The following is a 195,572-nucleotide window of genomic DNA, read 5'->3' as shown; positions in this document are numbered from 1 at the left end:
CCGAAACTTACATAACTCATTGTTTACCAAGGAGTTTTCCGTTTCGACTGCGCCGGAAGTGGGGCGAATTATAGACACCTGAAATCTGCCGTCAACCGTTAATTACGCTTTTGTTGCAGAAAGTGATTTTTTCGCAATAAGGCGCGGGATTCGACGCATTACAGGCGGGATCCGTAGCACCAGGAGCAGCGCACCTATAGAAGCATAGATAGCCCACTCCTTGAGGTCTGCCCGCACAATCCACAACATGTGAAGCAAGCCCAGTCCCAGAATCACGTACACCAGACGGTGCAGCTTCTTCCAACGACTGCCCAACCGACGCTGACTGTAACGATTCGACGTCACCGCCAATACCAACAGCGACAGGAAACCCAGCGCGCCCACAATAATGTAAGGCCGCTTGCGCAACTCAACGCCTAGCTGCGACCAATCCAATCCAAGCACAAACACACAATAAGCAGCCAGATGCAGCACGACATAAGCAAAGCACCACAACCCAAGCTGCCGACGCACCGCTATCCACCCTGCCCAACCACTAAGCTTCTGCAGCGGGGTCATTGCCAGGGTGATCAACAGCAGTATCAGCGTGCCGAGGCCCAGCCGATCAACCAACACCTTGCCCGGATCCGGCCCCAGGACAGAACTCCAAGCTTCATATAGCCAGAACAACGGCCATACCGCCGCCGCTATAAAGACACCAATACGCCAGATTGGGTAACGCATCAGTAGTTCTTCCGCAGGTCGAGATCGGTATATAGAGACGCCACCTCATCCGAGTAACCGTTAAACATCTGCGTCTCGCGCACATTGGGGCTGAATAGGCCACTCGGTAGACGACGCTCCCGCGCCTGGGTCCAACGCGGGTGATCGACCGTAGGGTTCACATTTGCATAAAAGCCATATTCGTCCGCTGCAATGCTCTGCCAGGTGGTTTTCGGCTGCTCGCCGACAAGGCTGATGCGAACAATCGACTTCACACTCTTGAAGCCATACTTCCATGGCACGACCAAGCGAAGCGGCGCGCCATTCTGGTTAGGCAGTTCGCGCCCATACATTCCCACAGCCAGGATCGCCAAAGGGTTCATCGCCTCATCCAGACGCAAGCCCTCTATATAAGGCCAATTGATCAAGCCAAAACTCGACCGCTGGCCCGGCATGCTCTTGGGATCCTGAAGCGTTTCAAAACGAATGTATTTGGCCTTGGAAGTCGGCTCAACCTGCTTGAGCAACGCCGAGATCGGAAAACCGATCCATGGAATAACCATTGACCATGCCTCGACACAGCGCAGACGGTAGATACGCTCTTCTAACTGATACGGCTTCATGAAGTCTTCCAGGGCATATCGGCCTGGTTTCGCGACTTCGCCATCAATCACCACGCTCCAGGGCTCGGTCTTGAGTGAGCCCGCATTCGCTGCTGGGTCGCCCTTGCCTGTACCGAACTCGTAGAAGTTGTTGTAGTGGGTCGCATCCTTGAACGGGGTGATCGCCTCGTCCTTTACCGTGACAGCCTGCCATTTCGTGCCCGGCAGTTTCTCGGCAAACCAGCCCGGCGCCCTGCCCGCTTCGACATCGGCATAACGCGAGGCTTCGTCCGCACTCGCCCAACGCGGCAAGCTGCTGGCTGCAATGCCCGCAAGCGCACCACCGAGCAAACTACGGCGAGAGAGATAGAAGGATTCAGGTGTGACATCCGATTCGTGGCAATCGGACGCTTTGGGCAATTTGATTAACATGGCAACTCCGCAGCATTGGAGAACTGATGCACCAATAGACTGCGGAGTATGGGGGAAATTACATTAAGGCAATGTTTTGTCGCGGCGCAGATGCAGCAAGTACTGAACCGGCCCCGAAGCGGCATAAACCAGGAACGCCAGCAACAGGATGCGCGGCGGATCGCTGAACACCACGGCGAACACCAGCACAACCGCCAGAATCGCCACGAAAGGCACACGCCCCTTCAGGTCCAGCTCCTTGAAGCTGTTGTACTTGATGTTGCTGACCATCAGCATGCCGGCCGCAGCCACCATCAAGGCTACCAGGAACGACATCTTCGAACCCTGGATGCCGTAATCACTGAACGCCCAGACAATACCCGCCACCACACCCGCAGCAGCCGGGCTGGCCAGACCGATGAAGTAACGCTTGTCGGCTGTTCCCACCTGGGTATTGAAGCGCGCCAGACGCAACGCAGCACCCGCGACATAGATGAAGGCAACCATCCAGCCGACCTTGCCCATGTCACCCAGCGCCCAGGCAAATGCCAGCAACGCAGGCGCAACACCAAACGCGACCATGTCCGACAACGAGTCGTACTCGGCACCGAAGGCACTTTGCGTATTGGTCATGCGCGCAACACGACCATCCAGGCCGTCGAGGACCATGGCAACAAAGATGGCGATGGCAGCAAAGCCGAAATACTTGCTGGCACTCGCCGCATCACCTGCCGCCAGCGCGCTTTGGGCGCTCATGGAGTTGATGATGGAGTAGAACCCGGCAAACAGGTTCGCCGTGGTGAACAGGTTGGGCAAAAGATAGATGCCACGATGCCGGACCTTGCGGCCTTCAGCGTCATGCCCTTCTTCGACATGTTCATCGATCGGCAGCAGGCTTTCGGCGTCAGGAGCCTGGTTTGGCTCTTCGGGACGTTCGCTCATGGACTTTACCTTGCAACGGTGTGAAAAAATTCGACAGATACTTGCGGCGCGTGTTCGCCCGCAAACGATGCAGCTTTATACCAGAACCCGCCCCTCAAACGAAAAAACGCGGCCTAAGCCGCGTTTTCCCTTGATACGTACGACTTAGTTCTTGGCTTTGTCGACGATCTTGTTGGCACCGATCCACGGCATCATGGAGCGCAGTTGCTCGCCGATGACTTCGATACCGTGAGCGGCGTTGTTACGACGCTTGGCGGTCATCGAAGGGTAGCCGGTAGCGCCTTCGCTGATGAACATTTTGGCGTATTCGCCGTCCTGAATACGTTTCAGGGCGTTGCGCATGGCCTGACGGGACTCGGCGTTGATCACTTCCGGGCCAGTCACGTACTCGCCGTACTCGGCGTTGTTGGAGATCGAGTAGTTCATGTTGGCGATACCGCCTTCGTACATGAGGTCAACGATCAACTTCAGTTCGTGCAGGCATTCGAAGTAGGCCATTTCCGGCGCGTAGCCAGCTTCAACCAGGGTTTCGAAACCGGCTTTTACCAGTTCAACGGTACCGCCGCACAGAACGGCTTGTTCGCCGAACAGGTCGGTTTCAGTCTCGTCCTTGAAGGTGGTTTCGATGATGCCGGTACGACCGCCACCGACGCCAGCAGCGTAGGACAGTGCCACGTTCTTGGCGTTGCCCGATGCGTCCTGGTAGATCGCGATCAGGTCAGGGATACCGCCGCCCTTGACGAACTCGGAACGCACGGTGTGGCCCGGTGCTTTCGGCGCGATCATGATCACGTCGAGGTCAGCGCGCGGCACAACTTGGTTGTAGTGGATCGCGAAGCCGTGGGAGAAGGCCAGGGTGGCGCCCTTCTTGATGTTCGGCTCGATTTCGTTCTTGTACAGCGCGGACTGGAACTCGTCCGGGGTCAGGATCATGACCAGGTCGGCAGCCGCAACGGCGGAAGCAACGTCAGTCACTTTCAGGCCGTGGGCCTCAGCCTTGGCAACAGTGGCCGAGCCTTTGCGCAGGCCAACAGTCACGTCAACGCCGGAGTCTTTCAGGTTGCAGGCTTGCGCGTGACCTTGGGAGCCGTAGCCGATGATGGCGACTTTCTTGCCCTGGATGATCGACAGGTCACAATCTTTATCGTAATAAACTTTCATGAGGTTCCTCTATATATCCAGGCCGTAAGGCCATTCGCTAATTTGGGTTAGATGCTGAGTACTTTGTCGCCACGGGCAATCCCGGTGACACCACTGCGTACCGTTTCCAGAATCGAGGCCGTCCCGATCGACTGGATGAAGCTGTCCAGCTTGTCGCTTGTACCGGTCAGTTGAACGGTATAAACGCTGGCGCTCACATCGACGATCTGCCCGCGATAAATGTCGGTGGTGCGCTTGATCTCGGCACGTTGGGCACCCGTGGCCTTGACTTTAACCAGCATCAGCTCGCGCTCGATGTGGGCACTTTCCGACAGGTCGACCAGCTTGACCACTTCGATCAGCTTGTTGAGGTTCTTGGTGATCTGTTCGATCACCTCATCGTGGCCCACAGTGGTCAACGTCAGGCGCGACAGGGTCGGGTCTTCGGTCGGGGCCACGGTCAGGCTTTCGATGTTGTAGTTGCGTTGCGAAAACAGGCCGACAACACGAGACAGAGCGCCGGGTTCGTTCTCCAAAAGCAGGGAGATAATGTGCCGCATGATTAAGTACGCTCCGTCTTGTTCAGCCACATGTCGCGCATAGAGCCGTCTTTGATCTGCATCGGGTAGACGTGCTCGCTGGTATCCACCTTGATATCGATGAACACCAGGCGATCCTTCATGGCGAACGCCTCTTCCATCTTGGGCTTCAGATCTTTCAAATCGGTGATGCGAATGCCGACGTGGCCATAGGCTTCAACCAATTTGACGAAATCTGGCAGCGATTCCATGTAGGAATGGGAGTGACGGCTGTTGTAGCTCATGTCCTGCCATTGACGAACCATGCCCAGCACGCCGTTGTTCAAGCAGACGATCTTCACCGGAAGGCCGTACTGCAGGCACGTCGACAGTTCCTGGATGTTCATCTGAATGCTGCCCTCACCGGTGACGCACGCGACGTCGGTGTCCGGGAAGCTCAGTTTCACGCCCATGGCCGCAGGGAAACCAAAGCCCATCGTGCCCAGGCCACCGGAGTTGATCCAGCGGTTAGGCTTGTCGAACTTGTAGTACTGCGCGGCGAACATCTGGTGCTGGCCCACGTCGGAGGTCACAAAGGCGTCGCCCTTGGTCACTTCGCACAGGGTCTCGATCACGGTTTGTGGCTTGATGATGCTGCCGTCGCCCTTGTCGTAAGGGAACAGGCCGCGATCACCGCGCCATTCGTCGATCTGCTTCCACCAACTGGCAACAGACTCTTTGTTCGGCGTTTCTCCGATGTCCTTCAGCGCCGCAACCATTTCGGTCAACACGCTTTCCACCGGACCTACGATCGGCACGTCGGCCTTGATGGTCTTGGAGATGGACGCCGGGTCGATGTCGATGTGGATGATCTTGGCATTCGGGCAGAACTTGCTCGCGCCGTTGATCACGCGGTCATCGAAACGTGCGCCCACCGCCAGGATCACATCGGCGTGGTGCATGGCCAGGTTGGCGGTGTAGCTGCCGTGCATGCCGAGCATGCCGACGAACTGACGGTCCGAACCCGGGAAGGCGCCGAGGCCCATCAAGGTGTTGGTTACCGGCAGGTTGAGCAGCTTGGCCAGTTCGGTCAACGGTGCAGAACCGCCGCCCAAAATGACGCCACCACCCGAGTACAACACGGGACGCTTGGCCGCCAGGAGCATTTCTGCCGCCTTGCGGATTTGCCCCGAGTGCCCACGAACAGCCGGGCTGTAGGAACGCAGCTTGGCTTTCTTCGGGAAGACGTATTCGAATTTTTCCGCCGGGTTGGTCATGTCTTTCGGGATATCGACCACGACAGGGCCCGGACGACCGGACTGCGCGAGGTAGAAGGCCTTTTTCATGACTTCCGGGATTTCCGACGGATGCTTGATCATGAAGCTGTGTTTCACGATCGGCCGGGAGATACCGATCATGTCGGTTTCCTGGAATGCATCGGTACCCACCATGGTGCTAGGCACCTGGCCGGAAATGATCACCATCGGGATGGAGTCCATATACGCAGTCGCGATGCCGGTAATGGCATTGGTTGCGCCTGGGCCGGACGTTACCAGTACCACGCCGGCTTTACCGGTGGCACGGGCGTAACCGTCAGCCATATGGGTTGCAGCTTGTTCGTGGCGAACCAGGATGTGGGTAACAGCCGGTTCCTTGAACAGTGCGTCGTAGACATGCAGAAGAGCACCACCTGGGTACCCGTAGATATAGTCGACGCCTTCGTCACGCAAAAAGCGGACGAGCATCTCACCACCAGATAAAAGCTCCACGTTGTTCACCTCTAAAACGCCAGAATACCGTCCGTTGAAAACCGACGGGTCTTAATAGGTTTACTTCTCAACAGAGCATGAGCGACGGTGGTCGCCGACTACGTCAGCACTGACTGAGCAAGTATTGGGATCGTCCCAAGTGTTGCGGGCTTTTCCCACCCAGCGCGAGGTAACGCGTTGCGGGTGTAACAGGTCGGCGCGGATGTGCGCCTCATGATCTGCTGAGCGGGCCTGCTTCTGGCAGTCCCGATACAGCGGACTTTGGATTCTTCTGTTTCAGGCTCTTCAAGTCAAGCAATAATTGCGCTTTTTTCCAACTAAGCGCATGAGAACGCAGGAGAAAGGGCTTTGATGAGGGATAAAACTCGCCTGAATGTCGTCAAGCGGTAGAAGTGTGCGCAAGACTGCCGGAAAAACCGACAGTCAGGCAATTAACGAGCGTCGACGATCAATTGGTCGAACTTTTTCAGCGCGTTACGCAAGCCAAGGCTCTCCAGCGGGCGATCGGCGTAGACCATTTCGGCCATCTCCAGAATGCCCGAAGCGTTGGGCAAAGGCAGGTCCTGTTCAAGAATCTGCTTCATGCGCACCAGGAAGATCCATTGCAGCCACTGGTGAAAGTCCAGGGTGTCCACGGAAAAGGGCTCGACACTGCTGAGCGCCTCGGTGCTGGGGGACACCTCGTCCCACCAGCCCTGCACGCGCAACTCTCGCTCTATCAGCAACAACTGTTCGGCGATGGCGGGAAACCGTGCATCCATCAGAGGCTGACCTTGGCTTTCTGACGCGCCTGAGCAGCGCCAGCGGCATCGCCTTGTGCGGCACGCGCGTCGCCAATCAACGCCCACAGGCTGGCTTGCAGGTCGGGACGACCGTTGGCGAGCGACAAGCCACGACGGGCGAACTGCTCGGCTTGCGGTGCATCACCCTGGGCCATGCGTACCTGGGCCAGGCGATACAACACTTGCGGCTCACGCGGCGCAACGCGTTGGGCACGCTCAAGACTCGACGATGCGCCGTTCAAATCACCGCCCGCCTGCTGTTGCTGGGCAGTGGTCAACAAAGCCAGCACCGGGCCATCCAGTTGCTCGTCAGCCGACAGGCCACCGCTGCTGGACGACGATGGAATGCCACTCGGCGTCGACGGCATGTTGTAGGTGCCCTGATTGATCGGGGCGGTCTGGATCGGCGTGGTATCGATCGGGGCGGAGTTGCTTGGCCCTGGAGTCCATGGTTCGGCGCTGATCGGGGCCGATGTCGCAGCACCACCGCCAGGCACCATCACCACCACGCCCGAATCCTGCGGCATGGCTTGCGGCTTGGCTTGGGCAGGACGATTGGTGACGGTCTGGCGGAACCCGCCATTGGCCGAAATCCGGTCGTTATTGGAGACGGCCGTGCTCGAGTCCACCACGGGAATGGAGCCGCGCTGCACGCTGGAGCAACCGCCGAGCAAAGCCAGAGCTGTAATAGCTGGAAACAACCACTTGTTCACTTGAAACCCTCTTTGCTTAATTCATCCAGCCCTTGACCCAATCCATCACCGATTCCGCATCAGCGGGGGCACTGCCACCACATGCGGCGCCGGGTGGCGGTTCGCTGCCGCGAATATACGGCATCTGCACCGCGCCCGGACAGTTGGCATCGGAGCCTTGCCCCGTGTGCGGATCAATCCAGGCCTGCACGATGTTATCCGGCTGCGGCATATTCAACGGCAGCGGGTCGGCCTTGCGCATGAAGCTGGTCCAGACCTGCAGCGCACCGGTAGCACCGGTGAATGGGGTCTTGCCGTTATCGTCACGCCCCAGCCACACCACTGCCAGCACATCCTGGCCGAAACCTGCAAACCAGCTATCACGCGAATCATTACTGGTACCGGTCTTACCGGCCAATGTCAGGTTCGCCGGCAGCACGCTGTAGACCGAACGCCCCGTACCTTCACGCATCACACGCTGCATGGCGTTCTGGATCAGGTAGATGGAGCCTGCGTCGAAACGCTGCTGGATTTGGAACGGGTAGCGCTTGAGCGGCTCGCCCTCGGCGGTCAGAACACTGCGAATCCCGCGCATCGGGGTATTGAAACCACCGTTGGCGAGGGTCTGGTACATGGTCGCGACCTCCATCGGGGTCATCGCCCCCGCGCCCAGCAGAATCGATGGAAACGCCGGGAACTCACGGGTAACGCCCAGCCGCGCGATGGTCTTGAGGACATTCGGCACGCCAACTTCAAGGCCGAGTCGCGAAGTGGATATGTTGTAGGAATGCGCAATCCCCTGATACAGGAACACTGTGCCGTGGGAGCGGCGGTCGAAGTTCTGCGGCGTCCACACCTGGCCATCGCCACCTTTGACCGACAGCGGATCATCAGACAACCAACTGGTCAGGGTGTACTTGCTCGGTTTTTCCAAGGCGGTCAGGTAAACAGCTGGCTTGACCAGCGAACCGATCGGCCGCACCGCATCCAGCGCACGGTTGAACCCGGCAAAGCTGGCCTGGCGGCTACCGATCATGGCCTGCACTTCACCGGTTTCCGGGTTGGTCACCACCATGGCCGCTTCGACTTCGTCCGAACCTTTACGACCGGCCAGGCGCTTGAAGGTGTCGTTGACCGACGCTTCGGCCTTCATCTGCAGGATCGGATCGAAACTGGTAAAGATCCGCAGGCCTTCTTCGGTCAAGTCTTCGTCGCGATAGTCTTCACGCAGTTGGCGTTTGACCAGATCGATAAAGCCTGGGAAGGAGCTGTCTGCCAGTTTGCCGCGGGTGGTTACACCCAGTGGCATTTTCTTGGCCGCGGCGACTTGTTCAGCCGTGGCGACGCCCTGTTGCTCAAGCACGTCGAGCACCAGATTGCGTCGCTCCAACGCACGTTCAGGATTGCGGCGCGGGTTGTAGTAGGAAGGCCCTTTGACCATGCCCACCAGTAACGCGACCTGGTGCAACTTCAATTCGGACAGCGGCTGACCAAAGAAGAACTGGCTGGCCAAACCGAAACCGTGCACGGCGCGCTGGCCATCCTGACCGACGAAAACCTCGTTGAGGTACGCCTCAAGGATTTCCTGCTTGCTGTAGTGCAGCTCCAGCAGCATCGCCATCATTGCTTCGGTGAGTTTGCGGGTCAGGCTGCGCTCGTTGGTCAGGTAGAAGTTCTTGACCAATTGTTGCGTCAGCGTACTGCCGCCCTGGGTCATCTTGCCGCCGGAGGTATTCACCCAGACTGCGCGGGCAATCGACTTCGGCGACACCCCCCAGTGACTGTAGAAATCGCGATCTTCAACGGCAACCAAGGTTTCCAGCAGATACGGTGGCACCTGATCAAGTTTGATCAGGATGCGGTCTTCAAGGTTTTTCGGGTAAATGCCGCCAATCATCAACGGTTCGAGGCGAACCACCGGCAACTTTGAACCATTGAGCGACGACAGTTCGGCTACATAATCGCCAGAGAAGCGCACGCGCACCGGCTGGGCTTTCTCCAGGCCTTCGTAGAACTGGAAGCCACGGGTATTCAGGTCGACAGTATTACCACTGACGGCAGCCGCACCCGGACCGTTGCTCACGGGTTCGCGGCGGTAGCCCAAGGCGTCGAGTTCGGTGAGGAAGTCATCCTTGCTCAGCTTCTGGCCGGTGAACAGTTCCAGCGGGCGCGCGTACACCTTGGCCGGAATGGTCCAGCGCTTGCCGGAGAACTTCTCCTGCACCACGGCATCGAGGTACACCGCAAAGCCGGCGAGCACGACGAGGCCTACCAGGCCGAGCTTGAGCGCCCAGCCCAGCCAAGGGCGCAGGCCGCGGGAAGGAGGTTTTTTACGGGAACGGGCAGATCGGGTTCGAGTCATGGCGGCGGATTATACGCACTTTATTGATGATCAACATGAGCCGGACAGCGGTTTGCATGACCGCTCGTAGCGGCCATAATGCCCGCCATGTTTTTCCCCAGACTCTGAAGGATCGCCCGTGAGCCAGTCCCTGATCGCTGCCCTGCAAAACCCGGCTTTATACCCTCACCCGGTTGAAGCGTTCCAAGTCATCGAGACCCATATTTCCTGGGTCGTCCTGACCGGCCCGTACGCCTATAAGCTGAAGAAGCCGATGAACTTCGGCTTTCTCGACTTCACCGACCTGGAAAAACGCGGCCACTTCTGCCGGGAAGAATTGCGCCTCAACCAGCGCCTGACCGAAGATTTGTATCTTGAAGTGTTGCCGATCACCGGCACCGCCGAAGCGCCGCAATTGGGCGGCGACGGCCCGGTCGTCGAATACGCACTGAAAATGCGCCAGTTCCCGCAAAGCCAACTGCTCAGCACCTTGCAGGCCAACGGCGAACTGACCAGCGCGCACATCGATGAGATGGCCAAGCAAATCGCGCACTTCCACCTCACGGCGCCAAAAGTCCCGCAGGAACACCCGGCCGGCACCCCGGATGAGGTCATGGCACCGGTTCGCCAGAATTTCGACCAGATCCGTCCGTTCCTCAGCGACAAGGCTGACCTGACTCAGCTGGACGCTCTGCAGGCCTGGGCCGAAAGCAGCTTCGAGCGCCTCAAGCCACTGTTCTCCCAGCGCAAAAAAGACGGTTTCACCCGCGAATGCCACGGTGATATTCACCTGGGCAACGCCACCTTGATCGCTGGTCATGTGGTGATCTTCGACTGCATCGAGTTCAACGAGCCGTTCCGCTTCACCGATGTGTATGCCGATACCGGTTTCCTGGCGATGGACCTTGAAGACCGGGGCCTCAAGTCCCTGGCTCGCCGTTTTATCAGTCAGTACCTGGAACTGACCGGCGACTATCAAGGCCTGGAAGTACTGAACTTCTATAAAGCCTATCGTGCCCTGGTCCGCGCCAAGATCGCGCTGTTCAGCATGCCGAGCGAAGCCAGCCCGGTGCAGCGTGCTACTGCCCTGCGCCAGTACCGCAACTACGCCAACCTGGCGGAAAGCTACAGCACCATCCCGTCGCGCTTCCTGGCCATTACCCACGGTGTTTCAGCCGTAGGCAAAAGCCACGTGTCCATGCGCTTGGTGGAAGCATTGGGCGCCGTGCGCTTGCGTTCGGATGTGGAGCGCAAGCGCCTGTTCGGCGAGCAACACGTGGAAAACACACCACAAGCCGGCATCTATGCGGCTGACGCCAGCGCAGCGACCTACGCACGATTGAATGAAATCGCCGATACCGTGCTGCGCGCTGGTTACCCGGTGGTGCTGGATGCGACCTTCCTTAAAGGCAAACAACGCGATGCAGCGGCCAAAGTAGCTGAGGCCACCGGCGCGCCCTTCCTGATCCTGGATTGCAATGCGCCGCAAGCCGTTATCGCCAGTTGGTTGGCGCAACGTCAGGCGGACAAAAATGATCCTTCCGACGCGACATTGACGGTTATCGAAGAACAGCAAGCCACTCGCGACCCGCTGACTGCCGAGGAATTGCTCCTCAGCAAGCGCGTTGAGACCAATGAAAGTGGCACCCTCGATGCGCTGGTGGCGCATATTCGTCAGCGCCTGCCTGGCCTGTAAGAAAAATTTCTTGGTCGTGTCGTCTACTTAGGGGGCACGGCCAAGCAATAGTGGCACTATAATGGCGTCATAAATCCAACAGGAGTCGCCGTCATGAGTCACCCCAAGCTTCTTGATACGCCGCTTTACTCGCTCCTGCATAAAGACGATATCCGTGGCTTCAACCAGGAACGCCCAAAAGATGGCGTCATCGACATGCGTAATGGCGACTTCCGCGGGCTGGATTTGCGCGAACTGAACACTGCTGGCGTGGATTTCACCGATGCTTACTTCCGCTCCGCCGACCTGCGCGGCCTGGACCTGCGCGACTGCCCTCTGGAAGGCGCCAGCCTGGCCCACGCACAGATTTCCGGTACCTACTTCCCGCCAGAACTGACTGCCGATGAGATCCTCATGTCGGTTAATTTCGGGACTCGCCTGCGCTACCGCACCCGCTGAAACCCTCTGCTTAAGCCCCGGTTCGCTCAGCCGAGCCGGGGATTTCCCGCCTGTCTGCCCTCGTCGTACTTATAAGCTTTAGGCCGTTTCCGACTAAAGAACTACGCTTTTCCTACTGAGCGCTACACTCCTTTGCAGGCTTGCCTGGTCTCGAATACCCACCGCACCATTCGGCCGTCGCAAGGAGGCTTGATGAACGATGAGCTGCAACACCTGAAAAACCTCGGCAAGACGTCAGCACAGTGGCTGCATGCGGTGGGCATCCACAGTGCGTCGGACTTGCGCCGCCTGGGAGCGGTCGATGCATACCGGGCCGTCAGGACACGCGGGTTCCGCGCGTCGAAAGTATTGCTGTATGCAATCGAAGGGGCCTTGATGGATGTGCACTGGAATGACATTCCTGCCGAACGCAAGGAAGCATTGAACCGTCAATTGGAAGCGCTATCTGCACGCCAGAAGAATTAGCTCGTGAACCAGCCCCAACATCTATAGGCATTCCGAACAGGCGTTTGAGAAAACGCAGAGCACAGGCAAAAACAACTGTTGACTCTCAAATGAGAATCGTTATGATTATCACAACTGATCGCGAGATCAGCCGATAACTGAAAGACCATTGGTTCGGACTCTCAGATTATCTCCTCATCAGGCTAATCACGGTTATTTGACCCGGCTCTTGCCGGGTCTTTTTTTGCCTATAAAAAGCCGACTTCAGCGCGCAATGATCAACGGATGCCCACGCTCCGGGTGTGGTTGCACCAGCACATCCAAGCCAAATACCGCTTTCAACGGTTCAGGCCGCATCACCTGCGCCGGCGTATCCAACGCGTGTGGCCGCCCCGCCTCCAGCAGCAGAATGCGATCGCAGTAACGCGCCGCCAGGTTCAAATCGTGAAGGATCACCAACACTGCCGCGCCCCGGTCAGCAAAGGTACGAATAGCCTGTAAGGTGGTGTGTTGATGCAAAGGATCCAGCATCGATGTCGGCTCATCCAACAGCAACGTCTGCCCTGCCTCGCCCGGCCATAACTGCGCCAGCACGCGTGCCAGATGCACCCGCTGGCGCTCGCCACCAGACAGCGCCAGGTAGCTGCGGCCACTCAAGTGGCCGACATCGGCTGCCTGCAACGCGGCCTCAATGATCTCATCATCGCGGGCTCGCCCGGTCTGATGAGGCAAGCGACCCATGCCGACCACCTCTTCGACACGGAAAGCAAAGTCCAGCGTCGAGCTTTGCGGCAATACTGCCAGGCGCTGTGCCCGCTGCGCGCCACTCCACTCACTCAACGGGCGCTGATCCAGCCACACCTTGCCTTGGTCGGGGTGCAGCTCACCGCACAACCCACCGAGCAGCGTACTTTTGCCCGCACCATTGGGACCCAACACGCCGAGCACTTCGCCCGGTAACAGGTCGAGGGTGACATCCGCCAATACAGTTTTGCGACCGCGACGGATCTGCAGGTCTTCCACACGCAGCATCAGGCACGCCCCCGCAACAACAGGTAAAGAAAAAACGGCGCGCCGATAAATGCAGTGACGATACCGATCGGCAACTCAGCCGGCGCCAGCGCGAGCCGTGCGACCAGATCGGCAAACAACAACAGGCTCGCACCTGCCAGAACCGATGCCGGCAACAACACCCGATGGTCCGGCCCCGCCAGCAAACGCACCAGATGCGGCACCACCAACCCCACAAAACCGATCATGCCCGCAGCGGCCACCGCAGCCCCGACGCCCAGCGCCGTGCAGAAAACCAGTTCGCGCTTGAGCCCTTCTACATCGATGCCGAGATGATTGGCCTCCGACTCCCCCAGCAGCAAGGCATTCAGAGCTTTGGCCCGGCGCGGCAGCCATAGCGCCACACCTGCACTCACCAACAACAGCGGCCATAACCGTGAATAGCTGGCACCGTTGAGGCTGCCCAGGTTCCAAAACGTCAGGGTGCGCAAAGTGGCGTCGTCCGCCAGGTAGGTAAACAGGCCCACCGCCGAACTGGCGAGGGCCGTGAGGGCAATGCCGGCGAGCAGCATGGTTGCGACGTTGGTCTGGCCATTACGCCGTCCCAGTCGATAAACCAGTGCAGTGACACCCAACCCACCCAGGAATGCACACAGCGACAGCAGATAGGGGCCGAATGCATCCGGCAAACCGCCGAAAAACGAACCACCGACAATTGCGACCGCTGCCCCCAGCGCAGCTCCGCTTGAAACCCCCACCAAGCCTGGATCAGCCAGAGGGTTGCGAAACAACCCCTGCATCGCCACCCCAGACAAGGCCAACACACCACCGACAGCCAAGCCCAGCAGCGTACGCGGCAAACGGATCTGCCCCAGGATCAGCTCAGCCTGCTCCAGCCCTTGGGCCTCGATCGGCAGCCCCATCAAGCGCAAGGCAGCTTTGAGCGTATCCATCAACGGTAAGCTGACCGGCCCCAGTGCCAGCGAAAGCCAGATCGCCAAGACACACAACAGCGCCAGCCCGATAAACAGCGTCTTCGGTTTAACCAGCGTGGTCATGGGGCTGGCTTGGCCTGGGAGGGGTAAAGCCCGGCAGATAGGTCTGCGAGGCTTTGCGGTAAACGCGGCCCAAGCCCGCCGACCAGCAAGGTAGGATCCACCTCAAATACCCGCCCAGCCTTGGCCCCCGGCGTGGACGCCAGGATCGGGTTTTCTTTGAACAGCGCCGCACGCGCCGCATCCCCGGTCAGGGCACGATCGGCAAACACCAGCACATCCGGGCTCAACCCCGCCAACGACTCCACCGAAAACGGTTTGTAGCCAGTATGCGTAGCCAGATTGCGCCCGCCCGCCTGCTGCAACATCCAGTCAGCCGCCGTGTCTTTGCCCGCGATCAGTGGCTTGCCGCCTGCATGACCGAGCAACAGCAATACGCCGGGGGCCTTGTGGGTGGCCTGAGCCTTGGCGACCCAGCGTTTCTGCTGGTCCAGCGCCTGCTCATATCCGGTAAACAATTCGTTGGCCTTGGCCTCGGCGCCCAGTAACTTGCCCAAGTGCTGAAGATTGCCCTTCAGCGTCGGCAAGTCAGGCTCCGCCGAAAACATCTCCACCTGCACACCTGCGCTGCGAATCTGCGCCAGTATCGGCGGAGGGCCCATTTCCTCAGTACCTACCAACACCTGCGGGCGCAAACTCAAGATGCCCTCGGCGGACAACTGTCGCTGGTAACCAATGCTCGGCAACGCCTTGAGAGACTCAGGGTGCTGGCTGGTGGTATCCACACCCACCAACTTCGACTCGCCGCCCAGCGCCGTTACCCACTCCGACAGCGCCCCACCAGCACTGACCCAGCGTTGTGGCAGTTCAGAGGCTTGAGCCCCAGGGTTGACCAGCAGTCCGACAACAAGCGCAATAGCGCTGGCACTCAGGCGCATAACAGGGTTTCCTTCCAAGGGCAGGGCCGCTCAAACGCTCATCAATGTGACAGATAACCCCTGCCCCGCATCGTATTGAGCGCCCGGTCAGCTAACGGGCGAAGCCGGCATTTGATAATTGTTTGCATTTGAACGTCAAGGCACTTAAGGATTGAAATGAAGTTTCTCTGCTCCTCCGACACCCTCGCGCCAGACAGCAGCCTCGGTTTTGAAATCGATGGTTGCAAATTGTTGGCCGTGCGCCGGGACGGCATTGCCTACTTCTATATCAATCGCTGCCCCCATCGTGGCATTCCACTGGAATGGCAGCCCGACCGGTTTCTCGACGACAGCGCCAGCATGATCCAGTGCGCCACCCACGGCGCGCTGTTCCTGATCGAGAACGGCGAGTGCATCGCAGGCCCTTGCGCCGGGCAAAGCCTGACCGCCCTGCCCGGGCGCGAAGACGCCCAGGGGCTGTGGGTGCAACTCTAGTCGAGCAGCACGTCCAGGCGCCGATCCACACAAATTTCTTCGGCTGTCACGCGCACGCCATACGCCAGCACTTCCACGCCGGCCGCCTTGGCTTCGCGCAGGGCAGCAGCGTAGGCCGCGTCGATCTCCACGGCCGGGCGTACAGCATCAATTCCCGAGAGGTTGACGCAATACAACTGCACCGCTCGCACACCGTCACGCGCCAGATGGGCCAGTTCGCGCAAATGCTTGGCGCCACGCTGGGTCACTGCATCCGGGAAAGCGGCAACCGAAGTGCCGTCAAAACCCAGGGTTACACTTTTGACTTCGACGTAGGCCGCACCGTCGGGATAGTCCAGGCGGAAGTCGATGCGGCTTTTCTCCTGACCGTAAGGCACTTCACGCTTCAAGGCGGTAAAACCGTTCAGCTCGGTGATGACACCCGCATGCAACGCCTCCTCGACCAACTGATTGGCACGCGCCGTGTTCACACACGCCAAGCGACCCTGGGGTGTCTCGGCAATTTCCCAGGTGCCCGGCAACTTGCGATTGGGGTCATTGGAGCGACTGAACCAGACCTGCCCACCTTCGACCATGCAATTGAGCATCGAGCCGGTGTTGGGGCAGTGAATGGTCAGCAACTCGCCGGTAACGGTTTCGATATCGGTGAGAAAACGCTTGTAGCGGCGAATCAATCGCGCTTCTTCGAGAGGAGGATAAAAGCGCATCAGCCTTGCCAGCTCCGCAATCCACGGGCGATCCGCTCCACCGCTTCCTGTAGCCGATCGAGGTTTTGCGTGTAGGCAAAACGCACATGGTGGCCGGCTTGATAGCGGCCAAAGTCCAGGCCAGGCGTGAAGGCAACATGCTCGGTTTCGAGGAAGTGACGGCAGAATGCGAAGGCATCCCCGCCGAACGCGCTGATATCCGCGTACAAATAGAACGCGCCCTCCGGCTCTACCGCAATGCCGAACCCCAACTCACGCAAGGCGGGCAATAGGAAGTCGCGACGGCGGCCGAATTCAGCGCGGCGCTCTTCCAGAATGCTTAGGGTTTGCGGGGTAAAACAGGCCAATGCCGCGTGTTGCGCCATGCTCGGCGCACTGATGTAAAGGTTTTGCGCCAGCTTCTCCAACTCACCCACCGCTGCCGGTGGTGCGACCAGCCAGCCCAGGCGCCAACCGGTCATGCCGAAATACTTCGAAAAACTATTCAGGACGAACGCGTCATCGTCGACTTCCAGCACGCTGGCCGCATCGGTGCCATAGGTGAGGCCATGGTAAATCTCGTCCACCACCAAATGACCGTTGCGCGCCCTGATCGCGCCGGAAAGCTCGGCCAATTCGTCGCGCGTGAGGATCGTGCCGGTCGGGTTGGCGGGCGATGCCACCAACGCGCCCACACTGTCCTGATCCCAATGCTTCGCCACCAGGTCAGCGGTCAACTGATAGCGCACTTCAGGACCGACCGGCACCAGTTGCGCCGCGCCCTCCACCAAGCGCAGGAAGTGGCGATTGCAAGGATAGCCGGGGTCGGCGAGCAGCCAATGCTTGCCCGGGTCCACCAGCAAACTGCTGGCGAGCAGCAAGGCGCCTGAGCCACCGGGCGTGATCAGGATGCGCTCGGGGTCCACGTTCAGCCCATAGCGCTGCTGGTAGAAACCGCTGATGGCCTCGCGCAACTCCGGCAAGCCACGGGCGGCGGTATAGCGCGTCTTGCCGTTGGCCAACGCCGCCTGGCCGGCCTGGATGATCGGTTCGGCGGTGGTGAAGTCCGGCTCGCCGATTTCCAAGTGGATCACGTCATGACCGGCAGCCTGCAGCTCATTGGCGCGCGCCAGCAATGCCATGACATGAAAAGGTTCGATGGCGCGACTGCGCGCACTGTAGGGCTGAGCCATTAGCCTTCCTTAACGGTGAGGACAAAATCTGGATTCTACCGAACCCGCGCCGTAAAACATGTTCTATTGCCTGCCCGACGGCAGGTGCTGGCCGGGCAGGCGCCAGCAAAACGACTAAAATCTACATCTGAGGCAACACATACCCAGCAACGACGGGCTGATGCAGTTTGCAACCCCATTGCCGTGGGCCTCGACAACCGGGAGTGGCGCACCCCGAATCTATCTGGTAAGTTCGCCCGCTTGCAGCCGCAGGGCCGGCAGGTGTCGGTGACGTTGCAATCCTGCGCAATGGATTAGAAGAGTGAGAGGCGGTCTATTCATGTCCACCCAAGCAAAGCAACAGCAGACTCAAGGCCTCAATGGCTTCGAACCTTACGTAGAAAAGAAAGGTGAGGAGTACATGGGCGAGCCCATGCGCGAGCACTTCACCAAAATCCTGAACAAGTGGAAACAGGACTTGATGCAGGAGGTCGACCGTACGGTTGACCATATGAAGGACGAAGCAGCCAACTTCCCTGACCCGGCCGACCGTGCCAGCCAGGAAGAAGAATTCGCCCTTGAACTGCGCGCCCGTGATCGCGAGCGCAAGTTGATCAAGAAGATCGACAAGACGCTGCAGCTGATCAAGGACGAAGAATATGGCTGGTGCGAGTCCTGCGGTGTCGAGATCGGCATCCGTCGCCTGGAAGCCCGCCCAACCGCGGACCTCTGCGTAGACTGCAAGACCTTGGCTGAAATCAAGGAAAAACAGGTCGGCAAGTAATCCCGCCGAGCTGAACGAATGGGGCGTGCGAACGCCCCATTTTTGTTGCTGGCGTTTACCGAATTTCCAGTAGTATCCGGCCCATGACAGCCTCTACTTATATCGGGCGCTTTGCCCCCACACCCAGCGGCCACCTGCATTTCGGCTCCCTGGTCGCCGCCCTTGCCTCCTACCTCGACGCCCGCGCCAACCATGGCCTATGGCTGATGCGTATGGAAGACCTCGACCCACCCCGTGAAGAACCTGGCGCACAGGCAGCAATCCTGCATGCGCTGGAAAGCTATGGCTTCGAGTGGGACGGTGAACGGGTCCGGCAAAGCGAGCGGCACGAGGCCTACGCCAAAGTACTGAACGATTTGTTCAACCACGGCCTGGCATACGCTTGCACCTGCTCACGCAAACAGCTTGAACCCTACAACGGCATCTATCCGGGTCTGTGCCGCAATGCTGGCCACGACCAACAAGATGCGGCCATCCGTCTGCGTGTTCCCGAGCTTGAATACCACTTTACTGACCGCGTCCAAGGCGAATTCCGACAGCACCTGGGCCGCGATGTAGGCGATTTCGTCATCCGTCGCCGCGACGGTCTCTACGCCTATCAACTGGCTGTGGTGCTCGACGATGCGTGGCAAGGTGTGACCGATATCGTGCGTGGCGCCGACCTGCTGGACTCGACGCCACGCCAACTCTACCTGCAAGAACTGCTCGGCCTGCGCCAACCGCGCTACCTGCACGTGCCGCTGATCATCCAGCCGGACGGCAATAAACTGGGCAAATCCTACCGTTCCCCGCCGTTGACACCCGACCAGGCCACGCCTTTGCTATTGAGAGCCCTGCGCGCCCTCGGCCAGCAACCCGGTGACGAACTGTTGCACGCCAGCCCGCGGGAACTGCTGGATTGGGGCATTACGCACTGGGATGCCACGCAGATCCCGCGCACACTCACGCTGGCCGAAGCGCAATTGAGCTGAAGGCGCTTGCAGCTTGCCAAGCATCCGTTACCATCGCCGCAACTTTCACACTGTAGGAGCGAGCTTGCTCGCGAAAATCGTCAAGGCGCCACGTTCATCCAGGATGGACGCGTTATCGTTAACGACCTTCGCCGGCAAGCCAGCTCCTACAGTAAAGCGTGGCATTTTCGAGTTCTCAATCAGAGGCCAACATGTACATCTATCGATTGGTCCTGCTGCTGGTCGTCGGGATCTACCTGTTTTCCCCCGCCATCATGGATTGGTGGATCGACGCCACGGGCGCCTGGTATCGCCCGTATCTGCTGTGGCTGATCCTGATCGTCGTGACTTTCATCCTGCAGAGCCAAAAAGATGCCGATGAGCTTTAGCCTCACCCAGATGCTGCTGATCAGCGCCGCCTACCTGGCCGCGTTGTTCGGAGTCGCCTGGATCAGTGAGCGCGGAATGATTCCGCGGGCGATCATTCGCCATCCGTTGACCTACACCTTGTCCCTCGGCGTATACGCCAGCGCCTGGGCGTTCTATGGCACCGTGGGCCTGGCCTATCAGTACGGTTATGGCTTTCTGTCCAGCTACCTGGGGGTGTCCGGCGCGTTTCTGCTGGCGCCGGTGCTGCTGTACCCGATCCTGAAGATCACCCGCACCTACCAATTGTCCTCCCTGGCCGACCTGTTTGCCTTTCGCTTTCGCAGCACCTGGGCCGGCGCGCTGACCACCGTTTTCATGCTGATCGGCGTGTTGCCGTTGCTGGCCCTGCAAATCCAGGCCGTGGCCGACTCCATCAGCATCCTGACCCGCGAACCGGTGCAACATCGCGTAGCGCTGGCCTTCTGTGCGCTGATCACCCTGTTCACGATTTTCTTTGGTTCACGCCATATCGCCACCCGTGAAAAACACGAAGGGCTGGTGTTTGCGATTGCCTTCGAGTCGGTGATCAAGCTGATCGCCATCGGCGGCGTTGGCCTCTATGCGCTCTACGGCGTATTCGATGGCCCGCAACAGCTTGAGCTTTGGCTGTTGCAAAACCAGACAGCCCTCGCCGCCCTGCACACGCCGCTGCAGGAAGGCCCTTGGCGCACGCTGCTGCTGGTGTTTTTCGCCTCGGCCATCGTGATGCCGCACATGTACCACATGACCTTCACCGAGAACCTCAACCCGCGCTCGCTGGTCAGCGCCAGCTGGGGCTTGCCGTTGTTCCTGCTGTTGATGAGCCTGGCGGTGCCGCTGATCCTGTGGGCCGGTTTAAAACTGGGGGCCACCACCAACCCTGAATACTTCACCCTCGGCATCGGCATTGCGGCCAATAGTCCGGCACTGGCGATGCTCGCATATGTCGGTGGTTTGTCGGCGGCGAGCGGGTTGATCATTGTCACGACCCTGGCACTGTCCGGCATGGCGCTCAACCACCTGGTGCTGCCGCTGTACCAGCCGCCGGCCGAGGGCAATATCTACCGCTGGCTGAAATGGACACGCCGCGCGCTGATCGTCGCGATCATCATGGCCGGCTACGGGTTCTACCTGTTGCTGGGTGCCGGGCAGGACCTGGCCAACCTGGGTATCGTCGCATTTGTCGCCACCTTGCAGTTCCTGCCGGGCGTGTTGTCGGTGCTGTACTGGCCGACCGCCAATCGCCGTGGCTTCATCGCTGGTTTGCTGGCCGGGATCCTGGTGTGGATCGTGACCATGCTGTTGCCGCTGGTCGGTAACCTGCAGGGCTTCTACATCCCGCTGCTGAACATGATTTATGTGCTCGATGACACCAGTTGGCACATGGCTGCGATTGCCTCCCTGGCCGCCAACGTCCTGATGTTTACCCTGATCTCGCTGTTCACCAACGCCAGCCCAGAAGAAACCAGCGCCGCAGAAGCCTGTGCGGTGGACAACGTGCGCCGCCCGCAACGCCGCGAACTGCATGCGGCCTCACCCCAGGAGTTCGCCACGCAACTGGCCAAGCCACTGGGTGCCAAGGCGGCGCAAAAAGAAGTCGAACAGGCGCTGCGCGATCTCTATCTGCCATTCGATGAGCGGCGCCCGTACGCGCTTCGCCGTTTGCGGGACCGTATCGAAGCCAACCTGTCCGGGCTGATGGGGCCGAGCGTGTCCCAGGACATGGTGGAAACCTTCCTGCCCTACAAGGCCGGCGGTGAAAACTACGTCACCGAAGATATCCACTTCATCGAGAGCCGGCTGGAGGATTACCACTCACGCCTCACCGGTCTCGCGGCCGAACTCGATGCCTTGCGCCGCTACCACCGCCAGACCCTGCAGGAATTGCCCATGGGCGTGTGCTCCCTGGCCAAGGACCAGGAGATCCTGATGTGGAACAAGGCCATGGAAGAACTCACTGGCATCGCCGCGCAGCGCGTGGTCGGTTCACGCCTCAATACCCTGGGCGAGCCGTGGAAAGAATTGTTGCAAGGCTTTATCAACCTGCCCGACGAACATTTGCACAAGCAGCACCTGGCCCTCGACGGCCAGACCCGTTGGCTCAACCTGCACAAAGCCGCCATCGACGAACCCCTGGCGCCCGGTAATAGCGGCCTGGTGTTGCTGGTAGAAGACCTGACCGAAACCCAGATGCTCGAAGACAAGCTGGTGCATTCCGAGCGCCTGGCCAGCATTGGCCGGCTGGCGGCGGGCGTGGCCCATGAAATCGGCAATCCGATCACCGGAATCGCCTGCCTTGCGCAGAACCTGCGGGAAGAGCGCGAGGAAGACGGCGAAATCACCGAGATCAGCGGGCAGATCCTCGAACAGACCAAGCGCGTTTCTCGCATCGTGCAGTCGCTGATGAGCTTCGCCCACGCCGGCGCCCATCAGAATCAGGACGAAGCGGTATGCCTGGCCGAAGTGGCGCAGGATGCCATTGGGCTGCTGGCCTTGAACCGGCGCAATTTCGAAGTACAGTTCTTCAATTTGTGCGATCCCGACCACTGGGTGGATGGCGACTCACAACGCCTGGCCCAAGTGCTGATCAACCTGTTGTCCAACGCCCGTGACGCCACCCCGGCCGGCGGTGCGGTACGCGTCAAGACCGAGGCTTTCGAACATACGGTCGATCTGATCGTCGAAGATGAAGGTAGCGGTATTCCACAGAACATCATGGACCGATTGTTCGAACCCTTCTTCACCACCAAGGACCCAGGTGAAGGTACCGGTCTGGGCCTTGCACTGGTCTATTCCATCGTTGAAGAGCATTATGGACAAATCACCATCGACAGCCCGGCTGACACCGAAAGCCAACGCGGCACCCGTATACGGGTGACCTTGCCGCGTCATGTCGAAGCGACGTCCGCTGTGAACTGAGACCGTCGAGAGAATTGAATCAATGCCGCACATTTTGATCGTCGAAGACGAAACCATTATCCGCTCTGCCTTGCGTCGCCTGCTTGAACGTAATCAGTACCAGGTCAGCGAAGCCGGCTCGGTGCAGGAAGCCCAGGAGCGTTTCAGCATTCCCACGTTCGACCTGATTGTCAGTGACCTGCGCCTGCCTGGCGCGCCTGGCACCGAGTTGATCAAGCTCGGCCAGGGCACTCCGGTGCTGATCATGACCAGCTACGCCAGCCTGCGCTCGGCGGTCGACTCCATGAAGATGGGCGCGGTGGACTACATCGCCAAGCCTTTCGACCATGACGAGATGCTTCAGGCCGTGGCCCGCATCCTGCGCGACCGACAGTCGGCCAGCAATGCGCCCGCCGAGCAACGTCCAGCGGGCAAAGCCGCCGACAAGCCAGGCGTCGACAACAGCAACGGCGAGATCGGCATCATCGGCTCCTGCCCACCGATGCAGGACCTGTACGGCAAAATCCGCAAAGTCGCGCCGACGGACTCGAATGTCTTGATTCAGGGCGAGTCCGGTACCGGTAAAGAACTGGTGGCCCGTGCCCTGCACAATCTGTCCAAGCGTGCCAAGGCGCCGATGATCTCAGTGAACTGCGCAGCGATCCCCGAATCCCTGATCGAGTCCGAACTGTTCGGCCACGAGAAAGGCGCGTTTACTGGCGCCAGCGCCGGGCGGGCGGGCCTGGTGGAAGCGGCGGACGGTGGCACGCTGTTCCTCGATGAAATCGGTGAGCTGCCACTGGAAGCACAAGCGCGGTTACTGCGTGTGCTACAGGAAGGTGAAATTCGCCGCGTGGGCTCGGTGCAGTCGCAGAAGGTCGATGTGCGCCTGATCGCGGCGACTCACCGCGACCTCAAGAGCCTGGCCAAGATCGGCCAGTTCCGAGAAGACTTGTATTACCGCCTGCACGTGATCGCTCTCAAGCTGCCGGCCCTGCGTGAGCGTGGCGCCGACGTCAACGAGATCGCCAACGCGTTCCTGCTGCGCCAGAGCGCGCGCATCAACCGTACCGACCTCAAGTTTGCGCCAGACGCCGAGCAAGCGATTCGCCATTACTCGTGGCCGGGTAACGTGCGGGAGCTGGAGAATGCGGTGGAACGTGCGGTGATCCTGTCGGAGAGCCCGGAGATTTCCGCCGAACTGCTGGGCATCGATATCGAGCTGAGCGACTTGGAGGACGACGACTTCATCGGCCTGGCCCCACAGCAGGGCGGTAGCAATACCAGCCATGAACCGACGGAAGATTTGTCACTGGAAGATTACTTCCAGCATTTTGTCCTTGAGCATCAGGACCATATGACCGAGACCGAACTGGCGCGCAAACTGGGCGTGAGCCGTAAATGCCTGTGGGAACGCCGCCAGCGCCTGGGCATTCCACGGCGCAAGACCGGTGTGGCCAGCGAGAGTTGAGGGCGCGCGCCCATAGGTAACACCCACAGATGTGAAAAAACTGTTACCGCGGATATTTCGCGTAACAAAAGCCGGGGCTTACGGTAACGAAGCCCCGGCTTTTTTTGGCCCATCAAATCCCGAAACCACCTCAACCCCCTGGTTTTGCTGGGCGAGGCAAAAGTTGGCACGCACCCTGCTATATGCTTAGTACAAAAACAATAACAAGCTTTGTACAAGACAATAAAAATAAGACGAATCGACTCACGCATAACAAAAACAACACGGCGGAGGCGCAGCTAACTGATTCTTTTGGAGAGGCGTTGCATTTGGGGCTTGCCCCGCAACCAGGCCGAGAACAACAAAAACTGCCCTAAGGCAGAGCCTGAACTGGTTGGATCGTAGATCAGCAACACAGCGACCAAAGCAATCCGTTTGCTCTTGACTCCCGATTGGGAGTGTCATGAAGGTGAAGCTTCATGGCGAGGGCGATCAACAAAAACAAGAAGCCCGAAATCAATAATAAAAATAGAGCACGCAACTACTTCTGGGGGAGCTTCGGCTCCCCTTGTAGTTTCCGGGATTTGACCTTTCAAGGCTTATGGCGCAATGCCTGTAGCTTGTTCCTACACCATCCCCTGACTAAATGCTAGAATCCCCGCCCATCATGCGGTCATTCTTCGTTATGGCCGAACATTCCTTCAAACAGTGCATCCCATGCTGAAGAAGTTGTTCCAGTCATTCCGTTCTCCCTTGCGTCGTACGCAACATAAACGCAGCACGCCTGAAGTGCTCAACAGCAGCCAGCATTCGCTGCAGCGCGCTCAATTCAGCCGTTATGCCGTGAATATCGTCGAACGCCTGCAGAACGCCGGCTACCAGGCTTATCTGGTCGGTGGTTGCGTGCGCGACATGCTGCTCAATATCACGCCCAAGGACTTCGACGTCGCCACCAGCGCCACGCCTGAGCAAGTGCGTGCCGAATTCCGTAATGCGCGGATCATCGGCCGACGCTTCAAGCTGGTGCATATTCACTTCGGTCGCGAAATCATCGAAGTCGCGACCTTCCGTGCCGGCCACCCGCAAAACGATGAAGAGGAAGACACCAATCAGTCCTCCCGCAACGAGAGCGGGCGCATCCTGCGCGACAACGTTTACGGCACCCTGGAAGAAGACGCGCAACGCCGCGACTTCACCATCAACGCCCTGTATTACGACCCGGTCAGCGAGCGCATCCTCGATTACGCCAATGGCGTACACGATATTCGTAACAACCTGATTCGCCTGATCGGTGACCCGGTCCAGCGCTACCAGGAAGACCCGGTGCGCATGCTGCGGGCCGTGCGGTTTGCCGCCAAGCTGAACTTCGGCATCGAGCGCCATACCGCTGCGCCGATTCGCGAACTGGCGCCAATGCTGCGGGAGATCCCCTCGGCACGCCTGTTCGAAGAAGTGCTCAAACTGTTCCTCTCGGGTCATGCCGCCGACACCTTTGAAATGCTGGTGGACCTGCAGTTGTTCGACCCACTGTTCCCGGCCAGCGCCGAGGCCTTGGAATACAACCCGACGTATACCCACACCCTGATCAGCGATGCGCTGATCAACACCGACCTGCGCATCAAGCAGAACAAGCCGGTCACCCCGGCGTTCCTGTTTGCCGCCTTGTTGTGGCCAGCGTTGCCTAAACGCGTACTGCGCTTGCAGGAGCGTGGCATGCCACCGATCCCGGCCATGCAGGAAGCTGCGCATGAACTGATTGCCGAACAGTGCCAGCGTATTGCTATCCCGAAACGCTTCACGATGCCGATCCGCGAGATCTGGGACATGCAGGAGCGTCTGCCACGCCGCAGCGGTAAACGCGCCGACCTGTTGCTGGACAACCCGCGCTTCCGCGCCGGCTACGACTTCCTGCTGTTGCGTGAAAGCGCTGGCGAGCAGACCGATGGCCTGGGCGAATGGTGGACCGATTACCAGGACGCCAATGACAGCGAGCGCCGCGACATGATTCGTGACCTCGGCAGCAAAGGCGACGGCGAAGGGCCGAAGAAGCGTCGTCGCAGTGGCAGCAAGCGCAAGCGCAGTTCGGCTGACGCCTCGGGCGAATAAACGTGGAACGCATCTACATCGGCATGGGCAGCAATCTGGCGGCCCCGGACCAGCAATTGCGTAGCGCTATCGAAGCACTGGCGCAATTGCCGGGCACCACCGTCGCCGGTGTGTCCGCGTTTTATCAAAGTGACTCCCTGCTCCCAGGCCAGCCGCGCTACACCAACGCGGTTGCCGCCCTGGACAGCAATCTGGCGCCCCTTGAGTTGCTGGATGCACTGCAGGCCATCGAGAACGATCAAGGTCGCGAACGTCTTGAGCGCTGGGGCCCGCGCACGCTCGACCTGGACATCTTGCTGTTTGGCGATCGCCTGATCGACGAGCCGCGCCTGAAGGTGCCGCACTACCAGATGCACCTGCGCGCATTTGTACTGTACCCGTTGGCTGAACTGGCTCCCGCCACTCTGCAATTGCCCAATAGCCAGCAACTCAGTGACCTACTGGCTGCGTGCCCATTCGTCGGACTGGAACGCCTTCCCCTGTAGGAGCGAGCTTGTTCGCGAAAATCGTTAACGATAACGCGCCCAACCTGATTCAACGCGGGACCAACACGTTCTTCGCGAGCAAGCTCGCTCCTACAATCGCGTCAGTAACATCGGTAACACCGCCATCGTAACAATGCGGTAACACATCCAATTGACTTCCCGTGTCCTCCTCACGACTATAGGCGTCCCGCTGCCGCCAACCCGGCGCTAAAGGGCGCAATCCAGGCCATATAAGCACTGCTCTCAAGACCGTGCGCCTGTATAAACGAAGACTCACGCGCGTTACTCGCTGTTTCCAAGCGCCTGAATGAGGACCCTTTTCATGCCAGACATTACCCTGACCACCTTGCAGAGCCTCAAGCTCAAAGGTGAAAAAATCGCCATGCTGACCTGCTATGACGCCACCTTCGCCCACGCCAGTTGCCAGGCCGGGGTTGAAGTGTTGCTAGTGGGCGACTCCCTGGGCATGGTTCTTCAAGGGAATGACAGCACCCTGCCCGTCACCACCGATGAACTTGCGTACCACACCGCCAGTGTCAAACGCGGTAACGATGGTGCATTTATCATCGCCGACCTGCCGTTCATGGGTTACGCGACGCTCGAACAGACCTTCCAGAATGCCGGCAAGCTGATGCAAGCCGGCGCGCATATGATCAAAGTCGAAGGCGCAGTGTGGCTGGCCGAGTCGATCCGCCTGCTGGCGGAACGCGGCGTGCCGGTGTGCGCACACATGGGCCTGACGCCACAGTCGGTGAACATCCTCGGCGGCTACAAGGTACAAGGCCGTAATGAGGCCCAGGCGCGGCAGATGCGCGCGGATGCCATCGCTCTGGAACAGGCTGGCGCGGCAATGATCCTGCTCGAATGCGTGCCGAGCGAACTGGCGGCAGAAATCACCCAGGCCGTCAAAGTGCCGGTGATCGGGATTGGCGCAGGCTCGGCCACCGATGGACAGGTGCTGGTGCTGCACGACATGCTCGGCCTGTCGATCAGCGGCCGTGTGCCGAAGTTCGTGAAGAACTTCATGGCCGGCCAGGACAGCATTCACGCCGCATTAAGTGCCTACGTCGCCGAAGTCAAAGGTGTGACCTTCCCTGGCGCTGAACACGGATTCTCTGCATGAACACCGTAAAAACCGTACGAGAACTGCGGGCTGCGGTTACCCACGCCCGCAATGCCGGCAAGCGCATTGGCTTTGTGCCGACCATGGGCAACCTGCACAGCGGCCATGCCACGTTGGTGACCAAGGCCGCCCAGCAGGCGGATTTCGTGGTGGCCAGCATCTTCGTCAATCCGCTGCAGTTTGGTGCTGGCGAAGACTTGGACAAGTATCCACGCACCCTGGCCGCCGACCAGGAAAAGCTGCTGCAAGCAGGTTGCAACCTGTTGTTTGCGCCCACCGTCGATGAAATGTACCCCGGCGGCATGACCGGCCAGACGCGCGTCAGCGTGCCGCACTTGTCTGAAGGCCTGTGCGGCGCCAGCCGTCCCGGGCATTTCGAAGGCGTGGCGACGGTGGTCAGCAAGCTGTTCAACATGGTCCAGCCGGACATGGCTGTGTTTGGCCAGAAGGATTACCAGCAACTGGCCGTGATCCGCGCCATGGTCCACGACCTGAACATGCCGATCCAGATCATCGGCGAGCCCACCGTGCGCGCCGACGACGGCCTCGCGCTGTCGTCGCGTAACGGCTACCTCACCGACGAGCATCGCGCCATTGCGCCGGTGCTGTACCGCAGCCTCAGCCAGATTGGCGCCGCGATCAAAGCCGGTGACCACAACTTCGCCAAGCTGCGCGCCGAACAGATCCAGCAGATCGAAGCTGCCGGGTTGCGCCTGGACTACCTCGAAGTGCGCCAGGGCGTGCATTTGCGCCCGGCCACGGCCGAAGATCGGGATATCGTGATCCTCGTAGCCGCCTATCTCGGCGCCACCCGACTCATCGACAACCTGCACCTGACTCTCGACTGACCCCTTTCTGTCACCCTCCTCGCTACGTCAATAAAAAGGGCCGGTATAAAAAAGTACCGGCCTTAGCGCAGACAAAGCCAAGACATATCGACACGCTAGGTTTAATGTAATCGCCCTGCGCTATGGTTAGCGCTGTCCGGAACCCAATGCTTGATCAAAGACTGGACGTTCCGGGCTTAGAAGTGTCCTAAAGGCAGTCCCCGTAATAAAAGGAAACCCGCAGCGATGGCGTACTACCGCACTCCTCATGACGTTACCGCTCTGCCCGCCTGGCAAGCGCTCAATCAACATCGCCAAGCCATGCAGGATTTCAGCATGCGCGAAGCGTTCAATGCCGATCCTCAGCGTTTTTCCCAGTTCACCCTGAGCAGCTGCGGACTTTTCCTCGATTACTCGAAAAACCTGATCACCAGCGAAACCCGTGACCTGCTCGTGGGCCTCGCCAAAGAAGTCGGCCTCAAAGACGCGATCGACTCGCTGTACGCCGGCGAACCGGTCAACTCTTCGGAAGGCCGCCCGGCCCTGCACACCGCCTTGCGTCGCCCGGTGGGCGACAAGCTGTCGGTGAATGGCGTGAACATCATGCCGGACGTGCACAAGGTGCTGAACCAGATCACCGACCTGGTCGGCCGCATTCACGATGGCCTGTGGCGTGGCTACACCGAGAAGCCGATCACCGACGTGGTGAACATCGGTATTGGTGGCTCGTTCCTCGGCCCGGAGCTGGTCTCCGAAGCGCTGTTGTCCTACGCCCACAAAGGCGTACGTTGCCACTACCTGGCGAACATCGACGGCAGCGAGTTCCACGAGCTGACCATGAAGCTGCGCGCTGAGACCACCTTGTTCATCGTCTCGTCGAAATCCTTCAACACCCTGGAAACCCTGAAAAACGCCCAGGCCGCACGCGCCTGGTACCTGGCCCAGGGTGGCTCGGAAGCCGAGCTGTACCGCCACTTCATCGCCGTCTCCAGCAACAACGCAGCGGCGGTGGCCTTTGGTATCCGTGAAGAAAACATCTTCCCGATGTGGGACTGGGTCGGCGGTCGTTACTCGCTGTGGTCGGCCATCGGCTTGCCCATCGCCCTGGCGATCGGCATGTCCAACTTCAAGGAACTGCTGTCCGGTGCCTACACCATGGACCAGCATTTCCAGAACGCCCCATTCGAACAGAACATGCCGGTGCTGCTGGGTCTGCTGGGCGTGTGGTACGGCAACTTCTGGGGTGCGCAGAGCCATGCGATCCTGCCGTACGACCACTACCTGCGTAACATCACCAAACACTTGCAACAGTTGGACATGGAATCCAATGGCAAGAGCGTGCGCCAGGACGGTACACCCGTCGCCACTGATACCGGCCCAGTGATCTGGGGTGGCGTAGGTTGCAACGGCCAGCACGCTTACCACCAGTTACTGCACCAGGGGACCCAACTGATCCCGGCCGACTTTATCGTGCCGATCGTCAGCTTCAACCCGGTGTCCGACCACCATCAGTGGCTGTACGCCAACTGCCTGTCCCAGAGCCAGGCGCTGATGCTCGGCAAGACCCGCGCCGAAGCCGAAGCCGAGCTGCGCGACAAGGGCATCCCGGAAGACGAAGTGCAGAAGCTGGCACCGCACAAGGTGATCCCGGGCAACCGTCCGAGCAACACCATTGTGGTCGAGCGCATCAGCCCGCGCCGCTTGGGCGCTCTGGTTGCCATGTATGAGCACAAAGTGTTCGTACAGAGCGTGATCTGGGGTATCAACGCCTTCGACCAATGGGGTGTGGAACTGGGCAAAGAGCTGGGCAAGGGCGTCTATAACCGCCTGACCGGCGCCGAGGAAACCCTGGCCGACGATGCGTCGACCCAGGGCCTGATCAACTACTTCCGCGGTCGTCACCGCGGCTGATCCAGGTATGGCAGGGCCAACGTCCGTTTGGACGTTGGCCTTGAACCCTCCCCTTGCAGGGTGCATCTTTATCACTTGTGGCCAAAACAAGAATAAGGATCGCTCATGTTCGATATCAGCACGTTCCCCACCGCCGATGCCGTCCGCCGGGCTGCGCAACTCAGTCAAGAGGACTATCAGCGCCTCTACCGCCAATCCATCGAACAGCCGGACACCTTCTGGGCTGAACAGGCCAAAGGCTTTCTCGACTGGATAACCCCCTGGCACACCGTTCAACGCTCAGACATCAACACCGGCGCAGCCCAATGGTTTGCCGGCGGCCAGTTGAACGTCAGCTACAACTGCATTGATCGTCACCTGGCACAACGTGCCAACCAACCGGCCTTCATCTGGGAAGGCGATGATCCGACAAAATCTTCCAAAATCACCTACCGCCAACTGCACCAGAACGTCAGCCGCCTGGCCAATGTGCTGAAAAGCCGTGGCGTAAAGAAAGGCGACCGGGTGTGTATCTACATGCCGATGATCCCGGAAGCGGCCTACGCCATGCTCGCCTGCACGCGGATCGGCGCGGTGCATTCCGTGGTGTTTGGCGGCTTCTCGCCGGATGCCTTGCGTGACCGTATTCTCGACGCCGACTGCCGCACCGTAATCACTGCGGACGAAGGCGTGCGCGGCGGTAAACCGGTAGCGCTGAAGCAGAATGTCGACAAAGCCCTGGCCAGTTGCCCGAATGTAAGCACGGTGCTGGTGGTAGAGCGCACTGGAGCGACCGTCAACTGGAGCGAAGGCCGTGATCTCAAGTATCAACAAGCCCTGGATGCGGCCAGCAGCGACTGCCCGCCCGAGCCAATGGACGCCGAAGACCCGCTGTTCATCCTCTACACCTCCGGCAGCACCGGCAAACCCAAGGGCGTGCTGCACACCACCGGCGGCTACCTGCTGCAAGCCGCAATGACCTTCAAATACGTGCTCGACTACCGCGAGGGCGAAGTGTTCTGGTGCACCGCCGATGTGGGCTGGGTCACCGGCCACAGTTACATCGTGTACGGCCCGCTGGCCAACGGCGCGACTTCGTTGATGTTCGAAGGCGTGCCGAGCTACCCGGACAGCTCGCGCTTCTGGCAAGTGATCGACAAGCATAAGGTCAACATCTTCTACACCGCGCCCACCGCCTTGCGTGCTTTGATGCGCGAGGGTCACGGCCCGCTGGAGAACACCTCTCGCGCCAGCCTGCGCCTGCTGGGCAGTGTTGGCGAACCGATCAACCCGGAAGCCTGGGACTGGTACTTCAATGCCGTCGGCGAACAACGCTGCCCGATCGTGGACACCTGGTGGCAGACCGAGACCGGCGGCATCATGCTCAGCCCCTTGGTCAGCGCACAGCGTATCAAGCCCGGCTGCGCGACCCAGCCGATGTTTGGCGTACACCCCGTGTTGCTTGACGAACAGGGCAAGGAATTCAGTGGGGCCGGCAGCGGCGTACTGGCGATCAAAGCGAGCTGGCCAGGGCAGATCCGCAGCGTGTACGGCGATCCGCAGCGCATGATCGACACCTATTTCAAACCCTACCCCGGCTACTACTTCACCGGAGACGGCGCACGCCGCGATGAAGACGGCGACTACTGGATCACCGGGCGCATCGACGATGTGATCAACGTGTCCGGCCACCGCATCGGCACCGCTGAGGTAGAAAGCGCGCTGGTGCTGCATGATCTGGTAGCCGAGGCCGCCGTGGTGGGCTACCCCCATGACGTTAAAGGCCAAGGCATCTATGCGTTTGTCACGCCCATGAATGGGGTGGAACCCGACGATGCGCTGAAAAAACACTTGCTGGAGCTGGTCAGCAAGGAAATCGGCAGCTTTGCCAAGCCGGAACTGATCCAATGGGCCCCGGCCTTGCCGAAAACCCGTTCCGGCAAGATCATGCGCAGGATTTTGCGCAAGATCGCCTGCAACGAACTCGATAGCCTCGGTGATACCTCGACCCTGGCCGACCCGAGCGTGGTGGATGGCCTGATCGATAAACGCCTGAACCGATAGGAACCCCTGAGTCGCCATGGAATTTATCCGCAGCCGTATCGAAAACCAGCTGATGAGCCTGACCGGCCTGTCGCTGGGCCAATTGGACCTGGAAAACCCCAAGGGCGACCCCGGTCTATTCGGGCCCGACTCGGTGAGCTGGCAGGTCCATGGCGACTTCAGCAGCATGCTTATCGGCGGCATCAGCGCCTTGATGCTGCAAGCTTTGCACCCATTGGCCCTGGCGGGCGTGTGGGACCATTCAAATTTTCGCCAGGACATGCTCGGACGCCTGCGGCGTACCTCGCAGTTCATCTCCGGCACCACCTTCGGCTCGCGCAAAGACGCCGAATGGCTGATCGAAAAAGTCCGCACCATTCACCTGCAGGTCGTCGGCCACGCTCCGGACGGGCGACCTTATGCGGCCAGCGACCCGGAGTTGCTGACCTGGGTGCATGTGGCCGAGGTCAGTAACTTCCTCGCCGCTCACCTGCGCTATCGCAACCCGAATCTGTCCGGTCGAGACCAGGACCGTTACTACAGTGAAATTGCCTTGGTCGCCGAACAGTTGGGCGCGCGGCATGTTCCGCGTTCTCGGCAGGAAGTTTCGGATTATCTGGCGCGCATCCGCCCGCAATTACTGTGCGACGATCGCAGCCGCGAAGTACTGCGCTTGCTCTTGAATGCGCCCTCCCCCAGCCTGCTGGCCAAACCCTTCGGCAGCCTGATGATGCAGGCCGGCATCGACCTGCTGCCGGATTGGGCCAGCACCATGCTCGATCAGCACCAGAGCCCGCTGCAACGCCAGATGATCCGTGCCGGGGTCAGGCGCAGTGCGCCAATGCTGCGTTGGGCGATGCGCAATGGTTCAGTGCAACGTGCCCATCGGCGGATGGGGTTGATGTAGGCGGCGGCGCATAGCTGTTAAACTTCGCGCCCTCATTTCCCCAGCAAGGCGCGCTCCATGTCTCCTCTGAATCAGGCGCTGCGCGCCGCCCTCGATCATCGCCAAGACCTGATCCATGAGCTGCACGCCCAAGGCACCGACTGTTACCGCCTGTTCCATGGCAGCCAGGAAGGCGCCGGCGGCCTGACCATCGACCGCTACGGCCCGCAATTGCTGGTGCAGAGCTTCCACCAATCCCTGGACACCGCAGAGTTGCTGGATCTGCATCAACAAGTCAACCAATCCATGGGCCTGGAATTGTTGCTGGTGTACAACGACCGTTCCCGTGGCAACTCACGCATCGACCGCGAAGACACGGTTTATCGTGCCGAGCCCGCTGCACTGGAAGACCTGATCGGCCATGAGTGGGGCCTCAATTACCGCGTGCGCGGCCGCCATGCCGGGCAGGACCCGCTGCTGTTCCTGGATTTGCGCAATACCCGTGGCTGGGTCAAGGCCCACAGCGCCGGCAAAAGCGTGCTGAACCTGTTCGCGTATACCTGCGGAGTTGGCCTGAGCGCGGCCGCTGGCGGTGCGCGCGAGGTGTGCAACCTGGACTTCGCCGAGGGCAACCTGGCGGTCGGGCGCGAAAATGGCCTGCTGAACCCCCAGTTGCCGACCATGCAGTTCGTGCAGTCGGATTACTTCCCGGCGATCCGCCAATTGGCCGGCCTGCCGATCACCCAACGACGCGGGCAAAAGCTGCCAAGTTACCCGCGCCTGGAACAACGTCAATACGACCTGGTGCTGCTCGACCCGCCAGCCTGGGCCAAGAGTGCTTTCGGCACCGTCGACCTGCTGCGCGACTACCAGAGCCTGCTCAAGCCCGCGTTGCTGGCTACCGCCGACGATGGCGTGTTGATCTGCTGCAACAACCTGGCGAAAGTCAGCATGGAGGACTGGCGCGAACAAGTGCTGCGTTGCGCGGAAAAGGCCGGACGCCCCGTACGAGACTGGAAAATCATGACGCCAGGCGCGGACTTTCCCTCACAGGATCAACAACCCCCGCTGAAAACCCTGATACTGCAGCTGTAAGACGTTTCCCAAAGGACCCGTTCTTCGGAACCGAAATCCCGTGCCATACTCCAAGGCACTCTTGTTTGACATAGATGGCGCCGCCCCATGCCCAAAGGATTGATTCGCGCCGCTGGCGCCTTGTTGATTGCCCTTGCCCTGTACAGCTTGCTGGGTTTCCTGATTCTCCCTGGTATCGCGCTGCGCATTGCCAACCAGCAACTGGCCAATTACGCCACGGTGCCGGCACGGATCGAGCGGATCGAGCTCAACCCGTTCAGCCTGGAAGTGACGGCATGGGGGCTGAAAATCGGTGAACCCGGCAAGGAACAGGTGGGTTTCGAGCGCCTCTACGCCAACCTGCAGATCGACAGCCTCTGGACACGCGCCCTGCACCTTGCAGATGTACAACTGGACAAACCCAAGACCGAGCTGTTGTTTGACAAGTCCGGCCAGTTGAACCTCGCGCAGTTGTTCAAGCTGCCGCCCAGCGAGCCCACCCCGACCGATCCGAATGCCAAGCCGTTTCCGCTGCGCATCGACAGCATCAAGCTGGCCGGCGGCTATGTGCATTTTGAAGACTTGCGCCCCAGCGAACCCATCGAATTCCTTTACGACAAGCTCGACTTCGAGCTGAAAAACCTCAGCACCCTGCCTGAAGACAACGCCGACATGACGTTGGTAGCGGCCGGGCCTGCTGGCGGGCAGATCGACTGGAAAGGTAATTTCAGCCTGGTGCCGATCACCTCCGAAGGCACGTTGAAAGTCACCGATGGCAAGATGAAAGCCTGGTGGCCCTACGTACGCGACGCCCTGCCATTGGTGCTGGAAGACGGTGTGCTCAACTTCAGCACCGAGTACAAGTTCAGCCTGGCCAAAGAGACTGAACTGAACCTGACCAACACCGCCGCGAGCATTGCACCATTCGCCATCAAGGCGCCGGACGGCCGCCCACTGGTGCGCCTGGAACGCCTGGATGTCAGCGAGACCACGGTGGATCTGGCCAAGCAGCAAGTGGTGGTCGGCAAGATCCGCAGCAACAAACTGGAAACCTGGGCGGCACTTGAGTCCGACGGGCAACTGGACTGGCAAAAACTATTCGCCAGCCAGCCGAGCAAACCGGCCAAGGCACCTGAACCTGCCACCGCACCAGCCACCGCCGACTCGCCAAAGGCTGAACCCGCGGCACCAGGCAAACCCTGGCAAGTGCTGCTCAAGGACGTGCAACTGCGTAACTATCAGGTGCATTTGGCTGACCGCCAGGCCAAGCCTGCGGTCGCGCTTGAAGTGGGCCCGCTGAACGTCGATGTGCAGAATTTCGATAGTCTCAACCAGAGCCCCTTCACGCTGAAAGTCGACACCGGCCTGGGCAAGCAAGGCAAGGTCCAGGCGACGGGCGAGTCAACCTCAACCCGGTCAGCGCCAAGCTGAAAGTGAATACCCAGGACATCGATCTGCGGGTCGCCCAGTCCTATATCAGCCCGTTCATCCGCCTGGAACTGCGTAGCGGTATGCTCGGCAGCAATCTCGATGTGAACCTGAAAAGCACTGATCCTTTGAAGCTCCAGGTCACAGGCAGAGCGCAGGTCGACCAGTTGCACACCCTGGACACCCTCAAGACCCGCGACTTCCTCAAATGGCAGCGCCTGGTGCTAGAAGGCGTGAACTATCAACACGGTGACAGCCTGTCGATCGACAAGGTCAACCTACTGCAACCCTATGCACGTTTCATGATCAACGATGACCGCACCACCAACGTGGATGACCTGTTGATCCCGCAACCCGCCGACAAAACACCCAAGCCCGCCAGCAAGGAAAAACCCTTGGGCATTCGCATCGGGCAGATTGCGATCAATGACGGTTCGGCCAACTTTGCCGACTTCAGCCTCACACCCAACTTCGCCACGGCGATTCAACAGCTCAACGGGCAGATCGGCACCATCGACAGTCGCCAGGCCAAACCGGCCAGCGTCGATATCAAGGGTAAGGTGGATCGTTATGCGCCGGTGACCATCAAGGGCAGCGTGAACCCGTTCGACCCGATGGCGGCGTTGGATATTGCAACCAGCTTCAAACGCGTAGAACTCACCACACTCACGCCTTACTCTGGCAAGTTCGCCGGTTTCCGTATCCGCAAGGGACGGCTGAACCTCGATCTGCACTACGTGATCACCAAGGGCCAGCTAAAGGCCGAGAACAAAGTGGTGGTCGAGCAATTGCAATTGGGCGAGAAGGTCGACAGCGCCGATGCCGTGGACTTGCCGATTCGCCTGGCAATTGCGTTGCTCAAGGACACTGACGGCAAAATCTCGATCGAACTGCCGGTGACAGGTGATCTGAATAACCCGCAGTTCAGTGTGATGCCGATTGTCTGGCAGACCCTGCGAAACCTGGTGGTGCGTGCAGCGACGGCGCCCTTCAAGTTTATCGGCGGGCTGGTGACGGGTGGCGGCTCGGAAGACCTTGGCAACGTGTCGTTCGCCGCCGGCTCCAGCGAACTGAACAAGGATGCTGAAGGCGCCCTGAACACCTTGGCTAAAGCGCTGAAAGAGCGCCCTACCCTGCGCCTGGAAATTGAAGGCACAGCGGCAGCCAGCAGCGATGGCCCATTCATCGCTGCCGAGCGACTGGAGCGGGAATACCAATACAACTACTACAAGATTCTTCAGCGTCGTGGGGACAAGGTTCCCGCCCAGGCCTCGTTGCTTGTCGTACCCGAGAAAGAAAAAGCGCCATTGCTGGAAGGCATCTACCGTACTCGCCTGAAACAGCAGCCACCGGCCGAATGGAAGGACCTGAGCAGCGATGATCGTAGCGCCAAACTTCGTGACGGCGTGATCAAGTTCTGGAGTGGCAGCGACGTGCTGCTGCGCCAACTCGGCCAGGACCGCGCCAGCACCATCAAGGACTACCTGGTGGACAAAGGTCAGTTGGAAGATGATCGGGTGTATTTCATCGATGCCAACTTGGGTCAGGCCGAGAAGGATGGTCGGGTCGTTACACCTATGCATCTGGACGCCGAATAACCCCCTTGTTGGACCTAGTGCTGAAGAGGTAAAGAGTAATCTGTGGCGAGGGAGCTTGCTCCCGTTGGACTGCGTAGCAGTCCCATTTTTGGGGCCGCTTCGCGGCCCAACGGGAGCAAGCTCCCTCGCCACAAGTGCACTGCCCTTCTCCAAGTGAACAGCATTGCCTTATAGCAGCCGCCCAGAATAGAACAGGCCCCGACACAAGTGCCGGGGCCTGTAATGACCACATCCGTGTGGTCGGTCGCATGAACTCCAGAGGTGCATCAGGTGGATATCTAGCTCACCCTAAGCCGCCGCCATTCAGTTCAGACGAAACGGGTGCGTTACTCTGCTTTCAGGCCGTCGGCCGATACAGCTTTAACGCCTTTGATTTTCTTGGTGATGTTCACCGCGGTAGTTTTCTGGGCTTCGGTCACGGCAGTGGCCGACGACAGGGAAACAACACCTTTGTTGGTTTCGACTTTGATATCGGTACCAGGAATGCCTTTCTCGGTTACCAGATCAGCTTTGACTTTGGTGGTGATCCAAGTATCCGAGGTCGACTCTTTAGCGCTAGCAGCTGCGCCCTTGGTTTTATCGATACCGTCAGCTTTGGTAGCGCCGCCAGCCAGCAGGCCATCAGCAGAAACAGCAGTGACGCCTTTGATTTTCTTGGTGATGGCTACAGCGGTAGCTTTTTGCGAGTCCGAAATAGCGACTTCGGAGGACAGGGAAACCACGCCTTTGTTGGTTTCTACCTTGATGTCCGAACCAGGAATACCCTTCTCGGTCAGCAGGTCAGCTTTCACTTTGGTGGTGATCCAAGTATCCGAGGTGGACTCTTTAGCCTTGGTCACTTCACCGGCCGCCAGCGTCATAGGGGCTTGGGAAGTCTGAGCAAAGGCTACGTTAGCACCCATGGCCAGGGTCAGAGCGGTAGCAGTAGCGAGAGCGAACTTCTTCATACGAGTAACTCCTGTTTTATTAAAAGTCTGCAGTACGTAAACCTTGATGCTGCAGCGTTAACAGGGTTATTGCAGGCAGTGTGCCAAGTCTGAACAGCCAATAAAATCCATATAAAACAATAACTTATAAAAACAAGGAATTTCCGAAATCGTGCAAGTTGCATGAATGCTATCGTGTCTGCATGCAAGTTGCGGCTTTTGTCTTCAGCTAAACGGCTGATTTCCCGGCATTTTCCAACGCCCATAAAAAAAGGACTCCGAGGAGTCCCTTTTTCAGCTGAAAGCTCGGGGGTGATTAAACGCCCGAAGCCTTGGCTGCTGCTACGTCCTTGATGGACAGCTTGATACGGCCGCGGTTGTCCACGTCCAGTACCAGCACTTCCACTTCCTGGCCTTCCTTCAGGATGTCGGTCACTTTCTCAACGCGAGCGTCGCTCAGCATGGAGATGTGAACCAGACCGTCCTTGCCCGGCAGGATGTTGACGAATGCGCCGAAGTCGACGATGCGTTCAACCTTACCGACGTAGATCTTGCCGATCTCGGCCTCAGCAGTGATGCCCAGGACGCGCTGACGTGCTGCTTCAGCCGCTTCCTTGGTTTCACCGAAGATCTTGATCGAGCCATCGTCTTCGATGTCGATCGAAGCCTTGGTCTCTTCACAGATCGCACGGATAGTCGCGCCGCCTTTACCGATGACATCACGGATTTTGTCGGTGTCGATTTTCATCGCGATCATGGTCGGAGCATTTTCCGACAGTTCGGTACGGGACTGACCAATGATTTGGTTCATCTGACCGAGGATGTTCAGGCGCGCTTCCAGGGCTTGGCCCAGGGCGATTTCCATGATTTCTTCGGTGATGCCCTTGATCTTGATGTCCATCTGCAGCGCGGTAACACCTTTAGCGGTACCGGCTACTTTGAAGTCCATGTCACCCAGGTGGTCTTCGTCACCCAGGATGTCGGTCAGGATGGCGAACTTCTCGCCTTCTTTAACCAGGCCCATGGCGATACCGGCAACCGGCGCCTTCATCGGCACGCCTGCGTCCATCAGCGCCAGGGAAGCACCGCAAACGGAAGCCATGGAGCTGGAACCGTTGGACTCGGTGATTTCCGACACAACACGGATGGTGTACGGGAACACGTCAGCGGCAGGCAGCATGGCGGCGATCGAACGACGGGCCAGACGGCCGTGACCGATTTCGCGACGACCAGCGCCACCCATGCGACCACACTCGCCCACCGAGAACGGAGGGAAGTTGTAGTGCAGCATGAACGGGTCTTTTTTCTCGCCTTCCAGGGTGTCCAGCAGTTGTGCGTCACGGGCGGTGCCCAGGGTCGCGACTACCAGAGCCTGGGTTTCACCACGGGTGAACAGCGCCGAACCGTGAGTCTTCGGCAGAACGCCGACTTCGATGTTCAGCGGGCGTACGGTGCGAGTGTCGCGACCGTCGATACGTGGCTTGCCGTTAACGATGTTTTCGCGAACGGTGCGGTATTCGATTTCACCGAAAGCCGCTTTGACGTCGCTGGAGGAAGGCTGGCCTTCTTCACCGGACAGCTTGGCCACAACCTGATCCTTCAACTCGCCCAGGCGAGCGTAACGGTCGGCTTTGACGGTGATGGTATAGGCGTCGGAGATGGCAGCGCCGAACTCGGAGCGGATCGCGCCCAGCAGTTCGGTGGCTTCAGCTTGTGGAGCCCAGGTCCAGGTTGGCTTGGCAGCTTCGGCAGCCAGCTCGGTGACGGCCTTGATGACAGCCTGGAACTCGTCGTGGGCGAACAGCACGGCGCCCAGCATCTGGTCTTCGGTCAGCTCTTTGGCTTCCGATTCAACCATCAGCACGGCTTCCGAGGTACCGGCAACGACCATGTCCAGGCTCGACGCTTTCTGTTGCTCGTAGGTCGGGTTCAGCAGGTAGCCGGTGCTTTCGTGGAAAGCAACGCGAGCTGCGCCGATCGGGCCATCGAAAGGAATGCCGGAGATGGCCAGGGCAGCCGAAGTACCGATCATCGCAGCGATGTCCGGATCGGTCTTTTTGCTGGTGGAAACGACGGTGCAGACAACCTGCACTTCGTTCATGAAGCCTTCTGGGAACAGCGGACGGATCGGACGGTCGATCAGTCGGGAAGTCAGGGTTTCTTTCTCGGAAGGACGGCCTTCGCGCTTGAAGAAACCGCCAGGGATCTTACCGGCAGCGTAAGTCTTTTCCTGGTAGTGAACGGACAGAGGGAAGAAGCCTTTGCTCGGGTCAGCGGTCTTGGCGCCAACCACGGTCACCAGAACGGTAACGTCGTCGTCAACGGTAACCAGCACTGCGCCGGAGGCTTGACGGGCGATACGGCCTGTCTCGAGGGTAACGGTCGACTGACCGAACTGGAATTTTTTGATAACCGGGTTCACGGTGTCCTACCTTCTTTGTGGCTCTTGGGGGAACTTGTCTTCTTGCGAAATTCTTGGGCAATGTCGGGAATCGGCCCGAACCTGGTCCAGAGTAAAACGTGTGTCCAGATAAAACTTGAGGCTGGGAGCCTACCATGCGCCAGCGGGAATCCCACTGACACACGGCAGACAACCAACCTCTAGCGCAATCGCTTATTAGCGACGCAGACCCAGGCGACCGATCAGAGTCTGATAACGACCCAGATCCTTGCCTTTCAGGTAGTCCAGCAGCTTACGGCGCTGGTTTACCATGCGGATCAGACCACGACGGGAGTGGTGATCTTTACCGTTGGCCTTGAAGTGACCTTGCAGCTTGTTGATGTTGTGGGTCAGCAGTGCAACTTGCACTTCTGGCGAACCAGTGTCACCAACAGCTTGCTGATAGTCAGCAACGATTTGTGCTTTTTCTTGAACGTCGAGAGCCATGAGGCAATCCTTTTTTCAGGAAACCACCCAAAGGGCAGTTTCAACAGGCCAGGGACAAATCCCTGTATCTAAAAATGAGTGTTGACCGTGCCTGTTAACAGCCACACTCGTCCGGTCATTCTGACCGAATCAGTCGACGTGGCGCGATGCGCCCGTCTTCGCTCACTTCACCGATACCGATGAAGCGACCATTATGATCCTGTACCCGCACCATGCCGAACTTCGGGGCATCCGGGGCACGTACCGGCTGGCCGTTGAGCCAGTAGAACGCGCTGTGCTCCGAGAAGTGCAGCAATGGCCAATCCAGCAAACCGCTGTCCGATGGCATCAGGAAGCGATCAACCGCTTCGTTGCCGCCTTCGGCGTGTACGGCTTCCAACTCTTCCAGCGTGACCGTCTGGGCCAGGCTGAAAGGGCCGGCCTGGGTGCGTCGCAGTTCTGCAACGTACGCACCGCAACCGAGCTTCTCACCAATATCTTCCACCAGGGTACGGATATAGGTGCCTTTGCTGCAGTCCACGGCCAGGCGGGCAGTGTCGCCTTCACAGGCGAGCAATTCCAAGCGCGCAATAGTAACAGAACGCGGTTCGCGCTCCACTACTTCGCCCGCACGTGCCAGCTTGTAAAGAGGCTGGCCATCACGCTTGAGCGCCGAGTACATCGGCGGTATCTGACTGATTTGTCCACGAAAACCGGGTAAAGCCGCTTCTATATCTGCACGACCAACGGTCACGTCGCGAACCTGCAGAACATCACCTTCGGCGTCGGCCGTGGTGGTGGTCTTACCCAATTGCATCAGGGTTTCGTACCCCTTGTCGGAATCGAGCAGGTATTGCGAGAACTTGGTGGCCTCGCCAAAGCACAACGGCAGTACACCGGTGGCCAAGGGATCGAGGCTGCCGGTGTGCCCGGCCTTTTCGGCGTTGAGCAGCCAGCGAACCTTCTGCAACGCGGCATTGGAGGTAAATCCAATGGGCTTATCGAGCAGAATGATGCCGCTGACGTTGCGACGGATACGTTTGACCTGAGCCACCGCTTACTCCTTGGCGTCTTCAGGTGTGGACGGGTGCTGGCTGTCTTCAGCCACGGCGCGCTCGATCAGTGCCGACAGGTGCGCGCCACGCACGACGCTTTCGTCGTAGTGGAAATGCAACTGGGGAACACTGCGCAGCTTCATTTCACGGGCCAACTGCATGCGCAGGAAACCTGCAGCCGAGTTGAGCACCTTGATGCTTTGCGCGATTTCTTCGCTGCTGTCCTGCCCCATCACGGTGATGAAGATCTTGGCGTGACCCACGTCACGGCTCACTTCTACGGCGGTGATGGTGACCAGGCCAACGCGGGGGTCTTTGACTTCGCGACGGATCAGTTGGGCCAGCTCGCGCTGCATCTGATCGCCGATACGCTGGGTACGGCTGTATTCTTTTGCCATGTCTTGTTACCTGTTACTGCCACACGGTGAAACCCGTGGGGTCTGAAAGCGGCAAACGCCCGGCCTGACAAAAGCCAGACCGGGCGTTGCGTTTAGAGTCCGTACGCTGCGCGGGGCATTTGCATGCCCACACGCGGCGTGGCTCCGGAAGTGCGCGAGTTAGAGGCTGCGAGCAACCTGAACCTTCTCGAAGACTTCGATCTTGTCGCCCACCTTGACGTCGTTGTAGCTCTTGACGCCGATACCGCATTCCATGCCGGCACGTACTTCGGAAGCGTCATCCTTGAAGCGGCGCAGGGATTCCAGCTCGCCTTCGAAGATAACGATGTCTTCACGCAGTACACGGATTGGACGGTTACGGTGCACAACACCTTCGATAACCATGCAACCGGCGATCGCGCCGAATTTCGGCGAGCGGAACACGTCACGCACCTCGGCCACACCCAGGATGTTCTCCCGGACGTCGCTGCCAAGCATGCCGGTGAGGGCTTTCTTGACGTCTTCGATGATGTCGTAGATGACGTTGTAGTAACGCATGTCCAAGCCTTCCTGCTCGACGATCTTGCGAGCGCCAGCATCGGCACGCACGTTGAAGCCGAACAGTACAGCGTTGGAAGCCAGTGCCAGGTTGGCGTCGGATTCGGTGATACCACCGACACCGCCACCGACAACGCGCACTTGCACTTCGTCGTTACCCAGGCCATTCAAGGCGCCGTTCAACGCTTCGAGGGAACCACGTACGTCAGATTTGAGGACGATGTTAAGCGTCTTCTTCTCTTCCTGACCCATGTTCTCGAAGATGTTTTCCAGCTTGCCGGCGTGAGCACGGGCCAGCTTGACTTCACGGAATTTGCCTTGACGGAACAGAGCCACTTCACGGGCTTTCTTCTCGTCGGCAACCACGCTCATCTCGTCACCAGCGTCCGGCGTACCGTCCAGGCCGAGGATCTCGACCGGGATAGCAGGACCTGCTTCTTTGATTGGCTTGCCGTTCTCGTCGAGCATGGCACGTACACGGCCGTAGTTCGAACCGACCAGTACCATGTCGCCTTGGCGCAGGGTACCGTCTTGAACCAGAACGGTAGCAACCGGGCCACGGCCCTTGTCGAGACGGGACTCAACCACAACACCACGGCCAGGAGCCGATGGCGTAGCGGTCAGTTCCAGAACCTCGGCTTGCAACAGAACGGCTTCGAGCAGTTCGTCAACACCGGTACCCATCTTCGCGGAGACCGGTACGAATGGAGTGTCGCCACCCCACTCTTCGGAGGTCACGCCGTGAACCGACAGTTCGCTACGGATGCGATCAAGATCGGCGCCCGGCTTGTCGATTTTGTTCACTGCGACTACCAACGGAACGCCAGCTGCCTTGGCATGCTGAACGGCTTCGATGGTTTGTGGCATCACGCCGTCGTCCGCTGCAACCACCAGGATCACGATGTCGGTCGCCTTGGCACCACGGGCACGCATTGCGGTAAACGCGGCGTGACCAGGGGTGTCGAGGAACGTCACCATGCCACGGTCGGTTTCAACGTGGTACGCACCGATGTGCTGGGTGATACCACCGGCTTCGCCAGCAGCAACCTTGGCACGACGGATGTAGTCGAGCAGGGATGTTTTACCGTGGTCAACGTGGCCCATTACGGTCACGACTGGTGCACGGGAAACCGCCTCACCTTCAAACTTCAGGGACTCGGCCAGGGAATCTTCCAGGGCGGTGTCGCTGACCAGGGTCACTTTGTGGCCCAATTCCTCAGCCACAAGCTGGGCAGTTTCCTGGTCCAGTACCTGGTTGATGGTGGCCGGAGTACCCAGCTTGAACATGAACTTGATGATTTCAGCTGCCTTGACCGACATCTGTTGGGCGAGGTCGCCCACAGTGATGGTCTCGCCGATCTTCACTTCACGCACGACAGGGCCGGTTGGGCTCTGGAAACCGTGGGCGTTGCGTTTCTTCAGCTTGGCCTTGCCGCGACCACCACGACGGAAGCCATCGCTTTCTTCGTCGGTAGTACGTGGGGCAACGCGTGGAGCAGGCGCTTTCTCTTTGACCGAGGCACGATGCGGAGCGTTTTTGCGCTCGCCATCGCCACCACCGCCACGACGATTGTTATCGTCGGCACGTGGCTTGTCTGGGCGACGGGGTTCGTCACGCTTACGAGCGTCAGCAGCAGGCGCTGGTGCAGCGGCAACCGGAGCGGCCTCACGCACAGCTTCTACAGGAGCGCTAGGCGCGGCGACCGCTTCAGTGGCAGCAGGTTGCGCAGCAGCAGGCTGGCGACGCGCTTCTTCTTCGGCGCGACGCTTGGCTTCTTCTTCAGCCTTCTGACGTGCAGCATTTTCTACTGCGCGACGTTCTTCCAGTTCGCGTTTGCGCTCGGCTTCGATTTCTTCCGGGCTGCGCTGTACGAAGACTTTCTTCTTGCGTACTTCAACGCTGATGCTCTTGCTACCAGCAACACGCAGGGTGCTTGTGGTTTTGCGCTGCAATGTAATCTTGCGCGGTTCTTCCACTTTCGCCTTGTGGCTGCTCTTCAAGTGAGTCAGCAAAGACTGCTTCTCACTATCGCTCACACCTTCATCGGCGGCGGTGTGCGGCAGACCTGCCTCACGCATCTGCTGCAACAGGCGCTCTACCGGTGTTTTGACCTCATCGGCCAGTTGTTTCACCGTGACTTGCGTCATGCACTTCTCTCCTCAGGCCGCGCCTAGTTACTCGAACCAATGGGCTCGGGCGGCCATGATCAACTTGCCGGCACGATCATCGTCAATGCCGTCGATGTCGAGCAGATCGTCAATAGACTGCTCGGCCAGGTCTTCGCGGGTAATTACGCCGCGCACCGCCAGTTCCATCGCCAAATCCTTGTCCATACCCTCAAGCGAGAGCAGGTCTTCGGCCGGATGGGCGTCTGCCAGCTTTTCCTCAGTAGCGATGGCTTTAGTCAACAAACGATCCTTGGCCCGAGCGCGAAGCTCGTTGACGGTGTCTTCGTCAAAGCCGTCGATGTTGAGCATTTCTTCCAACGGTACGTAGGCAATCTCTTCCAGGCTGGTGAAGCCTTCATCTACCAGCACCTGTGCCAGGTCTTCATCGACTTCGAGCTCTTCGATGAAGTTGCGCAGGATGTCACCGGTTTCAGCTTGCTGCTTAGCCTGGATGTCCGATTCGGTCATCACGTTCAGGGTCCAGCCGGTCAGTTGGCTGGCCAGACGCACGTTCTGACCACCACGACCAATGGCCTGAGCCAGATTGTCTGCGCCAACGGCGATGTCCATTGCATGGGCATCTTCGTCAACGATAATTGCCGCCACTTCAGCCGGCGACATGGCGTTGATCACGAACTGCGCCGGGTTATCGTCCCACAGGACGATGTCCACGCGTTCACCGCCCAATTCGCCCGACACTGCCTGGACGCGCGAACCGCGCATACCGATGCAAGCGCCTTGCGGGTCGATGCGTTTGTCCTTGGAGCGGACCGCGATCTTGGCGCGCGAACCCGGGTCGCGGGACGCAGCCATGACTTCGATCAGGCCTTCGGCGATTTCCGGCACTTCGATACGGAACAGCTCGATCAGCATTTCCGGCGCGGTACGCGACAGGATCAACTGAGGGCCGCGGTTCTCGGTGCGGATTTCCTTGAGCAGCGCACGCAGGCGCACGCCGACACGGAAGGTTTCGCGAGAAATGATGTCTTCGCGGGCCAGCAACGCTTCGGCGTTGTTACCCAGGTCGACGATCACGTTGTCGCGGGTCACTTTTTTAACGGTGCCAGAGATGATTTCACCCAGGCGCTCGCGATAAGCGTCAACGACTTGAGCGCGCTCAGCTTCGCGAACCTTCTGCACGATGACCTGCTTGGCGGTCTGTGCAGCAATACGGCCGAATTCGATCGATTCGATCTTTTCTTCGACGACATCACCGACCTTGGCACCAGGATGCGTTTGCGCAACCTTGCTTGGCCAGGTTTCGATGGCCGGATCATCAAGATCGGCTTCTTCGACGACCGTCCAGCGACGGAAAGTCTCATAGGCACCGGTGTGGCGGTTGATTTCCACACGCAGATCAACTTCGTCTTCAAAACGCTTTTTGGTAGCAGTGGCCAGGGCCAGCTCCAGCGCTTCAAAAATCACGTTTGCCGGTACGCCCTTTTCATTGGATACCGACTCAACAACCAGCAGTACTTCTTTGCTCATCGTACGCCTCGCCTTTCGCAAGCCATTGGATCCGCGGGATCCGCGTCTCAGTCAAAACTGGGAATAATGTTGGCCTTGTCGATCATATCGATCGGCAACAGGAACTCATGGTCTTCTACCTGCACCACGACATCCTGTTCTTCTACACCGCGCAGAAGGCCCTGAAAGTTGCGTCGCCCTTCAAAGGGAGATCGCAGCTTGATCTTCACTTGTTCACCGGCAAATTTTGCAAACTGCTCAATAGTGAACAGTGGGCGTTCCATGCCTGGCGAGGAAACTTCGAGGGTGTATTCAACGGAGATCGGATCTTCAACATCCAGCACACCGCTGATCTGACGGCTGACAATGGCACAATCGTCCACCAGCACGCCGCCCTCTTTATCGATATAAACGCGCAACATTGAGTGGCGACCTTGAGCCGAAAACTCAATACCCCAGCATTCATAGCCTAGGGCCACGACCACCGGGGCCAGCAAGGCCTGCAACTCTTCTAGCTTGCTCGACACCTGAACCCCCTCGTGCATGTATGTGCATGCTGTGCAAAATAAAAAAATGGGCGAAACGCCCATCCTTGAAACGCCGTCGAACAGCGGCGTTGAAAGTGTCCAGCTAACAAAAAGCCCCTTAAAAGGGGCTCCGCTAAAACTGGTTGCGGGGGCCGGATTTGAACCGACGACCTTCGGGTTATGAGCCCGACGAGCTACCAGACTGCTCCACCCCGCGACAAAGCTGGGGCGGAAGTATACGACCGATCCCTTACAGGGTCAATGTAACCTTCCACCTACAAGAAAGCCCGCAACAGCGGGCTCTCCTGATAATTGGTACCGAGAAGGGGACTCGAACCCCTACACCCTATGGGCACAACCACCTCAAGGTTGCGTGTCTACCAATTCCACCACCTCGGCAATACAGCGTTTACAACCCTTCTTACTTCTGCTCTTGAGCTGGAGGTACGTCAGTCGCTGGGGTAGCCGACTTTTGCTCTTGAAGCACCGGGACATCATCAGAAGCCGGTTTTGCTTTTGGCACTTCCAACACTGCTGGGTTTGGGAGACCTACTTGAGTCAGCACATGAGCTTTCTCTTTAGCAAAGTAACCTAACCCCAAGCTGGTTATGAAGAAACCGGCGGCAAGTATAGCAGTAAACTTACTAAGAAAGGTAGAGGAACCTTGGCTTCCGAACACAGTATTTGAAGCACCTGCACCGAAAGACGCACCAGCATCCGCACCTTTACCCTGTTGCAGCAAAACCAGAGCGACGACGCTCAGAGCAGCCAACAGATGAAAAACGACTACGACTGTTTCCAGCATTTTTTCAGTTTCCCGCGGCGCGACAGATCGCACCGAACTCATCTGCATTCAGGGAAGCTCCACCAATGAGCCCCCCATCGATATCCGGCATGCCGAACAGTTCGACCGCATTGGCCGCCTTCACGCTGCCGCCGTATAGAAGACGCACACCTTGTGCGACTTCAGAATTCTCTGCCGCCAACTGCGCGCGGATGGCTGAGTGCACATCCTGCGCCTGTTGCGGTGTAGCAGTCAGCCCAGTGCCAATGGCCCAGACCGGCTCGTAAGCAATCACTGCCTTTGCAAACGCACCAACACCCAGCTCCTCGATGATGCTGCCCAGCTGACGCGAGACAACCTCAAGAGTCTTGCCCGATTCGCGCTGCTCCAGGGTCTCCCCTATGCACAACACCGGAATCAAGCCACAAGCCTGTGCCGCTGCGAACTTGCGATTGAGCGTCCCATCACGCTCGCCCATCATCTGACGGCGCTCGGAGTGCCCAACAAGCACATAGGAACAACCCGCATCGACCAGCTGACTCGGCGAAATCTCGCCAGTCAACGCACCCTGCATCGGCTCCACCGCGGAGTTCTGCGCGCCGACCTGGATCGACTTGCCTTTCAAGCCATCAACCACTTGGTTGATATGCAAGCAAGGCGGGAACACCGCAACATCAACACCGCTCGGCAAGGCCAAGTGACGAAGGCCATTGATCAGCTCAGCGACACTGGCGCGGGTACCGTGCATCTTCCAGTTACCAGCTACCATAGTGCGACGCATGCTGTACCTCGTCGGTCAAAGTGGGCGCAGATGTTACCCAACCACATCATCACTGGCAAGCCGAATTCAGGCGCAAACTTCAGTTACCAGTTTTGCCAGGTCTTCGGCATGGCCGCGAACCTGTGTTTCATCATCACCTTCGACCATGACACGCACCAGAGGCTCTGTGCCCGACTTGCGCAACAACACACGACCGCGCCCCGCCATAGCAAGGGTCACGCGCTCGCACGCCTCTTTGACAGCCGGGTGCTCAATCGGGTTTTCGCCGCCAGAGAAGCGAACGTTGAGCAGAACCTGAGGGCACTTACGCAGCGCCTGACGCGCTTGAGCCAAGCTCTCTCCGCGAGCCCGCAGAGCCATCAATACCTGCAACGCTGCAATGATCGCATCGCCGGTCGTGGTGTGCTGGAAGCAAACCACGTGTCCGGAGTTCTCGCCACCGATCAGCCAATTGCGCTCAAGCAACTCTGCGATAACGTAACGATCACCGACATTGGCGCGGACAAAGGGAATGCCCAAATCCGCAAGGGCCAATTCCAGCCCCAGGTTGCTCATCAAGGTTCCGACAACACCGCCTTGCAGCCTGTCACGCTCATGCATGTCACGTGCAATGATGAACAGCAGCTCATCACCGTCTACGATGGCGCCCGTATGATCGACCATCAGCACCCGATCACCATCGCCATCGAAAGCAATACCCAGGTCAGCATGCTCAGCCAAGACAGCGGCCTGCAATTGCTCCATATGGGTTGAGCCGCAGTTTTCGTTGATGTTCAAGCCATCGGGCTGAGCCGACAAGACAGTCACCTGCGCACCCAGCTCTTTGAACACGCTCGGCGCTACCTTGTAGGTCGCCCCATGAGCACAGTCGACCACCAGCTTCAGACCGGCAAAACTGGTACTGCTCGGAACGCTACTTTTGCAGAATTCGATATATCGGCCTGAGGCGTCATTGATACGCGACACCTTGCCCAGCTTGCTGGACTCAACCACTGTCATCGGCGCATCCAGCAGCTCTTCGATCATCAACTCGATCTCGTCCGGCAGCTTGGTGCCCTGACCCGAGAAAAATTTGATGCCATTGTCATCGTGCGGGTTATGCGAGGCGCTGATCACGATACCGGCTTCAGCGTGAAAAGTACGCGTCAGGTAAGCGATCGCCGGCGTCGGCATGGGCCCCAGCAACATGACATCAGCGCCCGCAGCGGACAGACCCGCCTCCAGCGCAGACTCAAACATATAGCCGGAGATGCGGGTGTCTTTGCCCACCAGGATGCGGCACGCGCCCATGCTACGGAACGCCATACCCGCAGCCCAACCGAGCTTAAGCATGAAATCAGGAGTGATCGGAAATTCGCCGACCCGACCACGGATACCGTCGGTACCAAAGTATTTTTTAGTCATAAGTGCTCCATCATTCTTATTCGGCGGATTCTACCGCGGCAATCATACGCACTACATCCACCGTCTCGGCAACATCATGCACACGCAATATTCGCGCCCCCTTGGTGACGGCAAGCGCCGCCAACGCAAGACCACCGTACAAGCGCTCACCTACGGGTCGATTCAGGGCCATGCCAATCATGCTCTTGCGCGAAACACCGACCAACAGGGGCCGACCAAGAGCATGCAGAGATTCCATATGCTTGAACAGGCTTAGGTTGTGCTGCAGGGTCTTGGCGAAGCCGAAACCAGGATCAAGAATGATCTTGTCCGCAGCAATCCCCGCGACAGCACACTGAGCGACTCGCTCAGCGAGAAAACCACTCACGTCACCGACAAGATCGTCATAGTGTGGATTGTCCTGCATATTGCCGGGCTCTCCCAGCATATGCATCAGACACACCGGCAACCCCGTTGCTGCAGCAGCATCAAGGGCCCCATCACGCTGAAGGGACCGCACATCGTTGATCAGCCCCGCCCCCAGGCGCGCAGTTTCGCGCATCACGGCAGGCGTCGAGGTATCAACCGAAATGATCACATCCAGTTCACGCGCGATACGCTCGACGATCGGCGCCACCCTCTCCAACTCCTCCAAGGGAGAGACAACGCGAGCGCCAGGACGAGTCGATTCGCCACCGACATCAATCAGGGTCGCGCCCGCTGCAACCATTGCTTCAGCATGACGCAATGCTGCATCAAGCTGGCTGAAGCGGCCGCCATCGGAAAAGGAGTCGGGAGTTACATTGAGGATGCCCATGACATGTGTATGGGCCAAATCAAGAACCCGGTTGCCGCAAGGCAACCGGGTGGAGGACAACACAGAAGTCATTTCAAACCTTAGACGTCAGCTGCCGGGCCGCCGATCGGAGTTTCCGGGCGTTCGTTCTGAACCACTGGCGGAGTACCAGAGGTGCCTGAACCGCCTTCCCAATCGCGAGGCTCACGAGGCGCGCGACCGGCCATGATGTCGTCGATCTGGTCGGCATCAATGGTCTCGTACTTCATCAGCGCATCCGCCATGGCATCCAGCTTGTCGCGGTTATCCGTGAGAATCTGCTTGGCCGTGCCGTAGCACTGGTCAATGATGCTGCGAACTTCGGAGTCGATCAGCTTGGCTGTCTCACCGGAGAAGCTGGCATTTTGACCGCCACCGCCACGACCCAGGAACACTTCACCTTCTTCTTCGGCATACATCAGCGGGCCGAGCTTTTCCGACAAGCCCCACTTGGTCACCATGTTCCGTGCAATCTGGCTGGCACGCATGATGTCGTTGGACGCGCCGGTGGTCACACCGTCGAAGCCCAAGGTCATTTCTTCAGCAATCCGACCACCGTACAGCGAGCAGATCTGACTGATCAACGCACGCTTGGAGAGGCTGTAACGATCCTCTTCCGGCAGGAACATCGTGACGCCCAGCGCCCGACCACGAGGAATGATCGACACTTTGTAGACCGGATCGTGCTCAGGCACAACGCGACCGACAATGGCGTGACCGGCTTCGTGATAAGCGGTGTTCTGTTTCTCTTTCTCGGACATGACCATGGATTTGCGCTCGGCGCCCATCATGATCTTGTCTTTCGCCAGTTCGAACTCTTTCATTTCAACGATGCGCTTGCCGGTACGGGCAGCGAACAGCGAAGCCTCGTTGACCAGGTTGGCCAAGTCAGCACCGGAGAAGCCGGGCGTACCACGGGCAATCACGGCCGGGGCCACGTCGTCACCCATGGGGACTTTGCGCATGTGTACTTTCAGGATCTGTTCGCGGCCACGAATATCCGGCAAACCGACCACAACCTGACGGTCGAAACGGCCTGGACGCAGCAACGCAGGGTCCAATACGTCCGGACGGTTGGTAGCCGCGATGACGATGATGCCGTCATTCATTTCAAAGCCGTCCATCTCAACCAGCAACTGGTTAAGAGTCTGCTCACGCTCATCGTGACCGCCGCCCATACCGGCACCACGATGGCGACCAACGGCGTCGATTTCATCGATGAAAATGATGCAAGGCGCATGCTTCTTAGCCTGTTCGAACATATCGCGAACACGGCTGGCACCGACACCAACGAACATTTCGACGAAGTCAGAACCGGAGATGGTGAAGAAAGGCACCTTGGCTTCGCCAGCAATCGCCTTGGCGAGCAAGGTTTTACCGGTACCCGGAGGACCGACCATCAACACACCGCGAGGAATGCGGCCACCCAGGCGCTGGAACTTGCCCGGATCACGCAGGAACTCGACCAACTCGCCCACTTCTTCCTTGGCTTCGTCGCAACCAGCAACGTCAGCCAGGGTGGTTTTCACCTGATCTTCGGAGAGCAGGCGTGCCTTGCTCTTGCCGAAGCTCATCGGCCCGCCCTTGCCTCCCGCACCGCCTTGCATCTGGCGCATGAAGAACATGAACACGGCGATGATCACCAGGATCGGGAAGCTGGCTACCAGCAATTGGGTCCAGATGCTTTGCTGCTCAGGCTGCTTGCCTTCGACCACCACGTGGTTATCCACCAGGTCGCCGATCAGACCGTTGTCCTGGATCGCCGGACGAATGGTCTTGAAGCTGTCGCCATCGTTGCGTTTGCCGGTGATCACGTAGCCATCAACCGCTACGCGCTCGACCTTGCCATCCTTAACTTGCTGGATGAAGTCGGAATAGTTGAGGGTCTGCGGCTCGTTAGGGCTGGAGAAGTTGTTCATCACCGTCACCAGGACAGCCGCGATGATCAACCACAGGATCAGATTCTTTGCCATATCGTTCAATTAACTACCCTCTGAAGCAAGCTCCGCTACTGGCGCGCGCTTCGCATGATATTCACCGGCCTAACTTACTACATTACCTACAACTCTGGCAGGCGCCGTCTGTAACCCTTTGTGAAACTTTGACTACACAATATTCGTAAAGCTTCGTGACGAAAGCGATATAAAAAAACCTATCGCCCTCCTCGAATTCCTCAAAAACGCTCTTCACTCGCAGCGCCTTCAACCCCGCGGAAGCCGCGGCACAGCAGGTACTGCTCCCGAGACCTGTCTCGGGAAGAGTCAGGCTTACGCGTTTGCACCTTCTCGAACAACTTGCGGATGTTCTTGTGGTACTCATCGAAACCCTCGCCCTGGAAGACTTTCACCAGAAAATCACCACCAGGACGCAAAACCCGACCCGCCAAATCCAGCGCCAGCTCACATAGGAACATTGCGCGCGGCATATCAACGGCCGGTAATCCACTCATATTGGGGGCCATGTCGGAAATCACAAGGTCTACCTGCGAATTTCCCACAGCCTCAAGGATCTGTGCGAGCACGGCATCCTGAGTAAAGTCACCATGAACAAAGGTCACATCCGGGATACTGTCCATTTCCAGGATGTCGGAAGCGATCAAGCGGCCCTGCCCACCAATCAGACGACTGGTCACCTGGGACCAACCACCTGGGGCTGCACCTAGATCGATAACGCTCATGCCTGGACGAATCAACTTGTCCTTGTCCTGGATCTCCAACAGCTTGTAGCTGGCCCGGGAGCGGTAGCCGTCCTTTTGCGCCTTTTTGACGTAAGGATCGTTGAAATGTTCTTGTAGCCACTTAAGGCTGGTTTTGGAACGGGCCACGGGCCACCTCGAAAAATAAAACGGGTCGTGATTAACTGGGCGGTCCCGGACTCGCTCGGGTAAACTGGCCGCCGCTTTTTACAAGATCAGACGCAGGGGTCAGATTATGCCGCTCACTCAAGAGCAGAAGAAACAGTACAAATCCATTGGCCACCATCTGAAACCAGTTCTGATTGTGGCAGATAACGGTTTGACTGAAGGTGTGTTAGCCGAATTCGAACGTGCGCTGAACGATCATGAACTGATCAAGATCAAGGTCAACATCCTTGACCGCGAAGCGCGCCTGGCTGCCATTGCAGAACTGTGCAAGGTAGGCAAAGCGGACCTGGTTCAGGTCATCGGCAAGATGGCGCTGCTGTATCGCAAGAACTTCAGCGTCAACAAGCAACTGTCGAACGTACACCGCTTCAAGTAATAAAAAAGGGTCACGGGCGTGCTTCGCGCGCCCTGCCACTCCATCCTGGCGCCGGCTGCATCACCAGCACCAGACCGGAAAACCCTAGCACAAGATAGCTGAATAGCTGCCAGCGCAACGCTTCCGGCAGCCAGACATGCACAATGCAATACATTGCACACGCATACAGCGCCATCAACAGCAGTTGCCCGCGAATATCCCGCCACAAACTTCCCAAGCCCTCGGCCTTGACCAGCACCAACGCCTGGAGCGTCACGCACGCCGCTGCAAAACCCACCAGCAACGCACTCAGTAATCCATCGATCTCATCGATCAGCAACGGTGCCAGGCCAATCAGGCCCAGCGCCGGCAACACGCCAATGTGCAACAACCACAGGCCACCCACCCAAAGCATCTGGGAGAGCTGCCAAAGCATGGCGCCCGCACGAAGCGGGCGCCGCCTTTCAGACGTGACGAACTTCAACAATCTCGTACTCGGTCACGCCGCCAGGCGTTTTAACAGACACCACATCGCCCTCTTCCTTGGCAATCAAGGCGCGGGCCAGCGGAGAACCGACAGAGATCTTGCCGAGCTTGAAGTCAGCTTCGTCTTCGCCAACGATGTGGTAGACCACGCTTTCATCAGTCTCGACGTTGGCGATTTCCACGGTCGTGCCGAAAATCACCTTGCCGGTCTTCGGAATGGTCGTCACGTCGATGACCACCGAGTTCTGCAGGCGGCCTTCGATATCGCGGATCCGCGCCTCGACCATACCTTGCTGCTCACGAGCAGCGTGGTATTCGGCGTTTTCCTTCAAGTCACCCAGCTCGCGGGCCGTACCGATGTCCTGGCTCAGCTTTGGACGTACGACCTTGGTCAGGTGGGCGTGTTCCTCTTCCAGGGCCTTGAAGCCCTGGACGGTCATTGGGTATTTGGTCATGCCTTCAATCCTGCGTGTAGATCCTGCAAGCGACGCACGGTCTTTTCCGGACCGAACTTGAGCGCTTCGCAGATGGCTTCGCCAGCAGCAATGGTGGTGGTGCAGTAGATCTTGTGCTGCAAGGCGTTACGACGAATGGAGTAGGAGTCCGCGATCGACTGGCGACCCTCGGTGGTGTTGATGATCAGGGTGACTTCGTCATTCTTGATCATGTCGACCACGTGCGGACGGCCTTCCGTCACCTTGTTCACGCGACGCACTTTCAGGCCGGCAGCCTCGATCAGCTTGGCGGTCCCGGCGGTGGCCACGACTTCGAAGCCCAAGTTGATCAGATCACGAGCCACGCCTGCAACCAGTGGCTTGTCATCATCACGCACGCTGATGAACGCAGTACCGCCGGTCGGCAGTACTTCGCTGGCACCCATCTGGGCCTTGGCAAACGCTTCACCGAAGGTGTCGCCCACGCCCATCACTTCACCGGTGGACTTCATCTCTGGGCCCAGGATCGGGTCCACACCAGGGAACTTGGCGAACGGGAACACCGCCTCTTTCACACTGTAGAAGTTAGGAATGATTTCCTTGGTGAAGCCAATTTCCTTCAGGGTCTTACCGGCCATCACGCGCGCAGCGATCATGGCCAGGGAAACACCGATGCACTTGGAAACAAATGGCACGGTACGCGAAGCGCGCGGGTTGACTTCGATGACGTAGATGTCCTCGCCTTGCAGCGCCAACTGTACGTTCATCAGGCCGACCACACCCAGCTCCAAGGCCATTTTCTTGACCTGTTCGCGCATCTCGTCCTGGATGTGCGCCGGCAGCGAGTACGGCGGCAGCGAGCATGCGGAGTCACCGGAGTGAACGCCCGCCTGTTCGATGTGCTGCATGATCGCACCGATCACCACGTCGGTACCGTCGCACACGGCGTCCACGTCCATTTCGATGGCGCAGTTGAGGAAGTGGTCGAGCAGCACCGGGCTGTCGTTGGACACTTTCACCGCGTCACGCAGGTAGCGCTTGAGCTCTTCTTCTTCGTAGACGATTTCCATCGCACGGCCGCCCAGTACGTAGGACGGACGCACCACCAGCGGGTAGCCGATCTTGCTGGCGGCACGGATTGCCTCGTCTTCGCTACGCACGGTGGCGTTTGGCGGCTGACGCAGGTTCAGGCGCTCAACCATTTGCTGGAAGCGCTCGCGGTCTTCGGCACGGTCGATGGCGTCCGGGCTGGTGCCGATGATCGGCACACCAGCGGCTTCCAGGGCACGCGCCAGTTTCAACGGGGTTTGGCCGCCGTACTGGACGATCACACCTTTTGGCTTCTCGACGCGCACGATTTCCAGCACGTCTTCCAGGGTTACTGGCTCGAAGTACAGGCGATCGGAGGTGTCGTAGTCGGTGGAAACGGTTTCCGGGTTGCAGTTGACCATGATGGTCTCGTACCCGTCTTCGCGCAGGGCGAGAGCAGCGTGTACGCAGCAGTAGTCGAACTCAATGCCTTGGCCGATACGGTTCGGACCGCCGCCCAGGATCATGATCTTGTCGCGACCCGACGGTACAGCTTCGCACTCTTCCTCGTAGGTGGAGTACAGGTAGGCGGTATCGGTGGAGAACTCGGCCGCGCAGGTATCAACGCGCTTGTAGACCGGGAAGATCTCCAGCTTGTGGCGATGCGTACGCAGGTTCTTCTCGGTCACGCCCAGCAGCTTGGCCAGACGCTGGTCGGAGAAGCCTTTGCGCTTAAGGCGGAACATCATGTCGCGGTCGATGCTGGCCAGACCCAGGGTCTTGACCTTCTCTTCTTCCTTGATCAGATCTTCGATCTGTACCAGGAACCACGGGTCGATCATGTTCATGCCGAAGATGTCTTCGACAGTCATGCCGGCGCGGAAAGCATCAGCCACGTACCAGATACGCTCGGCGCCCGGCACAGTCAGCTCGCGCTTGAGCACGCTCATGCTTTCCGGATTGCTCAGGTCGAGTTTCTCGTCCAGGCCGCAAACGCCCACTTCCAGGCCACGCAGGGCTTTCTGCAGGGATTCCTGGAAGGTACGACCGATGGCCATGACCTCACCCACTGACTTCATCTGGGTGGTCAGGCGCGCGTCAGCCTTGGCGAATTTTTCGAAGGCAAAGCGTGGCAGCTTGGTGACGACGTAGTCGATCGACGGCTCGAAGGACGCCGGGGTCTTGCCGCCGGTGATGTCGTTCGACAGCTCGTCCAGGGTGTAACCCACAGCCAGCTTGGCAGCGACCTTGGCGATCGGGAAACCGGTGGCTTTCGAGGCCAGGGCCGACGAACGGGAAACGCGCGGGTTCATCTCGATCACGACCATGCGGCCGGTGTCCGGGCAGATGCCGAACTGAACGTTGGAACCGCCGGTTTCCACGCCGATCTCGCGCAGTACCGCCAGGGAGGCGTTACGCAGGATCTGGTATTCCTTGTCGGTCAGGGTCTGTGCTGGAGCAACCGTGATCGAGTCACCGGTGTGCACGCCCATCGGGTCAAAGTTTTCGATGGAGCAGACGATGATGCAGTTGTCCTTCTTATCGCGGACAACCTCCATCTCATATTCTTTCCAGCCGATCAGGGATTCGTCGATCAGCAGCTCTTTGGTCGGCGACAGGTCCAGACCGCGGGCGCAGATTTCTTCGAACTCTTCGCGGTTGTAAGCAATACCGCCACCGGTGCCGCCCATGGTGAAGGACGGACGGATGATGCACGGGAAACCCAGGGTCTCGAGGACCGCATTGGCTTCCTCCATGCTGTGGGCGATACCGGAACGCGGGCACGCCAGGCCGATGGACTTCATGGCCTTGTCGAAACGCGAACGGTCTTCAGCCTTGTCGATGGTGTCGGCGTTGGCGCCGATCATCTCTACGCCGAATTTTTCCAGGACGCCTTCGCGCTCCAGGTCCAGGGCGCAGTTCAGTGCAGTCTGGCCACCCATGGTTGGCAGCAGCGCGTCCGGACGCTCTTTCTCGATGATCTTGGCAACGGTCTGCCACTTGATCGGCTCGATGTAAGTGGCGTCGGCCATGGCCGGGTCGGTCATGATGGTGGCCGGGTTGGAGTTCACCAGGATGACGCGGTAGCCCTCTTCGCGCAGGGCTTTACAGGCCTGGGCGCCGGAGTAATCGAATTCGCAGGCCTGGCCGATCACGATCGGGCCAGCGCCGAGAATCAGGATGCTTTTTATGTCTGTACGTTTTGGCATGGGTTTGTCACTCAAATCCGCAGGTCAGTCGGCAAGCCGTCTTGAACAATCTTTGATAAGCCTGCGGGGCCACCGACATTCGGGGCCGCCCGCAGGCCGCTCAGTCAGCGTCGCTTGGCCATCTCATTGATGAAACGGTCGAACAGCGGCGCTACGTCGTTCGGGCCCGGGCTCGCTTCAGGGTGGCCCTGGAAGCTGAACGCGCTCTTGTCGGTGCGCTCGATGCCCTGCAGGGAGCCGTCGAACAGCGACTTGTGAATGGCGCGCACGTTGCTCGGCAGGGTTGCTTCATCTACCGCAAAACCGTGGTTCTGGCTGGTGATCATCACAACGCCAGTGTCCAGGTCTTGTACCGGGTGGTTGGCACCGTGGTGGCCGTGGCCCATTTTCAGGGTCTTGGCGCCGGAGGCCAGGGCCAGCAGTTGGTGGCCAAGGCAGATACCGAACACCGGAATCTCGGTTTCCAGCACGTCCTTGATCGCCTGGATGGCGTAGTCGCATGGCTCAGGGTCACCTGGGCCGTTGGACAGGAATACGCCGTCCGGCTGCAGAGCGAGCACGTCGCTGGCCGGGGTTTGCGCCGGCACCACGGTCACGCGGCAACCGCGCTCGACCAGCATGCGCAGGATGTTGTACTTGACGCCGTAGTCGTAGGCCACAACGTGATAAGGCAGGTCAGCGGCCTCAATGGTCGCATGGCTGTCGGTCTTCAAATCCCAGACAGTGGAGCGCCATTCGTACTTCTCTTTGACGCTGACGACTTTCGCCAGGTCCATGCCTTTCAGGCCTGGAAAACCCTGCGCTGCGGCAATCGCCGCCTCTTCGGAGATATTGTCACCGACCATGATGCAGCCGTTCTGCGAGCCTTTTTCACGCAGGATGCGCGTGAGGCGGCGGGTATCGATACCGGCGATCGCCACAACATTGTTGGCTTTCAGGTAATCGGACAGCGACATCGTGTTACGCCAGTTGCTCGCAACCAGTGGCAGGTCACGAATCACCAGACCGGCCGACCAGACACGATCAGACTCGACGTCTTCCGGTGTAGTACCGGTGTTGCCGATGTGCGGATAGGTCAGGGTAACGATCTGTTGGGCGTAGGAAGGATCGGTAAGGATTTCCTGATAGCCGGTCATGGCAGTGTTAAACACTACCTCTCCAACGGTCTGACCGTCGGCTCCAATGGCTTCGCCGCGAAAAATGCTGCCATCAGCAAGGGCGAGTATGGCTGGCTTAGTCAAGAAGACCTCCCGTAAATAAAGCCTGAAAGGGCGATCGCAGGTTGTAAAAAAGCGGAGTGACGTATGGACACGTCACCCCGCTTCTTCACTGAATTATTCTGCGCGCTTTTAGTGGACACACTAAAGCTGTAGCTTACAGAAAAAGGCTTTTTTGGTCCACCGCTAAAGAGCCTAAAAGGCAGGGGAATGCGACAGGACGTCGCTTAGCGGGTAAAAACGGGGCCTAAGCATAAGCTTGAGGCCCCGTTTTAGCTACTTATTAGTGCAGATCCAGCACATCGCGCATGTCGTACAGACCAGGCGTACGACCTTCCAACCACAGCGCAGCACGTACCGCGCCCTTGGCAAACGTCATGCGGCTGGAGGCTTTGTGCGTGATTTCCAGGCGCTCACCTTCAGTGGCGAACAACACGGTGTGATCACCCACGACATCGCCACCGCGCACGGTCGCAAAACCAATGGTGTCACGCGCCCGCGCACCGGTATGGCCTTCGCGGCCGTACACCGCCACTTTCGACAGGTCACGACCCAGCGCATCGGCAATCGCCTCACCCATGCGTAGCGCAGTGCCCGACGGCGCGTCGATCTTGTGACGATGGTGAGTCTCGATGATCTCGATATCCGCCTCATCGCCCAGCACGCGCGCCGCCAGATCCAGCAGTTTGAGCGACAGGTTCACACCGACGCTGAAGTTGGCGGCGAAGACGATCGGGATATCCTTGCCCGCTTCTACCAGCAACTGCTTCTGCTCAGCCGTCAAGCCGGTGGTGCCGATCACCATGGCCTTGCCCGCCTTGCGGCAGAACGCCAGGTTTTTCAACATCACGTCCGGCAGCGTGAAGTCGATCAGCACGTCAAACTCGTCCGCCACCTGCTCCAGGTTGCCGGACAACGACACACCGATGCGCCCCAACGAGGCCAACTCACCGGCATCCGCACCGATCAACGTGCTGCCCGGACGAACGATCGCCGCGGTCAGCCCGGAGGCCGGCGAGCGCTGCTGCACCGCCTCGACCAGTGTCTTACCCATGCGCCCGGCAGCGCCCATTACGGCTATACGTCGCATACTCAATTCCTTACAGGTCGCCGAAGAAGCGCTTCACACCATCGAAAAAGCCCGCGGTTTTCGGCGAGTGAGAGTCATCACCTTCCATCGAGCTGCGGAACTCTTCAAGCAGTTCGCGCTGACGGCGATTCAGGTTGACCGGTGTTTCCACCGCCACACGGCACATCAGGTCGCCAGCACCGCCACCACGCACCGGCGCAACGCCTTTGCCACGGATACGGAACTGCTTGCCGGTCTGGGTACCCTCAGGGATCTTGAGCTTGACCCGACCGTCGAGAGTCGGAATCTCAAGCTCGCCGCCCAAGGCAGCATCGACAAAGCTGATCGGCACTTCGCAGAACAGGTGCTTGCCGTCACGCTGGAAGATCGAGTGCTCGCGCACATTGATCACCACGTACAGATCACCCGTCGGACCGCCCTGAGTACCGGCCTCGCCTTCACCCGACAGACGAATGCGATCACCGGTATCCACGCCCGCTGGCACTTTCACCGAAAGGGTTTTGTACTCTTCGACGCGACCTTCACCGTGGCAGGAATCGCACGGGTCGGAAATGATCTTGCCCTGGCCATGGCAGCGCGGACAGGTCTGCTGCACCGAGAAGAAGCCCTGCTGCATACGCACTTGGCCAATACCGCCACAGGTCGGGCAAGTGATCGGCGAGGAGCCTTTCTTGGCACCCGAACCATCGCACGGCTTGCAGTTGACCAGCGTCGGCACACGGATATTGACGCTGGTACCGCGCACGGCTTCTTCCAGATTCAATTCCAGGGTGTAGCGCAAATCGCTGCCACGCTGGGCGCCGCCACGCTGACCACCCCGGCCACCGCCGAAGAAGTCGCTGAACACGTCACCAAAAATATCGGAGAAGTTCTGACCGCCAAAACCGGCACCGCCGCCCCCCATGCTCGGGTCGACACCGGCATGACCATACTGGTCGTAGGCCGCACGCTTGTTGGGATCAGACAGACATTCGTAGGCCTCATTGGCCTCTTTGAACATTTCTTCGGATTCTTTGCTATCCGGATTACGGTCCGGGTGGTGCTTCATCGCCAGGCGACGGTAGGCCTTCTTCAGGTCCGCCTCGCTGGAGCCGCGCTCCACACCCAACACTTCGTAATAGTCACGCTTTGCCATAAGTCTTTGCACTCTTAAGGACGTTCAGCCAGACCCTCCTGAGCCTTGCCAAACTCGTTGAGCCCCAATACAGGCCCGGACCCAACTCACGTCAATTCAACGATCCTGGTCATTACTACTTTTTAGCCAGGGACCCGGCCAAAAGTGCGGTATTTACTGCTCGGAAAGCAGGAGCATTCCCGATCACACCGCCAGCATCCGAACGCTGTCGCATGCTGTAAAAATTCGCATACCCCAGACACGCCAACGCGGGAGCAAGCTCCCGCGCGGCGACATCCTACCAGTCACCGCTTGATAGCGGTCAACCGGGCGACCAACTTACTTCTGGTCTTTGACTTCTTCGAACTCGGCATCGACAACATCGTCGTGCTTGGCTTCAGGCTCTGCCTGTTGCGCAGCACCGTCAGCTGGCTGACCTTGTTCGGCGTACATTTTCTGCGCCACTGGAGCGGAGACTTTAGACAGCTCTTCGATCTTGGCTTCGATAGCGGCCTTGTCGTCGCCTTTAACAGCGGCTTCCAGGGCAACTACAGCAGCTTCGATAGCAGCCTTCTCTTCAGCAGTCACTTTATCGCCAGCATCAGCGACCATTTTGCGAGTCGAGTGAACCAGTGCATCACCCTGGTTACGGGCGCCAGCCAGCTCGGCAAACTTGGCATCCGCATCAGCGTTGGCTTCAGCATCACGAATCATCTGTTGAATTTCTTCATCAGACAGACCGGAGTTGGCCTTGATAGTGATCTTCTGCTCTTTGCCAGTCGCCTTGTCTTTCGCGCCGACGTGCAGGATGCCGTTGGCGTCGATATCGAAGGTTACTTCGATTTGCGGCACGCCACGTGGTGCTGGTGGAATCTCGGCCAGGTCGAACTTGCCCAGGGACTTGTTCTGAGCAGCCTGCTTACGCTCACCTTGCAGCACGTGAATGGTCACGGCGCCCTGGTTGTCATCGGCAGTCGAGAACACTTGCGATTTCTTGGTAGGAATCGTGGTGTTTTTCTCGATCAGCGCAGTCATCACGCCGCCCATGGTTTCGATACCCAGGGTCAGAGGGCTGACGTCCAGCAGCAGCACGTCTTTCACATCACCGGCCAATACCGCGCCCTGGATGGCAGCACCCATGGCAACCGCTTCGTCCGGGTTCACGTCTTTACGTGCTTCTTTACCGAAGAATTCGGTCACTTTCTGCTGAACCAGCGGCATACGGGTCTGACCGCCCACCAGGATCACGTCGTTGATAGCGCCAACGTCGATACCGGCGTCTTTCAGAGCGATGCGGCAAGGCTCGATGGTGCGCTGAACCAGGTCTTCAACCAGAGCTTCCAACTTGGCGCGAGAAATCTTCACGTTCAAGTGCTTAGGACCGGTGGCATCTGCAGTGATGTACGGCAGGTTCACGTCGGTCGACATGCTCGAGGACAGCTCGATCTTGGCTTTCTCGGCAGCTTCTTTCAGGCGCTGCATCGCCAGCGGATCACCCTTGAGGTTCATGCCGCTTTCTTTCTTGAATTCGTCAACGAGGTAATCGATCAGACGAATGTCAAAGTCTTCACCGCCCAGGAAAGTGTCACCGTTGGTGGCCAACACTTCGAACTGGTGCTCGCCGTCAACTTCAGCGATCTCGATGACCGAGACGTCGAAAGTACCACCGCCCAGGTCATAAACGATCACAGTGTGGTCGCCTTTGGCCTTGTCCATACCGTAAGCCAGAGCAGCTGCGGTAGGTTCGTTGATGATACGTTTTACGTCCAGACCCGCGATGCGGCCGGCGTCTTTGGTCGCCTGGCGCTGGCTGTCGTTGAAGTAGGCCGGAACGGTGATCACCGCTTCGGTCACGGTTTCACCCAGGTAGTCTTCGGCGGTCTTCTTCATCTTTTTCAAGACTTCAGCCGATATCTGCGGTGCAGACATCTTGTTGCCATTGACTTCAACCCAGGCGTCACCGTTGTCAGCCTTGGCGATTTTGTAAGGCACCATCTTGATGTCTTTCTGTACGACTTCTTCGTCGAACTTACGACCGATCAGACGCTTTACCGCGTACAGGGTGTTGTGCGGGTTGGTCACAGCCTGACGCTTGGCCGACTGACCAACGAGGATCTCGCCATCATTTGCGTAAGCAATGATCGACGGCGTGGTACGCGCGCCTTCGGCGTTTTCGATTACTTTGGCTTTGCCGTTTTCCATGACGGAGACACAGGAGTTGGTGGTCCCCAGGTCGATACCGATAATTTTGCCCATGATTTACTCTCCCGAAACTTGAATTTGGTTGCCGCAGCAGTGGTGGCTAACTGCGGTAGCACTTAAACGCTTGACTTATAGATGGGGGCTTTGCAGCGTATTTCAAGCCTGCTCATCAATAGAAGGCGAAACCGGTGCAGGCGCCTTGCTCACGACGACCATCGCCGGGCGCAGCAGGCGACCATTGAGCAGATAACCCTTCTGGAACGTTTTGAGCACGCTGTTCGGCTCCAGGTCATGGCTTTCCTGCATAGCCATGGCTTGGTGGTGCTCAGCGTTGAACGGCTCACCGCCTTGTGGATCGATCGCTTCCAACTGATAACGCTTCAGGGTGTCCTGGAACATTTTCAGGGTCAGTTCGATCCCTTCGCGCATCGGGCGGATGTTTTCGTCGTCCGGGTTGGACAATTCAAGGCCACGCTCCAGGCTGTCGATGATCGGCAGCAAGTCATTGGCGAATTTTTCCAGCGCGAATTTGTGAGCCTTTTCTACATCCTGCTCGGCACGGCGGCGGACGTTCTGCAGATCAGCGGCAACACGCAAAGACTGGTCCTGCGCAGCGGCCAATTGCTCTTCGAGCACTTGCACACGAGTCGCCAGCTCATCGCCGACAGCCGAATTGGCGTCTGGAGTTTGCGTATCCTGCGTCTGTTCGTCAGCCATAATTTTCTCCTTTCAAAATCATGCGCGAACTCAACTCGCGCTTCTGTTCCGGTATATGGGGCCACAATTTCCAGGTTCAAGGGCGCTGGCGTTACCAAAAGTCTTTCGACTGACCTTCATCAATTCCTGCCTGGTCATTCCTGATTGCGCTTAAAAATATCCAGATTCAAGCAAATCGAGCTAAGCGTCAGGATTGTCAGCGCCGAACAAAACACTGTATAAATAACCAGACCTAAAGCCTGGGAGCGGCCGTCATGCTCGTGCACCTGTCCGTACATAACTACGCCATCGTTGAACACCTGGATCTCGAACTGGATCGCGGGATGAGCGTAATCACAGGCGAAACCGGCGCCGGCAAGTCGATCATGCTCGATGCCCTGGGCCTGACCCTGGGTGATCGCGCCGACAGCGGCGTGGTGCGCCCCGGTGCGGACAAGGCCGATATCCTGGCCACCTTCGACCTGGCGGATATTCCCGAAGCAGAGGCCTGGCTGGCCGAGCGCGACCTTAATAATGAAGGGCCGTGCATCCTGCGCCGAGTCATCACGGCAGAAGGTCGCTCGCGCGGCTACATCAACGGTACGCCCTGCCCACTGGGCGACCTGAAGGCCCTTGGCGAACTGCTGATAGATATCCACAGCCAGCATGAACACCAGTCCCTGCTGAAAACCGACACTCATCGCCGCCTGCTCGACGAATACGCAGGCGCGACAGACCTGGCCCGCCAGGTGCAACTCGCCGCCCAGCGCTGGCGCCAGACGCGCCAGGAGCTGGAGCGACTCTCCAACTCCGGCGACGAGCAACGTGCTCGCCACCAATTGCTCAGCTACCAACTCGAAGAGCTGGAAAGCCTCGGCCTGGGCGAGACTGAACTGGAGCAGCTTGAGCAGGAACACAAGAACCTCACCAACGCGGAAACCCTGCTGGGCATTTGCCGCCAGGTGGTGGAGCAATGCAGTGAGAGTGACTCCGGCAATGTGCTCAACGCATTGACCGCCAGCCTCAATCGCCTCTCTAGTGTTAACAGCGCCTCCGGCTCACTGAGCGAGGCCACAACCTTGCTGACCAGTGCACAGATTCAAGTTGAGGAAGCCGTCGGCGAGTTGAATCGCTTCCTGGACCACTTCGATGCCGACCCGGCGCGCCTGCAGGAAATAGAAGAACGCCTGGATACTATCTATACCCTGGCGCGCAAACATCGCATCCAGCCCACCGAAGTGGCGACGATGCAGCAAAAGCTGCTGGATGAAATCGAGACCCTGAACGCCAACGATGAGTCCATCGAACGCTTGGGCGATGAGCTCGCCTCTTTCGCTCGCCATTACCAAGAGAAGGCGCGCGAACTCAGCGACCTGCGCCAGCAAGCAGCGACGGGCCTGGCCAGCGCAGTGGAGTTGGAGATCCAACGCCTGGGCATGCCTGGCGGGCGCTTCACTATTGAATTGCGCACCAACGCGAGTAACGAACTGCAGCCCCACGGGTTGGAACAGGTGGAGCTACTGGTCAGCGCCAACCCCGGGCAACCGCTCAAGGCACTGGCGAAAGTAGCCTCCGGCGGCGAACTGTCGCGAATCAGCCTGGCCATCCAAGTGATCACTGCGCAAACCTCTCGGGTGCCGACACTGGTGTTCGACGAAGTTGATGTGGGGATTGGTGGGCCGACGGCAGAAATTGTTGGCCAGTTGTTGCGACGCCTGGGGGATAGAGGCCAGGTGCTGACAGTCACCCACTTGCCACAGGTGGCAGCCCAGGGGCATCAGCACCTGTTTGTGCACAAGGTCCGCGGCAGCGATGCAACACACACAGCCGTGTCCAAGCTGAATAAGTCGGAACGCGTTGAAGAAGTGGCGCGCATGCTCGGCGGGATCGATTTGACCAAGGAGTCTTTGGCACACGCGAAGAAAATGGTCGTGGCGGCAAAAGCCTGACCGGACAACTTTCCCTCTTTATAGAAAGCACGAAGGCGACCCTGAGGTCGCCTTCGATCGTTTTGCAGCGTGAATCTGCAGCGCTTGTTACTTTTTCTTACGGATGTACAGGACCAGATTATGGTCAACCAGATCGAAGCCATGCTCCTCAGCAATCTTGTGCTGCAGCGCTTCGATTTCCGGACTGGTGAACTCGATAACCTCATTGGTATCCAGGTCAACCATGTGGTCGTGATGACCACCGTCAGCCAATTCGAACACCGCATGACCGCCGTCGAAATTATGACGAACCACCAGCCCTGCGGCTTCAAACTGGGTCAGTACACGGTAAACCGTGGCCAGGCCGACGTCCTCGTTAGACTCCATCAGCGCCTTGTAGACATCCTCGGCACTCATGTGACGCTGCTCAGCAGAATCGAGCATTTGTAGAATCTTGACTCGTGGCAGAGTCACTTTGAGACCGGCTTTGCGTAGTTCGCTATTTTCAACCATGGTTAGCTTTCTCGCGGATGCTGCTTCGCAGCTTCTCTTAATACGGGTATGATCGGCGTTTACGTTGTCCCAGCCAAGATAGTGGAAGTCGCCCACCGATGCAAAACACCAAGCTCTTGCTAACCAGTTTCACCTTTGTGGGACTGCTCGCACTCGCCGGTTGTTCATTCCCCGGGGTTTACAAAATCGACATCCAGCAGGGCAATGTCGTCACGCAGGACATGATAGACCAGTTACGCCCCGGAATGACCCGACGGCAAGTACGGTTTATTATGGGTAACCCCCTGCTGACCGACACTTTCCACGCCGATCGCTGGGATTATCTCTACAGCCTGCAGCCTGGTGGCGGTGAACGCCAACAGGAGCGCGTCAGTGTCATTTTCAATGGCAATGACCAGCTTGTCAGCCTGTCGGGCGACTTCATGCCCGGCGTAAGCCGTGATGAAGCCTTGCTCGGCAAGGACAACGGCACCAACGTCACTGCGCCAGCGCAGGAAGGCGAGAAGCCGAAATCCGAAGTGCCGGCCAAGCCAGGCTCTCTGCTCGACAAGATCCAGAAAGACGTCGATGGCGTGGAAACGGTTCCCGTCCCGACGCCACAACCTCTGGACACCAGCCCGCAGTAATTTTGCGGCGCTCAACAAAAAGCCCGGCATGCCGGGCTTTTTGCTGCCTGCCATTTGGCCCGCCCTAGGAGTTCTGCTGCTTGGCCAGCGCCGCCTTGGCTGCGCGCAACCTGCGTATTTCTTTTGGGTCTGCCAGCAAGGGGCGGTAAATCTCAATGCGATCACCTGCCTGCACACAACGCACTTCAGCGTCCGCGACCACTTTGCCGAATATACCCAAAACGCAGTCAGCCAGATTCAACTCGGGGAATTGCTGAGCAATGCCTGACGCTTGCGCCGCCGAGCGCAGACTGGTGCCAGCCGGCACCGTCACCGCCAGCAGAACTTGACGATCCACAGCGGCGTACACCACTTCAACCTCAACCATGCAGTTGCTTGGCTCGCTGACAGAATGCATCCACCAGCGTATTGGCTGCCTGATTGAACAAAGGCCCCAAGGTCGCGCGCACGATAGGCCCGGCATAATCAAAGGAAAGGTCCAGGCTGATCTTGCAGGCTTTGTCCGTCAGCGCCTTGAATACCCATACACCATGCAACTGGGTAAACGGCCCTTCCTGCAAATTCATTTCAATGGATTTGCCGGGCACCAGCATATTGCGCGTCACAAAGTGCTGGCTAAGCCCGCCCTTCGCCACCCCAACACTGGCAACCATGTGCTCATCACTGCTTTCCAGCACTTCGGCCGCCGAGCACCACGGCAGAAATTCCGGGTAACGCGCCACGTCGTTGACCAGGTCATAGAGCGCCTGCGCCGGATAGGGCAGCAGGGCCGAACGTTGAATATGCGTCGTCATGTGAGCGTTACTTCCACTGCTGAGGCAAACATCGCGAAAGAACAGCCCGATCCGCGAGAGAAAAAAACGTGAGAACTGCGGGTATTGTCCGGGATTCGTCCAACACGCTCAAGCACGCAGGTTGACCGTAGCCGACAGCCTCGCAACTCCCTATAATGCCGCCCCTATGGCTAAACAAAAGAAACACCCTACAGGGACCATCGCGCAAAATAAAAAGGCGCGACACGATTACTTCATCGAACATCGGTTCGAGGCTGGTCTGGTCCTGGCCGGCTGGGAAGTAAAGAGTCTGCGCGCCAGCAAGCTGCAACTGGTCGACAGTTATGTGCTGCTCAAGGATGGCGAGGCGTGGCTGCTCGGCAGTCATATCACCCCGCTGACCACTGCGAGCACGCACGTGATTGCCGACCCGGTGCGCACGCGCAAGCTGCTGCTCAATGCCCGCGAACTGGAAAAGCTCGCTGCCGCCGTACAGCAGAAGGGCTACGCCTGCGTCTGCCTGTCCTGGTACTGGAGCAAGCACCTGGTCAAGTGCGAGATCGCCTTGGGCAAGGGCAAGAAGGAATACGACAAGCGTGATACCGAGCGCGAGCGCGACTCCAATCGCGAGCTGCATCGCGCTGTACGCAACAAGGGCAAGGAAGACTGATCCTTGCTGTGATGTAGCCTTGGGAGGTCCCCTCGGCTACGTCCCCTTGCGCCGCTCCGCACGCGCCACACGCTGAACTTCCTGACGCACTTCTTCCAACACTTCCTGCACATACAGCAAGTGACGTGTTGAGACTTCCCGCGCCTGCTCGGCGCGCCCTTCGATAATCGCCAGGTACAGATCCCGATGCTGGCTGATCAGCATGTCGCGGGTTTCCGTACGCTGCTGATACATGCCGCCGATGTTGGTCACCACGTTACGTTTGAGCAGGTCGAACAGACCACGGATGGTGTGCAGCAACACGGCGTTGTGGCTGGCCTCGGCGATCGCCAAGTGAAACCGCGCATCCGCCGCACCCTCTTCGGCCCGACTCACTTCATCGGACCGGGTGTAACAATCCTGTAGCGCTTCGAATGCCGCCGTAAGACGCTCGCGATCAACCTCTGTCGCGCGCAATGCGGCGTAGTAGGCGCAGGAGGCTTCAAGGGTCTGACGAAACTCCAGCAGATCACGCTGAGCCTCGGGGTTGTTCTCCAACAGGTGCAACAGCGGATCACTGAACGTGGAGCCTAAAGATTCGGCCACATAGTTACCACCGCCCTGGCGGCTGACGAGCAAACCTTTGGCTGACAGTTTCTGGATTGCCTCCCGCAAAGAAGGGCGCGACACCCCGAATTGCTCAGCCAACGCGCGTTCGGCCGGCAAGCGCTCGCCCGACTTCAGCGTGCCCTCAAGGATCATGCCCTCAAGCTGCTCGACGATGTCATCGGACAAACGGCGCTGACGCACCTGATCAAACCCCATCACTCACTCTCCACCATCCCGACCACGCGCCGGGCCTCTATTCTCGCCTATCGCAGCGCTTGCAGCACCTATCAGAACGCCCTCGTTTCAGCCGATCACCACACCCTGCCCACCCACTTACGACCAAAGTTTCGCGGGCGGCAAATTGACACACCCCTGCCAAGGCTTTTACTCTAGCCCACGGCGATTGTAAATTGGTATTACCAATTATCCAAGCTAACCATACAACAACAATCAGGGGCCACCCCACTATGCAAACCTGGCAACAGCTCTACAGCCCGCTCGGCAGCCTCGGCCTGTCCGCACTGGCAGCCGTCATTCCGATCGTATTCTTCTTCCTGGCCTTGGCTGTGTTCCGCCTCAAAGGCCACGTGGCGGGCAGCATCACCTTGGCGTTGTCGATACTGGTGGCGATCTTCGCCTTCCAGATGCCGGTAGACATGGCACTGGCCGCCGCCGGCTACGGCTTTGCCTACGGCCTTTGGCCCATTGCATGGATCATTGTCGCGGCGGTGTTCCTCTACAAACTCACCGTCAAGAGCGGTCAGTTCGAGATCATCCGCAGCTCGGTCCTGTCGATCACCGACGACCAACGCCTGCAAGTGCTGTTGATCGGCTTCTGCTTCGGCGCCTTCCTTGAGGGTGCGGCCGGTTTCGGCGCGCCCGTGGCGATCACTGCTGCGCTGCTGGTCGGCCTGGGCTTCAACCCGCTGTATGCCGCCGGCCTGTGCCTGATCGCCAATACCGCCCCGGTGGCCTTCGGCGCACTGGGCATTCCGATCATTGTTGCAGGCCAAGTGACCGGCATTGACGCGTTCAAGATCGGCGCCATGACCGGTCGCCAACTGCCGCTGTTGTCGTTGTTCGTGCCGTTCTGGCTGGTGTTCATGATGGACGGCGTGCGCGGCGTGCGTGAAACCTGGCCAGCCGCGCTGGTCGCAGGCTTGAGCTTTGCCATAACCCAGTACTTCACCTCCAACTTCATCGGCCCGGAACTGCCGGACATCACCTCGGCTTTGGCCAGCCTGATTTCGCTGACGTTGTTCCTGAAAGTCTGGCAGCCAAAACGCACCGCAGGCGCACAAATCGCCGGTGCCACCTCCAGCGCAGCGGTCGCCGCCAGTGCCGGCGGTTTCGGCCTGCCACGCAACACCATCGTCTCGCCCTACAGCCTCGGGCAGATTTTCAAGGCCTGGTCGCCGTTCCTGATTCTCACCGTACTGGTCACTATCTGGACCCTCAAGCCGTTCAAGGCGATGTTCGCTGCCGGCGGCTCGATGTACAGCTGGGTGTTCAACTTCGCAATCCCGCACCTGGACCAACTGGTGATCAAGGTCGCGCCGATCGTGACCAACCCCACCGCGATCCCGGCCGTGTTCAAACTGGACCCGATTTCGGCGACCGGCACTGCGATTTTCTTCTCCGCTCTGGTCTCGATGTTGGTATTGAAAATTGACATCAAGACTGGTCTTACCACTTTAAAAGAGACCTTCTACGAACTGCGCTGGCCGATCCTGTCGATCGGGATGGTGCTAGCCTTCGCCTTTGTTACCAACTACTCCGGCATGTCCTCGACCATGGCACTGGTTTTGGCCGGTACCGGCGCGGCCTTCCCGTTCTTCTCGCCTTTCCTCGGCTGGCTGGGAGTTTTCCTGACAGGCTCTGATACCTCGTCCAACGCCCTGTTCAGCTCGCTGCAAGCCACCACCGCGCATCAGATCGGCGTCAACGACACGCTGCTGGTCGCCGCAAATACCAGCGGTGGCGTCACCGGCAAGATGATCTCGCCACAATCCATTGCCGTGGCCTGCGCCGCTACCGGCCTGGTGGGCAAGGAGTCCGACCTGTTCCGCTTTACTCTCAAGCACAGCCTGTTCTTTGCCACCATCGTCGGGCTGATCACCCTGGCCCAGGCCTACTGGTTCACCGGTATGCTGGTGCACTAAGACCTGCACGTAATGCCGCCGGATTCGATTCCGGCGTCAGCTATTTCTGGAGGACCGATGAGCCTGCCTGCTGCTTTCCTGAGCGACGTCGCACAACTGATCCCGAAAGATCGGCGTTTCGACGACCCACTTTCCACCCTCGCTTTCGGCACTGACGCCAGTTTTTACCGACTGATCCCACAACTGGTGATCCGCGTGGAGTCAGAAGACGAAGTCGTCGCGTTGCTGCAACTGGCTCAGCGCGACCACGTACCGGTAACCTTCCGCGCCGCCGGCACCAGCCTGTCCGGGCAAGCCATCAGCGATTCGGTACTGATCGTGCTGGGCGACAACTGGAATGGCCGCGAGATTCGCGGGCAAGGCACGCAAATCCGCCTGCAACCCGGTGTGATCGGCGCCCAGGCCAATGCCTGGCTGGCGCCGTTCGGGCGCAAGATCGGGCCGGACCCGGCGTCAATCAACGCCTGCAAGATCGGCGGTATCGTCGCCAACAATGCCAGCGGCATGTGCTGCGGCACCGCGCAGAACACCTACCACACCCTGGCCGGCATACGCCTGGTGCTGGCTGACGGCAGCCGCTTGGATACTGAAGACGCCACCAGCGTTATGGCGTTTCGTGAACAACACGGCGCGCTGCTTGAGCGGCTGGCGACATTGGGTCGCGAGACGCGGGCCAATGCCGAATTAGCGGCCAGGATTCGCCACAAATACCGCCTGAAAAACACCACCGGGCTGTCGCTCAATGCCTTGGTGGATTTCGATGAGCCGTTGGATATCCTCAGCCATCTGCTGGTGGGTTCCGAGGGCACCCTTGGTTTTATCAGCGCGGTCACCTATGACACCGTGATCGACCACCCGAACAAAGCCTCAGCGTTGATTGTGTTTCCCGATGTCGAGACCTGCTGCAACGCGGTCACCGTGCTCAAAACCCAGCCAGTCTCGGCCGTCGAGCTGTTGGACCGACGTAGCATGCGCTCGGTACAGAACAAGCCAGGCATGCCGGCTTTCGTACAGCAACTCTCGGAAAATGCCTGCGCCCTGTTGATCGAATCCCGCGCAGCATCATCGACTTTGCTGCATGAGCAACTGGCGCTGATCATGGCGTCCCTGGCCCCATTTCCGGTAGAGAAACAGGTCGACTTCACCGAAGACCCTGTGGAAAACGCCCGCCTGTGGGCGATCCGTAAAGACACCTTCCCTGCCGTCGGCGCCGTGCGCAAAACCGGCACCACCGTGATCATCGAAGACGTGACCTTCCCGGTTGAACAACTGGCAATCGGCGTCAATCGCTTGATTGAGCTGTTCGACAAACATCACTACGACGAGGCGATCCTTTTCGGACACGCGCTGGAAGGTAATCTGCACTTCGTGTTCACCCAAGGCTTCAACAGCGCGGAAGAAGTCACACGCTACCAAGCGTTCATGGACGACGTGGCGCAACTGGTGGCCGTCGAGTTTGGAGGCTCGCTTAAAGCCGAACACGGCACCGGGCGCAATATGGCGCCGTTCGTGGAACTGGAATGGGGCAGCGACGCCTATCAATTGATGTGGCAACTCAAACGCCTGCTCGACCCCAACGGCATCCTCAACCCGGACGTGGTGCTCAGCGAAGACCCGCAAATCCACCTCAAGCACCTCAAGCCGCTACCCGCCGCTGATGAGCTTGTGGATAAGTGCATCGAATGCGGCTTCTGCGAACCGGTGTGCCCGTCGAAAGGCCTGACCTTGAGCCCGCGCCAGCGCATCGTGATCTGGCGCGACATCCAGGCGAAGAAACGCGCAGGTGTTGACACCACGGAGTTGGAAGCCGCGTATCACTACCAGGGCATCGACACCTGCGCCGCGACCGGCCTCTGCGCTCAACGCTGCCCTGTAGGAATCAATACCGGCGACCTGGTGAAAAAACTGCGCAGCCGTGACGCCGACCGTACGAAAACCGCCGAGTGGCTCGCCACCCACTTCTCCACCGCGCTGCAAGGCGCGCGCTTTACCCTGCATGTGGCCAATGGCGCTCGGATGCTGCTCGGCGCACCACGCCTGGCGAAGCTATCGGCCCGCGTGACCCAGCTGTCCAAGGGGCAAATCCCGCAGTGGACCCACGCCATGCCGCAGCCGGAAAAAGCCATCCGCTTCAGCCCGGCGGTGACGGACGAACGACCACGGGTGGTCTACCTGGCCGCCTGCGTTTCACGCGCCATGGGGCCGTCAGCGGGGGATAAAGAACAAATGTCGCTGTACGACAAAACCCGCGGCCTGCTGGAAAAAGCCGGTTACCAAGTCGTGTTCCCCGACAATCAGGACAGCCTGTGCTGCGGCCAGCCCTTCGCCTCCAAAGGCTACGCCGAACAGGCCGAACACAAGCGCCAGGAGCTGATCGGCGCCCTGCTGCACGCCAGCCGTGGCGGGCTCGACCCGATCTACTGCGACACCAGCCCCTGCACCCTGCGCCTGGTGCAGGACTTGGGCGAAACGCGCCTGGACCTTTACGACCCCGTACGTTTTATCCGAACCCACCTGATGGACCGCCTCGACTTCACGCCCCAGGAAGCGCCCATCGCCGTACACGTCACCTGCAGCACCCAACACCTGGGCGAAAGCCAGGCCCTGATCGACCTGGCCCGACGTTGCTCCAACACCGTGGTTATCCCGGAAGGCATTCATTGCTGCGGGTTTGCCGGTGACAAGGGCTTTACCACGCCGGAACTCAACGCCCACTCACTGCGCACACTAAAAGAAGCGGTGCAATATTGCAGCGAAGGCATCTCCACCAGCCGCACTTGCGAGATCGGCCTGAGCCAGCACGGCGGCATTGATTATCACGGGTTGGTCTACTTGGTTGACCGCGTCACCCAAGCCCGCGCTCATTAATCCTGCAAAAAAACAGAACCCCTGCGCGCCGGCGTAGTCATCTGCATAGGCCTCGACAAACGAGGCTCATCAGTGATGTCGCTGGCAGCCGTTGAACGCCAGCAGCGTCGAGCCCTTTTGCGCAAGGAGATACCCTATGAAGCGTTCCGCTCTTGCTGGCTTGTTCATTACCGCTGCGATGCTGGCTTCCCCTGCTTTTGCGGCGGGCGATAAAGACCTGTGCCAAATCAATCTGGACAAAATCAACAACGGTAAAGCGCTGCTCGCCACTGACACCAGCGGCAAAAGCGGCGAGATAGACACTGCCGTGTCCTCGGCCAAGGCGGCTCATGCCGCAGGCGACGAGAAGAAGTGCATCGAGATCACCTCAAAGGCACTGCAAGACCTGCAGAACAGCGAAAAAGGCGGCCAATAGGCTGCTCAATCACGGAAGGTCTACCTTCGGGTTGGCCTTCCGTGACGGTTTGGCGTACACTGCAAAGGCTTGTCACTCACTATGAAACAACGAGTTACAAGCACGGGGCCGTTTAGGATTCGACGCCGGTTGCGAAACTTTAGGTGCATGCCGAGTTGGTAACAGAACTCGTAAATCCACTGTTGCAACTTCTTATAGTTGCCAATGACGAAAACTACGGCCAGGAATTCGCTCTCGCTGCGTAAGCAGCCTTAGCCCTGAGCTTCTGGTACCTTCGGGTCCAGCAATCACCAGGGGATGTCTGTAAACCCAAAGTGATTGTCATATAGAACAGAATCGCCGTGCAGTACGTTGTGGACGAAGCGGCTAAAACTTACACAACTCGCCCAAAGCACCCTGCCCTTCGGGTCGCTGAGGGTTAACTTAATAGAAACGGCTACGCATGTAGTACCGACAGCGGAGTACTGGCGGACGGGGGTTCAAATCCCCCCGGCTCCACCAAATTATCATCTAAAGACGTCCACGGACGTCTTTTTTTGTGCCTGAAATCCAGTAAATACAGGGGTTTAGAGTCTACGAGCGTCCACCAGCATCCGTGACCATCTACGATTTCGTGTATTCCAAGTGGTATTCCAAGCCCTCACCTGCTATTTTTTGGAATACATAAACAGCACTGGAATACACCATGGGGGCCCAAGCCACGCGCCTTTCAGACGTAAAAGTCAAAGCCGCGAAGCCAAAGGAAAAGGACTACATACTCACCGACGGCAACGGCCTTCAGATGCGAGTGAGAATCAATGGCTCAAAGCTATGGAATTTCAACTACATCCAACCCGTGACGAAAAAGCGGATAAATATGGGATTGGGCACCTTTCCTGAGGTAAGTCTGGCTCAAGCACGCAAGAGAACCGTGGAAGCGAGAGAGCTCGTCGCCCAGGGGCTGGACCCTAAAGAGAAACGCGACGCCGAGCGGCACGCGAAAAAAGCAGCCACGGAACACACTTTCGAAAATATCTCGGCAGCGTGGTTCGAGCTCAAAAAGGATTCAGTTACCCCTGCATACGCCGAGGATATTTGGCGCTCCCTCACGCTGCATGTCTTCCCTGATCTGGCCACCACCCCAATCTCTGCTATCACTGCCCCGAAAGTCATAAATTTGCTGCGCCCCCTCGAGACGAAGGGCAGTCTCGAAACCGTTAAACGTCTAACCCAACGCCTCAATGAGATCATGACCTATGGTGTCAATTCGGGATTGATTCACGCGAATCCGCTCAGTGGAATTCGCTCCGTCTTCAAAAAGCCCAAAAAGAAAAACATGGCGGCCCTTGCGCCCGATGAGCTGAAAGAGCTCATGGTGGCAATTGCCAATGCCAGCATAAAAAGAACTACACGCTGCCTAATTGAGTGGCAACTTCACACCATGACTCGGCCAGCCGAGGCTGCCACTTCCCGCTGGGCTGATATCGACTTCGAAAAGAAGATCTGGACTATACCGGCGGAGCGCATGAAGAAACGTCGGATACACATCATTCCGCTCACGGAGCAGGCTCTGTCGCTCTTGGAAGCGATTAAACCCTACAGTGGACACCGGGAGTATGTCTTCCCTGCAGACCGGAACCCTCGCACCCACTGCAACAGCCAGACAGCCAACATGGCGCTGAAGCGCATGGGCTTCGAAGGGCGCCTGGTAAGCCATGGCATGCGCTCAATGGCTAGCACCATCCTCAACGAGCACGGCTGGGATCCTGAGTTGATCGAGGTGGCGCTTGCCCACGTGGACAAGGACGAGGTTCGCAGCGCCTACAATCGGGCGGACTATATCGAACGCAGACGCCCCATGATGACCTGGTGGAGCGAGCATATTCAGGCGGCAGCGACTGGAAACCTTTCCGTGTCGGCAGTACACGAGAGTAGGGACAGAAAAGTTGTTCCGATACGCTGATCTACCGGCCAAGAGCTGCCTGTGGTCGGCGTAATGGCGCTGGCCATGATCAAATGAAGATTCGGCCAAGAGCGGCCATGATCACATATGCCTCCCCAACATCCGAACTAAGCCCATCCGCCCCCCAGCAGGTGATGGAGTGCCGAACGTGAGAAGCTGGACACGATCCATGCGCAATTGGCGGTCGCTTCTTGAGGTTGATGACTAACTGAACTCCCTATCAAAATAAGAGCCACAGCTAGGACAGATCACATTGGTCACCTGATCGGCGACAGTGTTGTGGTACGTCCAAATCGTGCCGTTCTTGAATAGCGGAGCCGCGCAGTCGTAGCAATGGGTTCTGACACTCCACACCCCGCAGCGTTTGCAGTCAAGAAGCCATCTCGTCGCCCCGCGACGAGTACTCTTTGCCTCGATCGCTACATGGCGTTCGCCGCAGCCAAGACAGAAGCTGCGGGATGTCCATGTTTTGTTGCCATAATCATCGTGTTCTTCCTGCGGCTCAGGAAATGAACTCTGGAATACCATCGCCAGCAGGCGTTTGAGGTGCTGGGTCGAGCGCGCCCCGGAAGACGACACTCCCGTCTGTATCCAGCCCTGACGATGGGATTGCGTCCTGCCGTAATCACAATGCGCCCCCCATTCGAGGGGTGACGCCGCGGGACGTGCTGTGAACTCGCAGGGCTGCAGGATGAAAACCCTTCCGCTTTCCACCGCCTTGTCATAGCCTTTCGCCAGGACCAGCTCGTCAAGCATACGGTTCAGCCCATCTCTCTTCCAGTTGCTCCTGAACTTGGCGTCCATCACTATGCCGCCGCGCCGCCCACTTTCGCGATCGAAACGCCTAGATTGTTCCTTGCCCGTATAGATAACCTCTAGAATAAAATCAGGCCGTCGCCCCGTGGACATTTCTGCCTGACAGTTGAGGGTGACCTTCATTTCCAGGTCGTCGCGCGAAAACTCGAACCTGACGTTGCTTGCGCGCTCGAGCGAGGTCGCAACCAGCTTCTCTTCCCAGCCACGTTCGGGCTCGAACCAGAAGTCATGCATCAGCAGCATGAAGATCTTAAGCAGGCACCATTTTTCATAGATATCACTGGTATGAAGGATCCCTATGCTGCTGATCTCTTCAAGTTTCGACAGATCTAGGCCGCCGCGATTGAAGAGTTCGCGAACCTTATTAAATGCCGACACACAGGCAGCATAATCCGGGTTGGAGACGAACCGCATTCCCAACGGGAAATTCGAACTGCGTGAAATTCCCAGGCAGTCAAAGCCTGCGTCAGTTTCCGTCAACTTTCGCGCCCACCGCCCTATTTCCTCAACTGACAAAGAAATAACTCTCTTCTTTTCCAGAGATTTTTCCGCGCGTCGCTCGCCTATACCCGCCTCGCGATTAAGCTCACGCAGCTCATTACGAGAAAGACGAACAAGCCAGTTGTTTTTTTCCAAGCCTCGTCTCTTTCCAGCCCTTTTCTCAAGCACGTCCGTTTGCGGCAAAACCTCTTGCACCGAGGTGAAGGTGATCTCGCGAAATTGTTGCCCTTTGGACGTATCCCTCACGCGGGAGTCCACGCTCCCTGTGAGCGTAAAGTTTTTGCAGAAGTGATGTGCTCCGAGAATTAGCTCGAACAAATCCTTAGGCAGCACAACCACTCTGTAGTCGACAGGGCTGGCTACATTGCTCGCCATGGTATCCTGTGGCGTGTAATAAAAAGCAAAGTGATCAAAATACCTTTTGCCCAAACGAATCGGAAATCGACCAACTAGATCCGCCTCATGTCCCGACCGGCTCTTGAAGTCCGCAAGCGCATCCAGCTTGCGCTTGATCTCTTCCGTCTGCTGATCGAACACCTCGGGCTCGACAGGACGCATCTCCATTTCACGATCGCGACGGGCGCGCTCACTCTCCTGTGAAGCTAGCCTGTCAAGAAAGCTAGACTGCAGCGAGGCTGCCGAAACATAGGCATCAGCCACTTTGAGGGAAACCGCCAATACATGTCGTAGATAGCGGTTCTCGGCGGTGTCCGCCGACTCATTGAAGACCCGACCCGTGAGCTGGCGGGCTGTTGGATTACGCGCATACTCGCGAAAGGTCACCGTGTTTGGACGCAACTTCGCAAGAGGCTGCTGCGCCTGTCCCTCCCGGATGTTGACAGCTGGAGATGCCAGCACCCTGTGCGACGCAGTATGTAACTCTTTTAGCGCATCAGCGAACTCGGTCCCAGCTCCGGCACCTTTGCCCGTTGCTGTGGCTCCGGCGGAATCGTTCATGATCATCCAGAGAAGATCGCCCCGAAAGTCATCTATATACGCCTGGATGTCGGCGCGACCGAAGGTCGAAAGACGATTTTCAACCCGCAGCGTTAAGTCGCCTATCCGGATGTTGTAGACGCCTGCACTCCGTTGAAGCTCGCTCAGATGACGCTTGCCGGCATGATCCCAACCATCATTTCGCAACCACCAGAATCCACCGCCCCGTGGATCTGCAACCTGCAACATAGGAGTTTCCTGCCCCAGCGCCGTCACGAAAACAGGCATCACTTCTTCAAATCCGGGCCCGACGCGAATACCGAGCCACGGTTGAAAATCGTTGAAGATCACGCTCTCAACAACAAACTCACCATCAGTGCGAGACTCTATCTCCAGCGAAACCGGCGCAACCTCTATTGCCCGGGCGACGCCTTCCGACTGCCAGTCAATCGTCAGATAGCGGGCTTCGATTTCCGGAGGCATTACCGAGTCCAGAAGTTGGCGATGCCGTTATTGCCTTCTGCGCGAGCGATTAACTCATCCAAAGACTCAACAGCAGACTCGGTCACCTGGCTCAGGTCAAGACCAATTAAGGCTTGTGCCAGTGAATCCCTGAGGCCGATCAGCACATCCCGTCGCTTCTGCCCATTGTTCGAGACCTTCTCTAAATCGAGGATGATTTTGGGAAGAATCTTGTGTACCGCGACGTTATTCAAAGCAGCTAACTCTCCAATCTCGGCTTCCTCCCCCCTACGGATGTAGTTGAGCGATTGCCGGATTGCCCGCAGGCCGAACTCGATACCCAGCGGATCGAGATAGTCCCGCGCCAGACCTACCAACAGCTTAACCTTCGGGTCGGTCTGATCGAAGGTCGGATACTCGGCGCGGAAACCGATATCAGCGGCCAGAATGTTCATCGGTAGATCCAGGTCTAGGTCGAACTCCTCCAGCTCGCCCTCAACCTCATTCCAGTCCATTAACACGGGATTGCGGAACCGCATGACGTGCGCACGGTCAAGAATTTTTGGTGAGAGATAGTGCGTGGTCTCGTCCACGTTGATCGCCCCGATGATCCAGACGTTAGGTGGAAACCGGAATCCGGCGGGAACGTCGATCAGTCCCGAGAGCGAACGCCTGATCTTCGCGTGGTGATTGAGTAAAGTGTCAGCGTCTTGGAAGCCCGCTAGCCTGCGAAGCTCGAGGTTGGCCTGATCATTCATTAGAATATCGCTGAACGAGGCGTCGCCCGGCAGGCCTGCACGCTTCCTGGCCTCTTCCTCAAGCGCTAAGAAAATTTTGTTATCGATTACGGCCTGACGCTCCTCCGCCGATGAGTACAGGTGGATCCAGGGAGCCTCGCCTCGAGTTTCAAGCAAACTCAGGAAGTCGGCAAAGTAGTACTCCACGCGGGCGAGGTTCATTTCGTCGAGGCAGATGAAGTGCGGAATTTCTGGCTCGCGCGCGGCATCCAGCAGTGCCAGCAGAAATTGCGTCGGGTGGTAGCGCCGCTCAATTGGGTTGTAGTAACCCAGCAGGTCGTCCGAGCCGGTCCAGTTGGGTTTTACCGGCACAATTGTGCAGCGCCCCCCGACAGCGGAGGCGACAGACTTCACCAAGTTGGTCTTGCCGGATCCCGAATCCCCGGCGAGCACGATCAAGTCGTTGGTGCGTAACAGGGTGATGAAGTCGAGCAATTGCGCGCGGGTGTAGAGGATACCCTTACGCCAAAGAAACGCCTGGATGTACGAAGCCAGTCGTTGGAGGTTTCCGGCAAGCGCCTCCCGAAAGCGATGCCCTTCTCGGGTATCACGCGCCCCTATAAGGGGAAAAACTTTCTCCAGATCAGCCCTGTCGATGAGATTGAGCGCGACCATGCGCTCACTCCTATCCTGGAGAAAAGCTTCCAGCTCTCGAAACCTAGTTTCCAATGTATTTTTCCTCTGCACGAACTCTGTGTCGAGAGCCGCGATACGATCCATTCGCTGATCGACTTCCAGCCCGATTCGCCCATACTCATCGTCGAGCAATTTCTTATTCTGAGCAGCGACTTCGAGAGCTAATTGTGCAGAGAGCAATTTATCTCCAGCTTCAGAAGTCTCACGTTGCAACCGGTCCTCTATAGCCTCACGCACCTTTGTCACTACTAGCGGCATCGCTTCTGATTGGATGTTTTTGATACTCCACCAACTTTCAGGGATGTGGCTTAGTGGTTCTAGCGTTTCAGGATGAACCATGCAGCCAAACGGGTCGCCGCGTTTTTTTCGTTCATCCAAGGGTGACAGATCCAACTCCGCGGACGCGAAGCTCTCAATTCGCCCAAGTTTCTGGATTCTGCTGAGTTCGGAGGGCGGCACAAATACTGATTGGCGCACGCTGGCGTTTTTTAGTGGTGGGGGCAGCCTGATGCCTGTTTCGGCATGATGCAGATCTACGAGAAACCCGAAGGTTTTCCCTTCGGCCAGCTGTAACCGGCCAATGACTCTTAAGTGTAAGGGATCACGCTGGCCCCATACTTGAGCAAGATAGTACCGTAGGTCCTCCTCCGACCACCCGAGCGATGGTAACTCCTCGGCATAACCTTCCCCGCTCGCAGCGCTGACACCATCCTGTTGCATTGAATCGGTTGTCACATGTTCACCTAAGACCAAACACTCATTTGGATCTGGCTACCCTCGTCGATCTGACGCGTGTTTTCAACTAATTGCGGCTTGGAATACCAATCAAAAAAAACTCAGACCTATATCACCTCTGTGAACGCCCACCGTATTAACTGCGGTAGGGATTTGGCGTGCCTGCTTTTTGGCTAGTACGCTCATCACTTGAGAGGATTTACGTATGTATGCCCCTTGCCCTAGCTGCAATTCTGGACGTGTCGCAAAGAAAAATATCGGTAAGCAAACGGGTGGGTTGATTGGCGCTGCAGGAGGTGCAGTCAGTGGGGCCGCCGGAGCCCTGTCGGGAGCTGAGGCCGGTGCAGTACTCGGCATAGTCGGCGGGCCTGTTGGGATTGCTGTGGGTAGTATCGCTGGCGCCATACTCGGAGGGTTGTTTGGTGGTGCTGCCGGCGGGATCGCTGGGGCCACACTGGGTGAACAGATTGATGAGAAGGCGCTGGATAACTATCAGTGCCTGGAATGCGGTTACAGCTTCAGCATCAACCGTTAGTTCGTTGTTTGTTGAAGCCACGCTCTTTTCCATTCATTTCGCAGGAGTCATTCCCATGGCACACCTCATCGAACAAATGGCTTACGTTGGTGATACTCCCTGGCATGGCATGGGCAGTCGCCTATCGCCCCAACAACCGCTCGAAGTCTGGCAGCGCGAAGCGGGCATGGACTGGAAGATCCAGGACAGCCCGGTGCATTTCAAGTCCGACAGCATCGGTGTTCTGGGCTCAATTCACTCTTTCCCTGAACAGAAGGTGCTGTATCGCTCCGACACCAAGGCCCCCTTGTCAGTGGTCTCCAACCGCTACCAGGTGGTGCAGCCCCGTGAAGTGTTGGAGTTCTATCGCGATCTGACTGAGGTCTCGGGCTACGAGCTGGAAACCGCCGGAGTGCTCAAAGGCGGTCGCAAGTTCTGGGCTCTGGCCCGTACTGGGCAAGGCACGGCGTTGAAGGGCAACGACCAGGTGAATGGCTACCTGCTGCTGGCCACCTCCTGTGATGGCACCTTGGCCACCACCGCAACCCCCACCACCGTACGTGTGGTCTGCAATAACACGCTGACCATCGCCCTGGATGGCACCACCCGCGTGATCAAGGTGCCACATAACACCCGCTTCGATCCGCAGGCAGTGAAAAAGCAGTTGGGCATCGCCGTCTCCCAGTGGGACGAGTTTATGTACCGCATGCGAGCACTGGCTGAACGCAAGGTGCAGTGGCATGAAGCGATGGGCTTTTTCATGAACGTGCTGTGTGACGTAACCCCCAATAGCAAACTACCCGAAGTCCTGCCGAACGAGCGCGCATTGCGCAAAGTCCAAGGGCTGTACGAAGGCGAGGGTCGGGGAGCAACGCTTGAATCAGCCCAAGGAACTGCGTGGGGCTTGCTCAACGCCGTGACCGAGTATGTCGATCACGAGCGACGCGCCAGGAGTGCTGAATACCGCATGGACTCGGCCTGGTTTGGCCAAGGCGCTGTGATCAAACAACGCGCCTTGCAGGCCGCACTGGAGCTCGCCGCCTAGCTCCACTCACTTACTCAACTATTAAAACGCCTGGTCAGCTTCTGCTGGCCGGGCGTTTTTTATGCCGCACAGGAAAACATCATGGGCACGCAAACTCTGCAACAAACCAGGAGCAAACTACGGCCTGCGCTGCGCCTAGTGGGCACCAAACAATTGCCGCGAGAGGAATGGTTGGCCGTACGCAAACAAGGCATCGGCAGTTCGGATGCCGCCGCAGCCGTGGGCCTGAACCCGTACAAATCCCAGCTGGAGCTGTGGCTGGAGAAAACCGGCCGTGACACCTCACTGCCCAAGCTCGATCCGCAGGATGAGGAAAGTCCGGCTTATTGGGGCAATATCCTGGAGCCGATTGTCGCAACACATTACACCCGGCGCAGTGGTCATCGGGTCCGCCGGGTCAATGCGGTGCTGCAGCATCCTGATTCCAAACTGGCCTGGATGCTGGCCAACATCGACCGCGAGGTCATCGGTGCGCCAGAGGTACAGATCCTTGAATGTAAAACTGCTGGCATAAACGGCGCACGCCTCTGGAAAGAGGGCGTGCCGGAGTATGTTCAGTTGCAAGTGATGCACCAACTGGCCGTGACTGGCAAGCAGGCAGCCGATGTAGCAGTGCTGCTGGGTGGCCAGCACCTGGAGATCCATCGCATCGAACGGGACGAGTCGTTGATTGCTCGGCTGATCGACCTGGAGCGGTTGTTCTGGGATTACGTGGTCAGTGATACCCCACCTCCGGCAGACGGATCGGCCTCGGCGGAGCAGGCGTTGCGCTGCCTGTATCCACAGGACAGTGGGCAAAGCCTGGACTTCAGCCAGGACGCGCTGCTCTGTACGACCTTTACCGAACTGCAGAGAGTGCGAGGATCGATTGCTCTGCAGGAGGAGCAGGAAGCTCAGCTCAAGCAAACGTTGCAACAGGCCATGGGTGATGCCAGTCGGGCGACCTTCGCAACCGGCAGCATCACGTGGAGGAAAGCCAAAGACAGCGTGGCACTGGATATCCCCCGCCTGCTGAAAGAAAAGCCCTACCTGCAAGTGCGCTACTCGACCACAAAAACCGGCTGTCGGCGTTTTCTACTGGCCTGAACGCTCGTTCGCGCTTCCCTTATTCCCATGCCCTTTCTCTCCAACGCCACCCTGGCCGTTTACGCGGACTCGGTGGCGTTTTTATTTCAGATACAGGAGAACTCCCATGCTCAAAGGTTTAGCCATCACTCCGCCGATTTTGGGCCGAATATCCATTGGCAAGCTCGTCGAAAAGAACGGAAAGCGTCTACCGGAAAAGGACGATCAATTCACCCTTACCTCCCAAGTACAGAGCCGTGACGGCTGGCTGCTGCACCCCCTCAATGAGGAGCTGCGTAATGGCCATGACGGCAAACTGCGCAGCATTCCAATCCGGCTGCTGTTCAACGAGCCTGACCTGAACTTTCGGGCTGACTACAGCCTGTTCGACCGCACCACTAGCCGACCTTTATGCGTCGGCAACGGCCTGACCTGCAAGCGTTTGACCGAGGACGGCATTCAGGCATTGCCCTGCCCTTCTCCGGATGGCTGCTCACTGGCGCAAGGCGGAGCCTGCAAGCCTTACGGCCGGCTCAACGTAGTGATTGGCGATGACGATCCGCTGGGCAGTTTTGTCTTTCGCACCACAGGCTACAACAGCATCCGCACTCTGGCAGCGCGTCTGCATTACCTGCAAGCCATCTCCGGCGATCGCCTCGCCTGTCTGCCGCTGGAGTTGCGTTTACGCGGTAAATCCACCCGGCAAAGCCATGGCACGCCGATCTTCTACGTGGACATTACGGTACGCAATGGACTGACCCTAAAAGACGCCTTACTGGCAGCCAAGCAATTGGAGGAAACCCGGCAAGCCGCGGGCTTTGACCAGAGCGCCTTGGATCACGCGGCCCGGCAAGGCTTTAACAATGGGGCATTTGAAGACAGCGAGGAGGACACCGGCGCCATCGTCGAAGAGTTCTTCCCCGCCATTGAAGATCAGCCCAGCGATGTAGAGCCAAAAGCCCAACCGGCAGCGCCTGCCAAACCCTCACTCGGTCAAAAGTTGGAGTCGCAAGCCACGCGGCACAACGGCAAGCCCACCGTCCAGTAACAGGGTTTCTCAGAGCCCTCCGTTTTCTCACGCATTCGTACAGGAAGACCCACATGAAATATCACAAGCTCAGAGCCGGTGAAGATACCGGTACCTATGTTATGGAAGCCCCGGTCACCGAAGCTGACATCCTGCGTATGGCTCAACAACTGGCAATGAGTCGTCTGTCTAAAGGCCGGGCATTGACTGAGCCGAAGCAGGTCTTCAGCCACCTGCAAACACTGCTGCAGTACCATGAGCACGAAGTCTTTGCTCTTCTGCTGCTCGACACCAAGCACCGGATTATCGGATTTCAGGAGCTGTTTCGCGGCACGCTGGACGGGGCCAGCGTTTACCCAAGGGAAGTGGTCAAGATCGCCCTAGAGCACAACGCAGCAGCCGTGATACTGGTGCATAACCATCCTTCTGGAGATCCCGAACCCAGCCAGGCCGATCGCACGCTGACCACCACCCTCAAGAACGCACTCAGCATGATTGGCACCCAGACGCTGGATCATATCGTTGTAGGCCACGAAGGCTGCGTATCGTTGGCTGAACGAGGTTACCTATAACGCCTAGGCTCACACCGCCCGATAGACTGCCCTTGGCTGATGCTAGGGCGGTCATCGGCAGGGTACTCCCCTCACTTATTTTTTGTCGTGATCCAGCGGTTGTTGTAGTCAGCTCCTGCTGCAGCCGAAACTATGACTTCCCCACGCCTAAGGGCATCCGCAGTCGGCCTTACTTTTCTTAGTCGTGCTGCGAACACAAATCAGAGTGCCTCTGCCTCTGCCTCTGCCTCTGCCTCTGCCTCTGCCTAATCGTCGTAAACCTACGAGCAAGCTGCCGGGCCAATTCGCACAAAGGTCACACTGAATTCTTTGCACTGCCGATGCTGCTGGAGCCGATTCGCAAAGCTGAAGGCATCATTCAGCTCAAAGCGCTGAAAAACATCCAAACCACGACCAAGCACTATCTTCCAACCCGTGTCGGTTGTGATGTCTCGATCATGCTTGGTGCCGCTAGTGTCGTAGGCCCAACTGAACAGGATGCCAACACCCGTACAAGCATCAGCGATCTTCTGCAGGCTTTCGGTCTGACGATCACCATTGGAATCATCCTCAACGGTCACCACATGAACCACCACCTCATCTTCCGGGCCTTGCATCTTGCTAATGGTCTCCATCAGCTCCATCAAGTTGCGCAACTGGTGGAACATACGAAGATAGGGGTCTGTGATGATGATGCGCTTGGCACCTACCAGATAGGGACTGAACAACTTGTCAAAACTCAGTCCTCGCTGATTTTCGTGGAAGACCAAATGCTGCTCCTTCAGCACTGGTTCCATCGGCGCAGGATTGCTTGGGCGTGAAGCTGGCCCTTGCATGGCTGGCGCTGCCTCGATAAGCGCCAAAGGGTCAGTATCGACTTGGGGTAAGTCTGCAGTACAAACTTCAGTCGCTCCCCTTCGATGGTATTGATTAGGATACTCATCCTCTTCCAGAGTGCGCACCAACCGCTCCTGAGCATCCCCCCCCTTGTAGGCAAAACGAACTGCCGGATAGGTCGCGTCAATGCGTAGCAACTGATCCTTCACCCGCTTGCGCCCTTCAATTGCAGTGCGCAATACGTCTTCCACTTCGGCGTCTGTCGCCTCGCCATGCGGGTACAGGATCTTCATCAAACCAGAAAAGGTTTTGTTGATGCCATCGCGGTCGCGCGTCGAAATATCGTCGGATAGAGTGAAATGGCCCTTATAGCGATCTGAGTAGTCATGACTACGAAGCGAGCGCAGGATCTCGGCCAGGTAGTCCACCACGAAGCCGTAACCACTGGAGAACATCTCGCCACGGATGACATCCACTTCCCAACCGGGGATGTAGCAGTGAATGCGATCGAGAAAGGCTGAATCGTGGAACTTTTCCGGCAGCGGGTCGAACAGGTCCGTATGCTTAAGCATGTACGGCACGGTGTGATCGGTATTACCCACAAACACCATGCTGGCCTCTGCTCCCAAGGTTTCCACTCCCCGCGAGAATGACTTGTTGGCCATGTAGTTCTTCATGATGTCCACCAGCGCCTTGTCCACTCGCTTTTGCTTGCCGGCGAACTCATCGAAAGCCACTACATCCCAGTAACCCACCAGGCCGAGCTTACCCGTGCCGTTATGGACGAACAGCTTGGGAACTGTCACCTCGCCACCGGAGATAAGAATGCCGTGGGGTGAAAACTCGGAATATACGTGCGACTTGCCGGTGCCCTTCGGCCCCAGCTCGATCAGGTTGTAATTGCGCTCGCAGAACGGGATAAGGCGGATAAGCTGAGCGAGCTTATTGCGCTTGCCGAACATCTGCGGATTGAAACCTACGCTCTGGATCAGCAGGTCAATCCACTCATCAGTGGTGAACTGCTTACGTGCCTCCAGATAGCCGTCGAAATCAAAGCGGGAAATCTGAATTGGCTTTAGCGAGGCCAGAATCCAAGGTGAGGCAGACTTGTCCTCGGTGTATTCATACTCCACATCCGCAATGCACCAAACACCACCCACCAGCAGCTTCTGGTGAGCCTTAACGGTGTTGGAGTCGATCAGCACCTTCTTGATGCCCAGGTTGGCGAACTCAGCCTCGTACACGTCATCCTTGTCGTTTAATGAGACGCTAATACGGTCAATAACCTTGTGCCGCCCCTTCTCCTTGATGGTCGAGCGTACCAGCCCAGCTTCGTTTCGGTGGACATAGTGCTTGCGCAGGATCTCCTTGACGGTCTCGATACCGGTCTGGATCGTCGCCTCGTCATTGGTCGCGCAGTACTGGCCCAGCAAGTACTCCAGCACATACGACGGCACAATAGCGTTGCCCTTCACTGCTTTGACCAGGTCTTTGCGCACCACCAGGCCGGCAAAGTGCTGGTTGATCTTGTCGTCGAGCTGACTCATTGGAGCTCCTGCTTAAAAATCGAATTCGCTGCTGAACGAGCGGCGAATGGAATAACGCGCGGCTTTGTACCGTGTGAAGTGTGAAGTGCCTTCCACGGTCTCTTCAAGGAGCAGCTCCACCTGCTGATTGTTCGCCTCATCAGCCTTGCGGCTGAGAATGAAGCGCACCGGCAACTCCCGTTCACGCGGGTTAGCAGAGCTGAAGTCGAACAACAGCTCATGCTGATCGGATACCAGCTCTCCATCCAGTGTGAACAGACCTGCACGCAACCGGCGCGGCTGCAGTTTCTCGGTCACTGCCTCGGTTTGATAGAGCACCACCGCCAACTGCCCGGTGGTGATGGTCTTGCCACCGCCACCAATGAACTCCACATCCACCCGGCCCACATCGCTCTGGCGCTTCTTGTTTATTCGGATGACCGGGATCACCACCTCTTGCAGAGTGGCACCACCGTGCACAAAGCGGCTGCCAGACCCTTTCAGGCGCAGACGGTTGATGGACTTGGGAATCTGCACCATAAGCGTACCCGTCAGGCCTAGCTGTACCGGGTTGAAGGTTTTAAAGCTGGCTCCTTCGCGCAAGCTACGACCCAGTACAAAACGCCGGTCGCGGTAGAGGACCTCATCGCCCTCCGGCTCACCGCTGAGGAAATCACTCTCCTGTAGCGGATGATTCTGATAGATGAAGCCATGATCGGCAGTGATCAGCAGGTTACTGGCATTGGCATTGGTCAGCTTCTTCACCAGACGGATCAGCTCACTGAGCGTTTCCTCGGCCGCCGCAAATACCCGCTCCTCGGTATCACGAGTGTCGCCGGTCTTGTCGATCAGGTTGTGATAGACGTAAACCACCTCGTTGTCGCGCAGCAAGGCACGAGAATCAGCCTGGTTCATCGCCAGTAGATCCTTCGCTCGTACCACCTGGGATGCTGGAACCCTGGTCGCCAGTATCTTGCCCCGGTTGACCGAGCCTTGAGCGCTCAGACCATCCACTATGGCATCACCACTGTCATTGTCGGCCAGTTGCAGACTGCTGTTGGGTAGCAGCGCCGCCATTCCTAGCTGGGTGTAACTCGGTAGCATCGACAGCATCGGATCCAGCTCGGCCTCGAAGCGATCTTCCTGACGAATCAGACTTTGCAGCTCCTCGCCTACCTCATAGCGGAACGCATCGGAAATCAGCACACACACCTTAGTTCTGCGCTCCACAAAGGGCTGCACATAGCGGCTGAAGAAGTTGCGCTGTAGCACTACGGGCGCGGCCTCCCACTGCTGAGCTGCATCCACATGCTGCTGCCAGCGGTCGTTAAGACGGCTCAGGTAGTTGTTGCCGTACAGATTCTCGACCTGCATAGCCAACTCACCCAACAACGAAGCCTGGCCGGATTCGCGCAGGTGATAGACGAATTTGCGGTAACGCTGATCCAGCCTGAACCACTGGCTGGCGTACTTTTGCACGCCATCAGTCAGCGACTCCATTTGCAGCTGCGTGATGTCCAATACCTGGATGAACTGCGCCGCATGCTCCAGCGCCAGGTACACATCCTTGAAGCGCTCAAACCAGTGGCTCTGACGGCGCTGGCGTACCCACTGCTCCACCTCCTGAGCGGTCACTGTACGGGCCACCACGGCACGTACCAGCTCACTGAGGATCTTGCGGTCGATCAGCTCGAAATAATCCAGCTCCAGCAGGCTACGCCAGTCCAGGGTTTGCAGCTTGTCGTCGATCTGCAGCACCGCCGCGCACTGCTCAGACAGTGTCTCGAAACTCTGCTCATGTGAACGACTGTCCTTCCAGCGTTTGAGGAACACCAGCGCCTCAGCGGACAGTCGCGCCTTATAAGCCGGGTCGATCCCAAGCATGAAACAAGCCTTAAACAGCTCGATAACGAAATCGTGCAACCCTGGTTGCTCGGAGCTATAGCCATAGGCGCGCTTCACCTGCTCCCACAGATAGACATTCAAGCCGCTGCTTTCGATTAACTTGACCCGCACATCTTTGCTAGCGGCCAGATCACCCAGCAGGTTTTCCAGAATCACATCCAGGCGCGGCTCGTTGCCGGCGCATACAGCAAGCATTTTGCGTTGCAGCAGGTTCTGCGAATCACCCGGTTCCAGCAACTTGCCGAGTGCCTCGCGGCGCTTGGCTGATTCGAAAAACGCCACATGCGCTTCCAGCAACGGATAGCAGTCCGGTCCCAACTCCAGCTCAGCCAGCCACAAGGAAACCTGATCGGTACGGAAGCAATTGCCACTGGCGAGCTGCACATCCAACAGCCAATTGTGCAAATGCGGAGGCTCAGCACCTTCACGGTAGAGCAGAAACTTCTGTTCCGGTTGCTCGCGCAGGAGGCGGTATTTCACGCCAAACTCATTGTTAGCCAGGACGATTTTCTCGACATCCGGCAACTCCAGCGTCTCGAAATCAGCGCGAAATTCCAGGCGCGTGTCATACCAGAACACTATGCGCTGCTTGTCGAACAGGTTGCTCAGGGCCTGGCTGATTTTGGGGTTACTCATGCCACGGCCTCGATCTCTTCATCTTCGTCCAGCACTTCCTCGATCATCGAAAGCGTTCCGCTAACCACGACATTGCGGCGCAGCCGTTGCATCAACGCTTCCCGACGCTTTTCACAGAACGTCTGGAAGTGAGCAAAATGCAGACTGTCGTCGTCATTCAGTAGCAGGTCGACCGGCTTGAATCCGGTGTCCTTCTCTGTCATCCAGTCGGCCAGTGACAGATCCTTCTTCGAGCGGTTCTGCGAAGCATTCAGCAGGTGCAGGTTGGCAATCGAGTTCCAGTTAATGGAGCTCTGATAGAACGCCATCAATCCGGGATCTTTTTGAAGGAAATCCTTTTTGGCTAGAGCAGCCTTTGCAAAGGCGCTGCTCGGATGCAGATGATCGATGTCCAGTTGCAGGTTCTCATTGATCTCGGGGAATAGCAGGTTTAGGACCGAACGGCACCTTGAATCCTCATACTGAATATCAAGGAGCCCCCTCAGATAGGCCTCATCAAAACGAAGATCCTTGTTGGTTGCGGTGAAGGCCTCAATGATTTCATCCAAGGGGAACAGCCCCTTGTCCAAATGCCTAGCCAACAACCGCTGCATCTTGGTCAGAACACCATCAGCCTGCCCACCAAATATCCCTCGCAAAAGCACCATATGTAACCAGCGGGACAGCGCCAAGCGCTCTTCGCGTAGGTAGTTGATGTTGTTGATGGTGTGATACAGCGGCTTGTCACGGAAGGACTGCTTGTACATATAGAACGCCAGCGGGATGACCGCGTTCTTGGCTCTCAGCGACTGGTCGTTTAAGCCGAATTTGCGCAGCAGCTTGAAGGTTGCGACCACACAAGCCCTGATCTCCGGCCACTGCTGCTGGATGATGCTCACCTGATCGGAGTCGAAGTTCTTGACCCGGAACCGCACATCAGCCCCCGTCAGCATCAGACAGGTCTTAAGCACCCAGTCACGGCCAATCGAGAACTGCATCTCCGAGCTTTGCCGTACCTCGGTCACCAGTTCGTCTATATCTTTGCGAGCATCCCCATCCCAGTTAGCGATGGCGATCGACATCAACAAGTCCGAAAACGCCAGCGGCGTACCGCCACTGTTCGTGCGGATGAATACATCCAGTACGTGATCGATATCCTGACTTTCCTCGTTGTAGAAGTGGATTACCTCTTCATGCCTGACGAGATAGTACAGGCGGGTCAACGCCTTACGCGCAAAGCTGTTGGAGGCCAGCCCATGCTTCTCAAGGTAGGGCAAGACCACCTCGAACGGAATCTCATCTACAGAACGCACGTCAGGCAGGCTCAACACCTTACCCACTTCAAACCAGCGCGAGGAAGGGTCATCACTAAACGCCGACACCTGCTTTTCGGTCAGAAATCGGAAATGGTAGTGGGCCATCGAGTCGTTGTCCGCTCCGTCCAGCCCCTTAGCAAGATCCAGATAGAGTCGACGTGGCGGCAGCACTTGGTCGTTACGCGCATTGGGCCACCAGACACGGGGCTGCTTGTAGGCATAAGTGCCCTTCAAACCGATGTAGATCGAAGTCAGCCGCTGCTGTCCATCGATGACTGCTTTGAAGTCTTTGAAGTCGCCCTGAGTCGGAACGTAGTCATTGGACTCCTTGAATCGCTGACAGTAGTCGGTTAGGAAGCTGTAGAAGCGGTATTTGTTCTTGATCTCCGGGCTCGTCACATCCCACATCATGAATGTATTGATCGGATACTCGCGCATCAGGGAATCAAATAACACGCAGATCTGCTGGGGCGACCAGACAAAATTGCGCTGGATCGCCGGGAGCAGAAACGTCCGGTCATCGATGTTGCGTATCGCCTGGCGAATCGTGATCGCCTTCTCGAAGCGTCCTGACATCTCAGTCTTCCTTGGCTTCCAGCCCAGTAATTTTTTTCAGCGCGGAGCCTAGCTGGAGGTAGTTGAACTTGACGCCATCGTCCAGATTCAGTTGCACCTGCTCGGTTGCCAGCGGATATAAAGTGTCGCGCTCATAGTCGTCCAGCTCCAGCAGTTGCTTCTTGAGGATCTCAACAGCCTTCTGAGCCTTAGTTTTCTTCGCCTGTTCAGCGTTAGGATTAATGACAATGGTCTGCTGGCGACTAAGCTCATCAGCCAGCTTCTTGCGTAAGTCACGCAGGTACTGCAGTACCACACTCACAGTATCCTGACGGTAGCGGTGCACATAAATGAGCGCACTGAAGGTGCCCTTCGGGCTGGCGAACAGCCAGTAGATCGGACGCTTCTTGTAGCGTTTAACGTGATCGGTGTAGAAGTCTTTGGTAAAGTACTTGCGCACGTCCTTGCCCAACGATGCCTCAATAAAGGCCAGGTTATCTTCGTAGTGCTGTTCGCCAAAGGTCACGCGCAGGAAGGTGCGGAAGCGCTCAGTTACATCATCGGCAAACCACTCGCCATCCAACAGCGGGATGACATTGTCTTCATCCGGCATAAAACGAGGTTCGGGAACTTGGCGCAGGTAGTCGGCAAGCGTATCGCCCTGGTTAGCCAACACCAGTCCCGGCTTGTCCACGCTATAGCGGCCAAACATGCAACCTACAGCATAACTGAGGAACTCGGCTATGGTGTCGGCCTGCAACTGCGCCTCCAACTCGGCATCAGTCTTGTCACCGCCATAGCGGTAGTGCGGGTTACAGGAAAGTGTAATTTCCTGGATGTTGACCCCTGCGTCCAGCTCGTCTTGCAGGCCATAGGCGTCGATGAAAATCTGGTTATTTTCTTGTTCAAGACATTGCATTTGCTCCGTTAACCCACGCAAGTGAGCACGAAGGTTTTTGTAGGTTTCATGCAACGAAGGTTGGTGATGATCGGTGTGCAAGAGTGGCAAGCTGCTGAAATCCCACGACAATTCATAGGCATCCCAGTCCGCTTTAGCTATACCCAATAGATCTTTCATCGGAACAGGCCGATCAGGCGATATAACCGGAATCGCATTAATCCCTATAGAACTGTAATCCAGTGTCGGGCAAAGAATATTCAAAAACGTCTGGGCCACATTACTGTTAAGCATAGAAAACAAGACATCCATGCTTATGGATTTTGGAAAAATGCACGAACCCTTAGTATCAAAAAGAAAGCCTGGCTGATTATATCTAGCAGAAAACAAACCAGAACTAAGAGCTGAATAAGTTATATTTTCAAGGAAATAATACTCTTGATTCTTAAGCCGCCCACCAGGCCTTAGCTTATTTATTTCCTCAACAAACTCTCTGAGTTCCTCACCATTTTTATGCCAGTTTACAACGTACTCATTATTCCCAAACCAACGCCGGAAAGTTCCACCTTTATTATAAGCATACCACGTCTCAGATCGACACGCTGACTCTGTCAAACTTTTACAATCAAAGCATGTTTCATCAATGCTCACCTCATGCCACAAACGCAAGAATCGCCCATTATCTGAAGTCGCCATCCCCTGCTTAGCATCAGCTACATCTCTGAGTTTCTTACTTTTAAAAGCGGAAAATAAATTCTCACTCGCCCAATACGCAATGGGACTCCCCGGAATCTTCTTAAAGTCCGCCGCCGAAGCCCGATAAAAATATTGTTCCATATTCTTTTGATTTCCCTGATTCATTGCTCTCCCCCTTTGGGCAGAGTTTTTCTCGCGTGGCCGGGCACAAAGTCATTCGGTATAGGCCTGAATGTGACGCGCGGCGAGCGACGGATTGACTTAAGCTGACGTAGCGCCTGACTGCCGATGCATTCACTGGCACGTAGCAATGACATAACGTTCATGGCTGTGCTGCTGCAGCGGGCAAACGGATGACAGGCCATTTGGGGAAATTCTCGTTCCAGGTTTCTATATTGAATACCTGACAGTTCACGGCTAGCTGTCGCTTCCAACGGGGTACGGCCTTACCCATAGGGGGCAGCTTTCGCTCGATTTCGTCAGAAAAGTTGGGAAGCAACTCTGCCTCCAACGTGACCAAATTTAAGTAGTGCACGGGCTTATCAAGCCGTGCTTCTGCCCAGCGATAGAGGAACGAATCAAGGAACTTTGCAGCAAACGTACTGCTAAGGCTACCGTCATTAAGCTCAGTTCGGAATTTCTCTAGTCCTTTGGCCTGAGCCTTCGGATTACCTGGATCTTTTATCTCTACAAACACGATAGCCTGCTCGAACTCGACCACAAAATCTACCCGGTGCATCTCTGCGAGACCGTGATAGTTCGGGTGCTCTGGCTTCATTTGATCAAAGACAATGGCATCCACTGCGTCGGTAAAGTCAATCTCAAGATCGCGTTCACGGAGCCTCATTTTCCAAGCCCCCCCATCTTTCGATTGACTTGTTCTTTCGTCAAATCGTTGAAGGTTTCAGCAATCGCATTAGGGATGATTGCACGGTAGTCATCCATGCTATCTACCTTCACCTCACCTGTTTCTGCATCTCGATAAAGGGCATGAAACTTCACATGATCACCCTTGCCCTTGTCCATCAGCAGGTCGATCCACTTCAGCAACACATAGTCATGCGTCGCCAGAATGACTTGCTGACCGTTACGGGAGAGCTCCAGTAAAATTTCCACCAAAAGCTTCATCAGCTTAGGGTTGAGGTTGGATTCGGGCTCATCCCACAGCAACGGGCCACTGACGCCAGGATTCAGAGTGCTATTTGTCAGCAAGCGTTGGAGCACGCCAATCTTACGGAAGCCTTCAGCGGTCATGCCGCTTGATAGCACTGCAGTCTTTGCAGGCACAAACCGAGTAGAGGTCTTTTGAAATACTTGCGGGGCTTTTGTTTCAGCGCTGCTCTGCCCTAACTTTTCAATATACATTCCTGACTGAAAGCGGAATCCTCCGTTTTCCAGTTGGTAGCGACCACCAATCAGATTGGCCAGCTTGGGTACGATACTGTCAAAGCGCGGATCTAAATTGTTCTTGGACTCAGGATCATCCACGCTGTCGCGCAACAGCATCTGCGCCAGATCCAGATAACCGTCATCGAAGATCAACTCGACTGTACGCTGGTCATGGTTCGCATCGGTCATACCGCGCACCAGTGATAACACCTCTTTGGTAGGTACAAATATCGGCTCGGCCCGATAATTTGAATACGCAGAGTTGGAGTTGACGGTAGCTACTTCTGAAGACCCATTGAAAGTAAGGGCAAGTTCTTCGCCTAACGCAAACGTTGCTTTAAGCTGCGCATTCCCACGGGCTCCGGGACGGCGCATGTTGCCTAGCTTGTCATCCAACGGCATGAGAAGCCGCACAAGTTTGCGGGTTAGGCTTAGCGCAAGCTCGTCGCGAGTGCTGCCAATCTGCAAGGCGCCACCCACACACAAGGCATAAACACTTTTGAGAAGCTGGGTTTTACCGTTGCCATTTTCGCCAATGATCACGTTGATCTTGGGGGAAAAATCAATGGCCAGGTCAGTGAAAGCAGTGAAGTTTTTAACTTCGAGGCGGGAAATCATTGGATGGCCTCTCGCTGCTTAACAACCTTCCTATTTCTTTCATTCCGCGGCGGAAACTCAATGGGCTTATTGTCTTCACCGATGTCTTCGTATTCGACATAGCAGTAAGCCCCTCGCGCTTCCGGGCTCCCGCCTTTCTTGCAGACGGTCGCCGCCGTGCCAAAGGCAATGCCCATCACCATGTTGGCCATGTGCGCCATGCACTCGATGGACGTTTCCCGCAGGATTCGTTCGCGCAGCGACTCGTAGGAGGACAGGAACATCCAGCTCTGCATGGTGACCATGGCGCTGTAGCCATGCTTCGGCGTTAGATCAAAACCGCGCTCGATGAACATGGCAAAAAGGTCAGACTTGCTATTGGGGTAGTTTTCCTTGGCCCACGCACCCAGACGGCCATTCATGCCCTTGCCGCCCATATACGGCGGGTTGGCAACCACCACCGCGTAGCGCGGGCTCAAGTAGTCGGTCATTCGCAGCACCTGCAGCACCTTGGCGTGAGTGCTGGCGAGGAACAGGTTGTCCGCTATGTCCTTGGCCTCCAGCACGGGCAACACGTTTTGCACGCCGGTGAGCTTGGGGCGAATCAGCGAGCCAAAGTTGTTGGATTCCTCAAACTGCTTGAGAGTCTCACGCAAGTCGAGGGTAAAGAGGTCGCGCCCTACGGATGCAATGTATTCATCCAGCTCATCGTGGCTGAACTCCACTTTTTCCATCACACAGATGTTTGGCTTGATGGCCTTATTGAAAAAGCGACGCTGTTTGGCGCGGGCTTTCATGGTCAGAGCAAAAGCCGCCAGCTCACCTGCCCGCTCGTCCAGTTCAATCCCGTAAAGGTTGTGGGTGAGGATTTTTTCCGGGATTTCGCTGGGGTCGGTGCCCACTTCTTCGTAAATGGCATAGAGCAGGTCGAAGGCATAGGTGAGCATGTGACCGGAGCCACAAGCCGGGTCACAGACCTTGATGTTTTCCGGGCGATCGATCTTGAGGAAGTCTGTTTCCGCTGCTTCGGGCTTAATGTAATAGTCCATCTGCCCAGCGAGTGCCGAGTTGGGATTATTGAGCATCCATAGCCGGCCCAGAGAGTTTTCCACCAGGTAGCGCACGATCCAGTGCGGGGTGAATAGCTGGGTAGCGGCGGGGATACTTTCAGGATTGATCTTCTGGTTCTTTTTCAGCCCTTCAAACACCGCATCCTTTTTCTCGGAGATGTAGAACTGGTACAGCCAGCCGATGACTTCCACGTCCTGACAGGCGTCGGGATTCATGGCTTCGCGTGTGTAGGCTAATATAGAGTTACCCGAGAGCAAGTCGTCGGGCATCAGCAACTCGGTGTAGTCGGCGATGCGCTCGAACAGGTAAGGCATGGCGCTGTGGAAGGCGTTGCACTCAGCCACTACCAGCAGACGATAGGCTTCCTGCTGCGGATCGTGGCTAGGGGCGTTACCGCTAAGTAGAGCCTGGATCTGCTGGCGGACCTTCTCGGGTACACGCTCGTCGTCGATATGTCCGGCTTTGGCTTCAGCTAGTATTTCCGGCTGGAACTGGCCTTCATCAGCGGGCGATACCACGCGGATACGGGTGTAGCTGTTTACATCCATAAAGCGAAGGGCGCAGAAGCGGTTGAACCAGGTGTAGGCGACCTTGTCGATGAGCTGCTCGTGTCCGCCCGCGGCGATCTGTTTTTCCAGCCGGGCAACGGTTTGCGGATTCTCACGGCGGGCAGCACTGTTGGCATATAGCACTAGGGAGAGCTTGGCGCCCACCTGCTCCAAGAGCAGGCGACGTGCGTGCTGGGCGAACTTCTTGAGTTTGGTGGTTTCCATCATTCTTCTCTTTATAGGCCCGCTCGATTATTTGTGTGGTTTCACGAAAATGATCGGGGCACTTGTCCGTTTTAGATCTGTACGCGGTTGCCTGCTTGGATTTCCTTCAGCCAGGCTTCGCGCTGCTGTCGCAGGTAATCATCCAGCTCAGACTCACTGGCCAGCCAAGGTTTGCTGTAAACCACCTTAATAGTACGTGCGGACACCAGGCGCGATTCGGCCACTTTGGAGGGGGCTGCGCTTGGTGGAGGCGGATAGTCGATGCCCTTATGTCCCGCTGGGGGCGGGGAGACCGGCGGGATTGGATCTGATGCCGGTTGCGGACGAGCCAGTCGCTCCAATTTGAGCAGTAGCTCTGCGTATTGGTTGTCCTCGAAGGCACGCATCTGATCGCGGATCATGGCGATACGCTTCTGCCCTTGCATTGACTGCCGAGCTTCAACAAACGGTGCAGCGAGCTGAGCCTGCTGTTCAGGCTTAAGACTGTCGTACTCGTTGCTCCCCTGCAGACGCAGCTCCAACTCGGCAATCCGGCTGACTGCAGTAGCCTTTTCGCTGGTTAGCTGGTTAGCAATGGCTTGCTGCAGGGCCTCCAGTTGCGGCTTGGCATCCTGCAGGCGGTTGCCTTGCCAGGGTTTATTCTCGGTGAGTAATGCCTTTATCGCTTCAACCTCACCCGTGGCGACATAGGCGAAATTGTCTTCCTGCTCCTGCACCAGTTGGCGAGCCTGATCGTAAATAGCCTTTTGCGGGCTACCCATGAAGCGGCGTAGCGGCTCAATGATCTGCTCTTTGGTGTCGAGCATCGCATCGGAGGTGCGCGACAGATCGGTGAGGAACCAGCTGGCGTTTTTACCGGCGATTTCCTTGAGGGTAGCCATCACGCCGTCCAGCGCGCTGAGGAAACCATACAAGGCTTTTTGCCCATGCAGGTCCGCTAAATCAATCTCCAGCTCTTTGATGGCGTCGATGGTTTCACGCGCCAGAGCGCGGGCTTCGTTGCAGCTGGCGGGGCGGTCGAAAAAGTCGGCAAAGAATTCTTTGAGATGGCGAACCTGGGAGGCGCTGAACTCAATTTGCGGCTCCAGCACCAAGGTGGTGTGAGCGTTGGTGTTGCGCAAGCTGCGCTCTAGGTTGTCGCCTTCCAGCGGGTTGCTGTCCTGCCGCACCTCCACCTTGCCACGTGCGCAAAGCAGCGCGAGGTTACAGAGGATGGCCGCGTAGTACCAACCGTAGCTCTTTCGCTCGAAGCGCTCCAATAGGGTTTTGACCGTGGTGCGCACACCGCTGCGAGCATTACTCTGGATATACGCCAGTAGCTCCTGCTCGGGCTCGGTCAGGCTAGTAGCGTCGTTACCGAGAAGACCGTCCTGGGCTTGGCGAAGGTATTTGCCGATGTCGTTCTCGTTGAACGGCACATCGCGCAACATGCGCAGGTTCGGATAAGTAGTTTCGATCAGTTGGTAGAAGCCTTTGAGAATACGGGCCTGACCGTCGCTGCTGGTGGCCTCCACGTCGGCGGCGTTAATTATCAAGTGCGCTTTGCCAAGCAGCTCCTTGGCACGATCCTGCAGCTCGGCCAAACGTTCGGTGTTCTGGAAACCCTTGGCGTCGATGATGCGTTTGACCGCTTCCTGTTGGGAGCTGCTGTTCTGTCGGATGTATTTCTCAGTGCGCTTGTGCAGGGTGATATCTTGCATGAACCGGGCATCCGCCGGCAGCACCACGCGCAACTCATCACGTCCCATGCTCTGCATGCGCTGCACTGTGAGGTTGTCGAAGTTGTCACTAAGCGGAGTGACAATGTGGATGGCCAACTCAAACTCGCGACTGAGCGAACGGTCGTCCATTTTGCGCGTATAGGCGTAGTCCTGGCCGTTTTCATAGCGGACCTTGCGCTGCTTAATCACACCATCAAACAGCAGAGTTTCCAGCTCCTTGATGACATCGGCAGTTTCGATCTCCGTGTTTTTGATCTCTTCTTCGATGTCCTTCTCTTCGTCGGTCAGGTACTCGTAGAGCTCGCCATTGCGTTGGATGTAAGTTTGCTGCTCCAGCAAGTTAAGTGCCGCTTCCAGCTTCTTGCGTTGGGCTGGAATGTCTTCGCCAAAACGCTCCAGCATTAGCACATTGAGATTGCGTAGAGTAGCCTTGAACTCCTTGACGTACTTGACCAAGAACAATGCTTTGAGCACGCGCACCGCGTATGGGTCGCCAAGGTGCCGCTCTGCATTGTTGATGGCGCTTTGAATAGCGCTTTTCAGCGCGCCGCGAATGCCTTCGAACATGCGTTCGAAGGTAGCCAGCTGGCCGACTGGCTCGTTGTCGATGGCCATGGCCACTTCGCGGAATACGCCGAGCATGGAGCGCTCGCCTACCGAGTTGGCCTTACCCTCAAAGCCGTTGTGCATGGATATGCCACGAATAGCCGACTGAAACAACGGGAACTGGTAAGGCACGAAGGGGTAGCAGTAGGTGAAGTGCTCCAGATCGCGGAAGTTCTGGTAGTGCTGGCCGCCATCAGTAAACTCGAACAGGGTTTTAAAGTTGTTGTACTGCTGGTCGTACACAGTTTTCAGCAGGTCGGCACCTATATCGTTTTTGGTCAGCAGGCGTTTCTGAATTACCTCAGCCACGTCGGCACTGGTGAGCTTGAGACGGTTGGCAAAGCGGGCCTGGATCTTGGTGAAGTCGTTGCTTTGCTGCTTGCTCATATCGCCCATCACGGAGTCCATATCCTCCTGTGCGGTGACGAAGACCCACGCCCTACCTTCGCACTTGGTGGCCAGACTTTCAGCCACGGTTTGCAGGTTGGTCATGAGTTTTGTGTTGTCGGCAATGTACTGGCCGACCTCATCGACAAAGAAATTTAGGCGGAAGTTGGACGGCTGTTTGTCCAGCCATTCCTTGACCTGATTGCCGAAGTCTTCAATGGAAACGCTGTGTTGAGCGCGGTATTTATCGAGGATGCCCTTGGCCAGCGCCAAGTCTTCGTCGGTGATCTGGGCGTAGGCCTTGGCGATATTGCCTGTCTCCAGCAGCGCCTGCTCACGACCACGCTCCCAGGGCTTATTGGCGATGCTCTGATAGGCTTCCTTGAACGGTTGGAACAGTTCGCGACTGTCCAGGTCGCGCTCAAACTGGGCAATGTAGCCCTGCTTGCCGTAATAACCACACATCTCGTTGAATACTTTGACGAACACCGAGAGCAAGGCGTCGACCTGGGTCTTGCTGATGATGTCGGCCTTTTGGTCGATGTTGAACAGGATGCTTTTCGACGGGATGGCGACAGCTTTCTTGAGCTGGGCGCGCAACAGCTCGTCGTCGTCCTTGATCTTGGGTAGGAAGATGTCCAGTGCAGTACTGCCGTCGACCTGGCGATTTTCCAGCAGCAGGGCAAGCATTTTCAGCAGGTGCGACTTACCCGAGCCGAAGAAGCCGGAGACCCAGACGCCATTGGCATGGTGGTAGTCGGTATAGGCATCGAGGAAGTGCTCCAGACGCTTGGCGACTTCATCAGTCAGGACGTATTCACTGAGCTCGTTGAACAAGCTAGCTTCGTCGTCGGCCTTGATGACGCCCTCAATCGGGCGACTGACTGGGCTCTTGAAAATTCCGTTGAGTTTCATCGACTGCTTCCTTACACCTGAGACTCGAAAATATTGAATGCGCGGTAGTACTTGTCATCGTGCAGCAAGCCAAACAGCTCCAGAGACGCGCCCTGCTCCAGCGAATGCCGATACTCACCGGGGAAGAACATCACCGTAGGTTTGTCCTTGGCCGTGCTTTGTAAATTGTTGAGTACGTTGTGCGAGCGAATATAGGGGAACACTTCACCTATGCCGGAGAGGAAAAGCACGTCGTAATCCGTCTGTGCAATACGTTCGCCAATAGCCGGGACCAGGTGTTCCTTGATATCCAATACACCTTGCAAAAGCTCCAGCAGACCTTCTTTTTCCACATCGGGCTCAACCGCCCGGATCTGCTCCCACAAGCTGACACCTTCGTCACTGCCCTCACGAGCCTTTAGCAAGTCGATGGTCAGGTCGTACAGGCTGACTTCCAGTACCTTCACACCACGTCCCTGCAAACAATCGACACGCAGGCCGGCCAGCGTGTTGACCAGTTGCCGCTGCATGCGTTGTATCTCAAAGGCTTCAGCCGCCTTGAATTCGCAGATGTAGAACGGCAGATCATTATTCAGCCCTTTCATTTCCAGAAAGCGTTGACCACTCATGACGTTCAATAGGTGTTCAAAGCGGACTGCCAGCGGCTGCTGACTGATTTTTTGGCTCATTGCAGCCACCTTTTAAGTTCATGGTCAGTTGCCGGGAAAATCAGCAATTGCTCGTTATCGTGGCGAGCCAGTAAATGGGCCAGCGCTGGAGTTATCAACACAGGCTGAATCTGGTGCTGTGCGCTGATCAAGTCGGCATCCCGCAACATGCGGAACAGGTTTTGCCGCAATTTGCTTTGCGTGGACGCAGCCAATTCATCCAGCTCGGCATGCCACAAAGCTTTGGCGTTGCAGAAGGCATCGTAATCGCTTGTCGTGAGTTGGCGGCGCATAAGCAGGTAATGCTCGCGCAGAACTTCGCGAGCGAAGTCGCGGATGAACGCATAGCGCCGGCAAGTTGCAGCCCACAGAAGGTAGCCTTGCTCACGCAGGCTGCCATCCACCAAAAACTCCAGTTCCTCTGGATCCAAAAGCTCCAGACGCGCGATCAACTCCTTACTGATACGTGTCGCAGCAGCTGCTGTACGAACTTGCAACAGATTCTCACCCCGCACCTGCTCCCGTGTTTGCTTCCAATCACGCAGCTTTAGATAGCTCTCCACAACCAGCGGTGCTTCCTGCAAAAACAGGCCACCGGTAGTGAAAGAAAGACGATAACGCTCAGCCATCGCTTCGCGCCTGCTGCGATTCGTCACTGGCTCCGCCAGCTTTGACCCAGGTATCCACCTCAACCTTCTGGAACTTCCACAACCGACCGACCTTGTGGGCTGGCATGCTGCGTTTGGAAATCCATGCATAAACGGTGTCCTTGCTAACGCCGAGGTGTTCGGCAATTTCATCAACACTGTGCCAACGATCTGTCATAGCTAAATCTGCCGATAAAAAACGTGCTGATATTAGCCGTTTTTGTCGGTTTTAATAAGGTTAAAGCTGCTTCTCAGGATTAATGCCTGACAAATGCCTGTGCCACTTCAAGATGGCTTCAAAGGGCAGCCTAGCGAGTTTGCTTTGGTAAGCCTACGCAGCGAATAGCTCAGTGGCGAAATGAAAATGCGTCGCCATCAGTTCCCTCACCCGCCGGGATACATCTGCTCGATCAGCTGATCGAACTCTCCGCCATACCCACAGTAATCACGCGGAACGCGTTCGATATCCTCGGCCATTTGCTCGATCACCTCACGCAATTCCAACTGTCCAAACCATCGAACTGGAATCGCCGCTGCACCATACTGAGCACCCAACAGGTGCCCGGCTATCAGCCCGGTGCTGTCGCTATCGCCACCGTGATTCACTGCCGTGATCACGCCCTCCTCAAACGAGCTCGCCGTCAGGGCGCACCAAAGACCAATTGCCAGCGACTCTTCAGCGACCCAACCGCCACCGAGTTCGTCGATGCGTTGCGGGGTGGGCTGGTATCCTTCATAGAAGAAAAACAGCACACGTTCGATAAGACTGCGGGTTTCTTCCATACCGGGCTCTTGCCCGTATTTGGCCAGGCTTTCGGTGATTGCGTGTTCGAGGCTGTCTTGCCGGTCAACCATCCGCTGCAGGATGTCAGCGAATAGCCCTGCCGCAAGGTAACCGCTGGGGTGCCCGTGAGTCAGGCGCCCGGACTGGGCAGCGTAGTCGAAGGCGTTGGCAAAGAATGCACAGGGCGCTACGCGCATCACAGCGCCACAGCCTTTACTGTTGTTTTCGGCGACTGCGCCTAGACGTGGACTGACTTTGAGTGCATTGAGGCAGGTAGTGCCAGGGGCACGCCGAGACCAAAGTTCTGGCTGCTCGATCAGCCCCCCGTCCGTGCTGACCGGAATCGCCGTAGGGTAATCCTGGGTCATCAACCAGCGCAGCAACGCATGATGGATAATGCTGGGAACGTGGCAAATCCCTCGCGAACTGCCGCACACATAAGCCCGCAGCAAGCCTTCGGCCGTGAAGAGCATCATCTGCGTGTCGTCGGTGATGGCACCGGTGATACCGAAAGTTGGGGAAAAATCAACGATTCCCTGTGGACCGAATTTAGCTTCGATTGCAGGCCAATCGAGGAACTCTACCGCGGCGCCCAACGCATCTCCGACGGCACCACCCAGAAGGCAGCCTTTGATCCTTTCAAGTCTGTTCATATCCTTCTCCTTCACACTGCTGGTATCAATTCTTGCAAAATCACGAGCTTTCTTTGCAACTGCTCGATGTGCGCTTTCTCAGCGCGTAGAGCCGAGCGCAGCTCCCGGTTCTCCATTTCGCAGATCCGTGCCCAACGCGCGCTCTTTTGATATCCAAGAGCCATTTGCCAGAGTTCACGCAACCTCAGGTACTGCAGCAGAAGCACCAGCAGGATTGCCCCCATCATCAGCAAAGCACCTGTCGAAACCGCTTCCGACATACTCATGTCCACTTCCTTCCGTGAGTTCGATAAATCTCGAAGACAGACACAAGATATGTAGTGTTATACGACAGGTCTAGAATGTAGACTTATACAGGTAAAGTATTCACGCACATGGAGCGGTCATGAAACGCAAACAAGACATCAAGCAAGTTCGCTGGGATCTGGCACTTCGCTATCGTCTGATCGAGACTGTCGCCTGGTGGGAAGGCCGGCTGACCACAGTGCACCTGATCCAAAGCTTCGGGATCAGTCGTCAGCAGGCGTCCAAGGACATCAACACTTACATCACCGAACATGCGCCTAAAAACCTTACATATGACAAGCAGCTGAAGGGCTACGTCCCCAGCAAACAGTTCAAGCCATTGTTCATCGACGACAGCGCCAGCGCTTATCTGCACCTGCTGAACCAGACCCATTCCCGTGCACCGCATGTGGAAGGTTTGGCCTTGGCGTATGCCCACACCATGGTTCTGGAGGTGCCGGACCGGACGATTCGACCTGAAGTATTGCGTCCATTGCTTAAGGCATGCCGCGACAGCGAGGTTATTGAAGTCGCATACGTTTCACTCGCTAACCCGGCTCCAGAAACTCGCTTGATTGCACCACACACACTGATTTACACCGGTATGCGTTGGCATGTGCGGGCGTATTGCGAGAAGAATCGTGAATACCGGGATTTTGTGCTGAGTCGTCTGCGCGGCCAACCGGAGTTCGAACGCAAGACCGAGAACCTCATCGACGAGGATGAAGACTGGAACACCAAGGTAGCCGTGATCATCGAACCCGACTCAAGGCTCAAGCCAGAACAGAAGGCAATCATCGAAGCCGATTTCGGCATGGAGGATGGTGTGCTGGTCATTCCGACACGCCGCGCCTTGGTCAAGTATGTGTTGCAGCGTTTTCAAATCGATCCGAAAAAGCTCGACCCCAAAGCGGCGGCGCAGCAGATCGTGGTGAGGAATCTGGATGAGTTGAAGCCTTGGCTTTATGAGTGACTCAACCCGGCATTTTAATTCGTGACGCACTGCATCACGAATTAATTGAACCTCCGAGATGGAAGAATAATAGGCGTGACTCTGGGCTCTCTGGAAGCATTCGCCCCGTCCTATGTCCGGAGCGAATGTTGAGATGAGATGCGTTAAGGACCAGATCAGTCTTGCGGGCGCAGTTCAATCAGTGCCTGTTCGAACAGAATTCTATCGTTCTCTGCGGCCTTGTCTTGTTGCACCAGAGCCTGGCTTTGCGCGTCGATCCACTCATCCATAGGTTTGAACACCTGCTCAACCACCAGAGTGATTTGGAACTGGTAGGCCTGACGCAAATCGTGGACAAACGAACTGGCAGAGTCGTCGATGGCTTTGGTACGACGAGCTTGCGCTGCCTTCTCCGCATTCTCTGTACGAATAGCCTGGTAGATGTCGTACAACGCCACGCCGACCTGTACCAAAGGCCCCGCCCAGCGACCCGCTGTACTGGCCCAGCGTCCCATGGTCTTGGGGCCAATACCTTTGAACAGTTTGGGCAGAAACTCTTTTCCTAGCTCCAGTGCCGCTTTCACTCCCTGTTCAGTCATGTCCTTGACATTACCCATGGGGACTTTCTTCAAGGCATCCTTGATGGCTGGCGACAGGATGCTTTCACCAGCATCCTGCGGCGCATCCAGATCCGCATTCAGCATGGCGTCAGCGTGTCGGAGAGTGGACTCGGCCAGTTTCTCACCGATTTCACCCAGGCTCTGCTGAGTCTTGGGCAGCTCGTACTCCAGCGTGCGCATCAGTTTGTCGCCCAGAGACTGGACAACTTCTGCCGCCCCCTCTTCCATCGCCTGGTTGGTGTCACCCCTGACTTGTCCTTCTGCTACTGAAGTAATCAGACTGACAATTGCCTGCTTTGCGCTACGACAATCGCGATCCAGGTGATCGTTTAGGCATGCAGTCAGACGGCTGCGCTCGTTTTCAATCTGCAGTTTGGCTTTCGTCAGCGCTTCAGCCTGACGGTCATTGCCGGCCTGCACCAACCGCAAATTGGCTTGTTCGATCGCAACCACCAGGTCTTTGCGACAAGCCGCGAAGATTGTCCCGGTGTCGCTTTGCTCAAGGAAGTCACCCAGCGCCTCCTCCAAGTCAAGAATGCCGCTGGCGCTTACCAGCGGCGCCTTGTCTTCGAGTCGTCCTTTGAGGGCGCTTCTGGCATTGACCCATTGCACCGGGACCTTGTCCAGAATGTTTTCAATACCGCGCTCACTCGCCGCACGCTGCAGATGAATGCGCAGGCGATCGGTGATGCCGACATAATCGCGATCGCCGACCGTAATACCTGCCTTGTTGTTGACGATGAGCATTAACCGGCGCTCTGAAGCGACGATATCGACCAGCCGCTCCCAGGTTTTCGCTTCGTCGGTGGCACCGCCTGCAGCGACCACGAACAACACAACTTCGCTATTTTGCAGCTGGTTCTCAGCCACCTCTTCATGCTCGATCGGCGCGTCGATGCCAGGTGTGTCGAGCAGCGTGTAATTGCCCCAGCGGTACTCAGTTACCGCGGCCGTTTCCGGTCGATCCGCCATCTTGGCATCTGCCCGCCCCATCAAGGCATTGAGCAGGGTACTTTTGCCAGCGTTGTAGTTGCCGTAGACCATGATTCGAGGGTGTAACTGCTCAGCCTTGGTCTGCAACCGGGCTCCCAGCTCATCACGTTGTTGTTCGGACAGCCAACGGCCCAGCGGGGTGCTGACCCGTTCATAGGTGTGGATAACCCGTGCGAAGTCAGGCAATGCCATGGGACAGCTCCTTTTCGATTTCCTGAATTTGAGTAAGCGTGTGCTGGCGCATCTCTTTTAATGCGCTGTGGAAGTTTTTCAACCAGTCGGCAATGTCGATAAAGCACAATTGGTCCAGTTGCTCATACAGGACATTCAGCCGGTTCTCGGCAAGCTCAAGCAACTGTTCGCGGGTCCCCAGTGAAACTTCGTCGCGGTTGTCGCCCACAGCCACTTCGATTTCTTCAGTGGTATTGAAGTATTCGCCCGCTGCGCCCCCAGCCTTGTTTCCCGCCCAGGCTCCAAGTGCGCCACCGATCAGGCCACCGATGACCGTCCCCACACCTGGCATAATCAAAGTGCCTAGAGCTGCCCCACCTTCAGCGCCCCCCCAGGCACCGAATCCTGCCCCGCCGGCCCTGCCGAATGACTCATTGCGGCGGGAGTCGAATTTGATCTTTTCAACGCGCTCTGAAAACTGAGGGGCTTCTCGGGCGACAGGTCCAACCGCCTGGTCCTGAATTTCAATGTTTTCGAATTTCTGGCCAATCGAATCACACAGTTCGCTGGCGTAATGCTGGAAAGCATGATCGAGCAATTTACGGCAGGCTTCAGAAAAAGCCTGGTCGTTCATCGCATATTGATCGGCATACTTTTCGATCTGACCCGGTAATTCTTTTCTGAGCTGGCTCAGAATATGATCGACGCTCAGCTTCAGGTCCTTACGCGCGGCGCTCAGCCCTGTTCTGATATCAACCAGCTCTTTTTCCAGCTGATCCGTCGATTCGGCCAGCTTGATGCAGAACGCCTGCAGATTCTTCAAGGGTGTCTGGCGCTTGAGGGCGAGCCCACTGGAACGGGCTATGTTGCCAATATCTGCGGCGAAGTCGGCCAGCCCACTGTCCTGCCAGCGTTGCGCCTGCTCCTGGGGGCCACCTTCCTCGGCATAACGCACCGAAATCGAGTGAATATTGATTTGATTCAGGAGCGATTGTGCTGATGGGTCAATCTTGGCCAGCTCCGACCCGACGTAACCAATCTGGTCATCACGATCGGATCGCGCCTTCATCACCCGTTGGTTAACCAAGTTACCCAAGTCATCAACATCCTCCTCAATCACATCGCTGCCAGTGATAAGCACCATGAGGTTTTTCTTTTTCTGGAGCAGCCCGACGACCTCATTCATATCGGAGTGCCGGCCAGGACTGCTAGAGTTGCTCAGGAATACGATCAGGTCGGCACACGCGACATAGTCGTCGGCCAACCGGCCGTTGACGCTGTTGACCGAGTGAACCCCCGGGGAATCGACCCAGGTCATGCCCGGCAACCTGAAACCCTGGATAGAGCTGGTCGCTTCCACCACGTCGACGCCAAAGCATCGCTGCTTGCTCATCAACTCTGCGGACATGGTTTCTGCAGTCCCGGTACTTTCGCGCCAGAAAAACTCGGGGCGAGGGGAAGCGCTGTCGATCAAGGCCGCGTCCGGAGCAGAGTTCCCGTAGGCGAGATAATTCCCCAGGGAGGATTTTCCAGCTTTGACCTTGCCGTAGACAAAGATCAGTAGCGAGTCATCGAAGTCCTTGCGAAACGAAGTATTGCGCTCATAGTTTTCGACATTCCTGATCCAGGCATCAAGCTGACTGTCGAGCCCCTGCTGACAGCGCTCAGCCATATCCTGCAACGGGTGACGCTGCTCAAGCGGGCTTTCACGCCAAGGCGAAGTCTTGCGCGCGTCGTCAAGCTTCTTCAGCTGAGCCTTGAGGACATTTTCCCGGCGATCGATCTGGCGTTTGACCTGATCGAACTCACCGGCAATCCCGGCGAAGACATTTAACAAATCATTTCTGTTGGCGTGGCGGTCTGTCATCGTGACTTATCCCAGCAATTCTTCTTTCAGGCGCTGAAGTCCCGTGATTTCTTTCTGAAGCGCGTGCGCATGGACAGCTTGCTTGACCCAGATCGGGCTGAAGGTTACACCGGGGGCAATTGCCTCCAGGTGCTTCAACATGGTTTTTGGTTTGCTCGGCACCTTCTTGATTGCAAAGGCACGAAGGCTGTCAACGCTGACGTGCAACGCGCCCTCGTCGGCTCGATAGAGCACGGCGGGGTGCGTCGCAAACAAATCGTTCAGTTGGCCATCAACGTCGGCAACCAGTTGAGCCTTACGTTTTTCCAGGTCTGCCTGTTTGCGACGAGCAATGGCCTGTGCTTCGGCCTCACGGGCCTGAATGCGTGCCCGGCGTTCAGCCTCTTCTTTTTCTTCATCGTCGGAGCTAGTGAGGGCCGCAGCCACGGCGCCGATCACGGGTACCACCAAAAACCACCACATAGCAATGCTCTCTCAATCGGATTCAAGGGTTTCGTAGCGACTGATGCGTTCTCGGGTCGTGCTGACCAACTGATTCACACTCTGGCTCAACACTAGAAAAGCTTGTGATTGTTTGGCTTCGACGGCAGCCAGTGCGCGTTCACGCTTGGCGATGGCCTTATCGACAATGGCCTCCAACTTACCCAGACGCTGCTGATCTCGCGTACGGCGCACGGCGTGCAGTTCGCTTTCGGTGCGCTCGACAAATGCCTTCAAGTGCTGGTGCAGCAGGTTGATACCACTATGTTCGATAAGGGCGGGCTTTTGCTCCAACACGCCTTTGCGGTATGTCGTGAACGAGGTCGGGATCAACGTGCGAGGTGCCTTGAACAACGCCGAGAGGATGGCGCTGATTGCGTCCAGGCGATCCTGCCTTTGCTCCGACGCACTTTCGGCATGGGTCAGAACGACCAGTAAGCTGTCTTCGATATCAGGACGCCGCCGTTTCAATTCCTTAAGGAAGTTGATTTCTACGGTTTCCAGAGTGCCCGTGCCCAGGTTGTGGGCGAACAGGATAATGTCGGCAGTCGCCAAGCCACGCCAGGCGTGCTGGTCATCCTCGTTATTGGCGTCAATACCCGGAGTGTCTACGTAAGTAATCCCTCCATGGGTTAAGGTTTGCACCGTCTTAGTCGAGCGCACTGCTTTGGTTTCGAAGAATTCGTTTTCAAGATGGCCGGTCAATGCATTGAGCAGTGCGCTCTTGCCAGCGTTCATCAGACCACAGACCGCTATACGCAAAGTCCGGTCGACGGTCTTTCCCTCTTGACGCTCCTGATACAAACGCGCGAATTCAGCTGACTCGCGATTGAGCTGAATCAGCCAATTTTCAGCTGGCATGAAATGTCCTTATTGCAGTGTCGGAAGCGCTGGCGCATCCGGGATCAAACACAAGTTGCCCCCAAGTCATAACGTTCAGCGCGCACACTAGCGCCTGAACACCTGCAACCCGGATCATCCTTCAAGCGATATCACTTTGCCATGCCTTGATAACCTGTCAATCAAACGCAGATCTACAAGCAGCAATAAGGCGATGGGATGGACACTAAACCGGCCCCTGCCCCTTTCGCAAAAACTCGTTTTCCGCCTCCATTGACTTGTAAGACCGATACACCTCGTACCCTTTCTTGGCGATAACGACGAGGCCAACTGCGGCGAGAAAGTTTTTCAGCATGATCCATACTCCTGTCTATTGGCTGGTTTGAGCATGACCATGCCTCGCGACAAATTGCGTCGCCCCAAGAAAATCCATTTTAAATCGCCGAACCCGCTGTGACGGACAGGCTGATAACTTCATTGAAGGTTCAGTCGTTGGTCGCCTCAGCCTTTTGTTTTGTCGGCCTTCGCCTGGAAATCTTTAAGCGGCAAGCTCACTGGGGATTTACACTCTCCTGAGGACCACGATTCAAAGTGCTTCTCACATCTGTAATGCAAACTCAGTCCCAAGATGAATGATCACCCCCACCAGCCCTCCCACCAATGTTCCGTTGATACGAATAAACTGAAGATCTTTGCCCACGTGTGACTCCAGTTGCTCCACCAGTTCCTTCTCGTTCCAGGCTTCGATGCGTTGAGCGATGTAGCGGCCGATCTCTGAGCGATAGCGCTCAACCAATGGGCCCGCCATTGCCAGAATCTGGTCGTTTATCCAGCCCTGCATCAAAGCGTCTTCGCTCAATGCTTCACCAAGCTTGCGAGTACCCTCCTCCAAGCGCTGGCGCGTTGTGGAATCGCTTCGAGTAATGTCTTCCTCGAACCAGTTCACTACATCGTCGACCATGTCAGTCAGGTAGCTGTGCAGTGCCGGGTGCTGAACGAGTTGAGCGCGCAGTTGTGCCGCACGCAAACGAAAAGCTGGCTCCTCCTTGAGCTTATGCACCAAGGCTCCCAACTGCTGGTCGAAATGTTTGCGCAACGGGTGTTCAGTGTCGTGGTTGACCTCGCTGATCACGCCAGAGATTCGCTCGACCAACTTTGCCGATGACCAGTTGCCGGCAACGTTGTGCAGAGGCAGTTCCTTGCCGAAAACGTTGAACCGCAAGAACTCGAACTCCGTGGCCAGAACGTCGGCGATGCGTTTTTTTGTCGCTTCGCCTTGCAGTGAAATATCGACTTGATTCAATACGGCGTCGAGTACCTCCTGTGCCCTCCCATCATCGGTGAGCACCTCCAGCAACTGACCACTCATTTTTGCCAAATCAACTTCTTCCAGGCGCGCCAGAGCAGTGCTGCGTACAAACTGGCGCACACGCTCGTCACGCAGGGCGCCAATACCATGCCCAGCCAGCTTGACGGCTAAACCCGACAAGACTGCGGCGTTGTCTTCCTTCGACAGCCATTGCGCCAACCGCCTGGCAGTATCAAATTCGCTGACCTTCTGAAGTACCTGCTCACGTGAAAGAAAGTGAGTACAAATAAAGTCCCCCAGGTTGGCGCCAATACGCGCCTTGTTGCGCGGGATGATGGCCGTGTGAGGAATAGGCAATCCCAAGGGGCGTCGGAACAGGGCAGTAACGGCAAACCAGTCGGCGATAGCGCCAACCATCGCAGCCTCGGAGAAGGCTTTCATATACCCCCCTAACACGGGATGGGAGTGGATCAACATCAAGGCTGCGACATAGAGCGCTGCCGCCAACAAGAACAACCCAGACGCTATTGCCTTCATCCGCGCCAACGGCGAATCGAGTTTCAACATCAAAAAACCTTAAATGTAAGTAAGCAATGGAGGTCTTCGTCACCCGCTTCCGCGACCATTGGCCTCAATTTTTTGTCTGGGGCCTAGATATGAGCCTGCGCTGGATGGACACACAATGCGTTATCCAAAACACATGCCCTATAACGTATCAGTGAATAGATACAGAACTTTATTACGTGATAGCTTAACGCCATATCGCGTCATAATGTGTCGCAGGGGCTCATTGAATGCTCAATCCCGCCCCTCATCCGCCGATAAAACCATGATCCTCAAGGTCCCGCGGATCCCCTCAGCCAAAGGAAGCACCTGGAATGGATTACCAGTCACTCAAGACACGCCACCGTAACGAACGCGACGCGCACCACCCCAACCTTGCGCTACGGGTTCACCGAGCCCTGAGCTGGCTCAATCGTGCGGAACAGGCAGAGGACGTTGACGGGCGCTTCATCTTCCTCTGGATCGCTTTCAACGCTGCCTATGCCACCGATATTGATGAGCAGCATCGATTGTCCGAACAGGAGGCATTCAAGGCTTTCCTGCAAAAACTTTGTACGCTGGACACCGAGCATCTAATCGAAAAAATGGTTTGGTCAGAGTTCTCCGGGAGCATACGTGCACTGCTAGACAACCCTTACGTTTTTCAAAGCTTCTGGGACTTCCAGAACGGCAAGATCACTGAAGCCATGTGGGAGGAGCGCTTGCGCAACGGCAAACGTAGCGCACATGCAGCACTGGCCGGCCGCGATACAGCAAAAGTGCTAGGAGTGATGTTTAACCGCATCTATACCCTTCGCAACCAAATGATTCATGGCGGAGCCACCTGGGACGGCAGCGTCAATCGCACACAATTGCGTGATTGCTCCAACCTGCTGGCAAAGCTCGTGCCCCTGGTGATTCTGCTTATGCTCGACAACCCGAAAACACTTTGGGGCGATGCCTGTTATCCGGTAATCAAGTCATAACTTGCCTCTCGCCTGCACAAGGAAAATCGCGTGCCGTCAGCCAAATCGCACTCCACTGTCAGCCGCCAGTGGGAACTGCTCAAACACCTGCCCAAACGTGAATCAGGTATTACAGTCACCGAGTTGCTGGCACGACTGGAGTCTTCCGGCTTCAAGATTAGCCGGCGCACCGTTGAACGTGACTTGATTGATCTGTCGCTGGTTTTCCCGTTGCAGTGCAGCGAAAACATCACGCCACAAGCCTGGTACTGGACTCCTGGCGTAAATGTGGAATTGCAAGGCATAACGCTGACCGAAGCCTTGAGCCTGACACTGGTTGCAGACGCGATCCGCCCGTTGTTGCCCTCTAGCATGCTCAGCGTGCTGGAGCCGCGCTTCGTGCATGCGCGGCAGAAGCTCAAGGGATTGGAGGACGATAACCTTGCTGCCCGTTGGCTGGAGAAGGTCGCCAGTGTACGACCGGACCTAAACCTGCAGGCGCCGGATATCGACCCACTGTTGCTGGAAACATTGCAGAAGGCGCTGATCCATGAGCGTCAAGTGCAATGCCAGTATTATTCGGCACACACCGACAAACTCAGTCAACTGACACTCAATCCATTAGCCATGGTGCAGCGAGGGTTGGTGACCTATTTGATCGCCACAGCGCATCCGTATACCGATGTGCGCCAGTTTGCGGTGCATCGTTTTCGCAATGTCGATCAGCTTGATAAACCCGTAGAGGGATTACAGGCATTTGACTTGTGCGCGTACCTTGCCAGTGACGCCTTGCAGTTCGGCACCCCCGAAAAGATTCAGTTTCAAGCTTGGGTTAGTGAGCATCAGACGCGGCTGATTCGTGAGACACCATTGAGTGCGGATATGACGCTGGAGCCGTTGGAGGATGGCTTTCGAGTACGCTCGACACTGAGCAACACCTGGCAGTTGCACTGGTGGATTTTGTCCCTGGGCGACTCAATGGTGGTGGAGCAGCCGCCGGAGCTGCGGGCTCAGATTGGCAAAACACTGCATCGTGCGGCGGCAGCCTACCGGCCACTGGATTCAGTGGCGGATGCAATAGGTACCGTGGTTTCGCTACAAAACCTGGCAGGCGCGACACAAACCGTCGCACCAGGTTCGTAGGGTAGCGCCACGTCGCTGATCAGCAGTCTATTTTTCCTTATGCAACAACGTGCCAATCACGGTGCGTTGAACCACCAGCGTTCACAAGGAGCGTCAACGTGTCAGAAATGCTTATCACGTTCGGCATGCAACTCGATGGTCAGCGGGCAACCCGAGCCAGTAATCGATTAGGGGCGTTGACCGTCGGGCCACAGGGACTGCTGGATATTCTGGAGACGCAGCTGGGCCTAGTGGCACGTCAGCCTTGTGCGGCACAACGTACAGCCACATACCGCGATTGCCTGGCGCACTGCAATAACCCACTGCGCTTCTATCATGCCAGTTTTTCCGCCGATGAATTGGGGGTGGCTGCTGCATTGCTGGCCTGGCGGGATGATTTGTATTTGCACGGTTGGGATGGGCGCGTCGGTGCCGACGCCAGCCAACGTTTGAAAGACCTTGCCGAGATCGAGACTCAAGCTCGCGTGCAGGTCGCCCCTTCCATGGGACAGCGCTTGGAGAATGTTGCCAAGGCGTTGGACTCTCGTCGCCCCCCGATCAAGACCGTGCTTTTGGCTGACGCTTTTGAGTGTTATCCACTTGCCTGGCAAATGGTGCTGAATCACCTGCCTAACGGGCGCCTGGAGATACCGGAGGGTACGGCGCAAGGTTTTCTGGGGCAGTTGCAAATGCAATTGCGCCAGAGCATTGCCGGTCTAGAGGTCACGCCCATTCAATGGCAAGAAGATGACACAGTGCAAGTTGTTCAAGCGCAAACTCGAGCATTGGCCGCCAGCTGGCTGAGCCGCTCACTGGGCCAGGACACCCCCACCTTGCTGGTGACGGGTGGCGTGGGTGGTTGTCTTGATGGTCATTTTATCGGTGCCGGCCAGGCTCGCCATGGCCTCAATGGCAGCAGCAATCTGCGCCCTGCCCTGCAGGTATTGCCACTCGCCATGGAGCTGCTTTGGGCACCAGCCAACTATCCGGCACTCCTGCAGTTTTTGACCCACTCGATATGCCCGATTCGTTTGTTTGCACGTCGGCGCTTGGCAACCAAAATAGCAAGCTCACCCGGCGTCGTCGGGAGCAAGTGGGAGGATGCACTGGAGGAAATCGCAGCGCATTACGCTGCAGATGCGCCCGACGTACTTGCCTCGATTGACGAGTGGCTGAATATGCCCACTTTTACGACTGACGACGGTGTGGCGCCCAGTGAGGTGCTGGTACGTGTCGAACGGTTGTTGAAGTTTTTTAAAGCACGCCTGGGGCACCAAGAGCCCGCGCATAGATTCGCGGCTCAGGCAGGTTATGCTCAGTGTGAAGCGGCACTAGACTCCCTCAAGACCTTGCATCTTCAAGGTGTGGAGCGGTTAAAACCGCGGCAGTTGCAGCAGGTCATCGAGCAAGCCACAGCCAGCGGCGTGGATAATCCATTGCTGGCCGCACAAGTCGGCGCCCACTTGAGCGTCTCGCGTCCAGGTGCGGCCATTGAGCAAGCCGACACAGTGATCTGGTGGCACCTGAGCATGCCGGTGTTACCGCCCCTATCGCCCTGGTCCAAGGCCGAACGCATTCAATTGGCCGATGCCGGGGTGGCGCTACCGGACGGTGCCACACTGCTGACTCAAGCAGCCCGTGACTGGCTGCGACCAGTCCTGGCAGCAAACTGCCGGCTGATACTGGTACTCGCGCCACCACGGGAGGAAAGCCACCCGCTCTGGCAAATGATCGAAGCCGTTGTGCAGCAGCCAAAGGTGCATATTCTCGAGGAGCTTCTGCATACCCCCGGCCCGCTTTGCCAAGCCCAAGCATCGGCGCCACTGCCACTGCGCAAACGCTGGTGGCGCCTGCCACCCGACATCCCGATCTATACGCCTGAGAAAGCGTCTTTCTCGAGCCTCAACCTGTTGCTGTTCAACCCTTATCAATGGTTGCTGCAATACGGAGCCAAGATTCAGGCGTCCAAAAGCCAGAGCCTGAGCGACGGTTTTTTGCTCTATGGTTCGTTGACCCATCGCCTGGCTGAACATTTTTTCACTCGGCCGGACGCGCTGAGCATGAGCACCACAGATTTTAACAGCTGGTTCTCGACCCACTTCCCCCGTGTGGTATGTGAAGAAGGCGCGGTGTTGCTGATGGAAGGACGCGGTGCCGACCTGGCAACACTGCGCCATCGTGCGCTGCGTGCTTTGACTCGACTGCGATCGCACTTACTCAATGCTGGCATCACGGTCGTAACGTCTGAGCAGGAGCTGGCCGGTCGTTTCGAGGGTGGCGCATTGGGTGGCTCTGCTGATTTGGTATTGACCACTGCGTTAGGACATCGTGCCATCGTCGACATGAAGTGGTCGGGAGGCAAGAAATACCCGGAGCAGCTCAAGGCAAACCGCCATCTGCAGCTGGCGATTTATGCCGAGTTGCTACGTCAGGACAGCGGTTCATGGCCATCCGTAGCCTATTTTATCCTTGAGTCCGCGCGCCTGCTGACCCCGGATGACCATACCTTCAGAGATTCGGAGCAGGTGCCTGCCAATCCGCCAAGCTCAACGCCACAACTGTGGCTCAGCTTTACCGAGGCCTGGAAGTGGCGGCAGGCGCAACAGGCAGAGGGGCTGTTTGAGGTTGCCCTGCAAAGTATTGAAGAGGATGAGGACTCGATCCCTCCCGATCACGCGATGCCGATGGAATACCTTAATGAAGCCTACAACGACTACCTGGCCTTGGCCGGATGGGAGCAATGACAATGCAGACCACCGCACACATCACTTTTATCAGTGCTGGCGCCGGCAGCGGCAAAACCCACCGGCTTACTGAAATACTGCACCAGGAGTTGCTCGATCAGCAGGTCCAGCCTTCGGGGGTGATCGCCACGACCTTTACCCGAAAAGCAGCTGCCGAGCTGCGCGAGCGGGTCCGTAGTCACCTTCTCAAGCAGGGTCAAATCAACCTGGCCACCGCCATGGGCCAGGCCCGTATCGGTACCGTCAACAGTATTTGCGGGCAATTGCTTGAACGCTTTGCATTCGAAGCCGGCATGCCGCCCGAGCAACGTGTGCTGGAAGAAAACCAGGCAGCCCTGCTGCTGAACAAGGCGGTTGACCGGGTCCTTGATGGTGAGCGCCTGGATAATCTACTCGCTGTCGCCCGACGCCTGGGCCTTGAAGACACATATCAACAGGGCGACTTTGCCAATACCAATTGGCGCGATGAGCTGCGCAAGCTTCTGAATCAGTTGCGCACCAATGACATTGATCTTGAACTGTCTCGTGGTTTTGCTACCCAAAATGCCGACGACATGCTGAAGCATTTCCCCAAACCGACCAAAACCGACTTGAGTGGAGAGTTGCTGCACAGCATTCCCGAGGTGCTGGCTCTGTTACAGGCAGCCAACAGCGACAAAAAGAACACTGAAGGCTACATAGCGTTGCTCACCCGCTTCCAGTATGAACTGCAGCATGACAACGCTCGCTGGAGTGATTGGGCGAAACTGGCGAAGGAAGCCCCTGAGGCCAAGCTCAAACCATTGGTAACAACCCTCTCTGAAACCATTGGCCGCTATGCCGAACACCCGGATCTGCATCGCGATATCCGCGCCTACCTCGAACAGGTTTTCGGCCTGGCCATTGATGTATTGAAAGTGTACGAACACAGCAAACGTGAGTTTGGCGTACTGGACTTTGCCGACCAGGAACACGCCTTGCTCAAGTTGCTGGACAACCCAGCCGTTGCGCAGGTGCTCGAGGACGAGCTCGACTTAATCATGGTCGACGAATTCCAGGACACCAGCCCGATGCAGCTGGCGATTTTCCTCAAGCTTTCACGCTTTGCCAAAAAGGTTTACTGGGTCGGGGATATCAAGCAGGCGATTTATGGTTTTCGGGGCAGCGACTGTGCGCTGATGCAAGCCATCCTCAAGGCATTGCCCGATATGGGTGGCAAAAAAGAGGTATTGCCTCACTCTTGGCGCTCACGTACCGAACTGGTCGAACTGGCGAATGATGTATTCAACAAGGCCTTCGCCAATAGCCTGGAAACAAAGGACGTTGAGCTGATACCAACCCGTACGGATCAACTACCCGGCCCTGCCTTCGCCAATTGGGTACTGGACGGCAAAAATGCCGAATTGCAAGTCAACGCATTGGCCGAGGGGATTGGCCAACTGCTGGCTAGCCGTTATCAGGTATTCGATAAAACCTGCCAGGAAGCCCGAGCGGTGCGTTTGGGCGATATCACTGTGCTTTGCTACTCCCACAGTAACGTCGCGAAAGTAACAGCAGCCCTCGCTACTCTGGGCATCCCCTGTTCCACAGCACAACCAGGACTGCTGGCAACCGCAGAGGCAACTCTGGCACTGGCGTGTTTGCGCCGATTGAACGACCCAGCCGATACCCTGGCAACAGCACAGATCATCTCGTTAACCGAAACCGAAGGACCGGAAAGCTGGGTTGCCGAGCGCCTGCGTTACCTCAATGCCGGACACCCCAAAGCGCAGTGGCGTGAACTGAGCCTCGGCGAGTATTCGCAACACCCACTTGTGGCGGCCGTTGCACAACTGCGCACAGATCTGCCAGTGCTAACACCGGTAGAGGCATTACAACGGCTGATCGCCGAGTGCGATTTACCAACACGTGTCAGCGTCTGGTCAACCACGACAGCGCTGGCGCAAAAGCGCTTGGCCAACCTGGATGCATTGATCGATCTCGCGCAGCAATATGAGGATCTCTGCCGAAATGGATTAGGGGCGGCATCCATCTCCGGGCTGTTGTTGTGGCTGGACGAAATCGCCAACGCCAAAAACGATGCACTGGCCACTCCTGCGCTGGATGCCGTTCAAGTGATGACTCATCACGCCAGTAAAGGTCTGGAATGGCCGGTCGTGATTTTGATGGATCTGGCACGCGATATCAGCGACCGGTTATGGTCAGTCTCGGCTCAGTCCAATAGCGCATTCGATCCACATAAACCGTTGCATGACCGCTTTATCCGCTACTGGCCATGGCCGCTGGGCAAACAGAAAACGGTTCCGTTGAGCGAAACGTTCGAACAAGCCGCCATAGGCCTGTCGTGCCGGGCTGAAGCCGTTGAAGAAGCAAAACGCCTGCTCTATGTGAGCATGACCCGCGCCCGAGACCTGCTGGTCATTGCCCGTTCGAGTAGAAAAATCACAGGAGAGTGGCTCGACACTGTCCAGGCACCCTGGTTGATGACACCTCCCGGGCTGTCGACTTTGAAACTGTCGAATGGAAAAGAACTGCGCGCCGATTGCCAAACGCTCACTGCCAGTGATTCACCTGTGCCCGTGGCGGTAATTGAACAGAATCTGCACTGGTTTGCCCCGGTACAAGTGATCCAGTCTCGTTTGCCACTGGGCTTTCAACCGTCCAACGGTGGCGCTCGCGCCAGCACCGCAGGCCGCAATACATGCCGGATCGGCACTCGGATCGCATTACAAGGCAGCCCGGAAATGAGTGCATTGGGAACGGCCATTCATGCCAGTTTGTGCCTTTCATTCACTGACCCCAACTGCCCCCTCACCTTAGACGAAGTGCAGGACCTGTTGCAGAGCCACGCAGTGCACGAGCACGTAAATGCCAGTCAGGTCATCGCACAGCAATTGGCCTTGCACGCCTGGATCGAATCCCAATGGCCAGCGGCCAAAGCCATGGCTGAATACCCGGTGCAACAGTTGCTGCGCTCGGGTCAGGTGCTCAATGGTCGGATCGATCTTCTGCTGGACACAAAAGATGGCTGGGTGCTCATTGACCACAAATCCAACCCGGCGCCCGAAGCCCAGTGGGAGCGATTGGCCGAGGAACATGCGGGTCAGCTTGATGCTTACGCCCAAGCGATTGAGGTGGCATCGGGGCGGCCTGTCATCGCCGCATGGCTCTTTCTGCCGGTGGCCGCGGGAGCGATTCAGGTTTTTTAGCCGCCGGCGTGATTCCACATTCGCGTAAACGACCAATCCCGGCGGTCGGGTTGATCTCGGCCGCTGACATCACTAGGAAAAAAACCATGACGCTGTATGAATCAATCCTGCTGGAAGTTCACAACGGTGCGCTGAGCGAACCCTTTGAAGTGCAGGAACTGACTAGCGAACGTCGTCGGGTCATGTGCTCTGTAGAGCAGAAGCTGGTTGAAAAATATCGGATCGGATTCGAGTTCTTTATGGAATCGACGATCGGGACGACCATCGCCAACTACGCGCAGGACGAGCAGACGGGAGTCGGCGGCTACAATGTCGAACAGGGTGCCGAAGCAAAGTACCTGCGAGTCAAGCCTGGCGTATACAAAGTAAAAGAACTGAATGGTGCGCTATAGCCGCTAGGCAAAGTTTCAGGCTCAGGACTAACCAAATAATCGCTTTACTTTTGCCACGGCCACTTCCAGGGCCGTGGCTTGTTCCATCTTTACATCCCGACTTTTACAACGCGGGCAAACCTCAGGACAGTCTTCGAATCGCAAGACATCACTGAGCGGGACAACCGTTTGGCTCCAACCGCAATCTTTGCAACGCATGGTGAAAGGACGCACTGGCCTGACCATAGAAACTCCTCAATCTGTGGGCACTTACTCCAGACTACAGCGGGGAGCGACAAGATGAGTCGTTAGCCGAAATCAGATCCGAGCCTAGCGATGCCGTTCATTGACAGGATGTCTTAGAGACCTCGAGCAATATGGCTTCGCGTCCATAGATGCCGACAGTCCTTGCACTCGAAATCCTGCGTCACCTCATGGTCCGTCACGGTCACCTGCCGTGACTTGCGCTGCCCTGTCAATCTGTCGATGACAAGACGCTCCACGGATCGGACTTGATAAACCGCCTCATGATAGCGGACCATCTTTATCGCTCTATGGTGACAACTGGGACACTCTTTGTTTTTCTGGTGTTCGATCCAAAGGATCTGAAGATGGGGAATTAGCCAGCTTGAGGCGCTGAGCACTCCAGCGATGATCAACTGGTCCGTCGACTTGACCGAGAACGTGATGATCTCGAACGCGCCAAGCACGCACAGCCCACCAAAAAAACTGCCCCAGAGTACAGCCCAGAGCAGTCGATATTTGCACAATTGCCGATAGCGCGACTCGCGGCTGGCATTCTGTTCAGCGAACGTTGTGTCTTCTGTCCGTACGGCTACGCCACTGACGGCTGACAAATACTCGTCACCATCGAAAGCGTTGTTATAGAACTGCTGAGCCTGCAACTGTAGTTGGGCACAAAACTCGTCCGGAAGAACCGTGTGCTCATTTTTCTCGTCAGATTGAAGCTTGAGCTTCAGTACTTTGGCATCACACAGGCAGCGAAGAACCTTTTCAGATGGCTCGATGAAAAACATACCGATTTCGAAGAAGCTCCCCCCTCGAAATTCGCTGCTTTTGCCCGTCAGGTACTTCAACTCGATCCGCCGACCATCGACCAACAAGGTCAATTGAGAGGGCAGCCAGCCGCCCGGGCGCGAGGTCTTTATCTCAACATCAAGAATCATGCGGTCTGAAGCAGGACGAATATTGCGGCGCCACGAGAAGGTGATTTCATTCTTGCCAGAACGATACCGGCAGTGACGCAGGTGCTGAATCGTGGTGAGACCATCGAACTCATCACGTTCGACGGACACAAAATCGGACTTGATGTCCATCAAGACACCCCTTGCAGACTGATACACAGTTGATGCTCGTTAAACACCGCATCCGTATTGAATACTGGGCTGCGGGGTGTTTTACGGTCCTGTGTCCGGTTTCTTGGCGCGTGCCTTTGCCAGCATCTCGTCCAGTTGAGCCAGCAAATCATCTGCGCTGATCTCTACAAATTCCCCGCATGATGCGGCCAAGATCTTCTCGGCGAATTCAGCGCTGTACTCCGGGTGAGGGTAGTCCGGGTCAGTTTTATCGATTGCTGTGAAGCACCACTCGCCGCCCACTTCCTGGCCCATAAGGCTATCGGCCTCCTGCAGGCCAAATAACGTGGATTGATACTTCGCATCACAAAGATTTGGGTATGCCTGCATCACGGCCTTTCTCAAGTCACCAGCGCTGATTCCGTCAGCGGCGAGCTGCATAATCAAAGCCTGCAACGGATTCATGTCACGCATCCTGTACCTCACTCATTCAGAATGACCTCCCCGCCAAGCAAAGGGGAGGAAGTTGTCGACCAGGTTTTAAGCCACAAAAGCTGGACGCTGATCGCCCAAGTCGTAGCCAATCATGAAGAGTGCCGCCTCCAGTGCGCGCAGCGGGTCATTCGGAGAGGGAACCACATGGAAACGGCTGCCGGCGGCGTCTGGATGCGCCAGGACCGCACTCAGTACCCAACTGGCGCGCATATTCCACATCGCGTGATGGTGGCCTGAGCGCAAGCCCTTGAACTTAAGCCCGCCGGTACCAGGGTCGCGGCGCTTGGGAGCAAGCGTATTTTCTCCTTCCTTGGCAGCTGCCCAAGGGAAGCACAGCGCTTCAGGTACCTTGGACAGCCCATGCGCTTGGCAATGCTTCACGACCAACCAGCCCAGACCTGCCGCAACACGGCTGTCGTAGATGATGAAGTCCTTGCAGAGCAAGGAGTAAACTTTGGTCATCCCAGAATTGAAGCGAAGGCTTTTCGAACGCAAGACAGGTGCCTGATCGTCGCCGGCAACTATCGCAGCTTGTACGCCTTGCAGCATTCGGCCAAGCCCCACATTATTCGCCTTCAGCCAGTCCGCATTGCGGGCCATAACGCCGCCCCAGCGCATGACGTCGACGGCTGCCTCAAGAGTGTGTGAGTCGCTTCCGGTAGCGCTTACCAGATCCTGACGCAAGGCGGACAAAGCGATCCCGTTGCTGCTGGAACATACGCCTGGATTGAATCCTAAGCGGGCATTACCCGGGTGATTCCAATGGTAGTTTTCAAAGGCGTTATACAGGCTGCTGCATGTCCATTTCTCACCGCTACGACGATTGACGTACTGGTGCTTGAAACACGACTCAGAATTGAGCTCAGAGGCCAGCCAGCGGATGAATCCAGAAACGTGGGGAAGGGCTAGATAGGTTTGGCTGTTCATGAAATGCTCCTGTGGGCTGGCGCTTGTAGTCGCAGGATTGCTTGCCAGCCAGAACATAGTCCCAGCAGATAAACCCACTTTTTGTCCCTGAGCTTCTGCCATGATCAATCATCACCGACGCCGCACCACTTTGCGCAAAATCCTCCAACGCTATGGCAAGTCTATGTCGACGGCGGATATCCACAGTGAACTATGTCGGTGGTTCGATGATTCCAGTCTCCATATAAAAACCACACTGCGTGACCTCCAGGCTCTGACCGCAGCCGAGTTTGTAGCCAAAGGTGACGCTGGCTCGGATAAAAAATCAAAATACTGGAAATCCGGTCGTGGCAGCTTCGACTTGACGCTTTCCCCCACAGAGGCAATGACGTTGGCAGCTATTTTCGACCACGCAGAGCGCTTCGGCTTCAAGGCCCACACAGAACAACTTGTCGATTTACGCGAATACGCAACCACGGAAATGACGAAGCGCTCCACGCGAACACATGTGTGGACAAAGCGAATCACTACTGGGACCCGATTTACGCTGCTCAGGCCAGGTAAATATGATCCTGCACACCTAACCAGAATCCAACAGGCCATTCTGGACGATGCTTCGCTTGAGGTGACCTACCTGCCAAGAGACGCCAGCGGCGTCGAATGCATCTACTTACTCAAACCCTTGGCCCTCTCATATCAGGATTCAAACGTCTATCTGTCGGCATACGTGCTCGAGGAGCAATGGCCGGAGGGGCATACGCCTTCACCAAACACCCGCCGCGGCAAGTACAGCAGCAACGGTCCCAAGACGATGTGCGCCCTCATGCTGCATCGAATGGTAGAGGTCAAAGCGAGTTGGCTAAAAATAGCTGACCCGGAAAACTACGACGTCAATTCGCTTGAAGCCCAAAAGCACCTCATGACAATACACGGCGATGACCCCGTACAACTCAAACTACGTCTTGGCCCCAACCTGCAAAATCGGCTTACCGAGAACCCGTTGGCTGAAGACCAGGTCGTAGTGCAATACGCCGATGACAAGTGGGACTTGAGTTGCACTCTCCACGACACCCAAGGCCTACGCCTGTTCCTGCTCAGCAATGCTGGGGATATTGAAGTGCTCGAGCCCCCGTTAATCCGAGCGCACGTGCGCGATACTCTTCGTCGCGCAGCGAGTGTATACGCTGGCGATTAATTGCCTGGCCACAGATTTGATGTAATGTTGGCTGAGGGTTTCAACCACATCACCAATTAGGATGGTTCCCTAACTGAAATGGTGGTATCGCCCCCTAGCGATACCTTACGGTGAGGATTTTGATTATCCTTCACCACCACGTAGCTATTCCGTTCCTAGTCGACCAATTCCTGCTCCATGGCCGTCAGGTCTAGCAGCATCTGCTGGAAATGCCCCCAGTCGAAGAAGTACTCCCCCGCGCCTTGGCTATAGGTGTGGCCCCCATAGGCGATCAGCCATTCGATCTGCTGCATACGGATGCGACGCTGCACTGCGTGTGCCGGTGAGTTCCATTTCGATGCTCCTTTGTCCGACGTCGATCCGAGGCCCGTCAGGTTGGTCATCCGTGACCGGCTGGCTCCGCGCCTGACCACATCAAGTGGATATATCTTCAGGATATGTCGCCATTCTGGACACACTAACAACGCGCGCCTGCTTTCACTGACGCCGGGGCCGTGAGGAAAACAAACAACACTGGATCGAACGCCACCATGGTGATGATCAGCTAAACCATTAGCTTACCCCCGGCTGCATCCGAAGCCATGGGATCCATCGCCATAACGCTTTGTCGCAGCTTTGCAGAGGTAGCTCGCGCGTCGAAACAGTTCAGGCAACTGATCCACATTCCCTGGCCGGACATTCCGATCTACTCGGAATTCTGCGTTAGGCGGGATATGTACCAAGCCCCGCACTTGCTCAACCTCGCACTTCAGTGCACTGGCCCAAGCTTCTTGCATACGGCTGATCATGTTGGGCCTCTGTGGCTGCAATCGCCCTACTGTGTAGTAGGCGTCTCTGTTCAGCAGAATCAACAGGTGGTAATGCGGTCGCCCTCCACAGCCCACCTCCCTCGCCCAGACGTAACGCACCCTGCAGTCATGGGCGTACTTGTTCTGCTCACGCGCCTTATCACGGTTATGCTCAATTTTTGCTTTGAACGACTCGATGAACCTACTGATCACACGATTTGACAAAGCGTCATCTGGAAACCCCATCAGACGCGAAAGACGAAGGTCCACCCTGAATGCAATCACCCTAGGATACTGATCAAGGGCAAGGTTAATGGTGCGATTCAGCGCTTCAAGGTACCCAAGTATAAAAGGTCCTTTTTCAACCATTATCGGCAGGCCTTGAAACGTAGCTGCTGAGTACAAACGAAGATTACGATTTTCGGAGAAACGAAGCATGGTTACTACCTACTTTACTGAAGATCATATCTTCAGTCAGCTCGGTAGTTATTTACACGTTCAACATAGCCCATTGAGCCAGACTTCAATGAGTAGCTCATACATCCAACAACACCAATGACGTTTACCTATGCCATACTGCCATTTACTAGGCATTGATGAGACAACCATCACAGATACCCTTTGAAGGGGTATCTATGCCCTTAACCTAATGACTCAATATGCTTCACACTCTACATACATGATAGACTTGAGTTATTATAAGGTAACAATGCAAACACTAAAGCATATTACCCGCACCGAAAAACTCATCACTTGAAACACAAGGGGAAGTTAAACATTCCTGTTCAGGACCAAGGAAACCAACACAACCAAAAGGTCCGGCAAAAAAACATCATGCCCGGAAATCAACCGGGCATGATGTTTTCATTGAAAGCAAATGAAATCTAAAAAGCAAGACCAGATATCGCAAGCATGCTAATCAACCCTAATTGCGTTCTGCTACCCTAGCCTGAATCCACGCAAAAACTTCAGACTCTACCCATCCGACACTTCGACCACCCAGCGTAATGGGCTTAGGGAATATCCCTTCAGCAATGTACTTATACACCGTCGACCGGGCCAGACCTGTTATCTCAACAACCATTTTCATTCGTAGTATGCGCATGACCAACTCCTCAAATCCGTACACAGGATCTGGGAAGCCGATAAAGTTTTACTGCCCACCACCAATCTTCCTAATGTCTTACCCTCGATATCGATAGCGTGTTGGAGTATGAACCTTAGTAAGCAGACCAAAACGATAACGATCCTCTTCGGAGAGTTCCACCTCGTCAGAAAATCTCTCACACACAGGCTCGCCATGGATGTTCCTATTCATGACATAACACTCCCCCGCTCGAAACTCTTGATGGGGAACAATTAACAACGACCGACCAAAAGAGAACAGACCAAAATATCCACCGAGGTCAAAACTCGGCAGAATCTGCAGCCCAGCAATTTCGTACGGAAATCCCTTAGCACTTAATATCACACCTTGGACGCGACGAGCCATCAGAACAACAATTTCATAAATGAACTCAAAAAACAGCTCACCTAGCAGGTTGTCAATTTCCGGATCTTGCCCTGACCCCACCCCCTGACTGAAACCCTTCTTAATACGCATCAGCAATTCATCATCAGACCTAAACTCACCTACCTCAAAAGCTTTCCAATGCTTGGACAGCAGCATCGACGCGTATTCCTCCAATCTAACTTGGAGCACTCTTGGGGATTCGCCATTCTTGGCGAAAGAAGAAAACAATCTTGCCAAAGAATTAAATCGATCGCCATCCGGCAGCATTCCAAAAAATTTCTTGTACCTCTCAAACCTAAGCCACTTACCTATTTTAGCCGACTCAATGAGAGCTCCGACCTCATTACACTCCCCGACACCCACACTGGCGTTCGAAATAGCAGTCAGCACAACCGTTCCCGAACTGCCTTCTGGGAAAACATCATGATTAAAATTAATAAAATAAACCGACTTTGAAACACCCAATACAACAGACATTGTAACCCCAGGAATCACCCCTCTCATTACCCTCAAAGCGATAAGCTTGTGAACCTGTGCCTTTATTCTCTCTCGATTTAGGCCGGTCACCTTGGATAGCTTGGATACTCCGACTTCTCGTACAATCCCAAATTGATCGGCGTAAAGAAGCAGGGTGGATAGTAGCAATCGATTACAAACACTAAGACTGCCCTTACGCTCTTCCGCAGCATGCAGCAAATGATCGATTCTCGATCGATTTATCACATTAGACGTTTCGTTCCAGTTTTCCAGCAATCTGGCTAACTTACTCGAAGCTCGATACTCGCTCTTAGGACGTCCCCGCCCGATGACGATAGGGGTGCAGATCAAAAGATCTTCCGCCACTAATTCAGACAGAGCGCTAGATACCACACGATCCGTGGCACCTGAAACCTTGGCTAACTCCTTAACCCCGATCGTGATCGACTCGCCCACCCCGTACAGCTGCACGAGCCTTACGAGGACAAACTTCGCTTCTGGGCTAATCCCAGCCAATCCAAGACCCAACAGAATGCAGTGCACCACTACCCTCCACCCCTCTAGAAAAGCAGCCATTAAATCGCAGAAAAACACCCTATTTCAAGCACAATCAGAGAAGCGTATGCTACTCCGTAACGTCACTCCGTAACGACCTATATAAAAATAACTTTTACTGTAATAAACGCATTAGCGGGGAATGCCTTGGAAAAGCAAAAAAAAAGACTTGAATGGATAGAAAGGAACAACCCAGACATGCAGCAATGGGCCATTCGATACTTGAATGGTAAGGGGGCAGACATATCCAAACAAACCACCTACGACGAACTTGTAAGATGGCCTGAGAACTGGCCTGAGAATAGCGAAAAACGAGAGCTTCTGAAGAACATGAAAGGTGCTTGGCGCCAGAAAAAACTCCGAGAAAGCAAAGACGGGCGACAAGCGAACAACTTTATAATTTCACTTCTAGCAAAGCGAAAGCTGAAAAGCTTGGCATCATCAAGAAACGCCACTATTACTGAAACCCTGGAATGGTTAATTCAGAGTGGATTCGAAATAAAAGAGCAATACAAGAGTCAAGCAAGGACTCTGAACGAGGACAACCTTAAAAGTCTAAGAAATGAGCGGAACGCAGCATCCATACTCGCTTCAAAACTAAGCGAAACCCTAACCGAAATTTGCAAACTAAAATTTCAGATTGAAACCCTGGCGCCTGACCATCACACACTTCCAACCCCACCAAAAGAAAAAATAGAAGAACTTTTTAATATAAGAAAAACAACATTACTAAGCACAAACTCCATTTTTGACGCCGAAGACATAAGAAAATATAGAAAACTAATAAAACCAAAAATCCAGAGCCAGATACAGGACAAGGACAAGGACAAGAGTGATGAAGAGATCATAGACATCATCTCCTCAATATCTGAATTAACAAAAAAACGCCAACAAGAATCCGCGACGACATCTCATCAGCCGCCCCACACCAAACCAGAAGATCATTCAGAAAAAATATAAAACCCCCTTTCAGAGAAATACCACAACCTTCATAGCAACCTGAATAACTTCGCGATCATTATGAATCCAACTCCAGGAATGGCTATATAAAGCTGCAAGAGATAGAACTATAGATGCAGATGCAGATGCATGATTACATACTAGAAGCAAACCTGAAAAGCATTAAACAGCAACCGGACAACTAGCCGAGCTAACCATTTTACACTCAAAATGAAGCAGTCCATGGCGCGAAAGTTAAACGAAGTACTGCGGAAATTTAGATCATAGCAACCTTCAAAATACCAGGATCATGGCGAGATTTGGTATTTGATCTAAGGCACGATGAAAAGCAAAAGGCTGGTAGTTCAGACAGGTGCCATAGTGCTGATCGTGAGCATAAGAACAGTTCAACTCCCGCTCTCGAACTTCCGCCTGTAGTACACCGGTGAGAGTTTAGTTTTTCGGAAAAATATCGAAATCATGTTGGCCATTTTCAACAGTCTATCGTGCTAGCCAGCACCCCACTCCTGACGATAGGACTCGGAGAATTGGGATACACTAAGGCCAAGATTTATTACGTCACCCAGCACCTCCAGACGCCACTCCTAAGGCTGACCATTGATTACAACTTGATACCCATGAAGGGGCAACATTTCTGCCTTAACCCTACTGCCCTGGAATAGGTAGTCAAGTTCATCGGTACGTCGATTTGCGCCAACTTCAGATGTTGCTGCAGGAAACTCCTTCAGTACGGGGCTACTTATGCGATCCACTCGCGGATGAGCTCCATGAACTCAAGGGCAATTTATATATTATTCACCATAAGAATCATGTACAACTGAGTTTCGATCATAATTTCCGAACCTGCTTTTCATACAGGCTGGTTAGGTCTAGTGGGGTACCCACCCTTGGTCGTTTGTACCGGTAGGAACAATTCCAGATAACGGTAAATGAGGACTAAATCCTTCTTGGACTCTGCAGGCTTGAAGAGTATTTTTTGAGTATCGAAGTCACCAGCCCGGCAACTGCGAAAAGCTATTCGTAGGTGTGCTAAGTAAGATCGTACCTACCGCATGAGGAGCGTCCTTGAAAAACCAATGCTTCGCAATACTTCAAAGTTTCTAGATCATCTGTATCTGGCAGTTTGAGCGCTGTTTTCTAGAGCGTGAACGACTCATCATCACTGTTAGATGAAGATCCACTTCGATATGTAATTCATAATCCTAAGTGCCTCAGCACTATTGATTAAGGCGTACTTAAAATCGCACTACTGCGCACAGCGATTCTGAACAACTGATTCGCAGACACCGGGTACTGACCTGGGGAGCCGACCTCTGGACTGGAGGTGGCGCTGACAACCTTCCCCAAGGCTCAGGTTAAAATTTGTTCAACGGACCTCGCCGGTGTTCGAGCCCTGTGAAAAAGAAACAGCTGTTAGCTGAGAGGAGCTTGTCGGTGGGGCCGCGCCTAAGTCACCTTTCACAGCCGCCCTGGGTTATCAATGTCCTTAAGAGCGGTATTCCAAATAGTATTCCACAAAGAATATCAATTTGTTTTTTTGCTTTAAAATCAACAAATTATGACACCTGTTCAGATTACCCCGGCCCACCACTTCAGCATCAACCGAACCCGCCTAGTGCGGGTTTTGTGGTTTCTGGGGCTTGGAAATCCCGACAGGATGAACCCTCAGAATTTTCCTTCAACCTATCGCGCCACTGATGAACTGGTGCAACTCCCCCCACGCAGATAGCCTCCTCCAGTCGCTGCAAAATCAGCGACCGGGTTTAGCAGCTCGTTTACTATCAAGGCTTGCAAAGCCACCATTCGTTCTAGCGATGCTTTCAGCATCTGCTGGTTCGTATTATGGCGGCTGTGCGTGGGGCACTTTCAGGTGCGCCGGGTTCCTTGATTCCTGGTCTGCTAACCCGCGTACAGTCGCCACCCTTTTCGTTTAGCAGCGATGTCTGGCGACTCCATCAATCAAGGAGTTTCAGCCATGAAAAAGATCACCCCCAATCCACCCTCGACAACCCTCTTCACCCTCGCTCCAGACATCTCCCCCGAAACCCTGCTGATCCAAGCCAGCGAAACCCTCGCCTCACTCAACGCCATGACCACCGACCTGGCCTTCGAACTTGAAGGTGCCAGCCGTCACAAGCTGCTGGCCAGCCAGCAATTGATCGTGCTGAGCGAACTGTTGGTAGAGCGAGTACTGGTCCTCACCCAAGACACACCAGCATTCCGATAACAAAAAAGGCCGAGGAAACTCGGCCTTTTGCTGTCATCTGCCTCAGAAATCCCAACGCGTTGTGACCATCACGTTGCGTGGGTCGCCGTAATACGCCGAGTCATAGAAGCCGATGTTGGTGAAGTACTTTTTGTCGAACAGGTTGTTGACGTTGAGTGTGGCCGACAGGTTCTGGGTCAGTTGATAGCGCGCCATCACGTCCACCAGCCAGTATGGGTCCTGGGTGAATTTTTCTGAGCGGCCGCCACCGGGATATCCCCAGTTGCGCACGGTTTGCCAGCCCGCGCTCTGCCAGCGTGTGCCACCACCGAGGGTGAGTTTGTCCAGGCGGCCTTGGAGTTTGTAGCTGGTGTAGAGGGTGACCTGATCCTCTGGCTCCCAGGTCGCTACCTTTTTGCCATCGGCATCGCGGGCGATCTTGTGGGTGTAACCGGCCTGCAACTGCCAGCCTGGAGCGAGTTCGCCGGAGATTTCGGCTTCGTAGCCTTTGGTTTTGCTCTCGGTGCCCATGTACGCGTAATCGACGGCGGGCTGCGAGTTCCAGACGGTATCGGCGATTGGGCGATTGGTTTCGTGCACTTCGAAGTAGGCGAGGCTGGCATTCAGGCGGCCATCGAAGAATTCGCCCTTGAGGCCTATCTCGTAGTTTTTGCCCTCGTCGGGTTGAAGCATGGTGTTGGTTCGATCGCGATACTGGGTCTGCGGCTTGAAGATTTCGGTGTAGCTGGCGTAGGCGGTGAGGTTTTCGTTGAAGTCGTACGTCAGGCCGGCGTATGGCACCACCTTGCCGCTTTCTTCGGTGTCGCTGGTGCCGGTGACCTGATAGTTGGCGACCCGCGTGCCCAGCAGCAGATGCAGCGCGTCGGTCAGGCTGAAGCGGCCTGTGACATAGGTGCCGGTCTGGCGGGTGATTTCATCACTGAACCGGGAGGCCTTGCCCCACGCAGGCTCAATGGCCTCGCCGTGCCAGTTGTAGAAGTCATAGGAGTTACCGAAATAAACGGGATTACGGTAGTCCTTGCCCTTCCACCGTGAGCTGGAAACGGACTGGCCGATCACCAGTTCATGCTCACGCCCGAACAGCTCGAACGGCCCCGACGCGTAGACATCCAGGCTGTCGCTGGTGGTGTCGCCGGTGTATTTGGCGGCATAGATCGAACTCGCCGTCGCAGAATCCTGGGAGATGTAGCCCAGCGGCGCGTCGTAGCCGTTGACCTGATGGTTGTACTGGCCTTTGGTGACCCAGCCGTTGTCGAAGCTGTGTTCCAGGGTGGCGAATACGGTGTGGCTGTATTGTTGCCATGAGCCCCATTTGGGCCCGTTGTTGAAGGAGCGCGGCAGGTCGAGCTTGTTGCCGGTGGCGTCGAAGATGGTACGGGTGCCAGTCCAGCTGGAACCTTTGGGGTCGCTGTCCTGGTAGTCGGCGCCCAGGGTCAGCAGGGTGTCCGGGGTCAGGTCGACTTCGAGGATGCCGTAGAGCACGCTGGTCTTGCGCGAGTAGTGATCCAGAAACGACTTTTTGTCTTGATAGGCCGCCACCGCGCGACCGCGCACGTTACCGGTGTCGGTCAGGGGGCCGCTGACGTCGACCTGTGAGCGATAGTTATCCCAGGAGCCCGCGCCCAGTTCGATGCTGCTCTTGAACTCGGAGGTAGGCTTCTTGCGGATCAGGTTGATGGTGCCGCCAGGGCCGCCGGCACCGGTGAGTAAACCGGTGGCACCTTTCAGCACTTCAACGCGGTCGTAGATCGCCATGTCCGTCATGGTCTGGCCTGCCGAGTATTGGGCATCACGCAGGGTCGGTATGCCGTCGTACTGGAAGTTCTCGATGGAGAAACCGCGCGAGTAATAGTTGGTGCGCTCGGTGTCGTAGGTCGACACGGTGATGCCCGGCGTGTGGCGCATCACGTCGTCGATGGATTTGAGGCCGAAGTCATCCATGACCTGGCGGGTGACCACCGAGATCGATTGCGGGGTTTCCCGTGGCGTCAGCACCAGCCGCGTGGCCGTGGCAATGGTGCCAGGAGTGTACGAGCCAGTGCCCTCGGTGACAGTGCCCAGTTGGTTGGCGCTGACTTGGGTGGTTTGCAATTCCACCTTGCCGTCCTGGGAGACCGGTTTGGCCACCACGCGATAGCCGCCCGGCTCACGTTCTGCCTGTAAATTCGCAGGGGCCAGCAAGCGCTCAAGGCCTTCATCCACAGAGAAACTGCCCTTCAAACCCTTGCTCTGAATACCGGCAGCCAACGCGGAATCGATACCGATCATCACACCCGCTTGCTGCCCAAACGCCCCCAACACACGGTCAAGACTGCCGGGCGAAATGTCATACGCCTGGGGCTGGGATTGTTCCTGGGCGGGCGCCGCCGTGGCGGCCATGACACTGTGACTGGCGGTTGCCACCGATAAACCGAGGATAACGGTGCGCAAGGCGCTGACGCGGCTGAGCATAAAGACTGTCCTGTCGTGAAAGGGTTGGGTGGACGCTTTTTTCTGCGTCTTACCTGTCTTGATGCTCGAGACGAAAAAACCTGCCACGCGATGTAAAAATAATTTCAGGTCAGGCCGGCACGACCGTGGTCAGGTAGCCAAACACCCGTTGCACACGCACGGGCAACACCTTGGCCAGCAGGTCCAGACTGGCCTCGGGCTGATCCAGCGAGAACGAGCCGGATACCTGCAAGCGCGCCACTGCGGGATCGCAGCGCAGCACGCCGCGACGGTAGCGATCGAGCTGCTCAAGCACCTCGACCAGCGGCATGCGTTCGGCGATCAACAGGCCTTTAGTCCAGGCGTCGGCAGTCGATGACACGGCTGTCGACTGCCCACTCTGAAGACGGTTGAAGCTCATTTGCTCGCCCATGCCGAGCCGGGTGCTGACGCCGTGCAAGGGTTCGACAGAGGCGCTGCCTGAAAGCATCTGCACGAGCGTGCCCGGTTGACGTGGCAGGTCGTGGCTGAGGACCAATCGCGACAATGCCGACGGCCGTACCCAGCCATTGACCGTCTGGATCGCGGTGTCGGCGCGGGGGCCGGTGGTCAACAACAACCGACCGAGGTTCAGGGTCAACCGGGCATCACGCACATCCACAGCGGTGCGGGCATCCAACTGCAATTCGCCAGCAGGGGCCAGGCTCAGGCGCTGTCGTTCCCCGGTGGCGGTGTGGTAATCGCTGAACAACTCCGGCAGCAAAACGCGCTCACGCACACTCAGGCCAAGGGCAGTCGCCACGCCAAGACCGGCGAAACCCTTGAGCAGGGTGCGCCGCGATGGAACACCCCGTGCGTGCAGCAACTGCCGGGCCGTTGGCGCCGGCAGCGCGTGGGTATTGAGGCGCATGTCGCGGCTGAGCCCGGCCAAACGCTGCCAGGCCAATTCATGCTGCGGGTGCTCGTTGCGCCATTGTTGGCAGGCGTGCTGCTCGGCGGCGCCGCTGGTACCGGATTGCAGGGCGACCATCCAGTTCAGGGCCTGGTCCAGCACCTGCTCGTCCAAGGGTTGATCGTTGGCGGACTTGAAGCGATTCATGCCGCGTACACCGCCAGGTAGCAGTGGCGATAGGCTTTGAGCATGGCCTTTTGCACCACATTCACGCTGAGGTCCATCCGTTCGGCGATCTGTGGATAAGTCAGGCCATCGAGCTGCGAGAGCAGGAAAATCTCGCGCACCTTGCTGCCCAGCCCGTCCAGCACCTGGCCTACGGCATCCAGCGCTTCGAGTACCAGCAAGCGGGTTTCCGGCGAAGGCATGTGTTCGGGTTCGAGGGTCGTCAGCGACTGCTCATAGGCGCGTTCCAGCGCCTGGCGACGGAAATACTGCCCACATAAACGGCTCGCGACCGTCGTGAGGTAGGCACGCGGCTCACGGAAAATCGGCACGGTGCCGCTGCTCAAGATACGCACGAAGGTATCCTGCGCCAGGTCCAGGGCCTGCTCCTGCCCGCCCAACTTGCGCCGCAGCAACTGCACCACCCAGCTGTGGTGTTGGGCGTAGAGTTCGCCCACGACCTGATGGGCAGAAGAAGATGAGGCCATCGGTGTGATATCCAGGGGACGGCTGCGGAAAGACACACATGATAATACTTCTCATTAGAGACAGGTTAGGAGTTTCTTACTGAGCGTGGCACCTGCCCTCTTGGACTCCCCCGCACTTCCCATTACCCTGCTCTCCTCTATCAGACATCCGGAAGTCCGATACCCGTGTTCAAGCCACTCGCCGCTCTCGCCCTCGCCTGCACTCCACTGCTTGCCACCGCCGCCGACCTGGCCGGTGTCTGGACGGGCACCTTGGGCAAATCCGCGATTACCGTCTGCTTCAATGGAGCCCACGGCGCCAATGGCAGTTATTACTACCAACGCATTCTCACGCCCATTCAACTGACCCAAGCCAACGCCAGCGAGCCCTGGGTGGAAGAAGGGCAAACCGGTTTCTGGCAGTTGGACGACCCGCAAGGCGATACGTTGACCGGCAGCTGGAGCAAAGCCATCGGCGGTAAAAGCCTGGCGCTGATGCTCAAACGCGCGGACACGGACAGTTGTGCCAGCGACACCTATAACAACCCGCTTGAGGCCACGCCGCCTGCGGTGAAGGTCGAGAAGAAGACCTTCGCCGAACACGCCTATCAGGTGAAGACCCAAGGCGGGCAGGTCATCCTGAAACTCGAAGGCGATGGGGAAGCCATCGATAAGATCAACCGGGATCTCGCACGCATGGCCATCAACCCGGATGGTCAGACCGATTTTTATAGAGAGCGGCGTAACTCACTGGACCAGGGCGGCAGCACCGCGACCAGCGAGATCACGGTGGAACCGTTCTATTGGTCATCGCACTGGATCACCGTACGGTTCTATCGTTGGTCGGCGGGTTACGGACGCGGGGGAATCAGTTGGGGCCTGCACAGCTGGAACCTGCAAACCGGTGAAAAAGTCGACCCTTGGACGTGGCTGGGCGGCCATGAGCAATGGGACACGCCCTATTCGGGCCAGGTCAAACTGCCGGCCGCTTTCAGCACCTGGTTGGCCAAGCAGACCACCACGGACGAAGGATGCCCAGCCGTGACCAGCTATTCCTCGTTCGACTTAAGCTTCAACACCCAAGGGCTGCAACTGTCGACACCCGCTCAGGGCGATGGCTGCGATAACGAGCTGAGCTTCACTTGGGAGCAACTGCAGCCGGTGCTGAGCCCGCAAGGTCAAGCCGCACTGCCTAGCTTGAGGGCTCCCTGACCGACCTTACAAAAATCCAACACTCGTTCACGAAATATTCAGAAACGTCCGCGGATACTAGCCCATTGCAATGACCGTTCCCCCGGACGGTCCTCCTGCCCTGGTAGCCACAACCCATGACGCGTCCCGTCCCCCTGCTGCTTCTGCTTGCTGGTCTGTTGTTCTTCTTTGCCTTGGGTAACCATGAGCTGCAAGGCTCCACCGAAGCCCGCGTCGCCGGGATCGCCATGGCCATGCACCTGGACAATAACTGGGTAGTGCCCCAGTTGTTTCGCGAGCCCTTCCTGGAAAAACCACCCCTGAGCCTGTGGCTCGACGCCGGGGCGATTCGCCTGTTCGGCGGCACTACCTGGGCCGTGCGCCTGGCCTCGGCATTCGCCGGTTTATTCAGCGTGATGCTGCTTTACACCATGCTACGCCGGTTCGGGCGTCCGCAGACGCTGGCGTTCAGCGCCGCGTTGATCCTGGCGACCATGGCCAGCTATTGGAGCAATGCGCGTGGCGTCGGTGAGGATTCGCTGCTCACCCTCGGCGTGACCACTGCGCTGCTGGCGTTCTACCAGGCCGTGCGGCCTGATCGCCAGGGCTCCAGCACAGGCGCCTGGGCACTGTTTACCGGCGGAATGGTGATCGCCACCCTCAGCAAAGGCGTACTGGGCCTGGCTATGCCGGGCATTGTGATTTTCGCGTACCTGGCCAGCACCAGCCTGATGGATAAACGCCTGCAGATTGGCAACTGGCTCAAGCCAGCGTTGTTTACCCTGCTGGCGCTGGTGCCGCTGGTGATCTGGCTGGGGTTCCTGTTCCAGCGCGGCGGCATGCAGGCGGTGTCCGAAGTGTTGCTGACCAACAGCGTCGGCCGTTTCAGCGGCTCGTTTGTCGAGGCTGGGCATTACGAGCCGTTCTACTACTACATCGCCAAGCTGCCCGAGGCGTTCCTGCCGTGGAATATTCTGGTGTACCTGGGTCTGTGGCATTTCCGCAAAAGCCTGGTGCGCAATCGCTACCACCTGTTCTTCAGCATCTGGCTGGTGGCGCAATTCACCCTGCTGACCCTGGCATCTAGCAAACGCACCGTTTACCTGATGGCACTCACCCCAGCCGCCGCCGTACTGGCTGCGGAATACGCACGGGTGCTGCTGGACTGGCTGAAAACCCACAAACCCGCGCTGCACAAACATCACAGAAGCGTGGTGGGCGGCGTATTCACCCTGGCGGTGGGTTGCTACCTGATCGCCGCCTTCTGGTTCGCGCCCAAAGCCGACGTGCGCCAGTCATTCGTGCCAGTGATCAGTCAGGCTCAGGCTTACAAGGACGAAGGCAAGGAAGTGGCGCTGTTCCAGCCCAACGAACGCATCGCCGGGGCCAGCGTGTTCTACCTGCAGGCCTATTTGCCGATCCTGAAAACCGAGGCCGAACTGCACAGCTACCTCGGCGCCAAGCCCGGCAACGTTGCGTTGCTGGACCATACCAACGACCTGGCCACCCCGGTGAAGGTGATCAAGCAGATGTCGATCAACCGCCAGCCGTACTACTTCGTCGAGCAGTAAGGCTGGAGCGGGGCATCAGTGCTTGGTGACCTTGTCCAGGTAACCCATGGCAAATGCCGAGATCACAAACGTCATGTGGATGATCACGTACCACATCAAGTGCTGCGGATCGACGTTCTTGGCGTCCATGAAGATGCGCAGCAAGTGAATGGAGGAAATCGCCACGATGGAGGCCGCCACTTTCATCTTCAGCGACGAAGAATCCATGGTACCCAGCCAGTTGAGCTTCTCTTTGCTTTCATCGATATCCAGCTGCGAGACAAAGTTCTCGTAGCCGGAAATCATCACCATCACCAGCAAGCCACCGACCAGTGCCATGTCGATCAACGACAGCAACACCAGGATCAGCTCGGACTCGGCCATCGAGAACACGCTCGGCAGCAGGTGAATCACTTCCTGGAAGAATTTCAGCGCCAGCGCCAGCAACCCCAGGGACAAGCCGAAATAAATAGGCGCCAGCAGCCAACGCGAGGCGTACATAGCATTTTCGATAAAGCGTTCCATTGGATCTCACACAGCTAGGCTAGAAATGGCGGCGAGTATACCAGCCACCACAAGACAGCTGTAACCGCGAGAAAACTGACCTGTGCGGCATCTGTAAGAGAATTTTTCTGCTAGTGTCGAGCCCAATAACAACTCGGCTCGATGACGTCGGACAGGAAAAACTCAGATGATGGATGTGCGATCCCCTTTGGCCACTATCGGCCTGTGCGCGGCATTGCTGCTGGCTGGCGGTTGCTCCCCCGGCGACGAACAGAAGCAGACCACCCTCGAAGAGAAAACCGCCAAGTTCGAACAGTCCCTCGACAGCATCCAGGACCCCAAGCTGCGCGACGCCGTCGCCGACCTGGGTGGTTCGCTGCTGTTGCTGGAGCGGGCGCGGGTCAAGCTCGCCACCAAGCCCATCGAAGCCGAATACGGTGAAGACACCCTCGCCCTGCTCAAGCATTACCCCACGCCCCAGGCGCTGGTGGACACCTACATCAATGGCCTGTTCGTACTGCGCAAGACCTCCCATTCCGACTATTTGACGGATTTACAGCCGGTCTTCCCCTTTAACTTCAACGTCCCCGACCAATTCCCTTTCCCCCACGGGCTGGAATGGCAGTCAGTCACCTTAAGCAACAACAAAGTCATCCCCTTCCAGCCGGAATGGTCGGAAACCGATCCGGGCATCCAACTGAGCCCCAGCAGCTCCAACTTGACCAACCCCGACGACCTGACGGTGACCTACCCGTTCATCGAGGGCATCGAGACGGAAAACAAGAGCCAGCCACAGCCTGTCAGCCTCAAGGGCACCGTTGAAGTGGTCGCGCCGGGCAAGGTGCTGACCTTTGATCTGTCGAAAAAGGACGTGGGCCACAAGCGCACCGAAGGCAATATCACCCTCAACCTGGTTCTGCTGGAAAAGAACTACGCCGAGATCGAGTTGACCAACAGCCAGCCATTGGCACCGAACGTCGGCGACGAATCGCCCAACCCCTTGCTGGCTCAGGCGCGGGACAGCAGCGGGCAGTTTCTTACCCGCTCGGGTTCGATCAACGAAAGCAGCGCCCAGGTCGCGTTCTACGAAAAACAACTGGCCGAGATGCAAAAGCAGAAGGCCTGGTCGCAAGCGTTCGAAAAACAGCTGACCGACGAGCAAAAAGCCTTCGAACACAAACAGAGCAGCCATTACGCCAAGGTGTACTTCAATGGCGTGATCGACACCCTGCAAGTCAACGTGCTGGATTTTTCCACCGCCACGCGCACCCGCAAAGACCTTGACCTGCCGGTGCTGCGCTTCGACAAGAACAGCCTGCAGAAAACCGTACAAGCCCTGCCGATGCCGGTCACCGTGTATGACGACAGCGCCGCCAGTTGGCTCAAAGACGCGAGCATGACGGAAGACCAACTGAAAAACAGCGTCTCCATCAGCCAGTCGGTCGAAGACGCCAGCGCGGCGCACATCGTGTTCGACCACCCGTTCACCTTCAATGACGACCTGGTGGGCAGCGAGCGCAACAGCAGCGAATCACCGGTGACCTTTTTCACCGCCGACGAAAAAGGCGAGCGCGGCGAGCCGATCGAGCTGCCGACCGAAGCCTTTGAGCTGAACCCGGCACGCGGCACGCTCACCTACGACCTCAACTTGTTCCCGGAAAACCCGGCCTTTGTGGTGGGTTCGATTCCGCTGTTTCTGGCGACCATCGATAAAAACGAGATCGATGCAAGCAAGCTGCCCAAAGGACTCGAACTCAAGGACAACGCGCTGATCGTGGACCAGAAGGCCTTCCCCGCCGACAGCTGGCGTTTCTACGCCAAGGACGCCAGCGGCAATTACCTCAAGGAAATCCTCGGCGTCAGCCACCGCGCCGAGGAGTACGGCACGGCGATGTTTGACGTGCATTACTTCTACGGCCAGCCGACCACTCTGGAAAGCTACCAGCGCACCGACCTGAGCACTGTGCAATACGGTTTCGAGGTCAAACTGGACAAGCCCGAAAGCAAATAGCGTTCAGTGCCGGGTGTCACCATTAAGCTGTCGCAGGTGGGCCTGCATGTGCAGGCACCAGATCTGCGGGTCAGCCGCCGTCTCGTAGCCGTGCTGGGTCAGGCTGTCCACGATGGATTCCAGAATATTTTCCGCCGCGAAGGGCCCGGGGAACGGGCCTTGGGACTTGATGGTGGAAGGCTGTTCACCGGTCATTCCGGCGGCAAACAACAACGTCCACATCCCGTTATCCCCCGCGAGAGGGCGAATGGAACATTCGATACGGGTGACCAGGCCGAAGCACTGGCGGGTAAGGCAAAGGTTGCGCGGCATGGCGGCGACCCTCGGTAGATCGGTGTTCAACCTGCGCCTGGGGCGAGGCTGTTTCTATCCCGCGACTCCTGTGGATATCCCTTGAGCACAGAATAGAAGAAAACCACGACAAACCAAGGTTGTAGGGACCAACGGCCGTTGGCCCTACAGCGGCGCCAAATTTGTGACGGTTTTGCCCGTTCTGTGGTGAGCGGGCTTGCCCCGCGTTGGGCTGCGCAGCAGCCCCAACAGGACCGCTGCGGTGTGCCAGTGAGATTGAATTGTTTGGTTTTGGGGCTGCTTCGCAGCCCAACGCGGGGCAAGCCCGCTCGCCACAACAGCCCGCTCAGCCCAATACGCCACTACGTCATCAAGTCGGCTTGGCTTCGGCCAGCGCCTGCTGTGCCAGCTCCTTCTCCGCCTCCTTCAGGTCTTCCTCACTGATCATCTCGGCAATCGCGCGCAACCGCTCGACCACGCGCGCGTTCACCGTGCCTTCCGGGAATTGCCCCTCGGCATCCGGCTCACCGGCATCCTCGCCCACCAGCAGGCTCAGCGCCTCGTCGGCCTGTCGCACGGCATAGATATGGAATTGCCCTGCACGCACGGCCTGCAGCACCTTCTCATCCAGCATCAACGTGGCGACGTTGGCCTGGGGAATGATCGCGCCTTGCTCACCGGTCAAACCGCGCGCTTCACACAGGCGGAAGAAACCTTCGATCTTCTCGTTGACCCCACCCACCGCCTGCACTTCACCAAACTGGTTGATCGAGCCGGTGATGGCAAAGCACTGCTTGAGCGGCGTTTTCGACAAGGCCGAGATCAAGGTGCACGCCTCGCCCAAGGACGCGCTGTCGCCGTCCACATAACCGTAGGATTGCTCCAGCGCGATACTCGCCGAGATCGCCAGCGGGAATTCCTGGGCATACCGGCTGCCCAGGTAACCCGTGAGGATCATCACGCCCTTGGAGTGAATCGGCTGGCCGAGGTTGACCTCACGCTCGATGTCGACAATGCCGCTGCCACCCGGATACACCGTGGCGGAAATCCGCGCCGGCACGCCGAAGGCCGAATCACCGACTTCCAGCACCGTCAGCCCATTGCACTTGCCCACCGCCGCACCGGCCGTGTCGATGAGGATGACCCCGGCGAGCATGTCGTCGAGAATCCGCGCCGACACGCGCCCGGTGCGCGTGGCCTTGGCCTTGAGGGCGCGCTCGATATGGCCGGCATCGGTCATTTCGTCGCCGGCCAGGTGGCGAATGAAATCCGCCTCGCTGACCAACTGGAACAAGTCGCCAATACGCGCCGACAAACGGCCTTGATGCTCCGCCAGCCGCGCGCTGTAAGTCGCCAACCGCGCCACCGCGTCCGACGTCAGCGGCGCCATGCCTTCTTCCGAGGTGCGGGTTTTAAGCAACTGGGCAAACTGCTCCAGGCTTTCGTCGACCATCGGGATGTCTTCGTCGAAGTCCACCAGTACGCGGAACATCTCCTGGAAATCCGGATCGGCGTCCTGCAACGCGTAGTACAACTGGCGCGAACCGATGATGATCACCTTGACTTGCAACGGGATCATCTGCGGGTTGAGGGTCACGGTGGCCAGGCGGCCCAACTCGCCCAGCGGTGATTCCATCTTCAGTTTGCGCGACTGCAAGGAACGCTTGAGCGCGTCCCACACAAACGGCTCGCTGAGCATTTTTTCGGCTTCCAGGATCAGGAAGCCGCCGTTGGCACGGTGCAGCGCGCCCGGACGCAGCTGGCGATAAGTGGTGTAGAGCGCACCCTGGTCGGTGCTGTATTCGATGCGGCCGAACAGGTTGTCGTAGGTCGGGTGCGGTTCAAACACCACCGGCGCGCCACCATTGACCGGATGGCCCACCACCAGGCTTGGGCAGTACTGCTCTTCGAGCAGCTTGCGCGCTTGGGCGTCGGTCTTGGCGTCATCCACCAATTGCTCGACCACGGTCTTGAGCAGGTACACCTGCATGGCTTGCAAATAACCGCAGACGGCGGCGTTTTCCGCGTACTTTTCCGACAGCGGTGCAAGCAACGGCTGCAGGGCCAGGGTGATGGTTTCTTCGTTGAACTGGCGCAGTTGATTGTTCGACTCACGCTTCCACTGCGGCAGGCTGGCCAGTTCTTCGTTGAGGCGTTCTTCCAACTCGGAAATGTCGGTGTGGAAACGCTCGCGATCGGCTTCCGGCAACTGCGAGAACTCGGCTTCGTCCAGCGCCTTGCCGTCGAGCATCGGGGTAAAAGCGATGTTGCTACTGTCGCGGTACAGCGCCACGTCCTTTTCCAGGGCCAGGCGTTCGATCACGTCCAAGGCCTTGTCGTAGCGCTGGTTGAAGGCCCGGTCGATGGCGCTTTTACGCTGTTGATACGTCGGGTGTTCGAAGACCGCCGGGAAGGTGGCGACGAGGTTGTCGACCAAACCGTTGATGTCGTTGATAAACGCCGCCGCGGCGCCGCCCGGCAATTCCAGGGCGCGCGGTTCGCGAGGCTCATCGAAATTGTTCACATAGACCCAATCCGCCGGGGTCTGCAGGCGTTTGCCTTCGGCTTTCAGGTAGCGTTTGACGAACGAAAAGCGGCCGGTACCAGGCTCGCCCATGACAAACACGTTGTAACCGGGGCGTGGCATGGCCACACCGAACTGCAAGGCTTCAACCGCACGTTCCTGGCCAAGCACACCGCGAAAGGGCTCCAAATCATTGGTGGTCGAGAAGCTGAACTGTTCAGCGGAGAAAGGGCGAGTCAGCGCTTCGGGCGCTAGACGCAAGCTGGCAGCAACAGGATCAGGCATCGGGCTTCCTTACATCAGGCGGGGCAGATGACGGCATTCTGGCTCCCGGTTGCGCGCTCTGGCAAGGCGCGCTTTCGGGAAAGCATAGACGTGGGATGCGACCTGCAGAAATATCGCGACATCGCTGATTGTTTTATAAAAATACACGGAACCCTTGGAACGTGCCTAAACTCCAAACTGCGCGGGTTGGACTAATAACTGGCCCCTAGGGCGCTGCGACGCGCCTGAACCCTTGTCCATTGGTTTGCACACAAAGAGAACAAAGCTATGAAACGGATCCTTCTTGGTACTCTCTTCACCGTCGTCTCCCTCAATGCAATGGCAGAAGCACCAGGTGGCCCGAACTGCGGTTGGGGCAACATGTTGTTCGAAGGCCAGCGCGGCACGCCAGCTCACTTCCTGGCATCCACTACCAACGGTACGTCGGGTAACGCCACCTTCGGCATGACCTCGGGCACCAACGGCTGTAACACCAACAGCGCCCTGACCTACGGCGGCAAGTCCTGGATTGCCATGAATGGCATGATGAACGAGCTGTCCGAAGACATGGCCAAGGGTAACGGCGAAGCGCTGACTACCTACGCCGTGGTACTGGGTGTGGCACCGGAAGATCGCGAGCACTTCGCGGCCGTGACCCACGAGCACTTCCAGCAGATCTTCAGCAAGGCTGACGTGACCGCTGACGACGTGCACAACAACACCATTGCGGTACTGAAAAGCGATGCCCGTCTGGCGAAATACGCAACCCAGGCTTAAGCTCGACCCGCCCGCGCCTACCCTGGCGCGGGTTTTATTTTGGACCCGCCTCCCCTTTGGGTCTCTTTTATATCCGACTTAAGTTGCCCCTATGCTCAAACGCTTTGCCTGGATGGCACTCTTCGCCTGCGCCCCGCTGTACGCGGCCCCGCACCTTGATGATCAACGTTTGCAGCAATTGGCCAATGATCCGTTCTGGCTTTCGCTTGGCCATTACGAAGCCGGCAAAATCAATGGCTGGCGCAGTTACGTCAGCGACAAGAAGTTCTTCCTCGCGCCCGATGGCGCCCACCACCCGGACGCCGAACTCAAGGCCACCGTTGATGCGCTCTACGCACCGGCCAGCCTGGGTGAAAAACACGCCCAATGCGTTTACCCCGCACGGACCCGTTGGCTCAAGGATCAGTTGCACCTCACTGACCTGCCTGCCGTGGACTGCACAGAATTCAAGCAATGGTTCAAGGACGTCGCCCCCCATAGCGCGGTGATGATCTTCCCGGCGGCCTACCTCAACAGCCCGTCGTCGATGTTCGGCCACACGTTGCTGCGCATCGACCAGGCCGACGTGCAGAGCAACAACACCGCCCTGCTCAGCTACGCGATCAACTTCGGTGCCTACATCGAAGGCTCCGACAACAGCATTCTCTACGCCTGGAAAGGCCTGATGGGCGGTTATCCCGGCCTGTTCGCCCTGGTGCCTTATCAGGAAAAGCTGTCGGAGTACCGCAGCCTTGAGAACCGCGACCTGTGGGAATATCGCCTCAACCTCACGCAAGTCGAGACCGAGCGCATGGTCGAGCACGTGTGGGAGCTCAAACAGATCCAGTTCGATTACTTCTTCTTTGACGAAAACTGCTCCTATCGCCTGCTGGAACTGCTGCAAGTGGCGCGTCCCGGCCTGCGGTTGACCGAACAGTTCCCGCTGACCGCCATCCCGACCGACACCGTCAAGGCCGTGAAAGACGCAGGTCTGGTAGAAAAGATCGACTACCGTCCTTCCCGTGAACGCGAATTGCTGGAGCGCGCCAAGCCGCTGGACAGCGACGAGCAGCAATGGGTATTGAAGGTCAGCGACGACCAGAAGCAATTGCAGGACCCCGCTTTCAAGGCCATCGCTAAAGATCGCCAGGCCCTGATCATTGACGCCGCCTACCGCCTCGGCCGCTACCGCGCCAACGGCCTGGAGCGCGACACCGCCCGCTCCCAGCGCAGCTTCGAATTGCTGCGCGCGATCAACCAGAACCCGGCGCCCGACCTCAAGATCACTCCACCCGGCCTGCCGGAAAACGGCCATGAATCACGCACCTGGCAAGCCGGCATCGGCACCCATGGCGACAAGGCCTTCGGTGAATACGGCCTGCGCATGGCCTACCACGACCTCAACGACAACGCCGAAGGTTTCCCCCTCGGCGCGCAGATCGAAATCCTGCAGATGAAACTGCGCCAGTACGAAGGCAACCACTGGCAACTGCAGCAACTGGACCTGGCCACCATCCGCTCCCTGACCCCACGTAACGCCCTGTTGCAGCCGTGGTCATGGCAAGTCACCGGCGGCCTGGAACGTGTACCGGGCAAACACGACGACGAAACCCTGGTCGCCCACGTCAACGGTGGCGCCGGCGGCACCTGGCAATTGAGCGACGACATGCTCGGCTTCGCCCTCGGCACCGTGCGCGTGGAGCACAACAACGACTTCAGCGAAGCCATCTCCCCCGCGGCCGGGTTCAATACCGGCGTGCTGTGGAAAAACCCGCTGGGTAACCTGAGCCTGGAAGCCAAGGGTGATTTCTTCACCAATGGCGAAGTGCGCCGTAGCATCAGCCTGAACCAGCAGTGGGAATTGTCACGTAACCTGGGGCTACGCCTGAGCGCACAGCGTGAGTACAGCCACTTGTCGACGCCGGTGAATGAAGTGATGCTGGAAGTGAAGTGGTACCACTATTGACCACAGGACCTGTAGGAGCCGGCTTGCCGGCGATCGCATCACCTCAGAGCAACTGATACACCGAGGTGCCTGCATCGCCGGCAAGCCAGCTCCTACACAACAACACCTTTCTCACCTCCCTTTCACACCGCCCCGACAAATCCCCTTCTAGACTCTCCCCATCAGCCGTGAAACGGCCAGGGAGTACGCCATGTGGCGGTCTGCGGTAATGCTGGGTGCGGTGCTGTGGTTGGTGGGTTGTCAGTCTACCCATCAGGATTTGTTGGCCAAAGGTTACCCACCGGCGTTTGCCGATGGTTTTGATGATGGTTGCAGCAGCGGTCGCCAGGCCGCCGGGGTAATCAGCGGGGAGTTTCGCAAGAATGTGCCGCGTTATCTGAAGGACCGTGAATACGCCGAAGGCTGGGAAGACGGTTTCCGTCAGTGTAAGGCCATGCGTGAGAACGAAGAGTTGCGTGACTACAAGGACAATCACTGGGATGACCGCGAGCGCGCCTGGCAGCAGGAGAAAAACCGCGACGCCGCCAGGGCCTATCGTTCGCAATAGGTCGTTTCCAGACATCCAGCGAAACTAAAGCGCGGCGACCATGGCCCAAACTCCAGAGAGGGAGAATGTCATGAGCCGAGCTTTTGTAAACGAGGACAACGCCGCCGCCCAGGCTGATCAGCCGGTGGAACGTCAGGTGAGCGAGCAACCCAATCGCCTGACTGCGCATGGTTTGGCGCAATTGCAGGCCAAGGTTGCGCAGTTGCAGCACGAATACAGTCTCGAATCTGCCAAGGGCGATAAACAGCGCCAGGCGGACCTTGAGCGGGATTTGCGCTACTTCAACCAGCGGGTGCAAAGTGCCCAGGTGGTCGCTCCGGCCACCTCCACCGACAAGGTGCAGATCGGCAGTTGGGTGACCTTCGCCAATGAACAGGACGAACAACAACGCATCCAGTTGGTCGGTGAAGACCAGGCCGATGCGAGCGCAGGCCTGATCAACTGGGGTTCGCCCCTGGGCCGCGCCTTGCTGGGCGCCCAAGTGGGTGACGAGGTGCTGTGGCAGCGCCCCGTCGGCGATCAGATGATCGAAGTGCTGCGGATCGAGCCCGAGGTTTAGACGATGCCTTGGGCCAGCATTGCGTCGGCCACTTTGACGAAGCCGGCGATGTTCGCGCCTTTCACGTAGTTGATCCGGCCGTTTTCTTCGCCGTAGTGCACGCAGGCATGGTGGATCGACTGCATGATGTTGTGCAACTTGCTGTCCACTTCACCGGCGGTCCACAGCAGGCGCATGGCGTTCTGCGACATTTCCAGGCCGCTCACGGCGACGCCGCCAGCGTTAGAAGCTTTACCCGGCGCGAACAGGGTGCCCGCCTCGATAAAGATATCCACAGCCTCGAGCGTGGTCGGCATGTTGGCGCCTTCGGCCACGCAGATGCAGCCATTGCGCAGCAAAGCGCGGGCGGCGTCGGCATCGAGTTCGTTTTGAGTCGCACAGGGCAACGCGATATCGCAAGCCAGTTCCCATGGGGTCTGGCCTTTGCGGAATTCCAGGCCGAAACGCTCGGCCAGTTCGCTGATGCGGCCGCGCTGGACGTTTTTCAGCTCCAGCAGGGCCGACCATTGCTCTTCGGTCAAACCGCTTTCGGCGTACAGGGTGCCTTCGGAATCGGACAGGGAAATCACCTTGCCGCCCAGGTCCATGACCTTGCGCGCCGCGTATTGCGCTACGTTGCCGGAGCCGGACACCACCACGCGCTTGCCCTCAACCCGCTGGTTGTTGCGCTTGAGCATCTCTTCAGCGAAGTACACGCAGCCGAAACCCGTGGCTTCCGGGCGGATCAGGCTGCCGCCGTAGGTCATGCCCTTGCCGGTCAGCACAGAGGTGAACTGGTTGCTCAGACGCTTGTACTGGCCGAACAGGAAGCCGATCTCACGGGCGCCCACGCCGATATCGCCGGCCGGCACGTCCACGTCCGCGCCGATGTGGCGATACAGCTCGCTCATGAAGGCCTGGCAGAAACGCATGACTTCAGCGTCGCTCTTGCCCTTGGGGTCGAAGTCCGAGCCGCCTTTGCCGCCGCCCATGGGCAGCGAGGTCAGGGAATTCTTGAAGGTCTGCTCGAAGGCGAGGAATTTCAGCACGCCCAGGTTCACCGACGGGTGGAAGCGCAGGCCGCCTTTGTAGGGGCCGATGGCGCTGTTCATCTGGATACGGAAACCGCGATTGACCTGGACCTTGCCATGATCATCCACCCACGACACCCGGAAGGTAATCGCGCGTTCTGGCTCGCAGATGCGCTCCAGGATGCCCGAGGTCAGGTAGTGAGGATTGGCTTCCAGAAACGGCCACAGACTGCGTAGGACTTCTTCTACGGCCTGGTGGAATTCCGGCTGGTCCGGGTCGCGTTTCTTGAGGCGGGCAAGGAAGGATTCGACGGATTCGATCATGAAAAGTCTCGGCAAATTTTTAGTTGTTAACGGAGATTGAGCCGGACTTTATCAATTCATTCCGCACTGCGACAGGGCAAAATGTCGCCTTTGTGAATTTAAATGGTGCGTTTTATATAACTGTATCCAGTTTCAGGGGTGTTTATGCACCCTTTCAGGGAGCAAGCCCGAACCGCGCGCACCATCAAATTCCAGGCAAAAAAAAGCGGAGCCCTAAGGCTCCGCTCTTTCAAACCAACCCGAATCAGGCCAGTTTTTTGTGACGCACACGGTGCGGCTGGGCAGCAGCGTCGCCCAAGCGTTTTTTACGGTCCGCTTCGTACTCGGTGTAGTTACCTTCGAAGAACACCGCTTGCGAGTCGTCTTCGTACGCCAGGATGTGGGTCGCGACGCGGTCAAGGAACCACCGATCGTGAGAGATCACAATGGCGGCGCCCGGGAAGTCCAGCAGCGCTTCTTCCAGGGAACGCAGGGTTTCAACGTCGAGGTCGTTGGACGGTTCGTCGAGCAGCAGGACGTTGCCGCCCTCTTTCAGGGTCAGGGCCAGGTGCAAGCGACCGCGCTCACCACCGGACAGGTCCTTGACGAACTTCTGCTGGTCGCCGCCCTTGAAGTTGAAACGGCCGACGTAGGTACGCGACGGGATTTCATAGTTGCCGATGCGGATCTGGTCGGAACCGTCGGAAATCTGCTGGAACACGGTTTTGCTGCCGTCCAGGTCTTCACGGCTCTGATCAACGCAAGCAAGCTGCACGGTTTCGCCGACTTCGATGCTGCCCGAATCCGGGGTTTCCTTGCCCATCAGCATGCGGAACAGCGTGGACTTACCCGCACCGTTACCACCGATTACGCCGACGATTGCGCCTTTTGGCATGGAGAACGACAGGTTGTCGATCAGCACGCGGTCGCCATAGCCTTTGGAAACGTTCTTGAACTCGATGACCTTGTCACCCAGGCGCGGACCGGCCGGGATGTAGATCTCGTTGGTTTCCGAACGCTTCTGGAATTCCTGGGATTGCATTTCTTCGAAGCGTTGCAGACGTGCCTTGGATTTGGACTGGCGGGCCTTGGCGCCTTTGCGCACCCACTCCAGTTCTTCCTTCATGGCTTTTTCATGGGCCGATTGCTGCTTGGATTCGGCGGCCAGACGGTCGGACTTGGCTTCCAGCCAACCGGAGTAGTTGCCCTCGTAAGGGATACCCGCGCCACGGTCGAGCTCGAGGATCCAGCCGGCCACGTTGTCCAGGAAGTACCGGTCGTGCGTGATCGCGACCACGGTGCCTGGGAAATCGTGAAGGAAGTGTTCCAGCCAGGCGACGGAATCGGCGTCCAAGTGGTTGGTCGGTTCGTCGAGCAGCAGCATGTCGGGGGCCGACAGCAGCAGGCGGCACAGGGCCACACGACGTTTTTCACCACCGGACAGGTGTTCGACCTTGGCGTCCCACGCCGGCAGGCGCAGTGCATCGGCGGCGACTTCCAGCTGGCGCTCCAGGTTGTGACCATCGCTGGCTTGCAGGATAGCTTCGAGCTTGGCCTGTTCGGCGGCCAGTTTGTCGAAGTCGGCATCTTCTTCAGCGTAAGCCGCGTAGACCTCGTCCAGGCGCGCCTGGGCGTTCTTGATCACGCTGACGGCTTCTTCCACCACTTCACGCACGGTCTTGGTCGGGTCCAGGATCGGCTCTTGCGGCAGGTAGCCGATGTTCAGGTCAGGCATCGGGCGGGCTTCGCCTTCGAACTCGGTGTCGACGCCGGCCATGATTTTCAACAGGGTGGATTTACCCGAACCGTTGAGGCCGAGCACGCCGATCTTGGCGCCAGGGAAGAAGGACAGCGAAATGTTTTTCAGGATTTCCCGCTTCGGAGGGACAACTTTGCCCAGCCGATGCATGGTGAAGACGTATTGAGCCAAAATGTGGACCTCATAAAAGTAAGAACAGGCCTACGTAGCGTCATGGCGCTGTACATAGTGTTGCGAATCCTCAAGGTTAACCTAAGTGACCGAGCGTATCGAAGCCTATCTGTTAGATTAGCCGGCCAAAACCCTCAGGGGTTCCAGGAGACACCCTTCATGCTTGGCGTCCTATCCGCACTCGGGCTACTGCTATTAATGCCGGGGCCTACCAACACGCTGCTGCTGCGCTCGGGATTACTCGCGGGGTTCCGGCGCGCCTGGCCGCTGAGCCTGCTGGAGTGCCTGGCCTACCTGACGCAGATCTCGTTCTGGGGCTACTTGCTCAGCCATATCGGCGACAGCGCGCCCTGGAGCCTGAAGCTCGTGCAGTTCGTTTCGGTCTGCTATTTGATCAGGACTTGCTACCTGCTGTGGCGCCATCCCGACGAAACACTCCACACCGCGCCCGAAGCGCGGGTGTCCACGCTGAATTTCTTTTTGCTCACGCTGATCAATCCCAAGGGATTACTGATCGTGTCGTTTATCGTCCCGATGCAGACGTTTATCGACTTGACCTTGTACGTGCATTTCGTCGCGCAGTTCACCGCCGTGGTGATACCGGTGGGCTGTGCCTGGGTGCTGCTGGGGGCCCGCATCAAGCGAGGCGGGTACGCGTGGTTGACGCCGCACACCATCAACCGTACGGCTTCTGTGGTTATCAGCCTGTTCACGCTGGCGATCCTGACGCGGCTGACGGACAGCCTGATCCATACCAGCGGCGCTCTTTAGTGCCCGCCAGGCGGGGCTGGCACTTTGCCACAAGTCAAGGCATGCTAGCCGCCCTCCGGGCGTCCGGCTTATAGTGCACGTCGCGCGCCAGTCCAGCCAAACCGCAGGATCACAGCTTGTCCAAAGTCACGCCGCCAACTCCCCTGCGCGCCGCTCATATAGCGCCGGGAGCGCCCCTGCACGGCACCCTCAAAGGCGCATTGGCGACGCTCGTCCTCATGCTGCTCGCGTTATTGTTCTGGCAGTTGCTCGACCAGCTCCAGCAAAACCAGAAGAATCAACAGCAATACACCATCGACTACAGCGCCGACCTGGCTGAACAGATCAGCCTGAACATGGCCCTCAGCGCGAAAATCGCCCTGAACCTGCTGCCGATGGTCGAGCCGCCGCGTGACAGCGAACAGCAACAGGCGCTGATGCGCACCTTGCAACGCTCGCTGCCGGAGCTGCGCAGCATCGCCCTGCTCGCCCCCAGCGGCGCGATGGTCAGTGACAGCGCCACCGACAGCCAGGACGCCGCCTGGCTGGCAGAACTGGTGCAACGCAGCCACGCCCAATCCTATTACCTGAGCAACAGCAACGACGGCACGATTATCTATCTGTTGCTGCACCAACCCAGCGGCGGCTCGCGGATGTATTGGGCGCTGCGCCTGGCCCCCAACTACCTGAGCAACCTCACCCGCCAGGACGGCCAGGGCCAGCGCCCGCTGTGGGTCATCGAGAATCGCATCAACCATCGGGTTGTCAGCCGAGACAGCGGCATGCCAGCGCAGTGGGCGTCCGCACTGACCCCGGACGAGCTGAATAAAAGTGTATTGGTCACGCCCTTGAGCAAGAGCGACTGGCAACTGCGTGGGCTGTTCGACCGCTCCGCCGTGTTGGAACAACTGCTGCCGGCCTTCATCGGCAAATGCCTGCTGGGCCTGGCGTTCTCGCTGATCCCGGTGATCGTGCTGCTGAACATGCGCCGCCGCCAGCGCCAGGTGCATGAAGGCCGCCGGCGCTACCAGGACATTTTCGAAGGCACCGGCGTGGCCCTGTGCGTGCTCGACTTGTCGGGCCTGAATGCGTTCTTCGACAAGACCCGGCTGGAGACCCGCGAGCAACTGCACGCCTGGCTGCAGGACAACCCCGGCGAACGCCAGCAACTGCTCAAGGAACTGCGCATCACCGAGGTCAACCAGGTGGCGGTGCGCCTGCTGAACGTGGGGTCCTGCGAAGAAGCCTGGGAGCGCCTGATCGATGACTGCCCGCGCAATGCCACGTCCATCGGCTACCAGATTCTTGAGGCGGTACTGACCCAACAGAACCAGTTGGAACTGGAAATCCAGCTCAAGGACGTGGCCGGCAACGAGCAATACCTGTGGCTGGTGATGCGCTTGCCGGAGCAGCAGGACGACTTCAAGGCGGTGATCCTCAGCATCAGCGATATCACCAGCCGCAAGCTGATCGAGCTGTCGCTGGTGGAGCGCGAGAGCTTCTGGTCGGACGTGGTACGCACCGTCCCCGACCACCTGTATGTGCAGGACGTGATCAGCCAGCGCATGATTTTCAGCAACCATCATCTGGGCCACACCCTCGGCTACAACAAGGCCGAACTGCAGCAAATGGGCGAGTACTTCTGGGAAATCCTGCTGCACCCCGAAGACGCCGAGCATTACCACGATTTGCGCCAGCAACAGCGCCAGATCGGCTACACCACCCAATTGCAATGCCAGCTGCGTTTTCGCCATCGCAACAACCAATGGCGGCGCTTTGACATCCGCGAGCAGGCCCTGGCCCGCGACAAGACGGCGCAGATCACCCGCATCATCGGCGTGGCCAAGGACATCACCGACCAGATCGAGGCCAGCGAATCCCTGCGTGACAGTGAACAGCGCTACCGCATGCTGGCCGAAAGCATCAGCGACGTGATCTGCTCCACCGACAGCCAGTTGGCCCTCAACTACATCAGCCCCTCGGTCAATACCGTGCTCGGTTATGACGTGGACTGGGTGTTCAAAAATGGCTGGCAGTCAATCATCGCCAACCCGCAGCAACTGACCGGTATTTACAGCCTGATGGAACAGGTCAGCCGCGCGCTGGGCGACCCTGAAGCGCTGAACCGGCTGCGGGATGAGATCCAGACCCAGTTGTTCCTGTTCGACTGCCTGCGCGCCGATGGTCGCAAAGTGCCGATCGAGCTGCGCCTGGTGCTGGTATGGGACGAACACGGCGCCTTCGAGGGCATCCTCGGCGTGGGCCGCGACATCAGCCAGCAACGTCGTGCCGAGAAAGACCTGCGCATGGCGGCCACGGTTTTCGAACACTCGACCTCGGCGATTCTGATCACCGACCCCGCCGGTTATATCGTGCAGGCCAACGAGGCGTTCAGCCGGGTCAGCGGCTATGCGGTCAGCGATGTGCTCGACCAGTTGCCGAACATGCTCACCGTCGACGAACAGCAGGAAGCCCACCTGCGCTACGTACTCAAGCAGTTGCACCAGCACAGCACGTGGGAAGGCGAAGTGTGGCTCAAGCGCCGCAACGGCGAGCATTACCCGGCGTGGGTCGGCATTACCGCCGTGTTCGATGACGAAGGCGACCTGGCCAGCTACGTGTGCTTCTTCAGTGACATCAGCGAGCGCAAGGCCAGCGAGCAGCGCATCCACCGTCTGGCCTACTACGACGCCCTGACCCACCTGCCCAACCGCACGCTGTTCCAGGATCGCCTGCACACCGCGTTGCAGTCGGCCGAACGGCAGAAGTCCTGGGTGGTGCTGATGTTCCTCGACCTCGACCGCTTCAAACCGATCAACGATTCCCTGGGCCACGCCGCCGGCGACCGCATGCTCAAGGAAATGGCCACGCGCCTGCTGGGTTGCGTGGCCGAAGATGACACCGTGGCGCGCATGGGCGGCGACGAGTTCACGCTGCTGCTGCAACCGCGGATCAGCCGTGAAATGGCGCTGAACCGGGCGATTCATGTGGCCGAGCAGATCCTTGCCAGCCTGGTGAAGCCGTTCGTGCTGGAAGGCCGCGAGTTTTTTGTCACCGCCAGTATCGGTATCGCCCTGAGCCCTCAGGACGGCAACGAGCTGAGCCAGTTGATGAAAAACGCCGACACCGCGATGTATCACGCCAAGGAACGCGGCAAGAACAACTTCCAGTTCTACCAGGCCGACATGAACGCCAGCGCCCTGGAACGCCTGGAGCTGGAAAGCGACCTGCGCCACGCCCTGGATCAGAACGAATTTGTGCTTTATTACCAGCCGCAGTTCAGCGGCGACGGCAAACGCCTGACCGGTGCCGAAGCCCTGCTGCGCTGGCGCCACCCGCGCCGTGGCCTGGTGCCGCCGGGGGACTTCATCCCGGTGCTGGAAGAGTTGGGCCTGGTGGTGGACGTGGGCGACTGGGTGATCAGCGAAGCCTGTCGCCAGCTCAAGACCTGGCACCAGAACAAGGTGCGCGTGCCGAAAGTCTCGGTGAACATCTCGGCGCGGCAATTCTCCGACGGCCAGTTGGGCACCCGTATCGCCACCATCCTCAAGGACACGGGCCTACCGCCGGCGTGCCTGGAACTGGAGCTGACCGAAAGTATCCTGATGCGGGAAGTGAACGAGGCCATGCAGATCCTCGACAGCTTGAAAAACCTGGGTTTGAGCATTGCGGTGGATGACTTTGGCACCGGTTATTCGTCGCTCAACTACCTCAAGCAATTCCCGATCGACGTGTTGAAGATCGACCGTACCTTCGTCGATGGTCTGCCATCAGGCGAGCAAGACGCGCAGATCGCCCGCGCCATTATCGCCATGGCCCATAGCCTGAACCTGGCGGTGATCGCCGAAGGCGTGGAAACCCATGAGCAGTTGGACTTCCTGCGTGAGCATGGCTGCGATGAAGTGCAAGGTTACCTGTTCGGAAGGCCGATGCCGGCGAATCGGTTCGAGGCGCAGTTCAGTAACGATGCGCTGTTCATGTTCGACTGATCCTTTGTGGTGAGGCCCTCACAGCCACCACTTATCCCCAGATGAGCCCCACTTGTCCGCGACATGATGTCCTTTCATATGCCATCTAAAACCCATTGGGTTAGAATGCCCTCCTTTTCTGCCCCCGATCCTTGAGGACCGCCATGTTCAGCCGTGATTTGACTATTGCCAAGTACGACGCCGATCTCTTCGCCGCCATGGAGCAAGAAGCCGTGCGCCAGGAAGAGCACATTGAGCTGATCGCTTCGGAAAACTACACCAGCCCAGCGGTGATGGAGGCTCAAGGTTCGGTCTTGACCAACAAGTACGCCGAAGGTTACCCAGGCAAGCGCTACTACGGTGGTTGCGAGTACGTCGACGTGGTTGAGCAGTTGGCTATCGACCGTGCCAAAGAACTGTTCGGCGCCGATTACGCCAACGTCCAGCCGCACGCCGGTTCCCAAGCCAACAGCGCCGTGTACCTGGCCCTGCTGCAAGGCGGCGACACCATCCTGGGCATGAGCCTGGCCCACGGCGGTCACCTGACCCACGGCGCCAGCGTTTCCTCCTCCGGCAAGCTGTACAACGCCGTTCAATACGGTATCGATGCCAACGGCCTGATCGACTACGACGAAGTCGAGCGCCTGGCGGTTGAACACAAGCCAAAAATGATCGTGGCCGGTTTCTCTGCCTACTCGCAGATCCTGGACTTCCCACGTTTCCGCGAAATCGCTGACAAAGTGGGCGCGTATCTCTTTGTTGATATGGCTCACGTTGCAGGCCTGGTCGCCGCTGGAGTCTACCCGAACCCTGTGCCTTACGCTGACGTGGTGACCACCACGACCCACAAGACCCTACGCGGTCCGCGTGGCGGCCTGATCCTGGCTCGCGCCAACGCCGACATCGAGAAGAAGCTGAACTCCGCTGTATTCCCAGGCGCCCAAGGCGGCCCGCTGGAGCACGTGATCGCCGCCAAGGCAATCTGCTTCAAGGAAGCCCTGCAGCCTGAGTTCAAGACCTACCAGCAACAAGTGGTCAAGAACGCCCAGACCATGGCCAGCGTGTTCATTGAGCGCGGCTTCGACGTAGTCTCCGGCGGTACTGAAAACCACCTGTTCCTGCTGTCCCTGATCAAGCAGGACATTTCCGGTAAAGATGCTGATGCTGCCCTGGGCAAAGCCTTTATCACCGTAAACAAGAACTCCGTGCCGAACGACCCACGTTCGCCGTTCGTCACCTCCGGCCTGCGCTTCGGTACTCCGGCTGTGACCACTCGCGGCTTCAAGGAAGCAGAGTGCAAGGAACTGGCTGGCTGGATCTGCGACATCCTGGCGGACCTGAACAACGAAGCCGTGATCGACGCGGTGCGTGAGAAGGTCAAGGCCATCTGCAAAAAGCTGCCGGTGTACGGCGCTTGATGGCAGTTGCTTGACTAAAAAGCCCGGCTCATGAGCCGGGCTTTTTTGTGTCCGATCGAAAATTGAAATACGGTCACCTGTGGGAGCTGGCTTGCCTGCGATGGCGGACTTTTGGCGGACTTTCAGTTAGCCCATCAGTGCCTGATGCACCGCCATCGCAGGCAAGCCAGCTCCCACATTTTGAATGCATTTCAAGTCAGGATTGGTAGACGCGCTGGAAGCCCTCGCGGATCTTGTCTTCCGGCAGTTCATCGGCAATAAACACGATCACGCTCTCCCGCGCCTCGCCCTCTTCCCACTCCGTGTCCCAATCAAAGCCGTAGAGCTTGAGCACGCCCTGGAACACCATGCGCCGGTCTTCACCGGCAATGTTCAGCACGCCCTTGTAGCGCAACAGTTGCTTGCCGTGGTCTTCGAGCAGTTCGTTCATGAACTCGCTGAGGCGATCGATATCCAGCGGCTGGTCGGTGCGCAATACCAGGCTGGAAATACGGTCGATGGACGGCGCGGCACGCACCGGGCGCAGGCTCATGCCAGCGTTGAGGTTGAAGCCGCGCACATCGAGCAGTTCAGCCAGGTCGATGTTGCCATGGTCCACCACACGGATCGGCGCGCGGCGGTTGATGCGGGTGAGGCGTTCGCTGAGCGCGTCGAAGGTAGCGTCATCCACCAGGTCACGCTTGCTCACCAGCAGGCGGTCGGCAAAGCCGATCTGGGCCTGGGCGATGGTCTGGGTCAGGTGGTGCTCGGCGTGGGCCGCGTCTACCAATGTGATGATGCCGTCGAGGATGTAGCGTTCGCGCAGTTCCTCGTCGATGAAGAAGGTCTGAGCCACGGGGGCCGGATCGGCCAGGCCGGTGCACTCGATCACCAGGCGGTCGAAGGCGATTTCGCCGCTGTCCAGGCGTTCGAGTAGCAGATACAGCGCTTTGGTCAGGTCGGTGTGGATGGTGCAGCACACGCAGCCGTTGGACAGGGTCATGACTTGCACCGGCTCGGCGCCCAGCAGTTGGGTGTCGATACCGGCGTCACTGAATTCGTTTTCGATCACGGCGATTTTAAGACCGTGCTCGGCTTTGAGCAGATGGCGTAGCAAGGTGGTCTTGCCGGCGCCGAGGAAGCCGCTGAGGACGGTGACTGGAATGGGAGAGGACAAAAGCAGTTCTCCTTATAACTGAAGGAACACAAAACAAATGTGGGAGCGGGCTTGCTCGCGAATACGGTGTATCAGTCAGCACCTACATCAACTGACAGACCGCCTTCGCGAGCAAGCCCGCTCCCACAAGGGATCGCCGCCACCCGAACTACCGGGTCAACAGCACTTGGGCCCACCCTTGCCGCCGTAACGGGCTTCCTGGCGTTCCCGGAAGAACGCCTTGTAGTCCATCACCGGCTTGTCCGGGTGTTTGGTTTGCATATGCTCGACGTACGTATCGTAGTCGGGCATGCCGACCATCAGGCGCGCGGCCTGACCGAGGTATTTACCGAGGCGATTGATGTCATTGAACATGGTTGCAATCCTCGATCACGCGTCCGGAACAGCCTGGAACGGGGCTTCTTTATCCGTACGTTCTTTGTTGCCCCAGGCGGCGACGCCGACCTTGAGCGCATAGAACAGGATGCTGAACACCACGAACAGGAACAGCGCCGTCAGCGTTGCGTTGGTGTAGGCGTTCCAGATCACGTGCTGCATCTGGTCGATGCTCTTCGCCGGGGCGAGGATCTGGCCGTTGGCCAATGCATCGCTGTATTTCTTCGCCAGCGACAGGAAGCCGATCGCCGGGTTGGCGTCGAACAGCTTGATGAAGCCCGCAGTGGTGGTGCAGATCAGCAGCCAGACGGCCGGCAGCATGGTCACCCAGATGTAGCGTTGGCGTTTCATTTTGATCAGCACAACGGTGGCCAGCATCAGTGCGATACCTGCCAGCATCTGGTTGGAGATACCGAACAGCGGCCACAAGGTGTTGATGCCGCCCAATGGGTCGATCACGCCTTGGTACAGCAGGTAACCCCACATCGCCACGCAACCGGCGGTCGCGATCAGGTTAGCGGTCCAGGACTCGGTGCGTTTCAGCGCCGGCACGAAGGAACCCAGCAGGTCTTGCAGCATGAAGCGACCGGCACGGGTGCCCGCATCCACGGCCGTGAGGATGAACAGCGCTTCGAACAGGATCGCAAAGTGGTACCAGAACGCCATGGTGTTTTCACCCGGCAGCACACTGTGCAGGATCTGCGCGATACCGACCGCCAACGTCGGTGCACCGCCGGCACGCGCCAGGATGGTGGTTTCACCGATGTCATGGGCGACGGCTGACAGCGCCTCAGGCGTAATCGCAAAGCCCCAGCTGCTGACAGTTTGCGCCACAGTCACCACATCACTGCCGACCACGGCAGCCGGGCTGTTCATGGCGAAGTACACACCTGGCTCGATCACCGATGCAGCGACCATCGCCATGATGGCCACGAACGACTCCATCAACATGCCGCCGTAACCGATGTAGCGGGCGTTGGTTTCGTTATCCAGCAACTTGGGCGTAGTGCCCGAGGAGATCAGCGCGTGGAAACCCGAGACCGCACCACAGGCAATGGTGATGAACAGGAACGGGAACAGGCCGCCCTTCCACACCGGGCCGGTGCCGTCGATGAACTGGGTCAGGGCCGGCATTTTCAGCTCTGGCATGGTGACCAGGATGCCAATCGCCAGGGCAATGATGGTGCCGATTTTCAGGAAGGTGGAGAGGTAGTCACGCGGCGCCAGGATCAGCCACACCGGCAGCACTGCGGCGACAAAACCGTAGCCGATCAGCATCCAGGTAATTTGAATGCCCGTGAAGGTGAAGGCCTTGGCCCAGACAGGGTCAGCGGCAATCTGCCCGCCCAGCCAGATAGAACCGAGCAGCAACAGCACGCCGATGATCGAGATTTCGCCAATGCGACCCGGGCGGATGTAGCGCATGTAAATGCCCATGAACATCGCGATCGGGATGGTCGCCATCACCGTGAAGATCCCCCATGGGCTCTCGGCCAGGGCCTTGACCACGATCAGCGCCAGCACCGCGAGGATGATGATCATGATCAGGAAGCAGCCGAACAGCGCGATGGTCCCCGGAATGCGGCCCATCTCTTCGCGAACCATGTCCCCCAGGGAACGGCCGTTACGACGGGTGGACAGGAACAAGACCATGAAGTCCTGCACCGCACCGGCCAGCACCACGCCGGCAATCAGCCAGAGCGTGCCGGGCAGGTAGCCCATTTGCGCCGCCAGCACCGGGCCGACCAGCGGACCTGCACCGGCAATTGCCGCAAAGTGGTGACCGAAAAGGATGTGTTTGTTGGTCGGCACATAGTCCAGACCGTCATTGTTGAGCACTGCGGGGGTGGCCCGCCGTGGATCGAGTTGCATCACGTTGTTAGCGATGAACAGACTGTAGTAACGGTACGCAACCAGGTAGATGGCCACAGCAGCGACCACAATCCACAAGGCGTTGATCGCCTCGCCGCGGCGCAAGGCCACTACGCCCAGGGCGCACGCTCCTACGATTGCCAACACCAGCCAGGGTAGGTGGCGTAGCAGGCTATTATTATTTTTCATTTTTATATTCCAGCCAGGGTGGACAGAAAGGACAGCCATCCCGAGTTTAGCGCTGTTGGCCTCAAAGGCCACCCCCCTACGTTGGTCTAGAGCCTTGCGCAGGCAAAAAAAGCAGAAATAAATGCCCGATGATGGCTCAGGGCTACAATCCTTCTATCTCCAGAGGGTTTCACCATGACCGAGCAACCGTCTGAACGCCGCCGTTTCCGTCGTATCGCCTTCGATGCCAAGACGACCATTGCCCAGGACAGCTGGAATTGGCCGGTGCAACTGCTGGATTTATCGCTGCGGGGCTTGCTGGTGGAGCGCCCTGACGACTGGCGGGGTAATAGCAAGCGGCTATTTGACGTGGACATCCGGCTGGACCCACGGGCGCATATAAAGATGCAGGTGAAGCTGGCCCATGACGATCACGGGCAGCTTGGGTTTGTGTGCCAGCACATCGACCTGGACTCGATCAGCCATTTGCGACGACTGATCGAGTTGAACCTGGGTGATCAGCAAGAGTTGGAGCGCGAGCTGGGCGCCCTACTCGAATAGTGCATCCAACGCCTGTTCCAGGCGCGTCACGCCAATGATCTTTATCCCCGGCGGCGATTCCTTCGGCGCATTGCCTTTGGGCACGATCGCGCGTTTGAAGCCGTGCTTGGCAGCTTCCTTCAAGCGTTCCTGGCCGCTGGGCACCGGACGCACCTCACCCGACAGGCCCACCTCACCAAACACCAGCAAGTCATGGGGCAACGGCCGGTTACGCAGGCTGGACATCACCGCCGCCATCAACGCCAGGTCGGATGCGGTCTCCAGCACCTTGACCCCGCCGACCACGTTGAGGAACACGTCCTGGTCGTGGGTCGGGATGCCACCGTGACGATGCAATACGGCGAGCAACATCGCAAGGCGGTTCTGATCCAGGCCCAACGTCACGCGGCGCGGGTTGGCCAGATGGCTGTCATCCACCAGCGCCTGCACTTCCACCAGCATCGGCCGGGTGCCTTCCCACGTTGCCATCACCACGCTGCCAGGGACTTCTTCCTGGGCACGCGTGAGAAAAATCGCTGAAGGGTTGGAGACTTCTTTAAGCCCCCGGTCCGTCATGGCGAACACGCCCAGTTCGTTGACCGCGCCGAAACGGTTCTTCACCGCCCGCAGCAAGCGCAGACGGCCGTCGGATTCGCCTTCGAAATACAGCACGGTGTCGACCATGTGCTCCAACACCCGTGGCCCGGCCAGTGCGCCCTCTTTGGTCACATGACCGACCAGGAAGATCGCCGTGCCGCTCTGCTTGGCGTAGCGCACCAGCAGCGCCGCACTTTCACGCACCTGGGACACGCCGCCCGGCGCTGACTGCAATTGCTCAGTGAAAATCGTCTGGATCGAGTCGATCACCATGACCTTGGGCTTTTCGATACGCGCCGTGGCAATGATGCTTTCGATGCAGGTCTCGGTCATCACCCGCAGTTGATCCTGGGGCAGCCCCAGGCGACGGGCGCGCATGGCCACTTGTTGCTGGGATTCCTCGCCGGTGACATACAGCGCCGGCATGCGGCTGGCGATGCTGCACAGTGTTTGCAGCAGGATCGTCGATTTGCCGATGCCCGGATCGCCACCGATCAGCACCACCGAGCCGTCCACCAGGCCGCCGCCCAACACACGGTCCAATTCACCGGAGGCGGTGGAGAAACGCGGGATCTCTTCGACGCTGACTTCGGCCAGCGTCTTGATCTGCGCCTGTTGCCCAGTCCAGCCGGCGCGGCCGGTGGGGGCCGCAGCGCCGCCGCTTTCGATCATGGTTTCAGTCAGGGTGTTCCACGCGCCGCACTCGGTGCACTGGCCGGCCCACTTGGGAAAGGTCGCGCCGCACTCCGTGCAGCCGTACATGCGCTTGGCCTTTGCCATTTGAGAACCTCCAACCGAAAAACCGCGATGATAGCTCAGCGCGACGCCGGGGTCCGGATTTCACCGCTGGCCAATCGTGAAGCGCTGTTGCCGATCGGGTCTTCGGCGTTGAGGTCGGCACCCTTGGCCTTCAATTCATCCAGCAACTCGACGCGCTTGAACAGCCCGGCGTACATGGCCGCCGTCTGCCCGGCGCCGTTGCGTTGGTCGGGGTTGCAGTCGGTCGCCAGCAGGCGCTGGGCGATTTTCAGCTCGCCCTTGAAGATCGCGCCCATCAGCGCCGTGTTGCCGCGTTTGTCCTGCACACAGGCGTCAGCACCCGCGCTGAGCAAGCGCTCAACAAACGGGCCCTGGCCGTGGTAAGCGGCGAGGATCAGCGCGGTGTAGCCCTTGTCGTCCTGGGTGTTGAGGCTATAGCCGGAGTCGATAAAGGTGTTGAGCATGTCGAGGTCGCCTCGGCGGGCGGCGTCGAAATAGTAGTCTTGCAACTGGGCCTTGAGTGCGACCGGGTCGGGAGACTCGGCATGGGCGACAAAGGCCAGCATGGCCATCAGCAATCCGATAGAAACTCGCATGGGTGTTCTCCTGCCAAAGGTCGACGCCTCATCAAGGGCGCCGACCAGAACCAACGGATCAGTCAGTCAGTTTTCCCGCCAGCGCCTTCACGCGCGCCAGATCACCTTTGGCAACCTTGGCCACGCCAGTGCCGTATTCCGGGTCGGCCTTGTACAGGAACGACAGGATGATGTGCTTGCTCTCGTCATCGGTGGTCGCCAGCGAGCCACCAAAGTTCTCGATCAAGTCCTGACGCTCTTTCTTCGTGAACGAGCGGTACAGATCACCGGCCTGCTTGAAGTTCTGCTCGCGCTGGATCTTCGCCTGCTGGGTGCTGCCCGACAGGGCTGACTGGCTGTAGCGCGCGGTTTGCGGCTCGTCCCGTGGCAGCAGACGACTTGGCTGGTAGTTCACGCCAGTGGTGGTCTTGCCGAAGTTCATCGCGCCGTCCTGGTTACCGTTGTTGACGGTCACCCGTGGTGCGTTGATCGGCAGTTGCAGGGCGTTGGCGCCCAGGCGGTACATCTGGGTGTCGGCGTAGGAGAATACGCGGCCTTGCAGCAGACGGTCCTCGGACGGCTCGATACCCGGCACCAGGTTGGCCGGGGCCATGGCCACTTGCTCGGTTTCCTGGAACACGTTGGCCGGGTTGCGGTTCAGCACCATCTGCCCGACTTTGCGCTCAGGCACGTTCGGCCAGATCTTGGTGGCGTCCAGCGGGTCGAAATCGAACTTGGCCAGGTCCTCAGGCTTGAGCACCTGCACGTACAGATCCCACTTGGGGAAATCGCCCTTGTTGATGTGAGTGACCAGGTCGTTGGTCATGTGGCTGTAGTCGCGACCCTGCACTTCGGTGACTTGCTTGGGGTCGAGGTTCTTGATGCCTTGCAGGCTTTTCCAATGGAACTTGACGTAGTGCACTTCGCCCTTGGCGTTGATCAGCTTGTAGGCGTGCACACCGTTGCCGTCCATTTCCCGGTAGCTGGCCGGGGTACCGGAGTCGGAGTACAGCTCGGTCAACGTGCGGGTGGACTCGGGCACGTGGGAGAAGAAGTCGAAGCGACGGGAATCATCATCCAGGTTGGTACGCGGGTCCGGCTTGAAGGCGTGGACCATGTCCGGGAACTTGATCGCGTCGCGGATGAAGAACGTCGGGAAGTTGTTGCCTACCAGGTCCCAGTTGCCCTCAGCGGTGTAGAACTTGGTGGCGAAACCACGTGGGTCACGCAGGGTTTCCGGAGAGTGATTGCCATGGACCACAGCAGAGAAGCGCACGAACACCGGAGTGGCTTCACCAGCCGCGAATACCTTGGCCTTGGTCAGGTCGCTGAGGTTGTCGGTGACGGTGAAAGTACCGTGGGCGCCGGTACCACGGGCGTGTACCACGCGCTCGGGGATGCGCTCGCGATCGAAGCGCTGCAGCTTCTGGATCAACTGCACGTCTTGCAGCAACACCGGGCCATTGGCGCCGGCGGTCTGCGAGTTCTGGTTGTCGCCTACTGCAGCGCCGTTGTCGCGCGTCAGGTTGGCGGCGTGTACCGAAAGGGAAAGCAAACTGGCGGTCGCCAGTACCAGCGCGTATCGCGCTGAAACGGGCCCGCGGCTCATTGGGGTCTTCATCGAGGTTTCCTCTGGTTTTTTTAGTGCACATTCAGTTGTGCTTGCCAGAGGCTAGTGACCCGAGGGTCAGAAGATAAATAGAAAAGCCACAACAACCCGATTAATAAAATAATCTGTTAAGTCACTGATATCAGGCGTATTTCGCGCGCGACTGGTGGCACTTTGCAAACTATTTGCGTTTTAATGTGTCGATAAAAGCTAACAGTGTTAACGGTTGTGTCGGGCAAGCCCGCTACGACTGACTTACACTGAGTCCCACCCTTCTCATCTGTAACAAGGAATAACCTATGGGCGTGATCAGTGAGTTCAAGGCCTTCGCGGTCAAAGGTAATGTGGTCGACATGGCCGTCGGTATCATCATCGGCGCCGCCTTCGGCAAAATTGTTTCCTCGTTTGTAGGCGACGTGGTGATGCCGCCAATCGGTCTGTTGATCGGTGGCGTGGACTTCGGTGACCTGGCGATAACGCTCAAGGCGGCACAGGGCGATGTGCCTGCGGTGGTGCTGGCCTACGGCAAGTTCATCCAGAGCGTCATCGACTTTGTGATCGTCGCGTTTGCGATTTTCATGGGTGTGAAGGCGATCAACCGCCTGAAGCGTGAAGAGGCCGTGGCGCCAAGCCTGCCGCCGACGCCGACCAAGGAGGAAGTGTTGCTGGGTGAGATCCGCGATCTGCTCAAGGCACAGAACGACAAGCCGCGTCTGTAAAGACCGGCTTGAGAAAAAAGGCGCCTGCTAGAGGCGCCTTTTTTATTACCAGTAGTTTTCCACCGCCACCTGGCCGGGGCGGCGGCTCAAGCTCAGGTTCATGTTGCGCTGCTTGAGCAACTGACGCGTGTCATCGACCATCTGCGGGTTGCCGCAGATCAGCACGCGGGAATGCTCCGGGGTCAATTCGACGCCGGCCGCGCGCTCAAGCTCGCCATTTTCGATCAGCGTGGTGATGCGCCCATTCAACGCGCCGGGATGCTGCTCACGGGTGACGGTGGGAACGTAGGTGAGTTTGTGTGCGTACTCGGCGAGGTATTCACGCTCACCCAGCGCCTTGATCAGCGTCTGATACGCGAGTTCCTTGGCTTCCCGTGCGCTGTACACCAGGATGATGCGCTCGAATTTCTCCCAGACCTCGAAGTCCTGCAGGATCGACAAAAACGGCGCCACCCCGGTGCCAGTCCCCAGCATCCACAAGTCGCGACCATCCACGAAACGGTTCAAGGTCAGGAAGCCCGTGGCCTGGCGCTCCACCATCAAGGTATCGCCTACCCGCAGCCGGCTCAGCTCGCTGGTGAACTCACCGCCGGGGACGACGATCGAGAAGAAATCCAGATGCTCATCAAACGGTGAGGACACCAGCGAATAGGCGCGCCATACGGTGCTGCCATCCGCTTTGGTAACCCCCAAACGCACAAACTGCCCCGCCGTGAAACGAAAGCCCGGATCGCGGGTGGTGCGCAGGGTAAACAGGCTGGGGGTCAGCGATTGCACGTCGAGCAAGGTCTGGCGGGTAAATTTCTCAGCACTGGCGGTCATGGGGGGCTCCGTTCTACAGGTGCCCTAGTGTCCCTCAAAGTGACGAGCGCAAACACCGCTGATTTGTACTGGCATTCGCGCTTGTCAAGGCGTTGGCCTACGAACTAAGACTAACCATTTGGCTATTAGCAAACACTAAATGACCTATCAGATGACGCAGTGTTTTTAATAGCCATCAATCTGACAGCACTGACAACTCTCTAATTCGTATCAAAAAATTAAACATGAGCGCAACTTGCACAAATCCTTACTCTTTGTACAAGCGCCAAGAACTTAACAATAAAAGACTTTTAACTTTTTTTTCACTTAATTATGTAGGCCATATCCTACACTCAGTCTCGTGCAGCTGCGGGGTAAGGACTTACCCGCAGCAAGTAGGATCTCATGGAGAGTGACCAATGATTAGCTGGCGCAATACGAGGCTCCCCAAACTGGAAGGCGAGAACCAGATAAACAGTGTTTTTGAAATGGCCCTCAATCACACGTTAGAACTTGGCTTCCAATTTTGTTCCTTTACGATGAGTTCTCAACTACCAAACAACCAAACGCAACCATTTAACATAAACAACTATCCAATTGAATGGAATAAAACCTACAAACAAGCACACTTTTTCGATGTAGACCCCGTTGTAGCCCACTGCAAACGTTGCGTACTGCCCATCCTCTGGGAAGAAAAGGCATTTGGTGCCGCACCCAGTTTATGGCAACTGGCCCAATCCCATGGCGTGCACCGGGGCTGGACTCAAGCAGTACATGATTTCCAGGGTATCTTCAGCATGCTGACCCTTGGACGTGGCAAAGGTGAAGTCAGCCCGGCAGAGTTGTATGAAAAAGCCGGCCGCGTGCTGTGGCTGTGTCATGCCCTGCATGCGGTAGTGGCACAGAAATTTGCCGACGCTCCCGGTTTCAAACCTCCCTGCAAGCTGACCCCGCGGGAAACAGAAATTCTCAAATGGTCAGGCTTGGGCAAGACCGCAGCAGAAATCGCCACAATCCTGTGCCTGTCAGAGCGTACGATAGGGTTTCACATCGCCAGTGCGCTCAAGAAACTGGGGGTCAATAACAAGATCGCCGCAGTGCTCAGGGCATCCCAAATGGGCTGTTTTTAATCGCCTGGAAACACCGCATGTAATCCCTCTGGAAAAAAAGTAACATTTACAGTCAATTCTGAGTGTTGATGCTGCCCCCCGGCCCGCATCGTAGTTCACTCAGAGGGTTCTGCAGCGATTGCCGAACTCCCATCGACGACCCAGAGCCTCCCCCGCCATGCCCCTGCTCGAAAGCCACTTCGCCCAACTCGACCTGATCCGTCAGCCAGAGCAACATAACGATCCGCTACAAGCCTTCGATGCCGCCGACGAGTATCTGCTCAACTATCTGGCCGAGCAGCAACCGACTGCTGGGACGCGTGTGCTGGTGCTCAATGACAGCTTCGGCGCGCTGGCCGCCAGCCTTCAGGGGCAGGTTCAGGTCACGTCCAGCGGTGATTCGTTCCTGGCTGCCCAGGGCCTGGAGAAGAACCTGGTACGTAACGGCAAGGCGTTTGATGCAGTGGCATTCATCCCCGCCAGCCAAGGTCCGGCTGGGCCTTTCGACTGTGTGCTGATCCGCATACCGAAAACCCTAGCGCTGCTGGAAGAGCAACTGATCCGCCTGCAGGGCCGACTCGCGCCGGGCGCTCAGGTTATCGCCGGGGCAATGATCAAACACCTGCCACGGGCAGCGGGCGAGTTGCTGGAGCGTTACATCGGGCCGATGCAGGCATCGCTTGGGGTAAAAAAGGCGCGACTGCTGATTGCCACTGTACAAGACCGTCCAACGGCAGTCTCGCCCTACCCCACCCGCTACACCTTGGACACGCCGTCTATCGAACTGCTGAACCACGCCAACGTGTTCTGCCGCGAAAGCCTGGACATCGGCACCCGCGCGTTCCTGCCGCACCTGCCGAAAAACCTGGGCAACGCACGTGTGGCTGACTTGGGTTGCGGCAACGGTGTATTGGCGATTGCCAGCGCCCTGCAAAACCTCGAAGCGCAGTACACCTTGGTAGACGAGTCCTATATGGCCGTGCAATCGGCGGCCGAAAACTGGCAAGCCGCCCTCGGTGATCGCGACGTAGCCATACGCGCCGCCGATGGCCTGGCCGGCCAGGAGCCCGGTTCACTCGACGTCGTTCTGTGCAACCCACCCTTCCACCAGCAGCAGGTGGTCGGTGACTTCCTCGCCTGGCGCATGTTCCAGCAGGCCCGGGAAGCGCTGGTGGTGGGCGGTGCTCTCTATATAGTCGGCAATCGCCACCTTGGATATCACACCAAACTGGCGCGTTTGTTCCGGGGTGTCGAGCAAGTCGCGACCACGCCAAAATTCGTGATCCTCAAAGCCCGTAAATAAAGCCCGTCAATAAAAAAACCCTGCTTCTCTCGCGACAAGCAGGGTTGGAAAGCCGAGCCGTCAGGCCCGGATCGGGATGTCAGTGAGTGGTCAGGCCCGCCGCATTCATGAACATGCGCATCAGGCTGGCCACGACAAACAGGGCCAGCACGCTGCCGGTCCAGATCATCGCCAGCCACCCCAAGCGCCGCCACAACGGTTGTTTCTCGGCCTGTTCGATCTCGTGCAACGAAGGTTTGCCGGACATGAAACGACCCTCCTAGTGATAACCGTCTTCGTGGGTGACCTTGCCGCGGAACACGTAGTAGCTCCAGAAGGTGTAGCCCAGGATGAACGGAATGATGAACAAGGTGCCGACCAGCATGAAGCCCTGGCTCTGCGGCGGTGCGGCGGCGTCCCAGATCGACACGGAGGGCGGAATGATATTCGGCCACAGGCTGATGCCCAAACCACTGTAGCCCAGGAAAATCAGCACCAGCGTCAGCAGGAATGGCGTGTAGTGCGCATTACGCGCCACCGCGCGGATCAGTCCGTACATGGTCACCAATACCAGGATCGGCACCGGCAGGAACCAGAACAGATTCGGCAGGGTGAACCAGCGCGAGGCGATTTCCGGGTGGGTCAACGGCGTCCAGATGCTCACAATGCCAATCACCGCCAACACCACGAAGGCCAGCGGCCGTGCCAGGTTGTGCATCTTTTCCTGCAACGGGCCTTCGGTCTTCATGATCAGCCAGGTGCAGCCCAGCAGCGCATAGGCCACGATCAGCGCCACACCGCAGAACATCGTGAACGGCGTGGCCCAGTCCAGTGAACCACCGGCGAACTGGCGATCCACCACGGGAATGCCGTCGATAAACGCCCCCAGTGCCACGCCCTGAAAGAACGTCGCTGCCAACGAGCCGCCGATAAACGCCTTGTCCCACAGGTGACGCTTATGGTCCTTGGCCTTGAAGCGGAACTCGAACGCCACGCCACGGAAGATCAGCCCGATCAGCATCAGGATCAGCGGCAGGTAGAGCGCCGACAACACCACCGAATAGGCCAGCGGAAACGCGCCAAACAACGCCGCGCCACCCAACACCAGCCAGGTTTCGTTGCCGTCCCAGACCGGGGCCACGGTGTTCATCATCACGTCACGGTCGGTCTTGCCGGGGATAAACGGAAACAGGATGCCGATACCCAGGTCGAAGCCGTCCATGACCACGTACATCATGATGCCGAAGATGATGATCACGGCCCAGATCAGCGGAAGATCAATACCCATCTCAATGCCCCTTGTGCTGGATGTGGGTGTGGTCGTCATCGTTGCCATCATCATCGGCAGCCGACAACGGACGGGCCGGTGTGCGTTTCTGGCCAGGGCCACCGTGGGTTGGCTCGGTGCTTTCGTGGGTCACAGGGCCTTTGCGCACCAGGCGCATCATGTAGCCCAGGCCTGCGCCGAACAGCGCGAAATACACCACCACGAACAACACCAGGGTGATGGTCATCTGCGCCAGGCTATGCCCGGAGGACGCATCAGCCGTACGCATCAAGCCGTAGACCACCCACGGCTGACGGCCGATCTCGGTGGTGAACCAACCGGCAAGGATCGCGATCAGGCCGGACGGCCCCATCCACAACGCCAGGTAGAGGAACGGTTTGGACGTGTACATCTTGTCGCCCCGGCGCAGCCAGAGGCTGAACAGGCCGGTGAAGATCATCAGGAAGCCGAGGCCGACCATGACCCGGAACGACCAGAACACGATAGTCGAATTAGGGCGGTCCTCAGGCGGGAACTCCTTGAGCGCCGGCACCTGTTTGTCCAGGGAGTGAGTGAGGATCAGGCTGCCCAGGTACGGGATCTCGACGGCGTACTTGGTCCTTTCCTCTTTCATGTCCGGCCAGCCGAACAGGATCAACGGCGTCGGTTCGTTGCCGATGTTTTCCCAGTGGCCCTCAATCGCGGCGATTTTCGCCGGCTGGTGCTTCAAGGTATTCAGGCCGTGGAAGTCACCGATCACGGCCTGGATAGGCGCGACGATCAGCGCCATCCACATCGCCATCGAGAGCATTTTGCGGATGGCCGGGTTGTCCTTGCCACGCAACAAGTGCCAGGCCGCCGAGGAGCCGACGAAGAACGCGGTGGCAACGAACGCCGCCGTGGCCATGTGCGCCAGGCGATAAGGGAACGAGGGGTTGAAGACCACGGCGAACCAATCGGTCGGGATCACACGGCCATCAATGATTTCAAAGCCCTGGGGCGTCTGCATCCAGCTGTTGGACGAGAGGATCCAGAACGTGGAAATCAAGGTGCCGACAGCCACCATCACGGTGGAGAAGAAGTGCAGGTTGCGCCCCACCTTGTTCCAGCCGAACAGCATCACGCCCAGGAAACCGGCCTCGAGGAAGAAGGCCGTGAGCACTTCGTACGTCAGAAGCGGCCCGGTGACGGCGCCGGCGAAGTCCGAGAAGCGGCTCCAGTTGGTGCCGAACTGGTAGGCCATGACCAACCCGGAGACCACGCCCATGCCGAAGTTGACGGCAAAGATCTTCGACCAGAAGTGGTAAAGGTCACGGTAAGTGTCGTTGTGCGTCTTGAGCCACAAGCCTTCCAGCACCGCGAGGTAACTGGCCAGGCCGATGGTGATCGCCGGGAACAGGATGTGGAAAGAGATGGTGAATGCAAATTGAATTCGGGCGAGATCTAGCGCCTCCAAACCGAACATAAGTCTTCCTCTGTCAGGTAATACCGGCTGCTGGCGGGAGCCTGCACCCACTGCCCCCACGGATATGGAGTCTGGCGAATTTCAATTCGTTTCTTTTTTTAACCCACCGCGTAGGGAATCTGGCCTTGCGGCCGCCAGGTCGATGCCCGGGCGGACATTGATCTGGATCAAGCATTGCTGAAAGAGTAGTCCCATTTTCGATGTAGGACGGCGTGGTCTTTTGCCGCGTGACAGACTGCCTCAGATCAGTTCTTGCAACTATCTGTTACAACTTGATGATAATCTCGGCGCTCCCTCCGGCCCTGACCTGAACCCCCGATGCCTAGTGAACCCGCGTTGCTGTTGCGTCACCACCGCCCTTTCATCGCGTTCTGGCTGGCGCGCATCTTTACCGCCAGCGGTTTCCAGATGCTCACCGTGGCTATCGGTTGGAACCTCTATCAACTGACCGGCAATGTGCTGGACTTGGGCTTGGTCGGCCTGGTGGAATTCGTTCCCCGCGTACTGTTCATGTTGCACACCGGGCATGTGGCAGACCGCTATGAACGGCGCAAGGTCGCCGCCATCTGCCAGACTGTGCAGGCGTTGATCGCCCTGAGCCTGGCCATCGGTGGGCTGACCGGCAATGTGACCCGCGAGATGATCTTCATCCTCGCCTTCCTGCTCGGTGCCGCGCGTTCGTTTGAAATGCCGACCACACAGGCGATGCTGCCCAGCATCGTGCCCAGCGCGCTATTCCCGCGAGCCGTGGCCTCGTCGCAGTCGGCCCAGCAACTGGCAACCATCGTCGCCCCGGCGCTCGGCGGATTGCTCTACGCGTTTGGCAGCGTCTGGGTGTATGGCCCAACGGTGGTGCTGTACCTCATTGCCTGCGCGCTGACCCTCAATCTGCCCGCCCGCCAGACGCCACTCAACAAAGGCAAGGCGACCCTGGACTCCCTGCTCGCCGGCATCCGCTTCATCCGCAGCCGCCCGGACATCCTCGGGGCCATCTCCCTTGACCTGTTCGCCGTGCTGCTGGGCGGCGCCACCGCGTTGCTGCCGGTGTTTGCCAAAGACATCCTGTTGACCGGCGCCTGGGGCCTGGGCCTGCTGCGTTCGGCGCCGGCGGTGGGCGCGTTGTTGATGTCACTGTGGCTCGCGCGCTTTTCGGTGGACCGCCATGTGGGCCGCGTGATGTTCACGGCCGTCGGCGTGTTCGGTGTGGCGACCATCGCCTTTGGCCTGTCCACCTCGTTCTGGTTCTCCCTGGCCGTGCTGGTGGTGCTGGGCGCGGCGGACATGATCAGCATGGTCATCCGCGCGTCCTTCGTGCAGTTGGAGACGCCGGATGAAATGCGCGGGCGGGTCAGTGCGGTCAACGGACTGTTTATCGGAGCGTCCAACCAGTTGGGCGAGTTCGAATCAGGGATTACTGCCCACTGGTTCGGCACCGTACCCGCCGTGGTCATGGGCGGGATTGGTACGCTGGTGGTGACGGGGGTGTGGATCAAGCTGTTTCCGACGCTGGCGAATCGCGACCGAATGCATGTGCCGAGGCCCGAAAAAAGCGCTTAAGCCTCGTCGATGGCAGGTAGGTGGAACGAGTTCCTACATCGTTACCACACAGGGAGTGACGGCCTCGCGGGAAATCTCCTGCAAGGCCTAAATAACTTTCGACCTACCTCCGACTGATAACAACTATGAAGACTGCTAGCACGGCCCCCACTGCAACGACGCACACACATCCATTATCTGCCATCTCGTGGGATACCTCCGACAACAGCTACATCTTGCAGACCACCAAGGACCGGTTCACGCAGAGCGTTGCAAAAGACTTGAACAGCGGGCGCATGAGCCCTGACGTCAATAAGATGGTCGATGCAGTAATGTGGCCGGGTAAAGGCAAAAACCTTCAGGTGCAAGTCAAAACGTTTGCCGTGGACGGGATTCAAGCCAAGGACATCATTTTCATACAACGTGCCCCCCCTGTGTCCGACGGACCCAATATCGTTGTTTATGTTCCAGAAAAAGACGGAAGTTCGTTTCAATCGTTCAAGACCGTCGAAGAAATGAATACATGGTTAAAAACAGTTGCCAACGACCCCCAGCAACTAGAGGCCTTCAGCCAGCACTTTGCAGAGGGCGGTTCTCCTGCCAGAACAGCCCGCGTTATCAATATCATGAGCCAATTCAAAGACAATGAGGTCAACGCCGTTGTCGGCCCCTATGCGAATGAAGGCAACGATATTTTCGCGCGGCTGGATAAAGATCCCGCCGCGCCGCCGGCGTCGGTCAATGGTTTGATGAATGTTAAACATGAACGCACTTCACCTGAGGGACGTGCGCTTTATTCAGGGCAGAAAAACGATGGAGAGAAAGTATTTTTTCAATACGACGCCTACGGCAACTTTTTAGGCGAAGATCAAAAGAGCAATTTTTATTTTGTAAAGAACGGTTTGAACAACACCTACAGCCCACTGGTGCCAATGACGCTCAGCGAGTTCAACAGTAAGGTGTACAACGAAGCCGCCGACAAGGTGGGTGCGAACGATATCAGGGGACTTTACGAGGAACTGCTTACTCATCTTGAACACCCCGCCTCGGGTATCAGCGACGCATTACGGGTTTTCGGCGTCAATCGAAATACGGCAGACACCGTTGAACGTTACTTTGACAATCCCTTTAGTGCGTTGCTGCTTGATCTGAATACAAACAATCAGATCGGCAAAGTATTCGGCGTCGACAAATCGAAGATGGATTCGATCCTCGGCAGTGTCGGTGACATCGCACAGGGGTTCGTCCCCTATTATGGACTGGCCAGGGGGCTGGGCAGCCTGCTGGCAAAGGCGCTTCGAAATGAGCCGCTCAGTGTTCAGGAAAAGAAAGACTTGGCTGATGGGCTTGCATTGAAACCCAACAGCCCGGCCAGAAAAAATTTGCCCGGGTCGCAAAACTCGCCTTACAGCGGAGCACAAAATAAGCCCGCGCCCAAAGCTGAATCGGAAGTACACAACGAAGCGCCCGTCGTTGAAACCGGCAACCATCCGGGCATGAAAAAAATAACATTTGAAGGTCGGGACTATTTCGTCTCGGAAAGCCCGGATGCTGGTGATGGTCAACATTATTTATTGCGCTTGGAAAAGCCGGGGGCCCCCACAGAGTTGGTCAGTAGCGGAAAAATTGCCAAGCCTGATGAAGAGGGCGTTTGGAAAAGGCGGGGGGTCAGCGGTGGAGGGGTGGGAAGCTCCAAGTCCCAACCGTTTGACCCCGGCGCTTATGATTATCCGGCTGAAGGTGAACCTTCATCATCGGCGAAAACGAACGAGAAAATAGATAAACAGTTGAAACATGACGCTAACAACTATCATAAAAACGCAAAAACAATAGCGAGGCCCGTTCTTCCGGAGCTACCTCCGAACGCATCGCCAACCGAAGTCATCAAGACCGTCTATAAAGAATCACCCGGCATGATTATCGGCGAGGATCATACGCAATCTGCCGGCATACGCTTCCTAATTGACAACGCAGGCGAGTTCAAGAAAAACGGTGTAACCACTTTATATTCGGAGGGGTTCGACCATGCACTTCAACCCGACCTGGATCGTTTTTTCAAAACGGGTGAATTTTCACCGGAGCTGAAGAGCAATTTAAAACTCATTGACCGTGCTCATAGCGGACATGGCGCCTACACCAATCGAGAACTGCTGTTGACGATGCGAAAGCACGGTATCAGCGTCAAAGCGATTGATGTGCCTTCCGTGGAGCCTAAAAGCACGCGCCTTAAAAACATGAACTACTACGCGAGCAAATTAATCGAACGCGATCAGGCTGTGAACCCTCAGGGCAAGTGGGTTGCGCGAGTCGGCAGCGATCACGTGTTTACCTATGACGGCGAGCCACCTATTCGAGGTATCTCTCAGCTGACAGGCGCAACCGGTGTGTCCATAGACACGGCGGTTCCAAACAAAGGAACCTCTGTCATTCAATCTCGAGACAAAACAGAACTCTATATCGAGATGTAAAACCATTGGGGGTCGCGCTCATAAACACCTCACGGGTTGGTGTACGTCCGCGGCGTTCAGGGAAGTCGCCGTCTTGAGGGGTACGACTGCCCGGGGTATTGAGCGTTCAAGCTGATTGATCAGCGGATATTGAGCTGCGTCTTCAGGGTGTTCTGCGGCGGGTTGATCGAGGAGTTGCTGTATTCGAACCAGCCCGCAGCCTCGACATTTACGTCAAACACATAGACGTAACCCATCAGCGTACCTGCGCCATCGCAAACCTCGCTGATGTTGCCGACCTGGCAGACCGCCGTGCGTTGCCCATTCAATTCAGCGCCATCGAAGCGGCCCATGGGGTTGTTACCGAGGCCCACCTCCATGACGGAAACCTTGGTAGGCCCACGGTGCGTACACATCTGTGTGCTCTGCGCGCGCTCGGGGATGCTTTCCTTACACGCTGCCGACTCAACCTGGAACACCCGCACTTCGCTCAACGGCGGTGCAGTCGCGCCCCAGGCCGGTGCCGCGCCGAGCAACAGGCTGATACAGGGGATCAGGACTAGACTCCACGGGCTGGCGTTTTTCATGCTGCAAATGACCTTGGTTTAAACGTCGGCGCAGTATGCCTCAAGGCCTCGGCTGCTGGTATGATGCGCCGCTTTTTCCGATCCTCTCTGAAACCACAGGCGCTTGGCGCAGTTTGTGCTTTGACTTAGAGGTCAACAAATCACGACGCCACAGAGCGTCACAGGGAGCAGGCATGCTGGAAAAGCTGTTTCAACTCAAGGCACACAACACCAGCGTGCGCACCGAGATCCTCGCGGGCATCACGACATTCCTGGCCATGGCCTACATCCTATTCGTGAACCCGAGCATCCTCGGCGAGACCGGCATGGACAAGGGCGCGGTGTTTGTCGCGACCTGCCTGGCGGCCGCCATCGGTTCGACCGTGATGGGCCTGATCGCCAATTACCCGATCGCCCTCGCGCCGGGCATGGGCCTCAACGCCTTCTTTACCTACACCGTGGTCCTGCACATGGGCCATACCTGGCAGGTTGCGCTGGGTGCGGTATTTATCTCGGCGGTGCTGTTCTTCCTGCTGTCGATCTTTCGTATTCGTGAATGGATCATCAACGCCATCCCACTGCCGCTGCGCTCGGCGATTGCCGCCGGTATCGGCCTGTTCCTGGCGCTGATCGCCCTGCATAACGCCGGGATCGTGGTCGGCAACCCCAACACCTTGGTGGGCTTGGGCGACCTGAAAAAACCCGCGCCGATCCTGGCTACGTTTGGCTTTATCCTGATCGTCGCCCTGGAAGCCCTAGCGGTGCGCGGTGCCGTACTGATCGGTATCCTGGCGGTGACCATCGTCTCGATCCTGCTGGGCGTCACCCCCTTCGGCGGCGTTGTCTCGATGCCGCCATCCCTGGCCCCGACCTTCCTGCAGTTGGATATCAAAGGCGCGCTGGATATCGGCCTGGTCAGCGTGATCTTCGCCTTCCTGTTCGTTGACCTGTTCGACAACTCCGGCACCCTGATCGGCGTGGCCAAGCGCGCCGGCCTGATGGGCAAGGACGGCCATATGCCGAAAATGGGCCGTGCGTTGATTGCCGACAGTACGGCCGCCATGGCCGGCTCGCTGCTGGGTACCTCGACCACCACCAGCTACATCGAATCGGCTGCGGGCGTGAGCGCCGGTGGCCGTACCGGTTTGACCGCCATCGTGGTCGCGATTCTGTTCCTGCTGGCCTTGTTTTTCTCGCCACTGGCCGCCAGCGTACCGGCCTTCGCTACTGCACCAGCATTGCTGTTCGTCGCGGTACTGATGACCCAGGGCCTGGCCGAAATCGACTGGGACGACATCACTGTGGCAGCGCCGGTGGTGGTTACCGCCCTGGCAATGCCTTTTACCTACTCCATTGCCAACGGCATTGCCTTCGGTTTCATCGCCTGGACCGCCATCAAGCTGCTTTCGGGCCGCTACCGTGAGCTGAACCCGGCGCTGGTGATTCTGTCGATTCTGTTTGTGATCAAGCTGGGCTGGTTCAACGCATGACTTTTGACGCCGCAAACTACACCGCTCAACTGCAAGACAAGGTCACGCGCCTGCGTGACCTGCTGGCCCCGTTCGACGCGCCAGAGCCGCAGGTCTTCGACTCGCCGCTGCAGAACTTCCGCCTGCGCGCGGAGTTCCGCCTGTGGCGCGAAGACGGTGAGCGCCACTACGCGATGTTCTCCCAGGACGACAAGCGCACGCCGATCCTGATCGACGAATTTCCCATCGCCAGCGCACGCATCAACCAGTTGATGCCGCAACTCAAGGCCGCCTGGCAAGCCAGCGCCGCCCTGAGCCACAAGCTGTTCCAGGTGGAGTTCCTCACTACCCTGGCCGGCGACGCGATGATCACTCTGTGCTATCACCGCCCGCTGGATGAGCATTGGCACACCGCCGCTAACAAACTGGCGGCTGACTTGAATGTCAGCATTATCGGCCGCTCCAAGGGCAAGCGCGATGTGATTGGCCATGACTACGTGGTGGAAAAACTCGATGTGGGCGGGCGCACCTTCAGCTACCGCCAACCCGAAGGCGCCTTCACCCAGCCCAACGGCACGGTGAACCAGAAGATGCTCAACTGGGCTTATGAAGCCCTGGGTGATCGCCCGGATGATCTGCTGGAGTTGTATTGCGGCAACGGCAACTTCACCCTGCCCCTGGCGACCCGCGTGCGCAAAGTGCTAGCCACTGAGATCAGCAAGACTTCGGTCAACGCAGCACTCAGCAACCTCGATGAAAACGCGGTAGATAACGTCACTCTGGTGCGCCTGTCAGCCGAAGAACTCACCGAAGCTTTGAACGAAGTGCGTCCGTTCCGTCGCCTGCACGGCATCGACCTAAAAAGCTACGAATTCGGCAGCGTGTTCGTCGACCCGCCGCGCGCCGGCATGGACCCGGACACCTGCGAGTTGACCCGACGCTTCGACAACATTCTGTACATCTCCTGCAACCCGGAGACGTTGGCGGCGAACATTGCGCAACTGCATGACACGCACAAAATCACCCAGTGTGCGATGTTTGACCAATTCCCGTGGACGCACCATATGGAATCCGGGGTGTTACTGACTCGGCGGTAACTCAACGTCTTCCGGTTCCTTCTTGCGCGGCCGTCCGCCCTTCTTGCCATTGGCACGGGCGGCGGCGGCTTTGGCGGCGCTGCTTTTGCGGCCATTGCGCGAAGCCACCAGGCTGGTGGCCAGGTCCATCAGCGGTTTGCTGGTGGCGATCAGGCCCGTGACCGAAACATCCAGGTCCTGGGCCTCACAGCACAGCGCCTTGCCGCCAAAGCCGACTTCCAGTTGCGCAAAGTCCTCCAGGGAAAACCCCGCGAACTCGGGCAGGCCAGCCACCGGCAGTACAACGCGACTGCCGTCGCTGAAGCCGATGGAAATGCAGTTGTCTTCATAACGCACAGAACTGGCGCGGGCATAAAGGTGCCGTGTCTTGCGCCCTCGGGCTATCGCCTTTTCGACGTCGGCCTCAGTGAGTGGTTTATAGGGTACCGCTTTGGCTTTTACGATTTGCTTCATAGCTCAATCTCCAAAAAACCCGGCGCCCTGACCAGGTTCAAAATTGTTTTCTGCCCCACGACATCGTGCCGGGCGCGCGCGATCACATAAACACCCGGCCGAATGATCAGCCCGGGCAACACCTCGCGGGCCTCCCAATCCCAAGAATGATTCTCAAGGCAGACCGTTTGCAGGTAGTCCCACCAGATCCTGCGTGCCCGCGCCAGGTAGTGCCGCTGCATGATCGCCCCGCGTATCTCTTTCAAAACCGCCATGGGTGGCTGCCGCCGCTCAGGCTCTACGTCCCACAACTCCACATCCCCATCCAGAAAACTGAAACGAAAGCGCGCATCCCATTCGTGCCCCCGCACATGCACATGGGGCGGGCAATGCTCATCCCTGATAAACACCGAAATCACATAGCCTTTGTAAGTGCCTACTCGCATCGTAACCCATCCGTTAGGTTATTTTCCGCCAAGTAACAATTTTCCCTTGCCACCCGACAACCGGCTCCATTTCCCGAAGCTCATTCACAGATTAGTAAGCACAAAAAACCCGGCGAATGCCGGGTTGTAACCACTCATGCCGAGGGCTGGAAATACCCCGCCAAGGCCCGCAAGTCCTGCTCGCTCAGCAACCCCGCGTAATACTTCAGCTGAATCCTCGCCAGCAGATAGGCATGTCGCGCATTCGCCAAATCACGGCGGGCGGTGAAGAGTTGTTGTTCGGCGTCGAGCACATCGAGGTTGACCCGCTCGCCACCGGCCACACTCTTTTTCGTCGCGGCAACCAAGGCCGTGGCGGAGCTGACGGCCATCTCATAGGCGCGCACTTTGGCCGCACCGCTGGTGTTGAGGTTGAACTGCTTGCGCAACTCCACCAGGGTGGCCGAGGTTTGCGCGTCCAGCTCGTATTGGGCCTGGGACAACTGGTTGGCCGCCTGGCGGGTGGACGCCGACACACCCCCGCCGGCAAACAGTGGCAGGCTGACCTGAATGCCGACGGTGTTGGTGTCGTACTTCTGGTTGTAGCTGCTTTCCGAGTCGGAGTTGGTCTGGCGGCTGGTGGCGTACAAGCTGACCTTGGGCAGATGGCCTGCGCGTTTGCGTTCCACTTCATAGGAGGCCACGTCCAGGGCATGGTGCTGGGATTTGAGCTCCGGGTTGTTGGCCATGGCCAGTTCACGCCACGTCTCGAAACGATTGGGTTCCAGGGGCGCAATCTCGAATTGGCGCGCCAGCGGTGCCAGCTCTTCGATCTGTAACGGTTGGCCGACGATGGCTTCCAGCTCGCGCAAGGCACTGTCCTGGACGTCTTGGGATTCGATCTCTTCAGCCTGGGCCAGGCTCAAACGCGCCTGGGTTTCCAGCACATCGGTGCGTGTACCTTCACCGCCTTTCAACAGGCGATCATTGAGTTGCAGGCGCTCGGCATACGCGCGTTTCTGTGCGCGGCTCAGCTCAATGCGTTCCTGGGCCAATAACGCCTGGCTGTAAGCGTTGAGTACCCGCACCGCCAATTCCTGGCTCTTACCGCGAAAGCGCTCATCCGCCATCAATGCCTGAGCGGTGCCCTGGCGAAAACGCGCATAGGCTTCGTAATCCAGAAGCGGTTGCTGCAAGGTCAGGGTCGACGCGTAACTGCGGTAATCACGGTCGCTTTTGACATCCCCCGCCGTCACTTCGGACTCGTTGCGCGAGTTGTTATAGCTCCACGATAAATTGGGCAACAACGCCGCACGACCGATCGCACGATTTTCTTCACCGCCGTCACGCTCCTGAATGGCGGCCTGAAACGTCGGATCATTACGTAGAGCCAAGTCGTAGGCATCCAGCAAACCCAGGGCGTGCGCCGCCGAGGAACAACCGAAACACAAGGTCAACAACAGCGCCTTCATTCTTCCACCAGGGCCATATGGGTGCGATCCATCAGGGGTTTGAACAGGTAGTTGAGCATCGAGCGCTCGCCGGTCTTGACGAAGGTTTCCACCGGCATGCCCGGACGGATCTGCACGCCGTCCAGTTGCTGCATACCGGCCGCGCTGACCTGGGCGCGCAGCGTGTAATAGGGCTCATCGGTGCGCTCATCGACCTGGCGGTCCGCCGAGACCAACGTCACCTCGCCGGCCACCCGTGGAGTGGTGGATTGGTTGAAGGCCGAAAACATCAATTCCACCGGCAGGCCGGGGTGCACCTTGTCGACCATCTGCACCGGCACCCGCGCCTCCACCAGCAAGGGCTCGCCCTGGGGCACGATGTCCATCAACGGCTGGCCGGGCTTGATCACGCCGCCTTCGGTGTACACGTCCAACCCCACCACCACGCCGCTTGCGGGCGCACGCAACAGGCTGTTGGCCAATTCGAACTCGGCCGAAGCCAGGCGATTGCGCAGGTCGTCGCTGCGGGTGCGGGTCTCGGCCAACTGGCCGCGCAGGTCTTTCTGGAAGTCTTCGCCGAGCTGGCGGATGCGCAGGCGCAGTTCCATCACCTGGCGTTGCAGTTGGCCGATGCGACCGTAGTCCTCGGCGATGGCGCCGTCGATCTGTGAATACAGTCGCTCGCTGTCGAGCAGGCGGTTGCGTGGGATATAACCATCGCGCGCCAATTCGCGTAGGCCCTTCAACTGCTCATTCAGCGCTGCGCGCTGCTGGACTTTGCTCGCTTGCGAATCCCGCGTACCGCGCAGTTGCGCCTCGGCCCCGGCGATGGTTTCACGCAGGCCTTGTTGCTCGGTGGCCAAGGCCTGGGCGCGGCTATTGAACAACTGCCGTTGCAGGCTCAAGGTGCCCACCGCCTCCGGATCGTTGAGCAATTCGGGGCCGAAGGTGATCGCCGCCAACCCTTCACTTTCGGCACTCAAGCGCGCCTCGCTGGCCAGGGACGCCAGGTACTGGCTGCGCAGGGACTGCATCTGCCCGCGCAACGGGGTTTCCTTCAAGCGCAACAACACTTGACCGGCGCTCACCACGTCACCGTCGCGCACGTCGATACGCTCGACGATGCCACCGGCCGGGTGCTGCACGGTCTTGCGATGGCCCGACACCATGACCTTGCCCGGCACTGCCACGCCCTTGTCCAACGGTGCCAGCGCGGCCCAGCCGAGGAAGCCGGCAAAACCGCCGAGTACCAACAGCCAGCCCAGGCGCGAGTACTTTTTGTCATCCAGCGCCAGCACATTATTGGGCGCATCGCTGATCAATACAGGTTTGCTCGGGTTCATGCCTGTTTTCCTTCACCGAGGCGGTAACTCATGCTCATGGTCGATACCGGTTTGGGCGCTGCCGGTTTCTGCCGTGCCTCCAACACACGCGCCGTCGGCCCGAAGGCCTGCAACTGGCCTTCCTTGAGGATCAGCAACTGGTCGGTCAGTGTCAGTACGTTGGGTTTGTGGGTGATCAGGATCACGGTGCGGCGCTGTTGCTTGAGCTGGACGATCGCCTGGAGCAAGGCCTGCTCGCCCACTTCATCCAGGTTGGCGTTGGGCTCATCCAGCACGATCAGCGCAGGCAGACCGTACAGCGCGCGGGCCAGCGCAACGCGCTGCTTCTGGCCGCCGGAAAGCCCGGCGCCGCCCTCCCCCAATTGCGTGTCGTAGCCTTGGGGCAGTTGCAGGATCAGCTCATGCACGCCGGCCATTTGTGCAGCCGCGAGGACTTTATCCGCATCGACCTCAGCAAACCGCGCAACGTTTTCCGCGATGCTCCCGGCGAACAGCTGGATGTCTTGCGGCAGGTAGCCGATGTGCGGGCCCAACTGCTGCTTGTCCCACAAGGCCAGATCAGCGCCGTCCAGTCGCACCTTGCCGGCCAGGGGCGCCCAAGCACCCACCAGAATCCGCGCCAGGGTGGATTTGCCGCAGCCCGATGGCCCGATCACGCCCAAGACTTCTCCTGCTGCCAGGTTAAAGCCCAGATTGGCCAACGCGGGCCGACGGCTGCCGGGGGCACAGGCGCTGATCTGTTCGACGCTCAGTTGGCCTTTGGGCACCGGCAGCGCCATGCGCTGCGGGCGCGCGGGATTCGCCGCCAGCATCTGCGACAACCGATCGAAGGCCAGGCGCGCCGAGCCCCACTGCTTCCACACGCCGATCAACTGGTCGATGGGGCTCAGCACGCGGCCCATCAAGATCGAACCGGCAATCATCATCCCCGGCGTGATTTCGCCCTGCACTGCCAGCAAGGCGCCCAGGCCCAACACCAGGGATTGCAACGCCAGGCGCACGCCCTTGGACCACGCGGTAACGGTGGCGGTCTTTTCACTCGCCAGGTTCTGCTGCGCCAAAAACGCCTGATGCTGGCCGAACCAACGCGCACGCAACGTGGCGAGCATGCCCATGGCTTCGATGGTGTCGGCATTACGCAGGTTGGCCGTGGCCTGCTGGCTGGCGCTGATGGACAGTTGGCTGGCCAAGGCCATCGGCGCCTGGCTGACGTGATGGTTGACCCACGCCAGCACGATCAACAATAGCGCGCCGACCAGCGCCAACACCCCGAGCCAGGGGTGAAACAGGAATATCACCAACAAGTACACCGGAAACCAAGGCGCATCGAAGAACGCGAACAACGCCTGGCCGGTGGCGAACTGGCGCAGCGTGGTCAGGTCATGCAACGCCTGGCCCGCCGCCTGGGTGCCGCCCTTGAGTTGCGCTTCGAACGCGGCGTCGTACACCCGCTGGTTCAAGCGCATGTCCATCTGCGTGCCGAGGCGGATCACCACCTGGCTGCGCACCCATTCCAACGCCCCCATCAGGCCGAACAGGCCGAGGATCATCAGCGTGAGCATGAGCAGGGTCATCTCATTGCCCGAGGCCAGCACCCGATCGTACACCTGCAACATGTACAGCGCCGGGGCGAGCATCAGCAGGTTGATCACCGCCGAGAACAGGCCGATGTTGAAGAAGCCACTTTTATAGGCCGTGAGGGCGGCCAGGGTTTCGTTGCCGGCGTGGCGCATCTGGGGATTCTCATGGGGTTGAGCGGGCAGCGCCGCCGCGTTGACAGGCAAAGCGACGCTGCGCAGAATTCGGCACCGCCGTCGCTGAAGAGTTAGAAGGCTTGGCGACAGCGGTGTGTAAAACGGCGAATGGGAGAGCGATCTGCCATTCGCTTTTTTGCTTAAGCGGCCAGGGCGAAGTCCTGAGGCACATCTTGCACGCCCACCAGCGCCACATCGGACGCTGCGACCGCAGCCGAGTCCACATGGGCCACACCGACAGCCGCCAACTGGTCGAACGTCGAGTTGATCGACAGGCTTGGGTCGATGTCCTTGAGCAGGGAGTCGATCGCCGAAGCCAGTGCCGAGCTGTCGCCGCTCATCAGGCCGTACACGATTTTGTGCACCTGACCGTCACGGCCTTCGGATTGCAGGCTCGACAGGCCCAGGTTGGCGAAGCTGACTTCCTGCTCGGCGAGGCTGTAGGTACCGCCGGCCGCACCGCCCGTCAGGATGGTGCCCAGGTCCAGGGAGTCGATCGAACCCCACAAGGTGTGCGACGGCGGATTGAACAAGGTGTAATGCAGGTCACCGTTAGCAACCACTGCCGCGTTGCTGACAGTGCTCGACACACCGTATTGGGTGCCATCGAACGGGCCAGGATTGAAACCACCAGTGTTCGAACCTTCTTTGACCGAACCCTCACGGTGGTTCAGGTCACCAAAGTAAGCCGACCAGTCGCTCAGGTACTGGGCAACGGTGTTAGTGGCGTAGGCCGTGCTGTATGAAATAGAAATGCTCATGCAAAACTCCAAGTCATGGGGTGGTATCCCCACAGCAAGCCACTGCCTGCTGTGGTTTTGCCCGTCACTGGGCAAAATCGGTCAGAACTGATATTCAACGGTGCCCTGCAACGTGCGCCCACGCCCCAGGGTGAAGGCCAACACGTCGCCCAGCGGCACCAGGTAGGCGCGGTCGGTGACGTTTTCCATGGCCAGGCGCAAGGTCAACTGGTCGGTGGCGCGGTAGCTGCTGTAGAGGTCATAGACGGTGTAGGGCTTCCAGTCGGCCGGGTACACGCCGGTTTGCGAAGTGGTCACGCCGACGCCGCTTTTGACGTAGTAACCGCCGCTATAGCGGGCGCGAACACCCACATCCAACTTGCGCTCAAGGAAGCGCGCGCCCAGCGTCGCGGTGCCGCGATCCATCGGCATGTGCTCGGAGGAGCCCAGGATCGCGCTGCAACTCTGCCCCGCATTGGCCACGTCATCCGGCACCATCGCGTCTACCGGCGCCCGGCTACCCGGCCCTTTCTGGATCTTGGTCACACCGCCCAACCATGCAGTCTTGCTGCAGAACTTATTGCTGCCGAGCATGCGCGTGTAGTTGAACTGGCCGTAGGCGAACCCGGCGTCGTAATCCAACTGGTATTCAAGGCCGCGAAAACGCGTGGTCTCCAGGTTGTTCACATACGCCGCATTGCCGATATTGGCGATGCCATAACCCGGCGGCTGTACCCCCAGGGCCATATAGGAAAAGTCGTCCACACGGGTGTTGAAATAGGACACTTTCACGCCCACGCGATCTTCGGAGAACAGCAGGTCTTCCTTCAACACATTGAAGCCAACCTCCCACGACGTGGACGTCTCAGGCTTCAAGTAGGGGTTGGGGAAAATCGACTCCGAGCCCCCGCCATGTGGCCGGCCACTCACCAACGTTTCGGTGACTGCCGGCGGGCGCCAGCCCTTGCCGTACGTGGCGAACAGTTGCAGCCAATCCACGCCTGGCTTGATCGACAGGCCAAAGGTGGGCGAGAAATGCCCCTCTTCCCGATCCACGTCATAGGTCATGGGCAACCCCACTTGCCGCGTGGTGCCGATGATGAACGTACGCGTGTTCAAACCGGTTTCGCCGCGCAGCCGATAGCGGTCGTAGCGCAACCCGGCGTTGAGGTTCAGCCAGTTGTCGTAGTCGAAGTCCAGGCGAGTGAACAGGCTGCCCATTGCCCGGTCGCCCCTGGGCGTGATGCTTTCCGCCGCCGAGGCCGTCACGGCCGAGTCGGCGGCCACCATCTGGTTGGAGTCCGGGCGGACCTTGTCGTAGAAAAACTCCAGGCCATAGTTGGCCTTGATCACGGACAGTTCGCTCAAGGCAAAGGTCGAGATGTTCTGTGCCTGGAAACCATAGGTGTTGGTCTGGTAGGTAACGTCGTAGCCCTTGCTACTGCCACGGGTCAGCGTGGACTGATCGTTGCGGGTATCGACGTAATACAGCTTGGCCTTGAAATCGATCAGCGGGTTGTCCGGCGTGTAGCTGTAGTCCAGCGCGAAGTTCTGCGCCGTGACGTCACTGCTGCCGAGCTTCTCCCAGAGCTGGGCTTTTTCGGCGGTCATCATGTTGACGTCGTCGTAGCCGACTTCGGTGGTCAGGTAGCTCAGTTGCAAACGCTGATCCACCGGCAAGTTGAGACCCAGCTTGAGCAGTCGCGAGCGCATCACCGAACCAGTGTATTCCACAGTGGAATGCTTGATTCGGTCTTCACTGGCCGCCAGAAAGGAACTGCCGGTGCGCAGCTCGCCAATGCTGCCCTGGGTGCCGGGCTTATAGTCACCGAGGTGACGCTCACTGGCCGCCACCAACATGTCCCACACGTCGGTGCCCACCGCAAACGCCGAGCTGCCGATAAAGTGCGTGCCGTTGCTGCGCCCGCCCAGCCCCGTGGTCAAGCGGATACGCCCGCCGATTTCCTTGCCGCCCTTGAGCAGGTCCGCCGCTTCCACGGTGCGAAAGTTGGCGACCCCGCCGATCACGCCCGCCCCACCCATCGTTGAAGTGGCGCCCTTCTCGATCACCACTTCAGACAGCAACTCCGGGTCGACATACAGCGTGCCATTGCGTTGCTGGTGGCCGCTTTGCTGATAGTTCTGACGCATGCCGTCCACCGACATGTTGACCCGGCCGTAGTCCTGGATGCCGCGAATATTCACCGACAAGCCAGGGTCTTGCTGGCTGACCGCCGAGTAGACGCCCGGTGCCTCCTCCAGCATTTCAGCAGCGTGCCGGGGCGGATTTCGGTCCAACTGCTCGCGCCCGACCACACTCACCGAGCGGGGCGATGAATACACCCAATCGTTGGGGTGCAGGCCGGTGATTGTCGTGGTCGCCAGCGCCAAGGCGGCGCCGCTCTGCTCAACACGGGTCAGGGTGACTTGGCGCTCGCCGTTGAAGCGGTACTCCACCGGTGCATTGCCCAACAAACGCGCCAAGCCTTCCTGCACGCTGTACCGCCCTTTCACCGCCGTACTCTGCAAGCCTTCCAGACGCTGGCTGTCGAACAGCACTTGCAGGCCGGCCTGGTCGGCGAACGCCAGCACGGCGCTACCCAGGGACTGCGCAGGAATATCAATCGTCAGCACGGCGGGCTGTGCAGCCTTCACCTGAGGTTGCGCGGCGTACACCGGAGCCGCGATGGCGAACAGGCCCAAGTGGATGGCCAGGGCTAACCGGCTAACGGTGATACGCCCCTTGTTGAGTGCTGACATTTCTGTTGTTCCCTGCGCTAAGCGTTTTTTGTTTATGCGAATGCTTCTCACCTAGCAAGACGTGCGACGCGCAGGAAGTCAGTAAGATTTTTTGAAAGTTTTTCAGGCAGGGGGATTTCAGGCGGTGGGAGCAAGCCCCCACCGGGTCATCAATAGATCAGGCTGAGGCCAGCCAGGTCCAGGCGTTGCACCTGGAGTTCCTGGGTAAGTGTGGCAAGGGCGGCGTCGAGCATATCGAGGCGGAACACGCCGCTGACTTCACGCTCGCCGAGGGCCGAGTCGGTCAACACCACGCGCCCGGGACGGTAGCGGTTGAGCTGTTCGATGACAGTGGCCAACGGCTGGCGATCAAAGATCAACACACCGCGCCGCCAGCTGGTGGCGCGCGCAACATCGAGTTGGTCCAAGGGCACGATGCCTTGCTGAGGGCTGTAGCGTACGGCCAGGCCTTCCTGGACCACCCTGTCGGACGGGCCCTTTTTCGGCGTCGCGTTCAGGGACACCTCGACACTGTGTTCCAGCACGCCAACCCACGCCTGACTGTCGTCTTCACGCTCTACCACAAACCGCGTGCCCAGCGCGCGGGTCTGGCCGCCGGCGCTTTGCACCACAAACGGCCGGGTTTCCTCACCGACCATCGGCGCCACGTCAAAAATTGCCGAGCCTTGGAGCAGGCTGATGCGCCGTTGCACACCGTCGTAGTCCAGGCGGATGGCACTGGCGGAATCCAGCTCGACCTTGCTGCCGTCGGCCAGGTGCACGGTGCGCACCTCGCCTTTCGCGGTGATGTAATCGGCTTGCACGCGCAGCAACACGTCCGGCCCGCGCACCCAGCCAACACCGGCCACGATCACGACCAATGCGACGGCGGCCGCGCGTTGCCATGGGCTTCGCCGCCTGGAGCGGCGCACAGGCATCGTTGCCGCTGACGGACGCTGGCGGTGCACGGGCTCGTCCTTGTACACATCGCCCAACGCCGCCCAGGTCTGTTCGGCAAAACGCAAGGCCGCTTCATGGCGGCTGTCGCAGGCGATCCAATGCTGCAGCTCGGCCTGCTCCTGTTCGGTCAGGGCACCGGCGTGCAAGCGCACCGCCCACTCGGCGGCCGCCTCGGTAATGCTGTGCTGTTGCGGACCCTGGCTATTCACGTGTGAATCTCGAATTTTTCGTTATGTAACGCTGTGACGTCTGAGGTGGCGCATTTCGGTAACTCATTCGTCGGATGGCGCCACTTCGCCGTCCTGCAGGCGCTGCATCACGTAGGCCAACGCCTTGGCCAGGTGCTTTTGTACGGAGCTGTCGGAGATGTCCAGGTGCCGGGCGACCTGGGCGTGGGTCATGCCTTCGATGCGGTTGAGACGGAAAATCTGCTGGGTGCGTTCCGGCAATTCCGCCAGTGCCTGCTTCAATGCCTGTCGCTGTTGCTGCGCCATTGCCTGAGCCTCCAACCCGGCCACTTCATCTTCAATCTCGGCCAGCGCCTCATGGGGCACGGAGTCTGTCTTGCGCCGCGCTTCCTGGCGAATATGGTCGATCAGCAGATTGCTCGCCGTTCGATAGAGATAGCCCTGGGAGTTGTCGATGCGCTCGCCGGCCGGCTTTTCGGCCAGGCGCAGGAAACTCTCCTGCACCAGGTCTGCGGCCAACTGCGGGTCCCGTACCTTGCGCGCCAGATACCCGCGCAGGGTATCGGCATGCTTGAGAAACAGGCCCTTGAGATCCACGTCCGACAAACCGACTCCCTGGAATGTAAAGGAAACAGGCGGGCATATTAAGCGTTGTCGAGAATGATTTTCAATTGATATCTAATCTGATCCGCTTGTATGAAAGGTCTGATTAACAGTTCGGTAATCGAACATATCTGCCGCCATCAATTGACCAAATTAACTAACCAGTACATTTTATCTGCACAACTAACAAGAACTGTGGAGATACATCCCATGTCGCCTATCGTGCTGGTGCTCAACGGCCCCAACCTCAACCTGCTCGGCACCCGCGAGCCCGCCACCTACGGCCATGAAACCCTGGCCGATATCGCCGCCCTGTGTGGTCGCAGCGCCGAACAGCTGGGGCTGAGAATCGAATTCCGCCAGACCAACCACGAAGGCGAACTGCTCGACTGGATCCACGGCGCCCGTGCGCGTTGCGCCGGTATCGTGATCAACCCGGCGGCCTGGACCCACACCTCGGTGGCGATTCGTGACGCGCTGGTGGCCAGTGAAGTGCCGGTGATCGAAGTGCACCTCTCCAACGTGCATGCCCGTGAAGCGTTCCGGCACCACTCGTTTGTGTCGCCCATTGCCAAGGCCGTCCTCGCGGGCTTCGGCAGCCACGGCTATCACCTGGCCCTGGAACATTTCAGCCAGTTGCTCAAAGGGTCGGCCCGATGAAACCGCGCATTCTCGCCGGCCTGATCGGCACCGGCATCCAGGCCTCCCGCACGCCCGCCCTGCATGAGCAAGAAGGCGACGCCCAAGGCCTGCGCTACCTGTATCGCCTGATCGACCTTGAGCCACTGCACCTGGACACCAACGCCCTGCCCGACTTGCTGGACGCCGCCGAGTTGATGCACTTCACCGGGCTGAACATTACCTACCCGTGCAAACAGGCAATCCTGCCGTTGCTCGATGAATTGTCCGACGAGGCTCGCGGCATTGGCGCGGTCAACACCGTGGTGTTCAAGGACGGCAAGCGCATCGGCCACAACACCGATTGCCTGGGGTTCGCCGAAGGCTTTCGGCGCAACCTGAAGGATGTGCCACGCCAACGCGTGGTGCAGATGGGCGCCGGTGGCGCGGGCGCGGCGGTGGCGCATGCGCTGCTGGCGGAAGGTGTGGAGCACTTGAGTATTTTTGACGTGGACATCAGCCGCGCCCGCGACCTTGTGGATAACCTTGCGCAGCGTTTCGGCGCCGGTCGGGCCCAAGTTGGCAATCAACTGGAAAATGCCCTGGCCGAGGCCGATGGTTTGGTCAACACCACGCCGATGGGCATGGCCAAGCTGCCGGGCACACCGGTTCCTGCCACCTGGCTACGCGCGGAATTGTGGGTGGCGGAGATCGTGTATTTCCCGCTGGAAACCGAACTGCTGCGCGACGCCCGCGCCTTGGGTTGCCGCACCTTGGATGGCGGCAACATGGCGGTGTTTCAGGCGGTGAAGGCGTTTGAGCTGTTCAGTGGGGAAGTGCCGGATGCGCAGCGCATGCTGGCGCATTTCCAAAGCATGAATACCTAACTGGGTTGGAATGAAAATCCAAATGTGGGAGGGGGCTTGCCCCCGATAGCGGTGGATCAGCCAGCTTATCTGTAGCTGACCCACTGTCATCGGGGGCAAGCCCCCTCCCACATTTTGAATGCATTCCAACCTGAGACTTCAGGCCTGCAGGTAACGCATCACCGAATCACAAATCATGTCCCGATGCCGCTGTTTAACCGCCTCATCCGACAGGTCGATCTGAAAAATCTCACTGAAGGTATGGCGGTTTGACACCCGGTAAAAGCTGAACGAGTTGATCAGCAGGTGCACGTCCAACGGCTCCAGCCCTTCGCGGAACAAGCCCAGCTCGGCACCACGGCGCAAGGTTTCGCCCAGCCCTTCAAGGATCTTGCTGTTCATCGCCTTGATGGTTTCGGTGCGCTTCACGTACTCGGCATTGTGGATATTTTCGATGCTGACGATGCGCACGAAGTCCACGTTCTGATCATGGTGATCAAAGGTGAATTCCACCAGCCGCCGGATCGCCTCGCGCGGCTCCAGCGCGGTGAGGTTCATGCGGGTTTCGGTGTTGCGGATGTCGCCGTAGAGTTTCTCCAGCACCTCGACGTACAACTGCTCCTTGCTGCCGAAGTAGTAATAGATCATGCGCTTGGACGTGTGGATACGCTCGGCGATCGCGTCCACGCGAGCGCCGGAAAGGCCTTGCTGGACAAACTCGACGATGGCTTCCTGGAGTATGTTTTCGCGGGTCTTTTCCGGATTGTTCTTACGACTCTTGCGAGGTGCCTCGGTGGTCATGGTGCGCTCACGGCCAGTGTTATGCAGGCCGTGATTATGGGCCGCGATGCGGCCTGAAAGAAAGCACCTGACCCACCGTTATAAACGCGCCTGACGCACCGCACCGCTGCGCGATTTTGCCATCGCCGCCAGACGCACCGCTACATTGGCCGCGCCGTAGCCGGCATAGCCATTCTTGCGCTGGATGATCTCGAAGAAAAACCGCCCTTCGAACGGCTCGGTGTACACATGAAACAACTCACCGCCCTGGGCGTCGCGGTCGTACAGCACGTTGTAGTACGCCAACTCACTGAGGAACTCATCGTCGAAATCGAACCGCGCTGCCAGGTCGTCGTAGTAGTTGAGCGGGATATCCAGCAGCGGCACACCCGCCTCTTTGGCGCGGCGCACCTCGGCGAAAATATCCGCGCAGTCGAAGGCAATGTGATGCACGCCCGAGCCGCGATAGCTCGACAGTGCGTGGGAAATCGCCGTGTTGCGGTTCTCGGAGATGTTCAGCGGCAGGCGGATCGAACTGCAACGGCTGCGCAGCGCGCGGCTTTTTACCAGACCGTAAGGGTCCGGCAGCACCACTTCGTCGTCGGCTTCGAAATCCAGCAGGCTCTTGTAGAACAGCACCCAACTGTCGAGGCTGTCGGCCGGCAAGGCCATGGCCATGTGGTCGATGCGCAGCAAGCCGCCGCTGGATGACGCGGCAGGTTGCAGGTTGAAGTCGGTGTCGTAGAGGCCGCCTTCACTCTGGTCCACCAGGTAAATCAGGCTGCCATCCGGCGCACGTACCGCCGCCAACTCCAGCTCATTGGGCCCAACCAGGCCGCGATACGGCTGGCCTTTGTACGCCACCGCCCGCTGCAGGGCTTTGGCGCTGTCTTTGACCCGAATCGCCGTGGCGCACAACGACGGTCCATGAGCCTCGAAGAAGTTGTGGGCGAAGGAATAGGGTTCACAGTTGAGGATCAGGTTGATATCACCCTGGCGCAACAGGCTCACGCTCTTGGAGCGGTGCTGCCCGGCCTTGACGAAACCCAGGCGTTCCAGCCAGTGAGTCAGCTTGGCGCCGAGGCTTTCATCCACGGCAAACTCCAGGAACTCGATGCCGTCGTACTCGCTGGCGGCCGGGGTATCGAACAGAATCTCAACAGGCTGCGCTGGCGCTTCTTGCTTCAGGCGCTCGCGGGTTTTCTCTTCCAGGTACAGCAGGGAGCGCAGGCCATCCGCCGCGTTCGCGCGAGTCGGCGCGGCGCGGAAGCCGTCGTTGAAAATCTCCAGGGACAGCGGCCCGGTGTAGCCACTCTTGATGATCGGCGCGAGGAACCCCGCCAGGTCGAATTCGCCTTGGCCGGGGAAGCAGCGGAAATGCCGGCTCCACTCCAGCACGTCCATGGCCAGGATCGGCGCGTCGGCCATTTGCACGAAGAAAATCTTGTCGCCGGGAATCTCGGCAATCGCACTCGGGTCGCCTTTGAGCGACAGGGTGTGAAAGCTGTCGAGCAATACACCGAGGCTGGGGTGATCGACCTGACGCACCAGGTTCCACACCTGCTGCCAGGTGTTCACGTGCTTGCCCCAGGCCAACGCTTCGTAGCCAATACGCAGGCCACGGCGGCCGGCGTGTTCGGCGAGCAGGCTCAGGTCATCCAGCAAAATGCGCTCATCACCCACGCTGTCGGCCGAGGCATTGCTGCACACCAGCACCAGGTCGGTGCCCAGTTCCTGCATCAAATCGAATTTGCGCTCGGCACGTTCCAGGTTGCGCGCCAGGCGGTCGCGGCGGCAGCCTTCAAAGTCGCGAAACGGCTGGAACAAGGTGATGGCAATGCCGAGGTCGGCGCACATTTGCCTAACTTCGCGGGGGCTGCCGTCGTAATACAACAAGTCGTTCTCAAAGACCTCGACGCCATCAAACCCGGCGGCGGCAATGGCTTCGAGCTTTTCCGGCAGGGTTCCGCTCAAGGAAACAGTGGCGATGGAACGTTGCATGGGCGACTCCCGGCAATTGTTGTTTGTGGCAAATTATTCGCCCCTAGCCTACCCGCAGCAATTAAAATGTACGAACCAGTTAGTTTTTGGTGCGATTATCGAACACTATGCCCCTTTGGCGAATTGACGATTTTTTAGCCACTGCGCACCATCGATGACGTAACAGACCCAGAACACACCATAAAAATTTCAAAAAACGGGTACGACCTCATGCCTCTGCAAAACTCCGCCCTGGCCGCGCGCCACGGCACCCCGCACGCCGGCATCGGCGACAAGATCCGCGGCGCCCTCGCCGTGGGCAAAACGCGCTGGGGCATGTTGGCCCTGGTGTTTTTCGCCACCACCCTCAACTACATCGACCGCGCCGCGCTGGGCGTCATGCAGCCCATCCTCGCCAAAGAGATGAGCTGGACGGCGATGGACTACGCCAACATCAACTTCTGGTTCCAGGTCGGCTACGCCATCGGTTTTGTGCTGCAGGGTCGTTTGATCGACCGGGTGGGCGTGAAACGTGTGTTCTTCTGCGCGGTGCTGTTGTGGAGCCTGGCGACCGGCGCCCATGGCCTTGCGACCTCGGCGGTCGGCTTTATGGTGTGTCGCTTTATCCTCGGGCTGACCGAAGCCGCCAACTACCCGGCGTGCGTGAAAACCACGCGTCTGTGGTTCCCGGCTGGCGAGCGCGCCGTGGCCACGGGCATCTTCAACGCCGGCACTAACGTCGGCGCGATGATGACGCCGATGCTGCTGCCATTGATCCTCCACGTGTGGGGCTGGCAGGCGGCGTTCCTGTGCATGGCCTCGCTTGGCGCGATCTGGCTGGTGTTCTGGGGCTTGAAGTACTACAACCCGGAAGACCATCCGACGGTTAAACAATCCGAATTGGACTACGTGCAACAGCAAGTCGAACCGGAACAACCGGGCGTACCGTTCAGCCGGATCCTGCGCATGCGCGGCACCTGGGCCTTCGCCATCGCCTATGCGCTCACCGCGCCGGTATTCTGGTTCTACCTGTATTGGCTGCCGCCGTTCCTGAACCAGCAATACAACCTGGGCATCAACGTGACTCAGATGGGCATTCCGCTGATCATCATCTACCTGACGGCAGATTTCGGCAGCGTGGGTGGGGGGATTCTGTCGTCGTTCCTGATCGGTCGTGGCATGAACTCGATCAAGGCGCGGTTGCTGTCGATGCTGCTGTTTGCCTGCTGCATCGTCGGCGTGATCATGGCGGCCGGCTCCAGCCAACTGTGGGTCGCGGTGTTTGCCATCTCCCTGGCCATCGGCGCGCACCAGGCCTGGACCGCGAACATCTGGAGCCTGGTGATGGACTACACGCCCAAGCACATGATGAGCACGGTGTTCGGTTTCGGCGGCATGTGCGCGGCCATCGGTGGCATGTTCATGACCCAGATCGTCGGCCATATCCTGACGGTGACCAACAACAACTACACCGTGTTGTTCACCCTGATCCCGGCGATGTACTTCATTGCGCTGACGTGGATGTACTTCATGGCGCCGCGCAAGATTCCTACCGTAGACGTCTAACGCTACCTACGCCGCTGCTGCCAGGCAGCGGCCAACCCGCTCATG

At 57.9% G+C, this 195,572-nt stretch carries 157 protein-coding genes, 2 tRNA genes, 1 other RNA gene and 2 pseudogenes (1 of these 162 only partly in view); 62 read left to right on the top strand and 100 right to left on the bottom strand.

The window, feature by feature from the left end; genetic code table 11:
- Positions 1-102: 102 nt before the first annotated feature.
- From msrQ to mrcB, 9 genes are all read right to left on the bottom strand, one after another.
- Positions 103-723 (bottom strand): protein-methionine-sulfoxide reductase heme-binding subunit MsrQ, encoded by a 621-nt coding sequence (gene msrQ / locus HX793_RS16730; RefSeq protein ID WP_177053160.1) that lies wholly within the window; start codon positions 721-723, stop codon positions 103-105.
- Positions 723-1,736: a protein-methionine-sulfoxide reductase catalytic subunit MsrP gene (msrP, locus tag HX793_RS16725; protein ID WP_177053161.1), complete on the bottom strand. Its 1,014-nt coding sequence runs from the start codon at positions 1,734-1,736 to the stop codon at positions 723-725. The genes msrQ and msrP overlap by 1 nt, the downstream gene beginning before the upstream one ends.
- 63 nt (positions 1,737-1,799) lie before the next feature.
- Positions 1,800-2,657, bottom strand: coding sequence for a CDP-diacylglycerol--serine O-phosphatidyltransferase (pssA, locus tag HX793_RS16720; RefSeq protein WP_016976855.1), 858 nt, complete (start codon positions 2,655-2,657; stop codon positions 1,800-1,802).
- A gap of 144 nt (positions 2,658-2,801) precedes the next feature.
- Positions 2,802-3,818, bottom strand: coding sequence for a ketol-acid reductoisomerase (gene ilvC, locus HX793_RS16715; protein ID WP_003176099.1), 1,017 nt, complete (start codon positions 3,816-3,818; stop codon positions 2,802-2,804).
- 47 nt (positions 3,819-3,865) lie between these two features.
- Positions 3,866-4,357 carry an acetolactate synthase small subunit gene (ilvN, locus tag HX793_RS16710; protein ID WP_003176102.1) on the bottom strand — a complete coding sequence of 164 codons (492 nt, stop codon included), beginning with the start codon at positions 4,355-4,357 and terminating at the stop codon, positions 3,866-3,868.
- Positions 4,358-4,359: 2 nt separating this feature from the next.
- A complete protein-coding gene (locus HX793_RS16705; protein ID WP_025999775.1) occupies positions 4,360-6,084 on the bottom strand; it encodes an acetolactate synthase 3 large subunit in 1,725 nt (574 codons plus the stop codon).
- Positions 6,085-6,515: 431 nt separating this feature from the next.
- Complete coding sequence (locus tag HX793_RS16700) at positions 6,516-6,845, bottom strand: YqcC family protein (RefSeq protein ID WP_016976853.1); 330 nt, start codon at positions 6,843-6,845, stop codon at positions 6,516-6,518.
- A complete protein-coding gene (locus HX793_RS16695; protein WP_016976852.1) occupies positions 6,845-7,579 on the bottom strand; it encodes a tetratricopeptide repeat protein in 735 nt (244 codons plus the stop codon). The genes HX793_RS16700 and HX793_RS16695 overlap by 1 nt, the downstream gene beginning before the upstream one ends.
- Positions 7,580-7,595: 16 nt before the next feature.
- On the bottom strand, positions 7,596-9,920 hold the full coding sequence (gene mrcB / locus HX793_RS16690; RefSeq protein WP_177053162.1) for a penicillin-binding protein 1B: 2,325 nt from the start codon (positions 9,918-9,920) through the stop codon (positions 7,596-7,598).
- 118 nt (positions 9,921-10,038) lie between these two features.
- Between mrcB and HX793_RS16685 the strand changes: the two genes are divergently transcribed.
- From HX793_RS16685 to HX793_RS16675, 3 genes are all read left to right on the top strand, one after another.
- Positions 10,039-11,595 carry a bifunctional aminoglycoside phosphotransferase/ATP-binding protein gene (locus HX793_RS16685; RefSeq protein ID WP_177094157.1) on the top strand — a complete coding sequence of 519 codons (1,557 nt, stop codon included), beginning with the start codon at positions 10,039-10,041 and terminating at the stop codon, positions 11,593-11,595.
- A gap of 93 nt (positions 11,596-11,688) precedes the next feature.
- On the top strand, positions 11,689-12,033 hold the full coding sequence (locus HX793_RS16680; protein WP_177053164.1) for a pentapeptide repeat-containing protein: 345 nt from the start codon (positions 11,689-11,691) through the stop codon (positions 12,031-12,033).
- Between the two features lie 192 nt (positions 12,034-12,225).
- The gene (locus tag HX793_RS16675) at positions 12,226-12,498 is read left to right on the top strand and encodes a TfoX/Sxy family protein (protein ID WP_177094159.1); all 273 of its coding nucleotides are present in this window, start codon (positions 12,226-12,228) and stop codon (positions 12,496-12,498) included.
- A gap of 243 nt (positions 12,499-12,741) precedes the next feature.
- On the opposite strand, the gene HX793_RS16670 is transcribed toward HX793_RS16675, so the two are convergent.
- From HX793_RS16670 to HX793_RS16660, 3 genes are read right to left on the bottom strand one after another with little or no spacing between them, the layout of a single operon-like run.
- On the bottom strand, positions 12,742-13,509 hold the full coding sequence (locus tag HX793_RS16670; protein ID WP_177061562.1) for a heme ABC transporter ATP-binding protein: 768 nt from the start codon (positions 13,507-13,509) through the stop codon (positions 12,742-12,744).
- Positions 13,509-14,546 (bottom strand): FecCD family ABC transporter permease, encoded by a 1,038-nt coding sequence (locus HX793_RS16665; RefSeq protein ID WP_016976845.1) that lies wholly within the window; start codon positions 14,544-14,546, stop codon positions 13,509-13,511. Before HX793_RS16665 ends, HX793_RS16670 begins: the two co-directional genes overlap by 1 nt.
- The gene (locus HX793_RS16660) at positions 14,543-15,421 is read right to left on the bottom strand and encodes a heme/hemin ABC transporter substrate-binding protein (RefSeq protein WP_177094161.1); all 879 of its coding nucleotides are present in this window, start codon (positions 15,419-15,421) and stop codon (positions 14,543-14,545) included. The genes HX793_RS16665 and HX793_RS16660 overlap by 4 nt, the downstream gene beginning before the upstream one ends.
- A gap of 156 nt (positions 15,422-15,577) precedes the next feature.
- On the opposite strand from HX793_RS16660, the gene HX793_RS16655 reads away from it, so the two are divergent.
- Positions 15,578-15,895, top strand: coding sequence for a Rieske (2Fe-2S) protein (locus tag HX793_RS16655; protein WP_016976843.1), 318 nt, complete (start codon positions 15,578-15,580; stop codon positions 15,893-15,895).
- On the opposite strand, the gene sfsA is transcribed toward HX793_RS16655, so the two are convergent.
- Positions 15,892-16,602 carry a DNA/RNA nuclease SfsA gene (gene sfsA, locus HX793_RS16650; RefSeq protein WP_177094164.1) on the bottom strand — a complete coding sequence of 237 codons (711 nt, stop codon included), beginning with the start codon at positions 16,600-16,602 and terminating at the stop codon, positions 15,892-15,894. The two genes, HX793_RS16655 and sfsA, sit on opposite strands and share 4 nt — an antisense overlap.
- The gene (locus HX793_RS16645) at positions 16,602-17,774 is read right to left on the bottom strand and encodes a pyridoxal phosphate-dependent aminotransferase (protein ID WP_177094166.1); all 1,173 of its coding nucleotides are present in this window, start codon (positions 17,772-17,774) and stop codon (positions 16,602-16,604) included. Before HX793_RS16645 ends, sfsA begins: the two co-directional genes overlap by 1 nt.
- 319 nt (positions 17,775-18,093) lie before the next feature.
- Here HX793_RS16645 and dksA point away from each other — a divergent pair, with 319 nt between their 5' ends.
- The 14 genes and pseudogenes from dksA to HX793_RS16575 all read left to right on the top strand — a co-directional run bounded on the left by dksA (position 18,094) and on the right by HX793_RS16575 (position 37,703).
- Positions 18,094-18,537, top strand: a complete 444-nt coding sequence (gene dksA / locus HX793_RS16640) for an RNA polymerase-binding protein DksA (protein ID WP_025857127.1) — start codon at positions 18,094-18,096, stop codon at positions 18,535-18,537.
- A gap of 83 nt (positions 18,538-18,620) precedes the next feature.
- Complete coding sequence (gluQRS, locus tag HX793_RS16635) at positions 18,621-19,508, top strand: tRNA glutamyl-Q(34) synthetase GluQRS (RefSeq protein WP_177061558.1); 888 nt, start codon at positions 18,621-18,623, stop codon at positions 19,506-19,508.
- Positions 19,509-19,699: 191 nt separating this feature from the next.
- Positions 19,700-19,876 carry a hypothetical protein gene (locus tag HX793_RS16630; RefSeq protein ID WP_003176118.1) on the top strand — a complete coding sequence of 59 codons (177 nt, stop codon included), beginning with the start codon at positions 19,700-19,702 and terminating at the stop codon, positions 19,874-19,876.
- A complete protein-coding gene (locus tag HX793_RS16625) occupies positions 19,860-22,814 on the top strand; it encodes a sensor histidine kinase (protein WP_016976838.1) in 2,955 nt (984 codons plus the stop codon). Before HX793_RS16630 ends, HX793_RS16625 begins: the two co-directional genes overlap by 17 nt.
- Positions 22,815-22,836: 22 nt before the next feature.
- Positions 22,837-24,264: a sigma-54-dependent transcriptional regulator gene (locus HX793_RS16620; RefSeq protein WP_177053169.1), complete on the top strand. Its 1,428-nt coding sequence runs from the start codon at positions 22,837-22,839 to the stop codon at positions 24,262-24,264.
- 696 nt (positions 24,265-24,960) lie between these two features.
- A complete protein-coding gene (locus tag HX793_RS16615) occupies positions 24,961-26,349 on the top strand; it encodes a polynucleotide adenylyltransferase PcnB (protein ID WP_177094168.1) in 1,389 nt (462 codons plus the stop codon).
- Positions 26,350-26,351: 2 nt separating this feature from the next.
- A complete protein-coding gene (gene folK, locus HX793_RS16610; RefSeq protein ID WP_177053170.1) occupies positions 26,352-26,834 on the top strand; it encodes a 2-amino-4-hydroxy-6-hydroxymethyldihydropteridine diphosphokinase in 483 nt (160 codons plus the stop codon).
- 322 nt (positions 26,835-27,156) lie between these two features.
- Positions 27,157-27,957, top strand: a complete 801-nt coding sequence (gene panB, locus HX793_RS16605) for a 3-methyl-2-oxobutanoate hydroxymethyltransferase (protein ID WP_016976834.1) — start codon at positions 27,157-27,159, stop codon at positions 27,955-27,957.
- Positions 27,954-28,805 carry a pantoate--beta-alanine ligase gene (gene panC / locus HX793_RS16600; RefSeq protein WP_016976833.1) on the top strand — a complete coding sequence of 284 codons (852 nt, stop codon included), beginning with the start codon at positions 27,954-27,956 and terminating at the stop codon, positions 28,803-28,805. The genes panB and panC overlap by 4 nt, the downstream gene beginning before the upstream one ends.
- 225 nt (positions 28,806-29,030) lie before the next feature.
- Positions 29,031-30,695: a glucose-6-phosphate isomerase gene (pgi, locus tag HX793_RS16595; protein ID WP_016976832.1), complete on the top strand. Its 1,665-nt coding sequence runs from the start codon at positions 29,031-29,033 to the stop codon at positions 30,693-30,695.
- Between the two features lie 105 nt (positions 30,696-30,800).
- Positions 30,801-32,738, top strand: a complete 1,938-nt coding sequence (acs, locus tag HX793_RS16590; RefSeq protein ID WP_177053171.1) for an acetate--CoA ligase — start codon at positions 30,801-30,803, stop codon at positions 32,736-32,738.
- A 16-nt stretch (positions 32,739-32,754) separates the two neighbouring features.
- Positions 32,755-33,624, top strand: coding sequence for an oxygenase MpaB family protein (locus HX793_RS16585; protein WP_016976830.1), 870 nt, complete (start codon positions 32,755-32,757; stop codon positions 33,622-33,624).
- Positions 33,625-33,681: 57 nt separating this feature from the next.
- Positions 33,682-34,698 (top strand): class I SAM-dependent rRNA methyltransferase, encoded by a 1,017-nt coding sequence (locus HX793_RS16580; RefSeq protein WP_016976829.1) that lies wholly within the window; start codon positions 33,682-33,684, stop codon positions 34,696-34,698.
- An 87-nt stretch (positions 34,699-34,785) separates the two neighbouring features.
- Positions 34,786-37,703: pseudogene (locus HX793_RS16575) on the top strand (DUF748 domain-containing protein).
- Between the two features lie 326 nt (positions 37,704-38,029).
- Here the strand turns inward: HX793_RS16575 and HX793_RS16570 are convergent.
- The 16 genes from HX793_RS16570 to rlmE form a co-directional block, all read right to left on the bottom strand.
- Complete coding sequence (locus HX793_RS16570; RefSeq protein ID WP_016976827.1) at positions 38,030-38,650, bottom strand: BON domain-containing protein; 621 nt, start codon at positions 38,648-38,650, stop codon at positions 38,030-38,032.
- A 295-nt stretch (positions 38,651-38,945) separates the two neighbouring features.
- The gene (gene pnp / locus HX793_RS16565; protein ID WP_016976826.1) at positions 38,946-41,051 is read right to left on the bottom strand and encodes a polyribonucleotide nucleotidyltransferase; all 2,106 of its coding nucleotides are present in this window, start codon (positions 41,049-41,051) and stop codon (positions 38,946-38,948) included.
- 195 nt (positions 41,052-41,246) lie between these two features.
- Positions 41,247-41,516, bottom strand: coding sequence for a 30S ribosomal protein S15 (gene rpsO / locus HX793_RS16560; RefSeq protein ID WP_003177875.1), 270 nt, complete (start codon positions 41,514-41,516; stop codon positions 41,247-41,249).
- 115 nt (positions 41,517-41,631) lie between these two features.
- Positions 41,632-42,549: a tRNA pseudouridine(55) synthase TruB gene (truB, locus tag HX793_RS16555; RefSeq protein ID WP_016976825.1), complete on the bottom strand. Its 918-nt coding sequence runs from the start codon at positions 42,547-42,549 to the stop codon at positions 41,632-41,634.
- A gap of 3 nt (positions 42,550-42,552) precedes the next feature.
- Entirely contained in the window at positions 42,553-42,948 is a 396-nt protein-coding gene (gene rbfA / locus HX793_RS16550; RefSeq protein ID WP_016973761.1) for a 30S ribosome-binding factor RbfA, read from the bottom strand.
- Between the two features lie 159 nt (positions 42,949-43,107).
- On the bottom strand, positions 43,108-45,633 hold the full coding sequence (infB, locus tag HX793_RS16545) for a translation initiation factor IF-2 (protein WP_016976824.1): 2,526 nt from the start codon (positions 45,631-45,633) through the stop codon (positions 43,108-43,110).
- A gap of 27 nt (positions 45,634-45,660) precedes the next feature.
- Positions 45,661-47,142 (bottom strand): transcription termination factor NusA, encoded by a 1,482-nt coding sequence (gene nusA, locus HX793_RS16540; RefSeq protein ID WP_010206599.1) that lies wholly within the window; start codon positions 47,140-47,142, stop codon positions 45,661-45,663.
- A 47-nt stretch (positions 47,143-47,189) separates the two neighbouring features.
- On the bottom strand, positions 47,190-47,648 hold the full coding sequence (gene rimP / locus HX793_RS16535; protein WP_038843818.1) for a ribosome maturation factor RimP: 459 nt from the start codon (positions 47,646-47,648) through the stop codon (positions 47,190-47,192).
- Positions 47,649-47,788: 140 nt separating this feature from the next.
- Positions 47,789-47,865: transfer RNA gene (locus HX793_RS16530), tRNA-Met, on the bottom strand.
- Positions 47,866-47,961: 96 nt separating this feature from the next.
- A tRNA-Leu gene (locus HX793_RS16525) sits at positions 47,962-48,047 on the bottom strand.
- A 22-nt stretch (positions 48,048-48,069) separates the two neighbouring features.
- Positions 48,070-48,453 carry a preprotein translocase subunit SecG gene (gene secG, locus HX793_RS16520; protein WP_003194191.1) on the bottom strand — a complete coding sequence of 128 codons (384 nt, stop codon included), beginning with the start codon at positions 48,451-48,453 and terminating at the stop codon, positions 48,070-48,072.
- A gap of 4 nt (positions 48,454-48,457) precedes the next feature.
- Entirely contained in the window at positions 48,458-49,213 is a 756-nt protein-coding gene (gene tpiA / locus HX793_RS16515) for a triose-phosphate isomerase (RefSeq protein WP_016976823.1), read from the bottom strand.
- A gap of 66 nt (positions 49,214-49,279) precedes the next feature.
- On the bottom strand, positions 49,280-50,617 hold the full coding sequence (glmM, locus tag HX793_RS16510; RefSeq protein WP_016976822.1) for a phosphoglucosamine mutase: 1,338 nt from the start codon (positions 50,615-50,617) through the stop codon (positions 49,280-49,282).
- Between the two features lie 16 nt (positions 50,618-50,633).
- A complete protein-coding gene (gene folP / locus HX793_RS16505; RefSeq protein ID WP_016976821.1) occupies positions 50,634-51,485 on the bottom strand; it encodes a dihydropteroate synthase in 852 nt (283 codons plus the stop codon).
- 8 nt (positions 51,486-51,493) lie between these two features.
- Positions 51,494-53,404, bottom strand: coding sequence for an ATP-dependent zinc metalloprotease FtsH (ftsH, locus tag HX793_RS16500; RefSeq protein ID WP_016976820.1), 1,911 nt, complete (start codon positions 53,402-53,404; stop codon positions 51,494-51,496).
- Positions 53,405-53,604: 200 nt separating this feature from the next.
- Positions 53,605-54,255: a 23S rRNA (uridine(2552)-2'-O)-methyltransferase RlmE gene (rlmE, locus tag HX793_RS16495; RefSeq protein WP_016976819.1), complete on the bottom strand. Its 651-nt coding sequence runs from the start codon at positions 54,253-54,255 to the stop codon at positions 53,605-53,607.
- Between the two features lie 106 nt (positions 54,256-54,361).
- Between rlmE and HX793_RS16490 the strand changes: the two genes are divergently transcribed.
- Complete coding sequence (locus HX793_RS16490) at positions 54,362-54,670, top strand: YhbY family RNA-binding protein (RefSeq protein WP_010206607.1); 309 nt, start codon at positions 54,362-54,364, stop codon at positions 54,668-54,670.
- 10 nt (positions 54,671-54,680) lie between these two features.
- Here the strand turns inward: HX793_RS16490 and HX793_RS16485 are convergent, their stop codons facing one another.
- The 8 genes from HX793_RS16485 to grpE all read right to left on the bottom strand — a co-directional run bounded on the left by HX793_RS16485 (position 54,681) and on the right by grpE (position 65,148).
- Positions 54,681-55,085: a hypothetical protein gene (locus tag HX793_RS16485; protein WP_025999772.1), complete on the bottom strand. Its 405-nt coding sequence runs from the start codon at positions 55,083-55,085 to the stop codon at positions 54,681-54,683.
- Positions 55,086-55,113: 28 nt separating this feature from the next.
- Entirely contained in the window at positions 55,114-55,590 is a 477-nt protein-coding gene (gene greA / locus HX793_RS16480) for a transcription elongation factor GreA (RefSeq protein ID WP_010206609.1), read from the bottom strand.
- Positions 55,587-58,808 (bottom strand): carbamoyl-phosphate synthase large subunit, encoded by a 3,222-nt coding sequence (gene carB, locus HX793_RS16475; RefSeq protein ID WP_177094179.1) that lies wholly within the window; start codon positions 58,806-58,808, stop codon positions 55,587-55,589. Before carB ends, greA begins: the two co-directional genes overlap by 4 nt.
- Before the next feature lie 104 nt (positions 58,809-58,912).
- Positions 58,913-60,049 (bottom strand): glutamine-hydrolyzing carbamoyl-phosphate synthase small subunit, encoded by a 1,137-nt coding sequence (gene carA / locus HX793_RS16470; RefSeq protein WP_038843802.1) that lies wholly within the window; start codon positions 60,047-60,049, stop codon positions 58,913-58,915.
- A 259-nt stretch (positions 60,050-60,308) separates the two neighbouring features.
- The gene (dapB, locus tag HX793_RS16465; RefSeq protein ID WP_177004337.1) at positions 60,309-61,115 is read right to left on the bottom strand and encodes a 4-hydroxy-tetrahydrodipicolinate reductase; all 807 of its coding nucleotides are present in this window, start codon (positions 61,113-61,115) and stop codon (positions 60,309-60,311) included.
- Positions 61,116-61,125: 10 nt separating this feature from the next.
- The gene (dnaJ, locus tag HX793_RS16460; protein ID WP_016976814.1) at positions 61,126-62,250 is read right to left on the bottom strand and encodes a molecular chaperone DnaJ; all 1,125 of its coding nucleotides are present in this window, start codon (positions 62,248-62,250) and stop codon (positions 61,126-61,128) included.
- Between the two features lie 318 nt (positions 62,251-62,568).
- Positions 62,569-64,485, bottom strand: coding sequence for a molecular chaperone DnaK (gene dnaK, locus HX793_RS16455; RefSeq protein ID WP_016976813.1), 1,917 nt, complete (start codon positions 64,483-64,485; stop codon positions 62,569-62,571).
- A 102-nt stretch (positions 64,486-64,587) separates the two neighbouring features.
- Positions 64,588-65,148, bottom strand: a complete 561-nt coding sequence (gene grpE, locus HX793_RS16450) for a nucleotide exchange factor GrpE (protein WP_016976812.1) — start codon at positions 65,146-65,148, stop codon at positions 64,588-64,590.
- Positions 65,149-65,402: 254 nt separating this feature from the next.
- Between grpE and recN the strand changes: the two genes are divergently transcribed.
- On the top strand, positions 65,403-67,076 hold the full coding sequence (recN, locus tag HX793_RS16445) for a DNA repair protein RecN (protein ID WP_033898255.1): 1,674 nt from the start codon (positions 65,403-65,405) through the stop codon (positions 67,074-67,076).
- A gap of 87 nt (positions 67,077-67,163) precedes the next feature.
- Here the strand turns inward: recN and fur are convergent, their stop codons facing one another.
- Positions 67,164-67,568: a ferric iron uptake transcriptional regulator gene (gene fur, locus HX793_RS16440; protein WP_003194220.1), complete on the bottom strand. Its 405-nt coding sequence runs from the start codon at positions 67,566-67,568 to the stop codon at positions 67,164-67,166.
- Positions 67,569-67,666: 98 nt separating this feature from the next.
- On the opposite strand from fur, the gene HX793_RS16435 reads away from it, so the two are divergent.
- Positions 67,667-68,194 (top strand): outer membrane protein assembly factor BamE, encoded by a 528-nt coding sequence (locus tag HX793_RS16435; RefSeq protein ID WP_016976810.1) that lies wholly within the window; start codon positions 67,667-67,669, stop codon positions 68,192-68,194.
- Between the two features lie 64 nt (positions 68,195-68,258).
- Here the strand turns inward: HX793_RS16435 and HX793_RS16430 are convergent, their stop codons facing one another.
- On the bottom strand, positions 68,259-68,561 hold the full coding sequence (locus tag HX793_RS16430) for an RnfH family protein (RefSeq protein WP_177053175.1): 303 nt from the start codon (positions 68,559-68,561) through the stop codon (positions 68,259-68,261).
- Positions 68,554-68,988, bottom strand: a complete 435-nt coding sequence (locus tag HX793_RS16425) for a type II toxin-antitoxin system RatA family toxin (RefSeq protein WP_177094181.1) — start codon at positions 68,986-68,988, stop codon at positions 68,554-68,556. Before HX793_RS16425 ends, HX793_RS16430 begins: the two co-directional genes overlap by 8 nt.
- Positions 68,989-69,154: 166 nt before the next feature.
- On the opposite strand from HX793_RS16425, the gene smpB reads away from it, so the two are divergent.
- Positions 69,155-69,637, top strand: a complete 483-nt coding sequence (gene smpB / locus HX793_RS16420; RefSeq protein ID WP_005791513.1) for an SsrA-binding protein SmpB — start codon at positions 69,155-69,157, stop codon at positions 69,635-69,637.
- A gap of 36 nt (positions 69,638-69,673) precedes the next feature.
- On the opposite strand, the gene HX793_RS16415 is transcribed toward smpB, so the two are convergent.
- Positions 69,674-70,441: a GntR family transcriptional regulator gene (locus HX793_RS16415; protein WP_016976808.1), complete on the bottom strand. Its 768-nt coding sequence runs from the start codon at positions 70,439-70,441 to the stop codon at positions 69,674-69,676.
- 251 nt (positions 70,442-70,692) lie between these two features.
- Here HX793_RS16415 and HX793_RS16410 point away from each other — a divergent pair, with 251 nt between their 5' ends.
- The 5 genes from HX793_RS16410 to HX793_RS16390 all read left to right on the top strand — a co-directional run bounded on the left by HX793_RS16410 (position 70,693) and on the right by HX793_RS16390 (position 77,612).
- Positions 70,693-72,387 carry a lactate permease LctP family transporter gene (locus HX793_RS16410; RefSeq protein WP_177094182.1) on the top strand — a complete coding sequence of 565 codons (1,695 nt, stop codon included), beginning with the start codon at positions 70,693-70,695 and terminating at the stop codon, positions 72,385-72,387.
- A gap of 57 nt (positions 72,388-72,444) precedes the next feature.
- The gene (locus HX793_RS16405) at positions 72,445-75,255 is read left to right on the top strand and encodes an FAD-binding and (Fe-S)-binding domain-containing protein (protein WP_177094184.1); all 2,811 of its coding nucleotides are present in this window, start codon (positions 72,445-72,447) and stop codon (positions 75,253-75,255) included.
- Between the two features lie 136 nt (positions 75,256-75,391).
- Positions 75,392-75,670: a PA2433 domain-containing protein gene (locus HX793_RS16400; protein WP_016976805.1), complete on the top strand. Its 279-nt coding sequence runs from the start codon at positions 75,392-75,394 to the stop codon at positions 75,668-75,670.
- 104 nt (positions 75,671-75,774) lie between these two features.
- Positions 75,775-76,171: a transfer-messenger RNA gene (ssrA, locus tag HX793_RS16395) on the top strand.
- 184 nt (positions 76,172-76,355) lie between these two features.
- Entirely contained in the window at positions 76,356-77,612 is a 1,257-nt protein-coding gene (locus HX793_RS16390; protein ID WP_048385690.1) for an integrase domain-containing protein, read from the top strand.
- Positions 77,613-77,816: 204 nt separating this feature from the next.
- Here HX793_RS16390 and HX793_RS16385 read toward each other — a convergent pair whose 3' ends face one another.
- Positions 77,817-80,348 carry a hypothetical protein gene (locus tag HX793_RS16385; RefSeq protein WP_177094186.1) on the bottom strand — a complete coding sequence of 844 codons (2,532 nt, stop codon included), beginning with the start codon at positions 80,346-80,348 and terminating at the stop codon, positions 77,817-77,819.
- The gene (locus HX793_RS16380; protein ID WP_308936656.1) at positions 80,348-82,495 is read right to left on the bottom strand and encodes an McrB family protein; all 2,148 of its coding nucleotides are present in this window, start codon (positions 82,493-82,495) and stop codon (positions 80,348-80,350) included. Before HX793_RS16380 ends, HX793_RS16385 begins: the two co-directional genes overlap by 1 nt.
- A gap of 205 nt (positions 82,496-82,700) precedes the next feature.
- Here HX793_RS16380 and HX793_RS16375 point away from each other — a divergent pair, with 205 nt between their 5' ends.
- The 5 genes from HX793_RS16375 to radC all read left to right on the top strand — a co-directional run bounded on the left by HX793_RS16375 (position 82,701) and on the right by radC (position 86,718).
- Complete coding sequence (locus HX793_RS16375; RefSeq protein ID WP_178905525.1) at positions 82,701-83,030, top strand: hypothetical protein; 330 nt, start codon at positions 82,701-82,703, stop codon at positions 83,028-83,030.
- Positions 83,031-83,085: 55 nt separating this feature from the next.
- Positions 83,086-84,054, top strand: a complete 969-nt coding sequence (locus tag HX793_RS16370) for a DUF932 domain-containing protein (RefSeq protein WP_177097434.1) — start codon at positions 83,086-83,088, stop codon at positions 84,052-84,054.
- A gap of 81 nt (positions 84,055-84,135) precedes the next feature.
- Complete coding sequence (locus HX793_RS16365; RefSeq protein ID WP_177097432.1) at positions 84,136-85,140, top strand: YqaJ viral recombinase family nuclease; 1,005 nt, start codon at positions 84,136-84,138, stop codon at positions 85,138-85,140.
- Between the two features lie 106 nt (positions 85,141-85,246).
- Positions 85,247-86,167, top strand: coding sequence for a recombination directionality factor (locus HX793_RS16360; protein WP_177097430.1), 921 nt, complete (start codon positions 85,247-85,249; stop codon positions 86,165-86,167).
- 53 nt (positions 86,168-86,220) lie between these two features.
- Complete coding sequence (gene radC / locus HX793_RS16355; protein WP_177097428.1) at positions 86,221-86,718, top strand: RadC family protein; 498 nt, start codon at positions 86,221-86,223, stop codon at positions 86,716-86,718.
- Positions 86,719-86,978: 260 nt separating this feature from the next.
- Here radC and brxL read toward each other — a convergent pair whose 3' ends face one another.
- The 13 genes and pseudogenes from brxL to HX793_RS16290 form a co-directional block, all read right to left on the bottom strand.
- Positions 86,979-89,081: a BREX system Lon protease-like protein BrxL gene (brxL, locus tag HX793_RS16350; RefSeq protein WP_177097426.1), complete on the bottom strand. Its 2,103-nt coding sequence runs from the start codon at positions 89,079-89,081 to the stop codon at positions 86,979-86,981.
- A 12-nt stretch (positions 89,082-89,093) separates the two neighbouring features.
- The gene (gene pglZ / locus HX793_RS16345) at positions 89,094-91,601 is read right to left on the bottom strand and encodes a BREX-1 system phosphatase PglZ type A (RefSeq protein ID WP_177097424.1); all 2,508 of its coding nucleotides are present in this window, start codon (positions 91,599-91,601) and stop codon (positions 89,094-89,096) included.
- Positions 91,598-93,472 carry a DUF262 domain-containing protein gene (locus HX793_RS16340; RefSeq protein ID WP_177097422.1) on the bottom strand — a complete coding sequence of 625 codons (1,875 nt, stop codon included), beginning with the start codon at positions 93,470-93,472 and terminating at the stop codon, positions 91,598-91,600. The genes pglZ and HX793_RS16340 overlap by 4 nt, the downstream gene beginning before the upstream one ends.
- 1 nt (position 93,473) lies before the next feature.
- Positions 93,474-95,219 (bottom strand): annotated as a pseudogene (pglX, locus tag HX793_RS16335) (BREX-1 system adenine-specific DNA-methyltransferase PglX); the annotation flags it as partial.
- Positions 95,220-95,367: 148 nt separating this feature from the next.
- A complete protein-coding gene (locus HX793_RS16330; protein ID WP_177095191.1) occupies positions 95,368-95,892 on the bottom strand; it encodes a hypothetical protein in 525 nt (174 codons plus the stop codon).
- Positions 95,889-97,052, bottom strand: a complete 1,164-nt coding sequence (locus tag HX793_RS16325; protein WP_177095193.1) for an AAA family ATPase — start codon at positions 97,050-97,052, stop codon at positions 95,889-95,891. Before HX793_RS16325 ends, HX793_RS16330 begins: the two co-directional genes overlap by 4 nt.
- The gene (gene pglX, locus HX793_RS16320; protein WP_177095195.1) at positions 97,049-98,875 is read right to left on the bottom strand and encodes a BREX-1 system adenine-specific DNA-methyltransferase PglX; all 1,827 of its coding nucleotides are present in this window, start codon (positions 98,873-98,875) and stop codon (positions 97,049-97,051) included. Before pglX (HX793_RS16320) ends, HX793_RS16325 begins: the two co-directional genes overlap by 4 nt.
- A 71-nt stretch (positions 98,876-98,946) precedes the next feature.
- Entirely contained in the window at positions 98,947-102,504 is a 3,558-nt protein-coding gene (gene brxC, locus HX793_RS16315; RefSeq protein ID WP_177095197.1) for a BREX system P-loop protein BrxC, read from the bottom strand.
- Between the two features lie 11 nt (positions 102,505-102,515).
- Complete coding sequence (locus HX793_RS16310; protein WP_010463597.1) at positions 102,516-103,172, bottom strand: DUF1788 domain-containing protein; 657 nt, start codon at positions 103,170-103,172, stop codon at positions 102,516-102,518.
- Positions 103,169-103,780 carry a DUF1819 family protein gene (locus HX793_RS16305; protein ID WP_177095199.1) on the bottom strand — a complete coding sequence of 204 codons (612 nt, stop codon included), beginning with the start codon at positions 103,778-103,780 and terminating at the stop codon, positions 103,169-103,171. Before HX793_RS16305 ends, HX793_RS16310 begins: the two co-directional genes overlap by 4 nt.
- Positions 103,773-103,976, bottom strand: coding sequence for a helix-turn-helix domain-containing protein (locus HX793_RS16300; RefSeq protein WP_177095201.1), 204 nt, complete (start codon positions 103,974-103,976; stop codon positions 103,773-103,775). The genes HX793_RS16305 and HX793_RS16300 overlap by 8 nt, the downstream gene beginning before the upstream one ends.
- Positions 103,977-104,182: 206 nt before the next feature.
- Positions 104,183-105,235 (bottom strand): ADP-ribosylglycohydrolase family protein, encoded by a 1,053-nt coding sequence (locus tag HX793_RS16295; RefSeq protein WP_177095203.1) that lies wholly within the window; start codon positions 105,233-105,235, stop codon positions 104,183-104,185.
- An 11-nt stretch (positions 105,236-105,246) separates the two neighbouring features.
- Entirely contained in the window at positions 105,247-105,501 is a 255-nt protein-coding gene (locus tag HX793_RS16290; protein ID WP_137806516.1) for a hypothetical protein, read from the bottom strand.
- A 119-nt stretch (positions 105,502-105,620) separates the two neighbouring features.
- On the opposite strand from HX793_RS16290, the gene HX793_RS16285 reads away from it, so the two are divergent.
- Positions 105,621-106,493 carry a BrxR family helix-turn-helix transcriptional regulator gene (locus tag HX793_RS16285; RefSeq protein ID WP_010463608.1) on the top strand — a complete coding sequence of 291 codons (873 nt, stop codon included), beginning with the start codon at positions 105,621-105,623 and terminating at the stop codon, positions 106,491-106,493.
- 155 nt (positions 106,494-106,648) lie between these two features.
- On the opposite strand, the gene HX793_RS16280 is transcribed toward HX793_RS16285, so the two are convergent.
- The 5 genes from HX793_RS16280 to HX793_RS16260 form a co-directional block, all read right to left on the bottom strand.
- Positions 106,649-108,277, bottom strand: coding sequence for a GTPase (locus tag HX793_RS16280; RefSeq protein WP_177095211.1), 1,629 nt, complete (start codon positions 108,275-108,277; stop codon positions 106,649-106,651).
- Entirely contained in the window at positions 108,264-110,123 is a 1,860-nt protein-coding gene (locus tag HX793_RS16275) for a P-loop NTPase family protein (RefSeq protein WP_177095213.1), read from the bottom strand. Before HX793_RS16275 ends, HX793_RS16280 begins: the two co-directional genes overlap by 14 nt.
- A 6-nt stretch (positions 110,124-110,129) precedes the next feature.
- Positions 110,130-110,585, bottom strand: coding sequence for a hypothetical protein (locus HX793_RS16270; RefSeq protein WP_177095215.1), 456 nt, complete (start codon positions 110,583-110,585; stop codon positions 110,130-110,132).
- Between the two features lie 12 nt (positions 110,586-110,597).
- Positions 110,598-111,464, bottom strand: coding sequence for a GTPase (locus HX793_RS16265; RefSeq protein WP_052915314.1), 867 nt, complete (start codon positions 111,462-111,464; stop codon positions 110,598-110,600).
- Between the two features lie 577 nt (positions 111,465-112,041).
- Positions 112,042-113,319, bottom strand: coding sequence for a DUF445 domain-containing protein (locus tag HX793_RS16260; RefSeq protein WP_177095217.1), 1,278 nt, complete (start codon positions 113,317-113,319; stop codon positions 112,042-112,044).
- A gap of 311 nt (positions 113,320-113,630) precedes the next feature.
- Between HX793_RS16260 and HX793_RS16255 the strand changes: the two genes are divergently transcribed.
- The 5 genes from HX793_RS16255 (at position 113,631) to HX793_RS16235 (ending at position 121,706) form a co-directional block, all read left to right on the top strand.
- A complete protein-coding gene (locus tag HX793_RS16255; RefSeq protein WP_048385736.1) occupies positions 113,631-114,281 on the top strand; it encodes a HEPN domain-containing protein in 651 nt (216 codons plus the stop codon).
- A 30-nt stretch (positions 114,282-114,311) separates the two neighbouring features.
- Positions 114,312-115,403 carry a helix-turn-helix transcriptional regulator gene (locus HX793_RS16250; protein WP_177095219.1) on the top strand — a complete coding sequence of 364 codons (1,092 nt, stop codon included), beginning with the start codon at positions 114,312-114,314 and terminating at the stop codon, positions 115,401-115,403.
- Between the two features lie 107 nt (positions 115,404-115,510).
- Positions 115,511-118,126 carry a PD-(D/E)XK nuclease family protein gene (locus HX793_RS16245; protein ID WP_218178633.1) on the top strand — a complete coding sequence of 872 codons (2,616 nt, stop codon included), beginning with the start codon at positions 115,511-115,513 and terminating at the stop codon, positions 118,124-118,126.
- A 2-nt stretch (positions 118,127-118,128) separates the two neighbouring features.
- On the top strand, positions 118,129-121,314 hold the full coding sequence (locus HX793_RS16240; RefSeq protein WP_177095223.1) for a UvrD-helicase domain-containing protein: 3,186 nt from the start codon (positions 118,129-118,131) through the stop codon (positions 121,312-121,314).
- Between the two features lie 86 nt (positions 121,315-121,400).
- Entirely contained in the window at positions 121,401-121,706 is a 306-nt protein-coding gene (locus tag HX793_RS16235; protein ID WP_010463627.1) for a hypothetical protein, read from the top strand.
- Between the two features lie 338 nt (positions 121,707-122,044).
- Here HX793_RS16235 and HX793_RS16230 read toward each other — a convergent pair whose 3' ends face one another.
- From HX793_RS16230 to HX793_RS16220, 3 genes are all read right to left on the bottom strand, one after another.
- Positions 122,045-123,022, bottom strand: coding sequence for a hypothetical protein (locus tag HX793_RS16230; protein WP_177095225.1), 978 nt, complete (start codon positions 123,020-123,022; stop codon positions 122,045-122,047).
- Positions 123,023-123,103: 81 nt separating this feature from the next.
- Positions 123,104-123,466, bottom strand: coding sequence for a hypothetical protein (locus HX793_RS16225; protein ID WP_230682624.1), 363 nt, complete (start codon positions 123,464-123,466; stop codon positions 123,104-123,106).
- A gap of 75 nt (positions 123,467-123,541) precedes the next feature.
- Positions 123,542-124,423, bottom strand: coding sequence for a hypothetical protein (locus tag HX793_RS16220; RefSeq protein WP_177095227.1), 882 nt, complete (start codon positions 124,421-124,423; stop codon positions 123,542-123,544).
- A gap of 100 nt (positions 124,424-124,523) precedes the next feature.
- Between HX793_RS16220 and HX793_RS16215 the strand changes: the two genes are divergently transcribed.
- Positions 124,524-125,597 (top strand): helix-turn-helix transcriptional regulator, encoded by a 1,074-nt coding sequence (locus tag HX793_RS16215; protein ID WP_010463635.1) that lies wholly within the window; start codon positions 124,524-124,526, stop codon positions 125,595-125,597.
- A 155-nt stretch (positions 125,598-125,752) separates the two neighbouring features.
- On the opposite strand, the gene HX793_RS16210 is transcribed toward HX793_RS16215, so the two are convergent.
- The 4 genes from HX793_RS16210 to HX793_RS16195 form a co-directional block, all read right to left on the bottom strand.
- Positions 125,753-125,908 carry a hypothetical protein gene (locus tag HX793_RS16210; RefSeq protein WP_177095229.1) on the bottom strand — a complete coding sequence of 52 codons (156 nt, stop codon included), beginning with the start codon at positions 125,906-125,908 and terminating at the stop codon, positions 125,753-125,755.
- Between the two features lie 246 nt (positions 125,909-126,154).
- A complete protein-coding gene (locus HX793_RS16205) occupies positions 126,155-126,823 on the bottom strand; it encodes an inovirus Gp2 family protein (RefSeq protein WP_010463639.1) in 669 nt (222 codons plus the stop codon).
- Between the two features lie 487 nt (positions 126,824-127,310).
- Positions 127,311-127,490 (bottom strand): helix-turn-helix transcriptional regulator, encoded by a 180-nt coding sequence (locus HX793_RS16200; protein WP_177095231.1) that lies wholly within the window; start codon positions 127,488-127,490, stop codon positions 127,311-127,313.
- A 78-nt stretch (positions 127,491-127,568) separates the two neighbouring features.
- Complete coding sequence (locus HX793_RS16195) at positions 127,569-128,918, bottom strand: hypothetical protein (protein WP_177095232.1); 1,350 nt, start codon at positions 128,916-128,918, stop codon at positions 127,569-127,571.
- A gap of 159 nt (positions 128,919-129,077) precedes the next feature.
- Between HX793_RS16195 and HX793_RS16190 the strand changes: the two genes are divergently transcribed.
- Together HX793_RS16190 and HX793_RS16185 are read left to right on the top strand one after the other, a co-directional pair.
- Complete coding sequence (locus tag HX793_RS16190) at positions 129,078-129,890, top strand: hypothetical protein (protein WP_178905523.1); 813 nt, start codon at positions 129,078-129,080, stop codon at positions 129,888-129,890.
- Positions 129,891-131,865: 1,975 nt separating this feature from the next.
- The gene (locus HX793_RS16185) at positions 131,866-132,117 is read left to right on the top strand and encodes a DUF6124 family protein (RefSeq protein WP_177095237.1); all 252 of its coding nucleotides are present in this window, start codon (positions 131,866-131,868) and stop codon (positions 132,115-132,117) included.
- 42 nt (positions 132,118-132,159) lie between these two features.
- On the opposite strand, the gene HX793_RS16180 is transcribed toward HX793_RS16185, so the two are convergent.
- The 3 genes from HX793_RS16180 to HX793_RS16170 form a co-directional block, all read right to left on the bottom strand.
- Positions 132,160-134,568 (bottom strand): TonB-dependent siderophore receptor, encoded by a 2,409-nt coding sequence (locus HX793_RS16180; protein ID WP_177095238.1) that lies wholly within the window; start codon positions 134,566-134,568, stop codon positions 132,160-132,162.
- Between the two features lie 109 nt (positions 134,569-134,677).
- Positions 134,678-135,646, bottom strand: a complete 969-nt coding sequence (locus HX793_RS16175; protein ID WP_177095240.1) for a DUF4880 domain-containing protein — start codon at positions 135,644-135,646, stop codon at positions 134,678-134,680.
- Positions 135,643-136,152, bottom strand: a complete 510-nt coding sequence (locus HX793_RS16170) for a sigma-70 family RNA polymerase sigma factor (RefSeq protein WP_177004295.1) — start codon at positions 136,150-136,152, stop codon at positions 135,643-135,645. Before HX793_RS16170 ends, HX793_RS16175 begins: the two co-directional genes overlap by 4 nt.
- 165 nt (positions 136,153-136,317) lie before the next feature.
- Between HX793_RS16170 and HX793_RS16165 the strand changes: the two genes are divergently transcribed.
- Together HX793_RS16165 and HX793_RS16160 are read left to right on the top strand one after the other, a co-directional pair.
- Positions 136,318-137,343, top strand: coding sequence for a hypothetical protein (locus HX793_RS16165; protein ID WP_177095242.1), 1,026 nt, complete (start codon positions 136,318-136,320; stop codon positions 137,341-137,343).
- 116 nt (positions 137,344-137,459) lie between these two features.
- Positions 137,460-138,893 (top strand): ArnT family glycosyltransferase, encoded by a 1,434-nt coding sequence (locus HX793_RS16160; RefSeq protein WP_177061543.1) that lies wholly within the window; start codon positions 137,460-137,462, stop codon positions 138,891-138,893.
- Positions 138,894-138,908: 15 nt separating this feature from the next.
- Here HX793_RS16160 and HX793_RS16155 read toward each other — a convergent pair whose 3' ends face one another.
- Positions 138,909-139,397, bottom strand: coding sequence for a TIGR00645 family protein (locus HX793_RS16155; RefSeq protein WP_016976786.1), 489 nt, complete (start codon positions 139,395-139,397; stop codon positions 138,909-138,911).
- A gap of 166 nt (positions 139,398-139,563) precedes the next feature.
- Between HX793_RS16155 and HX793_RS16150 the strand changes: the two genes are divergently transcribed.
- Positions 139,564-141,387: a hypothetical protein gene (locus HX793_RS16150; RefSeq protein ID WP_177095244.1), complete on the top strand. Its 1,824-nt coding sequence runs from the start codon at positions 139,564-139,566 to the stop codon at positions 141,385-141,387.
- 3 nt (positions 141,388-141,390) lie between these two features.
- On the opposite strand, the gene HX793_RS16145 is transcribed toward HX793_RS16150, so the two are convergent.
- Positions 141,391-141,699 (bottom strand): PA4575 family protein, encoded by a 309-nt coding sequence (locus HX793_RS16145; RefSeq protein WP_016976784.1) that lies wholly within the window; start codon positions 141,697-141,699, stop codon positions 141,391-141,393.
- 349 nt (positions 141,700-142,048) lie between these two features.
- Positions 142,049-144,487, bottom strand: coding sequence for a Lon protease family protein (locus tag HX793_RS16140; protein ID WP_126570746.1), 2,439 nt, complete (start codon positions 144,485-144,487; stop codon positions 142,049-142,051).
- A gap of 267 nt (positions 144,488-144,754) precedes the next feature.
- On the opposite strand from HX793_RS16140, the gene HX793_RS16135 reads away from it, so the two are divergent.
- The 4 genes from HX793_RS16135 to HX793_RS16120 all read left to right on the top strand — a co-directional run bounded on the left by HX793_RS16135 (position 144,755) and on the right by HX793_RS16120 (position 148,294).
- Complete coding sequence (locus HX793_RS16135) at positions 144,755-145,243, top strand: DUF3015 domain-containing protein (protein ID WP_016976782.1); 489 nt, start codon at positions 144,755-144,757, stop codon at positions 145,241-145,243.
- A gap of 91 nt (positions 145,244-145,334) precedes the next feature.
- A complete protein-coding gene (locus HX793_RS16130) occupies positions 145,335-147,188 on the top strand; it encodes an Lnb N-terminal periplasmic domain-containing protein (RefSeq protein ID WP_177095246.1) in 1,854 nt (617 codons plus the stop codon).
- 190 nt (positions 147,189-147,378) lie between these two features.
- Entirely contained in the window at positions 147,379-147,735 is a 357-nt protein-coding gene (locus HX793_RS16125; RefSeq protein ID WP_177053194.1) for a hypothetical protein, read from the top strand.
- A 70-nt stretch (positions 147,736-147,805) separates the two neighbouring features.
- Positions 147,806-148,294 carry a GreA/GreB family elongation factor gene (locus tag HX793_RS16120; RefSeq protein WP_016976779.1) on the top strand — a complete coding sequence of 163 codons (489 nt, stop codon included), beginning with the start codon at positions 147,806-147,808 and terminating at the stop codon, positions 148,292-148,294.
- Here HX793_RS16120 and gdhA read toward each other — a convergent pair.
- Positions 148,291-149,628, bottom strand: coding sequence for an NADP-specific glutamate dehydrogenase (gdhA, locus tag HX793_RS16115; RefSeq protein ID WP_177095248.1), 1,338 nt, complete (start codon positions 149,626-149,628; stop codon positions 148,291-148,293). The genes HX793_RS16120 and gdhA overlap by 4 nt on opposite strands.
- Before the next feature lie 244 nt (positions 149,629-149,872).
- Positions 149,873-151,537, bottom strand: a complete 1,665-nt coding sequence (gene ettA / locus HX793_RS16110) for an energy-dependent translational throttle protein EttA (RefSeq protein WP_177053195.1) — start codon at positions 151,535-151,537, stop codon at positions 149,873-149,875.
- Positions 151,538-151,696: 159 nt separating this feature from the next.
- Here ettA and HX793_RS16105 point away from each other — a divergent pair, with 159 nt between their 5' ends.
- The 3 genes from HX793_RS16105 (at position 151,697) to glyA (ending at position 157,673) form a co-directional block, all read left to right on the top strand.
- On the top strand, positions 151,697-152,308 hold the full coding sequence (locus HX793_RS16105; RefSeq protein WP_177061539.1) for a LysE family translocator: 612 nt from the start codon (positions 151,697-151,699) through the stop codon (positions 152,306-152,308).
- A gap of 116 nt (positions 152,309-152,424) precedes the next feature.
- Positions 152,425-156,276: a sensor domain-containing protein gene (locus tag HX793_RS16100; protein WP_177061537.1), complete on the top strand. Its 3,852-nt coding sequence runs from the start codon at positions 152,425-152,427 to the stop codon at positions 156,274-156,276.
- A gap of 143 nt (positions 156,277-156,419) precedes the next feature.
- Positions 156,420-157,673: a serine hydroxymethyltransferase gene (glyA, locus tag HX793_RS16095; protein WP_065910203.1), complete on the top strand. Its 1,254-nt coding sequence runs from the start codon at positions 156,420-156,422 to the stop codon at positions 157,671-157,673.
- 196 nt (positions 157,674-157,869) lie between these two features.
- Here glyA and yjiA read toward each other — a convergent pair whose 3' ends face one another.
- From yjiA to HX793_RS16080, 3 genes are all read right to left on the bottom strand, one after another.
- Complete coding sequence (gene yjiA, locus HX793_RS16090; RefSeq protein WP_177053198.1) at positions 157,870-158,829, bottom strand: GTPase; 960 nt, start codon at positions 158,827-158,829, stop codon at positions 157,870-157,872.
- Between the two features lie 156 nt (positions 158,830-158,985).
- Positions 158,986-159,183, bottom strand: coding sequence for a YbdD/YjiX family protein (locus tag HX793_RS16085; RefSeq protein WP_016976771.1), 198 nt, complete (start codon positions 159,181-159,183; stop codon positions 158,986-158,988).
- A 15-nt stretch (positions 159,184-159,198) separates the two neighbouring features.
- Entirely contained in the window at positions 159,199-161,265 is a 2,067-nt protein-coding gene (locus HX793_RS16080; protein ID WP_016976770.1) for a carbon starvation CstA family protein, read from the bottom strand.
- A gap of 174 nt (positions 161,266-161,439) precedes the next feature.
- Here HX793_RS16080 and HX793_RS16075 point away from each other — a divergent pair, with 174 nt between their 5' ends.
- A complete protein-coding gene (locus HX793_RS16075) occupies positions 161,440-161,805 on the top strand; it encodes a PilZ domain-containing protein (RefSeq protein WP_177053199.1) in 366 nt (121 codons plus the stop codon).
- On the opposite strand, the gene radA is transcribed toward HX793_RS16075, so the two are convergent.
- The 3 genes from radA to katB are packed head-to-tail and all read right to left on the bottom strand — an operon-like array spanning position 161,794 to position 165,336.
- Positions 161,794-163,161 (bottom strand): DNA repair protein RadA, encoded by a 1,368-nt coding sequence (gene radA, locus HX793_RS16070; protein WP_016976768.1) that lies wholly within the window; start codon positions 163,159-163,161, stop codon positions 161,794-161,796. The genes HX793_RS16075 and radA overlap by 12 nt on opposite strands.
- A 35-nt stretch (positions 163,162-163,196) precedes the next feature.
- Positions 163,197-163,736 carry an ankyrin repeat domain-containing protein gene (locus tag HX793_RS16065; RefSeq protein WP_038847609.1) on the bottom strand — a complete coding sequence of 180 codons (540 nt, stop codon included), beginning with the start codon at positions 163,734-163,736 and terminating at the stop codon, positions 163,197-163,199.
- A 58-nt stretch (positions 163,737-163,794) separates the two neighbouring features.
- Positions 163,795-165,336 (bottom strand): catalase KatB, encoded by a 1,542-nt coding sequence (gene katB, locus HX793_RS16060; RefSeq protein WP_177095250.1) that lies wholly within the window; start codon positions 165,334-165,336, stop codon positions 163,795-163,797.
- A gap of 287 nt (positions 165,337-165,623) precedes the next feature.
- Between katB and mscL the strand changes: the two genes are divergently transcribed.
- Entirely contained in the window at positions 165,624-166,043 is a 420-nt protein-coding gene (mscL, locus tag HX793_RS16055) for a large-conductance mechanosensitive channel protein MscL (RefSeq protein ID WP_010206685.1), read from the top strand.
- A gap of 45 nt (positions 166,044-166,088) precedes the next feature.
- On the opposite strand, the gene HX793_RS16050 is transcribed toward mscL, so the two are convergent.
- Positions 166,089-166,865 (bottom strand): ferredoxin--NADP reductase, encoded by a 777-nt coding sequence (locus tag HX793_RS16050; RefSeq protein WP_177053201.1) that lies wholly within the window; start codon positions 166,863-166,865, stop codon positions 166,089-166,091.
- Positions 166,866-167,263: 398 nt separating this feature from the next.
- Between HX793_RS16050 and HX793_RS16045 the strand changes: the two genes are divergently transcribed.
- Together HX793_RS16045 and HX793_RS16040 are read left to right on the top strand one after the other, a co-directional pair.
- The gene (locus tag HX793_RS16045) at positions 167,264-167,974 is read left to right on the top strand and encodes a helix-turn-helix transcriptional regulator (RefSeq protein ID WP_177053202.1); all 711 of its coding nucleotides are present in this window, start codon (positions 167,264-167,266) and stop codon (positions 167,972-167,974) included.
- A 157-nt stretch (positions 167,975-168,131) separates the two neighbouring features.
- A complete protein-coding gene (locus tag HX793_RS16040) occupies positions 168,132-169,256 on the top strand; it encodes a methyltransferase (RefSeq protein WP_177095252.1) in 1,125 nt (374 codons plus the stop codon).
- Positions 169,257-169,335: 79 nt separating this feature from the next.
- Here the strand turns inward: HX793_RS16040 and HX793_RS16035 are convergent, their stop codons facing one another.
- The 3 genes from HX793_RS16035 to HX793_RS16025 are packed head-to-tail and all read right to left on the bottom strand — an operon-like array spanning position 169,336 to position 171,967.
- Positions 169,336-169,503 (bottom strand): DUF2474 domain-containing protein, encoded by a 168-nt coding sequence (locus HX793_RS16035; RefSeq protein ID WP_010206690.1) that lies wholly within the window; start codon positions 169,501-169,503, stop codon positions 169,336-169,338.
- A 12-nt stretch (positions 169,504-169,515) separates the two neighbouring features.
- Positions 169,516-170,523: a cytochrome d ubiquinol oxidase subunit II gene (gene cydB / locus HX793_RS16030; protein ID WP_095013602.1), complete on the bottom strand. Its 1,008-nt coding sequence runs from the start codon at positions 170,521-170,523 to the stop codon at positions 169,516-169,518.
- A 1-nt stretch (position 170,524) separates the two neighbouring features.
- Complete coding sequence (locus HX793_RS16025) at positions 170,525-171,967, bottom strand: cytochrome ubiquinol oxidase subunit I (RefSeq protein ID WP_016976762.1); 1,443 nt, start codon at positions 171,965-171,967, stop codon at positions 170,525-170,527.
- 318 nt (positions 171,968-172,285) lie between these two features.
- Between HX793_RS16025 and HX793_RS16020 the strand changes: the two genes are divergently transcribed.
- Positions 172,286-173,524: an MFS transporter gene (locus tag HX793_RS16020; RefSeq protein WP_177095254.1), complete on the top strand. Its 1,239-nt coding sequence runs from the start codon at positions 172,286-172,288 to the stop codon at positions 173,522-173,524.
- 125 nt (positions 173,525-173,649) lie between these two features.
- Complete coding sequence (locus HX793_RS31305; protein WP_256354439.1) at positions 173,650-175,971, top strand: membrane-targeted effector domain-containing toxin; 2,322 nt, start codon at positions 173,650-173,652, stop codon at positions 175,969-175,971.
- A 119-nt stretch (positions 175,972-176,090) separates the two neighbouring features.
- On the opposite strand, the gene HX793_RS16005 is transcribed toward HX793_RS31305, so the two are convergent.
- Entirely contained in the window at positions 176,091-176,537 is a 447-nt protein-coding gene (locus HX793_RS16005) for a DUF4879 domain-containing protein (RefSeq protein ID WP_177053205.1), read from the bottom strand.
- A gap of 173 nt (positions 176,538-176,710) precedes the next feature.
- On the opposite strand from HX793_RS16005, the gene HX793_RS16000 reads away from it, so the two are divergent.
- A complete protein-coding gene (locus HX793_RS16000; RefSeq protein WP_178905522.1) occupies positions 176,711-178,006 on the top strand; it encodes an NCS2 family permease in 1,296 nt (431 codons plus the stop codon).
- The gene (trmA, locus tag HX793_RS15995; RefSeq protein ID WP_177095256.1) at positions 178,003-179,082 is read left to right on the top strand and encodes a tRNA (uridine(54)-C5)-methyltransferase TrmA; all 1,080 of its coding nucleotides are present in this window, start codon (positions 178,003-178,005) and stop codon (positions 179,080-179,082) included. Before HX793_RS16000 ends, trmA begins: the two co-directional genes overlap by 4 nt.
- Here the strand turns inward: trmA and HX793_RS15990 are convergent.
- The 9 genes from HX793_RS15990 to HX793_RS15950 form a co-directional block, all read right to left on the bottom strand.
- On the bottom strand, positions 179,065-179,535 hold the full coding sequence (locus HX793_RS15990; protein WP_016976755.1) for a DUF2442 domain-containing protein: 471 nt from the start codon (positions 179,533-179,535) through the stop codon (positions 179,065-179,067). The genes trmA and HX793_RS15990 overlap by 18 nt on opposite strands.
- A complete protein-coding gene (locus tag HX793_RS15985; protein WP_177095257.1) occupies positions 179,532-179,960 on the bottom strand; it encodes a DUF4160 domain-containing protein in 429 nt (142 codons plus the stop codon). Before HX793_RS15985 ends, HX793_RS15990 begins: the two co-directional genes overlap by 4 nt.
- Before the next feature lie 134 nt (positions 179,961-180,094).
- On the bottom strand, positions 180,095-181,411 hold the full coding sequence (locus HX793_RS15980; RefSeq protein WP_016976753.1) for a TolC family outer membrane protein: 1,317 nt from the start codon (positions 181,409-181,411) through the stop codon (positions 180,095-180,097).
- Positions 181,408-182,733, bottom strand: a complete 1,326-nt coding sequence (locus HX793_RS15975) for an HlyD family type I secretion periplasmic adaptor subunit (protein WP_177095259.1) — start codon at positions 182,731-182,733, stop codon at positions 181,408-181,410. Before HX793_RS15975 ends, HX793_RS15980 begins: the two co-directional genes overlap by 4 nt.
- On the bottom strand, positions 182,730-184,466 hold the full coding sequence (locus tag HX793_RS15970) for a type I secretion system permease/ATPase (protein ID WP_177095261.1): 1,737 nt from the start codon (positions 184,464-184,466) through the stop codon (positions 182,730-182,732). The genes HX793_RS15975 and HX793_RS15970 overlap by 4 nt, the downstream gene beginning before the upstream one ends.
- A 161-nt stretch (positions 184,467-184,627) precedes the next feature.
- Positions 184,628-185,248: a heme acquisition protein HasA gene (locus HX793_RS15965; RefSeq protein ID WP_016976750.1), complete on the bottom strand. Its 621-nt coding sequence runs from the start codon at positions 185,246-185,248 to the stop codon at positions 184,628-184,630.
- A gap of 81 nt (positions 185,249-185,329) precedes the next feature.
- The gene (locus HX793_RS15960; RefSeq protein ID WP_178905521.1) at positions 185,330-187,987 is read right to left on the bottom strand and encodes a TonB-dependent receptor; all 2,658 of its coding nucleotides are present in this window, start codon (positions 187,985-187,987) and stop codon (positions 185,330-185,332) included.
- 149 nt (positions 187,988-188,136) lie between these two features.
- Positions 188,137-189,135: a FecR family protein gene (locus HX793_RS15955; protein ID WP_177095265.1), complete on the bottom strand. Its 999-nt coding sequence runs from the start codon at positions 189,133-189,135 to the stop codon at positions 188,137-188,139.
- A 63-nt stretch (positions 189,136-189,198) separates the two neighbouring features.
- Positions 189,199-189,720, bottom strand: a complete 522-nt coding sequence (locus tag HX793_RS15950; protein ID WP_028618031.1) for an RNA polymerase sigma factor — start codon at positions 189,718-189,720, stop codon at positions 189,199-189,201.
- A 207-nt stretch (positions 189,721-189,927) separates the two neighbouring features.
- Here HX793_RS15950 and aroQ point away from each other — a divergent pair, with 207 nt between their 5' ends.
- Positions 189,928-190,377, top strand: a complete 450-nt coding sequence (gene aroQ, locus HX793_RS15945; protein ID WP_016976746.1) for a type II 3-dehydroquinate dehydratase — start codon at positions 189,928-189,930, stop codon at positions 190,375-190,377.
- Positions 190,374-191,222 carry a shikimate dehydrogenase gene (locus HX793_RS15940; RefSeq protein WP_177095267.1) on the top strand — a complete coding sequence of 283 codons (849 nt, stop codon included), beginning with the start codon at positions 190,374-190,376 and terminating at the stop codon, positions 191,220-191,222. Before aroQ ends, HX793_RS15940 begins: the two co-directional genes overlap by 4 nt.
- A gap of 138 nt (positions 191,223-191,360) precedes the next feature.
- On the opposite strand, the gene HX793_RS15935 is transcribed toward HX793_RS15940, so the two are convergent.
- Together HX793_RS15935 and quiC are read right to left on the bottom strand one after the other, a co-directional pair.
- A complete protein-coding gene (locus HX793_RS15935) occupies positions 191,361-192,002 on the bottom strand; it encodes a TetR/AcrR family transcriptional regulator (RefSeq protein WP_177095269.1) in 642 nt (213 codons plus the stop codon).
- Positions 192,003-192,080: 78 nt separating this feature from the next.
- The gene (gene quiC, locus HX793_RS15930; protein WP_177095271.1) at positions 192,081-193,982 is read right to left on the bottom strand and encodes a 3-dehydroshikimate dehydratase QuiC; all 1,902 of its coding nucleotides are present in this window, start codon (positions 193,980-193,982) and stop codon (positions 192,081-192,083) included.
- Between the two features lie 210 nt (positions 193,983-194,192).
- Here quiC and HX793_RS15925 point away from each other — a divergent pair, with 210 nt between their 5' ends.
- Positions 194,193-195,527 (top strand): MFS transporter, encoded by a 1,335-nt coding sequence (locus tag HX793_RS15925; protein ID WP_016976741.1) that lies wholly within the window; start codon positions 194,193-194,195, stop codon positions 195,525-195,527.
- 2 nt (positions 195,528-195,529) lie between these two features.
- Here the strand turns inward: HX793_RS15925 and HX793_RS15920 are convergent, their stop codons facing one another.
- On the bottom strand, positions 195,530-195,572 hold the final stretch of the coding sequence (locus tag HX793_RS15920; RefSeq protein ID WP_016976739.1) for a DMT family transporter. 836 nt of this gene lie beyond the right edge of the window; 43 of the gene's 879 nt are visible here — the last part of the coding sequence; its start codon lies off the right edge, out of view; it ends in the stop codon at positions 195,530-195,532.

The sequence above is a fragment of the Pseudomonas reactans genome (assembly GCF_013387025.1).
Classification (GTDB): Bacteria; Pseudomonadota; Gammaproteobacteria; order Pseudomonadales; family Pseudomonadaceae; genus Aquipseudomonas; species Aquipseudomonas reactans.
Note: the sequence above shows the minus strand (reverse complement) of the source record. Positions and strands in the feature narration are given on the sequence as shown.

What these genes read in the sequence shown, in the direction of transcription:
- HX793_RS16385 (WP_177094186.1), bottom strand. Translation starts at nt 80,348, where the DNA reads ATGCCTCCGGAAATCGAAGCCCGCTATCTGACGATTGACTGGCAGTCG.
- secG (WP_003194191.1), bottom strand. Translation starts at nt 48,453, where the DNA reads ATGCTGGAAACAGTCGTAGTCGTTTTTCATCTGTTGGCTGCTCTGAGC.
- rpsO (WP_003177875.1), bottom strand. Translation starts at nt 41,516, where the DNA reads ATGGCTCTCGACGTTCAAGAAAAAGCACAAATCGTTGCTGACTATCAG.
- HX793_RS16140 (WP_126570746.1), bottom strand. Translation starts at nt 144,487, where the DNA reads ATGCCTGATCCTGTTGCTGCCAGCTTGCGTCTAGCGCCCGAAGCGCTG.
- HX793_RS16405 (WP_177094184.1), top strand. Translation starts at nt 72,445, where the DNA reads ATGAGCCTGCCTGCTGCTTTCCTGAGCGACGTCGCACAACTGATCCCG.
- HX793_RS16120 (WP_016976779.1), top strand. Translation starts at nt 147,806, where the DNA reads ATGAGCCGAGCTTTTGTAAACGAGGACAACGCCGCCGCCCAGGCTGAT.
- HX793_RS16645 (WP_177094166.1), bottom strand. Translation starts at nt 17,774, where the DNA reads ATGGCTCAGCCCTACAGTGCGCGCAGTCGCGCCATCGAACCTTTTCAT.
- HX793_RS16580 (WP_016976829.1), top strand. Translation starts at nt 33,682, where the DNA reads ATGTCTCCTCTGAATCAGGCGCTGCGCGCCGCCCTCGATCATCGCCAA.
- HX793_RS16225 (WP_230682624.1), bottom strand. Translation starts at nt 123,466, where the DNA reads ATGAATCCGTTGCAGGCTTTGATTATGCAGCTCGCCGCTGACGGAATC.
- HX793_RS16400 (WP_016976805.1), top strand. Translation starts at nt 75,392, where the DNA reads ATGAAGCGTTCCGCTCTTGCTGGCTTGTTCATTACCGCTGCGATGCTG.
- ftsH (WP_016976820.1), bottom strand. Translation starts at nt 53,404, where the DNA reads ATGGCAAAGAATCTGATCCTGTGGTTGATCATCGCGGCTGTCCTGGTG.
- HX793_RS16155 (WP_016976786.1), bottom strand. Translation starts at nt 139,397, where the DNA reads ATGGAACGCTTTATCGAAAATGCTATGTACGCCTCGCGTTGGCTGCTG.
- glmM (WP_016976822.1), bottom strand. Translation starts at nt 50,617, where the DNA reads ATGACTAAAAAATACTTTGGTACCGACGGTATCCGTGGTCGGGTCGGC.
- tpiA (WP_016976823.1), bottom strand. Translation starts at nt 49,213, where the DNA reads ATGCGTCGCACTATGGTAGCTGGTAACTGGAAGATGCACGGTACCCGC.
- dnaK (WP_016976813.1), bottom strand. Translation starts at nt 64,485, where the DNA reads ATGGGCAAAATTATCGGTATCGACCTGGGGACCACCAACTCCTGTGTC.
- HX793_RS16170 (WP_177004295.1), bottom strand. Translation starts at nt 136,152, where the DNA reads ATGGCCTCATCTTCTTCTGCCCATCAGGTCGTGGGCGAACTCTACGCC.
- HX793_RS16075 (WP_177053199.1), top strand. Translation starts at nt 161,440, where the DNA reads ATGACCGAGCAACCGTCTGAACGCCGCCGTTTCCGTCGTATCGCCTTC.
- HX793_RS16360 (WP_177097430.1), top strand. Translation starts at nt 85,247, where the DNA reads ATGCTCAAAGGTTTAGCCATCACTCCGCCGATTTTGGGCCGAATATCC.
- HX793_RS16200 (WP_177095231.1), bottom strand. Translation starts at nt 127,490, where the DNA reads ATGCGCATACTACGAATGAAAATGGTTGTTGAGATAACAGGTCTGGCC.
- HX793_RS16085 (WP_016976771.1), bottom strand. Translation starts at nt 159,183, where the DNA reads ATGTTCAATGACATCAATCGCCTCGGTAAATACCTCGGTCAGGCCGCG.
- HX793_RS16220 (WP_177095227.1), bottom strand. Translation starts at nt 124,423, where the DNA reads ATGAACAGCCAAACCTATCTAGCCCTTCCCCACGTTTCTGGATTCATC.
- HX793_RS16235 (WP_010463627.1), top strand. Translation starts at nt 121,401, where the DNA reads ATGACGCTGTATGAATCAATCCTGCTGGAAGTTCACAACGGTGCGCTG.
- HX793_RS16145 (WP_016976784.1), bottom strand. Translation starts at nt 141,699, where the DNA reads ATGCCGCGCAACCTTTGCCTTACCCGCCAGTGCTTCGGCCTGGTCACC.
- ilvN (WP_003176102.1), bottom strand. Translation starts at nt 4,357, where the DNA reads ATGCGGCACATTATCTCCCTGCTTTTGGAGAACGAACCCGGCGCTCTG.
- HX793_RS16340 (WP_177097422.1), bottom strand. Translation starts at nt 93,472, where the DNA reads ATGTCAGGACGCTTCGAGAAGGCGATCACGATTCGCCAGGCGATACGC.
- greA (WP_010206609.1), bottom strand. Translation starts at nt 55,590, where the DNA reads ATGACCAAATACCCAATGACCGTCCAGGGCTTCAAGGCCCTGGAAGAG.
- HX793_RS15940 (WP_177095267.1), top strand. Translation starts at nt 190,374, where the DNA reads ATGAAACCGCGCATTCTCGCCGGCCTGATCGGCACCGGCATCCAGGCC.
- HX793_RS16130 (WP_177095246.1), top strand. Translation starts at nt 145,335, where the DNA reads ATGCTCAAACGCTTTGCCTGGATGGCACTCTTCGCCTGCGCCCCGCTG.
- HX793_RS15970 (WP_177095261.1), bottom strand. Translation starts at nt 184,466, where the DNA reads ATGCGCCACGCCGGCAACGAAACCCTGGCCGCCCTCACGGCCTATAAA.
- HX793_RS15985 (WP_177095257.1), bottom strand. Translation starts at nt 179,960, where the DNA reads ATGCGAGTAGGCACTTACAAAGGCTATGTGATTTCGGTGTTTATCAGG.
- dnaJ (WP_016976814.1), bottom strand. Translation starts at nt 62,250, where the DNA reads ATGGCAAAGCGTGACTATTACGAAGTGTTGGGTGTGGAGCGCGGCTCC.
- HX793_RS15925 (WP_016976741.1), top strand. Translation starts at nt 194,193, where the DNA reads ATGCCTCTGCAAAACTCCGCCCTGGCCGCGCGCCACGGCACCCCGCAC.
- HX793_RS16620 (WP_177053169.1), top strand. Translation starts at nt 22,837, where the DNA reads ATGCCGCACATTTTGATCGTCGAAGACGAAACCATTATCCGCTCTGCC.
- HX793_RS16430 (WP_177053175.1), bottom strand. Translation starts at nt 68,561, where the DNA reads ATGGTTGAGGTTGAAGTGGTGTACGCCGCTGTGGATCGTCAAGTTCTG.
- HX793_RS16365 (WP_177097432.1), top strand. Translation starts at nt 84,136, where the DNA reads ATGGGCACGCAAACTCTGCAACAAACCAGGAGCAAACTACGGCCTGCG.
- nusA (WP_010206599.1), bottom strand. Translation starts at nt 47,142, where the DNA reads ATGAGCAAAGAAGTACTGCTGGTTGTTGAGTCGGTATCCAATGAAAAG.
- HX793_RS16410 (WP_177094182.1), top strand. Translation starts at nt 70,693, where the DNA reads ATGCAAACCTGGCAACAGCTCTACAGCCCGCTCGGCAGCCTCGGCCTG.
- panB (WP_016976834.1), top strand. Translation starts at nt 27,157, where the DNA reads ATGCCAGACATTACCCTGACCACCTTGCAGAGCCTCAAGCTCAAAGGT.
- HX793_RS16330 (WP_177095191.1), bottom strand. Translation starts at nt 95,892, where the DNA reads ATGAGGCTCCGTGAACGCGATCTTGAGATTGACTTTACCGACGCAGTG.
- smpB (WP_005791513.1), top strand. Translation starts at nt 69,155, where the DNA reads ATGGCTAAACAAAAGAAACACCCTACAGGGACCATCGCGCAAAATAAA.
- HX793_RS16185 (WP_177095237.1), top strand. Translation starts at nt 131,866, where the DNA reads ATGAAAAAGATCACCCCCAATCCACCCTCGACAACCCTCTTCACCCTC.
- HX793_RS16080 (WP_016976770.1), bottom strand. Translation starts at nt 161,265, where the DNA reads ATGAAAAATAATAATAGCCTGCTACGCCACCTACCCTGGCTGGTGTTG.
- acs (WP_177053171.1), top strand. Translation starts at nt 30,801, where the DNA reads ATGTTCGATATCAGCACGTTCCCCACCGCCGATGCCGTCCGCCGGGCT.
- pgi (WP_016976832.1), top strand. Translation starts at nt 29,031, where the DNA reads ATGGCGTACTACCGCACTCCTCATGACGTTACCGCTCTGCCCGCCTGG.
- HX793_RS16660 (WP_177094161.1), bottom strand. Translation starts at nt 15,421, where the DNA reads ATGCGCCTGAGTGCCAGCGCTATTGCGCTTGTTGTCGGACTGCTGGTC.
- glyA (WP_065910203.1), top strand. Translation starts at nt 156,420, where the DNA reads ATGTTCAGCCGTGATTTGACTATTGCCAAGTACGACGCCGATCTCTTC.
- HX793_RS16700 (WP_016976853.1), bottom strand. Translation starts at nt 6,845, where the DNA reads ATGGATGCACGGTTTCCCGCCATCGCCGAACAGTTGTTGCTGATAGAG.
- HX793_RS15935 (WP_177095269.1), bottom strand. Translation starts at nt 192,002, where the DNA reads ATGACCACCGAGGCACCTCGCAAGAGTCGTAAGAACAATCCGGAAAAG.
- HX793_RS16630 (WP_003176118.1), top strand. Translation starts at nt 19,700, where the DNA reads ATGTACATCTATCGATTGGTCCTGCTGCTGGTCGTCGGGATCTACCTG.
- ilvC (WP_003176099.1), bottom strand. Translation starts at nt 3,818, where the DNA reads ATGAAAGTTTATTACGATAAAGATTGTGACCTGTCGATCATCCAGGGC.
- brxL (WP_177097426.1), bottom strand. Translation starts at nt 89,081, where the DNA reads ATGAGTCAGCTCGACGACAAGATCAACCAGCACTTTGCCGGCCTGGTG.
- HX793_RS16040 (WP_177095252.1), top strand. Translation starts at nt 168,132, where the DNA reads ATGCCCCTGCTCGAAAGCCACTTCGCCCAACTCGACCTGATCCGTCAG.
- HX793_RS16025 (WP_016976762.1), bottom strand. Translation starts at nt 171,967, where the DNA reads ATGTTCGGTTTGGAGGCGCTAGATCTCGCCCGAATTCAATTTGCATTC.
- quiC (WP_177095271.1), bottom strand. Translation starts at nt 193,982, where the DNA reads ATGCAACGTTCCATCGCCACTGTTTCCTTGAGCGGAACCCTGCCGGAA.
- brxC (WP_177095197.1), bottom strand. Translation starts at nt 102,504, where the DNA reads ATGAAACTCAACGGAATTTTCAAGAGCCCAGTCAGTCGCCCGATTGAG.
- HX793_RS16135 (WP_016976782.1), top strand. Translation starts at nt 144,755, where the DNA reads ATGAAACGGATCCTTCTTGGTACTCTCTTCACCGTCGTCTCCCTCAAT.
- HX793_RS16655 (WP_016976843.1), top strand. Translation starts at nt 15,578, where the DNA reads ATGAAGTTTCTCTGCTCCTCCGACACCCTCGCGCCAGACAGCAGCCTC.
- HX793_RS16280 (WP_177095211.1), bottom strand. Translation starts at nt 108,277, where the DNA reads ATGGCATTGCCTGACTTCGCACGGGTTATCCACACCTATGAACGGGTC.
- recN (WP_033898255.1), top strand. Translation starts at nt 65,403, where the DNA reads ATGCTCGTGCACCTGTCCGTACATAACTACGCCATCGTTGAACACCTG.
- dksA (WP_025857127.1), top strand. Translation starts at nt 18,094, where the DNA reads ATGTCCACCCAAGCAAAGCAACAGCAGACTCAAGGCCTCAATGGCTTC.
- rbfA (WP_016973761.1), bottom strand. Translation starts at nt 42,948, where the DNA reads ATGGCAAAAGAATACAGCCGTACCCAGCGTATCGGCGATCAGATGCAG.
- panC (WP_016976833.1), top strand. Translation starts at nt 27,954, where the DNA reads ATGAACACCGTAAAAACCGTACGAGAACTGCGGGCTGCGGTTACCCAC.
- HX793_RS16175 (WP_177095240.1), bottom strand. Translation starts at nt 135,646, where the DNA reads ATGAATCGCTTCAAGTCCGCCAACGATCAACCCTTGGACGAGCAGGTG.
- HX793_RS16435 (WP_016976810.1), top strand. Translation starts at nt 67,667, where the DNA reads ATGCAAAACACCAAGCTCTTGCTAACCAGTTTCACCTTTGTGGGACTG.
- HX793_RS16485 (WP_025999772.1), bottom strand. Translation starts at nt 55,085, where the DNA reads ATGCTTTGGCAGCTCTCCCAGATGCTTTGGGTGGGTGGCCTGTGGTTG.
- HX793_RS15980 (WP_016976753.1), bottom strand. Translation starts at nt 181,411, where the DNA reads ATGAAGGCGCTGTTGTTGACCTTGTGTTTCGGTTGTTCCTCGGCGGCG.
- cydB (WP_095013602.1), bottom strand. Translation starts at nt 170,523, where the DNA reads ATGGGTATTGATCTTCCGCTGATCTGGGCCGTGATCATCATCTTCGGC.
- HX793_RS16245 (WP_218178633.1), top strand. Translation starts at nt 115,511, where the DNA reads ATGCTTATCACGTTCGGCATGCAACTCGATGGTCAGCGGGCAACCCGA.
- HX793_RS16270 (WP_177095215.1), bottom strand. Translation starts at nt 110,585, where the DNA reads ATGTGGTGGTTTTTGGTGGTACCCGTGATCGGCGCCGTGGCTGCGGCC.
- HX793_RS16670 (WP_177061562.1), bottom strand. Translation starts at nt 13,509, where the DNA reads ATGCTGCGTGTGGAAGACCTGCAGATCCGTCGCGGTCGCAAAACTGTA.
- radC (WP_177097428.1), top strand. Translation starts at nt 86,221, where the DNA reads ATGAAATATCACAAGCTCAGAGCCGGTGAAGATACCGGTACCTATGTT.
- grpE (WP_016976812.1), bottom strand. Translation starts at nt 65,148, where the DNA reads ATGGCTGACGAACAGACGCAGGATACGCAAACTCCAGACGCCAATTCG.
- HX793_RS16310 (WP_010463597.1), bottom strand. Translation starts at nt 103,172, where the DNA reads ATGAGCCAAAAAATCAGTCAGCAGCCGCTGGCAGTCCGCTTTGAACAC.
- HX793_RS15965 (WP_016976750.1), bottom strand. Translation starts at nt 185,248, where the DNA reads ATGAGCATTTCTATTTCATACAGCACGGCCTACGCCACTAACACCGTT.
- HX793_RS16205 (WP_010463639.1), bottom strand. Translation starts at nt 126,823, where the DNA reads ATGCTTCGTTTCTCCGAAAATCGTAATCTTCGTTTGTACTCAGCAGCT.
- HX793_RS16425 (WP_177094181.1), bottom strand. Translation starts at nt 68,988, where the DNA reads ATGACGACGCATATTCAACGTTCGGCCCTGCTGCCCTATCCGGCGCAG.
- HX793_RS16625 (WP_016976838.1), top strand. Translation starts at nt 19,860, where the DNA reads ATGCCGATGAGCTTTAGCCTCACCCAGATGCTGCTGATCAGCGCCGCC.
- aroQ (WP_016976746.1), top strand. Translation starts at nt 189,928, where the DNA reads ATGTCGCCTATCGTGCTGGTGCTCAACGGCCCCAACCTCAACCTGCTC.
- HX793_RS16275 (WP_177095213.1), bottom strand. Translation starts at nt 110,123, where the DNA reads ATGACAGACCGCCACGCCAACAGAAATGATTTGTTAAATGTCTTCGCC.
- HX793_RS16490 (WP_010206607.1), top strand. Translation starts at nt 54,362, where the DNA reads ATGCCGCTCACTCAAGAGCAGAAGAAACAGTACAAATCCATTGGCCAC.
- HX793_RS16125 (WP_177053194.1), top strand. Translation starts at nt 147,379, where the DNA reads ATGTGGCGGTCTGCGGTAATGCTGGGTGCGGTGCTGTGGTTGGTGGGT.
- HX793_RS16300 (WP_177095201.1), bottom strand. Translation starts at nt 103,976, where the DNA reads ATGACAGATCGTTGGCACAGTGTTGATGAAATTGCCGAACACCTCGGC.
- radA (WP_016976768.1), bottom strand. Translation starts at nt 163,161, where the DNA reads ATGGCAAAGGCCAAGCGCATGTACGGCTGCACGGAGTGCGGCGCGACC.
- HX793_RS16005 (WP_177053205.1), bottom strand. Translation starts at nt 176,537, where the DNA reads ATGAAAAACGCCAGCCCGTGGAGTCTAGTCCTGATCCCCTGTATCAGC.
- pssA (WP_016976855.1), bottom strand. Translation starts at nt 2,657, where the DNA reads ATGAGCGAACGTCCCGAAGAGCCAAACCAGGCTCCTGACGCCGAAAGC.
- HX793_RS16215 (WP_010463635.1), top strand. Translation starts at nt 124,524, where the DNA reads ATGATCAATCATCACCGACGCCGCACCACTTTGCGCAAAATCCTCCAA.
- HX793_RS16230 (WP_177095225.1), bottom strand. Translation starts at nt 123,022, where the DNA reads ATGGACATCAAGTCCGATTTTGTGTCCGTCGAACGTGATGAGTTCGAT.
- HX793_RS16000 (WP_178905522.1), top strand. Translation starts at nt 176,711, where the DNA reads ATGCTGGAAAAGCTGTTTCAACTCAAGGCACACAACACCAGCGTGCGC.
- HX793_RS16680 (WP_177053164.1), top strand. Translation starts at nt 11,689, where the DNA reads ATGAGTCACCCCAAGCTTCTTGATACGCCGCTTTACTCGCTCCTGCAT.
- HX793_RS15990 (WP_016976755.1), bottom strand. Translation starts at nt 179,535, where the DNA reads ATGAAGCAAATCGTAAAAGCCAAAGCGGTACCCTATAAACCACTCACT.
- folP (WP_016976821.1), bottom strand. Translation starts at nt 51,485, where the DNA reads ATGACTTCTGTGTTGTCCTCCACCCGGTTGCCTTGCGGCAACCGGGTT.
- HX793_RS16035 (WP_010206690.1), bottom strand. Translation starts at nt 169,503, where the DNA reads ATGTCCGGCAAACCTTCGTTGCACGAGATCGAACAGGCCGAGAAACAA.
- HX793_RS16570 (WP_016976827.1), bottom strand. Translation starts at nt 38,650, where the DNA reads ATGAAGAAGTTCGCTCTCGCTACTGCTACCGCTCTGACCCTGGCCATG.
- HX793_RS16370 (WP_177097434.1), top strand. Translation starts at nt 83,086, where the DNA reads ATGGCACACCTCATCGAACAAATGGCTTACGTTGGTGATACTCCCTGG.
- carB (WP_177094179.1), bottom strand. Translation starts at nt 58,808, where the DNA reads ATGCCAAAACGTACAGACATAAAAAGCATCCTGATTCTCGGCGCTGGC.
- HX793_RS16285 (WP_010463608.1), top strand. Translation starts at nt 105,621, where the DNA reads ATGAAACGCAAACAAGACATCAAGCAAGTTCGCTGGGATCTGGCACTT.
- HX793_RS16585 (WP_016976830.1), top strand. Translation starts at nt 32,755, where the DNA reads ATGGAATTTATCCGCAGCCGTATCGAAAACCAGCTGATGAGCCTGACC.
- HX793_RS16160 (WP_177061543.1), top strand. Translation starts at nt 137,460, where the DNA reads ATGACGCGTCCCGTCCCCCTGCTGCTTCTGCTTGCTGGTCTGTTGTTC.
- HX793_RS16675 (WP_177094159.1), top strand. Translation starts at nt 12,226, where the DNA reads ATGAACGATGAGCTGCAACACCTGAAAAACCTCGGCAAGACGTCAGCA.
- trmA (WP_177095256.1), top strand. Translation starts at nt 178,003, where the DNA reads ATGACTTTTGACGCCGCAAACTACACCGCTCAACTGCAAGACAAGGTC.
- sfsA (WP_177094164.1), bottom strand. Translation starts at nt 16,602, where the DNA reads ATGCGCTTTTATCCTCCTCTCGAAGAAGCGCGATTGATTCGCCGCTAC.
- dapB (WP_177004337.1), bottom strand. Translation starts at nt 61,115, where the DNA reads ATGCGACGTATAGCCGTAATGGGCGCTGCCGGGCGCATGGGTAAGACA.
- pglX (WP_177095195.1), bottom strand. Translation starts at nt 98,875, where the DNA reads ATGGAAACCACCAAACTCAAGAAGTTCGCCCAGCACGCACGTCGCCTG.
- mrcB (WP_177053162.1), bottom strand. Translation starts at nt 9,920, where the DNA reads ATGACTCGAACCCGATCTGCCCGTTCCCGTAAAAAACCTCCTTCCCGC.
- HX793_RS16260 (WP_177095217.1), bottom strand. Translation starts at nt 113,319, where the DNA reads ATGTTGAAACTCGATTCGCCGTTGGCGCGGATGAAGGCAATAGCGTCT.
- HX793_RS16375 (WP_178905525.1), top strand. Translation starts at nt 82,701, where the DNA reads ATGTATGCCCCTTGCCCTAGCTGCAATTCTGGACGTGTCGCAAAGAAA.
- katB (WP_177095250.1), bottom strand. Translation starts at nt 165,336, where the DNA reads ATGAAGACCCCAATGAGCCGCGGGCCCGTTTCAGCGCGATACGCGCTG.
- HX793_RS16665 (WP_016976845.1), bottom strand. Translation starts at nt 14,546, where the DNA reads ATGACCACGCTGGTTAAACCGAAGACGCTGTTTATCGGGCTGGCGCTG.
- HX793_RS16295 (WP_177095203.1), bottom strand. Translation starts at nt 105,235, where the DNA reads ATGAACAGACTTGAAAGGATCAAAGGCTGCCTTCTGGGTGGTGCCGTC.
- HX793_RS16105 (WP_177061539.1), top strand. Translation starts at nt 151,697, where the DNA reads ATGCTTGGCGTCCTATCCGCACTCGGGCTACTGCTATTAATGCCGGGG.
- HX793_RS16390 (WP_048385690.1), top strand. Translation starts at nt 76,356, where the DNA reads ATGGGGGCCCAAGCCACGCGCCTTTCAGACGTAAAAGTCAAAGCCGCG.
- HX793_RS16415 (WP_016976808.1), bottom strand. Translation starts at nt 70,441, where the DNA reads ATGGGGTTTGATCAGGTGCGTCAGCGCCGTTTGTCCGATGACATCGTC.
- fur (WP_003194220.1), bottom strand. Translation starts at nt 67,568, where the DNA reads ATGGTTGAAAATAGCGAACTACGCAAAGCCGGTCTCAAAGTGACTCTG.
- pglZ (WP_177097424.1), bottom strand. Translation starts at nt 91,601, where the DNA reads ATGAGTAACCCCAAAATCAGCCAGGCCCTGAGCAACCTGTTCGACAAG.
- HX793_RS16180 (WP_177095238.1), bottom strand. Translation starts at nt 134,568, where the DNA reads ATGCTCAGCCGCGTCAGCGCCTTGCGCACCGTTATCCTCGGTTTATCG.
- HX793_RS16020 (WP_177095254.1), top strand. Translation starts at nt 172,286, where the DNA reads ATGCCTAGTGAACCCGCGTTGCTGTTGCGTCACCACCGCCCTTTCATC.
- HX793_RS16325 (WP_177095193.1), bottom strand. Translation starts at nt 97,052, where the DNA reads ATGATTTCCCGCCTCGAAGTTAAAAACTTCACTGCTTTCACTGACCTG.
- HX793_RS16265 (WP_052915314.1), bottom strand. Translation starts at nt 111,464, where the DNA reads ATGCCAGCTGAAAATTGGCTGATTCAGCTCAATCGCGAGTCAGCTGAA.
- HX793_RS16305 (WP_177095199.1), bottom strand. Translation starts at nt 103,780, where the DNA reads ATGGCTGAGCGTTATCGTCTTTCTTTCACTACCGGTGGCCTGTTTTTG.
- msrP (WP_177053161.1), bottom strand. Translation starts at nt 1,736, where the DNA reads ATGTTAATCAAATTGCCCAAAGCGTCCGATTGCCACGAATCGGATGTC.
- mscL (WP_010206685.1), top strand. Translation starts at nt 165,624, where the DNA reads ATGGGCGTGATCAGTGAGTTCAAGGCCTTCGCGGTCAAAGGTAATGTG.
- HX793_RS16290 (WP_137806516.1), bottom strand. Translation starts at nt 105,501, where the DNA reads ATGAGTATGTCGGAAGCGGTTTCGACAGGTGCTTTGCTGATGATGGGG.
- HX793_RS16050 (WP_177053201.1), bottom strand. Translation starts at nt 166,865, where the DNA reads ATGACCGCCAGTGCTGAGAAATTTACCCGCCAGACCTTGCTCGACGTG.
- HX793_RS15960 (WP_178905521.1), bottom strand. Translation starts at nt 187,987, where the DNA reads ATGTCAGCACTCAACAAGGGGCGTATCACCGTTAGCCGGTTAGCCCTG.
- HX793_RS31305 (WP_256354439.1), top strand. Translation starts at nt 173,650, where the DNA reads ATGAAGACTGCTAGCACGGCCCCCACTGCAACGACGCACACACATCCA.
- HX793_RS16615 (WP_177094168.1), top strand. Translation starts at nt 24,961, where the DNA reads ATGCTGAAGAAGTTGTTCCAGTCATTCCGTTCTCCCTTGCGTCGTACG.
- HX793_RS15975 (WP_177095259.1), bottom strand. Translation starts at nt 182,733, where the DNA reads ATGAACCCGAGCAAACCTGTATTGATCAGCGATGCGCCCAATAATGTG.
- msrQ (WP_177053160.1), bottom strand. Translation starts at nt 723, where the DNA reads ATGCGTTACCCAATCTGGCGTATTGGTGTCTTTATAGCGGCGGCGGTA.
- infB (WP_016976824.1), bottom strand. Translation starts at nt 45,633, where the DNA reads ATGACGCAAGTCACGGTGAAACAACTGGCCGATGAGGTCAAAACACCG.
- gluQRS (WP_177061558.1), top strand. Translation starts at nt 18,621, where the DNA reads ATGACAGCCTCTACTTATATCGGGCGCTTTGCCCCCACACCCAGCGGC.
- gdhA (WP_177095248.1), bottom strand. Translation starts at nt 149,628, where the DNA reads ATGATCGAATCCGTCGAATCCTTCCTTGCCCGCCTCAAGAAACGCGAC.
- HX793_RS16065 (WP_038847609.1), bottom strand. Translation starts at nt 163,736, where the DNA reads ATGCGAGTTTCTATCGGATTGCTGATGGCCATGCTGGCCTTTGTCGCC.
- HX793_RS16240 (WP_177095223.1), top strand. Translation starts at nt 118,129, where the DNA reads ATGCAGACCACCGCACACATCACTTTTATCAGTGCTGGCGCCGGCAGC.
- HX793_RS16045 (WP_177053202.1), top strand. Translation starts at nt 167,264, where the DNA reads ATGATTAGCTGGCGCAATACGAGGCTCCCCAAACTGGAAGGCGAGAAC.
- HX793_RS16150 (WP_177095244.1), top strand. Translation starts at nt 139,564, where the DNA reads ATGATGGATGTGCGATCCCCTTTGGCCACTATCGGCCTGTGCGCGGCA.
- HX793_RS16255 (WP_048385736.1), top strand. Translation starts at nt 113,631, where the DNA reads ATGGATTACCAGTCACTCAAGACACGCCACCGTAACGAACGCGACGCG.